Origin of the sequence: Bacillus sp. R86525, assembly GCF_042466195.1 — a bacterium.
In the GTDB taxonomy this organism is placed as follows: Bacteria; Bacillota; Bacilli; order Bacillales; family Bacillaceae_G; genus Bacillus_A; species Bacillus_A nitratireducens.
In genome coordinates, this window is sequence record NZ_JAXHPX010000007.1 from 861807 (window position 1) to 1092492 (window position 230686).

Here is a 230686-nt window from a genome sequence, read left to right on the forward strand (position 1 = left end):
GAGTTTATGAAAGAATTAAAAGCATTCGGAAGTAAATTATAAAAAGATTTTTTAGTCTATGTAGCCGTTGTTATATAGACTTTTTACAAAAATTGCCCTTTTTTGCATAAAAAATACGAAAATACGAGAAAAGAAGCGAATTTTTTCGAAACTTTTGCGGGAAAATATTGTATGAGCCTGCGTTTTTATCGTATCATTAGTAAAAGGAAGAACTCGGGACGATTGTTGGCATCTGCAAATAGAGTTGATGTCTTTTTTTCATTCAAGTGAACCGATACATAAAAATAGATAACATAAATAGAAGGAGTGTGCGAAGAGATGAACGTAACAATCTATGATGTAGCTCGTGAAGCAAATGTTTCAATGGCTACCGTATCACGTGTTGTGAACGGTAACCCAAATGTAAAGCCTACAACAAGAAAGAAAGTATTAGAAGCAATTGATCGTTTAGGATACCGCCCAAATGCGGTAGCACGTGGACTAGCAAGTAAGAAGACAACTACAGTGGGTGTTATTATTCCTGATATCTCAAATACGTTTTATGCAGAACTTGCTCGTGGAATCGAAGATATCGCAACAATGTACAAATATAACATCATTTTAAGTAACTCTGATCAAAATAAAGAGAAAGAGTTTCACTTATTAAATACGATGCTTGGAAAACAAGTGGACGGGATTGTTTTCATGGGTGAAGATATTACAGATGTTCACATTGAAGAATTCAAAAAATCTCCAGTACCGATTGTATTAGCAGCATCATTTGATGAGCAAAATGAAACGCCATCAGTAAATATTGATTATACACAAGCAGCTTATGATGCAATGACGCATTTTATTGAGCAAGGACATAAACGTATCGGTTTCGTCTCTGGTCCTTTCATTGATAAAGCGGGAAGCGCGAAGAAGTTACAAGGTTATAAAAAGGCTTTAGAAGAAGCTGGTATTTCATATGATGAAAATCTTACAATCGATGGAGATTACACATATGATTCAGGTATCGAAGCATTCGAAAAACTTTGGAGCATGGATGAGAAGCCAACAGCAATCTTCGTATCTTCTGATGAAATGGCACTAGGTGTAATCCACGCAGCACAAGACGCTGGATTAAACGTACCAACTGATGTAGAAGTGCTTGGCTTTGATAACACACGCCTTGCATTAATGGTACGCCCGCAGCTTTCAACAGTTGTACAACCAATGTATGATATCGGTGCAGTAGCAATGCGTCTATTAACAAAGTATATGAACAAAGAAAAAGTGGAAGATCACACTGTTATCTTACCTCACCGCATCCAATTTAGAGATTCAACGAAGTAAGAATAAAAAAGCTCACAGCGATAGCTGTGAGCTTTTATTCATATTCAGGGTAGTATTTTTTTACTACTGTATCTACAGTTTCATTTTTCTTAACATGTAAAAATCTTGCGTACAATTCTTTTCCTGTATCAAATGGCGTATCGTCTAACTCGAAAACATGAAGCACTTTTCGAAATTTCCACGTTATTTGCTGATCGTACATATTATCGTACGTATCTACAGATTGTATAGCTACCTTTTCCCCTAGTTCATGAGCCTCTTCTAAACTGTTTGCTTTAACGAGAATAATACTTTCTTCAAAAAGCGTATCGTGATTCTCTTCATAATGCTCATCCATTTTACTAGGATGAGGATCACCTGAATGAACAGATTCAAACAATAATTTTACAGCATACATATGAGAGTGTTCTCCTTATGCTTGATGTTTTACTCTATAAACAATACTTGCTACAAGTGAGGCTGGTATTGTAAATACATTACTTTGATAATGGTAATGTACTTGAGATTCTTCATAAGACATATTATCGTATAGTTCATTTTGTGAGACGTTCATTTTTTTCTGTTTTTCTTTGAGCATTTTAATGTAGTTATACTGTATTGGAACGAGAATGATGAAATAGGCTAATACGATTAGTGAAATCCAGATCATTATGAACACTCCCTCACAAAGAACATTTATATATAACAATTATATCAATAAAAAGAAAAAATAACCATTTTTTCTTTGAGCTAATTTTCTTCTAAAAATGCGAGCAGTTCTTCTTGGTTTCTTAAATTGCGATCAATACATGTTTGAGCAATACATTTTAATCCTTGTAATAATGTGTCTATGTACAAAGTATCGTACTGAATTATATTTCCCTCTACCATTGTTTCATCTTTTTCCAAGTTAATTGATATTTTTAGTACAGCTGTATTGCTTTGCAAATTTACAACGTCGATGCAAAAAAACTGTTTTTCTAAGTCAATCGTAACATAATCGAATCTTTCGGCTAGCTCCAAATTGCATGTGGTAGTGTATTCCAAATGAAAGCCTCCTTATTGTGTAAGTGTATGTTGTAATGCTTTCGCTACAGTGGGGGAGATTCCTTGTTATATGTCACACAAGTGCAAATTTAACTATTATAGGGCAATGTCATGTATAATAGAAAGAAAAGGCTTGTGAGGGGGGAGAAGAGATGATCGTTCTTTGGATAATTACGCTTTGCATGACCGCTATTTTTGCATATATGACGTTAAAACAAAATGGCTTAAAGCGATTTGTTCCAGGAAGTATTCTTGCAGGAATCGCCCTTATCACGTATGTAATTTCTATTTTTATTGAAAGTATTTCGATAGATTTAAGTACGAGTTTAATGTTTATTGGTATTACACTATTTGCAGGTAGCATTATGGTACTTATGGTTGCAGGTATTATTATATTTATTCATATGAATTCGGAAACGTTATAGCATAAAAAAAGGCATGTCCCTAAGGGGCATGCCTTTTATCCGTTCAATTATGCTCTATCTTTAGAAGAGTTTTGTTGTTTTAGTAAGTCGCGAATTTCGCCAAGAAGAACTTCTTCTTTTGTTGGTTCTGGAATTTCTTCTGTCTTTTCTTCCTCTTCTTCTCTTTTAGATGTTAGTTTATTGAAAACTTTAACAAACATAAAGATAGCAGCTGCAATAATTAAGAAATCAAAAATAGTTTGGATGAAGTTACCATACATAATAGATGATTTACCGAATGAAATTTTTAAATCTGTAAAGTCAACGCCACCTAATACCATACCAAGTAATGGTGTGATGATATCTTTTACTAAAGAACTAACGATTTTACCGAATGCAGCACCGATTACAACCCCGACAGCTAAATCAATTACATTCCCTTTGAACGCGAATTTTTTAAACTCGTTCCACATGTGTCAATCCCATCCTTTCCACGATTCATTATGAAATTTATAATTCCTATCAACATATTCTATAGAAATTTGTGATAGAAATAAAGAGGAAATGGGAATGAAAGTAAATTCTGAAAAATGTATCCGTTTTAATTTTTGTTTGCCGAATGCAGTAAAGATTGGAGCAATTGCTGTGTTTTTAACCCTTCTAATCCATCTACAACAGGCTTTGTATTTCCGTGTACACATTCGATAAAATGATGAACAGCATCTTCAAAGCCACGTTGTTTTAACGTTGTATCCCATGATGGTGAACCGCTTTGTGAAACGGAGTTTTCTTGTTCAATTTCAAATGTATTCATATTTTTTACGCGAATGATTTTCCCTGTCGTTACAAGTTCAATTTGCTCTAAATTTGTACCTGCATGGCGATGCATTGCGGTAGAAAGTAATAGTCCATTTGAAGTTGTATATGTATGATGTCCGTAAAGAAGTTCATTCTTTTCATTGATTTGCATCATATTGTGAACGACGTTAAGTTCATCATTAGCTAACCAGCGAGCAGTATCTACAATATGTAAGTAATCATCTAACATAGTAAATTCGTACGTATATGGCCCCACCTTATTTGTGCGGTGCTTTTCAATTCGAATCCATGAAATATCATGAGCTTGCTCTTTGGCAGCAACGTACATAGGAACGAATCGGCGATTAAATCCGACCATTAACTTTCGGTTATACTTCTCGCTCAACTCGACTAGTTTCTCAGCTTGTTCTACTGTAGCTGCTAGCGGCTTATCAACATAAACATCGATTCCTTTTTTCAGAAGTTCAGAAACGATTTCATAATGTGTAGCAGTTGAACTATGAACGAAGATTGCATCGCATTCCGAAGCTAACGTTTCAATAGAATGAAAGTCTTGAATACGGTATTGCTGGCAAACTTGTTTCCTTTTCTCCGCGTTAGGTGTAAACGCCCCTACAAAATCCCAATTTGTTTCTTTTGTAAGTGTTGGAAGATAGGCTTTTTGTGCAATACTTCCAAGTCCAATCATCCCAATTTTAGGTTTGTTCATGTTTATTCCCACCCTATTAATATTAATGTAACGGGTTAAATGTAGCATAGGGTGGGGGAGGAAGGCAAAAAATAGCTTTTTATTTACGTCCGTCTAACAAAATCTTCTCTATCTCTTCAAAGTTATGAGCGCGAGCATGTTCTAGCGGTGTAACACCATCGTTGTCTGGAATGTTTACATCTGCACCGTGTTCAATAAGAAGGCGAATGACTTGTTGTTGTGTTTCATCTCCGTTACTTAGTACGATGGCTTCCATTAAAGCTGTCCATCCGAGGTTATTTACATGGTTTACATCGATATTTGTTCGGGTAAGGAGTTCTTTTATAACATCAATATAGCCATGTTCTGAGGCGGGGATAAGGGCTGTTCCACCGTAACGATTCGTAAGCGATGGATCTGCGCCGGCATCAATCGTTAGTTTTAAAATATCGAAGTAACCTTCTGCACCGGCGTATAGAAAGGGATTGTTTTTCATATCGTCTTGGATATTTACGTCAGCCCCTGCTTCAATAAGCACTTTTGCAGTTTTTATATCATTTTTGTATGTAGCAATCATAAGAGGAGTACGTCCTTTATTGTCTGTTATATTTATGTCAGCCCCTTTTTTGAGTAACGATATAATAGTGTCTGTTTCCTGTTTCTCAGTAGCTGCTAGTAGCGCTGTCTCCATGTTTGTCATCTCCTTTTTAACTTCTTGTTCTTGCGAGCAACCTTGCAAAAAAATTACGCAACAGATCATGCTTAATGTTTTTTTGAACATGGAATTTCAACCTCCTCATTTCAACTGTAAAATAAGAAGATTAAATTTTTATAAACTGACGCTAAAATTACTATAAAATCGCTTGAGTATTTGAACATATATTTTTATGCTTATGAATATGAAGGATGGGTAAAGTGAGGATGTAAATGATGTCTATTAAAACAAGGTTTTTATTTTCTTATATTGCCGTGATTCTTGTTTCCATTACGCTTATATTAGTCGCAGGATTTTTAATTGTTTTTTCAATAACAGGCGACTTGCAGTCAGTGAAAAATTTCTATAAAAGTTCTTACATTCAAAAGCCGCTTACGGCAGAAGAAGAAAGTGCTTTTCTTGAATTGAAATTAGCGGCAAAGCAACATCAATCGCAACTATTAGATGAATCGTTCGTTTCATCAATTGAAGAAGAAGGTGTGAAAATAGCTGTAAGAAAGGGAGAAACTATTTCATATGCTTCGAAAGAATTTGAAAGTTCAGCCTTAACAAAAGCTCTTCCAAAATTCGAGAAGACAAATATTAATAGTCGTGGTACAACGGAACTAAATGGCACATTTTATCGATATGTAAAATTTGATTTTTATTTTCCTGGGGATGAAGAAGGGAGTATATTTGTACTAAAAAGGCAAAGTTCATTTGTCGATCTTACACAAAAATTATTTCCGATTTTGTTTGTAGCGCTTTTACTGTTAGCGATGTTACTCATTGGATTAGTAAGTTATTTCGTCTCAAGAAGTGTGATAAAACCAATTTTTGTATTGAAAGATGCGACTGGGAGAATTAAAGAAGGAAATTTAGATTTTCAAATTCCAGTTACATCGCATGATGAGATCGGGCAATTAAATCAAGGGTTTGAGGAAATGAGAAAGAAATTAAAAGAGTCGATAGAGATGCAAACACAGTATGAAGAAAATCGAAAAGAGCTCATTTCGAACATATCTCATGATTTAAAAACACCGATTACATCTATTATCGGATATGTGGAAGGCATAAAAGATGGAGTCGCAAATACGCCAGAAAAAATGGATAAGTATTTAACGACCATTCATACGAAGGCAAAACATATGGATACACTCATTGATGAGCTCTTTTTGTTTTCGAAGCTTGATTTGAATCGAGTTCCTTTTCAGTTTGAAACGATAGAATTAAACATGTTTATGCAGGAATTATTAGAAGAGATGCAGATGGATTTAAGTGAGGAAGGTATAGAAGTACATTTACAATTACATTCATCACCACTATATGTAACGGCCGATTGCGAAAAGATAAATAGAGTTATATCAAATTTAATTCATAATAGTGTGAAATACATGGATAAAGAAGAGAAGGAAATTACTGTAACAGTATTAAGTGATAACAATAAAGTTATTGTGAAAGTAATGGACAATGGATCAGGTATAGAAGCTGATACGCTGCCGTATATATTTGAGCGGTTTTATCGTGCAGAGCAATCGCGAAATTCTAGCACAGGTGGAAGTGGACTTGGCTTAGCGATAGCGAAGCAAATTGTTGAAGAACATGGCGGGGAAATTTGGGCGGAAAGTAAGCTTGGGGAAGGTACAAGTATTTTCTTCTCATTGAAAAAAGTACAGGAATGTGGTGAGTAGAATGAAGAGAATTTTACTAGTAGAAGATGAAATAAGTATTGCAGAATTACAGCGAGATTATTTAGAAATTAGTGATTTTCAAGTCGATGTAGAACATTCAGGAGAAGTAGGTCTACAAATGGCTCTTCAGGAAGACTATGACTTAATTATTTTAGATATTATGCTTCCGAAGATGAATGGATTTGAAATTTGTAAACAAATACGTGCTATTAAAGACATTCCAATTTTACTTGTTTCAGCAAAGAAGGAAGATATAGATAAAATTCGTGGACTCGGTTTAGGGGCGGATGATTATATAACGAAACCGTTTAGTCCAAGTGAATTAGTCGCAAGGGTAAAAGCGCATATTTCTCGTTATGAAAGATTATCAGGGAATATGGTTAAGAAGCGTGATACATTATACATTCACGGGATTTCTATTGATCAGCGGGCTAGAAAAGTTTTTATAAATAATGAAGAAGTTGCGTTTACAACGAAGGAATTTGATTTATTAACCTTTTTTGTAATGCATCCAAACCAAGTGTTAAATAAAGAACAATTATTTGAACGTATTTGGGGATTAGACTCAGCTGGCGATTTAGCAACGGTTGTTGTTCATATAAGAAAGCTACGTGAAAAAATTGAAAGAGACCCTGCTCACCCGCAATATATTGAAACAGTATGGGGAGCTGGTTATCGGTTTAATGTGTAGTGGACCTGTCGAGTGATTGACAGGTTTTTTTATGTGCATTGGTGTATTTCAGTTGCGATTTGAATTGAAAAGGGGGAAATAGGTAATTTATGTTAAAATATAAAGAGAAATAAAACATAGGAGAGCATGAGAGGGCGTGCTACATTTTGGGAGATACATTAAAAGATAATAAATCAAACAAGGCCTTAAGGATTGGAACTAATATTATAATTATTTTATTAATTATTGGTGCAATACAAATGTTTTATGATGAAGATTATACAAATGATCATTTCGGCTGGTTATTTTTGGTGTTAGGTTGGATAGTTAGAAGCATCTTTAATATTACGATAGGTTTAAAAGACGGAGATAAAAAGTCAGTATTGCTTGATGTAGGTTTGGTGCTCTTTTCCTTTTATCTTTTATTTTTATATAGTACGAAATATTTTTTCTGAAAATTAAGCTCATAGTCTTATAGAGACTTTGAGCTTTTTGTCAGTGTTTAGATCTCATCAATAATAACGGTACTGGCGTAATGATTTATAAAATGTTTGAGTAGTAGAAGTAAACTGAGTAGCTTCTTCTAAAAAAGGATAATGGTTACTATCCTTAAATGGAATGAAGATAGAATTACTTATGCCACTATGCATCTCGATAGAATACTGAATCGGGCACTGTACATCGTGTCTTCCGCATGTAATAAGGGTCTTTGTTTGGATGGAAGGTAAATGCTCTCTTAAATCAAACGATGGATATTCATTGGAAAAAGCATTCATCCGGCTAGCGGACATTGCTTTTTCAATTGGTTTACCAAAATAAGAGTTGTAGTTTTCTGGTTTATACAATGATAATTTTGTTCTCTTAGTAGATAGTTCTTTCCGTTCTTCACTTGTAAGGTGAGGGCTTTTTAAGTTTTCAATGAGTTGTTGCATATAATGAAACTGTGGATGTGCTGGGTGATAAATGCAAAATGGTGTTTCGGTATAGTTACTTGCTGCGGCTCCGACGATAACTAATGATTGCAAGGAAGTTGGATATGTAATGGCATATAAAAGTCCAAGCATACCGCCTGTTGAATGACCAGCGAAATGCCATGTTGGAAGTTGTAAAGCTTCTCTTATTGCTTCTAAGTCGTGAATCGTTTCAATCATACCTAATTCGTTTTCTACTTTGGCTTTTACAGAGTTACCAGCGTCTCGTAAATTAATGAGGAATACACGATGTGTAGAAGTGAAAACATCTGCAAAGTAATCGCCAGTTTCATTAAATTGTGAATAGTGATGTGTAATACAAAGCGGTTCGCCATTTCCTTTTGTAAAGAGTTCAAATGTGCCGCGTTTCGTGTTGATTATTTGTTGTTTCCACATAATATCACGACCTTTTCTCATAAAAGTTGGACCGGTTAATTATTAAATAAAATATATCAGCGATTTTTGAAATATATCGACTTACCAACAAAAACCGACAATAAATAAAAGGAGGCTATTCAAAACGAGCCTCCTTTTTGCTTAGTACAAAGATTTTGTCATATTATTCCGAATAATTTCAAGGGATTTCGCTACAGTTAATGCGTTCTTTTCTTCAATTTCTGGTTTTCGAGGGATAGGTTTATACATGTTGTCTGGATCTTCCCATGTGAGGGGAAGGTCGGTTTCTGCTTGTCCTTTCCAAGCATCAATCCATTCTGGAGGGAGATAACCTGAGATGTTTTGGATGTTGTTCATTTCGAGCCAAATGAGTGCCCAAGCTCTTGGGACGACGCGCCAGTGGTCATAGCCACCGCCGCCGACAGCGATCCAGCGACCGTCGCAATATTCGTTAGCGATTTCGCGAGCGAGCTTCGGTATTTCACGGTAAATGTTCATCGTTGCGCAAAGGTGTGTAAGTGGATCGTAATAATGTGCATCAGCACCATTTTGCGTTAAAATAATATCCGGTTTAAAGTATGCTGCCACTTCTTTTACAACTGTTCGATATGAATCTAAAAACGATTCGTCTTCTGTAAAAGCGTCGAGTGGAACGTTAAAAGAATAATTATATCCATTTCCTTGTCCACGTTCATTTACTGCGCCAGTTCCAGGAAATAAATAACGCCCAGTTTCGTGTAATGAAATGGTGCATACGTTAGGATCGTCGTAAAAAGACCATTGTACCCCGTCACCGTGATGAGCATCTGTATCAATATATAAAACGCGTAAACCGTATTTCTTCTGAATATATTTCATTGCGATAGAGCTATCGTTATAAATACAAAAGCCAGATGCTTTACCACGGAAGCCATGATGTAAGCCGCCGCCTAAATTGAGGGCGTGCTTTACTTTTCCGGAAAGAACAGCATCGACAGCTGTTAATGTACCGCCAACGAGTAATGCACTTGCTTCGTGCATATTTGGAAACATCGGTGTATCTTCTGTTCCGAGTCCATATGTCATCGCAATTGATTTTTCTAACTTACCTTCTCCAGCACGTTTTACCGCATTTATGTACTCCTCTGTATGAACGTAGGCAATCTCTTCATCTGTAGCCATCCGTGGCGCGATGACTTGAGAGGGAGAGATAAAACCGCTCTTTTGTAATAAATCATACGTGAGTGTGACGCGCAGTTGGTTAAAAGGATGATCAGGGCTAAATGAATAGCCCCGAAAGTCATCCGAATAAATGAAGGCGCTACTCATGCTTGCATCCCCATTATGTTCGGCCATAAAACACGATAGCCTTCTGCTTCAAGTGCATCAATCACTTTTAGCGGATTCATCGTTTGAATGCGGAAAACGAGTACTTTATCATTCTCATCTTTTGCTGGGTAGACGAGAACGCTCACGATATTTATTTGTAAATCACTAAAAATAGCAACAACTTTTCCGAGAATACCAGGTTCATTTTTTACTTGAATTTCAATTTGTGAACTTGGTTGATGTGCTCCTGTTAATTTCACTAACGTGTGCAGTACCGTAGATTCAGAAATGATTCCCACTAACTTTCCAGCCTTTGTAACAGGGAGACAGCCAATTTTATTTTCAAAAAATAAAGTAGCAATTTCCTCAACGAAATCAAGAGGATGGCAAGTCATAACAGGATGTTTCATAATAAGTTCAAGTGGTTGCTTCAGCATATCGAGTGAAACTTGTTCATCTAAAATAGACGGACTGGCATCTCTTACATCCCGATCAGAAATAATGCCTACGACATGATTATTTTGATCGACAATTGGAATGTGCCGAATGCCTTTCGTGCGTATCGTTCGGATTGCTGTTTCAATTGTATCGTTTGGATGCAAGGTTACTACATCTTGATTCATAATTTCTTCTACAATCATTCCAGTTGCCCCCTTTATTAATACATAAAACGATTGTGAAAACGTAGACGATCAAATGCTTGAATAGAATCCGTATCAACACGTTTACCGATGCGGACCATTAAACAGTTAGCAGGATGTGAACAAATTTCAGGATCATCTGTAGCCATCCATTGTAAGCCACCAGCATTCATCATTTTTTCCATTACTTTTCGGTATTCCCAAACATTTAAGCCTGTTTGTTTTAAATCCCAGTGCCAATAATATTCAGTCGTTAATATAATGTAATCCTCCATATGATCGTCCATCATTGAAACTTCTAATAAGTTTTTTCCGACAGAGCAACCGCGAAAGGCTGGGACAACTTCAATCGCCCCAAGTTCAATTAAGTTTTCAATCTTTCCTTCTGACCATCGCTCGAGCGGATCAGGATACAAGTATGTAACATATCCAACAATCGTTTGGTCATGTCTAGCAATAATGAGACGAGCTTCTGGTAATTTAGAAATTTCGACAATTGCTTTATATTGCTGCTCGGCAGGACGAAACGCAATTAAGTCCGGATGGAATTCATACATTTCAAGATTATGTGTAGAGACAGGACCTTCAATAATTAAAGTGCCTTTCGCTGTTTTTAAGTTTCTGGCATTATATATTTTTTTATGAATCAATTTATTGCTCACCACCTTGAGGGTTTGTGAATCTATTAATATCGTACTTTATAATATATGCGATGTGAATCGAATTTTGTCATTAAAAATTTGTCTAAAAATCAACAAATATACTGAAAATTTTTAATAATATCATTATAATAGATAATAGAATACATAGGAGGGGGATGTAAAGTATGAAAGTGGAAACGCTTCCTGTCATTAAAGGAGAAAATAATTTGCCGAATTATGAAGAGGCATACGCGAATTTTAACTGGGAAGAGGTTAATAAAAATTTTACTTGGAATGAAACAGGCCGAGTGAATATGGCGTATGAGGCAATTGATAAGCATGCGAAATCCGATCGAAAGAATAAAGTGGCACTTTATTATCAAGATGGATCGCGAAAAGAGAAATATACGTTTAAGGAAATGAAGGATTTTTCTAATAAAGCAGGAAATGTCCTGAAAAACTATGGCGATGTTGAGAAAGGCGATCGCGTTTTTATTTTTATGCCACGTTCCCCAGAATTATATTTCGCGCTTCTTGGTGCAGTGAAATTAGGGGCAATTGTTGGACCGTTATTTGAAGCATTTATGGAAGGTGCAGTTCGCGATCGTTTAGAAGATAGCGAAGCAAAGGTGTTAATTACAACTCCTGAATTGTTAGAGCGCATACCATTAAATGATTTACCAGCTTTAAAAACTGTCTTCCTTGTTGGAGACAATGCAGAAGAAGGCGGTAAACTTGTAGCGTTCAATCCTTTATTTGAACAAGCTTCAAAAGAATTACATATCGAATGGTTAGGCCGTGAAGACGGTTTAATCCTTCATTACACATCTGGCTCTACTGGTAAGCCAAAAGGCGTCCTTCATGCACAAAACGCAATGGTTCAGCACTATCAAACTGCAAAATGGGTACTGGACTTAAAAGAAGATGATGTATATTGGTGTACAGCTGACCCAGGCTGGGTAACTGGAACAGCTTACGGTATTTTCGCACCGTGGTTAGTAGGGGCATCAAATGTTATTTTAGGTGGGAGATTTAGTCCAGAAGCGTGGTACGAAGCGTTACAAGATTACGGTGTAACAGTTTGGTATAGCGCACCAACAGCGTTCCGGATGTTAATGGGAGCTGGACAAGAAGCAATTAAAAAATATGATTTATCACAAGTTCGTCACGTATTAAGCGTTGGTGAACCGTTAAATCCAGAAGTAATTCGCTGGGGTATGAATGCATTTGGACTTCGTATTCATGATACGTGGTGGATGACAGAAACAGGTGGACAAGTTATTTGTAACTACCCTTGTATGGAAATCCGTCCAGGTTCAATGGGTAAACCAATTCCAGGTGTGAAAGCAGCGATTGTTGATAATGAAGGAAATGAAGTTCCTCCATACACAATGGGTAACTTAGCAATTGGTAAAGGTTGGCCAGCTATGATGCGTGGAATCTGGAATAACCAGCAAAAATATGAATCTTACTTTATGCCAGGAGATTGGTACGTATCAGGTGATTCAGCTTATATGGATGAAGACGGATACTTCTGGTTCCAAGGACGTATTGACGATGTAATTATGACGTCAGGTGAGCGCGTTGGTCCATTTGAAGTAGAAAGTAAATTAATCGAGCACGCTGCTGTTGCAGAAGCTGGTGTAATTGGTATTCCTGATCCAGTGCGCGGGGAAATCATTAAAGCATTTATCGCGCTTCGTGCAGGATACGAACCATCTGATGAATTAAAAGAAGAGATTCGTCAATTTGTGAAAAAAGGTCTAGCAGCTCATGCAGCGCCAAGACAAATTGAATTTAGAGATAAATTACCGAAAACGAGAAGTGGCAAAATTATGCGCCGCGTATTAAAAGCGTGGGAGTTAAACTTACCAACAGGTGACTTATCGACGATGGAAGATTAAAAGAGGAAGGGTCTGAATGAATACGTTCAGACCCTTCTTTTTTATGTTATTATAAACTTATATATACGTGTTGGAAGGGGAGAAGGAAATGAAAACAGAAAAAGAAAAGATGATACAAGGGGAAATGTACATACCGGCTGATCCCGTTTTAGTTCAAGAGAGGGAGCAAGCTCGTATATTAACGAGAAAATTAAATGAAACACCAGAAGTAAAACTAGAAGAACGTAGTGCAATCGTAAAAGAACTATTCGGAACGACTGGAGATAACATTCATCTTGAATCTTCTTTTAGATGTGATTACGGTTATAACATTCATGTCGGCGAAAATTTTTACGCGAACTTTGACTGTACGATTTTGGACGTATGCCCAGTTACAATCGGAGTGAACTGTATGTTAGCTCCAGGTGTTCACATTTATACAGCAACGCACCCGCTTGATCCAGTAGAGCGCATAAGCGGATCAGAATATGGAAAACCAGTTACAATTGGCGATAACGTATGGATTGGCGGAAGAGCGATTATTAATCCTGGTGTAACAATTGGAGACAACGCGGTGATCGCATCTGGCGCCGTCGTAACGAAAGATGTGCCGGACAATGTAGTAGTTGGCGGAAATCCTGCAAAGATTATTAAAAAAATAAAATAATATTTGAACGAAGTGCCTTCCTCGTCTGTATACATTTATGAAAGAATAGATGAGGGAGGCTTTTTTATGTCTAATAAATTACTTCTTGCTTTTGCTTTACTTGGAATTATAGTCGTATTTTCTTGTGGTTTGCTATTACCGATGCCAATCGGATTTAAAGTATCAATGATTACAGCTGGGGTCATGATGATCGTTATGTTTTCAATCATTATTCCATTTGATAGAAAACATATAGTACGGAAAAATGGATATAAAATTGATTTTACAAAAACAAAAGTGTATTTTCGCTGGAATGTATTTGATACAATTTCGGCTTGTCTGGCAGTGTATGCATGTATATGTGTGCAAGCATTAAACTTGTTAGTTTCAACCGGTCATACAATACAAAACCCGTATGTTCAATTTTTTACGAATCAATCGCAAGTATGGATTATTGTCGCAAGTGCATATTTAATTTCCCGCATTTCATTAACGTTAAAAGGAATAAAGGAGATCAAAAATCATGGCGCAGATTGGGATTGAGGAGGAGCTCATGCTTGCGTATCAAAGTGGAGATAGACAGGCGGGAGAAAAACTATATGTTTTGATCAAACCAGCGCTATACACATTTTTATATCGATTTAACCGAGATGAACAATTAAGTATCGATCTCGTGCAAGATACGTTTTTGACGTTAGAACGTAAGAAACATATGTATGAACCTGAAAAAGGCAAAATAAAAACGTATTTATTTCAAATTGGTTATCGTCTTATGATTAATAAACTAAATAGAAGAAAAAAGTGGCGTACGCTTTTGCCGTTTTTAGTGCCGATTCAGGAAAAAGAATTTTCTATCGAAGACCGGCTCACGGTAAGAGAGGCAATTTTGAAGGTTCCTGAAGAACAGCGGGCTGTCCTTATTCTTTCTTATTATCATGATATGCAGCAAAAAGAAATTGCAGAGATATTAAACATTCCCATTGGAACAGTGAAATCGAGACTCCATAACGGAATAAAGAAATTGAAACAATTGCTGGAGGTGGATGAAATTGAGCGAAAATCCCTTTAAGAGTGAATATAAATTAAAACAGCATTTAGATAGTGACCATGTAGAAATACCGGATTTTCCAAAAACGGTAAGTCGTTTCGATCGATTAATCGGATTTCTTGGTTCTCCAGCGAAAGATCCTGTGGAGGCGACGATTGGGAATGATTTATCGGTTGTATTTCATGTATCGTTATTAGTTGGTGTTCCAATTCTTTCTCTTATTACGATACTCTTTGCGACGTTGTAAAGGATTGGCAAGGAGAGAAACCCGACCTCTATTTGACACGCCTATATAAATGATGGTATAAAGAAAAGTATATGAATAATTGAGCGTGGAAAGGGAGAAGTAGTGATCATTTCCCTGTTTTAGAGAGCTGATGGCCGGTGAAAATCAGCACATAGATGATCGCGAATTACGCCCCTAGAGCATCTTTTTTCGATTGAATTGTATTCAAAAGGGAAAAGACGGTGCTAAGCCGTTATGTAAATAAGGTGGTAGGCTTTTTTTTGCCTGCAACTAGGGTGGTAACGCGATAATCAAAATCGTCCCTTATTTAAAGGGGCGATTTTTTTATGTTTTCAACCTTCACGCCAGTAATGAACTTAAAGGAGAGTATGTAGGATATGGGTATTTTACAAGATCTTGAATTTCGCGGTCTAATTAATCAGCAAACAGATGCTGAGGGACTTGAGCAATTATTAGAAAAAGAAAGCGTTAAATTATACTGTGGTTTCGACCCGACAGCGGATAGCTTACACATCGGTCATATGTTACCAGTATTAATGTTACGTCGTTTCCAATTAGCTGGTCACCAACCAATCGCACTTGTTGGCGGTGGTACTGGTATGATCGGTGACCCAAGTGGTAAAAAAGCAGAACGTACATTAAATACGAAAGATACAGTTGCTTACTACACAGAAAGCATTAAAAACCAACTTTCAAACTTCTTAGAATTTGAAAACGTGGACAACCCAGCAACAATGGCTAATAACTATGATTGGCTTGGTAACTTAGATGTAATTTCATTCTTACGCGATATCGGTAAAAACTTCGGTTTAAACTATATGTTAGCAAAAGATACAGTAGCATCTCGTTTAGATACTGGTATTTCATTCACTGAGTTTAGTTATATGATTTTACAATCATACGACTTCTTGAACTTATACCAAAACCATAATTGCCGTCTACAAATCGGTGGTAGTGACCAATGGGGTAACATTACAGCTGGTCTTGAATTAATCCGTAAATCAGAAGAAGATGCGAAAGCGTTCGGTTTAACAATTCCACTAGTTACAAAATCTGACGGTACGAAGTTTGGTAAAACAGAAGGCGGCGCAATTTGGTTAGACCCAGAGAAAACAACTCCTTACGAGTTCTACCAATTCTGGATTAACACAGATGACCGCGACGTTGTTAAATACTTAAAATACTTCACATTCTTATCTCATGAAGAAATTCTTGAGCTTGAAAAGCAAGTAGCTGAAGCACCAGAAAAACGTGCAGCACAAAAAGCATTAGGATCTGAAATGACAAAACTTGTTCATGGTGAAGAAGCATTAGAGCAAGCGATTAAAATTTCAGCTGCATTATTTAGCGGTTCTGTAGCAGAACTGACTGCAAGCGAAATCGAGCAAGGATTCAAAGACGTACCATCTGTAGAACGCACTGTAGAAGATACAGTATTAATCGACTTACTTGTAGAAAGCAAAATCTCTCCATCTAAACGTCAAGCGCGTGAAGATGTAACGAATGGTGCAATCTACGTAAACGGTGAGCGTACACAAGCATTAGACTACGTTGTAACAGAAAACGACCGCATCGAAGGTAAATTCACAATCATTCGCCGCGGTAAAAAGAAATATTTCTTAATTCGTTACTAATCAGAAACGAATGTAAAACAAATAGTACCCCGAATGGTAGGCTGAAAAGTCTATCGTTCGGGGTTTTTATGTATGCATTTAAATTGTCTCATGATTTCTTTTAAATAGAATATGAAGAATTAATACGAGCATATAAAGTAAGCTGATTAGCATAACAATAAATGCTGTTGGATAAAATTTTGCCGCATATATAAAGAAATCGATTTGATAAATATCTTGGTAATTTGAAATGGTGCCTTTAAAGTAATTCGTAAACTTAGCGCTATATTTCCATTCATCGGGATAGTCTATTAAATTACTCCCTTGGTACCAACTAATCAAAGCTGAAGTAATAAACAGCATAAACGAACTGCCTAGTTGAACCATTTGGTTTATTGTCAAAATGAATTACACCCCCATTTTCTGGTATTATATCGTAAGAATTTACTTTAATAAACCATTTCGGGGATAAAATATAGTTAGTAGTTCTGTAACTTTTTTGTTTTAATCTCCTTTTCGAGTTCATACGGAAATCACATGTAAGCGGTATGATAAACGTATAACAAATAGAAAGGAGTGGTAAAACAAAATGTCACTAGAAGCGCTCATTATTTTTTCTTTGCTAAATGCGGGTCAGCTTGCAGAGCATTCGAAGGTTGATGTACATAAAGAGCAGAAAGATGCTTATGTATATGTTCAAAAAGAGGAAAATAAATAATTTTAATATATAAATAAAGGCTGCCAGAGAGAACGTTTTAGTTTCTTTGGTAGCTTTTTCTATTGAGATATAATGTGGAAGTAATGAAAAAAGGGGTAGTCTGGAAACGAAATGATTATATGTTTAAGGGAATAAGTATAACAGCATGTAATGAAGATGAATTATAAAATTTTGCACAATAAACGGAGCTAGTATTAAAGAGAATCCAATCGTTGGAATGAATAAAAGAGAAGTAAGGACGATTATCCATACTTCATGAAAAAACTTTCTTGAAGTATCTTACTATACATACGGCATTTATATAAATAAAAAAAGCCCAGGCCCCTTGATAAACAAGGTTCCTGAGGCTTTTAATAATACTCTTTGCAGAGTACCGAGATTAACGAGAGTAGAACTCTACGATTAATGCTTCGTTGATTTCAGCTGCTAACTCAGAACGCTCAGCGTGACGAGTGTAAGTAGCTTCTAACTTATCAGCATCGAAAGTTAAGTATTCTGGTACGAAGTTGTTAACTTCGATCGCTTCTTTAACAACAACAAGGCTGTTAGATTTTTCGCGAATGCTGATAGTTTGGTTAGGTTTAACGCGGTAAGATGGGATATCTACGCGAGCGCCATCAACCGTGATGTGACCGTGGTTTACTAATTGGCGAGCTGCACGACGAGTGCGAGCTAAGCCCATACGGTAAACTAAGTTGTCAAGACGAGCTTCAAGAAGGATCATGAAGTTTTCGCCGTGCTTACCAGGCATTTTACCTGCTTGGTCAAATGTGCGACGGAATTGACGCTCAGTCATGCCGTACATGTGACGAAGTTTTTGTTTCTCTTGTAATTGTAAACCGTATTCTGAAAGTTTCTTACGTTGGTTAGGACCGTGAGGACCTGGTGCGTAAGGGCGTTTTTCTAATTCTTTTCCTGTGCCGCTTAGAGAGATTCCAAGACGACGAGACAGTTTCCAAGCTGGACCTGTATAACGAGCCATAGTTGACTCCTCCTTTAAAAATGTTTTTATTTTCGTAAAATAAAAACAGACGTAATCGATATTTACGGGTATTTTGTTTTCATGTACCTTCGCTCCAGCAGCAGGGAGTTACGAGATACACCTCCGCAGAGGAACAAAATACAAACGATAAACTCACATTACAAGGCTGCCTTTTTATTTTACACAAACGCTATTATATCTTTTACCCAGAGTTTCGTCAAGCGACTCCCTTTTTGTTTTATGCATATAAATTTTGGAAATTAACAAGAAGGAATTTAAAACAATATAAAAGAAGAGATAGAAACACAAATAAAACGCTTACATAAAATGTAGTAAAAACGTTCATCAGTTTTTTACTGGTGGATATGTCGCAATAAAGACATAAGGGGGATGTTTTTATGAAAAAGAAACATATAGAGACAGCATTAATTCATCACGGTTATGAATCAAATGAAAATAAAGGGAGTTTAACACCACCTTTATTTCAAACTTCTACATTTACGTTTGAGACAGCACAGCAAGGTGAAGCGAGTTTTGCGGGAGTAGATCCATCTTATATTTACTCAAGGCTTGGAAATCCAACTGTGAAATTATTTGAAGAGCGTATGGCGGTGTTAGAGGGAGGAGAAGAAGCGCTTGCCTTTGGATCTGGCATGGCGGCTATTTCAGCAACTTTAATTGGCTTTCTAAAGGCTGGAGATCATATTATTTGTTCAAATGGATTATATGGGTGTACTTACGGTTTTTTAGAAGTGTTAGAAGAGAAATTTATGATTACGCATTCGTTTTGTGATATGGATACAGAGGCTGATATTGAAAATAAAATCCGCCCAAATACAAAGCTTATTTTCGTTGAAACACCGATTAATCCAACAATGAAATTAATTGATTTGAAACAAGTTATTCGGGTTGCGAAGCGAAATGGCTTACTTGTGATTGTTGATAATACGTTTTGTTCACCTTATTTACAAAGACCACTTGAACTTGGCTGTGACGCTGTTGTTCATAGTGCAACAAAATATATTGGTGGCCATGGTGATGTTGTAGCCGGTGTAACGATTTGTAAAACAAAAGCGCTAGCTGAAAAAATTCGCCCGATGCGAAAAGATATCGGTGGTATTATGGCGCCGTTTGATGCGTGGTTATTGTTACGCGGGTTAAAGACGTTAGCGGTAAGAATGGATCGCCATTGTGATAATGCAGAAAAAATTGTATCGTTCCTGAAAAATCATGACGCGGTAGAAGGTGTTTGGTACCCAGAAGGGGAATTAGCATCTCGCCAAATGAAACGTGGCGGCGGTGTTATTTCTTTTTCAATAAAAGGTGGAAAAGAAGAGACGCAAGCGTTTATCAATGACCTTCACTTTATTACGATTGCGGTAAGTTTAGGTGATACAGAAACATTAATTCAGCATCCAGCAACGATGACGCACGCTGCGATTCCAGCTGAACTAAGAAAAGAAATGGGTATTTTCGATAATTTAATTCGTTTATCTGTCGGTTTAGAATCATGGGAAGATATCGTTTCTGATTTAGAGCAAGCGTTACAGAAAATATCTACTGTGAATCAATAAAAAAGAGTGAGTTATCGGTTTCGTACATGACGTACTAAATCGACAACTCGCTCTTTTCTTTTTTAAATATGTTTTAGGAGTGTTTCCACAAACTTTTCTAAATAGTGCTGATCTACTTCGTCAAAACGATTTTTTTCAGGACTATCAATATCAAGTACACCAATGACATTTCCTTCTTTCAGAATCGGTACAACGATTTCTGAATTAGAAGCACTATCGCAAGCGATATGTCCTGGGAATTGATGGACGTCCGCCACAAGCTGCGTTGTTTTCATTTCCGCTGCTGCGCCGCAAACGCCTCTTCCGAAAGGAATACGTACGCAAGCAGGCATTCCTTGGAATGGTCCAAGAACAAGCTGATTTCCTTCTGTTACATAAAAGCCAACCCAATTAACGCGATCTAAAAATTGGTTTAATAGTGCGGACGCATTTGATAAGTTTGCGACTACGTTTGATTCGCCAGTTAATAATGCATCCAGTTGTTTAATTACTGTCTCATATTGCTCTTCACGAGATCCTGCATAACTTTCTTTTGTAAACATGGAAACAACTCCCTTTTTAGCGAGATATGTAAAACGATAGCAAAATACGATGTATTTCACATGACTTTGTCGATAGAAAATTAAAGGAATTTGTCTTAAAAGTCAAGAAATTTAAACTATAGCTGTTCAGTGAGAGGAAGTGAGCGCATGAAACAGACGAAACAAAAAGTAATTGATGCGGCAATATCGTTGTTTAACACGAAAGGTTATGATGGAACGTCGGTGCGAGAAATTGCAAAGCGAGCGGATGTGAATGTAGCGAATATTTCATATTATTTTGCTGGAAAGCAAGGTTTATTAGAACAGCTTATTACTGACTTTTTAGAAGGATATATTCATGTAATTGAAACGTCATTTGAACAGAGAGAATATTTATCGGCTAAAGATGTGATGGCGCAAATGGTGCGCGGGATTTTACGATATCAATTTGATAATAGAGAACTGACACGTTTTTTTTATAGAGAGCTTTCGCTTGATACGACATTAATTCGTGAAGTGATGACCGTTTATTTTTCTAGAGAAAGATATTATATAGAGCAAATCATTAAAAAGGGACAAATGAAACAAGAGTTTAAAAAGGTATCTTTTACAATGTTTATGACGCAATTAAAAGGCATGATAAATATGCCGTTTTTATATCCACAATATATATCAGAAGTGTTGCATTCTTTTCCGTCCGAGACATTTTTCCTAGAAATGTACACGAAAGAAATTGAGCAATGGATGGAACAAACATTATATAAAGCGAATATGTACTATGAATTGCCAAGAGCTGTTCATATGTGAAAAATCCCCACCTAACGAACTGAGGTGGGGATTTTTATGTCTTGTTTTCTTTGCCATAAATTGTTGCATAATAGTGCAATAATTGTTAATGAGGCGCCGGCAATTTCAATTTTGTCGACTGTGTAACCTCGAAAGATAGAACCGATAAGTGCAAGTACAGGAACTAAATTCATAAATAATATGCCGTTAATAGATGAAATATAGCGATTTCCTGTGTTCCAGCAAAATACAGCGATAACACCTGCAATAATCGACATATACAAGAGTTCGAAACGAACGCTCATAATTGTGCGTAGCGACGGTACAGTAACGATGTTTGTATAAGTTAAGAAAGTGACAATAACGATGAGTGAAGTCGAGCCGAATAAACAAGTTAACGTCGTATATCGAAGTGGTGACCAAGATTGAAAACGAGCACCGCCGTTCGTGTAAATTACCCAGCAAGTAACGCCGCATAACATAAATATATTTGTTGATAAGTGGCTTGCTGCTCCAAATAATAAGTGAATATTTCCTTTTGAAATGACGAGCATAACACCGAGTAATGCAACGAACATACAAAGAAATGTGTAGTTTTGTGGGCGTTTGTTTTTTGTTATCCACTGCAATAATAAAGCGATGAGTGGCATAAGAGACTGAATCATCGCGGCATGGATGGCTCCAGAAGGTCCGGCAAGTTGTTGGCCATAAAAAATTAGAAAACCATATCCAGCGAAACCGACTGTTCCGTAAAAGAATAAAGAAAGTGTTCTTTTTTCTAAGCGGAGTGAAGTTTTTCCTTCAGTAATTAATAGCAAAATAAGAAAAATAATAGCTGCAGATCCGTATCGGATAGTTGTGAAGAAGAACGGATCGATAAATTGCAAGGCATTTGCCATTACAGGAAACATAAATCCCCAAGCAGTTACAGCAAGCAGGCATAGAAGAGAGCCGAGTAGTATTTGTTTTTTGTCCAAGAGTTTCATTCTCCTTTACATTTCGTTATAGTAAGTTGATGAAATAAGTATAGAGATTGATTCTTCTTAAAAGGAAATATCGATTTTTTATGACAGTTATAACTTTTTGTTAGAGGTGTGTACGATGGATTTGGAGGCAGTACGATCGTTTATTGAAGTGAAGCATACGCGAAGTTTATCAAAGGCGAGTAAACTTTTACATATTTCCCAACCAGCGCTTAGTAAGCAAATTCAAAGGTTAGAAGCAGATTTAGAGGTTACTTTACTCAAGCGCTCTGCTCAAGGGGTGGAGTTAACAGAGGCTGGAGAGTTATTTATAGAAAGAATGTTACCGATTTTGGAACAGATAAGTGAAGTGAAAACGGAAATGAAGGGATATCAAGAGAAGCAGAAAATTTCAATCGGTATATTGCCGAGTTTAGCTGCTCATTACATATCAAAGTGTAAAGACTTATTAGCGGATACATATGAAATAGAATGGCAAATTGAGCATACGAAAGTATTAATGGAATTATTTAAAGCGCGAAAAATTGAAGCGATGTTTATTGATTCAGTAGTAGAAGGTGCTACGTATATAAAAGAAATGCGGGAAGAAAAAATCGTTTGTGCTGTTTCAAATGATCATCCGTATAAAGAGAAAACGGTAATCCGAATGGAAGAGTTGCAAAATGAAAAGTTAATCGTATACCCAGAAATATGCGATGTAAGGAAAATGATTATGAATGTGTTTCAATATATGGGCACGAAACCGATCATTGCAGTTGAAACATCTTATGCAGAACCGATGATTGCGATGGTAGGAGCTGGACTGGGTATAACGTTGCTTCCGGAAACCGCTGTACAGCAAGCGGTAATGCAAGGTAACGTGCGTGCGATTTCTGTAGAACCACCACTAATACGAAAGATTTATTTCGTATCTCATCTGAAAGAGTGCTCTTTCTTGCATTCATTTGAGGCTGGAGAATGAAATAAGCGGAATGTTAAGAAAGATTACAAGTGCATTTAAAGAAACATGAAATTTTAAAAAAAACTAGGTCAAAAACACGTCATAACATGGTATGATTAGTACATTGTTAGTTGTTAAATATAGGGGAATTCCCTTTTTATACATAATGCCTTCCATTTCATAAACGGAACGGACAAAAAAAGAGATATAACTAGGAGGCTTTTTTGCATGGATTCTATCCTGACGATCGTTATCATTGTAGTAAGCTCTATTCTAGTGCTGCTCATGATAGAGCTTGTGATAAGAAATCGTTCATATAAAGATATTGAAGCACTGGAGCAGTGGAAACAAGAAATAAAAGATAAGCCTGTGGCAGATGAACTAAAACGGGTGAAAGACTTAAATATGACAGGTCAAACAGAAGAACTGTTTGGTAAATGGCGTGAAGAATGGGATGAAATTGTATCAACAACCCTTCCGAAAGCTGACAAAGATTTAGCGCAAGCGCGAAAATTCGCCTCGCAATTCTCCTTCCGAAAAGCAAAGCATGCGATGAATGAATCCATAAGTGGTTTGGATGACGCTGATAATCGTATTACAGACATTTTAAATGAATTACAGCAATTGTTAGAAAGCCATGAAAAAAATAGCTCGGAAATTGAAGGGTTACGTGATACATATCGTAGTATGAAAAAGAGCGTTCTTGCTCATCGACACATGTATGGAGCAGCTGAGCAAAAAATCGAAGAGATGTTAGATGTTGAATCCGAGAAGTTCAAAACTTTTGAAGAGGCAACAGATAATGGTGATTATTTAAAAGCGAGAGAAATTGTTATTAGTTTAGAAGAAGGTTTAGCAAGTTTAGAAATCATCATTCATCAAATTCCAGATTTATTAGTAGAGTGTCAAGCGACATTACCAGTTCAGCTGGAAGACTTATTACAAGGTCATGATGATATGATAAGACAAGGCTATGTATTAGAGTATTTGGAAATTCCTAAAGAAGTCCGCGATATGACGACACAACTACACACATGTTTAATGGATATACAGGAGCTTTATATAACGGAAGCAGCAGAAAAAGTAGAGAACTTAAAAACTCGTTTAGACAGTTTTTATGATCAACTTGAACAAGAAGTGCATGCGAAACATTATGTGGAGCAAAAAACACTTTCTGTTTATGAAGATTTAGAAGAAATTCGCACTGAAACAATTGAAACGAAAGCAGAAACACAACTTGTAAAACAAAGTTATCAATTACAAGACAAAGATATTGAGTCACAAAAAGTAATTGAAAAGCAAATGCATATTTTAATGAAACGTTTCGAAGTGTTGCAAATACGCGTTGCTGAACAAGATATCGCCTTCTCTATTATTCGTGAGGAACTAGAAGAGATTTATGAGCAATGTGAAACGTTAAAAGTACTTCATGCAGAATATAAAGAAATGTTGCAAACGATGCGTAAAGAAGAATTCGAAGCGCGTGAGAAGTTACAAGAAATGCGTAATACTATTTTCGAAACGAAACGCTTTATGCAAAAGTCGAATTTGCCAGGTCTTCCAGAGAGTATTATGGAAGATTTACAAAGAGGACAAATGGCAATGCAAGCTGTATATGATCAATTAGAAGTAAAGCCGTTAAATATGAATGCTGTAAATAGCAGTTTAGAAGAGGCGTATACAACTGTTAATGGTGTATCTGAAATGACGGAAGAGTTAATTGGACAAGCATATTTAGTTGAAAAATTAATTCAATACGGTAATCGTTACCGCAGTCATGATGAGAATCTTGCAGAAAGCTTAGATTATGCGGAGAAATTATTCCGTGAATATCAATACGATGCAGCTTTAGAACAAGCGGCTTCTGTATTAGAGCAACTTGAACCTGGCGTTGTTCAAAAAATAGCTGAATATGTAGACAATGAACAAACCCTTTAATAAAGGGTTTGTTTTTTTGTGTAATTTTGGAGGCGATGTTGCTATAATGAATAGCGGAATACAGTAAGGTTATTCGTTTTAAAATATAACGGAACCTTTGAGTAGTTTTAGCGTAATTACACGTATTTATGATATGATTATACGATGTGACAGCGCTGAAAGGGGAAGAACGATGATCTATTTTGATAATAGTGCGACGACAAAGCCATATCCAGAAGCTCTTCAATCGTATGTAACGGTTGCAGGGAAATATTTTGGAAATCCTTCTTCTATTCATTCGCTTGGAGGAGAGGCAGAGCGTCTATTAACACAATCGAGAACGATTGCAGCACAGCTCCTTCACGTTAAACCTTCTGAAATTATTTTCACATCGGGTGGAACGGAAGGGAATAACCTTGCGATTAAAGGGATAGCGATGAGGAATCGTTCGCGCGGTAAACATATCATTACAACAAATATTGAACACGCGTCTGTGTTTGAGGCATATAAACAATTAGAAGATCTCGGTTTTGATGTAACGTATTTACCGGTTAACGAGCACGGTGTTGTATCGGTAGAGGATATACAACGAGCGCTTCGTGAAGATACGATTCTTGTGTCAATTATTCACGTGAACAACGAGACTGGAGCGATTCAGCCTGTTGCTGAAATTGGAACATTATTATCGAACTATCCGAAAATAAGATTCCACGTGGACCATGTGCAAGGGATAGGAAAAGTACCGCTTGATTTATACGCTTCTCATATTGACCTTTGTTCAATATCTGGGCATAAATTTCATAGCGTAAAGGGGACAGGTCTTCTTTACGTACGTGATGGTGTAAGATTAGATCCAATCTTATCAGGTGGTCAACAAGAGCTTAAGTATCGTTCAGGAACAGAAAACTTACCTGGTATTGTAGCGATGGTAAAAGCACTTCGTATGACGATGGAGCAAGTGAAAGAAAAGGTAGTTCATTTGCAAAATTTACAAGCAGAGCTTGTCCGTGTCTTTAAAGAGATGGAAGATGTAACGATTAATACGTCACTTGAATATGCGGCACCGCACATTTTAAATGTATCATTTGTTGGTTTAAAACCAGAAGTGGTCGTTCATGCTTTAGAAGAGCATGGTGTATATGTATCAACGAAGTCTGCTTGTTCTTCAAAAGCAAATGAAGTGAGCCGAGTACTAGTATCAATGGGAATACCGCATGCCGCAGCTGCAAGCGCAATCCGCATTAGTCTAGCACCGGAAAACACGATGGAAGAAGTAAACCAATTTGAAGGTATTGTTAAAGCGACAATGCCAAAATTATATGAAGTGATGAGGTAAAGAAATATGATGACATATGAATATATTTTAGTTCGTTATGGAGAGATGACGACAAAAGGTAAGAACCGTTCTAAGTTTGTAAGTACGTTAAAAGATAACGTGAAATTCAAATTAAAAAAATTCCCAAACATTAAAATTGATGCAACACATGATCGTATGTACATTCAGTTAAATGGTGAAGACCATGAAGCAATTTCTGAAAGATTGAAAGATGTATTCGGTATTCATAAGTTTAACTTAGCGATGAAAGTACCATCAGAATTAGAAGATATTAAAAAAGGTGCATTAGCAGCTTTCTTACAAGTAAAAGGCGATGTGAAAACATTTAAAATTACAGTGCACCGTTCTGATAAGCGATTCCCAATGAAGACGATGGAATTACTTCCAGAAATCGGTGGGCACATTTTAGAAAATACAGAGGATATCACAGTAGATGTTCATAATCCAGATGTGAATGTACGTATAGAAATTCGCAGTGGTTACAGCTATATTATGTGTGGTGAGCACATGGGAGCTGGCGGTTTACCAGTTGGCGTTGGCGGAAAAGTAATGGTACTTCTTTCTGGTGGTATCGATAGCCCGGTAGCAACTTACTTAACGATGAAACGCGGCGTATCTGTGGAAGCAGTTCACTTCCATAGTCCACCTTTCACAAGTGAGCGTGCGAAACAAAAAGTAATCGATTTAGCACAAGAGTTAACGAAATACTGTAAACGTGTAACACTTCACCTTGTTCCATTTACTGAAGTGCAAAAAACGATTAATAAAGAAATTCCATCTAGTTACTCTATGACAGTTATGCGTCGTATGATGATGCGTATTACAGAGCGTATTGCAGAGGAGCGTAATGCACTTGCAATTACCACTGGTGAAAGTCTTGGACAAGTAGCGAGCCAAACGTTAGATAGTATGCATACGATTAACGAAGTGACAAACTATCCTGTTATTCGTCCGCTTATTACGATGGATAAATTAGAAATTATTAAAATTGCAAATGAAATTGGAACGTATGATATTTCAATTCGTCCATATGAAGACTGCTGTACAGTATTTACACCAGCAAGTCCATCGACGAAACCGAAGCGTGAGAAAGCAAATCGTTTTGAAGCGAAGTACGATTTCGCGCCGTTAATCGAAGAGGCTGTAGCGAACAAAGAAACAATGGTATTACAAACAGTAGAAGTAGTGGCGGAAGAAGAAAAATTCGAAGAACTTTTCTAAACCCATAAATTACCACATTCAAATGTGTATGAAGTCATGTTGTTTATCACACTCTATACTCACAAGGAGGTGATACAACATGGCAAGCACAAATAAATTAGCAGTGTCTGGTGCTCAAGCAGCATTAGATCAAATGAAATACGAAATCGCTCAAGAGTTTGGTGTTCAACTTGGAGCTGATGCAACATCTCGCGCTAACGGTTCTGTTGGTGGCGAAATCACTAAACGTCTAGTTTCACTAGCTGAGCAACAATTAGGCGGTTACCAAAAATAATCCCATATACGATGGCTTAGAAAGAGCGGGTTCTCCCGCTCTTTCTTTTTTGTCATTGTTTATCGGTAAATCGATATAAATTTATTCAACGGTTCGACATGGATATAAAAAAATTGTCAAAAGAAGAGGGTTCAAAATTTACTGAAAATTCTTTATTATATAAGGGAGGCATAGAAATAAAGGAGGATGTTTATGAAGAGAGAGGAATTGTTGGCACCGCAGTCTTATAATTTAGTTTCAGAAATAGAGAAATATACGAATGATAAAGAGAAGCTTGCTTTAATTTGGCAAGATGATAAAGGAAATAGACGAGAGGTTACATATTTTGAATTAATGCAAGGCGCGAATAAAATTGGAAACGCTTTTATAAAAAGTGGCTTGCAAAAAGGGGACAAGCTCCTTATTATGATGCCGCGCTTAATTGAAGCTTACATGACGTATATTGCTGCGATTAAAGCAGGGTTTGTCGTTATTCCAAGCTCAGAAATGTTGCGTAAAAAAGATATTGAGTATCGTATTGGGCACGGAGAAGTGAAAGCAATCGTAAGTTACGAACCGTATATTGGACAATTCGACGGCGTAGAAGCGGTGGAATCTCTTCAGAAATTCGTCTTGAGCGAGCGTTCAGTAGATGGTTGGAAAAATTTAAAAACAGCATTAGAAACAGAAAGTGACATGTTAGAAATGGCGAAGACAGATAAAGAAGATATGGTCTTTTTATCTTATACGTCAGGGACGACAGGAAATCCAAAAGGAGTTGTTCATACGCATGCATGGGCATACGCTCATTTACGTACAAGCGCTCCAAACTGGCTCGGAATTGAAGGAAATGATGTTGTATGGGCAACGGCTAGTCCAGGCTGGCAAAAGTGGATTTGGAGCCCATTTGTAGCGACTCTCGGTTCAGGTGCAACAGGATTTGTATACAATGGTAAGTTTGAACCAAAAACGTATTTAAATTTATTAGGCGATAACAAGGTGAATGTACTTTGTTGTACGCCGACTGAGTATAGATTAATGGCAAAGGTAGAAAACTTAAGTGAGTACAATTTAGAAGCGCTACATAGCGCTGTATCAGCTGGTGAGCCGTTAAACAGGGAAGTTATTGAAACGTTCCAAAGGCATTTTGATATTACGGTAAGAGACGGTTATGGGCAAACGGAAAACACATTACTCGTTGGGATAATGAAAGGGATGGACATTAGACCAGGATCAATGGGAAAACCGACGCCAGGCAACCATGTTGATATCGTAAATGAGGAAGGTATTCCGGTGCAGGTAGGAGAAGTTGGTGATATTGCAGTTCACATTGAAACACCAGCACTCTTTAAACAATATTATAAAGACAATGAGCGCACAGCGATGCAATTCCGCGGTGATTATTATATTACCGGTGATAAAGCGAAAAAGGATGAAGAAGGCTATTTCTGGTTTGAAGGGCGCGGTGATGATATTATTATTAGCTCTGGTTATACAATCGGACCGTTTGAAGTAGAAGATGCGCTTGTAAAACATCCTTACGTAAGAGAGTGTGCGGTTGTCGCAAGCCCTGATGAAATTCGTGGAAGTGTCGTGAAGGCATTTATCGTATTAAGAGAGAATATAGAAAAGAACGAAGAAATACTGATACCAGTACTCCAACAACACGTCAAAGAACTCACTGCACCATATAAATACCCTCGCAAAATTGAATTTGTAGATGAACTACCAAAAACGATTTCTGGAAAAATTCGCCGTATTGAACTTAGAAAACAAGAGATGGAGCTGCCCTCAAAATAATTTTGAAAATAGTGAAGTAAATAGTTGAATGAAATGTTACATGTATGATATTATAAAACGAACATAAGTTCGATTTATAAATTTAAAAAAGAGGTGTCCGTATGATTTTAGGTATTAATCCGTACTTAGTTTTAGATGGTGGTGGGCAAGAGGCTGTACAGCTTTATAAAGAGGCGTTAGACGCACAAGTAGAAGTAATGCAAACTTTTGGTGAGATGCCTGAAAATCCAGAATACCCAATTCCAGCTGAAGCAAAAGAGCGCGTTGCACATGCTACTTTAAAAGTTGGTAATACGAAACTTATGATTTCTGATACATTCCCAGGTCAAGGGCATGCGATTGGATCTCAAGTGACAATTGCAATTCAAATTAGTAACGCGGAAAAAGCGAAAGAAGTATTCGATAAGTTACAAGAAGGTGGCGAAGTTATTATGCCACTGCAAGAAACGTTCTGGAGCCCAGCATACGGACAAGTAAAAGATAAATTTAGCATTGAATGGCAAATTACAACGAATCCTACTGAACAAAATTAATTTGTGGAAAAGCACCATTTTTAATCGAAATGGTGCTTTTTTTATACGTACTAATTTCGTAGACTAAAGGAAAAAGGGGATGGGCATATGGGAGAAATTTGGTATGGCGGCACCATTTACACAATGCGAGAAGAGAATGAAAAAGTAGAAGCCGTTTACGTCGAAGATGGCGTCATTGTTGATGTGGGGAATAAAGAAGCGTTAGAAAACCGATATTCTGCGGTGAAGTTGTACGATTTAAAAGGGAAAACGATGATTCCAGGTCTTGTTGATAGCCATATGCATCTTATTGGGCATGGGGAGAGGTTACTTCGTCTAGATTTATCAAATTGTACATCTTATAAAGAAGTGCTTACTCTTGTTCAGAAGCGCGTAGAAGAAGCACCAAAAGGATCTTGGATTATCGGAGAAGGATGGAATGAAAATAATTTTACAGATACAAAACAAGTTCATGTACGTGATTTAGATGAAATCTCTAAAGAACATCCGATTTTATTAAAGCGTGTTTGTCGTCACGTGACATGGGTGAATTCATACATATTGGAACAAGCGAAAATAACAGAAGCGGCGCAAGACCCGAAAGGCGGGAAAATTGGCCGGGATGCATCAAATAAGTTAACAGGGCTTTTATATGAACAAGGACAAGAATTAATGAAACATGTTCAGCCTGAAATTGATGAAGCTTATTTACAAAGAGCTTTGCAAACAGCAATTTCAGACTGCTGGCAATATGGACTCGTTGGCGGGCATACGGAAGATTTAAATTATTACGGTGGTTTTAGAAAAACACATAATGCGTTTTCTCATGTTATAAAAGAAATGCCATTTAAAGCACATTTGCTCGTTCACCATGAAGTAGCACATGAACGAAAAGAATATGAAAATGAGCATTATATTGAATTTGGAGCGATGAAGATTTTTTCTGATGGCTCTTTTGGCGGAAGGACAGCTTTATTAAGTGAACCGTATGAAGATGCGCAGGAAACAAATGGAGTTGCAATCTTCTCACGTGAAGAGCTTGCAGGTTTAGTGAAAAAAGCACGAGATTTACATATGCCAGTTGCGATTCATACAATTGGTGATTTATCGCTTGAATATGTCATTGATGCGCTTGAATTACATCCACCAGCAGAAGGATTACGTGACCGCATTATTCATTGTCAGCTCGCTCGTGAAGAGTTGATTGAAAGAATGAAAAACTTACAAGCTATTATTGATATACAACCAGTCTTTGTTTCATCAGATTTCCCGTCAGTCATTGAAAAACTAGGCGAGCATCGTCTTCGGTATGCGTACGCTTGGAAGACATTACTGGAAGCAGGATTACACTGCAATGGTGGATCTGATGCTCCAATTGAACAAGTGAATCCGTTTTTAGGTATATATAGTGCTGTTACACGTAGAAGTTTTATTGATGGTGTATGTTATATCCCAGAAGAAAGATTAACGGTATATGAGGCTGTTTCTTTATTTACAACAGGAAGTGCGTATGCAATTGGAAAAGAAGGAAAGCGAGGACAAATCGCAAAAGGATATGAAGCGGACTTTACGATAGTAGATCGAAACATATTTGAGATAGAGGCAGAAGAAATAAAAGAAGTACAGGCAGAAATGACCGTCATTGATGGGAAGATTGTTTATAGAAAAAACGTCTAAAAGTTTGAGGGAGCGGCTCCGAAAATACATGTTGGTGATGCTTCCTCTTTTTAGATAGGTTGATGGTGTAGTCACTTTTTGTCGGTAAATCGATATTTTGGATGGAATCGTTGATATAATTTTATATACTGTTGTCCTGTTCCAAAAAAATCGTGAAACATCGTTAAATTTCAGCTGAGAAATAAATAACCGCAGAATTATGGAATCCCATAATTCTGCGGTTATTTTAATACTATAAAAATGTTCTCTGTACTTTTTCCCAGAAAGAGTTGTTTTTTAATTTAACAGTTTTAATTTGTTTATCGCTTAAACGAACAACGGCTTTCTCCACTTGCTTAATGCTAAGTGCTTCGTTATCCATTCCGATGACAGGGTAATCATTGCCATCTGGTTTAAGTGTTAAAGTTAACGTGCGCTCGTGATTTAAAAGAAACGGTGATCCGAGTGTACGGTATGTGTTGTTATTTAAAGATGCTAGTTCGCTTACTTGGAAACATGGGATAAGTGGATCGACAACTGCACCATGTAATGATTTATTGTAAGCGGTACTTCCTGTTGGTGTGGAGATAACTAATCCATCACCTCTAAATGTTTCAAAATGTAAATTGTCGACGTGTACATCTACGACAAATGTTTTAATGATGCTAGAGCGTAATGAGAACTCATTTAAACAATGGAATGATGTACCGTGATCTACATCTACTTTAATTGTTGGATACTTTCGCACTTCAATTTCGTTTTTTGTAATTTCTTGAAGGGCTGTATCAACGTGATCGATGTGGAAATCGCAGTAGAAAGAAATTTCATCTTTCGTAGAAATACCTGCGTATAAGCAATCTTCCCTAAAACCAGTTTTACGAACGGCTTGTAAGAAAGTTCCATCATCTCCAACGCTGACGATAGCGTTTGCATTTTTTGGATGATCTAATATGGTAAATCCATTCTCCTCTAAAATACGATATATTGGTTTCATTTTTTCAACGAGCGTTACTTTGTCATCACCATAAAAGAAAAATAAATTGCGACGATTTGCCATTATGTATCCCTCCACTGCAGTTAAATTTTCTAGTCTTAGTGCTGCATACCATCAGAGTGTGTTCTGAATGATATGCTCAAATAGTATATTTCGATATAAAATGTCAAAATCCCTTTTTATTTTTAGAAAAATTTTTATATTCAATTTTATCAAAGGTTGTTTAATGATGAATAAACTTGTCGATAATGGGTATGGAGTGAAAGGATGGTACGAATGAAATGGCTCGTAATTGGAATGATAATTCTTCTACTTTTTATTTTGCTTATACTATTATCGAAAATATCGCTTAAGGTGACGTTTTTATATTCAGAAATGGAAAAGCAATGTTTATTTCAAGTGAAAATATGGATGATTCGATATACGTTTGATGTATTGGAAAGAATTGAAAAACAACAGAAAAAGACGGGGCAGAAAATCGAAAAAGCTGAGAAAGATGGCGGAATAGACAATAAAATTATGGCACAACTTGATAGCATTGGAGAACTGATAAAAAAGCTTCAAGAAGTTCATACTATTGTTAAAGATTTTCTCAAACGTGTGAAAATCAATGGTTGGAGATGGCACACGCAAATTGGTGCAGGTGATGCAGCTAGTACCGGAATTGTCACTGGATATGCATGGGGGACAAAAGGAATGGCTGCTGGAGTTGTAGGACAATATATGCATATTGTCGACGTACCAGAATTTGAAATTACACCTGTTTTTCAAGGGAAGGGATTTGCATCAAGATGTGAATTAACAGCTTCCTTTCATATATTTCGTACTGTGAAAACAGCGGTAAAACTACTCATGTTTATGAGAAAACAAAAGTCTGGTATGACAGATAAATCTGTTCAAGCATAGGGGGGATATAGAATGGACCATCCAATTCAAGGTTTAATGACAACCGCAATGCAGCATTTAAAACAAATGACTGATGTAAATACAATTGTTGGTGACCCGATTAAAGCAGCAGATGGAAGTGTAATTCTTACTGTTTCGAAAGTAAGTTTTGGCTTTGCTGCTGGTGGAAGTGAATTTGGTAAAGTAGAGCATTCAGGCCGTCATCCATTTGGAGGAGGTAGCGGTGGTGGAGTTTCCATTAATCCTGTTGCCTTTCTCGTTATAAATGGAGAAGGTGTGAAAGTTTTACATTTAGATAAACAAACACATGTCATTGACAAAATAATTGAATTAGCACCACAAGCTGTTGATAAAGTGAAAGAAATGATGGATAAACGAAAAGAAGATGATCCGGAATTTCAAATTTAACGAGTAAAGAAGCTAATCAATGGATTAGCTTCTTTATTTTTTTGTAAATAAAGCGATTTTATTTGCATTATCGATAGGGACAAACTATCATTTACATTGTACATATTTTGTTTAAAATAAGGGAGGATTTTTAAGTGGCAAATGTAACTTTTAAAGGTAACCCAATGACTTTAGTTGGAACAGAAGTTAAAGTTGGCGATCAAGCGCCTAACTTCCAAGTATTAGCAAACGACTTATCTCCAGTAAGTTTAGAAACATACAAAGGCGAAGTGAAATTAATTAGTGTTGTACCTTCAATCGACACAGGTGTTTGTGATGCACAAACACGTCGTTTCAACCAAGATGCAGCAGGTATTGAAAACGCGAAAGTATTAACAATTAGCGCTGATTTACCATTCGCTCAAAAACGCTGGTGTGCAGCAAACGGTTTAGAAAATGTTGTAACACTTTCTGATCACCGTGACCTTTCATTCGGTGAAGCTTACGGCTTAGTAATGAAAGAACTTCGTTTACTTGCTCGTGCAGTATTCGTAGTAGATAGCAATGACAAAGTAGTTTACGCAGAATACGTAGGCGAAGGTACAAGTCATCCAAACTATGAAGCAGCATTAGAAGCAGCTAAATCTGCGAAGTAATGTAAATGAAGACGACCTCTCATTAAAGTTTTACTTTAGAAGAGGTCGTCTTTTCTCATGTATTGTTAACTGAACCAATATATGAGAAAAGACGTTGCAGCATACATCGCTTAAAAGGGAGCTCTTAAAAAGAGGTCGCTTTTTCTTTTGGGAAAAATTTAGATTATGGTATGATATAAGTTATGTGTAAATGAGAGAAGGAGGAATGTACGTGAGTCAGGCAGTAGAAACATTATTTTCTATTTTTGATTCTTCTACGGTAGTTTTACGTAAAGAATTAGATGTAACATATTTAGAGGCGCTTGTAGAAACAGGTGATAACTTGTTTGAGGGAGCGATTTTACAAGAGGAATTATCCGAATCAACAATTGAAAGGTTGAATCGTGAATATAGTACGTTTAATGAAGAAACATATAAAGGGGAAGAAATTCGTAAAGCATTTCAGCTAGCCATTTTAAAAGGAATGAAAGAAGGCGTGCAAGCGAATCATGAAATGACGCCTGATGCAGTTGGAATGTTCATGAGTTATTTATTCCATAAATTTATGCAAGGGCAAAAAGAAATTACAGTTTTAGACCCTGCAATTGGAACAGGTAACTTAATGACTACAATATTTAATGGTGCCAAAGAAGAACTAGCAATGAGTGGATTTGGTGTAGAAGTGGATGAAGTGCTAATTAAACTTGCTTTAGTAAATGCGAATTTACAAAAGCATGCAATTGAATTCTTCCACCAAGATGGACTAGCACCACTTTATATCGATCCAGTTGATGCAGTCGTTTCAGATTTACCAATTGGTTACTATCCAAATGAAATCGGTGCAAGTGAATATACGTTAAAAGCAAATGAAGGAATGTCATATGCGCATCATTTATTTATTGAACAAAGTGTGAAACATACGAAAGAAGGCGGGTATTTATTCTTCTTAGTACCAAACTTCATTTTTGAAAGTGATCAAGCGCCAAAACTACATGCATTTATTAAAGAAACATGCTTTATTCAAGGTTTGTTACAGCTACCTGTTTCCATGTTTAAAAACGAGAAAAATGCAAAAAGTATATTTGTTCTCCAAAAGAAAGGCCAGGGTGTAACAATGCCGAAACAGGCACTACTAGTGGAATTACCTAAATTCTCTAACATGAAGGCTATGGAGAACATTATGGATCAATTAAATACTTGGTTTGCAACACATAAATAAGGTGAGTTATATGTAACAGGGTTAGTGATTAGTGTAGTACAGATGTATAGGATTTGTCATATTTTTTAATATATACAAGATTTAACTGAATTTTTTTGAAATCTGTAATATATTTTTTTTCTTGGTGTTACAATTTTTTCACTTGAAATATATGTCGGACGATGTTTAAATTAAAATCGTGAGTATAAAATTTACTGATGATGAAACGTTTTCATATTGAGTGAATTTAATTAGATAAAATCGAGCGGTTTGTGGAATGATCCACACAACTACCAAGAGAAAAAGGGGCGAAAGACTAGATGTCAAAAATCATCGCGATTAACGCAGGAAGCTCTTCCTTAAAATTCCAATTATTTGAAATGCCAAGTGAAACAGTATTAACAAAAGGTTTAGTAGAACGTATCGGTTTAGAAGATAGTATCTTCACTATTACTGTAGATGGCGAAAAACAAAAAGAAATTACAAACATCCCAGATCACGCAGTAGCAGTTAATATGCTTCTTAAGAAGTTAACTGAAAACGGAATCGTAAAATCTCTTGATGAGATTGGCGGTATCGGTCACCGTGTTGTACACGGCGGCGAAAAATTTGCTGATTCTGTTTTAATTACTGATGAAGTATTAGCTGATATCGAAGAATTAAGCGATTTAGCACCACTTCACAACCCAGCAAACCTTGTTGGTATTAAAGCATTCCAAGAAGTACTACCAAACGTACCAGCAGTAGCAGTATTCGATACAGCATTCCACCAAACAATGCCGGAATCTGCATTCCTATACAGCTTACCATATGAGTACTATGAAAAATTCGGTATCCGTAAATACGGTTTCCACGGAACTTCTCATAAATACGTAACTGAGCGTGCGGCTGAATTATTAGGTCGCCCAATTGAAAACTTAAGCCTACTTTCTTGTCACTTAGGTAACGGTGCAAGTATCGCAGCAGTAGAAGGCGGAAAATCAATCGATACTTCTATGGGCTTCACTCCACTTGCTGGTGTAACAATGGGTACACGTTCTGGTAACATTGACCCTGCGTTAATTCCATACATCATGGAAAAAACAGGCCAAACAGTAGAAGAAGTAGTTAGCGTATTAAACAAGAAGAGTGGTATGTTAGGTCTTACTGGTTACTCTAGTGACCTACGTGACATCATTGCGAAAGAAGAAGAAGGCGACCACCGTGCGAAAGTAGCACTTGATGTATTCGTAAGCCGTATCCACAAATACATCGGTTCTTACACTGCTCGTATGAAAGGTGTAGACGCAATCATCTTCACAGCTGGTGTAGGTGAAAACAGTGCAATTATTCGTGAGCGCGTATTAGAAGGCCTTGAGTACATGGGCGTATACTTCGACGTAAAACGTAATAACGTATTCGGTGAAGAAGCATTCATCAGCTTCCCACACTCTCCAGTAAAAATTATCGTAATTCCAACTGACGAAGAAGTTATGATCGCTCGCGACGTACTACGTCTTGGAGATATTGGTTAATATACTATATGAAAAGAAAGACGAGATCCTATAGGATTTCGTCTTTTTTCTTTTGGATATATTTCAAAATTCCATCCGGATATAGTACTTTTTCCTTCTGAATGAATGCAGTAATGGGAACCCATTTTGCATATGACGTTGTTTGTTCATCTTGTATATTGAGTATTTCCATTTCATATAGTGACGTGTCTAATAAGCGTGAAGAATATAGTTGAATGATTTCATGACCAATTTCCTCATCTAGATGAAAGATGTTTTCTAAGCAGCCTAAATAATTGGTGATTTCCACTTCTGTATGAAGCTCTTCTTTAAATTCACGAATAACAGTATGTGCTGATTTTTCACCAAGTTCAATTGATCCGCCAAGAGGTCGGTAATATGTTTCATCGCCTGTATGATATTCTTGTACGAGAAGGCGACCGTGATGTATAGCGATGCCAAAAGCTTTTGCACGTGGATACATATATAATCACTCCTTATTTATTTTGTATAAGGATGATTATAAGGCAGGGTGTGATAAAAGGTGACGTGTATTTAAGCGTTTGGCCGAATTGTGATGCCATTAAATAAGTCATTCCAAAATGCTTCATTGTACTGGTATACATCCATAATAGGGCATTTTATAACACAAATATTTTGTAATCCCCAATCTTCTTGGGTGATAGTTGGTACATCGGCAGGAAGTAGTAAAAGGACGGAGAAGTTATGTTTGACCATTTGAGATAAAATTTGTTCAAGAGAAAGTGCTTCTTCATATGTTCCTCCAGTTCGAATAAATAATATTGATTCTTCCATTTCAATTGTAGTTAGAAAACGATTAATCCGATGCTCATAATTTAATTTAATATCTGTATAGGAAGGCCAAGAAGTGGGTGTATTTACATCTGTTTTAAAGTCATGACAGGAGTCGATTTCATAAAGAGTGTCTCTTAGTCGTAACTTAGCATCATCATCCCAAAATGAGATGAAAGACAAATTTTCTAATTCTAAAAAACGGTGAAAGCGATTTTGTAATAATAAATTTACTTTCTCTAATGAAGGACTTAGCATAAAATCAATAACACCAAAAAATGGTGATAATTTGAATTGAAATAATGCCCAAGCAGGCCAACAGTTTTGTCCTAAGCTGAATACTGCATTATAATTTTGTTTTATATTGGATAGATTCATGTGAGTTATCTCATCCTTTTTGCTAATATTTTATGTCATTAAAAAATGGTATGTGAATAGAGATATACAAGCATATTTGCAAAGAACAAGCGGAAATATGTTACAATAGAAAAAAATCGAACGAGGTGGTTGTTGCGATGCGATCGAAGCGAGAACAAGCCATTTTAGACAATATAAAAGAGTGGGAAGGGCAATTAGTAGAGCAAGAAGCGACCGATTTTCAAAAGATGTTTGATAAGTGGTTGCATACGACAATTGCGAAACTGCCTGAGAAAAAACGAAAAGACTTTTTTACGAAAGCAGATGGATGGCTCTTTCATTTGCATGCGCTTATTCAAAGTTCACAATCACAGCTAGATGCACGTAATCGTATTTTAGGAACATCGAGATTATTTGATGAATCAATTGAGCAACTTGAAGATTTGAAGGCGTTATCTATTGATCAATTAACATACATAGCAGAGCAGCAAACAGCACGTCATCGCCTATATTCATTCGTACAAGGCGGAGCAACTGGTGCTGGTGGTTTATTATTATTAACGGCTGATTTTCCGGTTATGATTGCGTTAAATGTGAAGGCTGTCCAACTTGTTGCGACATCATTTGGGCATGATGTGAACAAGCCGTATGAAATGATGCTTGCATTAAAAGTATTCCATACAGCATTATTGCCGGCGAGACTTCAGCAATATGCATGGTACAATTTACTGAGAGAACTCGAACAAGAGGATTCATTCTTCTATGAAGGAGACGAAGCAGTGTTAAAGCCAGCTTCTACTGAGGTTGTGTTAAAACAAATTTTGAAGACGTTTTCGATTTATGCTCTTCGTCGTAAAGTATTCCAAGGCATTCCTGTACTCGGAATGGCGATTGGCTCTACAGTGAACTATCGCTTAACGAGGAATGTTACTGAATTTGCAAATAAGTTTTATCAAGTACGCTACATATTAGAAAAAGAAAAGAGAGCATGAAAAAAAGCGAGAGGCCGAAGCCTTTCGCTTTTTAGTTTGTCGCATGTTTTTTGGACATTGGAATAGATACTGGTTGCTTTGCTGCTTTCTTTTCTGTTTTTGGATAGTAAATTAAATCCAACGTTTTTGCCTGGACGGCAATCGAAAGAATAGTAAAAGCAATTTCTGTCCAATTTAAATAATATAATGAAAGCGCAAGAACAATCGCGTCAAAGACGAAGAAAATTTGCCCAATTGTAAAACGAGTTCGTTTACTTAATACAATTGTTAAAATATCGTCTCCACCGGTTGCACCGCCAAATCGCAATATAAAACCGAGTCCAATACCAGCTAACGCACCGCCAACTACTGCAGCTATAAATAAATTATTTGATAAATCTACCGTAAATGGAGAATAATTTTCCATAAGAGAATAAAATGCTCCGAATGAAAGTGAACCTAAGAATGAATAGCCAACCATTTTTCTACCTAAAAATGAAGCACATAGTAAAATAATAGGGATATCCATTAATACAGTTGAAATAGATGGTGAAATATCATAAAAATTTTGGATGAATAGTGCAATTCCTACAAAGCCACCTTCTGTTAAGTGGTTTTGGAAGTGAATGTGATATAGCGCTGCTGCTAAAATAAATGAACCGATTAAAACCATAAAAACTTCTTTAATAATTTGTCGACTTTGGATGTTCCTCATCGTTATTCCTTCTTTCCGTAGTTAGTAGTCCTTGTTGTGTTGTAAACTAACTACGAGCTCACATGTAGCTTTCAGTTAGTTTACGAAAAAACTAACTACGCTATATGTCGCTGAAGAAATAACGAATAATCCTCTCGTCCATCAATTCTCCCTACCTTCGTTTTAGTTTAAGTCTTAAAACGACTAAACAAAACGTGGAGTAGGATTCTTCATTTAGCAATCCTGCTCTTCTTAGTTTTGTTTAGCTAGTAACAATTAAGTCCTAAACAAAACGCTATGTGTAAGAAGAGTCTTTTTTTTGCCAAATTATCCTTCGGGCAATCATAATTTCCCCACTCTCGTATTTTTTTCGCTAGACTAAAGTATCTGAGCTGAAAAATACGCTACGTGTATGATTCGTCAATACGATGCCACATGCTCCTTCGAGCGATCATGATATCAAAATCCCTTCCTTCAAGATTTATATTATTATATCATACTTTCAAAAAATGTATGCGGATGGAAACCGACAATAACCGGAGGGAATCTACAAAAAATATTATGTTTAAATATTTTTGTAGAAAAGCCTAAGTTATTTCGTAGAACTGGACAACTTTTAGAAGTTCGTCCAATAAGTAAGAAAAGAAGGGTTTTTATTCAATTGTATTGTTCTCATCACTTTTATCTTTAAAAAATGCATCCCAGCTAATGATACTTAAAAAAGTTAAAGCGATAATAATGAAAGCACGCATAATTTTGAGGCCTCCTTTTGTACATAGTATATGAATCCCTTACTTTGTGATGTGTCATTTTTTTACAGATTATAATTATTATGAGATTATATTAATATAGATAGATGAAAGGGAGGATGGAGACATGCTAAAAGACATGTTCAAAAGAAAAGCATTAATATGCGTTTCATGTCAGAAAAAGATTCAATATGAAGAAGAGCTAGTTGCTTTTGTAAAGTTGCCAAAAGAAAGAAGTATATTAGTTGGTCCGTTTGATGTGTGTTTGGCGAAAACAGCACAAGAGATATATTGTAAATCGTGTTACGACAAAAAAGCATGACCCAAAGTAATTGAGGGGCATGCTTTTTTCATTGGTGTGCTTTTCCCTCAGATACATTTTGAGTGAGTCGATACCAAAGCCAAAGGTCATTAATGATGGAAGCGAGATCGGCAATCTCTGAATTAAGCTTGCAAGAAATTTCGAAGTCTTCTTCGTTATTTAAGCGGTGCTGTTTCGCGTTAATATGGTGCTCAAGTTCCTTTATACGATCAGGTATTTTCCCGCGAACCTGTTCCCATTTTAATAAAATAGAATGCTGCGCTTGCTCAGAGATGTCTTCCCATTTTTCTTGTATGTTCGGCACTTCAATTCCTAGATGTTCATTGTATATAAAATACTTTTTCATAGACATCCCTCCATTTTCCTGCCTCTATTTTACATAAAAACAGAAAGAAGTTCGATGAAATTGTTTGAAAAAATTTGAAAATGACCCTTGATACATTTTGTAAAAGGTGTTAAAGTGTGAATTATTATAAAAGAAAATGAATATTTATTCTTTAGGGGGATGCAAAATGGAGAAGAAAAAAGTTGTGTTAGCATATTCCGGAGGTCTTGATACTTCCGTTGCAATTAAATGGTTACAAGAGAAGAATTATGATATTATCGCGCTTTGTTTAGACTTAGGGGAAGGTAAAGACTTAGCATTTGTAAAAGAAAAGGCACTTTCAGTAGGTGCGATTAAATCGTATATGGTGGATGTTCAAGAGGAATTCGCGAATGAATATGCATTGATGGCAATGCAAGCACACACATTATACGAAGGGAAATATCCTCTTGTCTCTGCATTATCTCGTCCGCTTATTGCGAAAAAGTTAGTGGAAATTGCAGAACAAGAAGGTGCAACTGCAGTTGCGCACGGATGTACAGGGAAAGGGAATGACCAAGTTCGTTTTGAAGTTTCTATTCAAGCATTAAATCCTTACTTAGAAGTGATTGCGCCTGTACGTGAATGGAAGTGGTCACGTGAAGAAGAAATTGCATATGCAAAAGAAAACGATGTACCAATTCCAATTAATTTAGATAGCCCATTTTCAATCGATCAAAACTTATGGGGACGCAGCAACGAATGTGGCATTTTAGAAGATCCATGGGCAGCGCCGCCAGAAGATGCATATGAGATGACATTGGCATTAGAAGATACACCGAATAAGCCAGAATTTGTAGAAATCGGCTTTGAAGCAGGTGTACCAACGACTTTAAATGGCACTGCATATCCACTTTCAGAATTAATTAAAACGTTAAATGCGCTTGCTGGAAAACACGGCGTTGGACGTATTGATCACGTAGAAAATCGTCTTGTCGGTATTAAATCTCGTGAAGTATACGAATGCCCAGCAGCAATGACGCTAATCACAGCACATAAAGAGCTAGAAGATTTAACACACGTAAAAGAAGTAGCACATTTTAAACCGATGATTGAGCAGAAAATAACAGAACTTATTTATAACGGTTTATGGTTCTCTCCTTTAAAACAAGCGCTCCATGCATTTTTACAAGAAACGCAAAAGAATGTAACAGGTACAGTGCGTGTGAAATTATTTAAAGGTCATGCGATTGTAGAAGGACGTAAATCTGAGTACTCTTTATACGATGAAAAACTAGCAACATATACTGCCCAGGACGAATTTAATCATGATGCAGCAGTTGGATTCATTTCATTATTTGGTTTACCGACGAAAGTATACAGCCAAGTGAATCAAAAGAAGGTGGAAGCGTGAGCAAACTTTGGGGCGGACGTTTTACAGAAGAAGCGGAAGCGTGGGTTGAGGAATTTGGAGCATCCATCTCCTTCGATCAACAATTAGTAAATCAAGATATAAATGGGAGTATTGCACACGCAACGATGCTAGCAAAGCAAGGCATCGTTACGAAAGAAGAAGCCGAGAAAATAAAGATAGGTCTTCAATATTTATTAGAAGAAGCGAAACAAAATAAATTGGATTTTTCAGTTGAAGCTGAAGACATTCATTTAAATATCGAAAAGATGTTAATTGAAAAAATCGGTGAAGTAGGAGGGAAACTTCATACAGGCCGAAGCCGTAACGATCAAGTAGCGACAGATATGCACTTATATTTAAAAGAAAAAGTAGAGCATATTATAAAGGCTACAAAACAATTGCAAACTGTTCTTGTTCATCAAGCGGAAAATAATATTGAAACAATTATGCCTGGCTATACGCACTTGCAGCGTGCCCAGCCGATTTCATTTGCGCATCATATTCTTGCTTACTTTTGGATGTTAGAGCGCGATGTGAATCGTTATGAAGATTCGTTAAAGCGTATTAACATTTCACCATTAGGAGCAGGAGCACTAGCTGGTACAACATTCCCGATTGACCGAGAATATAGTGCGGAGCTTCTTGGATTTAATGGAATCTATGAAAATAGTTTAGATGCAGTAAGCGATCGTGATTTCATACTGGAGTTCCTAAGTAACTCATCTATGCTCATGATGCACTTATCACGCTTTTGCGAAGAACTTATTTTATGGAGTAGCCAAGAGTTTCAATTTATTGAAATGAGCGATCAATACGCAACGGGAAGCAGCATTATGCCGCAAAAGAAAAATCCGGATATGGCTGAGCTCATTCGCGGAAAAACAGGTAGAGTATATGGTAATTTATTTAGCTTGCTTACTGTAATGAAAGGATTACCACTCGCTTACAATAAAGACTTGCAAGAAGATAAAGAAGGAATGTTTGATACAGTAAAAACAGTAGAAGGATGCCTTCATATTATGGCAGGCATGCTTGAAACGATGACTGTAAACAAAGAAAAAATGGGGCAAGCTGTGACGCAAGATTTCTCTAACGCAACAGAAATTGCCGATTACTTAGCAAACAAAGGACTACCATTCCGTCAAGCTCATGAAATTGTTGGGAAGTTAGTTCTACATTGCACACAAAAAGGCATTTATTTATTAGATGTACCACTTGAAACATATAAAGAATTGAGTTCGTTATTTGAAGAAGATTTGTATGAAGTTCTTTCACCATATGCAGCTGTGAAACGTCGTAATAGTGCTGGTGGGACAGGGTTTAAGCAAATTGAAAAAGCTTTGGAGAAGGCGAAGGGATTAGTTTGAGAGTTTGTTGGAAGTTAAATGATGCGTGATATAGAAGGTAAGGTGCTTTTTTAGAAGTACCTTACCTTTTTGTGTTTAGATTTTTAGGTATGTATCTATCATTTCATAATTGTTTTTCATAATCATAAAATGATGCCTCTCATGTATCGCTAATAGCTGAACAGATTGAATAAGGTTAGGGTAGTGAGCAATTGGATCTAAAAATACGATATGACCTGCAATATTTTCTTCTATATTTTGAACTAGTTTCTTTATGTCATTTGTTTCACGTGAAAGTAATTCTTCTAATTCGTTTACATTCATAGAGTAATAGATTTTTTTTGAAGGGATTAAAATCCAAGGAGCTTTCATTCCTTTACCGTGTTTTTCTTTATATTCGGCATAAATGTCATGTATGTCAGTTGCAAATGGGGCGTTTTTTCTTAATTTGGCATAAGGGATAAGAGTGAAAGAAAATTTAATTGCTACTTTTAGCATCTTTGCAATTAAATATAAATGATAAAAATGTTCACCGATAGACCATTTTCCGTTCTCTTTCCTATACCATAGTTGTTCGTGTGAAAGGGAATGGAGATGAGGAAGGAACTCGTTCCTTTGTACATGTAATGTATGAAAATGTCTTGAGATATTTTCAGATTTCATATTTTCGTATCCTCCATATTTTTCCTAATTATAACATTTTTTATGTGGATGTAAGTAAGCCCAGAGCAATCTGCTCTAGGCTTAAAATGTATCGATTAATCATACTTATGTCGATCTTCTGTAATTCGAATATACTCAATATCCATCAAATCTCGAAGCAATGCACCGTTACTTAGTTCCACACCATGTTTCTCTTTAAAATGAGTACGAATCGTATGTAACATTTCGATTTCTTTCCCATTCACATCTAAAATAATACGTTCAGAATCATCCATGTAGCATCCTCCTTTTTTAAACATATATATTTTGTCCGTCTATTTCTAAAAAATGTATGTTAATGTAATGTTAGGAAATGAGAAAGGAATGGAAAATGAGGCGTATTTATTTTGTAGGGTTAATTTTGTACACGCTAATTGTATTACACGTTGCATTCCCGATCGTATTTTCATTTGAGAATGTAGACACAGTACACGTTACGATATTTATCTTTACTTTATTTGTGATAGATTGCTGTATTTCGATATGGCTTTCGAAAAGAAAAAATGTACAAGATAAAATAGAAATAGAACGGAAAAAGAGAAAACGTTCATTTTGGATGACAACATATTGTTTTTCTTTAGTGATTGCTGCTGCATTTTTTAGTGAGCATATTCCACTAGAAAGATTGGATATTGAATTTTGGGCAATCGTATTTGCGTGTTATTTTTTTATGCATTTTCTTCCTTATATGAAAGAAAGGCGAGGAGAAGAGGAAGATCCGATTGAAGAAGAAGTGAGAGAACAAGAGAGTAAGAGAATAGAAGAAGACATAAAGAAACTTGGCGAACAAAAGTGGTATTTGAAATCAAAAATCATATATGTTCTTTGCTTTATCACGCCGCCAATCGGTTATTTGTATGTATTCTGCCTTCGTAAAAAAATGACAGAAGATGCAAAGCAAACGTACTTAACGGTTGCGACGATAATGATGGCACTATGGTCTTTGAAGTTCCTGCCGCCCTATGTGTTGGCAGTTACCGTTGTTGTCGTGGCTTGTCTTGTATTTATAGTGAAGTTTGTGAAATGAAAAACACCAAGCCTATGTGGACTTGGTGTTTTATTTATGAATTAAAGATCACCTTGCTCCTCATCACCACGAACAACAAGGACATCGCATTTCGCATAGCGAATAATATGTTCAGAGACGCTACCAATTAGGAAACGTTCTACAGCATTTAAACCAGTTGCACCACACATAATTAAATCCACTTTATGGTTTGGAGCGATTTCTTTTGAAATTTTAGATTTAGGATTACCAAATTCTAATACAGTTTCCACTTTTTCAAGACCAGCTTCAAGCGCAGTTTTTTTGTAGTCTTCTAATAAGTCTTCCGCAAATAGATTTGCACGTTCAGCAATTGCACGGCTATAAGCCTCTACTGCTGAGTATGCTTTTACATCAACGATATGAGCAATTGTTAATGTTGCGTTGTTTCGTTTTGCAACTTGAATTGCTTTTTTAAAGGCTTTTTCTGCTTCTTTAGAACCGTCCACCGCAATTAAAATATTTGTATATGTATTATTCATAGTAAATTCCTCCCAATCATTTTTATTACCGTTTACAACTTTATTATAAAACAAATTTTGGTAATGTGCTTGTCGGAAACGTTACAGAATTTTGAAAACTTTGCTTTAATTCATTTTAGTTGTAATTGAAGCGAGAACTTGTTACATATGGAGTATAGCAATTTAAAAGGAGGCATGTTTGTGAGACACGCGCTCATTACAGCCGGTACGAAAGGTTTAGGAAAGCAAGTAACAGAAAAGTTATTGGCTAAAGGATATTCAGTAACAGTAACATATCATAGCGATACAAGTGCTATGGAAGCAATGAAAGAAACATATAAAAATATGGAAGAACGTCTACAGTTCGTGCAAGCTGATGTCACGAAAAAGGAAGATTTACATAAAATAGTAGAAGAAGCGATGAGCCGTTTTGGCAAAATTGACTTCTTAATTAATAATGCTGGTCCTTACGTATTTGAAAGGAAAAAATTAGTCGATTACGAAGAAGACGAATGGAATGAAATGATCCAGGGTAATTTAACAGCGGTGTTTCATTTATTAAAACTTGTCGTACCGATTATGAGAAACCAACAATTTGGCCGTATTATTAACTATGGATTTCAAGGGGCAGATAGTGCGCCTGGATGGATTTATCGTTCAGCCTTTGCAGCTGCGAAAGTCGGACTTGTTTCTTTAACGAAAACAGTCGCATACGAAGAAGCTGAATACGGTATTACTGCGAATATGGTATGTCCTGGTGATATAATTGGTGAAATGAAAGAGGCAACGATTGAAGAAGCACGAAATCTGAAAGGTAGTAACACACCAATTGGTAGATCTGGAACAGGTGAAGATATCGCAAGAACTATTTCGTTTTTATGTGAGGACGATTCTGATATGATTACGGGCACGATTATTGAAGTAACAGGTGCTGTTGATGTTATTCATAGACATCGATAGAATTAAATAAAGTGAAGTTTCTAATAATTGGACAGTTTATCCTTTATACTGAGAGGTACGGATAATACTGTCCTTTCATGTAAGATTAAATCTATCGGAAAACTTGTATTATTTTTTTGTCAAATATTGAGATATTATGTTAGAATATAAGAGCGTAGAAAGCGCTTTAAAAAATGATTCAGGGGTCATTTCATAACTCAAGGGGGAACTAATAATGCGTATCGGTATTCCAACAGAAATTAAAAACAATGAAAACCGTGTGGCAATGACGCCAGCGGGAGCTGTACATTTAGTACAAAATGGTCATGAAGTTTTTGTTCAAAAAGGAGCAGGTATAGGATCAGGCTTTACAGATGAAGAATACGTACAAGCTGGTGCGAAACTTGTTGAAACTGCTGAAGAAGCATGGAATCAAGATATGGTTATGAAGGTAAAAGAGCCAGTTGCAAGTGAATACGGCTATTTCCGCGAAGGTTTAATTTTATTCACATACTTACACTTAGCTCCAGAACCAGAATTAACGAAAGCATTAATTGATAACAAAGTGGTATCAATTGCATACGAAACAGTACAATTAGACAATCGTTCTTTACCATTACTTGCACCAATGAGTGAAGTAGCTGGTCGTATGTCTGCACAAATCGGTGCACAATTCCTTGAGAAAAACAAAGGCGGTAAAGGTATCTTGCTTGCAGGCGTTCCAGGGGTGAAACGTGGCAAAGTAACAATTATCGGCGGTGGTCAAGCTGGTACAAACGCAGCGAAGATTGCAGTAGGTTTAGGTGCAGATGTAACAATCATCGACTTAAGTGCAGAACGTCTTCGTCAGTTAGATGACATTTTCGGAAACCAAGTAAAAACGTTAATGTCTAACCCGTATAACATTGCAGAAGCTGTAAAAGAATCTGATCTTGTAATCGGTGCAGTATTAATCCCAGGTGCAAAAGCGCCAAAACTTGTAACAGAAGAAATGATTCAATCAATGGAACCAGGTTCTGTTGTTGTAGATATCGCGATTGACCAAGGTGGCATTTTCGAAACAACTGATCGTATTACAACTCATGACAACCCAACTTACGAAAAACATGGCGTTGTTCATTATGCAGTTGCAAATATGCCAGGTGCGGTTCCGCGTACATCAACGCTTGCATTAACAAACGTAACAGTACCATATGCAGTACAAATTGCTAACAAAGGCTACAAAGATGCTTGCTTAGGCAATGCTGCATTATTAAAAGGTATTAACACATTAGATGGATATGTAACATTCGAAGCAGTTGCAGAAGCTCACGGCTTACAATACGCTGATGCGAAAGAGCTTCTTGAAAAAGCTCCTGCTTTATCATAATAGAAATAAAATAAAGACCTTTCCTTTGTAGGAAGGGTCTTTTTGTTTAAATTAATTATCTAATTTCTTCACAATTTTCAAGCCGAACATCATTGTGAAGAAAAGAATTCCAAACAAGTAATACAGGGCATACTCTACTCGTATCATCGAATTTTTGTCAGTGATATATAAAATAAATAGTATTGCAGAACCGATTAAATGAGATAGGCCGAAAATTTGCGCCATAAGTTTTAAACTCATTTTCTCGATTCTTTCATCCATCTCAGGTAATGGATATTTCTCGGAATCGTTCTTTTTTTTCTTAAAGAATATTCGTTTCACTACAAATAGTACCAAGGCTAAGAGTATGTATACGGCAGCGAATAGAAGGACAGAACGAATCTTTTCTTCATCACTACTATTGAAATAAAGAAAAATCGATCCTAACACTAAAATGATAAGATCTGAAAAGAATTCTTGATTAAAAGTATTTTTCATTCTTTTTCCTCCCCAGTTTTATCTAATTGAAATAAATCTTCTACTTTACAGTTGAAAAACTCACATAATTTCAATGCTAATTCTAAACTCGGGTTGTATTTATTCTTCTCGATAGCGATGAGGGATTGTCTAGTGATTTGAACAGAGGAAGCTAATTGCTCTTGGGTGATGTCTCTAACGACGCGGAATTGTTTTACTTTATTTTGTATCAAATATACAAAGTCTCCTTTTTGTAAATTTGTTACATTTATTATATCCATTTTTAGGGAATAAGTAAATAAAACTTTACAAAAAGTAAACAAAACTTTACGAGAGATATTGCTTGTTGCGATGTATATTTTTATGATAATTTGGAATTAAACGGAAAATAAAAGTCGATAGAGCGGATTGGGTGGGGAGAACTATGGAAACAGTAAATCTATTAGAATTAACAAAGGATATTCAAGATCAACATAAAAACTTCGTCGTTTCAAATGTGAATAATCATTGCTTACGAATCGCTGTATTTACTGGTGAATATGATTGGCATTATCATTCTAATTCGGATGAATTATTCATTGTGTTAGAGGGAGAATTACTTATCGATTTTCAAGATGGAGAAACGGCGGTTTTAAAGCCAAATGATTCGATTTTAATTCCAGCATGCACGATTCATAGAACGAGAGCATTAAAGAGAACGGTAAATCTTTGTTTTGAAAATATAGAGGCTGATATGATTAAGGTGGAGCAATTATGAAAAAATTATCTGTAGCCGAGTATGGAAAAATCCTTCCGATTTTAGAAAGTTATACAAGAACGACGACTTTTGCTTATGCGGTATGTGATCAAATGATAGATGGTGAGGTTTTTGCAAACGAGAAGTTAACAGCAGGACTAATCATCACAGTAAACGGTATTTATTATTTGTTTGGTGATACTCATGATTCAAGTTATAACGAAGATGTATTTTCGTATATAAAAACGGCTATTGAAAAAACAGAGAAACGATTTACATTATTCACTTCTAGTGCAGAGTGGGAAATGATGATTGAAGAGCATTTTAGTAATGCGCTTAGGAAAATCCCGCGAATGAAATTTCAAAGAGGGATTTTGGAAGATAGAAAGCGAGATGTAAACAAAAATACATATGAAGTTAAGCTTATTGATAGGGAAGATATAGAACGAAGCAATGAATTTACAGAGGACTATTACAAAGAGTATTGGGGATCAAAAGAAGCATTTTTAAATGGTGGCTTTGGTTTTTGTATAGAGCAAGATAGGATGATTGTAGCTGAATGCGTCTCGATATTTAACGGGAATAGATTTGCTGAAATTGATATTGCAACGCATGAAGCAAATCAAGGGAAAGGATTAGCCCAAGCTGTTGCAACACGGTTCATTGAACATTGCATAAAAAATGATATTACACCGTGCTGGGATTGTAACGTAGACAATATTCCTTCGCAAAAATTAGCTAGTAAATTAAGTTTTCATAACCCGATAGAATATAGTTTATTTGTACGTAAGAGAACGGGGGAATAAAAATGAATGTGGAATTAACTAGATTTAAAGTAAAACAGGGTAAAAGTCATCGTGTAGATGAATGGATGCAGCTTCTTAATGACAATATGAAAGAAGTGCTTTTGACATTAAACGACGAAAAGATGTACGTAGAGACAATTTTCCGGGAAATAAGAGACGGAGAAGAGTATTTATATTGGTATTCTGTGCAAGGAGAAGGCGGGGCTCTTGTCGAAAATTCTCATCATGAAATTGATAAAAAGCACTTAGAGTTTTGGTATGAATGTATTGAGGAAGAAGCGCCGTCTGTTGATATGAAAACAGAAGTCGTTATGATTCAAGATGCTGTGAAGGACGCGATGAAATAATAGAATAGTATGTTGGAGAGAAGCATATCAAAATAGATGTGCTTTTTATTTTGAAAAAAAATTTAAAGAAAAGCTGTATTTAGATATCTTTAAGTGAAAATAAAGGGGGATATCAAGAATATTTTAAGACAAACTATAATGAGATGAAAAACTTCAAGTCAAAAGAATTACCAATATACGGTGTAGTCGTAACAGGCAAAACAGAGGATTTACAAAGTTTGCAAGGAGCACCCTATGTTAAGGCTGCTGTTAGAGGTGTAACAGTTGAGAAATATTGATTACGAGTAATTAATGTGAATAATCAGAAAACTTATGTTATAATATGGGAAAAGGAGGCTTATATGAGGCAAATACATGGAGCAATTTATATTTACATAACAATGTTTTTCGTAGGAGCATCTTATGGTTTAGGGCATGTGTATTCGCATCCTGTATTGACCTTTTTGAGTGGAGCATGTATGGTGATTGCGTTTCTTGTCCACCTTTTCTCAGTTTGGATCGTGAAATTTCAAATAAATATTAGTGAAATAGAAGAAGGCACTTTTTAAGGTGCCTTCTTTTTTTAATAATATTTGGGAAGCTCTTGCAATAATTTTTCAATTTCGCATTCGGTTTCTTTACATATAGACAGTGTGCGTAGTCTGAAAAATAAGCCACGTAAGAAAGATTTTATATTTCCATATAGAAACTCATACGATTCAATATGTAGTGTTTGTTTTTGAACTTGTAATTGAGCTACTAAGTCATGAAGGGCTAATATGAGTGCTTCTTCCTTTAGGTCATTTTGTAGCATTGAGACAATCGGATAAACGAGACGCTCGTCTTCTTCATATTTGTAGTAAATAGAATGGACACAAACTTTGTTTAATAAAGTTTGTAAAATTTCTTCGTAATGTAAGGTTTCCAGCTTAGGATTATTAACAAGCGCCTCAAATGTATCGGAAGCATGAGCGATACTATGTGCCCAGCCGTGGTCTTGAACATACCCACGGAAATCATGCTCTTTGTTCATATATAGAATTAATTTATCTTTTACATTTGAAATATCAGTCTGTGATAAGAAATTATGTTTTGTATCAGCATCAATAATGAGCGCAATTAATAATGTCGTAAATGCACGGGTAAATACAGCATCGTCGTCCTCTGAATGAATCTTATAAAATAAATATTTCTCACTGATGCTTTCGAATAATAGTTTTTGTAAGTGTGTGTGTGAAATGTAGTCTTGTTTGATGAGATGATAAAAAGTAGAGTAAATAAGTTTGTCTCTTAAATAGCTATCAGTAACACCGATTTGCTCAAGCATATTGGAACTTAAAGAATCAATGTTAAGTGTGTTATTCAGTATGTAATTATTATTACGAATTTTTTCTAACTGTTGCTGTAACATATAAACCTCCTATTTTAGAAAATTCTGTATTTTAATAGTATAATAGAAGGAAGGAATAGACAATAAATAAGTGCTTTTGAATGGAGGGGCATTATGAAGAGAGCATTATTCTTTTTTATTAGTATTTTCTTGTTAGGAAGTTGTTCGATTTCGTATGTTACTTTTTCTAGTGAGAGCAAAAGTTGGACGGGGCAATATAAAGGTCATATTAAGGATGACAGTGAAGATGGAATGTTTATGTTTCAGTATAAGGGCGGAGATGGGAATACAGAATTTAAAAATTTGGAGATTGCTATTAATGAAGCGTTTAGTACAATGACACAAACGTCAGAAAGTCATAAAGGGGCAAGGATTGAAATGAAATCATCTTGTGTAAGTTGTGCGCCTTTATCTAAAGATGAACCGATAGAGATTGTGATTAAATAGGATGATAAATATGAAGAGAAGATGGTTTTAAAGCGGAAATAGCGAAGAGTGAGGGATTAAAAATGAATAGAAATATGAAAATTTCTATTCATATATTTTTAAGTGTACTTCTAATCATATTATCAGCGTGTACTACGAAAACAGTAGAGCAAGTAGGAGTAAAAGAAAAACCTAAAGAAGGGTATGTAATATTGAGAAATGGCACAATATTTTTTGAAAGTGATAAAACTTTTAAAACAAAAGTAGAGTTGCAAAATTATATGGAACAACAAATGAATGAAGAGCATCCATCACATACAGTCTTGAGTTTTAAGAATAAAGACGCATATAATCAATTAAAAACAGGGGATAGAATAAAAGTATGGTCTTCTCAAATACTTGAAAGCTATCCAGCAAAAATGATTGTAGAGAAATTTGAAATAGTAGAGAAATAGAAAAAGGCAGCGATTACGCTACCTTTTTTCTTATTTCACAAATTGTAATTCTTTCGGGAATTTCGTTAAAATTTCTGATCCGTCTTTTGTGATATAAATATCATCTTCAATACGAACGCCGCCTACGTTTGGTACGTAAATACCTGGCTCGATTGTGAAGACCATACCTTCTTTTAATAGAGACTCATTGCCTTCTTTTACATCTGGATATTCGTGTACGCTAATTCCAAGTCCGTGACCAAGTCGGTGTGGGAAGAAGTCTCCATAACCTGCATCTGTGATAACAGAGCGAGCGGCGTTGTCAATTGCACCAAATGTAACGCCTGGTTTACATGCTTCAACTGCTTGTAGTTGTCCAGCAAGTACAGTGTTGTAAATGCGAGTTTGTTCTTCAGAAATATCGCCAAATGCTACTGTACGCGTAATGTCAGAGCAATAACCTTCAATGATTACACCTAAATCAAATAGTACGAAATCGCCGCGTTTCATTTTGTTTGCGCCTGGAATACCGTGTGGAAGAGCGGAGTTTGCACCTGCTAATACCATCGTATCGAATGACATTTTATGGATGCCTTTTGTTTTTAATTCGTGTTCAATAATTGCTAATACTTCTAGCTCGCTGCGATCTTCTTTAATTGCATTTACACCCACTTCAACAGCATAGTCTGCCATTTTAGCTGCTTCGCGTAAAATAGAAAGTTCTTTTTCGTCTTTAATTAAGCGAAGCTCGCGAACTTTCTCTTCAGCTGATTTGAAAGCTGCATTTGGGAATAATTTTGTTAATTCTTCGTAACGTTCTACGTTTAAATGTTCTTTTTCAATTGCAACTGCATTTACATTGATACCGCGGTCTTTAATTGCTTTTGCAATCATATCCCATGGTCTGTCAGTATCAGTAAATCCGATAATTTCATGTGCCCAGCCAGCGTTACGTGCTTGGCCTTCTTCCATTTTAGGACAAATTAAAATAGGTTCTTTTTCTTGGAACACAAACATACCAAGTAGTCTTTCATGTGGTTCACAATGGAAGTTCGTCATGTAGAAAACGTTTGGTGTAGAAGTTAAGAACGCAGCTTCTACGTTTTTTTCTTTTAGCCATTGCATTAAATTTTCTAATCTAGCATTCATCGATTGGCACCCCCGAGATATTTAATTACAAATATAACTTTACATCGGAGGAAAGCGTTATGACAAGTAAATAGATGTTAGAAAAGACAGGGAATTAAGAAATCATGTAGAATAAAAAGTGTGAATGTGAATAGGGGAGGAATGTAATGATGAAAGTATCTTATCACGGGCATTCAGTTGTAAAGATTGAAACGAATGGAAAAGTTATTTTAATTGATCCATTTTTAACGGGAAATCCGAAAACAGATTTAAAGGCTGAAGATGTAAAAGTTGATGCGATTATTTTATCGCACGGACATGGTGATCATGTTGGAGATACAGTAGAGCTTGCGAAGAAAAATAATGCAGTTGTTGTAGCACCATTTGAACTAGCGACATTTTTAAGTTGGCAAGGTGTAAATACACATCCGATGCATATTGGAGGCTCACATGAATTTGATTTTGGAAAAGTGAAATTTACACAAGCATTCCACGGTTCTAGTTATATTGATGAAGAAAATAAGACGATTACATATACAGGTATGCCAGCGGGTATTTTATTTACAGCAGAAGAGAAAATAATATATCATGCGGGAGATACTGCACTGTTCTCTGATATGAAGTTAATTGGGGAACTGAATAATATTGAAGTAGCATTTTTACCGATTGGCGATAATTTCACAATGGGACCAGAAGACGCTGTTTTAGCTGCAAAATGGATTGGTGCGAAAACAGTTGTACCGATGCATTACAATACGTTCCCAGTTATCGAACAAGATCCATATCAATTTGTAGAAAAGCTACAAAATTGTACAGGGAAAGTATTAGAAGCTGGAGAAAGTATTACACTATAGAAAAGAAACCCTTCATTTGAAAAGACAAGTGAAGGGTTTTTTACGTGTGTAGGACAGCTTTTAAAGGTTGTACTTGTTTTGATGATTCTTTTCTTTTGGGAAGTGGCTGTTCAGGTGTTTCATTCAATTCCATTGCAACTTTTTTTCCGTCTACGAAAGCTAAAAATACAGCACCTACAACTTCTAATAATTTTTTCATCATGTATCCGCTCCTTTGTTTCATTTCTTGTCTTAATTGTATATTGAAGCGGCTGGACAAACTATCGAACGAGATGACAATACCATTACATTGTTGTAATAGAGTGAGTAGTGGAATGTAAGAGTCATTTTGTTATAAAAAAAATGGTACAGGTATATAAAGAGAGTGTGTAACAGTTTTGAAAATATAGTATACTGAAAATACAACACATGAAGAATTTAGGGAAAAGAAAGTATGGTGAAACCATTTGGCTACCAAGCATAACCAAATTTTAGAACATATTAATAGCCTGCCAGTAGGGCATAAAATTTCTGTAAGGCAAATTGCGAAAGATTTGAGTGTAAGTGAAGGGACAGCTTACCGTGCAATTAAAGATGCAGAAAATAAAGGATATGTTAGTACAATTGAACGTGTCGGAACAATTCGAATTGAACAAAAGAAGAAAGAGAATATTGAAAAACTGACATATGCAGAAGTCGTTAACATTGTCGATGGTCAAGTACTTGGGGGCAGAGAAGGACTACATAAAACCTTAAATAAATTCGTAATCGGGGCTATGAAATTAGAAGCGATGATGCGCTATACAGAAGCAGGGAATTTACTCATTATCGGTAACCGTACGAACGCACATCAATTAGCGTTAGAAGCTGGAGCGGCTGTATTAATTACGGGTGGATTTGATACGGAAGATCATGTGAAGAAATTAGCAGATGAATTAAAACTTCCGATAATTTCAAGTAGTTACGATACGTTTACGGTCGCAACGTTAATTAACCGTGCAATTTATGATCAACTTATTAAGAAAGAAATTGTACTTGTTGAAGATATTTTAACGCCAATTGAAGAAACGTTATATTTAAAGCCAAATGATACAGTACAACAATGGCATGCGTATAACGAAGAGACGATGCACGGAAGATATCCAATTGTAGATGAAAATAAAAAAGTACTAGGTATCGTAACTTCAAAAGATATGATTGGTGTGGCGAAAGAAACACCAATTGATAAAGTGATGACAAAACATCCGATTACAGTTAACGGTAAAATGTCTGTCGCAGCCGCAGCACGTATGATGGTGTGGGAAGGAATTGAGTTACTTCCTGTTGTTGATGAAGGAAATAAACTGCAAGGTATTATTAGCCGTCAAGATGTACTTCAGGCGCTGCAAATGATTCAACGTCAACCACAAGTTGGGGAAACAATTGATGACATTGTAACGAATCAATTCATGACGCCGAAAGAAGCAAAAAATGAGCATTTGTATCAGTTTTCAGTGACACCGCAAATGACGAATTCAATCGGAACGTTATCGTACGGTGTATTTGCAACGATTGTGACAGAAGCAACGAACCGTGTTATTCGTGCGCAAAAGAAGAGCGATTTAATTGTTGAAAACTTAACAATTTACTTCGTAAAACCAGTTCAAATTGATAATGTTGTATCTGTTCATCCGAAAGTATTAGAAATTGGACGTAAATTTGGTAAGGTTGATGTAGAAGTGCATCATGAAGGTAATGTTGTCGGGAAAGCATTACTTATGGTGCAGTTAATCGATAAATAAAAAGATGGAACAAATCGTTTTGATTTGTTCCATCTTTTTTTGTTGAAAGGATAGAATAAAAAAAGAAAATAAATTGCGTATTATTTCATATTCATAGTAGATATACTCGGGAATTTGAAAGTGGAGGAAATGTCGTAGTGATAAGGAGGTGCTGAATGGGAGGGATAATTTTCTTTTTAGTTGTTGTATGTATTATAATTGTTCATGTGTTAACACATAGAAGAATGAATGGTATTAAAAAGAAGTTGTATTTTGTAAGTTTGATTCTCGCAAGTATTGGTTCCTTTATTCCTATATCAGGAGAAAATGAGCCTGATTTCCTTTATTTTGGTGTACCAGCTGAAACGTTTGTTTATTATGGTGGTTGGGAAGTCTGGTTTAATCCATTAGGGTTTTTCTTTAACTTTATTTTGTTTTATTGGGTTTTGAAGCTGTTGCTAAAGATATGGGAGGGTTTTAGCCGGAAGACAAAGAAGTAGCAGGATATATGTGGAGAAGTAATTATACGGTTAAAAAACAGAATATTAATTCAATTTGAGTTTATACTATGTTATGATTGTATTGTAAGATAATGGATTTCGAAAGGTGGTATGCCATATGTCATCAGAATTACTCTTTTTTGTTGGTATCGCACTATTTTACTTTCTTGTAATGATACCGATTCAATATTTATATTTACAAGGATTAAATGAAAAAAAGAAACGAACAGGATTATCTCAGCGAGAACTATATGAAAAGATGTCCTTTGAAGAAGAGCAATTACATTTTCATGTGCAAGGTAACCTCTTTAATATACCATCTGCGTTTGTTGCATATATGATTTTGAAAGTTAAGGGACGTAAAAAAGCATCACAATATTGATGCTTTTTTACGTTGTTTTATAAGATTCGGCTTCTTTGACTGCTAATGGTAGAAAGTGTTTATATTGGCGGAATCCATTAAATGTACTCGCGCTGCCAAATAAAATAAACAAAACACCAACAATAATACGGGCAGTTGAAAGTTCTAAAAAGAATTGGTTTAGCCCAAAGAATAGGACGAATAAGCCGAGTGCCATTGCAGATTTTCCGGAGAGCCACCCTTTCTCCATTGGACGGTTTGTACGAAAGAATTTTGTTTTATAGAAGAGATACAACATAAATGAGACGATAATACAAAAGACTAATACTGGCATAATGCACACTCCCATCGCTTCGTATAAAATGATAAAGAAAAAGAAATATCTAAACTTTCTAACTTTTATTATAAAGCAATTGTTCGCATGTATGAAATATTTTCCGTTATAATGGTGGATAAAGTGAAGAAGTTGAATAAAAAGGAGATTATACATATGCATGAACAAATTTTAGGAGCAATTAAAGAGTTTGATACAATTATTATTCATCGCCATGTGCGTCCAGATCCAGATGCGTTAGGTTCACAGGGCGGTCTTAGTACCATTCTACAAGAATCGTTTCCAGAGAAAAATATTTATACGGTTGGGTACAATGAACCGTCACTAGCATACTTACGAGTAATGGATGATATTGAAGATAGTGTATATGAAAATGCACTTGTTATCGTATGTGATACTGCGAACCAAGAACGTGTTGATGATCAACGCTACGCAAAAGGGAAGATGTTAATTAAAATTGACCATCATCCGAATGAAGATCCGTACGGAGATATTACGTGGGTAGATACGACAGCAAGTTCTACAAGTGAAATGATTTATGAGTTTTACAGTTATGGAAAAGATAAAGGATTACAGATAACAAAAGAAGCAGCTCGTCTTATTTTAGCGGGTATTGTTGGGGATACAGGTCGTTTCTTATTCCCGAATACAACAGCGAAAACACTTCGTTATGTAAGTGAGCTTGTTGATATGGATGTGAAATTCACAGATTTATACAATGAAATGTATAAGACGAAAGAAAAGATTGCTCGTTTGAACGGCTATATTTTACAAAACTTTACGATGGTAGAGGAAGGAGCAGCTTACATTAAATTAACGAAAGAAGTATTAGAAAAGTTTGATGTACTTCCTTCTGAGGCATCTGGCGTTGTTGGAGCACTTGGTAATATTGATGGATTAAAGTCGTGGGTTCTATTTTTAGAGGAAGATGATGTGATTCGTGTTCGTCTTCGCTCAAAAGGACCAGTGATAAATAAATTAGCAATGCAATATAATGGCGGAGGGCATCCGATGGCTTCTGGTGCAAAAGCATCTTCTTGGGAAGAAGCAGATCGTCTTTTTGCTGATTTACGTGAGCTGTGTAGATAAAAAATTGTATGTTGAACGAAAGAGAAGGAGAGGCACCGAAGCCCTCCTTTTTTGTTTTTAAATCTAAATATCGTTAAATAGAGATTTATGGAGGTATTTTTATTTTTCTTTCTCTATAACAATACTAATTTCCAGTACGGTATCAAAAGAGACTGTGTCTACTTTAAAGCGATATATACGATCGTAATGTTTGTACGTTTTATTTTCGATTACTTTTTTGAGTAGGTCTTTATTTTTTGCGATGCTTTGAATGTTTTTCGTTAAAAGATGCTGGAGATCATTATGGATAGAAGTAGTCATGTTTTCGAGTGTAAGGTTGTCTAAATCATATTTTTCTCGATTTATAATTTTTATTTTAATTTCTTGAATTGTTAAGAGCCGCTTATTTTCTGTATTCAATTTCTCTTGATCTTCGAGAAGGACGTGGAGTTTTGCTTCTTGCTTTTCTATAATTTCTCTTTGTTCTGCTATTTCACTAGCTTGTTCCTGCTGAAAAACACCATATATGTACAAAAAAATAAACCAGCTCAAAACGCCTCCAACAGCAGCACCTGCTAAAACTAAATACCATCTTTTGGCTGTATTGGCACTTGGTACTCTCATACATGTTCCTGCGTTAGCCATTTAATAATAATAAGACCAGTTTGCATACCACCAGTTGCAAAAAAAATAAGGAGAATTTGCTTTACGATATCTTTCATATCTCCGCCAAAGAAGCTTCTTTCAAAGCTATAAAAGGTATCGAACGTTCCACCTATCGCTGCAACGAGTGCCCAAATTCTTAAATTTTGGGCAAATTGATTAATATAAGTTAGAGCTGGTTTTCCAATGAGAAATGCACCAAATCCGCCAATTAATGAACCACCAAGTATAACTCCAAAGGCAATAAAGTAACTAATAATAAGCAGAGAGAAAAAAGTATGTTCTCTTACATCCATCGTCATTCCCCTTTCTTCTTCATATATATGGACAAAGTATGAGAAGTATGTTTTGATTTCCACTTTCCTCATCACCTATAATAAAAGTAGTCAAATAGGTAAAGAGAGGGTACAACAGTGAAGTTTGTGCATTTACAATGTCAAACCGTTTTTAGTTTGTTAAAAAGTGCTTGTAAAATTGATGAGCTTGTCATTCGGGCGAAAGATCTTGGATTTTCATCGCTGGCCATTACAGATGAAAATGTTATGTATGGAGTTATTCCGTTTTATAAAGCATGCAAGAAAAATGGTATACAGCCTATTATCGGCTTAACAGCTTCTATTTTTAGTGAAGAAGAAGAAAAGTCTTATCCGCTCGTCTTACTTGCTGAGAATGAAATAGGCTATCAAAATTTATTAAAAATTTCTAGCAGCATTATGACGAAGTCAAAAGAGGGTATTCCAAAGAAGTGGCTCGCTCATTATGCGAAAGGATTAATTGCGATTTCACCAGGGAAAGACGGAGAGATTGAACAGTTATTATTAGAAGACAAAGAGAGTCAGGCTGAAGAAGTAGCTCATACGTATCAAAATATGTTCAGCAATTTTTATATAAGTTTGCAGCATCATGCGATTCAAGATGAACTGCTTTTACAAGAAAAGCTGCCTGAATTTATTAATAAGGTAAACGTTCCAGTCGTTGCAACAAATGATGTGCGCTACATTAATCAAAGTGATGCACTTGTTCATGAATGTTTATTGTCTGTTGAAGGCGGAACGAAAATGACTGATCCAGATAGGCCGAGAATGAAAACGGATCAGTATTATTTAAAGTCATCGGATGAAATGGAAGTACTATTTTCTCATGCTGAGGAAGCGATTCAAAATACAATAAAAATCGCGGAGCGTTGCCGAGTAGAAATTCCTTTTCATGTAAATCAATTACCGAAATTTCCTGTTCCATCTAACGAGACGAATGATACGTATTTGCGCCGTGTTTGTGAAGAAGGCTTGCGTAAACGATATGGTACGCCGAAAGAAGTGCATATACAGCGTTTGAATCATGAATTACATGTGATTTCTAGTATGGGATTCAGTGACTATTTCCTCATCGTATGGGACTTTATGAAATACGCACATGAAAATCATATTTTAACAGGACCAGGACGTGGATCAGCAGCTGGTTCACTCGTTTCTTACGTATTGGAAATTACAGATATTGATCCGATTGAATATGACTTACTATTTGAAAGGTTTTTAAATCCTGAACGTGTGACACTTCCAGATATTGATATTGATTTTCCAGATATAAGACGTGATGAGATGATTCGATATGTGAAAGATAAATATGGTCAGCTTCGTGTTGCTCAAATTGTAACGTTTGGAACTCTTGCAGCGAAAGCCGCAATTAGGGACATCGCTCGTGTAATGGGGCTTCCGCCAAGAGATATTGACATATTTTCAAAACTTATCCCTTCAAAGCTTGGTATAACGTTAAAAGATGCATATGAGGAATCTCAGTCACTCCGTGAGTTTATACAAGGGAATCTTTTGCATGAGCGTGTGTTTGAAATCGCAAAACGTGTAGAGGGATTACCGCGTCATACGTCTATTCATGCAGCCGGCGTTATTATGAGTCAAGAACCGTTAACGGGAAGTGTAGCAATTCAAGAAGGGCATAACGATGTTTATGTTACACAATATCCAGCTGATGCATTAGAAGAGCTTGGGTTGCTCAAGATGGACTTTTTAGGATTACGTAATTTAACGTTACTTGAAAATATTATAACGTTTATTGTGAAAAAAACGGGGAAACACATTGATATAAGAAATTTACCTCTTCAAGATGAAAAGACGTTTCAATTGTTAGGAAGAGGGGATACAACAGGTGTATTCCAGCTTGAATCAGGTGGTATGCGAAATGTGCTTCGTGGGTTAAAACCGAATGAGTTTGAAGATATAGTTGCTGTTAACTCGTTATACAGACCGGGACCGATGGAACAAATTCCAACCTTTATTGAATCGAAGCACGGAAAACGACGAATTGAATATTTACATCCGGACTTAAAGCCAATTTTAGAAAGAACATATGGCGTAATTGTATACCAAGAACAAATTATGCAAATCGCATCGAAGTTAGCCGGGTTTTCGCTTGGGGAAGCGGATTTACTGCGCCGTGCAGTGAGTAAAAAGAATCGTGATATTTTAGATCAAGAACGTAAGCATTTTGTTCAAGGGTGCTTGAAAAACGGATACGATGAGACAGCTTCAGAACAAATTTACGATTTGATTGTAAGATTTGCGAACTACGGTTTTAACCGAAGTCACGCTGTAGCTTATAGTATGATCGGATATCAGCTTGCCTATTTAAAAGCGAATTATACGCTAGAATTTATGACAGCACTATTATCAAGTGCAATTGGAAATGAAGATAAGATTGTGCAGTATATAAGAGAAACGAAACGAAAAGGGTTTCATGTTTTGCCGCCGTCTCTTCAGAGAAGTGGTTATAACTTCCAAATGGAAGGGAATGCGATACGTTACAGTTTACTTTCAATTCGAAATATCGGGATGGCTACAGTGACGGCGTTACTCGAAGAACGAGAGGAAAAAATGTTCGAAGATTTATTTGAATTTTGTCTTCGTATGCCATCAAAGTTTGTAACGGAGCGAAATTTAGAAGCGTTTGTCTGGTCGGGATGTTTTGACGATTTTGGTGTTTCGAGAACGAATTTATGGAAAAGTCTTAAAGGAGCGCTAGAGTACGCGAACCTTGCACGTGATTTAGGAGATGCTGTTCCAAAATCAAAATATGTACAAGGAGAAGAGCTACCCTTTATTGAACAGTTAAATAAAGAGAAAGAAGCCCTCGGTTTTTATTTATCTAGTTACCCGACAGCGCAGTATGCGAAGTTAGGAAAAGAATTAGAAATCCCATCTCTAGCTCAGGCGATGCGACATAAGAAAAAAGTACAAAGAGCGATCGTGTATATAACAAGTGTGAGAGTGATTCGTACGAAAAAGTTTCAAAAGATGGCGTTTATTACATTTTGTGATCAAAATGATGAAATGGAAGCGGTTGTTTTCCCGGAAACGTATATACATTTCTCAGACAAGTTACAAGAAGGGGCAATTGTTTTAGTTGACGGTACGATTGAGCTAAGAAATCATAAGCTGCAATGGATTGTAAATGGACTCTATCCGTTAGAGGAAATGGATGTTTATGAAGAAAAGAAAGACGCATCTGTTTACGTGAAATTGCCGTCTCAATATGAAAAAAAGATTGTAAATCAAGTTACAAAAATATTGTTTGACTATTCAGGTTTTGCGAAAGTACTAATTTATTATGAAAAGGAACATAAAATGGTACAATTATCTCGAAGTTTATCAATTCATCCGAGTGAAGAATGTCTAGGAGCACTTCGTGAAATTGTCGGCGACGAAAATGTCGTTGTGAAAATATAATGGACAATTTCCCTACACTTCGATTATTATAGTAGTAGTGTTCGTGGTCAGACCACTTGGAGAAATTGATATCAGCAAGAATAATTTGAGGAGAGTGGATAGTTTGTCAACACTTCGTGAAGAAGCACTTCACATGCATAAAGTGCATCAAGGAAAATTAGAAACTGTATCAAAAGTAAAAGTAGAAAATGCAAAAGATTTAAGTCTTGCATATTCTCCAGGGGTTGCAGAGCCTTGTAAAGAAATTTATGACGATAAAAGTAAGGTATATGAATATACAATGAAGGGAAATATGGTAGCAGTTGTGACAGATGGAACGGCTGTACTTGGTCTTGGTAACATTGGACCTGAAGCATCTCTTCCAGTAATGGAAGGTAAAGCTGTATTATTCAAGAGCTTTGCTGGTGTAGATGCATTCCCGATTGCCTTAAATACAAACGATGTAGATAAAATTGTTGAAACTGTAAAATTAATGGAGCCGACTTTTGGTGGTGTAAACTTAGAAGATATTGCAGCACCAAACTGCTTCGTGATTGAAGAACGTTTGAAAAAAGAAACAAATATTCCTATCTTCCATGATGATCAACACGGAACAGCTATCGTAACAGTAGCGGGCCTTGTGAACGCGCTGAAATTAGTTGGAAAGAAAATGTCTGACATTAAAGTTGTCGCAAATGGCGCAGGTGCAGCGGGTATTGCAATCATTAAACTTTTATATCGCTATGGTGTACGTGACGTTATTATGTGTGACCGTAAAGGTGCAATCTATGAAGGTCGCCCTACAGGTATGAATCCGGTGAAAGATGAAGTTGCAAAATATACAAATAAGAATCGTATTGAAGGTTCTTTAGCTGACGTTATTCAAGGTGCGGACGTATTCATTGGTGTATCTGCAGCGGGTGCATTAACTGAAGAGATGGTTCGTACAATGAATGACGATGCAATTATTTTTGCAATGGCGAATCCGGTTCCAGAAATTATGCCAGAATTGGCAAAAGCAGCGGGCGCAGCTGTTGTTGGAACAGGTCGTTCTGACTTCCCGAACCAAGTAAATAATGTACTAGCGTTCCCTGGTATTTTCCGCGGTGCACTTGATGTACATGCGACACAAATTAATGAAGAAATGAAGATGGCAGCTGTACAAGCCATTGCAGAGCTTGTATCAGAGGATGAGTTGAATGCGGACCATATCATTCCGGCGCCATTTGACGCGCGTGTAGCGCCTCAAGTAGCGGCTTACGTTGCGAAAGCAGCAATGGAGACAGGAGTAGCTCGCCGTCAAGTAGATCCAAATGAAGTCGCTGAGAAAACAAAACAATTAGCGCTGATTGGTAAAGAATAAGCGAGGAATTTCCATTGACATCATCAAATACAAAAGTATATCTCGAAATTGTAAAAAAAATCCGTTCCATAATGGAAGAGGATGGTTTAGTAGCGGGGGATCGTTTACCATCTGAGCGTGAGTTAAGTTCACGCTTAAACGTTGGACGTTCCTCTGTAAGAGAAGCATTGCGTGCTTTAGAACTTGTAGGGTTAATTGAAACGAGACGTGGTGAGGGGACGTTTATTCGAAACTTTTACGATAACGGTCTTGTACAATTAATTGCTCCGTTCTTGCTGCAAGATGAGAAAACAATTCGTGATTTATTACAAACAAAACGATTGCTTGAGAAAGATATGATTCGAATTGTATGTAATTTGCCGAAAGAAACGTTTTCTAAAGTGCTAAGTAAATTACACCAAGTGCTTGAAGAAAATGAAAGCTCAATTCCAATGCTTCATCAGACGTTCTTTAAAACACTTATTGAACAATTCGATAATTATTTACTTTATCGCATTTGGATGATCGTAAATGATTACGTTGCAACGCTTTCTTGTGAAATTTCAGGAGATTCTATCGAGATATATAGAAAGCTTTATGCTGCCTTGAAAGAGAAACAAGAAAATGATGCGTTAAAAATTTACGATGAATTAGTAGAGAATATACAGTTTCACTCGTAATGTATAAAATTTGTCGAAATGACCATGACACGTTATGACAAACATTCTATCGCGTAGCGGTTAAAGTTAAACGTAAAGAGTGAGGTTATTAGACAGATTGAGAAGATAAGGCTAACATCAAACTTTGGTGTTAGCCCAATTTTCTTCTTGCGCTAACCTTAGCTCTCAACGAAGGGGGTCAAATTGTGCTAAGAGATTTATTCGTGAAAAAGAAAAAGTACGCTGCAATACCTTCAGAACAAGTACGAAAAGATGTACCGGATGGCGTTATGACGAAATGTCCGAAATGTAAAAAAATCATGTATACGAAAGAGCTTCTAAAAAATTTAAAAGTATGTGTGAATTGTGGATATCATCATCCTATGAATGCATGGGAACGTCTTGATAGTATATTGGACGAAGGGTCATTCCGTGAGTATGACAAAGAAATGGTTTCATTAAATCCACTCGAGTTTCCAGGATACGAAGAGAAACTAGAGAGCGATCGTAAGAAGACTGAATTGAACGAAGCGGTTGTAACTGGTGAAGGAACAATTGATGACATGCTTGTTGTTGTTGCAGTAATGGATTCTCGTTTTCGAATGGGCAGCATGGGCTCTGTTGTAGGAGAGAAAATTGCCCGTGCAGTTGAAAAAGCGTACGACTTACAAGTCCCATTTATTATCTTTACTGCGTCGGGTGGTGCCCGTATGCAAGAAGGGATATTAAGTTTAATGCAAATGGCAAAAACAAGCGTAGCTTTGAAAAAGCATAGTAATGCAGGAGGGTTATTTATTTCTGTTATGACTCACCCAACGACGGGCGGGGTTTCAGCGAGTTTCGCTTCACTTGGTGATTACAATCTTGCAGAGCCAGGTGCACTTATCGGATTTGCTGGTAGACGTGTAATTGAACAAACAGTGCGTGAGAAACTACCGGAAGATTTCCAAACGGCAGAATTTTTACTAGAGCACGGTCAATTAGATGCGGTGGTGCATCGTGATGATATGAGAGAATCGCTCCGTAAGATTTTAGAAGTTCATCAAGGAGGGGAAATGGCTGTATGGCAGAGTTAGAATTTGAGAAACCAGTTGTTGAGCTAAGAAATAAGATTCGTGAACTGAAAGACTATACGAAAAACAGCCAGATGGACTTCAGTGAGGAGATTCGTATTTTGGAAGACAAGCTAGAAAAATTAGAGGAAGATATATACGGCAATATGAAAGTATGGGACCGTGTTCAAATTGCTCGTCATGCAGAACGACCGACAACGCTCGATTATATTGAGCACTTATTTACTAATTTTTTTGAATGTCATGGAGATCGCCTATTTGGCGACGATGCAGCGATTGTCGGCGGCATTGCGAAATATAAAGGGATGCCTGTAACTGTAATTGGGCACCAACGCGGAAAAGATACGAAAGAAAATATTCGTCGTAATTTTGGGATGCCTCATCCAGAAGGATATCGAAAAGCACTGCGTCTAATGAAACAAGCGGAAAAGTTTAATCGTCCTATTATTTGTTTCATCGATACGAAGGGAGCTTATCCTGGTAAAGCAGCTGAAGAACGTGGACAAAGTGAGGCAATTGCCCGTAATTTATTTGAAATGGCGGGTTTAACTGTACCTGTTATTTGTATTGTTATCGGTGAAGGTGGTAGCGGTGGTGCGTTAGGTCTTGGAGTAGGAGATTACATTCATATGCTGGAAAATTCCACGTATTCTGTTATTACACCAGAGGGTGCGGCGGCAATTCTTTGGAAAGACGCTGGTAAAGCAAAAGAAGCTGCAGAAGCGATGAAAATTACAGCATTAGATTTGAAAGAATTAGGTGTAATTGACGAAATTATTCCAGAGGCAAAAGGCGGAGCGCATCGTAATGTTTTGAAACAATCAGAAAATATAGATTTAATGCTTAAGAAAACTTTTGAACAATTAAGCGGAATTTCGAAAGATGAATTAATCGAAAAACGTTATGAAAAATATATGAAAATTGGGCAAGTTTCGTTTTCAAACGCTTCCATTGGGATAAAATAAGAAAAGCGTGCGTTCCTCTTCGCGAATGCACGTTTTTATTATGAAAAGACACATCTTCTCCATTGTGTTTTTGTATTTTTTCGTGTTATTTTATTATAAGGCAAATAATCTTTATGAGGTGAGTACAAATGAAACGTATTGGTGTATTAACAAGTGGTGGAGATTCACCTGGTATGAATGCTGCCATTCGTGCAGTTGTTCGTAAAGCGATTTTCCATGATATTGAAGTATATGGTATTTACCATGGATACGCTGGTTTAATTTCTGGTCATATTGAAAAATTAGAACTTGGTTCTGTTGGCGATATTATCCACCGTGGTGGTACAAAATTATATACAGCAAGATGTCCTGAGTTTAAAGACCCAGAAGTACGACTTAAAGGAATCGAGCAATTAAAGAAACATGGTATTGAAGGACTTGTTGTTATTGGTGGAGATGGTTCTTACCAAGGTGCTAAAAAATTAACTGAGCAAGGATTCCCATGTGTTGGTGTACCAGGTACAATCGACAATGATATCCCTGGAACAGACTTCACAATTGGTTTCGATACAGCTTTAAATACTGTTATTGATGCAATTGATAAAATCCGTGATACAGCTACATCTCATGAACGTACATATGTTATCGAAGTAATGGGACGTCATGCTGGAGATATCGCATTATGGGCTGGTTTAGCTGATGGTGCCGAAACTATCTTAATTCCAGAAGAAGAGTATGACATGGATGATGTTATTGCTCGTCTGAAACGCGGTAGTGAACGTGGTAAAAAGCACAGTATTATCGTTGTAGCTGAAGGTGTTGGAAGTGCGATTGACATCGGTAAGCACATTGAAGAAGCAACAAGCTTTGATACTCGTGTAACTGTATTAGGTCACGTACAACGTGGTGGATCACCAAGTGCACAAGACCGTGTATTAGCAAGTCGTCTTGGTGCAAGAGCAGTTGAATTATTAATTGCTGGTAATGGCGGACGTTGTGTTGGTATTCAAAACAATAAACTTGTTGATCATGATATTATCGAAGCGTTAGCTCAAAAGCATACAATCGATAAAGATATGTATCAATTATCTAAAGAATTATCCATCTAATCGGCGTAATGCCTTGTATTTGGGAACGGTTTCATAATTTTCGGAGGTGCAATATGCGTAAAACTAAAATTGTATGTACTATAGGTCCTGCTAGTGAAAGTATTGAGAAATTAGAACAATTAATGGAAGCGGGTATGAACGTTGCTCGTTTAAACTTCTCTCATGGTAGCCATGAAGAGCACGGAGCTCGTATTAAAAACATTCGTGAAGCTTCAAAGAAAACTGGTAAAACAGTTGGTATTTTACTTGATACAAAAGGTCCAGAAATCCGTACACATGACTTCGTAGACGGACAAGCTGAGCTTGTAACAGGTGCAGAAGTAATTCTTTCTACTGAACAAGTATTAGGAACTGCAGAGAAGTTCTCTGTATCTTATGCTGGTCTTTATGATGATGTTGACCCAGGTTCTCGTATTCTAATCGATGACGGTCTTATCGAACTAGAAGTAATCGAAAAAGCTGATGGAAACATCCGTACAAAAGTATTAAACAGCGGAACTGTAAAAAATAAAAAAGGTGTTAACGTACCAAACGTAAGCATTAAGCTTCCTGGTATCACTGAAAAAGACGTAAAAGATATCGTTTTCGGTATCGAGCAAAAAGTTGATTTCATCGCGGCATCTTTCGTACGTAAAGCATCTGACGTATTAGAAATTCGTGAATTATTAGAAGGACATGACGCTCAATACATCCAAATCGTACCAAAAATCGAAAACCAAGAAGGTATCGACAACATCGATGCAATCTTAGAAGTTTCTGACGGTTTAATGGTTGCTCGTGGTGATATGGGTGTAGAAATTCCACCAGAAGAAGTACCATTAGTACAAAAGCGTCTAATCAAAAAATGTAACGTATTAGGCAAACCGGTTATTACTGCAACACAAATGTTAGATTCTATGCAACGTAACCCACGTCCAACTCGTGCGGAAGCAAGTGACGTAGCAAACGCAATCTTCGATGGAACAGATGCAATTATGCTTTCAGGTGAAACTGCTGCGGGTCAATACCCTGTAGAAGCTGTAACAATGATGGCTAACATTGCAGTGCGTGTTGAAAAATCATTACAATATGAAGATATGTTCAAAAAACGTATTAAAGAGTTCACTCCAACAATTACAGATGCAATTAGCCAATCTGTTGCGCATACAGCACTTGCTCTTGATGTAGCTGCAATCGTAGCTCCAACGGAAAGTGGACATACTGCGAAAATGATCTCTAAATACCGTCCGAAATCTCCAATCGTAGCTGTAACATCTGACGAGCAAGTAGGACGTCGTCTGGCACTTGTTTGGGGTGTACAAGCGTTTATGGCTGGAAAACGTGCAGCTTCTACTGACGAAATGTTAGATACTGCAATTCAAACAGGTATGGATGCAGGTCTAATCGGACTTGGAGATACTGTAGTAATCACTGCTGGTGTTCCAGTTGCTGAAACTGGTACAACAAACTTAATGAAGATCCACGTTGTTGGTGAAGAAGTTGCTAAAGGACAAGGGATCGGTCGTAAAGCTGCAAAAGGTAAAGTAGTTGTAGCGAAAACAGCTGCTGAAGCTGTAGCGAACGTAAACAAAGGTGATATCCTTGTTACAACAAGCACTGATAAAGATATGATTCCTGCAATTGAAAAAGCTGCTGCTTTAGTTGTTGAAGAAGGTGGCTTAACAAGCCATGCGGCTGTTGTAGGTGTATCAATCGGTATTCCTGTTATCGTTGGTGTAAACGGCGTAACAGCAACTTTAAAAAATGGCCAAGAAGTAACAGTTGATGCAGCACGCGGAATTGTTTATAATGGACATGCGGAAGTGCTATAAGAAGTAATACGGAGAGAAGGAGCGGAGTCCTTCTCTTTTTTTACACAAAAAAGGATAGAGATAGCTTCAAACGCCTGAAATCACTTCAGGAAACGTTTGTTATAACGTTTATTGGAAGAGGGTTGTTTATCCTTTTGTGAGGCTTATACGGGCGTTATAAGGGTTTTATAAAGGCTTGGTAAGGTGAAAGGGAGCTACTTAAATCTTTTAAATGAAATATGAAGGAGTGCGAGCTATGAAGTGGTTACTATTCTTACTTATTTTAATACCGGCGATTGAAATTACGGTCTTAATTGGATCAAGTCATGTAATAGGTTTATGGTCTACGTTCGCTATGATTGTATTTACAGGCATTGTAGGCGTTTATTTGGCGAAACGACAAGGGTTTAAAATAGTTAGAGAGATTCAATTTAGGTTAAATAGAGGAGAAATGCCGGGTGGTGCCGTCCTAGATGGTATTTTTGTCTTTATAGGAGGTATTCTTTTAGTACTTCCTGGATATGTGACGGATATAATGGGTTTTATTTTTGTTATCCCTGTAACGAGGGCTTTATTGAAGCCAATTGTTATGAAGTGGATTGATTGGAAATTGAGAAAGAAGGCTACTATTATTGTTCAGAAATAACACTTAGATTATAGCGATCTAAGTGTTATTTTTTTATTGTATTTTCTATTTATACCTCTGGTAGTTAATGCTAGGTAGAATACAGGGGTTACGGATTAAAAGTTTTACATCAGGGGATATTTTTTATGTTGTTAGTGTGAAAAAGTTAGATGAGAGAAAAAACTACTGATTAAAGGAGTTTTTTGCTCTATTTTGTATATTTATTCATTTACATAAAAGGTAATAAATGTAAGTAATAATTATAAAATAAATAGAATAAAAATGTAATAATACCGCGAAATATGCGTTTTTTATGAAAAAAATAAGAGAATTATCCTTTTTTAGGAAATCCTCTCATTTGAAATGTAGTTAGTATAAAAGTAAGTACAATGAATAATCAGTGGGGAATTCCCACTGATTACAATTAAGTTTTTGGTTTTATGTGAATTAGAAAATATTATTTTGATGGTGAGCCTTTAATGAATTTCCATAAGTCATGGAAAACGTGGGCTTTGTGTAATGTGTTAAGTAGTACTAATGTGACTGGACCGATGATTAATCCTAAAAAACCAAAGAGCTTAAAGCCGACAAATAAAGCGATGAGTGTCGCTAATGGATCGAGTCCAATATTAGATGAAAGTACTTTCGGCTCCATGATTTGTCTTTGGACAATCACGACGATGTATAAGATGAGAAGACCGATGGCGAATGCGGTGTCGCCTGTGAAAAATACGTATATAACCCAAGGAACGAAGACGGCTCCAGTTCCTAAGTATGGGAGTAAATCTACAACTCCTGTAATAATCGCGATAGTAATTGCGTATGGCACGCGTAATATTAAAAGGCCGATTAGTACAATGACAGTTGTCATAGATACGAGTGTAAGTTGTGCTTTAACAAAACCAAACAAAGCTTTTCTTAAATCGACAAAAATAGTTTTTCCGTATCCGTGTACACGATTAGGTAAAAGTTTTCTTACTTTATGAGCAAGATGGTGCCAATCGTAACTAATGAAGAAAGTTGCTAATAAAATGAATACAAGGACAGTTAAAGTTGTTGGTAATGCGCTAATGAAATTTGTTAATCCACTTATAATAGCGGTTAAAAGTTCTTTCATTTGTGTCGTTGCTTCAGTGCCTAAGTTTTGAATGTTTTGTGTAATAGTATATCGTTGTGGTTCGCCGAGATGATTAAATTTAGAGATTAAATCATCGTAGAGAGGCATAATATGATTAAGCGCAAATTGTTGAGCGAATGCAACGATATCTGGGAACTTCACTGTAACAATTTGAAGTAAGTATGTTGTGGCGGATATTGCTTCAGTTACAAGGTATGTAACAAGTCCGACGATAGCCCCGAATACGAGAATTAAGCTAACGAGTACTGCTAATGCACGAGGGAATTGTAGTTTTTGATTAAGGAAATTGACGACAGGATTAATCAAATAAGCAAATGCAAAAGCGATAATAAAAGGATAGATAAGTCCTGACATGTATAGTAATACATAGAACCCAGCTACCGTTGCTACAATGACAAATATGAGTCGCAATATCATATATAGTAAGTTTCGGTTCAAAGATGTATACCTCCCATTCCAATTTGTATTAGCCTAATTCGTTCAACTTATAACGAGTAGCATTCACTGATTAAAGTTTCACTTTTATGTTATAGTGGAATGATGGATTTTTCCTGCTTTTTCAGTACATGAACGACTGTAAAAGCTTGTTGATAATGCTTCTACTATATGGTAAAAACTTCATTTTCTCTTCTTTTTATTTTACCTGTTTCTTGTTAGAAAAGAAAGGAGAGACAATCGTTTTCAAAAATGTATACATGCTTTGATTTTTTTAGTTACAGTCTCATTATGTAAGTTAAAAATGCATGCAAAAATGAAATTGTTGCCTTATTCTCATTGGCAAATAGACATCGATATGACATGTATAACGATAGGTTTAAAGGTATTTTTGTTTGGAAGCGAGTTCATTATTTTCAGAAAGGAAGTGCAAACATGATTAGTCAGTCAACGTTATTTTTATTCATACTACTTATTATAGGACTTATTGCTAAAAACCAATCGCTTACTGTAGCTATTGGAGTGTTATTCTTATTGAAGTTTACGTTTTTAGGAGATAAAGTCTTTCCTTATTTACAAACGAAAGGGATTAACCTTGGTGTAACAGTCATTACAATAGCAGTGCTCGTACCGATTGCGACAGGGGAAATAGGCTTTAAACAACTCGGAGAAGCAGCCAAATCGTATTATGCATGGATTGCTTTAGCCTCAGGTGTGGCGGTCGCTTTGTTAGCGAAAGGCGGCGTACAATTATTGACGACGGACCCTCATATTACAACTGCGCTTGTTTTTGGGACAATTATAGCTGTAGCTTTATTTAATGGGGTCGCTGTAGGTCCGTTAATTGGGGCTGGAATTGCCTATGCAGTTATGAGTATTATACAGATGTTTAAATGAGGAATTTTATAGTAATATAAAATTTTTGAATTCTTTCTGTTCACAAAAGTCAGATAATTGTTTATAATAGAATTAGAAACTTTGAAAAGTTACATAACAGCAGAGACTATACACCAGATAAAATAAAAACAACATAAAACAATTTTATAATGATATTGTTTTATGTTGTTTTTATCATAAAACTCTTCGGGATTCATTTTCCTCACTAACTTGTTGTTCTGAGCGTGAGGATTCGGGGAGACATTCACGCTCATGCTTTCCATGCAATGGACAATAAGAGGGGAACATCGCAACAAATTTGCATGAACGTGCATTTTGCTTGCCTAAAGAGTGAACGAGCGTTCATAATTTATAAGGGGAGCAAATAGATATAAGGAGCAAGGTTGGGAGAATTTTCAGGAAAAGGAGAGAATGTCATGACTGTTATTCGAGGTTTAGAAGGGGTAGTAGCAACAACATCATCTGTGAGCTCTATTATTGATGATACATTAACTTATGTTGGGTATAATATTGATGATTTAGCGGAGAATGCTACATTTGAAGAAGTAGTGTACTTATTATGGCACCGCAAGCTTCCTAACGAAAAAGAACTAGCGGAATTTAGTACAACTGTATCTGAATACTATAAAGTACCAGGTGAAATTTTAACATATTTGAAACAAGTAGATTTAAAAATCGCGCATCCGATGTCTGTTTTACGAACTGCGATTTCCATGCTATCATTATACGATGAGAGCGCTGAAATTATGGATGAGAAGTCCAATTATTTGAAAGCGGTTAAATTACAAGCTCAAGTAGGAACTTTAATTGCTGCGTATGCAAGAATCCGTAAAGGTTTAGATATTGTTGAGCCGAGAAAAGATTTATCATTAGCTGCAAACTTCTTGTACATGTTAAATGATCGTGAGCCAAATGAAGTTGAAATTGAAGCTTTTGATAAGGCGCTTGTACTTCATGCAGATCATGAGTTAAACGCTTCTACATTTACTGCACGTGTTTGCGTAGCTACACTTTCAGATGTATATTCTGGTATTACAGCAGCAATCGGTGCATTAAAAGGTCCTCTTCACGGAGGGGCAAACGAAAATGTAATGAAGATGTTAACTGAAATTGGCGAAGAAGAAAATGTAGAATCATATATTCATAATGCTCTTCAAAATAAAGTGAAAATCATGGGCTTTGGCCACCGTGTGTATGAGCATGGTGATCCACGTGCAAAACATTTACGTGAAATGTCTAAGAGATTATGCGTGCTTTTAGGAGAAGACAAATGGTATAATATGTCTATCAAAATTGAAGACATTGTAACAAAAGAAAAAGGTCTTCCACCAAATGTTGATTTCTATTCAGCTTCTGTATACCATTGTTTAGGAATTGACCATGACTTATTTACACCTATTTTTGCAATTAGCCGTATGTCAGGCTGGTTAGCTCATATTCTAGAACAATATGAAAATAACCGTTTAATCCGTCCACGTGCTGATTATAATGGACCTACGCATCAAGTGTATGTTCCAATTGCACAACGATAAGCGAAAAACACTATTTCGATAGTAAAAATACGCTTTCAAAAGTCTGATTTTTCCGGGAAGATGTAATGATTAGAATATTTAAATTTGACTAACGGTTTGAACTGAGGGGTTATTCCCTCAGTTTCATACATATGAAATTTCAAACATGGGGGTTATCACATTGACGACAGGTGAAAAAATTACTGTAACTAATGGTGTTATGAATGTACCAAACAATCCGATTATTCCATTTATCGAAGGAGATGGAATTGGTCCTGATATTTGGGCTGCAGCGTCTCGCGTACTAGAAGCAGCAGTTGAAAAAGCTTATGATGGTGAGAAGAAAATCGTTTGGAAAGAAGTGTTTGCAGGGGAAAAAGCATTCAACCAAACAGGCGAGTGGTTACCAGAAGAGACTTTAAATTTAATCCGTGAATATTTAATCGCAATTAAAGGTCCACTTACAACTCCAGTTGGCGGTGGCATTCGTTCTCTAAACGTAGCGCTTCGTCAAGAATTAGATTTATATGTATGTCTACGTCCAGTTCGTTACTTTGAAGGTGTTCCTTCACCTGTAAAACGTCCGGAAGATACTGATATGGTTATTTTCCGTGAAAATACAGAAGACATTTATGCTGGAATTGAATATGCACAAGGTTCTCCAGAAGCAGAAAAAGTTCTTGCTTTCTTAAAAGAAGCAATGGGTGTTAATAAAATCCGCTTCCCAGAAACATCTGGTATCGGTATTAAACCAATCTCAGAAGAAGGGACAAAGCGTCTTGTTCGTGCTGCAATTCAATATGCAATTAACGAAAAACGCTCTTCTGTTACATTAGTTCATAAAGGAAACATTATGAAATTTACAGAAGGTGCTTTCAAGAACTGGGGTTACGAAGTAGCGGAACAAGAATTCGGCGACAAAGTATTTACTTGGGCTGAATATGATCGTATCGTTGAAAAAGATGGAAAAGATGCAGCGAATAAAGCGATGGCAGACGCAGAAGTGGCTGGGAAAATCATCGTAAAAGATTCTATTGCAAACATCTTCTTACAACAAATTTTAACTCGTCCACGTGAGTTCGATGTTGTTGCAACAATGAACTTAAACGGAGACTACATCTCTGATGCACTTGCTGCACAAGTAGGTGGAATTGGTATTGCACCTGGTGCAAACATTAACTATGTGACTGGACATGCTATCTTTGAAGCTACACATGGTACAGCTCCAAAATATGCAGGTTTAGATAAAGTAAACCCATCTTCAGTTCTTCTTTCAGGTGTACTATTATTAGAGCACTTAGGATGGAACGAAGCTGCGAATTTAGTAACTGATTCAGTTGAGAAAACAATTGCTTCAAAAGTAGTAACATATGATTTCGCACGCTTAATGGAAGGTGCAACAGAAGTGAAATGTTCTGAGTTCGCTAATGAACTTATTAAAAACATGGATGTAGCGATAATCAAAAACGCATAATTAAAGCGGGGGGTAAATTATGACAATCAAACGCAAGAAAGTTTCAGTCATCGGTGCAGGATTTACAGGAGCAACAACAGCATTCTTATTAGCACAAAAAGAACTTGCAGATGTTGTATTAGTGGACATTCCACAGCTGGAAAATCCAACAAAAGGGAAAGCGTTAGATATGTTAGAAGCGAGCCCAGTACAAGGTTTTGATGCTAACATTATTGGTACATCTGATTACGCAGATACTTCTGATTCTGACGTTGTCGTTATTACAGCAGGTATTGCACGTAAGCCTGGTATGAGCCGTGATGACTTAGTAGCAACAAACTCTAAAATTATGAAAAGTATTACGCGCGACATTGCAAAACATTCACCAAATGCGATTATTGTTGTATTAACAAATCCAGTTGATGCAATGACATATTCTGTATTTAAAGAAGCAGGATTCCCGAAAGAGCGTGTTATCGGTCAATCGGGCGTATTAGATACAGCTCGTTTCCGTACATTCATTTCACAAGAATTAAATCTTTCTGTGAAAGACATTACAGGATTTGTTCTTGGTGGACATGGTGACGATATGGTACCTCTTGTACGCTACTCCTATGCAGGTGGCATTCCGTTAGAAACATTAATTCCAAAAGAGCGTTTAGAAGCAATCGTAGAACGTACACGTAAAGGTGGCGGTGAGATTGTAGGCTTATTAGGAAACGGTAGTGCATATTATGCGCCAGCAGCTTCTTTAGTTGAAATGACAGAAGCAATCTTGAAAGATCAACGCCGTGTATTACCAGCTATTGCTTACCTTGAAGGTGAATATGGTTATAGTGACCTTTACTTAGGAGTACCAGTAATTCTAGGTGGTAACGGAATTGAAAAAATTATTGAATTAGAACTTCTTGAAGATGAAAAAGAAGCGTTAGATCGCTCTGTAGAATCTGTACGTAACGTTATGAAAGTTCTTGTTTAATAATTAAATATAAGTGGAAAAAGATTCGGGGCCCCGAATCTTTTTCTACTATATATTGAAATGTTTTTTTGAAATAACATGAAAACGCTATCATTTGGTGTATCCTATAATGAAACTATAGACTTATACTATATATTGCCCTCATCACAGTAAATTTCGGATAAGGTATCGCTTTTATTAGGATAATAAGGTGAAAAAATCGGAGGGGGTTGTAACATGTTAAAGAAAAAAGTTCAAATTGGTCGTAGAATGGATGAAATTACAGTAGGAGAGAAATTATCTATCACTGAAAAAATTGAGGATAAAGATTTGTTATTGTACTTAGGGTTAACGAATGATGCCAATCCATTATATATTCAGCATGATTACGCATCCCAAACTCCGTATGAAAAGCCGATTGTACCAAGCATTATGCTAACAGGGCTGATTACAACGGCGGTTACGAAATATTTACCAGGTCCAGGTAGTCATATTACTAGGAAGGACCTTACGTTCGTGAAACATGTTCACCATTATGAAACGTTACAAATCCACTTTGAAGTTGTGGCTGTTTCAGAGGAGGAACATACAATTGATATGCTCGTATCAGCTTATGATGAACAAGGAGAGCATGTTGTAAAAGGTTCATTAACAGTAACGCCACCTTTTAAATCTGTTTCTATTATGGAAAAAGCATTAGATAATTTTTAAAACATGAAAATATGAATAGCGCTAGCATACCTTTAATAAGGGAGCTAGCGCTATTTTTAGTTAAAGAATCCTTCAGCAAAGCCTTCAGCGAAATCCGAACAACCCGTTTTAATCGTATCCCAGCTTGGAGTGTTGAAAGTAAGAATACATGTTACTACTAAAGTTAGAATAGGTAGTACTAGTCGCATAATAGAACCTCCATATTGTTAATATTCATATATATTGATTATTATATTAAATTATCACATACTTTAATAACTGAAGTCAATTGAAGGAGGGATTTTTTAAGTGAGATGGAAAAGGGAAGACGTTATCTTTGAAACGATAAGAGAGGCTGAAGTGTGGGCAGACTCAATCGCGAATGAAATGTACGGGAGTGTATTTGATGGATATGAAACACCAGATTATAAAATAGCGTATGCTCTTTCTTTTTTCTTAGCGCAGGAGAGAGTGTGGATAGTTCATACGGAAAAACACTTTGAAAAAGGTAGATTCATCTATCAAGTTTGGGTAGCCAAGAGAGAAATGGAATGAAGTTTCATTGTTTTTATTTTCGAAACGTTAGTACAAACGAGCTCCATGAATAGACAATTATATTGAGGGGGGACCTGTTTTCTAGTATGATGAGAATAACGGGGAAAATACTAGGATGAAGAAGGTTTCAAGTCTATAACTTGGAGGAAAAGAATGAACAATCGTATTTTAGTAGTTGATGATGAGGAATTTATCTTAACTTTAATTGAATTTAATTTACAACAAGCTGGGTTTGAAGTGATTACAGCAATGGATGGAGAAATGGCGCTTCACAAAGCGACAACAGAACGCCCAGATTTAATTATATTAGATTTAATGCTTCCGAAAATGGATGGTATGGAAGTGTGTAAAGAATTACGATTGCAGCGTGTTATGACGCCGATTTTAATGTTAACAGCAAAAGATGATGAATTTGATAAGGTGCTAGGTCTTGAGCTTGGGGCTGATGATTATATGACGAAGCCATTTAGTCCAAGGGAAGTTGTTGCGCGTGTGAAGGCGATTTTGCGCCGTACGAAATTACAACATGAAGAACAAGCTGCAGAAGCGCCAGATGAAGATAGTATCACAATTGTAGACCTTAAAATTTTACCGGAGTTTTATGAGGCTTATTTCCAAGGAAGAAAGCTTGAATTGACCCCAAAAGAATTTGAACTACTTGTTTATCTTGCGAAAAATAAAAGTCGCGTGTTGACGCGTGATCAATTATTAAGTGCTGTATGGAATTATGACTTTGCTGGTGATACACGAATTGTTGATGTTCATATTAGCCACTTACGCGATAAAATTGAACAAAATACGAAAAAACCGACGTACATTAAAACGATACGTGGTTTAGGATATAAATTAGAGGAGCCAAAAGGGGATGAATAAATTTCGTTCCAGGCTTCTTTTTACATTTGTTTCTCTTATTGTATTTATTTTAGTCGGACTCGGTTTATTACTAGAAACTGTGTTTGAAAACTATTATATAGATCATGCGAAAGAGAGAATGGTACGAGAGACAGAGTATGTTGCAGTATTAGCAGAAGAACAAGGTTTTGATGATGTTTTAAAAAAGCCATATGTATTTGAAAAGTTAGAAGAAAAAATACCAGCTTCTATTGTATTTGTGGATGAAAAAAAGAAAGTTCAATATAGCAAAGGGCAACAATCTGCATTTAGTCAAGAGACGATTAAAGAGCTTTCTTCGGAAGCAGCAAAACAACGAAGTAAAGTGATTACGCAAGAAACAGATCAAAAGAATGAATTTTATCATGCGGTGTTCGTTCAAGATCTAGCAGGAAAACAAGGATATATTTTGGTGAAAAGTACAATTGAGCCATTGAAAGACGTACATCAAAAAACGTGGGGATTATTAATTATCGGATTTGTTATCGCTTGTCTCGTAGTCGTATTTTTAGGTATGAAAATTACGGGGCAATATATTAGGCCGATTGAATCGGTTACGAAAGTTGCCATTGAATTAGCGAAGGGAAATTATAAAGCACGGGCTTATGAAAGTCATTCGGATGAAACAGGGATGCTGAGTAAAGCGATTAATATTTTAGCTCGTAATTTACAAGAGATGACACTTGAGCAGGAAATGCAACAGGATCGTCTGCATACGTTAATTGAAAATATGGGAAGTGGAATGATTTTAATTGATAGCCGCGGTTATATAAACCTTGTAAACCGTTCTTATAAGGAAACTTTCCACGTAACAGATGAAGAATATTTAGATCGCTTATATTATGAATCGTTTCATCATACAGAAATTATTGAGCTTGTGGAAGAAATCTTTATGACAGAAGTGAAAGTGCGTAAACAAATGTTATTGCCGCTTGGAATTGAGCGAAAGCATTTTGAAGTATATGGAGCACCGATTATCGGGACGAACCATGAATGGAAAGGTATTGTTCTTGTGTTCCATGACATAACAGAGTTAAAGAAATTAGAACAAATGAGAAAAGACTTTTTAGCGAATGTTTCTCATGAACTAAAGACGCCAATTACTTCTATTAAAGGTTTTTCAGAAACGCTCTTGGATGGGGCTATGGATAATAAAAAATTCTGCGAACATTTCTTACATATTATTTTAAAAGAAAGTGAACGCATGCAAGGATTAATTGAAGATTTATTAGACTTGTCAAAGATCGAGCAACAAGGGTTTAAACTAAATATGGGGACCGTTGATATGAAGGGACTTCTTGAAGATATTCATATGGTGCTTGATAATAAAGCAGGAGAAAAAGAAATCTCTTTACAAGTGAATGCATTAAAACGTGTCTCTGTTATTGGGGATCCAGGCCGTTTGAAACAAATCTTTATTAATTTAATTAATAACGCGATTGTATATACACCTGCTGGAGGCGTTGTTTCTGTTGAATTGGAAGAAGATAAATATAATGCTTATATAAAAGTATCTGATACTGGAATTGGTATTAGTAAAGAGGAAATCCCACGTATTTTTGAACGCTTTTACCGAGTGGATAAAGCAAGAAGTAGAAATACGGGTGGAACGGGTCTTGGTTTATCAATTGTGAAACATTTAGTTGAAGCGCATCAAGGTACGATTACGGTGGATAGTGAGGTTGGGGAAGGAACAACATTTACGGTTGTTTTGCCAAAATCAGCTACTGAAAAATAGGGTGAAGGATATTTACAATATATTAACAATGGCTTAATTAAATATTAATAAAGCTCTGTTAATATAATAGATGAAAACCCCTTCATCCAAGGAGTAATTTTGGACGAGAATAGTTATGCTGTTCTTGTCACTTCCCTTTTATGTTAGTAAACGTTTGTATATATGATAGAAAATAGCCGTTATTTTTCTTCTCTCTATTAGTCATGTTAATATAGAGAGAGGACAGAAACGGTTTTTTTCTGTGGAAAAAATCGTTTCAAATATGTATGGGGAGGTTTGTAGTTTGGAAAAAAAAGTCGTATTAGTAGATGGTAATAATATCGCGTATCGTGCTTTCTTTGCACTACCGCTTTTAAATAACGACAAAGGTATACATACGAACGCAATTTATGGTTTTACAATGATGTTAATGAGGATACTAGAGGAAGAAAAACCGACGCATATGCTTGTGGCGTTTGATGCGGGGAAAACAACATTCCGTCATAAAACGTATAGTGATTACAAGGGAGGACGTCAAAAGACTCCACCTGAGTTATCAGAGCAATTCCCATTTATTCGCGAAGTACTTGATGCATTTAATGTTCCGCGCTATGAATTAGAAAACTATGAAGCGGATGACATTATGGGAACCCTAGCGAAGGAAGCGAGTGAGCAAGGGGCTTATGTAAAAGTTATTTCAGGAGATAAAGACTTACTTCAACTTGTTTCTGATAATACACTTGTATGTATTCCACGCAAAGGAATTACAGAAGTAGATGAATATACGAAAGAAGCTTTATTTGAGAAATATAGCTTATCACCAAAGCAAATTATCGATATGAAAGGTTTAATGGGAGACCAATCAGATAACATTCCAGGTGTACCAGGTGTTGGTGAGAAGACAGCCATTAAATTATTAACGCAATTTGAAACGGTTGAAGCAGTATATGAAAACTTAGATCAAGTGAGCGGAAAGAAATTAAAAGAAAAGTTAGAAGCAAATAAAGAACAAGCTCTTATGAGTAAAGAACTTGCGACTATTATTACAGATGCACCAATTACTGTGCATGTAGATGATATGGAATATAAAGGGTATGAACCAAGTGATGTTATTCCAATGTTTGAGAATTTAGGATTTACATCTCTTTTAAATAAGTTAGGTGTTACGCCTGAAGAAACAGCTCCAGCTGAATTAGATGATATTACATTTGATATTGTGGAAGAAGTTACAGAAGAAATGCTTCAGCAAGATAGTGCACTTATTGTAGAAGTGCAAGAAGATAACTATCATAAAGCGGACATTCAAGGTTTTGGCATTCAAAATGAAAATGGTTGCTACTTTATTCAGACGGATATAGCTCTTGCATCCGAGGCTTTCAAAGCGTGGCTTGCAAATGGAGAAATGAGAAAGCATACATTCGATGCGAAGCGAGCTATCGTTGCACTCAAATGGAACGGTATAGATATTCAAGGAATTGACTTTGATTTATTAATCGCTGCTTATTTACTTGATCCAGCTGATACGGATAAAGATTTCCGTACTGTAGCGAAAATGAAAGAAACGCATGCCGTGAAATCCGATGAAGAAGTTTACGGAAAAGGTGCAAAGCGTGCTGTTCCAGAGTTGGAAGTAGTAGCGGAGCATGTAGCTCGTAAAGTGCACGTATTATATGATGTAAAGCAAACATTCGTAGAAGAGTTACAAAAGAATGAGCAATATGAACTGTTTACAGAGTTAGAATTACCACTTGCGCGTGTATTAGCTGATATGGAAGTAAAAGGTGTAAAAGTTGATACGGAGCGTCTTCGTAATATGGGAGAAGAACTTGCAGGTAGATTAAAGGAAATGGAACAGGAAATTTATAAGCTGGCGGGAACAGAATTTAATATTAATTCACCGAAGCAGCTTGGTGTTATTCTGTTTGAGAACTTAAACTTACCAGTTATTAAAAAGACGAAAACAGGTTATTCTACGTCAGCAGATGTACTAGAAAAGCTTATGGATCGCCATGAAATCATTCCAAACATTTTACATTATCGTCAATTAGGGAAACTAAATTCAACTTATATTGAAGGTTTATTAAAAGTTGTACATGAAGATTCATCTAAAATCCATACTCGTTTCAATCAAGTATTAACGCAAACAGGTCGATTAAGTTCAACGGATCCGAACTTGCAAAATATCCCGATTCGATTAGAAGAAGGAAGAAAGATTCGTCAGGCATTTGTTCCATCAGAAGAAGGATGGATTATGTACGCGGCAGATTATTCACAAATTGAACTTCGCGTATTAGCTCATATTGCAAATGATAAAGGGCTAGTTGACGCGTTCCAACATGACATGGATATTCATACGAAAACAGCTATGGATGTATTTGGTGTTGAAAAAGATGAAGTAACTTCAAATATGAGACGACAAGCGAAAGCTGTTAACTTCGGAATTGTGTATGGTATTAGTGATTATGGTCTTTCACAAAACTTAGGAATTACAAGAAAAGCAGCAGCGGAATTTATTGAAAAGTATTTAGAAAGCTTCCCTGGTGTACAAGATTACATGAGTGACATCGTAAAAGATGCGAAACAAAAAGGATATGTGGCTACATTATTAAATCGCCGCCGTTATATTCCGGAAATTACGAGTCGTAATTTCAATTTACGTAGCTTTGCTGAGCGTACAGCTATGAATACACCAATTCAAGGTACTGCAGCAGATATTATTAAAAAAGCGATGATTATTATGGCAGATCGTTTAGAAGAAGAAGGATTACAAGCTCGTCTTCTTCTACAAGTACACGATGAATTGATATTTGAAGCACCACAAGAAGAAATTGAAAAATTAGAGAAGCTTGTACCAGAAGTAATGGAGCATGCAATTGAACTAGCCGTTCCATTGAAAGTTGATTATTCTTACGGTCCAACTTGGTACGACGCGAAATAAGGACGTGATGAAATGCCAGAATTACCAGAGGTTGAAAACGTTAGACGGACGCTTGAAACTCTTGTAACAGGAAAAACGATTGAAGATGTCGTTATTACTTATCCGAAAATAGTGAAACGACCGGATGATGCAGAAATCTTTAAAGAAATGCTAAGAGGCGAGACAATTGAAAATATAAAGCGAAGAGGAAAGTTTTTGCTTTTATATGTAACGAATTATGTCATTGTTTCACATTTGCGTATGGAAGGTAAGTTTTTACTTCATCAAGAGGATGAGCCAATTGATAAACATACGCACGTCCGTTTCTTATTTACAGATGGAACTGAATTACATTATAAAGATGTGAGAAAGTTTGGTACGATGCATCTCTTTAAGAAAGGTGAAGAGTTGAATCAAATGCCTCTTGCTGACTTAGGCCCGGAGCCATTTGATGCTGAATTGACACCGCAGTATTTACAAGAAAGATTGCAAAAAACAAATCGTAAAATAAAAGTTGTATTATTAGATCAGCGTCTTTTAGTGGGGCTTGGAAATATATATGTAGATGAAGTGTTATTCCGTTCTCAAATTCATCCGGAACGAGAAGCATCGTCTTTAACAGCAGAAGAAATTGAACGAATTTACGAGGCGACTGTTACAACGCTAGGCGAAGCAGTGAAGCGTGGCGGAAGTACAATTCGAACGTATATCAACTCGCAAGGGCAAATTGGTTCGTTCCAAGAACTTCTAAATGTATACGGAAAAAAGGGAGAACCGTGTGTAACTTGCGGTACGATATTAGAAAAAACAGTTGTTGGCGGAAGAGGAACGCATTACTGCCCAATTTGTCAGCCAAGAATATAGAAAAGAGATAACATCGGATAGGCATTTGTCATATACATACAGCAGAGCTATGTATAAGGGAGGAGCTTACCGATGTACCTTTATTTATCTCTTATTTTATTAGCTTTTACATTAAGCTTAGATAGCTGTAGTGTAGGGCTAACATATGGTTTAAGAAGCGTAAGAATTCCACTAAGATCAATTATAATTATCGGAATGTGTTCAGCGGCTGTTATGCTTGTTTCAATGGGAATTGGACATATGATCGCGAAAATATTTTCACCTGTTATCGCAACGCGTATCGGTGGGCTTGTTCTTATTGGAATAGGAATTTGGGTATTATATCAATTTTTTCGAAGTGAGAAGAAAGAAGAACCGAAGCAAGAGGAGAAGGTATGGAAATTAGAAATTGCTTCGCTCGGGCTAGTGATTCAAATTTTACGGAAACCGACTGTTGCAGATTTTGATAAATCAGGCACCATTTCTGCAGGAGAAGCGTTACTTCTTGGTATCGCTCTTTCTATAGATTCGTTCGGTGCTGGAATTGGTGCATCTTTATTAGGGTATGCACCTGCTATGATGGCGATGTTAGTTGCAGTGATGAGTTCTTTGTTTTTATTTATTGGAATGAAACTTGGAACGGTTTTATCAAATATGAAATGGTTACAAAAATTTACATTCCTGCCTGGGGTATTACTCATTATTATTGGAATTTGGAAAATGTAAGTATGGGCGTGGAACATTAGTTTCGCGCCTTTTATATTGTGAGGAGGATTATGATGACAGTAGTAATTGGATTAACGGGAGGCATTGCAAGCGGGAAAAGTACGGTATCAGAAATGTTTCGTGAACTGAGTATACCAGTTATTGATGCGGATATTATTGCAAGAGAAGTTGTAGAGCGAGGAAAACCAGCATATAACAAAATAGTAGAAGTGTTTGGAACGGAAGTATTACAAGAAGATGGAGAACTGGATCGGCCGAAATTAGGAAGTGTCGTTTTCTATAATGAAGAAAAACGATTGCAGTTAAATAAAATTGTTCATCCTGCAGTGCGTGAGGAAATGAATACGCAAAAGGAAATGTACATAAAGGAAGGTATGCAAGCGGTTGTGTTAGATATTCCTCTCTTATTTGAAAGCAAATTAACAAGTCTCGTTGACCGCGTTTTAGTTGTAGCAGTTAAGCCACATACGCAATTAGAACGTTTAATGAAACGAAATAATTTTTCAGAAGAAGAAGCAACGGCTCGTATTCAATCTCAAATGCCGTTAGAAGAAAAAGTGAAGAATGCAGATGAAGTGATAAATAATGATGGCACAATTATGGGAACGAAAACACAATTGCAGGTGATTTTAAAGAAATGGAACATTATTGACTAAAAAATTGTGAAATTAATGAAAATGCTTAGTGACATATCCCCTTTTTGTGTTATACTATTATTGGGATTGGAGATAAATAGTATAACGCATTCAAGGGGGATAACATATTATGACTCGTGTGGCAATTAATGGATTTGGACGTATTGGGAGAATGGTATTTCGTCAGGCAATAAAAGAAAGCGCATTCGAAATTGTAGCAATCAATGCAAGCTATCCATCAGAAACGTTAGCACATTTAATTAAATATGATACAGTTCATGGTAAGTTTGACGGAACAGTAGAAGCATTTGAAGATCACTTATTAGTTGATGGGAAAATGATTCGCCTTTTAAACAACCGCGATCCAAAGGAATTGCCTTGGACAGATTTGGGTGTTGAAGTTGTAATTGAAGCAACTGGTAAATTTAACTCGAAAGAAAAAGCAATTCTTCACGTTGAAGCTGGAGCGAAAAAAGTTATTTTAACAGCGCCTGGTAAAAATGAAGATGTAACAATTGTAGTTGGTGTGAACGAAGACCAATTAGATATTACAAAACATACTGTTATTTCAAATGCATCTTGTACAACAAACTGTTTAGCGCCTGTTGTAAAGGTGTTAGATGAGCAGTTCGGAATTGAAAACGGTTTAATGACGACTGTTCATGCTTATACAAATGACCAAAAAAATATTGATAACCCACATAAAGATTTAAGAAGAGCACGTGCTTGCGGACAATCAATTATTCCGACAACGACAGGTGCTGCGAAAGCGCTATCAAAAGTTCTTCCGCACTTAAACGGCAAACTTCATGGTATGGCACTTCGTGTACCAACACCAAACGTGTCTCTTGTTGACCTAGTAGTAGACGTAAAACGTGATGTAACAGTTGAAGATATTAATGAAGCGTTCAAAACTGTTGCAAACGGTGCATTAAAAGGAATTGTAGAATTCAGCGAAGAGCCTTTAGTGTCTATCGATTTTAATACAAATACACACTCAGCTATTATTGATGGTTTGTCTACAATGGTAATGGGTGATCGTAAAGTGAAAGTACTTGCTTGGTATGATAACGAGTGGGGCTACTCTCGTCGTGTTGTAGATCTTGTAACGTTAGTTGTTGATGAATTAGCGAAACAAAAAAATGTGCAACATATTTAAGTGAACGAGAGAGGGCAAGTGAAAATTTGCCCTCTTTTTTATTTTTTTCTGAAAAGGAAAAAAATTATATAAGTATATTTTTAAATAGTGGACATACCACGAAACGTTGGGATTACTGTATTCGTGAATCATTAATTTTTTTTAGGGAAAAGTAAAGAGGAAAATATGACAGAAAATCGAAAAAACTGTTGTTGCAAAATGAAAATAAACAAAGTATACTAACACTCGTAAACTTAAGAGCTGAGGTACGTAGTCACTACTTAAAGGGTTAGGACCTCTCTGGACTAACTTTCCCCCGTGGTAGTGGAGCAAGCCAAATTGCAAATTAGTTTTCAATTCGAACAGTTAGAATAAATTTACAAGGGGGAACTGTAGAATGGATACTATGGATACGATGGGTCGTCACGTGATCGCTGAACTTTGGGATTGCGATTTCGACAAGCTTAATGACATGCCGTATATTGAACAATTATTTGTGGATGCAGCACTAAGAGCTGGTGCTGAAGTACGTGAGGTTGCTTTTCATAAATTTGCACCACAAGGTGTAAGTGGAGTAGTAATTATCTCGGAATCACATTTAACAATTCATAGCTTTCCGGAGCACGGTTACGCAAGTATTGATGTTTATACTTGTGGGGATCGTATTGATCCAAATGTTGCTGCAGAATATATTGCAGAAGGTTTAAACGCGAAAACGCGTGAGAGCATCGAGCTTCCTCGAGGCACTGGTAGCTTCGAAATTAAGCAGAGAGAAACAAAAGCTCTTTAAAAAAGAACATAATTGATTTAAAATGTAAAGAGGTGTATAATGCACCTCTTTTTTAGTTTATATAAAATAGGATCATGATATGTAATAACTTAGAGTGGTCAGTGTATAAGAATGAGTTATATAATATTGTATATATATTTTCACATGTAGGTGAGTAGCGAAAAAATAAAGATTATATTGTAAAGGAGTGAATGAATTGCGTTGTCCATCCTGTTTTCATAATGGCACAAGAGTGTTAGATTCGCGTCCGGTAGACGAGGGGCGCTCTATTCGAAGAAGAAGAGAGTGTGAAAGTTGTTTAAGTCGCTTTACAACATTTGAAAGAGTAGAAGAATCACCTCTTATCGTTGTTAAAAAAGAAGGAACACGAGAAGAGTTTAATAAAGAGAAGATTTTACGCGGTTTAATTAAAGCGTGTGAAAAAAGACCTGTATCTTTAAGGCAATTAGAGGAAGTGACACAAAGTGTGGAGCGTGAACTTCGTAACTTAGGTATATCAGAAGTGAAAAGTGATATGATTGGTGAAATTGTTATGGAAGAACTTCGTGATATTGATGATGTTGCTTACGTACGTTTTGCTTCTGTGTATCGTCAATTTAAAGATTTAAATGTATTTATTGAAGAATTAAAAGATATACTGCAAAAAGAGAGAGAGTAGAAGGTGTAGTATATTCTCTTTATATACTGTAAGTAAATGAGATAAGAGAGCTAGAAGCGGAAGCTAATAGCTCTTTTTCGCTAAGAAATTATATAATAAAGATAGAACGAGTGAAATATAGGTTAGATTGGATCAGAGAAAGGAAAAGCAAGAATGGAAAAACAGTCATGGATGGAGCTATTGCCGATTGATCGTTATAAGGTAAGTGCGAAAGGGTTGTTACATAATTACGACCGGAAAGTTTTAACAATGTTGTATCAGCCATTAATAGGTAGTAGAGCTTTTAGCTTATACATGACGCTATGGGGAGAGTTAGAGCAAGATCGTGTATTTGGAAAAGAGAATACACATCACTCCCTTATGGTGACCATGCAAATGCAACTTCCTGAAATATATGAGGAACGAGTAAAGTTAGAGGCGATTGGGCTTTTAAATGTATATATTAAAAAAGAAAAAGATATTCGAATGTTTATATATGAGTTGCAACCACCGTTATCTCCGAAGCAGTTTTTTGATGATATTGTTTTAAGTATCTTTTTATACAATCGATTGAGTCGGACAAAATATAACCAAGTAAAGCAATATTTCTTAGAAGAAGAATTCGATTTTGCTTCTTATGAAAATGTTACGCGCTCATTCAACGATGTATTTGATTCATTTAACCCAGGTCAGTTTGAGCATGCGCAAGAAGAACTTCGTATCCCAAAAACGACAACTATGCCAAGTAACGAGAAGGGGGATGCTCCGAAAGTTTGGAATGATTTCTTTGATTTCTCTTTATTTGTGGAGGGATTATCAGCGCTTGTTCCTAAAAAGGCAATTACAGATCAAGTACGAGAATGTGTCATTACACTCGCTTATGTGTATGGTGTGGATGTGTTATCGATGCAAAATATCGTTCTTGGTACGGTGACAGAGGTGCAAACAATTGATATTGAAAGACTTCGAAAAGGAGCTCGTGATTGGTATCAATTTGAAAATGGTCAAGCATTACCTATATTAAGTGAAAGAGTGCAACCTCATGCTGCACGTACGATGAAAGAGACAGAGCCATCTACGCAAGAAGAAATGCTAATGAAGCAGTTAGAGGAAATATCGCCAAAACAACTATTGAAAGAAATTTCGGGCGGTGCAGAAGCAACGAAAGCAGACTTGCAAATTGTTGAGGATGTAATGATAAACCAAAAGTTAACACCAGGGGTTGTGAATGTACTTATTTATTACGTTATGCTACGCTCAGATATGAAACTTGCGAAAACGTATGTTGAGAAGATTGCTGGACATTGGGCAAGAAAAAAGGTCGGTACAGTAGCTGAAGCGATGGCGTTAGCGAAAGAAGAAAACCGCCAATATCAAGAGTGGGCTGAGACGAAGAAAAAAGGTCGTACGGCGAAGAAAACAGTGCGAAGAGAAATGGTACCAGATTGGCTTAAAGAAGAGCCGAAAGAAAAAGTGAAAGAAACTGTGAAAACGGACGTGAGTATGGAGAAAAATACAAGTTCGTTAGACGATGAACGAAAACGACTAGAAGAAGTGTTAAAAAAATATAAGCGTGATTAATAAAAGAGAATGAACGCTCTTTGAGGTGAGGAAATGGAGCATATTCAAAATTCGTTTACGAAATTAATGGAAAATGAAAATTTTAAAAATAGATATGAAGTCTTGAAGACAGAAGTGATGGCGCATCCGCGTGTGAAAGCATTTATAGACGAACACAAAGGTGAAGTAACGACTTCTATGATTGAGCGTAGCCTTGTAAAGTTGTATGAATATATTGGACAAAGTGTAGGGTGTGCGGATTGTCCGGATTTAGGGTCATGTAAAAACATGCTACAAGGATATGAACCGAAGCTCGTCATCCAAGGTAAGATGATTGATATTCAATACGATCGTTGCATTAGAAAAGTAGCATATGATGAGAGAAAAAAATATGAAAAACTTGTTCAAAGTGTATATATGCCAGCTGACATTTTACAGGCAACTATGGAAAATTTAGACCCTTCAGATTTAGATGCGCGTATTGATGCAATAGGTGCAGCGAATGAATTTTTAAACACATTCGAACCAGGTGAAAAAGTACAAGGTTTATATTTGTATGGTAAATTTGGTGTAGGGAAAACGTATCTTTTAGGGGCAATTGCAAATGAGCTTGCTCGAAAGAAAATTAGTTCGATGCTCGTATACTTCCCTGAATTTCTACGCGAAATTAAAAGTTCGATTCAAGATAATTCGATTGGTGAAAAGATTGATGCAGTTAAACGCGTACAAGTATTAATGTTAGATGATATCGGAGCAGAAGCGATGTCAAGTTTTGTACGTGATGATGTGCTTGGCGCAATCTTACAGTTCCGTATGTTAGAAAACTTACCGACGTTCTTTACGTCTAACTTTGATTTCAAGGAGTTGGAACATCATTTAACGTATACACAACGCGGTGAAGCAGAACAAATGAAATCAGCACGTATTATGGAACGAATTAAATATTTAGCGAAGCCAATTCCAATTGGTGGGAAGAACCGTCGTCATAAGTAAAAGAGCAAGCTGAGAAGCTTGCTCTTTTTTTGTTATAGTGATGATTTTTTGGAGATAAGATCAAAGTATTCAAGGTGTCTAAAACTAACACTTTCTTCATAACGATGTAGTAACTCTTAAGCGGTTTACATATGACGAAGGAACCTTTCGATTTGATTTTTATAATGTATATACTCAAACATCTTAATACCGTCGGTTTATCCCAATTCGTGAAGGCTAATAATCAGTAGGGGATGAACAAAACCCCCAATGATTAAAGTTTCACTTTATCATAATGGTCAAATTGTTGAAAATTCATAGTAGCTTGTATCATTTTTTTCTCTTCCCCTTAATATATATAAAATTAGCAAGCCATATCGAGTGGATTTTCTAACGATGGGAGATATATTTCTACTAAGAGTGAACTTCCACAGATCGGACTCTTATAGGATTTGTAACGTATAGATGCAATCCTTTAGAGCGGGGATAAAAGGGGGGACAAAAGTGATTGAAATTTGCTTCGAAGAAAAAAATGATGCTGCGCACGTATACAGACAACTAAAGAAAAGAACGGAATCTTTATACAAGGAAACAAGTGTATATTTAGATGGGAAAAAGGTTATTATTCATATACCATTATGTGAATCGAATTATATTGAAAAGATTTTATTGCCAGTACTACTATATTTCATTATGAATGTGAAACAAAATGAATGGATTCATACCATTTTAAAGGAAAAGTTTTTTTACGAAGAACAAGAAGAGTGTCATCAAATCTTGCATATGGCACAGGAGATATTAAAAGAAAGAAGAAAAGGAGTGGCTCGTGATTTAACGCGTCATAAATTTGAGACCTATATTATGTCGTCTTTAAATGATTGGCTTTGTGATCCGCTTTCATTCTCGTTTTCATCATATGTTCGTTTTCGCCTTCGTACATATAGGGAAATGGTAGCCAGACTTGCTGAAGTTGCAATTGAGGAATATAAAATGGAGCAAGAATACCAAATGTTCATTGAGACCCTTCGTCAACAAGTAAGTGGCCGGAAATCACGTTTGTCCTGTGTACATCTTATTTTTGATGAAAGTTTTATTTTCTATGATGATAAAGGTAGACGTTTAAAACAGGAGAGGTTGGTCCAATATATAGATGAAGAATTATTAAAGCAAAAGGATGTATATATCGATACGAAAGTAATTGCACCACTTCTTTCTATTTCGCCGAAAAAGATTTATTTATATACGAAAGAACAAGATCATAACATGATTGTTACTTTGCGAAATGTATTTCAAGAACGGGTCCAATTACATGGATTACATGAGTTTGAGCGCAATGTGAAAAATTTAAAAAATAAAGGTAACGCCCTTGATTTTCTAAGTTTTTGAGCATATAATTACCTACATAAATGAAATATATCGAAATGTCATGATGAGGACATGAGTAGTTATCTACGATTTTCAGAGAGGGAAGCCTTAGGGTGCGAGCTTCCTAGTACGGGATTATTACTTACCACCTCTAAACTTTAGCAGTGAACGTTTTTCTAGTAATTGCTAACGGACAACACCGTTATGTTGAACTTGAGCAATTAACAATAAGGTTAATTGGAACAAGGGTGGAACCACGAATTCAACACTCGTCCCTTTTTACGGGATGAGTGTTTTTTATTTTGAAAAAAAGAGGAGTGACCAGTGATGGCAGATGTAGTTAAAATTACTTTCCCTGATGGAGCTGTGAAGGAGTTTCCAAAAGGCGTAACAACTGAAGAAATCGCAGCTTCTATTAGCCCAGGCTTAAAGAAAAAAGCTGTGGCTGGAAAATTAAACGATGAGATGATCGACCTTGTTACACCAATCGAAGAAGATGGTGCAGTTTCTATTATTACATTAGATTCTGAAGATGGCTTATACATTTTACGCCATTCAACAGCTCACCTTTTAGCACAAGCGTTAAAACGTTTATATAAAGATGTTAAGCTTGAGCTTGGCATTGGTCCAGTAATCGAAAATGGCTTCTACTACGATATTGATATGGAAGAAGCGATTACAGTTGAAGACTTCAAGAAAATCGAAAAAGAAATGCAAAAAATCGTGAACGAGAACTTAGAAATCGTTCGTCATGAAGTACCACGTGCAGAAGCACTTCGTCGCTTTGAAGAAATCGGCGATGAGTTAAAATTAGATTTAATTAACGATCTTCCAGAAGATGCAGTTATTTCAATCTATGAGCAAGGCGAATTCTTCGACCTTTGCCGTGGTGTTCACCTTCCATCTACAGGGAAGATTAAAGTATTTAAATTATTAAGCGTTGCTGGTGCTTACTGGCGCGGCGATAGCAATAATAAAATGTTACAACGTATTTACGGTACTGCATTCGTTAAGAAAGCAGAATTAGATGAGCACTTACGTATGCTTGAAGAAGCGAAAGAGCGCGATCACCGTAAATTAGGTAAAGAGTTAAAACTATTTACTAATAGCCAAAAAGTAGGACAAGGTTTACCACTTTGGTTACCAAAAGGTGCGACAATTCGCCGCATTATTGAGCGTTACATCGTTGATAAAGAAGCAAGCTTAGGCTATGATCACGTATACACTCCAGTACTAGGAAGCAGAGAGCTTTATGAAACTTCTGGTCACTGGAATCACTACCGTGATGGCATGTTCCCATCAATGGAAATGGATAATGAAGAATTAGTTCTTCGTCCAATGAACTGCCCTCACCATATGATGGTTTATAAAAATGATATTCACAGCTACCGTGAATTACCAATCCGTATTGCGGAACTTGGAACAATGCACCGCTATGAAATGTCAGGTGCGTTATCTGGATTACAACGTGTACGCGGAATGACTTTAAACGATGCGCACATTTTCGTTCGTCCGGATCAAATTAAAGAAGAGTTAAAACGTGTTGTAAACTTAACTTTAGAAGTGTACAAAGATTTCGGCTTAGAAAACTATTCATTCCGTCTATCTTATCGTGACCCAGCAGATACTAAAAAGTATTATGCTGATGATGAGATGTGGGAAAAAGCGCAAGGTATGTTAAAAGAAGCTATGGATGAAATGGGTCTTGATTACTATGAAGCTGAAGGTGAAGCGGCATTCTACGGTCCAAAACTTGACGTTCAAGTTCGTACTGCTCTTGGAAAAGACGAAACACTTTCAACTGTACAATTAGACTTCTTACTTCCGGAACGCTTTGAATTAACTTACGTTGGTGAAGACGGTAAACAACATCGTCCGGTTGTAATTCACCGTGGTGTTGTATCAACTATGGAACGTTTCGTAGCCTTCTTAATTGAAGAATACAAAGGCGCATTCCCAACTTGGTTAGCTCCAGTTCAGGCGCAAGTAATTCCTGTTTCTCCACAAGTGCATTTAGATTATGCGAAGAAAGTACAAGATGAATTACGACGTGCTGGTATCCGTGTTGAATTAGACACTCGTGAAGAGAAAATTGGTTACAAAATCCGTGAAGCACAAATGCAAAAAATCCCGTACATGCTTGTAGTAGGTGACAATGAAGTAACTGAAAACGGCGTAAACGTACGTAAATATGGTGAACAAAAATCAGAAACAATCGCATTAGATGCTTTTGTTGACATGATTAAAGTAGAAGGAAAACGATAAGAAAGAGCCGCGGTATACCGCGGCTTTCTTATGTATTATAAATAATTAAATTTAGAAAAAATAACCAAACGATACTTATCATAAAAAAGTATTGCAAGTATGTTAGTTGTTTGTTACAATATTTCTTGTTGTTAGTAAAACACATCGCGTCTTCTTGACAGACGTCATGTCCTATGATAAACTCATCAAGGATAATAGAATATGGTTTTGGAACAAGTAGAAGCACCCGCTTCTCACCTGATGGACGCATTCGCAGTTAGCAGGTAAATGTATTTCTTACTTAAGATATTACAAGTGTGGGTGCCGTATGCCCGCACTTTTTTTGTTCGGGTTCTACAATTACAAAACATATTCTGAAAAAACCTTGGAGGTGGCTTACTATTAGCAAGGATATGATGATTAACGAGCAAATTCGTGCACGTGAAGTACGTTTAGTTGGTGCAAATGGCGATCAACTTGGAATCAAGTCTCGTAATGACGCTTTAGACTTAGCTGCAAATCTTAATCTTGATTTAGTATTAGTTGCTCCAAATGCGAAACCGCCAGTATGCCGCATTATGGACTACGGTAAATTCCGCTTTGAGCAACAGAAGAAAGAAAAAGAACAGCGCAAAAATCAAAAAGTAATCAGCATGAAAGAAGTTCGTTTAAGTCCAACAATTGATGAACACGACTTTAACACAAAACTTCGTAATGCTATCAAGTTTTTAGAGAAAGGCGACAAGGTTAAAGCGTCAATTCGCTTTAAAGGACGTGCCATTACTCATAAAGAAATCGGTCAACGTGTTTTAGATCGCTTCTCAGAAGCTTGTGCTGAAGTTAGTACAATCGAATCTAAGCCTAAAATGGAAGGACGTAGTATGTTCTTAGTTTTAGCACCGAAAAACGATAAGTAATAGATAGAGGAGGAAATACCTATGCCTAAACAAAAAACTCATCGCGGCGCTGCAAAGCGTTTCAAAAAGACTGGATCAGGTAAACTGAAACGTTCTCACGCTTACACAAGCCATTTATTCGCTAACAAATCTACAAAAGCTAAACGTAAATTACGTAAAGCTGGTGTAGTAAGCGCTGGTGACTTCAAACGCATTCGTCAAATGCTTGACAACTTAAAATAAGTTCGGCTGATATATAGAACAATTAGGAGGTAATATTATGCCAAGAGTAAAAGGTGGTACAGTTACTCGTCAACGTCGTAAAAAAGTAATAAAATTAGCAAAAGGTTATTACGGTTCTAAAAATACATTATTCAAGGTTGCTAACCAACAGGTTATGAAATCTCTAATGTATGCATTCCGTGACCGCCGTCAAAAGAAACGTGACTTCCGTAAATTATGGATTACACGTATCAACGCAGCAGCTCGTATGAATGGTCTTTCTTACAGCCGCTTAATGCACGGTCTTAAAAATGCTGGCATCGAAGTTAACCGCAAGATGCTTGCTGACTTAGCTGTTCATGACGAAAAAGCTTTCGCTGAATTAGCAACAGTTGCAAAAAACAACATTAACTAATTAATTAGTTGAAACCTTAGAAGATTTTTCTTCTAAGGTTTTTTTATTTACATTCATTGCAAATATTCAATGAATTGTAAAATCTTTTACTTATTATCGTTATCGATATGACAAAATCAATGCGAAAACTATAGTGATATAGAAGAATATGTGTATAAAGTCGGGAGAATCCTCCTGGCTTTTTTTTATTTATGCTCCTTTGGAAAGAAGAGTATCTTTCCTAGCAGAAACGACACTGCTATAATGGAAAGATGATATGGAACTTTCATCAGATAAAGTAAAACTTTAATCAGTGGGGTGTTATCCTCGGCTAAATATTAGCCATCACCAATGAGGTGAACAATCGAATAGCGATGATTGAAACGTATTTGCAAATTAAGGACAAGCTATTTTATAAAGAGTTAGGTAGCTGACTTGTTAATAAGAACTGAAAAATAATAATGAACTTTGAGATGAAACAACATTGTTGCGTAAAATGCGATGTTGGAGGAGGACAATAGAATGGACTTACTACAACTATTTAAACTACAAAAAGAATTAGATGACCGTATTGTGAAAGAACATGACTTACAACCGAAAAAATTGTTAAAAGAAAAAATGTTAGCTCTTCTTGTAGAAATTGGAGAACTTGCAAATGAAACACGTTGTTTTAAATATTGGAGCAATAAACCAGCATCAGAGCGTGAAGTAATATTAGAAGAATACGTAGATGGTTTGCATTTTATCTTATCAATCGGAATCGATTTAGGAATTGATAAAAACTTCTTATTCTATAAATGTGCGCAAACGAATAAAACACAAGTAGAAATTTTCTTAGACACATATGCAAAAGTGATTCGATTTACAGATCAACCTTCTATTACGAACTATATTGAACTATTTACAAGTTATCTTCGCCTTGGACAAGCGCTTGAATTTGAACAAGAAGAGATTGAAAAGGCGTATTTAGACAAAAATGAAGTAAATCATCAGCGTCAAACACAAGGATACTAATTTAATTTTTGAATATTTCAATTTCCTTTTATATAATAAAGTGACTGAAGAAAAAGGAGGGTGTTGGCAATGACAAAATTAGACGCGACATTGACAATGCTAAAAGAATTAACAGACGCACGAGGTATTGCGGGTAATGAGCGCGAACCACGTGAAGTAATGAAGAAATATATTGAGCCGTTTGCAGATGAACTTTCTACTGATAATTTAGGAAGTTTAGTTGCGAAAAAAGTTGGGGAAGAAAACGGTCCGAAAATTATGGTTGCAGGTCATTTAGATGAAGTTGGCTTTATGCTTACGCAAATTGATGACAAAGGCTTCCTTCGTTTCCAAACGGTTGGTGGCTGGTGGTCGCAAGTTATGCTGGCACAGCGCGTAACAATTGTAACGCGTAAAGGAGATATAACAGGTGTGATTGGTTCGAAACCACCGCACATTTTACCTCCAGAAGCTCGTAAAAAGCCAGTTGACATTAAAGACATGTTCATCGATATTGGTGCTTCTAGCCAAGAAGAGGCAATGGAGTGGGGCGTAAGACCAGGAGATCAAGTTGTACCTTACTTTGAATTCCAAGTAATGAAGAATGAAAAGATGTTACTTGCAAAAGCATGGGATAACCGAATTGGTTGTGCAATTGCAATTGACGTATTAAAACAATTAAAAGATGAAAAACATCCCAACGTTGTATACGGCGTTGGGACTGTACAAGAAGAAGTTGGTCTTCGTGGTGCGAAAACATCTGCGAATTATATCAAACCAGATATCGCGTTCGCAGTAGATGTTGGTATCGCTGGAGATACACCGGGTGTAACGTCAAAAGAAGCGCAAAGTAAAATGGGCGATGGACCGCAGATCATTTTATATGATGCTTCTGTTATTGGTCATACAGGTTTACGTGACTTTGTAGTTGATGTTGCTGATGAATTACAAATTCCATATCAGTATGATTCTGTAGCCGGCGGGGGAACAGATGCAGGAGCAATTCACATTTCTGTAAACGGTATTCCGTCTATGGCAATTACGATTGCGACACGCTACATTCATTCTCATGCGGCAATGTTACACCGTGATGACTATGAAAATGCAGTGAAGTTAATTGTAGAAGTTATTAAACGTCTTGATAAAGAGGCTGTACATAACATTACATTTAATTAATAGAAAAAAGCGAAGGATAACCTCCTTCGCTTTTTCCATTTTTAAAACGGTCTTTCTAATCCTGCTGCAGTATGAGCTCCTAAAATAATTAAGCGAGTTAATTGCATTGCCATGAAATGTGGGGTATAAATCATGCCTCTTTTTAACCATGACATAATCATTCCGATATGAGCGCCTGTAACATAACTAATAAGAATATCACGAGGGACCATAAGGTCTTCATCATCTGGCTGGGAAATAGATAAGCTTAATGTTAAATGTGTTTGAATTGTTTTCATCATTTTATAAGAATAGTTTCCAGCTGCCTTATCGCCGAGCATAACGTTATAGAAATTAGTATTTTCTGCGATATGCTCAAACAAAGCTAAAAAAGTTGGATGCGGTGAATCAAAAGTGAGCTGAAAATCTTCTTTATTTCGATTTTGTGGTTTAATTACTTCAGCTAATTTTTCTAGCATTTCTTCTATGCTTTTGTCTAATAAATCATATTTATCATGGTAATGGCTATAAAATGTAGCGCGATTTACAGGAGCACGTTCCGCGATATGTTGCACAGTTACATTTTCGAAGCCCTTTTCGCCTACTAAAGCGACAAAAGCATCCTGTATGAGTTGTCTCGTTCGTTTTACACGTGGATCATTTGTATTTTTAATAGACATTTTACTTCACCTCGTTTAATTTTTTTAACTTAAACAACACATATATAGTGTAATGTTGTTTAAACAACATATAGGTTTAAATTGTTGGTTGTAGATTCGGCATAATTATTTATAATTATAAACGATAGTCCTTCAGAAATCAGCACCGCTCGCAGACAGACGAAATAAGGTTTGTACTGCAAAGGGTGTGATTTTTTTGTTTAAAAGTTAATATAATTAACAATTAAGCAATATAAACAATAAGGATGTAAATAGTTTAGAAAAAAATTATATGCGATATAAGGAGAGGAATGCAATGAATCAGTTTCGAAGAATGGTAATTATCAACATTATCACATTAATTGTATTAGTTGGCGGCGGTATCGGCGGTTATTACTACTACAATCAAGCAGAAAATTATTTAAAAACAGACAACGCAAAAATTGACGGAAAGGTAATCTCGATTGCATCACCGGTAGCAGGTAAGTTAACAGACTGGAAAGCTGAAGTAGGAAAAGACTACAATGAAAACGATAAATTAGGTGCTGTCACTGTAGCAGGAGCAAATGGTGAACAAACAGTAGACGTAACAATTCCGCAAAATGCTACGGTTGTACAATCAAACGCAACAACAAACGCGTTCGTTGGAGCAGGTAGCCCAATTGCATACGCATTTGATATGAGTAATTTATGGGTAACAGCAAACATTGAAGAGACAACTATTGATGATGTTCAAAAAGGTCAAACAGTAGATGTATATGTAGATGCATACCCAGATACAACGTTAACAGGAAAAGTAGAACAAGTTGGATTAACAACAGCGAATACATTCTCGATGTTACCATCAAGTAACGCAACAGCGAACTATACGAAAGTAAAGCAAGTTGTACCAGTTAAAATTTCTTTAGATCATAGTAAATCAGTAAATATTGTTCCTGGAATGAATGTGTCAGTTCGTATTCATAAGTAAGGGGGAGATGAGATGTCCTCAATTGCAATTGTAGGATATGCACTATTTTGTATAATCGTCTTCTTCCTTGTAAATCGTCTTTTACGAAAGAAAAAAACGAATATGGGAGAAGAACAAGTCCCAGCCGTAAGTAAAATAGAGGTAACTAAAGCAGAAACAGAACTTGAACAAAAACAAGAAATAGAAGCTTCTAACGTAGTGGAATTAGAAACAGGGAAGCAAGAGCAAGTAAAGCAGGAAAAAGAAATGCTGAAGAGACAATTGCCGGTAGAGAATGTGAATGTAAAGGCAGTTGTAGCTGTATTAATTCTTGGTATGTTCGTTTCTATTTTAAACCAAACAATCATTAATGTTGCATTGCCTCCATTAATGAATGAATTTAACGTATCAACTTCAACGGCCCAATGGTTAATTACAGGCTTCATGCTTGTAAACGGAATTTTAGTACCGATTAGTGCCTTTTTAGTTTCACGATTTACGTATCGTAAATTATTCGTAGCGGCAATGTTATTTTTCACGGTAGGATCTATCATTTGTGCTACATCAGGTAACTTTACAATGATGATGACGGGCCGCATTATTCAAGCGGTCGGTGCAGGTATTTTAATGCCGGTTGGTATGAATATCTTCATGACATTATTCCCGCCTCATAAGCGCGGAGCAGCGATGGGATTACTAGGGGTAGCAATGATTTTAGCGCCAGCTATTGGACCAACTATAACAGGTTGGGTGATTGAAAATTATAGCTGGAACTTAATGTTCTACGGTATGTTTGTGATCGGTTTAATTATTACGTTCTTATCTTTAAAATTCTTCACACTAGCACAGCCGGTGTCTAAAACAAAGTTAGATGTATTTGGTGTTATTAGTTCAAGTATTGGATTAGGAAGCTTATTGTACGGATTTAGTGAAGCTGGAAATAATGGCTGGACTAGTGCAGAAGTTGTTATAACACTTATCATCGGTGTCATTGGTTTAGCAGTATTTATTTGGAGAGAGTTAACAACGGACAATAAAATGCTCGATTTACAAGTGTTTAAATATCCAACGTTCACTTTCACATTAGTAATTAACGCAATCGTAACGATGGCATTATTCGGAGGTATGTTATTACTTCCAGTATATTTGCAAAATATTCGCGGCTTTACGCCGATGGAATCTGGTCTACTACTCCTTCCGGGATCATTAATTATGGGGATTATGGGACCAGTTGCAGGTAAACTATTTGATAAGTATGGTATTCGTCCGTTAGCAATTGTCGGATTAGCCATTACAACATTTGCGACATATAAATTTACAACGTTATCGATGGATACACCGTATAGCGTTATTATGACGGATTATATTATACGTTCAATTGGTATGTCATTCATTATGATGCCAATTATGACGGCTGGTATGAACGCGTTACCGATGAAATTAATTTCTCACGGTACAGCAACGCAAAATACGTCAAGACAAGTAGCTGGTTCAATTGGAACAGCGATATTAATCACGCTTATGACGCAACAAACTACTGCTCACGTAGCGGATTACGGCAATATGTTAACAACATCAAACCCGATTTTAGTTGATAAAGTACACGGTATGGGCCAAAGCTTAGCGGCATTAGCCGGATCAGCTCAAGCAGGAGATGCGATGAGCACGCAACTATTATTCGGACAAATTTCAAAGCTATCTGCGATTAATGGTATTAACGATGCCTTCTTAATTGCCACAATATTAGCCGGTATTGCTTGGGTGTTATCGTTCTTCTTACCATCAGGCAATAAACCAAGTAGAAAAGCAGGGAATTAATTTCCCTGCTTTTTTATGTTTTTATGTAGTTAAATATAAAAGATGATAAGCAGTCAAAGAGCATAATCCCGTTATAAACAAAATTATCCCCATAGAACGAATATGTGTGAATTGTCTCCCGCTTATAATAGCTAATAGTCCGGCTAAAGGGAAGAAGCTCCAATATAAAGTTCCTGAAATTGGGAGCATCCGCTCTAAATCTATTCCATAGCCTATACAAATGATAGGAACAACGATAAGCGATATGCTAATCAATCCCGCTATAAAGGTAAGTAATTTTCGGTATTTAATTCCGGCAGCAATTAAAAAAATGCCCACGATGACTTCACATAGCATCAAAATAGGGCCTAAGATAATCCAAACTAACAATCCGGTAACTTCCATGTGTAATAACTCCTTAATGAATGAAATATGAATCAGGCATAGACATGAGCTGATAACAAATAGCTGCGAACAGTCCTAACGAGAAAATAATGAATTCCATATTACGTATACTTTTAATTTTTGAACGTGCCCGATTAATCCCTGCTAATAAACCAGCTAGAGAGAAAAGCATCCAATATAGAACCGCTGGAATATGAAGAACATCCTCTCCGTTTATATCTTTGTTCAAAAAAATAAAAGGCATTATAACGAATGAGCAGCAAATAATTCCCATTAAAATAGCAAGGAATTTACGATGAATAATTCCGGTTACCACAAAAAAATACCACCAGCAAATCCGCACAATATGAGAAGCGGCATAAAAAGCATCCAAATAATACTGAACATATACAAACTCCTTTATATTAATTAAGTAATATTTTACTACATGAGGTTTACTTTGGATATTGTTAATGATTATGAATAATTTGATAGAAATGAGCAGTAACGATACGAATGATCGAAAAGTGTTAACAGAAGAGGAGTTTGAAGTTGTTATAAAAGGATGAAGGAGGTATCGGGATGATACCTCTTTTTTACGTTGAAAAGGCGATTACATTAGTCAAAATGTGTAATAGCATAGCTGGAATAATAGATTTAGTTTGTTTGTACAATAAACAAGCAAATATTCCCGTCATAAATGCGCTAATCATAACTCCCACAGAGTACGTATGAGCAATACCGAAAATTAAACTTGAGAGGATTACAGCTGGCCAAAAGGTAAACTTCTCTTCGAAAAAACGAAGAAGAATACCTCTGCATACAAGCTCTTCAAAAATAGGTGCAAAAATCCCACCAGCTAGAAGTAAGAGAAGTGGATAGTGCTCTAGTGTTGAAAGTTGTAATGCATCAGACTGTTCTTGTACGGATGAAGGGAATAATTTATCTAGTACAAACATATCTACAAACAGGGTGAGTACATAATAAAGGAGAACATAGATGTACATCTGAAAAGATTTTAAAACTCGAAAATCGAATGTAGGTAATACTAGTTCTTTCAGTGGTTTATATTTCATGATATATACGATTAGTAAAAGTAGGGCAACTAATTCATAACTTACATTTTTTATAGCTTCAAGCAAATGTTTATTTGTATCTGGGTTAATGTATCCGTATAACTCAATAGGTAAAAATGTAAAGAGTATATTTATTAATGAGAGACACGGAAAGAGAATGAATAAAACTCCAAGAAAGTGTAACCATGACATAGAGTTTTTCTGTTCGTGTGGAATTTGTGTAGCGGGTTGCATATGTTCAAATCACCTCTTTATATTTATATATAAAATTATAGTTGATTTGAATTTGGAATGTTACATTTAAATATTACATACAAGATTCAAATTTGAAATATTCCGTTTGTTTTTTAGGGGGAAATAATAAAAGAGGTATCACTCTGTAGTGATGCCTCTTTCTCATTGATAACTATGTTTTGCCTTGTTATTCGATTTCGATTGCTCTATTTGCAATTCACGCTCTACCAATCGGTCTAATTGTTGGATAGCTTTCAATGCTTTTTCATAAGAAATCGTTCTATAATGATGTGCGCCACCCGGTTCTTCATCGGCTTCATCTGCCCACTTAATAACGTTTTGTAGAGATGTTCTTTCAAGCGTTTGTTCTAGTAGGAAAGAATCGGTGTGCAGAAGAATTGCAACAGAAATTTCTTTTGCTAGTTTTGGATGTTCTCCTAATCTAATAAGCAATTTATGAGCTCTTTCCGCTCCTTTAATTGCGTGTATATCATTCTTTTTATACAAGTCATAGTCCCATTCACCGCCTGTGTACCACGTATGGTGTCCGATATCATGAAGGAGACCAGCCTTTGTCGCAGCATCGACTGAGGTGTGATGCTTTTTAGCTAGGTGAAACGCATGGTAAGCGACAGCAATCGCGTGGACCATTCCAGAACGGTTTACATATTTTTGTGTAATGTGATGTTTAAAAATTTGTTCAAGCGTAATACGGTGCATAAAATATTCACTCCTTTTATCCCGCTTTAACGGGCAGTAAGATTCCCACCTCAAAATTCGGCGAATACGAGGAAGTTAGGTGGGGAATCAACTGCCCGTAAAAGCCCGATTGGTTCAACTAATAATCAGTGCGGGGGGACCCCACTGATTAAAGTTTCACTTTATCTAATGGTGTATATGAAGAAAATCGATCGGTTTAAATGTATTTTGAACATTGTACTCCATCAATCAGCGTTAGTAAAGTAGAAATGTTTAGGAGAAGAAAAAAAATTTCGTGAAAAAAATCACCTCGGCTTATGCTAAGGTGATTTTCAAATTGCTTATTTTTTTAATCCTTGCTCCAGTGTTTCTAACATTTCGTGTTTTTCATTTTCATCAGCATTTTTCCAAATGACTTCGAATAAAACGCCAAGACCTGGAAGCATTTTTTCTTCACCGCTTTGAATTGCATCGACAATCGTTTCTTGTAATTGGTCTTGTGAATTCCCAGTTACATTCGCTAATACAGCGCCGCGTAAATTAAAACTCATGATTTTCACCTCTTCTTCAGAATTGAAACTGACGTTAGTTTTTGTTCTTTTTTATGTAAATATGTATGAAAAATAGGCTATAATGATAAGACAAGAAGAGAGGGAAATACATATTATGAAAAACATTGATTCAGTACAAAATCCGCGTGTGAAGCAGTGGAAAAAGCTGCAGACGAAAAAAGAGCGCGATAAAAAAGGTTTATTTTTTGTAGAAGGATTCCATTTAGTAGAGGAAGCTTTAAAGGCGGGAGTTGTAACAGAACTTATCGTTTCTGATCAGACAGATCTTCCGAAAGATTGGACAGTTAATGATGTGGAAATGTATATTGTACCTGAAGCCATTGTAAAAATACTTCGTGAAACAGAAACAACGCAAGGTGTATTTGCTGTTTGTGAAAAGCATGAGAAAGAAGTAGCTCTTACTGATGGGAAGTTTCTTTTATTAGACGGCCTTCAAGACCCAGGTAATTTAGGAACGATTATTCGTACAGCTGATGCAGCTGGTATTCATGCCGTTGTGCTTGGAGAAGGATGCGTTGATGTTTATAATAGTAAAGTACTCCGCTCTACACAAGGTTCTATTTTCCGCTTACCAATTGTAAAAGGGAACTTAGAAGAATGGGTAGACAAGTTAAAAGAAAATAATGTCCCTGTATATGGAACAGCTCTTGAAAATGGAGTTCCTTACGGTGAAGTAACACCGGCCGGAAGTTTTGCATTAATTGTAGGAAATGAAGGAAGCGGCGTACGCCAAGAAATTCTTGCGAAAACTGATCAAAACTTGTATATTCCAATTTATGGCGGGGCAGAATCATTAAATGTTGCAGTTGCAGCAGGGATTTTAACGTATTATTTACAAAGCCCGGTTGCGAACAAATAAAAAACTTCTTATAATAAGTTGAAGTATATGTTTGTAATGAACATACAATAAAAGTTAAATAACGAAAAACGTTGATAGAGAAGAGTAGCTTACAAAATCGCCATATAGGGAGAGAGTGCCATAGACTGAAAGCATTCTTATGGTAGACGGAAGTGAATTCACCTCTGGAGTTGACGCCAGGACCATTTATATGTAAAGGCGTTCCGGTCAGAATTGATCGTTATAACTAATGAGTGGGCAGACTTGTTCTGTCAATTTAGGGTGGTACCGCGAATTTACCTCGTCCCTTTTTGGGAGCGAGGTTTTTTTATTTTTAAAATTAGGAGGGTTCCAAATGGAAGCACGTTTAAAAGAGCTAAAGCAAAAAGCGTTAGAGCTTATTGAAGAAGCGAAAGAGCTAAAGGGCTTAAATGACGTACGCGTAGCGTATTTAGGGAAAAAAGGCCCAATTACAGAAGTATTACGCGGCATGGGAAAATTATCAGCAGAAGAGCGTCCACGTATGGGAGCATTAGTAAATGAAGTACGTGAAGCGATTCAAACGCGTCTAGAAGACAAAATTGGCAACTTAGAAAAAGCAGTAATTGAGGCGAAATTAGCTACTGAAACAATTGATGTTACACTGCCAGGTCGTCCTGTTGAAACAGGTTGTCACCATCCGTTAACATCAGTTGTTGAACAAATTGAAGATGTATTCATCGGTATGGGTTATGAAGTAGCTGAAGGAACAGAAGTAGAAAAAGACTACTACAACTTCGAGGCACTAAACTTACCGAAAGATCATCCAGCACGTGATATGCAAGATACATTCTACATTACAGAAGAAACGTTACTACGTACACATACATCTTCTGTGCAAGCACGTACGATGGAAAATAATAAAGAAAAAGGCCCAATCAAAATTATTTGTCCTGGTAAAGTGTATCGCCGCGATGACGATGATGCGACACATTCACACCAGTTCATGCAAATTGAAGGTCTTGTAATTGATAAAAACATTCGTATGAGTGATTTAAAAGGTACACTGCAAGTATTCGTGAAAAAGATGTTCGGTGAAGACCGTGAAATCCGTCTTCGTCCAAGTTTCTTCCCATTCACAGAGCCATCTGTAGAGATGGATATTTCTTGTATGATGTGTCACGGTAAAGGTTGCGGCACTTGTAAAGGGACTGGCTGGATTGAAATTTTAGGAGCGGGTATGGTTCATCCGAACGTACTTGAAATGGCTGGTTATGATTCAAAAGAATATCAAGGTTTCGCATTCGGTATGGGCGCAGAGCGTATCGCAATGTTGAAATACGGCGTAGATGACATTCGTCATTTCTATACAAATGATGTACGTTTCTTACAACAATTCAAACGAGCGTAAGGGAAGGAGAGGATAAATATGTTCGTATCATATCGTTGGTTACAAGAGTATGTAGATATTAAAGATGTAACAGCACAAGAACTAGCAGACAAAATCACGAAAAGTGGTATTGAAGTAGAGGGCGTTGAAGTATTAAATAAAGGTGTAAAAGGTGTTGTAGTTGGTCACGTATTAGAATGTGAAAAACACCCAGAAGCTGATAAATTAAGCAAATGCTTAATCGATATCGGTGAAGAAGAACCAGTACAAATTATTTGTGGAGCTGCTAATATTGCAAAAGGTTTAAAAGTACCAGTTGCAAAAGTTGGCGCTGTACTTCCTGGTAACTTCAAGATTAAAAAAGCAAAACTACGCGGTGAAGCTTCTCACGGTATGGTTTGTGCTCTTCAAGAGCTTGGTATTGATGGAAAGTTAGTTTCAAAAGAATATGCAGATGGTATCTTCATCTTCCCAAGTGACGCTGAAGTTGGTGCAGATGCACTTGAAATTTTAAACTTACACGATGAAGTACTTGAGCTTGGTTTAACACCAAACCGTGCAGATTGCTTAAACATGTTAGGTGTTGCATATGAAGTAGCTGCTATTTACGGCCGTGAAGTAAAACTTCCAGCTATCGACTTACAAGAAACAGCAGAAAAAACTTCTGATTACATTTCTGTAAGTGTAGAAGCGAAAGAAGAAAACCCATTATATATTGCAAAAATGGTTAAAAACGTAAAGATTGGTCCATCACCAATCTGGATGCAAACTCGTCTTATGGCAGCTGGCATTCGTCCAATTAGCAATGTAGTTGATATTACAAACTACATTTTAATGGAATACGGTCAACCGTTACATGCATTTGATTACGATAAATTAGGTTCAAAAGAAATCGTTGTTCGTCTTGCAAAAGAAGGCGAAAAAATTGAAACGTTAGATGATCAAGAACGTACATTACAAAGCCACCACCTTGTAATTACAAACGGCACAAAAGCTTTAGCTGTTGCTGGTGTAATGGGCGGAGCTGATTCTGAAGTTACAAATGACACAGTAAACGTTCTAATCGAGTCTGCATACTTTGCAGGACAAACTGTGCGCCGTACATCAAAAGACTTAGGTCTTCGTAGTGAATCAAGTGCACGTTTCGAAAAAGGAATCGACCCAACACGCACATTTGAAGCGATTCAACATGCAGCTGCTTTAATGGCAAAATACGCTGGCGGTGAAGCACTTGAAGGTGTAGTAGAAGTTGATAACTTACAAGTAGAAGAGCGTACAGTATCTGTTACAGCTGAGAAAGTCAACCGTGTATTAGGTACAGATATTTCTGCAAGTGAAATGGGTACAATGTTCACAAACTTAAAATTCCCATTCACAGAAGTAGAAGGAACATTCCATGTAAATGTACCAGCGCGTCGTCCTGACATTACAATTTCAGAAGACTTAGTAGAAGAAGTAGGTCGTCTGTACGGTTATGATCACATTCCAGTTACATTACCTTCTGGAACGATGACACGTGGTAAATTAACATCAGCACAAACGAAACGTCGTAAAGTACGCCGCTTCTTAGAAGGCGCTGGTTTATATGAAGCAATCACGTATTCATTAACAAGCGCTGACAAAGCGAAACAATATATGGTTGAGCCAAACGAAAAAGCTCCTGTAAATCTTGCACTTCCAATGAGCGAAGAGCGTAGCCAACTTCGTTTAAGCTTAGTGCCACAATTGTTAGAAGCAGTTTCATACAATGTTGCACGTAAAAACGATAGCGTTGCTTTATACGAAGTAGGTTCTGTCTTCTTACCAACAGAAGCAGGAGAACTTCCGAAAGAAGAACAACATCTTGCAGGTGTTATGACAGGTCTGGCTCTTCACCATGCATGGCAAGGTGAGAAGAAAGTTGTAGACTTCTTCGTTGTGAAAGGTGTGCTAGAAGGATTATTCGACGTACTAGGCGTTGCCAACCAAATCACATATGCACCAGCAAAACGTGAAGGTATGCACCCAGGTCGTACAGCTGACATCGTATTAGATGGCGAAGTAATCGGATTCATCGGTCAATTGCACCCAGAAACAGAAAAACAAATAGATGTGAAAAATACATTCGTATTCGAACTATCTCTTGTAAAAGTATTCGGTGCAGACGTAGAGGAAACTTACTACTCAGCAATTCCACGTTTCCCATCTATGACACGTGACATGGCTGTTGTCGTAACAACAGAAACAAAAGCTGGTGAAATGAAGCAAGTCATTGCTGAAGCTGGCGGAGAACTTCTGAAAGACGTAACACTATTTGACTTATACGAAGGTGAAAAAATGGAAGAAGGCAAGAAATCACTTGCATTCTCTATGACCTACTTCGATGCAGAACGTACGTTAACAGACGAAGAAGTAACAGAAGCACATAACCGTGTATTAACAACGGTAGAAGAGAAATTTGGTGCGGAGTTACGTAAGTAATTAAAAATTGCCGGATTTAATTCCGGCAATTTTTTTATTGGAGTGGTTGTCGAGTGTTATCGGTAATTCGATATATTATAAAAATCGCCGATATACATCAAGGCATCTTGCATCTTTCTCTCGAATGTAGTACATTAATTTTAGTTTAACAAAATGAAAGACGATGATAAGGAAAAGTAGTATATACTATAATCCAAAGCGAGTCAGGGACGGTGAGAGCCTGATGAGGCGGTATATGTGAAGAACACCTTGGAGTTGCTAACCGAAATTGAAGCTTGTATTCAAGAGTAGACTTAGACGGGAATCCGGCCTGTTACAAACCGGGAAGTATGTATTACATACGAGTTAAAGTTGGTCTTTATGACAAATTGGGTGGTACCGCGAAGTTTAACCTTTCGTCCCTTTATGGATGAAAGGTTTTTTTGTATTTAAATATATCAGCAAAGGAGAATTTCACTATGGAAAACACATTAGTAAAAAGTCTGTATAGAGATACAGAAAAGTATGCAGATCAAACAGTACAAGTATCAGGGTGGATTCGTAACTTACGTGATTCAAAAGCATTTGGTTTCATCGAATTAAACGACGGTAGCTTCTTCAAAAGCGTTCAAATCGTTTTCGATACAGAATTAGAGAACTTCAAAGAAATTGCAAAGCTTCCACTTAGCTCTTCAGTTAAAGTAGAAGGTAAAGTAATTGCAACGCCTGGAGCGAAGCAACCATTTGAAATTAAAGCAGAAAAAATTGATATCGAGGGCTTATCAGATTCTGATTACCCACTTCAAAAGAAGCGTCATACGTTTGAATACTTACGTACAATCGCTCACTTACGTCCAAGAACAAATGCATTCTCTGCAACGTTCCGTGTACGTTCTATCGCAGCATTTGCAATTCACCAGTTCTTCCAAGAGCGTGGATTCGTACATGTTCACACACCAATCATCACTGGTAGTGATACAGAAGGTGCAGGCGAAATGTTCCGCGTAACAACACAAGATTTAAACAACGTACCAAAAGGTGAAGACGGACAAGTTGATGAATCAAAAGACTTCTTCGCTAAAGAAACAAACTTAACAGTAAGTGGACAACTGAACGCTGAAGCTTATGCATTAGCATTCCGTGATGTTTATACATTCGGACCTACATTCCGTGCGGAAAACTCAAACACAACTCGTCACGCAGCTGAGTTCTGGATGGTTGAGCCTGAGATTGCATTCGCTGAGTTAGGCGATGTAATGGATCTTACAGAAGATATGCTGAAATATGCAATGAAATACGTACTAGAGCATGCACCGGAAGAAATGGACTTCTTCAACAGCTTCGTTGATAAAACAGTTCTAGAGCGCATGAACAACGTGATTAACTCTGACTTCGGTCGTATCACATATACAGAAGCAATTAAAGTACTTCAAGAATCAGGTGCTGACTTCAAATACCCGGTAGAATGGGGTATTGATTTACAAACAGAGCATGAAAGATACTTATCAGAAGAAATCTTCAAACGCCCTGTATTCGTAACAGACTATCCAAAAGACATTAAGGCATTCTACATGCGTATGAACGAAGATGGTAAAACAGTAGCTGCTACTGACCTTCTAGTTCCTGGCATCGGCGAATTAATCGGCGGAAGTCAACGTGAAGAAAGAATGGACGTTTTAGTAGACAGAATTAAAGAACTAGGCATGAACGAAGAGGACTACTGGTGGTACTTAGAACTTAGAAAATACGGCGGTACAAAACACGCTGGATTTGGTCTAGGTTTCGAGCGCTTCCTAATGTACATCACTGGCATGGCTAACATCCGTGACGTAATTCCATTCCCAAGAACTCCAGGTTCTTCTGAATTCTAAAATATAAAAAAGCGGGAGGATTTCCTCTCGCTTTTTATTTTGAATAGTTTATTACCTCGTAGCAAAAAGTAACGCGAAGGGGTGAATATAAATGAGTAAAAAAGTGAAAAAAGATCATTCAAGATCAAGCCTAGGTTCTCCAGAAGTAGAAGGACAAGGAACGACGACACATGAAACAGGTTCTCATAAAGTATCTTCATCAAATAAGAAGCAGAAACGAAGCTAATATAAAAAGGGAGAGTCTTGGCGGCTCTCCTTTTTTATATGTATTACATCTTGTTGTTATGAATCTCTTGTGTAATCTTATCCACATCTTTGTCTAATCGATCTAAATAGAAAAGCCACAGTAAGCTCATGAATACGTAATAGATAGCCATCACACCAAGATTATCAGATATATTTTCGAATGTGGATTTAGAAGTGAAAAAAGCTCCCCAAATGGTAGAAATAGTAAGGTAAGAAAGTGGGCCCACGAGGTGTACGAAAACATATAATAACTTTTTAACTTTTACAGCGTTCATATGAATTCCCTCCTGTGTTAGAATAATCTGTATATTTTAATTGTAACAAAAATAAAAGGACAATAGTATAGTGAAACAAAAAACAGGAGTTTGTAGCCTCCTGTTTTTGTCGATACTATTTTAATAAGCGAAGCGCCTTCTCCCTATTAGCGAAATGCATTTTCACAAACTCAGGTAATCTTTCTTCACCAAGTTTTTGAATTAATTTAGCCGCGGCGATATCAACTTGTTTACCAGCACCTTTTGGAAGTGGCATACCAGCTTTTTTGCTTAGTTCGTCAAACTGTTTTACGAATGAGTAACGAGCTAAAATAGAAGCTGCAGCTACTGCTAAATGGACGCTTTCGCCTTTCGTCGCGAAGTAAACATTTTCACGCTGTACCTGTTTTTGTTTTGCTAAATATTTGTAGTATGTATCAGGTTGTGTGAATTGATCGATTAAGACGCCTTCAGGTTTTGTAGGTGCGATTTTTGCTAATAAGTTTGTAATAGCTTTATTATGTAGTAAAGCTTTTAACTTACCTTGGTTGTTTCCTTTATCAAATAGCTCGTTATATTTTTCGTTATGAAGGACAAGAGAGCTGTAAGGAACAACGTGTAGAAGTTGTTTTGCAATGGCAGTAATTTGATCGTCATTTAAGTTTTTAGAGTCTTTTACACCAAGTTCTTTTAAAAGTGGAATTTGCTTCGCATCCACATATACAGCAACTACTGTCATCGGTCCGAAGAAATCACCAGTACCAACTTCATCTGATCCTACGATAGACATTGTACTGATGGAAGCGGGCGGTGCATAACGGTGTGAATCGACAGATTTTTTTACAGCTGTTTTCGGTGTTTGAGAGACAGTTTGCCAACGAGAAGCTTCTGCTTCAGCACGTCCACCTTGGAACATTACTTTTCCAGATTTATACGCTGTAATTGTGCAAGATGGCACCTTTGCCATGAAGATTCCGCCTTGTGGAATTTTCGGGCTAAGCGATTGTTTATATTGTTGTTTCATGTCTTCAATTACTGTAGAATTTGTTTGAATTACGATAGAATTTGACATAGTGGTCGCCCCTTTTTTTATATTGTTATTTTTATCATATCGGATTGTTCTTTCTGTTTCCATAATATGATGGTTCATGGTATGATAAACTTTAGGATTCTGTACGTGATTGGAGGCCGGTGAGTTGTCACAACAAAAGGGAAAGAAAAGTCGAATTAATGTAGAAATCTATGGTCAACAATATTCAGTTGTTGGCGATGAAAGTACAAGTCATATCCGCATGGTAGCAGCGATTGTGGATGATAAAATGCGCGAACTCAATGCCAAGAATCCTTCGCTTGACACGAGTAGACTAGCGGTATTGACGGCGGTAAACGTCATACACGATTACATAAAATTAAAAGAAGAACATGAGAAATTGAAAGAAAGTATGACAAAAAAAGGAATGGAATAACATGATTGATATTATTATCATTTTACTGCTTGTTATGGGATTTTTCCTCGGCTTACGTAGAGGGTTTATTCTGCAACTTGTAAAGTTAACAAGCTTTATTATCGCATACCTTGTTGCATACTGGTACTGTAAAGATTTAGCGCCAGCACTTGCGAAATTTATTCCGTATCCATTTGATAAAAACGTATCTGTTCCAGAATGGATTGATGCAAATAATATTGAGACAGTATTTTATCAAGCACTTGCGTTTATCATATTGTTTATTATTACAAAAATTGCACTTTCATTACTTGGTAATTTGTTAAATATGTTTGCAGAAATACCGGTTTTAAAGCAAGTCAATGCGTTTGCGGGGGCAATCCTCGGATTTTTAGAAGTATATATTATTTTGTTTGTTTTAATTATCGTTGGAAACATCCTTCCGATTGAGCAAATACAAACACCATTACAAAAATCATCAATTAGCAAAATAATTGTAGACGATACACCGATTCTTTCTGAAAAGGTGAAGGAACTATGGCAGACAGGTAGCAGAGTATAACTTCTCTTTTTTCGGAAAGAGGAGTTTTTTTCTATGAAAGAAAGGCGGGGCAATGATGAAAGTAAATAAAAAACAAGTTATTAAATTATTAGAGACAATCGGCCTGTTTATGGAACTAAAGGGTACGAATCCATTTAAAATATCTGCATTTCGTAAAGCGGCAGCAGCACTAGAAAGTGATGATCGTAGTCTTTCTGAAATTGAAGATTTCACGAAGATTCCGGGCATTGGAAAAGGAACAGCAGCAGTGATTCAAGAATATATAGAATCGGGAACATCTGAAGTATTACAAGAGCTTGAAAAAGAAGTGCCAAGTAGCTTATTACCGTTATTAAAATTGCCAGGCCTTGGTGGCAAAAAGGTAGCTAAGTTATATAAAGAACTTGGTGTTGTTGATATGGAATCGCTAAAAGCGGTTTGTGAGGAAAATAAAGTACAAGCTTTAGCAGGTTTCGGTAAGAAAACAGAAGAGAAAATATTAGAAGCAATTGATCAAGTAGGATCTCGTCCAGAGCGTTTACCAATAGCGATGGTATTGCCTATTGCCGGGGAAATAGAGGAGAAATTGTCGAATGTTGCTGAAATAATTCGTTTCTCCCGCGCTGGTAGTTTACGCCGTGTTCGTGAGACAGTGAAAGATTTAGATTTCATTATTGCAACGACGGAGCCAGCAGTAGTACGTGAACATTTATTACAATTCGATAATATGATTGAAGTGATTGCAAGTGGAGATACGAAAGTATCTGTTCGTCTTCAATATGAATACGATATTTCAATTGACTTCCGCTTAGTAAAACCAGAAGAATTTATTACAACTCTTCACCATTTCACAGGATCAAAAGACCATAACGTAAAAATGCGCCAAATCGCGAAAGATAGAGGCGAGAAAATTAGTGAGTACGGTGTGGAAAACTTAGAAACAGGCGAAGTAAAGACATTTGAAACAGAAGAGGAGTTCTTTGCTCATTTCGGACTTCCATTTATCCCGCCAGAAGTACGTGAAGATGGAAAAGAAATTGAATTAATTAAAGAGTATCCGAATTTAATCCAGTTGTCTGATATACAAGGTGATTTACATATGCATACAACATGGAGTGACGGTGCCTTTTCCATTGAAGAAATGGTACAAGCATGCCGCGCTCGTGGATATAAGTTTATGGCGATTACGGACCACTCACAATACTTGAAAGTAGCGAATGGTTTAACGAAAGAGCGTCTTCGCGAGCAAGCGAAAGAAATTGAGCGTATGAATGAAAAGTATCCAGACATTACAATTTTACGCGGAATTGAAATGGACATTTTACCAGATGCGACACTTGATTTTGATGATGAAGTATTAGCAGAATTAGATTATGTCATTGGAGCGATTCACTCTATCTTCTCACAAGACCGTGAAACAATTATGAAACGTCTTCGCACTGCGCTTGAGAATAAGCATGTCACAATGATTGCCCATCCGACAGGTCGTCTTCTTGGGCGCCGCGAGGGTTACGATGTAGATACAGATTTATTAATCCAGCTAGCAAAAGAAACAAATACAGTTTTAGAATTAAATGCAAATCCAAATCGTCTAGATTTAAGCGCGAAATTATTAAAACAAGCACAAGATGCTGGTGTAAAAGTAGCGATTAATACGGATGCTCATACACTTGAAATGTTAGAAGATATGGAAACGGGTGTAGCAGCAGCACGTAAAGGTTGGATTCAAAAAGATAACGTGATTAACACATGGGATATTGAACGTTTATTAGACTATATTAAACGTAATAAGTAACACAAGGGGGACCTGCAACATGTTAGAAAGAACGTTGCGTGTATTAGAATACAATAAAGTAAAAGAACAATTACTTGAACATACAGCCTCTTCACTTGGCCGTGACAAGGTGAAGAATTTAGTACCAAGCACAGATTTTGAAGAAATTGTAGAACTGCAAGATACGACGGATGAAGCTGCGAAAGTCATTCGTCTAAAAGGTAGTGCACCATTAGGTGGTATTACAGATATTCGCTCAAATGTAAAACGTGCAAAGATTGGAAGTATGTTAAGCCCAAATGAACTACTTGATATCGCAAATACGATGTATGGTAGTCGTAATATGAAACGTTTCATTGAAGATATGGTTGATAATGGTGTCGAGCTTCCAATTTTAGAAACTCATGTCGCTCAAATTGTATCTTTATATGATTTAGAAAAGAAAATTACAAATTGCATCGGTGATGGTGGTGAAGTAGTCGATAGCGCAAGTGATAAACTGCGTGGTATTCGTACTCAAATTCGTACTGCGGAAAGCCGTATTCGTGAAAAGTTAGAAAATATGACGCGTTCTTCAAACGCGCAAAAGATGCTGTCTGACGCGATTGTAACGATTCGTAACGAACGTTACGTAATCCCAGTAAAACAAGAATACCGCGGCGTATATGGCGGTATTGTTCACGATCAATCAGCTTCTGGACAAACGTTATTTATTGAGCCGCAAGTAATCGTAGAATTAAATAATGCGCTTCAAGAAGCACGTGTGAAAGAAAAACAAGAAATCGAACGCATCTTATTGATGTTAACAGAAGAAGTAGCAGTAGAAGCGGATATCGTTTTATCTAACGTAGAAGTAGTTGCTAATCTTGACTTCATATTTGCGAAAGCTTTTTATGCGAAGCGAATTAAAGCAACGAAGCCAATTGTAAATAACGAGCGCTACATGGATTTAAGACAAGCACGTCATCCGCTTATTGATCCGGAAATTATCGTGCCAAATAATATTATGCTCGGTAAAGACTTCACAACAATTGTTATTACAGGGCCGAATACAGGTGGTAAAACAGTTACGCTAAAAACCGTTGGTATTTGTGTATTAATGGCGCAATCTGGTCTGCACATTCCAGTAATGGACGAGTCAGAGATTTGTGTATTTAAAAATATATTTGCTGATATCGGTGATGAGCAATCGATTGAACAAAGTTTAAGTACGTTCTCCTCGCATATGGTGAACATTGTAGATATTTTAGAAAAAGCTGATTTTGAAAGCTTAGTTTTATTCGATGAATTAGGTGCTGGAACAGATCCACAAGAAGGGGCTGCACTAGCGATTTCAATTTTGGATGAAGTATGTAACCGCGGTGCTCGCGTTGTTGCAACAACGCATTACCCAGAATTAAAAGCATACGGATATAACCGTGAGCAAGTTATTAATGCGAGTGTTGAGTTCGACGTGAATACATTAAGCCCAACGTATAAATTATTAATCGGTGTACCAGGACGTAGTAATGCCTTCGAAATTTCGAAACGCCTTGGCTTATCTGATCGCGTGATTGATCAAGCTCGTAACCACATTAGTACAGATACAAACAAAATTGAAAATATGATTGCGAAGTTAGAAGAAAGTCAAAAGAATGCAGAGCGTGACTGGAACGAAGCAGAAGCGCTTCGCAAGCAATCTGAAAAACTGCATCGCGAATTACAGCGTCAAATTATTGAGTTTAATGATGAGCGCGATGAAAAATTATTAAAAGCGCAAAAAGAAGGGGAAGAAAAAGTCGAAGCTGCAAAGAAAGAAGCAGAGGGCATTATTCAAGAACTTCGTCAATTGCGTAAAGCACAGCTTATAAACGTGAAAGACCATGAGCTTATTGAAGCGAAGAGCCGTCTAGAAGGTGCGGCGCCAGAGCTTGTGAAGAAACAAAAAGTAAACGTGAAAAACACAGCGCCAAAACAACAATTACGTGCAGGCGATGAAGTAAAAGTATTAACGTTCGGCCAAAAAGGTCAATTACTTGAAAAGGTAAGTGATACAGAGTGGAGCGTACAAATTGGTATTCTGAAGATGAAAGTGAAAGAATCCAATATGGAATACATTAATACACCGAAGCAAACTGAGAAAAAAGCAGTTGCAAGTGTGAAGGGTAGAGACTATCACGTTTCGTTAGAGCTTGATCTTCGCGGTGAACGTTATGAAGATGCAATGATGCGCGTTGAAAAATATTTAGATGATGCACAGCTGGCAAGCTATCCTCGTGTATCAATTATTCACGGTAAAGGAACAGGAGCGCTTCGCCAAGGTGTACAAGATTACTTGAAAAAACATCGCGGTGTGAAAAACTACCGCTACGGTGACATGGGCGAGGGAGGCCTAGGCGTAACAGTTGTCGAATTGAAATAGAAAACAGCGAAACAAAGGGGAAACCATTATATGTTTATGGACAAACTTGCAAAAGTATTGTTAGCTTGTTGTGGAATATTTTTGGTGATAGGAGTTATTTATTTAGTTGTTTTTGCGAAGTAAAAGAGCGTCAATCGTGGCATAATGATATTGCCATAGATTGACGCTTTTAATATATATGAAAAGGAATAAGCTATGAAAATCAACCAATACATAAGCGAAGCAAAGTCCTGCTCAAGACGCGAAACAGATCGCCTTATTAAAGCAGGACGCGCTGCAATTAACGGTGAAATATGTACGCACGGTGCACTTGTTAATGAAAGTGATGTCGTAACGATTGATGGACAGGTTATTGCAAAAGAAGAGAAAGAAAAAGTGTATATTGCCTTTCATAAACAAGTTGGCATTACTTGTACAGCAGCCGATCATATTGAAGGTAATATTATTGATTATATTAATTATCCAGAGCGGATCTTTCCCGTTGGACGATTAGATAAAGCATCGGAAGGGCTCATTTTATTAACGAATGATGGCGCTATTGCGAATCAAATTTTACACGGAGATCATGAGCACGAGAAAGAATATGTTGTGACGCTGGATAAACCTTTTACAGATTGGTTTATTGATGAGATGTCCAGCGGTGTAAAGATTAAAGATGGAATGACGAAGCCATGCAAAGTGACGAGAGTCGACCAATCTACATTTCGCATCGTTTTAACACAAGGAATGAACAGACAAATTCGTAGAATGAGCCGTGCTTTCGGGTTTACTGTAACAAAGTTAAAGCGAGTGCGCATTATGAATATAGAATTAAATGAGCTTGAAGTAGGAAAATGGCGGAGCGTTACAGCTGAAGAGTTAGAAAAATTAATAGGGCAGTTATAGAGAGGGGAAATTTTCTCCCTATATTTTTTTGTCAGAAAAAATAAAACTATTGATTTTTTAAAAAATAGCCCATATAATAAAAAACAACAAGTTTCGACAAGATATTTTATAAAAGTAATGATGAGGACATGAGTTGTTTTCTACGATTCTCAGAGAGGGAAGCCTTAGGCTGTGAGCTTCCTAATACGAAAAGACAATCTTACCACCTCTAAACTTCAAGAGTGAACTGCATGCATGATGCATTGTAATTCTTGGCGGATAAAACCGTTATCAATTTACACGAGCTATAAAATGAGCTTATTTCGTTATAAATTCATTTTATTAGAATAAGGGTGGAACCACGATTTCAACACTCGTCCCTTTGTTAGGGACGGGTGTTTTTTGCGTTCTTTTACGGGGAAGTATGCTTGAAAGAGGATATGTGACGGATTTTAATTCAGAATATTTTGTCAATTAAAAAATTAGGAGGTTAGTAGAAATGAAATCATCTTTAAAGTTTTCTGAGATGTTTGCAATAAGTTTAATGTTGTTTGCACTATTCTTTGGTGCAGGTAATATGATTTTCCCGCCGGCGTTAGGGCAAGGTGCTGGAACAGACGTATGGATCGCGTTATTTGGCTTTATCGTAACAGGTGTTGGATTGCCTTTATTAGGGGTAATTGTTATAGCTCTAAAGGGAGATATTAATGAGCTAGCGGGACGTGTACACCCTGTATTCGCACTAGTTTTTATCACTGCAATATATTTATGTTTAGGCGTATTTGTAAGTGTTCCGCGTACAGGAACAGTTGCTTATGAGATGAGTGTTGCACCGTTTTTACCAAGTGAGATAGCTGGTCAATCCTATCCACTTGTTATCTTTACATTTATTTTCTTTGCAGTAACTTTCTATTTAGCTTTAAACCCATCGAAATTAGTGGGGCGCATTGGTAAAGTGTTAACTCCAATTTTATTAGCTGTTATTGCAATTATTGTAGCGAAAGCAATTATGACGCCAATGGGAGAGTTTGGTGCACCGACAGAAGCATATAGTGCTCCACTCTTTAAAGGTTTTATTGATGGATATTTAACTTTAGATGGACTTGCAGCACTTGTTTTCGGAAATGTTGTCATTAATGCTTTAAAAGCAAAAGGTATTACAAATAAGAATAGTATTGCGAAAGTAACAATCTTTGCAGGATTTATTGCGGCACTTGGTTTACTACTAGTTTATTTAGCGCTTGCTTACCTTGGAGCTTCTAGTGTTTCACTCGGAATGGGGGCAAACGGAGGAATTATTTTAACAAACGTAGTGAATCATTTATTTGGTAGTTACGGAACATTATTACTAGGGATCGCAATTACAGCAGCATGTTTAACAACTTCTGTAGGTATTGTTGCAGCTTGTGGAGAATATTTTTCTTCGTTATTACCAAAGCTTTCTTACCAAAAAATCGTTTTCATTTTCTCTGTATTAGCATTTATGGTAGCAAATCTTGGTTTAACTCAGTTAAACGCATTAGCATTGCCGATTTTAATTGCAATTTACCCAATTGGTATCGTACTGATCGTACTATCGCTTGTTGAAAACTATATTCGTCTTCCGTTAGCTATGTATGTAGGCGGTATTGTAGGCGCATTTGCAATTAGCTTCTTTGATGGATTGCATAATGCAAATCTTCAAGTAGCGGCCCTTGCTCCTATTTTAGATAAAATTCCATTATATAGTGTAGGGATTGGTTGGCTAGTTCCGGGTATCATTGGAATTGCAATTGGATATGTAGTTTCTTTATTTCAAAAGCAAGAAATTGCTGTAGAAAAATAAGGGGAAGAGGCTTTCTTTAAAAGAAAGTCTCTTTTTTTGTAGAAAAATTATATATAGAAGAATTTAGATATTAAAAATTTTATACGTAATATAGTTGACAAAAAAATTACCAGTAGGCTAAGATTGACTTAGTTGTGGAAATATTGGAAGGGAAGAGGTTTTCTATGACTATATCATTTTTGTAAGAAGAGGTGATAGAACGATAGAATTAGGCGGTTTATTTTTTTTGAACTTCGTTGAGAATGATAATCAATAAAATGATGAAAGAGTTTTATGTTTATTCTTATAGGAAAAATTGGTGGGATTATTTTTTTGCCTATCAATGAGAATGATAATCAATACATTTCTAACTACATATTGTTACTCGTTATAAAATAGAGATAGAAAGATTATTTTTTTCTTATATATTGAGAATAATTATCATTTTCAAAAAAGAAAAACAAGGAGGCAGTAAGGTAAATGAGAAAGTTTTCGGTATTACCCGCTTTTATTATGACATTCGTATGTATGCTAGCTTTTCTCGTAGTGCCATTCGGACAAGCTTCGGCAAATGTAGCTGACGGTACTTACGATATTAACTATGTCATACAAAAAGCAGAAAATGATTCAGCTTCAATGGCAAATGATTATTTTGAAAAACCAGCTAAGTTAATTGTAAAAAATGGTGAGATGAGAGTACAAATTCCTATGAATCATAGTGCTTGGATTACAGAATTTAAAGCACCAGAGAATGGAAACTTTGTTGATGCAAAAGTTGTTAGTAAAGATGAATCTGCAGATAAAAGAACTGTAGAGTTTAAAATTGACGACCTATCTAAACCAGCAGCTGTAAAAATTCATGTTGTTGTACCGAATGTAAATTATGACCATAACTACACAATTCGCTTTGCGTTTGATGCAAATGTAAAAGCAGTAGGTGGAGAGAATAAGGAAACTGCTGCAACAAAAAATGAAGATCAAACTCAAAAAAATACACAAGTAAAAGAAGAAGTGAAGAAAGAAGAGAGCAAAGAAACAAACAAAGATGTAAATAAAGGAACAAATGAAAGTGGGAAAGCTGAAAAAACAGATAACCCAAAAACAAGTGATGAAGCACGTATCGGATTATTTGCAGCATTACTTCTTATTTCAGGTGTTTTCTTAATTCGTAAAGTACGTCAAAACTAAATAAAGGAGCGGTATTCTATTGAATAAATATCTTAAAATTGTTGCTGCGATGTTTTTAATGGTATTTACATTCGTATCGACATTACAACCCCTTGCGGTTCAAGCTGCTAGTCAACTAGCTGACGGTGAATATTCAATCGGTTTCAAAGTTCTTAAAGACACATCAGATGAAGAATCCATGATGAATCAATACTCTGTAAGTCCAGGAACTTTAAAAGTAAAGAATGGGAAAAAGAAAGTATCCTTTACGTTAGAACATAGTTCATGGATTACAAAGTTTGAAACGGAAAAAAGTGGTCAGTTTGTTGCGACAAATGTAATTAATGAAGATAAAGAAAAAGATACAAGAGTCGTAGAATTTGAAGTGGACGATGTAGAGAAGGTATTAAATGCGAAAGTAAAAGTAGACATTGACTTTTTAAATTATCATCATGACTATGATGTGCGTATTGCATTTGATCAAAATAGTATTACACCGGTTCATGTAGAACAACCAAATGAAAAAGAGGACCCAGCTAATAAGCCAGATCCAAATGAAAATCCGGATCCGAGTCAGAAGCCCGACCAAAAGCCTGACCCAGATCAACAACCAAATTCTAACACAATTAAAGATGGAGAGTACAGCATTCCATTTAAAGTGTTAAAAGATCAAACAGATGAAGAATCTAAGATGAATACTTACATGGTAAATCCAGGGGTATTAAAAGTAGAAAACGGTAAGAAAATAGCGCTTGTAACATTAAAAAGTAGTTCATTAATTAAAAATTTCCAAACGGAAAAAGATGGTGCATTTGCTGATGCAAAAGTAGTGAGTGAAGATAAAGAAAAAGATACAAGAGTAGTAGAATTTGAAGTAGACGATTTATCTAAAAAACTAAATACAAAAGTCTTTATTGAAGTGGCATCACAAGGTTACAAGCAAACACATAATGTACAACTTTTATTTGAACAAGATAAACTTGAACAAATTAAAAATGAAGAGAAACAACCGGATGGAGATAAAAAGCCGGAAGTAGAAAAACCAGATACTGAATTAATTAAAGATGGAGAGTACAGCATTCCATTTAAAGTGTTAAAAGATCAAACAGATGAAGAATCTAAGATGAATACTTACATGGTAAATCCGGGAGTATTAAAAGTAGAAAATGGTAAGAAAAAAGCAATTGTAACACTAAAAAGTAGCTCATTAATTAAAAATTTCCAAACGGAAAAAGATGGTGCATTTGTTGATGCAAAAGTAGTGAGTGAAGATAAAGAAAAAGATACAAGAGTAGTAGAGTTTGAAGTAAACGATTTATCTAAAAAACTAAATACAAAAGTATTTATCGAAATGGCATCAAGAAACTATAAGCAAACACATAATGTGCAACTTTTATTTGAACAAGATAAGCTTGAACAAATAAAAAATGAAGAGAAACAACCAGACGGAGATAAGAAACCAGAAGGCGAAAAACAACCAGACGGAGATAAGAAACCAGAAGGCGAGAAACAACCAGATGCTGAAACAATTAAAGATGGCGAATACAGCATCAATTTTAAAACATTAAAAGATCAAACAGATGAAATTTCAATGATGAACACATATACAAAAAGTCCAGGCGTGTTAAAAGTGAAAGATGGTAAAAAATATGTATCATTCACATTAACGAATAGTGCATGGATTACAAAGTTTGAATTTGATAAAAATGGTTCGTTTGTTGATGCGAGTGTATTAAGTGAAGATAAAAAAGCTGATACACGCGTAGTGGAAGTAGAAGTAGACGATTTATCGAAAAAGTTAAATGCAAAAGTAAAAGTGGATATCGATTCAATGAATTATCACCATTTCTACGACATTCAATTTGAATTTGATAAAGATAGCATTAAACCGTTAGACAACCAAGGTGGAAACAACAACCAAGGTGGAAACAACAACCAAGGTGGAAACAACAACCAAGGTGGAAACAACAACCAAGGTGGAAACGACAACCAAGGCGGAAACGATAACCAAGGTGGAAACGACAACCAAGGCGGAAACGACAACCAAGGCGGAAATGATAACCAAGGTGGAAACAACAACCAGGGCAATAATACAACAATTGATCCAAACGCTCTTAAAGACGGTGAATACAGCATTGGCTTTAAAGTATTAAAAGATCAAACAGATGAAATATCAATGATGAATACATACACAAAAAGCCCAGGTGTATTGAAAGTAAAAGATGGTAAGAAATATGTATCGTTTACATTAACAAATAGTACATGGATTACAAAGTTTGATTTTGAGAAGAATGGCTCGTTCGTTAATGCAAAAGTATTAAGTGAAAATAAAGAGCAAAATACAAGAGTAGTAGAAGTAGAAGTAAACGATTTATCTAAAAAATTAAATGCAAAAGTAAAAGTAGATATTGATTCAATGAATTATCACCATCTCTACGATGTTCAATTTGTATTTGATCAAGATAGTATCAAAGCTTTAGGGAACCAAGGTGAAAATGAAAACAAAGATGGAAATGATAAACCGAAAGTAATAGTAGATCCGAAAAATTTAGTAGATGGTCAATATGATATTACATTTAAAGTGTTAAAAGACAAAACAGAAGAACTTTCAAAGATGCATGACTACACTGTAAATCCAGCAAAATTAATCGTTAAAGATGGTAAAAAGTACATTGAGATGACGCTGAAAAATAGTGCATGGATTACAAAATTCCAAACGGAAAATAACAGTCTTTTTGCTGATGCGAAAGTAGTAAGCGAAGATAAAAATGCAAATACGAGAGTAGTGCAATTTGAAGTAGACGACTTATTTAAAAAATTAAACGCAAAAGTAAAGGTAGACATCGATGAGATGAACTACCACCATTTCTACGATGTACAAATTCAATTTGATACAAACAATATTGGTGCGCTAGGTACTATAAAAGAAGAGCCGAAGAATGATCCGAAAAATCCGGTGACTACACCAAAAGTAGAAAATGTTAAAACAACTGCGACACCTGAGTTTAATCGTAATGCCGACGGTAAGAAGTTAAAAGAGAATACGAAAGTCGACGATAAGAAAGAGAAAAACTCAAAAACTGCAGATACAGCACAACTTGGTTTATACATGGTGCTACTGCTAGGCTCACTTGCTGTACTAGTTCGTAAATATAGAGCAGGTAGATTGTAATTTTTGGAGTCTTGATGCATGTCCGCATGCATCAAGACTTGTTTCATATTGTATTGAAAGGAGTGGTGATTGCGAGTGAAGAAAATTGCGAGTGTACTAATGGCTATTATTCTATTAGTAAGTATAGCTGGGTGCTCATCACCAAAAAAAGAAACAGCGAAGCAGGTAAAGAGTGAGAGTAAAGAGCGAGTTGTTGCAACAACAGTGGCTGTTACTGAAATTATGGATGCGTTAGAAGTAGATTTAGTTGGTGTTCCAACAAGCTCTAAAACATTACCAAAACGTTATAAGGGGCTACCTGATGTTGGGAATCCAATGAGTCCGGATATGGAAAAAGTAAAATCGTTAAAGCCGTCAGAAGTATTATCCGTGACAACACTTGAATATGAATTAAAGCCAGTTTTTGATGGTGTGGGCATGAAAGCAAACTTTTTAGATTTAACAAGCTTGAAAAATATGCAAAATTCCATTAGCGATTTAGGTAAGCAATATGGACGTGAAAAGCAGGCTGAAGCAGTTGTAACGAAGTTAGATAACAAGGTTGCAGAGATTAAAAAAGCAGTAAAGGGAAAGAAAGAACCGACAGTGCTTATTTTATTAGGTGTACCAGGGAGTTATTTAGTAGCAACGGAACATTCTTATATTGGGGATTTAGTGAAACAACTAGGTGGTAAAAATATTGTGCAGGGTGAACAGGTAGAATATTTAGCCTCTAATACAGAGTATTTAAAGAAAGCTGATCCGGATATTATTTTACGAGCAGCTCATGGTATGCCTGATGAAGTTGTAAAAATGTTTGATAAAGAATTTAAAACGAATGACATTTGGAAACATTTTGCCGCAGTTAAAAATAATCGAGTTTATGATTTAGAAGAAAGTTTATTTGGAACGACAGGAAATTTAGCAGCTACTGAAGCTTTAGATGAATTGAAAAAAATGATGTATCCGTGATGCATTTTAATATAAAGGAAGATTAGCATGAATAAAAAATTTTGGAGTTTCTTTATTGTTACTGTATTGCTCATTGTGATGACGTCTTTCTCAGCGATGAGAGGGAGTTTAGAAGTAGGTATTGTTGATCTTGTACAAGGGATATTTACAGGAAACAATGAAGACGTCGAAGTTATTAAAGATTTACGCTTCCCGCGTATCATTATCGCGCTATTTACAGGAGCGGCACTAGCGGTTTCAGGTGTGCTCTTCCAAGCGGTTATGAAAAACCCACTTGCTGATGCTGGAGTTATCGGTATATCTTCTGGGGCAAGTTTTATGACGCTCGTTATTATTACGTTGTTCCCGCAATTCTTTTTCTGGACACCAGTATTCGCATTTTTAGGCGGTGCGCTTGCGTGTTATCTCGTTTATTCGTTTTCATGGAAGTCTGGATTAAGTCCACTACGTATTATTTTAATTGGTATTGCTATTAATGCAATGTTCACTGGATTAAATGAATCTTTCATTACGATTTGTGGATACTTCATTAAGAGTATTAAACAAACGACGACTTCAAATATAACAATGAAAACATGGGGAGATGTGGAAATCATCGTTACATATGGAACAATTGGGCTTGTTCTGGCGCTGTTTGTAGGGGCGTGGTGTAACTTATTATCATTACAAGATAAGACTGCAAAGAACTTAGGTCTTCATGTGACGAGAGTTCGCCTTGTTATTTCCGCAATTGCAGTGTTGTTAGCGGCTGTATCGACCGCAATTGCAGGAGTTATTGCTTTCGTAGGTTTGCTTGTTCCTCATATTTCAAGACAACTAGTCGGTTCAGACCATAAAGTATTAATTCCATTTTCTGCTCTTGCAGGGGCGTTATTAATTTTGACAGCGGATACGATTGGAAGGTTAATTGTGCCACCTAATGAAATTCCAGCATCGACAATTATGGCGGTTATTGGCGGCCCATTCTTAATATTCTTGCTTAGAAAGAGTGATAAAGTTCATGGAAATTAAAAATGTAACCTTTTCGTATGACAATGTAACAGATCGTTTAAAGTCTGTTAGTAGTGAAATAAAAATGGGGAAAATTACAACTATTATTGGCCCGAACGGTTGCGGGAAATCGACATTACTTGGTGTTATGTCAAGAAATCATACTCCTCGTAGTGGGGAAGTAATACTTGATGGAAAAGCAATTAGTGCGTATAAGCCGAAAGAGTTTGCTAGAAAACTAGCGGTTGTTCATCAACAAAATGAGGCGCCGGCAGATATTACTATTGAAAAATTAACGAGTTTTGGTCGTATGCCATATAAAAATATTTTTTCTTCACACAATGATGAAGATAGAGAAGCTATTGAAAAGGCACTTACTTGTACGAATTTACAGAGTAAGCGAGATAAGCCAATTCATGCTTTATCTGGCGGTGAGAGACAAAGGGTATGGATTGCGATGACTTTAGCGCAAAAGACACCGATGCTCTTTTTAGATGAGCCGACAACATATTTAGATATTTATTATCAGCTTGAAATATTAGAGTTAGTGAAAGAATTAAATGAAGTGCATGGATTGACGATTGTAATGGTACTGCATGATATTAATCAAGCGATTCGCTATAGTGATCATATTATTGTTATGAAAGATGGTGAAATTGTTACGAAAGGTAATCCGAATGATGTAGTAACAGAGGATATGATTAAAATGATATACGGTGTAGATGTCGTTGTAAAGCATGATGAAGATACAGGATTGTATATGGTACCGATGGGAATTTAAGCGCTAATCGCAATCTGTTTTGAGGTGATAATTTGAGTAGTACAGAAAAACGGAAAAAGAATCCTTTTTTTCAACGAATACTTACAGTTGTTTTTTTAGGTATCTTTTTCTACTCAATGTATGAATTAGGCGGCATTTTTATGGACTACTATGAAAATCGTAAAGTAATGGCTGAGGCACAAGAAATTTATGAGCGGAGCCCGGTGGAAGAAAAGGCAAAAGACGGAGAGATACGAAAACAGTTTCAAGCGTTACAAAAAATCAATCCAGAAATAGTTGGATGGATTACGATGGATGATACACAAATTAATTATCCAATTGTTCAAGCTAAAGACAATGATTACTATTTATACCGTAATTATAAAGGTGAGGATATGCGAGCTGGCAGTATCTTTATGGACTATCGTAATGATGTGCAGTCGCAAAATCGAAATACAATTTTATACGGTCATCGTATGAAAGATGGTTCTATGTTTGCAAGCCTAAAAAAAATGTTAGATGAAGAGTTTTTTATGTCGCACCGCAAATTATATTACGATACTTTATTTGAAGGGTACGATGTCGAAGTATTTTCAGTGTATACGACAACAACTGATTTTTATTATATTGAAACGGATTTTGAAAGCGATAGGGACTATATAGCATTCTTGAAACAAATTCAAGAAAGATCACTGTATAAAACAAATACGGAAGTGACGGAAAATGATCAAATTGTAACACTCTCTACATGTGACTATGCACTTGATCCAGAAGAAGGAAGGCTGGTTGTGCATGCAAAATTAGTAAAAAGAAATTAAATAAAAAGTATAGAAAATGAGAAGAGATATTTCTTCTCATACTTCTATACTTTTTTATGAAACGTATTTTTATTGAGCTGCTGCCATTGGCATACGTACGACTTCAACATCATAGTAAGAAATTTTATTATCAAGAATATATTCTGGCATCCCACCTTGATGTGAGTGAGCATCTTTAAACGCTGAACTCTTCGTCCAACCTTGAAAATCTTCTTTTGAATTCCAGCGAGTGCTAATTGTTACTTCGTCGTAATCAACTGTATTTTGTGTTAAAAGAACTTCTAATCCTAGAAACCCTGACATTGTTTCAACTTTTCCAACTTTATTAAAACGCTCGATTAATTTATGACCATTACCTTTCGTAATTTTAGCTATATTTGCAACAATAATCATATTTATTCCTCCTATAAGGTTATCTTTATTTTCATGAATTCATATACATTAAATGATAATGAAAATCATTATCATTGTCAATGGTAATTATGAAATAAATTGAAACTTTAATCAGTGGGGGGTTTACTGCCCGGCAAATAGCGGGATAAATAAGTTTTTTCGGTTATTGTAGACAGTGAGATGTTCAGTTCAAAAATTAGTAAATATATAGCGATTATGCGAGAGAATGAGCTAGTTGTACTAGCAAAGCAATAATATGGTATAGTGAAACGAGGCTGTTTTTTAGCCTTGTTTTTTATATGCTTCCTACTAATTAGAAAGCATTCAAATGGAAAGGAAGACATTACATGCGATCAGAAGTAACTGTAAAAATAAAACCGAAATTTATAAAAGAAATTAAAAGTGGATATCCGCTTATTTTAAAAGATGCGATTCAAAATTTAAATGATGTTCAGGAAGAAGGAACAATCATTAAAGTAGTAGATGAGAAGAACAATTTTGTCGGAAAAGGTTATTATGGAAAACAAAATAAAGGATACGGCTGGATTTTAACGAGAAAAGAGAGTGAACAAATTAATCAATCTTTCTTTGAAAGTAAAATAAAATCTGCCTTACATAAACGAAAGCAATTTTACAAATCAAGTGATACGACAGCATTCCGTGCCCTAAATGGTGAAGGTGATGGTCTTGGAGGCTTAATTATCGATTATTATGACGGCTATTATGTAGTAAGTTGGTATAGTGAAGGGATTTATACTTTCCGCGATGAAATCGTAGAAGCACTTCAAAAAGTAGCGAACTTTAAAGGTATCTATGAGAAAAAGCGTTTTGATACAAAAGGGAAATACATTGAAGATGATGATTTTGTAGCAGGAGAGCGCGGTGAGTTCCCACTTATCGTAAAAGAAAACGGTGTAAACTTTGCTGTATATTTAAATGACGGGGCGATGGTTGGTGTATTTTTAGATCAACGTAACGTTCGAAAACAAATCCGTGATAAATATGCACAAAGAAGAACTGTTTTAAATATGTTCTCTTATACAGGAGCGTTCTCTGTATTTGCAGCACTTGGTGGCGCAAGTAAAACAACAAGTGTTGACCTTGCCAATCGTAGTTTAAGTAAAACGATTGAGCAGTTCAGTGTAAATGAAATTGATTATGAAGCACAAGACATTATTGTAGAAGATGTATTTCTATATTTCAAATATGCAGCTAAGAAAAAGATGAAATTTGATATGGTGGTACTTGATCCTCCAAGTTTTGCACGCTCTAAAAAATATACATTTAGCGCAGCGAAAGACTATAAAAACTTATTACAAGAAACAATCGCGATTACAGAAAATAACGGTATTATCGTTGCTTCTACAAATTGTAGCGCGTTCGATATGAAAAAGTTTAAAGGTTTTATCGATACAGCATTTAAAGAAATGAATGGCAAATATAAAATATTAGAAGAACATTCTTTACCAGAAGATTTCCGTACAATTGATCAGTTTAAAGAGGGAGACTATTTAAAAGTAGTTTTCATCGAGAAAATTAAAGGTTAATAAAGAAAAAGGAGCTCAAGTTTAAATGAGCTCCTTTTCTTATTGAACGATATTTTGCACTCTGCCAACTTGCCCATCCTGCAATCGTACTTTAATACCGTGCGGATGAGAGGGGGAGTTAGTTAGAATATCTTTTACAATTCCTCTTGTTAGCTTGCCTGTACGTTGATCTTGTTTTAATACAATATCAACTTCAAGACCTGATGAAATGTTAGATCGTTTTTGTCCGTTCATTTACACACCTGTACGTCTACGTTGGTTGTTTGTTTTCTTCGTTTGTTGGTTTTGTAATTTTTTCGTTGCTTGGCTTTGATTTGTATTATTTGAACCATTTCCATTTCCTTGCTTTTTCTTTGCAAGTTGTTCGCGCATTAAATCAGCTAAGCTTACTTTTTTGTTTTCTGACATGATAAGTCTCCTTTATATAAAGTTAATTATGAACAATAGTAGTGAATTTTATCATATCATTGTTAAGGAAGGAAGGGAAGTTGGTTTGAAAATTCATATAATTCTTTCCAGCATTCCTTCGTTACGATACAATTAAAATGTTAATGTTTGTAAAAAAGGGGATAGAAATATGTCACATCATATTTTATTAGTTGAAGATGATATCTCAATTCAAGAGATGGTGGAAAAGTATTTAATAAAGGAAGGTTTTCACGTTACAATCGCGTCTGACGGAGAAGAAGGGGTGCAAGCATTTTTTAAATCATCCTTTGATTTAGTTATCCTTGATATAATGATGCCGAAGTTAGATGGCTTAGAGGTCGTACGTATTATTCGTGAGAAGAGTGCAGTTCCGATTTTAATGATGTCGGCAAAAGATACAGATGTTGATAAAGCTGTTGGATTAGGAGTTGGAGCAGATGATTACATTTGTAAGCCGTTTTCTATGATTGAACTAGCTGCACGTGTAAAAGCCGGTATTCGGAGGTCTACAAAGTATTCAGCTGTGGAATCAAAAGATGAGGCCATTCAGATTGGTGATTTAATAATTGACCCAATTAATTTTACTGTGGAGAAAAAGGGAAGACAGCTTAAACTTACTTTAAAAGAATTTGAGATTTTAAAGCTATTCGTGAAGAATCAAAATCGTGTTTTTACGAAAGCACAAATATATACGCTTGTTTGGAATGAAGAATATTATGGTGATGATAATGTTATTAATGTTCATATGAGAAGATTACGTGAGAAAATTGAAAGTGATCCATCTAATCCAGAATATATTAAAACATTATGGGGCATCGGCTATAAGTTGGAAGTGATGTAGTATGGTTGTATTCTTAACAGTGGTGATTATTATATTGCTTATCGTTATTTACGTGCAATATAAAATTAGGAAAAATAGTAGTAGGAATTTACGCTACACGTATGAGAAGTTAAATCGAATTGTAAAAGAAAAAACTGGTGAGAAGCTATTAATTATGACAGATGATCTAGAATTGCAAAAGTTATTAGTGGCGATTAATCATTTATTAGATGCAAAACAGAAAACGAATGCAGATCATGCGAAAGTAGAAATTTCGATGAGAAAAATGCTTTCAAATATTTCACATGATTTAAAGACGCCACTAACCGTTATTCTTGGATATACAGAAATGTTAAATAAGGATAAAACGATGAATAAAGAAGAACAGCAAATATTACTTGAAAAGGTGCACGTGAAAACACTAGAAGTAATGGAACTAATTCATAAGTTTTTTGATTTAGCAAAATTAGAATCTGGTGACAAGGCCATCGAGATGACGAAAGTAAATATGAATGAAGTTTGCCGTGAGAAGATTTTATCTTTTTATGATTTAGTGACGACGAATGGGTTTCAAGTTCATATTGATATACCAGAAAGAAATATATATGCACTTGGAAATGTAGAAGTATTAGGCAGGGTATTGAATAATTTAATATCAAATGCGATTACATATGGAGACGATGGAAAGACACTCGGTATGACGTTAAGAGATGATGAAACGAGTGTGTATATAGATGTATGGGATACAGGAAAAGGAATTGATGAATCTCATATTGATAAAGTGTTTGAGCGTATGTACACACTTGAAGATTCCAGAAATAGATTGTACCAAGGGAGCGGTTTAGGGTTAACGATTACAAAAAGACTTGTGGAAGCGATGGATGGAAAAATACATCTTTCTAGTAAGCCGTATGAAAAAACAATTTTTACAGTTGTATTAAAAAAGATGCTGTTTTAGCTTGTAGAGAAGTAGATTCTACAAGCTTTTTTTCAGCGTAAGGAATTTGTAAGGAACGGGTAAGAAAAAAGAGATTTCCGTTGTCTATTATAGAAGTATAAGGTAGTGCGAAAGGAGACAGTGACATGACATATATATTAAAAACGAATCAGTTAACGAAAGTGTTTAAAGGGAAAGAAGTTATTTCTAGCGTTAACATGCATGTGAAAAAGGGAGAGATATATGGTTTCTTAGGACCGAATGGTGCAGGTAAAACAACGATTATGAAAATGATCACAAATTTAATAAAACCGACGAGCGGTGATATTGAAATTTTTGGTGAGAAGTTAACGGATACATCTTATGAATTGTTAAAGCGCATGGGGACAATTATCGAATATCCAATCTTTTATGATAAATTAACGGCGAAGGAAAACCTAGAATTACATTGTGAATATATGGGGTATTACGATAAAAACGCAATTGATCATGCTTTACATTTAGTGAAACTGCACGGTATAGATGATAAAAAAGTAAAAGATTTTTCATTAGGGATGAAGCAAAGACTTGGTATTGCAAGGGCGATTATGACGAAGCCAGAATTACTCATTTTAGATGAGCCAATTAACGGTTTAGATCCAATTGGTATTAAAGAATTAAGAGACTTATTTAAAATGCTTTGCAAAGAATATGGTATTACGTTATTAGTCTCTAGTCATATTTTAGGCGAGATGGAACTAATGGCAGATACAATCGGTATGATTCAAAATGGAAAACTAATAAAAGAAGTTTCAATGAAGAGTATTAACGGAAAACAAACAGAGTACATTGAAATTACTGTTCCTGATGTGAAGCGTGCAGCTTATATTTTAGAAGATAAACTCGGTATAAAAAATTACAAAATAATGAGTGGAAATATGATTCGTGTGTATGATACGGCAGCGTCTCAGCAAGCTATTTCAAAAGCACTTATTATGAACGATGTAGAAATTGAAAGTATTAATAAGAAACATAGTTCCTTAGAAGAATATTTCTTAAATGTAATGGATGGAGAGGGCATTCATGCTTAATGGATTGTTAGTGAATCTAGTAAGTGGATTGATTGTAATGTTCATAAGTGGGATTTTATATTATAGAAAACCTGAGCGGAAATGGTTGTTAATTCTAATAGTAATAGGAATGTTAAGCGTAGTTACTGCTGGAATTAGAATGTTAGCAGCGTAGAGAGAGTTATATAAAGAATGGAGGCGTGGTTTGTATGCTTAGATTAATGAAGCTAGAGTGGAAAAAACATCAATTATCTAGTTACTTTAAAAGTGTAGCAATTTGTATTATAGCAATTTTTATTGTAGTAAATCTTATGGCGTTGGGGGTGAAAGACGAGGTAGATGGGCTATTCTCTAACTTCACGCAACAAATGGTTTTAATAAACACTTTTATTAGGATAACATTTATTATTTTTAGTTCAGTCATTTTATCACGTTTAGTAATTGATGAGTATAAGAACAAAACAATGCAACTATTGTTTATGTACCCACTGCAAAGGAAAATGTTAATGAGGGCGAAATTAACAATTGTTTTTTGTTTTTGTTTTGTGAGCACCATTATGGCTACTTTCATTATTAGTTTGCTTGTGTATTTTGTGAGTCCAATGATGGGAATGATTGAAACACCTGCTACGATAGGTGAAATAATAGCTATCGTTCCAGCTACTTTTATAAGTGCATTTATGATATCTGGTATAAGTTTAATTCCTTTATTTTTTGGGATGAGAAAGAAATCGACACCGACAACAATTACTTCTGCAGTAATAATTGGGATGCTAATTAGTAGTAATTTTGGTTCTGGAAACGGTCAAGTAAGTATGTTTAATTTTATAGCTATCCCAATAGTGCTCTGTTTATTAGGGATTTTCATTAGTTATCTATCGTATCGTAAAATCGACAAGATTGATGTGGCGTAAAATAAGCTTAAAACAACAACGAACAGGGGTATGAATGGTGAAAAAAATAATAGTAATTGCAATTTTATTTTTGACAATTGCTAGTGCGGTTTTTGGCTTTAAGGTATTTCAGGGGAAAGATTTTAAGAAAGAAAAGTCTTTTGAGATAAATAATATAAAAGAGATAGAAGTGGACAATGAAAACTGGGATATTGAATTTAAAGGTACAGATTCTAACAAAATAGTAATTTCGGCTCAAGGTAAACGAGTAGATAAAGAGATAGATCCTGTCGAAATAGAACATGAAGGAAATAAAGTTGTGATTAAGCAAAAGCAAAAGATGAACAGATTCTTTAATGGTTTTACGTTTAGGAAGAAAAATAGTATATCTATAGCTATTCCGAAGAAAGAAATAGATAAAATTGTATTAAATAATAAATCGGGTGATGTGAAAATAAGCGATATAGTAGTAAAAAGTATCGTGACAGAAGGCAAGTCTGGAGATGAAATGATTGTAGGACTATCGGCAGATAAGGGTGAGTTCACATCCGAAAGTGGAGATTTAATGTTAAAAGATAGCTCATTACAAGAAGTAAATATAACTTCTACTACTGGCGATAATTATGTGAAAAATGTAAAAAACGAAAATATGAGCATCACTTCAACATCTGGGGAAGTATTACTGAAAGATATGACAGAAGGAAAATCATTATTTGTAGAAACAAAATCAGGCGACATTGGCGTAAGGTATAAAGCTGTCCCAGCTTCATTGAAACTTACGGCCAAAAGTAATTCGACTGACATAATGATAGGTTTAAAAGGACTTAAGAAAGATAAAAATACAGAAAAGATAAAAGAAGGAACCATCGGTGATGCAAAAAATGAAGCGAAGATTTTAAGTGAAACAGGGATAATTTATATTGATTAAGTCTTAGGGGGACTATCATGCTACGTTTAATGAAGCTAGAACTGAAGAAGTTTAAGATTGGATGGTATGTGAGGGGAGCGATTATTGCAAATATCGCTATACTGGCATTAATGATCTTTACGAGCATCGTTGCTCAAGTAGAAGGTGATCCGGAAATAAGGGATCCGCAGATGATGTTGTTAACGGCTAGTACATTAGTAAGAGCAACATTTATTATTTTTGGTAGTGTATTAATCGCAAGGTTAATAATTGGTGAATATAAAAATAAAACAATACTACTCATGTTTTCTTATCCAATTAACCGAAAGAAAATGATGGCTAGTAAGTTGGCTATTACAGCGACATTAACATGTATAACAGTTATTTTATCTAACATTTTAGTAGTAGGAATTTTCTTTGGAATAGATAGTTATTTTTCAATTCTTCCTAATCCATTTACAGTAGATCAATTGATGCAAGAAGGAATAAAACTGGTTCCTTTAGCCATTGCAACTGCGGGAATGAGTTTAATCCCATTATATTTCGGGATGCGTAAACGTTCAGTGCCAACTACAATTGTTTCATCCCTTATCGTTGTATCAATTGCAATGAATAGCACCCCTACGTTTCCTATAGCAACTTTTCTTCCCCTTCAACTAACATTGGCAGCAATTGGAGTGGCGATTGCATATTACGGAATTAAAAATATAGAGAAGGAAGATATAGCGGTATGACAAGAATACGTAAAAAAGAGTTGGCGTTATACCAACTCTTTTTTGTATATGTATGCTTCGTTACTACTCTGTAAATTTATAGTGCTTGCTTAAATACTCTTGCACTCCTGGAGAAATGTTAAAGTTATTAGGACCTTTATATTCGATAGTAAACTCCCCATCTTCAATTGTTTCAAAGGAGATTGCATAGCTATTCATTTTAGCATCGTAAGAAGTATTTTTGATTTCCGCATCTAGATCAAAGTATTTTGTAATATATTCTTTTGATTCCGTAATTGCTGTTTGTTTTCTCCAAGGGGTACCATAACTTGTGAAATAAAGAGATACACCGATAACTCCAATGATAGAAGTTAGTAAGAGAGTTCTTATTGTTATTTTTTTGTTTTTTGTATTCAATGTAGTTCCCTCCAATTAATATGAATTTATCTTAACGTATTTTCTCATAAAATACCATTTAGTAGAAAATAGTTTCACATGAAACAAGTTACAGAAAAAGACAAGGTGCATAAACACCTTGTCTTTTTCTGTCGTTACATTTGGGGAGCTTCCATTCCAGTGGCAGCCCATTCTTCTTTTGCAGGACCATATACGCCAGGAACTGTTAAGCCAGCTTGTCGCATTAAAACCGTCATTTGTCCGCGGTGGTGATTTTGATGATTGATGAGTGTCATTAAAAATATAGAATTCGGCATAGGACGACCAAAGAAGTTATTAATAGTAGCTAAGTCTTCATCAGTCCACTCACTTTGAAGTGCTTCAATAAAAGCCGTATTCACTTTGCGATACCCATCTGCAATTGTTTTAGCTGAAGTTGGTACAGGATAATCTTTCGTTTCTCCTTCAAACTTAAGTCCTGTCCCTGATAGCATAACAGGAAGTGCTGTAACGATATGCCAAGCGACTCTCCCTAAAGTCCAGTGCCCAGGTGCAATTTCTTGTGATAAAGATTCATCGGTTAATGCATCGAGCATCTTCTGAGTAGACTCAGCCTCGTATGTCCATGATGTTAAAAAATTTTCAATAGTTTGGTACATAGTTATCCCTCCTGTTTTTCGCTCGTATATTAAATTCGTGAGAGATAATATAATCCCTGTTTCATAAGAAATAATAAGCATTGCTACGATATAAAAATAATTAGAAAATATTTGTAAAAGTGTCAGAAAACCGCTCTGTTCATTCGTATATATAATGAATAGAGAATGGAGTAAAGAGTGGTGATAAGGGTGAAGGATATAGAAATAGTAGAAGGTCTTCGAAAACAAGACATGTTAGCGTTACATACAGTCATTGATCAATATGGAGATTTAATTTATAAGGTGGTTCATAGTGTTTTAGATACGGCACAGAGTAAGGTGCTAGTGGATGAATGTGTTGACGATATTTTATTAATCGTTTGGTACAACATTAATAGTTATGATGAAAATCGTGGGAAGTTTAGAAATTGGCTTATATCTGTCGCGAAATTTAAAGCCATTGATTATAAACGAAAAAGTAATAAGGTCTATCAATTACAAGAGTTTCAGCAAGACATATATGTAGAAGGAAAAAGTGTTAATTTTACAAAAGAAGAGCGAGATTGTAATTTTTTCGTTTTAATTAAAGAATTGAACGAAGAAGATAAGAAAATTTTTATAAAAAGGTATTTAGATGAATATAGTGTACAAGAAATAGCGCTTGAGTTTGGTATGACACGAGATACGGTGTATAGCAGGCTTTCAAGAGGGAGAAAAAAATTGAAGAAGATGTTGGGAGGGAATAGGGATGAATAAAGAAAAGTTCCTTCAGGAATTAAATAATTTGCAGTATAGTGATGATTTTGTAGATGACGATATAAATGATGAAAAAATAGATGAAAAGAAAATAAATCGTACAAAAGAAGTTGTAACAAAAAAAATTTTAATGAAACGATGTCATGAGGTTGTACAAGAAGGATTACAGGGAAGTGAAGAGATTTTATATAGTATGTTTGCTGAAAATCCTCGCGTGAAAAATTGGCAGACAGGAACAGCGATGAGCTTAGGGGTAGGCGTTCTTGCGATGAACTTCGGTATTAATAATATGCTAATCGTTACAAATGAACGATTGTACGTATTTTTTGTCGATCGTTATTATAATGACGTTGATCTAAAAGTATGTTTATTAAATGAAATAGCTTCTATGAAAACAATATTAGACCGCAAAGGTGGAAGTGAATTTCTGTATATAAAGTATAAAAATAATAGAGAATACGTATTGTTAGGAAATGCTGATGATTACAGAGAGCTATTTCAAATAGTAGCTGGATTGAAAATGGCAAGCGGAATAGAACTAAGGTTACAGGATAAGAAATTAAAGAGACAGTTAAATTTAAAAAGAAGTGTGTTTAATATAATCATGTATTCAATTGTTATATACTTTATGTACAAAGCTTATATTAATTTTATCCCGCATTAACGGGCAGTAAAACCCCCACTGATTAAAGTTTCGCTTTATGCCGTAATAGAAAAGCTGGCTTCATATATGAAGCCAGCTTTGTCAATTTTCGCCTTTGCATCTGCAAATGTTTTATCCATATCAGCTAATACTTTTTTACCTTTTTCTTCTTTTCCAACTGCTTTTGCAATTTGTTTAAATGTTTCTGTCATTTCTGCAAAGTGATCGTTATTGCTTGTTGATGGATCGAACATAACTGTAGGAGCGATTTGCTCCAATTCGTTTTTAATTGCTTTACCACGGAATGAAGCTGTGATAATTAAATCTGGTTTTAGGCGGCTGATTTCCACTAAGTTTGGTTGTTGAAGTGTCCCAACATCTACAACATCCTTACTCGGTTTTGTTTCTGTATTTACCCATTTATTATAATTCTTAATGTCTGCCATCCCTACTGGCTGAACACCAAGTGCTAATAAGTCGTCTGAATATACCCACTCAAGTACAACAACTTTTTTCGCTGATTTATCTAACTTCGTTTCCCCTTCAGCGTGTTTAATTGTTATAGCTTGATTTGTATTGTCCGCTTTTGTTTCTTTTTTCTCCTCTTTTTGTTGTTTGTATCTGATATACGATTTATAAAGATTCCAATATATCGTATTAAAGTGCATACGTGTATCGAGGTTGAAGGAGCTGAAATTCCTTTAATGAGGAAGGCGAAAGTACAAGCGAAAGGAGAGCGTATTGCATGTAATATTTATTAGAATGTAAGGAAAAAAACTTTGTTTAAAAAAGGTTTGTTCCAGAGCGGATAGTTGATAAGGAAAATAAAAATTGATTTTTATTAGAAAGATATTTTTAATTAGTGGGCTGTACTTAAAAGATTGAACACGAAGGAGGGTCAACATGTCTTTATGGAGTAATAATGCAAATGGACATTGTGGATGTAATAATCAAAATGGTTTACATGTTGATTCGTGCTGTTTTAGTTGCGATGGGACAGTTCCTAAGCTCGGTTCAACAGGTCCAACGGGAGCAACAGGAGCAACGGGAGTAACAGGAGCAACAGGTTCAACGGGAGTAACAGGAGCAACGGGAGCAACAGGTTCAACGGGAGCGACAGGTTCAACGGGAGCAACAGGTTCAACGGGAGCAACAGGTTCAACGGGAGCGACAGGAGCGACAGGTTCAACGGGAGCAACAGGTTCAACGGGAGCAACAGGTTCAACGGGAGCGACAGGAGCGACAGGTTCAACGGGAGCAACAGGAGCAACGGGAGCAACGGGAGTAACAGGAGCAACAGGAGCAACAGGAGCAACGGGAGTAACGGGAGTAACGGGAGTAACGGGAGTAACAGGAGCAACAGGTCCAACAGGAGCAACGGGAGCAACAGGAGTAACGGGAGCAACGGGAGTAACAGGGGCAACAGGAGCAACGGGAGTAACAGGGGCAACAGGAGCAACAGGTTCAACGGGAGCGACAGGTTCAACGGGAGCAACGGGAGCAACGGGAGTAACAGGCCCAACAGGAGCAACGGGAGTAACAGGAGCAACAGGAGCAACGGGAGTAACGGGAGCAACAGGAGCAACAGGTCCAACAGGAGCAACAGGTCCAACGGGAGCGACAGGAGCAACGGGAGCAACAGGAGTAACAGGAGCAACGGGAGCAACAGGAGTAACAGGAGTAACAGGAGCAACGGGAGCAACAGGTCCAACAGGAGCAACGGGAGCGACAGGAGCAACGGGAGTAACGGGAGTAACGGGAGCAACGGGAGTAACAGGGGCAACAGGAGCAACAGGAGCAACAGGTTCAACGGGAGCGACAGGTTCAACGGGAGCGACAGGAGCAACAGGTACGAGTATAACTGCGACATATGCATTTGCAAATAATACGTCGGGTTCAGCGATATCAGTACTTCTTGGTGGAACGAATGTCCCGCTTCCAAATAATCAAAACATCGGTCCGGGAATTACTGTTTCTGGTGGAAATACAGTATTTACGGTTGCAAATGCTGGGAATTATTATATTTCATATACGATTAATATTACTGCTTCATTATTAGTCAGTTCGCGAATTACAATTAATGGAGCACCGCTTGCTGGGACGATCAATTCTCCTGCGTTAGCAACGACTTCATTTAGTGCAACAATTATTACGACTCTTGCAGCAGGAGATGCTATTAGTTTGCAATTATTTGGTTTGTTAGCTGTTGCAACATTATCAACGACTACACCTGGTGCAGTTTTAACGATTATAAGATTAAGCTAATTAACGATAACTCTCTTATTCTTTTAAAATTAAGAGAGTTTATACATATAATAAGAAGTTAATGAAGTAAAGCATAGTTATGTAAAAGTCGGAATATTATGATTGTAACGCTGTTCTGACTATAATATAATGAAAACAATCATCATGAATGAACATTCATTTATTTTAACAAGTATTGGAAGGGGGAATGAGAGTGGAAAAACCTTGGTTGCAGAGTTATCCAGAGGAAATCCCAGGGACGATTTCATATGATATTCAGCCACTTCATGGATATTTAGAGAAAATGGCTTCTCGTTATCCAGAAAAGAAAGCGCTTCACTTTTTAGGTAAAGATGTTACATTTTCAGATTTCCATGACAAGGTGAAGAAATTTGCGAATTACCTTCAAAGGCTTGGTGTTGAAAAAGGTGATAGAGTTGCGATTATGCTACCAAATTGTCCGCAATCTGTAATAGGTTATTATGGTACATTGCTTGCGGGGGGAATTGTTGTACAAACGAATCCTCTTTATACGGAAAGAGAGCTTGAGTATCAACTTCATGACTCAGGGGCAAAAGTTATTCTTTGTCTTGATTTGGTGTTTCCTAGAGTTACTAACGTTCAAAAGGCTACAAGGCTTGAGCACATTATCGTAACTCGTATTGCAGATTTTTTACCTTTCCCTAAAAATTTACTTTATCCGTTTGTACAAAAAAAGCAAACAAATCTTGTTGTGAATGTGTCGGAAGGCGAAACAATTCATCTATGGAAATCAGTAGAAAGGGAAAGGAATGCTGATGTTGAAGTTCCCTGTGACCCTGAAAATGATCTGGCTCTTTTGCAGTATACAGGTGGAACGACAGGATTTCCAAAAGGGGTTATGTTAACGCATAAAAATCTCGTTTCGAACACTTTAATGGGAGCGCATTGGTTATATAATTGTAAAGAAGGAGAAGAAGTAATTCTCGGTGTTCTTCCGTTTTTTCATGTGTACGGGATGACAGCTGTAATGAATTTGAGTATTATGCAAGGATATAAAATGGTTCTTATTCCGAAGTTTGATATGAAAATGGTTTTTGAGGCAATTAAGAAACATAAAGTTACATTATTTCCGGGAGCACCAACTATTTATATTGCTCTTTTAAATAGCCCTCTTTTAAAAGAATACGATATTTCTTCTATTCAGGCGTGTATTAGTGGCTCTGCACCACTTCCGGTAGAGGTACAGGAAGAGTTTGAGAGAGTTACAGGTGGTAAATTAGTAGAAGGATATGGATTAACGGAGTCATCACCAGTGACACATGGGAATTTCTTGTGGGAAAAACGTGTGCCAGGAAGTATTGGTGTGCCGTGGCCGGATACGGAGGCAATCATTATGTCACTTGAAACAGGAGAGGCATTACCTCCAGGTGAAATTGGTGAAATTGTTGTAAAGGGTCCGCAAATCATGAAAGGGTATTGGAATAAACCAGAGGAAACGGCAGCTGTACTGCAAGATGGCTGGCTCCATACAGGTGATGTAGGATACATGGATGAGGATGGATTTTTCTATGTGAAAGATCGTAAGAAAGATATGATTGTTGCTAGTGGTTTTAACGTATACCCTCGTGAAGTAGAAGAGGTATTATATGAATGTGAAAAGGTGCAAGAAGTAGTAACAATCGGTGTTCCTGACCCGTATCGAGGAGAAACTGTAAAAGCGTTTGTTGTTTTGAAAGAAGGCGTCGAATGTACAGAAGAAGAATTAGATCAGTTTGCACGTAAATATTTAGCAGCTTACAAAGTTCCGAAAGTATATGAGTTTCGAAGTGAGTTGCCAAAGACGACAGTCGGAAAAATTTTACGTCGTGTCCTAATAGATGAAGAGAAGAGAAAGAATGAGGATGAGCAAACGGGCTAAGGCCCTTTCTTTTTGAAAAAATAGGATTGACACTTTTCGAAATAGTCAGTATTATAAGAATATGAATGACTATTCATTCAGTCATCTTCTTGAAGGGGACAGTAAAGTGAAGAAAAATAGACCGAAATACAATCAAATTATTGATGCAGCAGTCATTGTGATTGCAGAGAATGGATACCATCAAGCGCAAGTTTCTAAAATTGCAAAGCAAGCTGGGGTAGCTGATGGCACGATTTATTTATATTTTAAAAATAAAGAAGATATATTAATATCCTTATTCCAAGAGAAGATGGGAGAATTTGTTGAAACAATTCGTCAAAAAACAGCAGGAATTGAAAGCGCTGTAGCGAAGTTATTCATGTTGGTAGAAACGCACTTCTTGCTGTTGTCGCAAAATGATCCTCTTGCTATCGTTACGCAATTAGAGCTAAGACAGTCCAATCAAGACTTACGCCTTAAAATAAATGAAGTATTAAAAGGCTACTTACAAGTTATGGATGAGATTTTAGAGACAGGTATAAAGCAGGGTGAATTCCAGGCGGATTTAAATGTTCGCGTGGCAAGACAAATGATCTTTGGAACAGTGGATGAAGTTGTGACCAATTGGGTAATGAGCGATCATAAGTATGATCTGGTCGCACTTTCGAAAACGGTACATGGGCTACTTATTGCAGCTTGTGGTTATCGTCAATAATGGGAGGGATCATGTTGAAATTCCTATCTGTAAAAGTTGAAGACCATATTGCGGTGGCGACGCTAAATCATGCGCCAGCTAATGCGATGTCTTCACAAGTTATGCATGACGTTACTGAATTAATCGATCAAGTGGAAAAGGATGATAACATTCGTGTTGTTGTTCTACATGGTGAAGGGCGTTTCTTCTCAGCAGGAGCAGATATTAAAGAATTTACATCTGTTACTGAAGCGAAGCAAGCAACAGAATTAGCACAGCTTGGACAAGTTACGTTTGAGCGTGTTGAAAAATGTTCAAAACCAGTTATTGCGGCAATTCATGGAGCGGCACTTGGCGGCGGCCTTGAGTTTGCTATGTCTTGCCACATGCGCTTTGTAACTGAAAGTGCAAAACTTGGTTTACCTGAATTAACACTTGGATTAATTCCTGGTTTTGCAGGTACACAGCGTTTACCGCGTTATGTTGGTAAAGCGAAAGCTTGTGAAATGATGTTAACAAGTACACCAATTACTGGTGCAGAAGCATTACAATGGGGACTTGTTAACGGGGTATTTTCTGAAGAATCTATTTTAGAAGATACGCTTAAAATTGCAAAACAGATTGCTGGAAAAAGTCCAGCAACAACTCGTGCTGTGCTAGAGTTATTACAAACGACAAAATCGTCTCATTATTATGAAGGTGTACAGCGTGAATCACAGATTTTTGGTGAAGTGTTTACGAGTGAAGATGGAAGAGAAGGTGTAGCGGCGTTTTTAGAAAAACGTAAGCCTTCATTTAGTGGTAGGTAGTCCAATTATTTTTTTAATATAAATTAACAGAATTTTAAAATTGATAGAATCTTTCTGAAAAATAAGGGGGTAAATGGAATGAACATCTACGTACTCATGAAACGAACATTTGATACAGAAGAAAAAATCGTAATTAAAAACGGTGCAATTTACGATGGCGAAGCGGAATTCATCATCAACCCTTACGACGAATATGCGATTGAAGAAGCAATTCAAGTAAGAGATGCACAAGGTGGAGAGGTTACTGTTGTAACAGTTGGTGGCGAGGATAGTGAGAAAGAACTTCGTACTGCGTTAGCGATGGGCTGCGATAAAGCGGTATTAATCAATATTGAAGATGATGTTGAACATGGTGATCAGTTCACGACAGCAAAAGTGCTTGCTGAATATTTAAAAGATAAAGAAGTAGATTTAATTTTAGGCGGGAACGTTGCGATTGACGGTGCATCTGGACAAGTTGGTCCACGCGTGGCTGAAGCGTTAAATATTCCATATGTAACGACAATTACAAAGCTTGAAATTGACGGTACAAACGTGAAGATTGAGCGTGACGTTGAAGGTGATACAGAAGTTATTGAAACGTCATTACCAGTTTTAGTAACGGCACAACAAGGTTTAAACGAACCGCGTTATCCATCGCTTCCAGGTATTATGAAAGCGAAGAAAAAGCCACTAGAAGAAGTAGAATTAGATGATTTAGATCTAGAAGAAGATGATGTGGAAGCAAAAACAAAAACAATTGAAATCTATTTGCCTCCGAAGAAAGATGCAGGAAAAGTGTTACAAGGCGAGCTGCAAGATCAAGTAAAAGAACTTGTATCGTTGCTCCATACAGAAGCGAAAGTAATCTAATAAAATACGAAATTATATATGCAGGAGGGAAAATCTATGGCTCGTAAAGTATTAGTAATGGGTGAAGTTCGTGATGGATCGCTACGTAACGTTTCGTTTGAAGCGGTAGCAGCAGCAAAAACAATTGCAGAAGGCGGTGAAGTGGTAGGTCTTCTAGTTGGAGACAGCGTTGCCTCTTTTGCAAATGAATTGATTCATTACGGTGCAGATCGCGTTGTGACAGTTGAAAATGATAAATTAAAATCATATACGTCTGATGGTTATGCGCAAGCGTTTTTAGCTGTATATGCTGAAGAAAATCCAGAAGGTATTGTATTTGGACATACAGCACTTGGTAAAGATTTATCACCAAAATTAGCAGCGAAGCTTGAAGCTGGTTTAGTTTCTGACGTAACTGCTTTAGAAGTTGAAGGTGGAAATGTTATCTTCACTCGTCCAATTTACTCTGGTAAAGCGTTCGAGAAGAAGATTGTAACAGATGGTATCTTATTTGCGACAGTGCGTCCAAATAACATTGCAACTCTTGAAAAAGACGAGTCTCGTACAGGTGACGTGTCTTCTATTACAGTAGATGTGAAAGATTTACGTACAATCATTCAAGATGTTGTCCGTAAAACTGCAGAAGGTGTAGATCTTTCTGAAGCGAAAGTCATTATAGCTGGCGGACGTGGTGTGAAGAGTGAAGAAGGATTTAAACCGTTAAAAGAATTAGCTGACGTACTAGGCGGCGCTGTTGGGGCATCTCGTGGTGCTTGTGACGCTGAGTATTGTGATTACTCATTACAAATTGGTCAAACTGGTAAAGTTGTTACGCCAGACCTATACATTGCGTGTGGTATTTCTGGTGCGATTCAGCATTTAGCTGGTATGTCTAACTCAAAAATAATCGTTGCGATTAATAAAGACCCAGAAGCAAGTATCTTCAAAGTAGCTGATTATGGTATTGTCGGCGATTTATTTGAAGTATTACCTCTTTTAACAGAAGAGTTTAAAAAGTTAAAAGTACATTCATGATTTGAGTACCCTTGAGTTCCAAGTGAAGTACCCCTATATATAGAAAAAGGTGAGAGATCCCCTGTCTCTCACCTTTTTAGTATTTTATCCGTATTTTTATATAGTATAAAGGAACATTTTTTTGTTACAATACATAACGATACATATTATTCGCCACGTATATAAGTTAATGATATACTCTTGGTAGAATATACTTGAAGGAGGAAATAAAATGGCAATTGTAAACGCAAATGACCAAAGCTTCGCAGCTGAAACTGGCGAAGGTGTTGTATTATTAGATTTCTGGGCACCTTGGTGTGGACCTTGTAAAATGATCGCTCCTGTATTAGAAGAAATCGATGCAGAGTTAGGCGAGAAAGTAAAAGTAGTAAAAGTAGATGTTGATGAGAACCAAGAAACTGCTCGTCAATTCGAAGTAATGAGTATTCCAGCTCTTTTCGTATTAAAAGACGGTAAAGTAGTTGATCAAGCGTTAGGTTACAAACCGAAAGAAGCGTTAGTAGAATTAGTTTCTAAACACTTCTAAAATAAAAAAGCTACCATTTGGTAGCTTTTTTTATTTTCTTTTTTATAACCTTTCCGTTACAATAAAAGAACGTATGTTGGGTGTTTTGGCATAGTATGTTTTCATGTGAAAATAAAAATGCTAAGCATGTAGAAATGGAGGGTGACGAGTGCACGAACATTTGAAAGAGAAGTTGGCTATTTTACCAGATCAACCTGGTTGTTATTTAATGAAAGATAAGCAAGGAACGGTTATATATGTCGGTAAGGCAAAAGTACTAAAAAATCGTGTGCGCTCGTACTTTACTGGTTCACATGATGGAAAAACACTGCGGCTTGTAGGAGAAATTGTTGACTTTGAATATATCGTAACCTCCTCAAATTTGGAGGCTCTTATTTTAGAGTTAAATTTAATTAAAAAATATGATCCAAAATATAATATTCAATTAAAAGATGATAAAACATATCCTTTCATTAAAATTACAGCTGAAAAACAGCCACGCTTACTCATTACGCGAAATGTAAAAAAGGATAAAGGAAAGTATTTCGGTCCTTATCCAAATGCGCAATCAGCTCATGAAACAAAGAAATTATTAGATCGTATGTATCCGCTTCGTAAATGCTCAAATATGCCAGATAAAGTTTGCTTATATTATCATATGGGCCAATGTTTAGCGCCTTGTGTGAAAGAAGTAACGGAAGAGCAAAATAAAGAAATTGTAGATGAAATTATTAAGTTTTTAAATGGTGGACATAAAGAAGTTCGATCAGAATTAGAAACAAAGATGTATGAGGCTTCAGAGAAACTAGAATTTGAACGGGCGAAAGAGTTGCGCGATCAAATTGCTCATATTGATGCAATTATGGAAAAACAAAAAATGATTATGAGTGACTTAGTGGATCGTGACGTGTTTGGATATGCGGTTGATAAAGGATGGATGTGTGTTCAAGTTTTCTTTGTTAGAAAAGGAAAGTTAATTGAGCGTGATGTTTCTATGTTTCCAATCTATGATGAACCAGAAGAGGGATTCTTAACGTTTATCGGTCAATTTTATGAAAACAGTAGTCACTTTAAACCGAAGGAAATTGTCGTTCCAGGAAGTATAGATTCAGAATTAGTAGAGCGCTTTTTAGAAGTTGAAGCGACACAGCCGAAACGTGGTAAGAAAAAAGACCTTGTAGAATTAGCAAATAAAAACGCAAAAATTGCACTAGAAGAGAAATTTTACTTAATTGAACGTGATGAAGACCGGACGGTTAAAGCCATTGATAATTTAGGAAAGCAGCTTGGCATTGAAACCCCATATCGTATTGAAGCGTTTGATAACTCGAATATTCAAGGGACAAATCCCGTTTCCGCAATGATTGCTTTTATCGACGGGAAACCAGCAAAGAAAGAATATCGGAAATATAAAATTAAAACGGTTCAAGGTCCTGATGATTACGAATCTATGAGAGAAGTTGTAAGACGCCGTTATACGAGGGCGCTTAAAGAGAATTTACCTTTACCAGATTTAATTATTATTGATGGTGGAAAAGGCGATCTCGCCGCTACAAGTGATGTTCTGGAGAATGAACTCGGATTATATATTCCAATGGCAGGGCTTGTAAAAGATGACAAACATAAAACATCACATTTAATCATTGGAGATCCGCCTGAACCTGTGATGCTTGAGAGGAATAGCCAAGAATTTTATTTATTGCAACGTATTCAAGATGAAGTGCATAGATTTGCAATTACATTCCATCGCCAGTTGCACGGGAAATCGGTCATTCAATCAGCATTGGATGATATTCCAGGAATCGGCGATAAACGAAAAAAGGTATTGTTAAAACATTTTGGCTCGTTAAAAAAGATGAAGGAAGCTTCCATAGCTGAATTTGTCGAAGCAGGTATGCCGAAAAATGTTGCAGAGACAATATATACTTATTTAACAGATAAGAAGACGTTGTAGTTTACAACGTCTTCTGTTTTTTGGTATAATTTCTGAAGATTTAAAATAAACTCATTCGAATGAATATACAAAAAAGTCAACTAAACTTATATGTCTAGTTGACTGTAGGTAGATGCTACGCTTCAATGAGATCTTTAATATCCCATTTAACAAGAAATGTAATAGAGTCTGAACGTTTCTTTTGTTCTTCGTAGGACTCTGCAACGACGTTTCTTTGTCTTTGAATTTGCTCGGCGATGAATCCAGCTTCTAATTGATAAGAAGAATGTCTCTTTTGTTTTTGACGCTCAGTAATAAGTGTACCTTTAAGCTGGAACTGCATTTCACGACGTTTATGTTCAACGATGCTTAAAGTGCCCCAACCAGCTTTTTCAAAAAATTGAATGACTTCTTCAATTGTTTCTAGCGGATATTTTCTTGCAAGGTTTCTACCGGACCAGTATAAAATACCGTCTAAATCGTTACCAATTAAATCAGGTAGTAATTCTTCACGTAGCAATTCATAAGCGAAGGCGTTCAACGAAACATCTTCTAAAGATGTTATATCGATTGTATTTTTGCTCACAATATTCCCCTCTTTCTATAGGGATTATTATATAACATTTTTCATTTATAAAAACAGATTTTTCTTTAGGGAAATCTGAATACCTAAGAAGAAAAAAAGAATTGGCAAATTATATGCAAATTATGTATACGTTTTCTTGACGCTTCGACAAAAATAGGGGTAAAATGAACTTGTTATCAAATTATGCTGAAATATTTCGAATAATTTTTTCAGTTTTTCTTATGCCAATAGTGAAAAAACATTATTGTTGTAAATTAATCTGAAAACAGCAGTCAAACATTCAAGGGGGTAATGGGGACATGAAAGGCCGCGAGTATACGTTTCGTAAGTGGCACTCATTAATGGGGGTCATCCCGGTTGGTGTCTTTTTGACGCAACATCTAATTGTAAACAACTTTGCAACAAGAGGAGCAGAGGCTTTTAACAAAGCTGCAGGCTTTATGGAGCTCCTTCCATTCCGGTATGCGCTAGAAATTTTCATCATCTTTTTACCTATACTGTACCATGCTATATATGGCTTATATATTGCATTTACAGCTAAGAACAATGCGGTATCTTACGGTTATTTCCGTAACTGGATGTTCGTCTTCCAAAGAATTTCAGGTATCGTTACGCTGATCTTCATTTCTTGGCACGTCTGGGAAACTCGTATTCAAGCAATGTTAGGTAAAGAGGTAAACTATGATATGATGGCAGATATTTTAAACAACCCATTTATGTTTGGTTTCTATTTAGTTGGTGTTGTTTCAACGATTTTCCACTTTGCAAATGGACTATGGACATTCTGCATAAGCTGGGGAATTACAGTATCTCCACGTTCACAAAGAATCTCTACTTATGTAACATTAGCTATTTTCTTAGGTCTATCTTATGTAGGTGTGAGTGCATTATTAGCGTTCATCGATCCACAGCTAGCAAACCAGTAAGGAGTGGGAGAGCATGAAAGGGAAACTTATAGTAGTCGGCGGTGGCTTGGCAGGCTTAATGGCAACGATTAAAGCGGCAGAAGCAGGAGTAAATGTTGAACTATTTTCTTTAGTACCAGTAAAACGTTCACATTCTGTATGTGCCCAAGGTGGAATTAACGGTGCCGTAAATACAAAAGGTGAAGGGGATTCTCCATGGATCCACTTTGACGATACAATTTATGGTGGGGACTTCTTAGCGAACCAACCGCCAGTTAAAGCGATGTGTGAAGCAGCACCAGGTATTATTCATTTAATGGACCGCATGGGTGTTATGTTCAACCGTACGGAAGAAGGACTTCTTGATTTCCGTCGCTTTGGTGGAACACAACATCACCGTACAGCATTTGCTGGCGCAACAACTGGTCAACAATTACTATATGCATTAGATGAGCAAGTACGTCGTCATGAAGTAGCAGGACTTGTAACGAAATACGAAGGTTGGGATTTCTTACGAGCTGTTGTTGATGATGAAGGTGTGTGCCGAGGAATCGTCGCACAAGACTTACAAACTATGGAGATTAAAAGTTTCCAAGCTGATGCCGTGATTATGGCAACAGGGGGCCCTGGTATCATCTTTGGAAAATCAACTAACTCTATTATCAATACAGGTACAGCAGCATCTGCTGTATATCAACAAGGTGCATATTATGCGAACGGTGAGTTCATTCAAATCCATCCAACGGCAATTCCTGGAGACGATAAGTTACGTCTTATGAGTGAATCTGCACGTGGTGAAGGTGGGCGTGTTTGGACATATAAAGATGGTAAGCCATGGTACTTCTTAGAAGAAAAATATCCTGCTTACGGAAACCTTGTACCTCGTGATATTGCAACGCGTGAAATCTTTGATGTTTGCGTAGAGCAAAAACTAGGTATTAACGGTGAAAACATGGTATATCTAGATCTTTCTCATAAAGATCCGAAAGAACTAGATATTAAACTTGGTGGAATTATTGAAATCTATGAGAAGTTTACAGGTGATGATCCTCGTAAACTACCAATGAAAATCTTCCCAGCGGTTCACTATTCAATGGGCGGACTATGGGTTGATTACAAGCAGATGACAAGTATTCCAGGTTTATTTGCAGCAGGTGAGTGTGATTATTCTATGCACGGTGGTAACCGTCTAGGTGCGAACTCACTATTATCAGCAATTTACGGTGGTATGGTAGCAGGACCAAACGCAATTGAGTATATGAAAGGTCTTTCTAAATCATCTGATGCTGTTTCATCTACTGTATATGAGCAAAATGAATTAATCGAAACAGAGAAATTTAACAATATTTTAACGCTTGATGGTAATGAAAATGCATATGTTCTTCATAAAGAGCTTGGAGAATGGATGACAGATAACGTTACAGTAGTTCGTGAAAATAAAAAATTACTAGAAACAGATGCAAAAATTGAAGAGTTAATGGCTCGTTACAAACGTATTAACATTAACGATACTGCAAGATGGAGCAACCAAGGTGCTTCGTTTACACGCCAACTTGCAAATATGTTTGAGTTGGCACGTGTTATTACAATTGGGGCATATAACCGTAATGAAAGCCGCGGAGCTCATTATAAACCAGAATTCCCAAATCGTGATGATGCAAACTTCTTAAAAACTACGATGGCGAAATTTGAAGGAGAAGGAAATGCACCAGCATTCCATTACGAAGAAGTGGATGTTTCATTAATTAAACCACGTAAACGTGACTATTCTTCAAAACACGATGTAGCTGCTAAGGGTGAAGAGAAGGGGGATAAACAACATGTCTGAGAAAACAATCCGCCTCATCATTACGAGACAAGATGGACCAGATGCACAAGAATTTGACCAAGAGTTTGAAATTCCGTATCGTCCAAATATGAATATTATTTCAGCGCTGATGGAAATTCGTCGTAATCCTGTTGATTCAAAAGGGAACCAAACGACTCCGATTGCATGGGATATGAACTGTTTAGAGGAAGTATGTGGTGCTTGTTCGATGGTGATTAACGGAAAACCACGTCAATCATGTACAGCTCTTATTGACCAGTTAGAACAGCCAATTCGCTTAAAGCCGATGAAGACATTCCCAGTTGTACGTGACTTACAAGTTGATCGTAGCCGTATGTTTAACGCGTTAAAACGTGTTAAAGCTTGGATTCCAATCGATGGTACGTATGACCTAGGACCGGGACCAAGAATGCCGGAGAAAAAGCGCCAATGGGCATATGAACTTTCAAAATGTATGACATGTGGTGTTTGCTTAGAGTCATGTCCGAATGTAAACAGTAAATCTGACTTTATTGGACCAGCACCACTTTCACAAGCGCGTTTATTTAACTCGCATCCAACTGGTGAAATGCATAAAGCAGATCGCTTACGTGCAATTATGGGTGATGGAGGACTTGCAAACTGTGGTAACTCTCAAAACTGTGTGCAATCATGTCCGAAAGGTATTCCATTAACAACTTCAATTGCAGCATTAAACCGTGATACAACAATTCAATCGTTCAAAGATTTCTTTGGTAGTGACAATAACTATTAATAAATATTGCCTCTTCATGTTGAAGAGGCAATATTTATAACTTTATTTTTCTGTTTATTCTGCTTATTTTAAGGGCGAAAAGGAGAGATAACAATGAAGAGGATTTCTTATATTGAAGACTTTGAGCAATGGGAAAGTAGTTTTTCATTTTATAATCCTGTCAAAGTTCGTTTTGGTGAAGTAGATATGTTTGGGCATGTAAATAATGTCGTTGCTTTTACATATTTTGAGGAAGCACGTATCGCATTGTTTAAAGAACTCGGATTTATGCAAGAATGGACACATGAATCATCAGAAACGATGATAGTCGTCGCAGATCTACAATGCAATTTTATTAAACAAATTTATTTTGATGAGCAGTTGAAAGTATATGTAAAGGCAGGAACGGTTGGAAATTCCTCATTAGATTTACACTACATGGTCAAAAATGCAGAAGGGGAAGTTTGTTTAGTTGGACGCGGTATGATGGTGCAAGCATCGAAGAAAACGGGAAGAGGCGAACCGTGGCCTGAAGAATGGAAGAAGAAATTACTACAATAATAGAAGAGAAGACAAAAAATAAGAGAGCGAATCGCTCTCTTATTTTTTGTCTTCCGTTGCTTCTTCTAATGTTAAATGATGCTTATATATGTATGTGGCATATGGATTACCAACGTAGCGTAAGTGCCACGGTTCGTATGAATACTCTGTCGTCTCTGTTTTATCCTCTAAATAACGAATGACAAATCCGAATTCATGGGCATGTTCTGCAACCCATTTTCCTTCTGCTGTCTCTCCGAAGATTGGTTCTAATTGGAATTTAGCAGATTTTGAGCTAATATCCATTGCTAGACCAGTTTGATGTTCACTTGTTCCAGGAATTGCACTGACTGAATCAGCTTCAGCTTTCCCTTGACGTCTAACGTATGTATCATGCAATGATTTTTGGCGTTTATATGAACGATAACCAGATACAGCTGTAAGTTCAAGTCCTTCTTTCTTTGCTGATCCGAACATATTTTCAAGCGCGTCTGCAGCATCTTTGCGTAGTAGAGTTTTTTCTTTGTCTTTTGGACTAGTAAATGGTACGTTTGGTCTCGTTAAGTCTTCGGGAATGTATCCATCTGGTAGTTTCCGATGTTTATTAACTAAGACAAGAGCAGACTCTGGATTTGTTACAACTGAAAAATCATTGTCTAGTTTCTTTGCATTATGATTAGCTTTTGGAAAAGCAGGAATCTCTTCTTTTTGATGGTTACTATGTTTTTGACTTTCGACAGCTTTCGCCTCGTTTTGTAGTGGTGATTTAGAACCAAAGTAAGCGAAAGATGTGATACCGATTACAATAGTAGCGGCAGAAACAATTATTATCTTTTTCATGATGCCTTGTAATCACAGTCCCTTCTTAATAAAATATGTATCATTTTTATTATAAGTCTAGTTTATGGAAAAAGAAATATAAGAGTCATAACGTAATAGAAATGCAAAGAAAATGTCAGAAAATGTGTGAAATTGTAGTATTTTTTCATATAATTCATTTCTTATCTTTCATGTAATTCATTTTTTATGTAATATATATATAAGAAGATGTAACGATTATCGAGAATAAAGGACTTCTTGTATAGACTAGGAGTGAATGGGAATGGATTTTGCAACAATTATTGGACTCATTTTAGGAGTAGTGGCGGTAGTAGTGGGGATGGTCGTCAAGGGCGCTGACGTAATGTCCTTAATGAACCCTGCCGCAGCATTAATTATTTTTGTCGGTACATTTGCTGCAGTATGTATTGCATTTCCGATGAATCAACTAAAAAAAGTTCCAAAATTATTTAAGGTTCTTTTTGGTTCAAATAAAAAAGATTTAAGTTATGAACAGTTGCTAGAATTATTTGTTCATTGGACATCTGAAAGTAGAAAATACGGTATTTTGTCTTTAGAACAACAATTAGATGAAATTGAAGATGAGTTTCTTTTACGTGGTATGAAATTTGTGATTGATGGCGTATCCGCAGAAGATTTAGAACAAATTTTAGAAGCTGAATTAGAAGCAATTGAAGAAAGGCATGCAAAAGGAGCGGCAATTTTTTCTCAAGCTGGTACATATGCACCGACATTAGGGGTTTTAGGTGCTGTTATTGGTCTTGTAGCTGCACTTGGAAATTTAACTGATATTGAAAAGTTAGGGCATGCTATTTCAGGTGCATTTATTGCAACGATTTTCGGTATCTTTTCAGGTTACGTGTTATGGCATCCATTTGCAAATAAATTAAAGCAAAAGTCTGCCGCTGAATTAGAGAAGAAACGTTTAATTATTGATTGCTTATTAATGTTACAAGAAGGTACATATCCATTTATTATGAAAAACCGCATTTTAGGTGCGCTTTCTGCAACTGAGCGTAAAAAGCTAGAAAAAGGAGCGGAAAAAAATGCGGAGTAGGAAGAATAGAAGAAGTAAAAAGAAAAAGCATGACGAACATATTGATGAAACGTGGTTAATTCCGTATTCTGATATGCTAACGCTGTTGTTTGCATTGTTTATTGTTTTATTTGCAATGAGTAGTATAGATGCTGCGAAATTTAAACAGATGGCAGTAGCTTTTCGCAGTGAACTAGCAGGTGGAACAGGAAATAAAGAGTTTTTAAGTGATCAAAAGCCAAATGATGAAAAAGAATTATCAGCAAATAGCCTTGAGGCGGAACAAGCAAAAAAACAAGAAGAAGCTAGAGCCGAAGAAAAAAAAGAAATGGCTGAGTTAAGAGCATTACAAAAAAAGATTGATCAATATATTAATGAGAACCAATTATCCGCTGCTTTTCAAACTAAATTAACTGAAAAGGGATTAATGGTGACAATACTAGAGAATGTGCTGTTTGATTCGGGGAAAGCAGATGTGAAATTAGAATCTTTAGGGATTGCAAAAGAGATGTCTAACTTACTTGTTTCAGCGTCACCTCGTGAAATTACAGTATCTGGTCATACGGATAATGTCCCGATTGCCAATGCGCAGTTTGCATCGAATTGGGAATTAAGTACGCAGCGTGCAGTTAATTTTATGCAGGTATTACTCCAAAATAAAGAATTACAACCAGAAAAATTTAGTGCAATTGGTTACGGAGAATACCGTTCAATTGCTCCGAACGATACACAAGAAGGAAAGGCGAAAAATAGACGTGTAGAAGTGTTTATTTTACCTTTAACGAGAAATATGCAATAAAGAGGATGGCGAATGCCATCCTCTTTTATTTTGCATCAAATGATTTTAAGTTGTCGCGGCGAATTTTATCTTTTTCTGCATCTGATTTTTTGAAATCATAATCATATAAAGCGCCTTCCCAATCACCATACATTGGATTAGGGAAAATGATGAATTTCTCACCAAACTGAGCTTTTGATTCTTCTACTGTTTGATTGCGATCTTTTACAGATTTTCCATCAAAACCAGTGAAATCAGATAAGTTATCACCGAAGAATAAGACAATATCATGTGTTTGTGAAACGAGTTCACGGCGTTTTTCTTTACCTTTTTCTTTCGGATCTTGTAGTAATATATGTTCTTTCGTTGCTTGAGGAGCACCTACGCGCTCAAGGTTTTTAATAGTTGCATCTAGTTGGTTCGTTTTACGATTTGAGATGTAGTAAATATCTACACCTTTAGACTCTGTATATTTTAAGAAATCAATTGCGCCTGGAAGGGCTTCAGCTTCAGCCTTATTAATCCAATCGTCCCATTTGTAAGGATAGCCTTTTCCTGTTTTTACGCTCATAGCTTGATGAGGACTGTTGTCTAAAACAGTTTCATCTAAATCAAGTACGATAGCAGGTTTTTTTTCTGTCCCTTTTGCAAGAACCGCATCAAGCTTCAATTGACCAATATTGTATCCTTGGTAGTATAGTGCTCTCGTTTCGCCAGCTGTTTGATACCATAAATCAGCCATCAATTGCTGTTCTGTTAATTTTACTTTCTCTTCTTTCGCCACTGTTTTCTCTGGTGTTCCTGAACACGCTACAAGCGATGTAGATAGAACAGCTACAGATAATAAAGTGGTAATGCCCCTCTTCATTTTCATATGTATCCTCCTTGATGTTAGAAAATCATTTAATATTATATATCGAAAAATAATATTTTTTTTATGAACATTTGCATATTGTCTTTTGTATATATAGTAGTATGTCTTATATTAGAAAGATGAGAAAAATGATGGAAATCATTTTGACAACTTTTATTGTCGGAATGACAATTATAATTGACAAATGAAACGATATTATTTACAATTTTAACTAAATAGAACAAATGATGGATTAAGGCGATGTTACATACTAAAAGGATGAAGCGTAGTGCTATATTTTATCCTGAATAAACATAGTCTTTGAAAGAGAGTATGAATGACACTAAAGGGGAGGCTTTATACTTTGAGTTTACAAATTCAAAACTTAACGAAACTATTTGGGGAATCAAAAGCAGTTAATGGTTTGCAAATTTCGTTACCAAAAGGTGAAGTACTAGGATTACTTGGACGAAATGGTGCAGGGAAAACAACGACAATCAAAATGCTTCTCGGATTATTAACGCCTAATGAAGGCTCTATTACATGGGATGGAAAAACATTTGGGACTAGTGGGGTAACGATTGGGTATTTACCAGAAGAAAGAGGTTTATATACAAAAAGTAGAGTAATAGATCAGTTGCGATATTTTGGTAGGTTAGAAGGAATGACGAAAAAAGAAGTAGATTTTGCAATTGATCACTGGTTAGAGCGCTTAGCAATCCCAGAATATAAATTCAAAACAGCAGGAGAACTTTCGAAAGGGAACCAGCAAAAAATTCAATTGATTGCTGCTCTTCTTCATGATCCAGAACTTCTTATTTTGGATGAACCATTTAGCGGACTTGATCCAGTTAATGCTGGAATGTTGGCTAGTATTATTGGAGAACAAGTACAGAGCGGAAAGACAATTATTTTATCCAGTCACCGTATGGAGCAAGTAGAGGCTTTTTGCCAACATGTATGTATTTTAAAAAAAGGTGAAGCAGTCGTAGAAGGACAGTTAAGTGATATTAAGAAAGAATACGGTTTTCGTAATTTAACAATCGAAGATACAAAAGAGAATGAAAAAGGATTAGAAGCTATACATGTTTCATATGAAAAGCAACAAGGCCTTCTTTATGTGAAAGTACAAGATGATGCAGAAGCTCTAAAGATTTTGCAACAATTGCAAGAACAAGGTGTTACCTTACGACAATTTAAAATGTTAGAGCCGACGTTAAACGAAATCTTTGTAGAGAGGGCGAAATAAAGATGCGTAAATTTTCTCATGTATTTTCATTTTATTTTAAAGAAGCATTTTTATCTAAAAAGTCATTAATTACGAGTGCGATTTTATTTTTAGTTGTGTTTGGGATTTTTGCATTTAATCATTTTACTTCAGGCGATGATAAAAATAAGGATAAAGATAAAATTGCAGTTGTAGTAGAGAGCTCCACATACAAAGTACAAAAAGAAGAGCTAAATAAGCTATTGCCATCAGCAAAAATAACGGTTGGTTCAAAGGATAATTTTGATAAACTGCATAAGCAAGTAGAAGAAGGCGATTTAGATGGTCTATTCCATGTGACGGAAAAGGATGGGGCTCCAGTGGTCACATATATGTATAATGGATTTCCAAGCCAAGCAACTTCTGCAATTATGGCAGGCTATTTAAAACAACAATATACGATGGTGACGATTGCAAAAAATAATGTTTCACCAGAAATTGCGCAGCAATTACAAGCAGAAATTCAAGTGAAGCAAGAAGCGATAAAAGATCGTACATCTTCTTTCGGAATTGCGTATTTCTTTACATTTGCTTTGTATATGTTTATTGTAGCTTTCGGAAATACAATCGCAATGAATATTGCATCTGAAAAGGCGTCACGTGTAATGGAAGTAATGCTTCCGAAAGTAAAGCCACTTACGATGATGTATGCGAAAATTTTAGCGGTTGTTTCAACGGCGTTATTGCAACTTGTAATATTGGCGTGTGGTTACCTTATTCCTTATTTGTTAGGTTGGGTCGATTTAGAAAGTGCCTCATTATTTGGTGTTCCAATTGACTTTACAAAATTAGATGCAAAGGTTATAAGCATGTTTCTTATCTATTTCATTACGGGATATTTACTTTATGCGATGATGTACGCTGCGGCTGGAGCTGTTGTGTCTAAGACAGAGGATTTACAAGCTGTATCTTTCCCGGTAATGATTTTGATTATGGCTGCATTCTTCATTAGTATTAAATCATTAAGTGATCCGAATAGTACCATTGTTGTTGTAAGTTCGTATGTTCCGTTTTTCACACCGATGGTCACCTTCTCGCGGATTGTAGCCGGTGAAGCAGGTATGTTAGAGATTACGATAACATTAGTAGTTTTATTGGCGACAATTGGTATATTAAATGCTGTTACAAGTCGTATCTATGTAAACGGCGTAATGAATTACTCCGACAAAGTGAAATTTAAAGATTTAGCGAAATTTATAAAGCGTCAATAATGAGAGAAAAGTATGATTTCCTATTGAAATCATGCTTTTTCTTTATGTATAAATTAAAAATAGTATATAATAATAAGAGTCGTCTTTTAATAGAATGAATACAAAGGAGGGTGTGCAGATGGGGATTAGTAGTCGTTTTACAGTAGGTGTTCATATGCTGACATTACTTGCTATAGATCGAAACTCTCGCTGTACCTCTGAATGGATTGCTGGTAGTGTGAATACAAATCCAGTTGTGATTCGTCGCATTACAGGAATGTTGAAGAGAGCAGGACTTGTTGATGTACAAGCTGGTAAAGGTGGTACGACACTTGCTCGTGATTTAGAAGAAATTACATTACTTGATGTATATAAAGCAGTGGAAGTTGTAGAAGAAGGACAACTATTTTCCTTCCATGAGAATCCCAACATTGAATGTCCAGTAGGAGCTAATATTCAATCAGTATTAGAAATTATTTTAATGCAAGCGCAAGAAGCGATGGAAAACGTACTTGCAAATGTAACGGTAGATCAATTAGTTACAAACTTAAAGTCCAAAATGAAAGAGTAAAAAAGCGAGCAACCTCATAATGAGGGCTCGCCTTTTTTTATTCGGAAATATTGAAAATTCTATTTTTCAGTATTTAAAATAAATTTACCAACAATAGCTGCTACGATACCACCAAGAATTGGTGCAACGATGAATACCCATAGTTGAGAAAGTGCTTCTCCGCCAGCGAATAAAGCTGGTGCGATACTACGAGCTGGGTTAACAGAAGTTCCAGTTAACGGAATTCCTAATAAGTGAACTAAAACTAATGTGAAACCAATTACTAATCCTGCTAGAGAAGAACTTCCTTTTTTACCTGTTACAGCAACGATAACTAAAATGAATACGAAAGTTAAAATAAATTCAACTAGAAATGCTCCAGATAAACCAAGAGTTCCAAAACCATTTTGTCCTAAATTATCTAAAGGTGTTTTAGCAGAGCGTAAAATTGTTACTAACGTTGCAGTTCCTAATAAACCACCTAAAATTTGAGCTAATACATAATAACAAAGTTCCATAGCGTTCATTCTTTTGTTGATGAACATAGCTACTGATACTGCTGGGTTAATGTGACATCCAGAAATTGTTCCGATGCTATATGCCATAGCCACAATAGATAGACCGAAAGCCATAGCGATTCCTAATGTTCCAATTCCTTCAATTCCGCCGCCAATGACAGCTACTCCAGTTCCGAATAATACAAGTACAAATGTACCAATAAATTCAGCGATTGCTTTTTTTAACATAATTTACCTCCTAATATTGCGCATGAAACGTATTATAACATAGGTTTTAGTATAAACAGCTAATGAAATACTATTCTGATAAGGCGAAATAGGGGGACAATAAAGAAAGAGTATGGTTCTTTGTTATAGAACCATACTCTTTTTTATGCTGTTTTTTTCTGTTTAACGACTGGAACAGAACGGTTTAAAATGCTATTTGCAACCATTCCTAACATAATAATAATCATTCCGAGTAAGGAAAGGCCACCAGGGAATGAACCATTCAAGAAAACAATTTCGCCTAGCACGGTAAAGACCATCGTTCCAGCTTGTGTTGCTTCAACAGCTCCGAGTAGAGCGAGGTTATCTTTTGCTAAGTCAGTAGCAAAGAAAAATGTCATCGTTGCAATAACTCCAGAACATAGTGCTAACAAAAATCCTTGAAGCATTTGAGTTGATGATGGAATACCAGTAGTGGAAAATCCGTATATCCCAAGGAGAATTGTAATAGGAAGACTTCCAATTGCCATTCCTAATACACGTTGGAATGTATCAAGACGTCCGCCAACAAGTTCCATCATTTTGCGGTTGCCGAACGGATATAAGAAAGCGGCTACCACGACAGGTAAAAATCCTGAAATGAACTGAGTCATCGTAATATGACCTGCTGCAGTCGCTTGCATACAAATTACACCAAGTAAAATAAATAATGCTACATATAAACTGCGAAGTGGAATTTTTCCACGTACAAGTTTTGTACCTGATTTCGTTTCTATTTTAACAAAAAATAATGGTGATAGTAGTAAACCTGCTAATATCGTAACTTGCCAAGTTCCAGCAACGAGCCAAGCTGGAGAAAAGACAGCTGCAAAACTTAATAAAGAATAGAAGCCAATACCTGCAACGGAACCCCATCCGATCCATGTAAATGGATGTTTCTTTAACTCTACCCATAACCCCCTTAAGTTTTTGCGAAATAAAACGATAAGGAATAAAATAGGGAGAGCAAATAAAAAACGGAAGGAAGCTGTCCAAGCCCAGCTTGTTCCAGATACATTCATTGCTCTGTTAATAATAAAGGTTGCAGAAAAAAAGGCCGATGATAAAAGACCTAGTAATATTGCGCGCATGAAGTATGGCACTCCTTTCGGAATTGAGTATTTATGTATAGTATAATATACTTAAAGTTAATAAAAGTAAACTATTTTATATCTTAAGGTGGTTTTTATATATGAAAGAAAATGAAGATATGCAAACGAAAGAAGTAATTCAGCAAGTAGGTCAGCTATTAAGACAAATTCGAAATGAGAAAAAATTAAGTTTAGAAGAATTAGCCCAAAAAACAGGGGTTAGTAAATTAACATTAGGAAAGATTGAAAGGGGCGAAACGAATCCGACGTTAGCTGTCATTTGGAAAATAACGAAAGGGTTATCGATTCCTTTATCAAGATTAATGGTTGTTGGAGAACCAGTAGCTGTTGCGCGCTGCGGAGAAGGGTTTGCAGTAGATGTAGGACAAGCATGGCACTTAGAAACGATGTTCCGTTACACGAAAGAAACGGGGATGGAAATGCACCGTGCTTGTTTAAGGTCGAATAGTATATATGAGCCAGAAGCTCATCATGAAGGTGCTATTGAGCTTGTAACGGTAATGAAAGGGAAAGTATCGATTCAAGTTGAGAACGATGTATACGAATTAAATGAGTTTGACTCTATTCAATTTGAAGCGAATAAAAAACATAGTTATAGAAATGAAGAAGATGAAGTAGCGGTATTACATTTAACGATGAAATATTCTTCATGAAAAAATCCCTATAGAAAAATCTATAGGGATTTTTTATACGCTATGCTCAAATAGATGAAAGAATGTTATTAGTAAGAGCGTGGCATAAGTAATAAACAAATAAAATAAACTAAAAACCCCGTCCCAAAACATAAAATAGCAATGACCCAAAGTATGCGAATGAGAGTAGAGCTAATATCAAAATATTCCCCTAAACCACCGCATATACCAAATAGCATTTTATCAGTTTCGGATTTACATAATCTTTTTGACATCTTCCAATCCACTCCTTTTTATCCCGCTTTAACGGGCAGTAAGACCCCCACCCAAAAATTCAGCGAAAGCAAAGAAGTTAGGTGGGGATTAACTGCCCGTAAAAGCCCGATTGGTTCAACTAATGATCAGTGGGGGATGAATAAAACCCCCACTGATCAAAGTTTCACTTTATAGCAAGCTATATACTTCTATTCTATATAGAAATTTATGAGAAGACTATGAGGTTGTATTACATTTTTTTTAGGAAACAGTCGTATTAATTGTCTTAATTTTCAGTTGATATTAAAATTATAATAAGAGGTAACTTTTAATAAAGGGTGGGGAAATAGAGATGACAGTATATTGGTTGACTAATGTAATGGTTGAATCAAGGTATGCATATGAAGAAGGGAAAATTTCACGAACAGAAACAGAATTATGTAGTTTACTTATTGAAGATGGACGAATTAAAAAAATTATAGAAGGGATTGTTCAAGAGGAAGGGATAGTAACTCTTGATGCCAATCGCTTATTAATTTTGCCTTCTTTCGAAGAGATGCACATTCATATTGATAAAACGTATTATAGTGGGCCTTGGAAAGCTTGTATGCCAGCAGAAAGTATTTTTACACGTTTTAATGAGGAAGAGAAGATTTTGCCAAAGCAATTAGCAACTGCTCAAGATAGGGCGGAAAATATGTTAGCGTTATTGCTTCGAAATGGTGCAACGAATATTAGAACGCATTGTAATGTTGATCCGATTATTGGACTTCGTAATTTGGAGGCGACGTTAGCGGCGCTGGAAACATATAAAAATCAGGTTTCTGGTAGAATCGTTGCTTTTCCGCAACATGGATTATTGCGCAGTAATTCTGTGCAACTTGTGAAAGATGCGATGCGTATGGGTGCGCATCTAGTCGGTGGAGTGGATCCAGCTACAGTGGATAATGATATCGAAAAATCATTACATACAATTATGGATATTGCAGTAGAATTTAATGCAGATGTTGATATTCATATGCATGATGCGAATAATCTTGGGACGTTTACGATGAAGCGATTGGCAAGTTTAACAGAAGAAGCGGGATGGCAAGGTCGCGTAACAATTAGTCATGCACTTGGACTTGGTGGTGTTACGGATAAAGAAGTTGAAGAAGTGGCGGAAAGACTAGCTGCTTTAAACATTGATATTACTTCAACGGTGCCAATTGGGAAACAAGTAATCCCAATTCCGTTATTAGATAAAAAAGGTGTGAAAGTTTCATTAAGAAATGATAGTATTACTGATCATTGGTCACCGTTTGGCACAGGTGATATGCTGCAAAAGGCAAATCGATTAGCGGAACGTTTTGGATGGAGTGACGAAAGGTCTTTAGGAAAAGCCCTTCGCTTTATTACGGGAGGAAAAGAAACGTTAAACAATGAAGGGAAACGAGCATGGCCGAATGTAGGAGATGAAGCGAGTTTTATTTTGACGAATGCAACATGTACAGCTGAAGCGATAGCGCGTCAAACAGAGAAGCGTTTAGTCGTGCATAAAGGGAATATTGTTGTTGGAGGTTTAAATGAGGTGGAATTGAATAATCTTGTGTAGAAGAATCGTTTAAATGCCTTGAGGAGGGTTCTAATGGTGGGTATAGAACTCTTCTTTTTTATTCTTACAATATATTTTTTATAGGAAAGCTAGAAGGGATGAAAATTTTGGACAATCAACATAACCAAAATCATATTATGGGAACTTTGCAATGGTTTATTTTTTTATTAGCAAATTCAATCGCACTACCAATTGTCGTTGGCGGATTATTTCATCTTACGACGGAAGAAATATTTTATTTAATGCAGCGTACATTTTTTGTAGTTGGTATATCTTCTTTTTTACAAGGTTGGATTGGACATAAACTGCCAATTGCGGATGGACCAGCTGGATCTTGGGTTGGGGTGTTTACCGTACTTGCTTACGCAACTGTCGGGCAAGATCAATTACATAGTACGTTGCAAATTTTAGAATTAGGAATGATCATTTCCGGTGTTGTTTTAATAGGATTAGGAGTCACTGGCTTTATCGGACGTATTTTATTTTTATTTACGCCGCTCGTTACAGGGACGTTCTTGCTTCTATTATGTTTGCAATTAAGTGGTGTGTTTTTAAAAGGGATGTTAGGAATTACAGCTACTGTTTCTCAAATTGATGGATTTACAGCATTGATCGCTTTTGGCATATTTTTGTTCGTAGTTATACTCTCTAATTTTGGAAAAGGTTTTGTTAAAAGTTATGCGGTTTTAATAGGATTGATTAGCGGTTGGATTATTTTTCTGATCGCAGGGAAAGTGACGATTCCGTCTCAAGTAACTCATTTTGTACAATTTCCACATATATTTGCTTGGGGACTTCCAAAATGGAATACAGGTATGGCTGTATCAAGTTTCGTTATGGTATGTATTTTAGTTTCAAATACAGTGGCAGCTATTATAGCGATCAATCAAGCTACGATTCATAAAGCGGCTATTGAACAAAAACAGCTGAGAAATGGTACGTGGGTTGGAGGGATTTCGCATATGATTTCTTCTTTATTTTCAACAGTAGGTGTCGTTCCATTACCAGCAACGGCAGGTTTCATACGTTTAACAAATCAAAAGTATATACGTTCATTCTTATTGGCCTGTGTACTATTAGTCGTTATGTCGCTATTTCCAAGTATTATTCGTTACTTAGCCTCTCTGCCATCCGCGGTCGCATCTGCGGTTTTAATGGCTTCGTTCGTGCAACTCATTGGAATTGGATTCCATAATATAAAACAAGTGCCACTTAGCGAACGGAATGTAACGATCTTAGGAGTCGCGGTATTGTTTGGCTGCGGCGTTATGTTTTTACCGTCTGGAGCACTTCAATCATTGCCTTCTGTTATGCAATATGTATTCGGTAATGGTTTGTTTGTAGGTACTGTTGTAAGTATATTGCTAGAACAAATATGGCGTACTGGAAAGTAAGTGGATAAAAAGAGTGTACGCACTGTATAAAAGTCTAAAATAACATAGGAAATAAAGCCCATTTTCATTCACCACCTGCACATTTCGTTCATACAATATCTTGACTAAATAAACACCCAACTTACACATATACAGCTCTGGCTTAAGCAAGGAGGGTTATACCAGTTGAAGGAAAAAGCGTATCAATCTAAACCGTTACTCACAAAGAGAGAAAGAGAAGTATTTGAATTACTCGTTCAAGATAAAACAACGAAGGAAATTGCAGGTGAACTTTTTATAAGTGAAAAAACAGTACGCAATCACATCTCAAACGCAATGCAAAAGCTAGGGGTTAAAGGACGTTCACAAGCAGTTGTTGAGCTTCTTCGTATGGGAGAGCTCGAGCTATAAAAAGAAAGCCGACTTTTATATGAAGAGTCGGCTATTTTTCTGTCTGTTTCACGTGCTATATGAATGATAAGAATGTTTCATACATAAATAGGTAGTAAGGAGGGGATATGTTGAAAAGGATATTGTTAGTTTCAACAAGTGTTCATGATATGAATGGACACCCGACTGGTCTGTGGCTGGAAGAGCTCGCAGCTCCGTATAATTTATTTAAAAAGGCTAAGTTCGATGTTGATCTTGTATCTATAGAAGGTGGAGGGGTGCCTATTGATAGAGTATCGATTCCCAATGGTATACCTCGTGAATTTAAGCATGTCGCTTCTTTGTTGCAAAATACGAAGTCGATTTCGAAGGCTCATTTTTTAGATTATGATGCAGTTTTATTTGGTGGTGGACACGGGGCTATTGTGGATTTTCCAGGTAATCCATATGTAGCGAATTTGATTGAGAACATGTACAACAATAACCGGATTGTAGCGGCTGTTTGTCACGGAGTAAGTTCTTTGGTCGGTGTGAAAAATAAAGATGGCTCGTTTTTTGTTGTTGGTAAGCGTATAACAGGTTATACAAACGATGAAGAAAAAGCTGTACATTTGGAAAAGAGAGTGCCGTTTTTATTAGAAAGTAAATTGAAAGAAGAAGGGGCTTTGTTTTATGTTGCTCCAAATTTCACGCCACATGTAGTAGTAGATGGGCATTTAATTACAGGGCAAAATCCGCAGTCTAGTATGGAAATAGGGAAAGCTATAAGAAGAGCTGTAAATAAATTACATAAAAAGTACCCGCTACTAACAAAGGTAGCGGGTACTTTTTATGTATAGCGTAGATTGAAATTGTAATAAACTAAAAAGACGTAATGAGTATAATAACTTCATTTATAAACATTCATGAATTTGCTATACTATTTTGTATGAACAAAAGGGGAGGCTCTTTTAAATGAGAAAAGTAGCGTGTGCAAATACGTATATTAATAAAATAAAGCCCGTTATTCGAAAGACGAGTTTTAGCCAATTAAAAATAGATGAAATTGCGAAATATATGGATATTAGTAAAGCTACTTTATATAAACGTTTTTCTTCGAAAGATGAGATTATTGAGGCAGTAGTAGAGGATTTTATAAACTATCTTCTTGAAGGAGATGCGGATAATCAAGATGAAAGTATGTCGTTTACAGAACGTTTCCAAAAGACGTTTATCCATTCTTTAAAATGTGTGACGTATATTTCGGATGTCTTTTTACAAGATTTGAAAGAAGCGTATCCGCATTTGTCGGATCAATTAGTCGCTGCACAACAAAATCGCAATCGTAATTTGCAAATGTTTTTTGAGTCGGGTATGGAACAAGGTTACTTTAATAAAATGAATGCGCAACTATTTATGGTGCAAGATGATGTGATGTTAAGACGCATTATAGATCATACTTTTTGCATTCAGTACGATATTACGTTAAAGCAAGCGATACTGGATTTCTACAATTTGAAGAAATATCAACTGTTTAAACCGGAATTTTTAGATGCAGTTGATGATTCTGAAATTGAAAAAGAAATTATAGCTAATTTACAAATGATTTCGTAAAAAAAGCAGATTTCCCTTACTAGAGGGAAATCTGCTTTTTTAGTACATATTATTTTTGCAGCTGTTTTAATACTAATTCAGCTACTGAATCACCTGAAGCAGGGTTTTGACCAGTAATTACACGATTATCTTCTACAGCGTAAGCTTCCCAAGGTTGCGCAGCTTTTTCGTAAAGTCCCCCATTTTTAACGATTTCATCTTCTGTTAAAAATGGAACGAATTGATCTAATTCAGCTAGTTTCTCTTCTTCATTTGAGAATCCTGTTACTTTTTTATCATTAATTAAACGGTCCCCGTTACTTAATGTGATATGGAATAAACCAGCAGCTCCGTGACAAACAGAAGAAACAATTCCGCCATTTTCATAAATGTTGCGGCTAATATTTTGAAGTTCTTTGTTTTCTGGGAAGTCCCAAATAACTCCGTGACCACCCGCGTAATAAATAACAGCGTAGTCTTCTTGATTCACTTCACTCGGTTTCATTGTGGAACCGAGACGATTCATAAATTCTTTCTTTTGATACCATTCCCAATCGATGCTCTCTGCCATTGCTAAACTATGCGGATCAATCGGTGTATAGCCGCCTTGTGGACTGACATAATCTACTTCGTAACCAGCTTCTTCTACTTTTTTAACGAAATGGACAGCTTCACCAAGCCAAAGCCCGGTAGCACGATTTAAGTTTGGATATTTTTCTACACTTGTTAATACAACTAATATTTTTTTCTTCATCATAATCCCCCTTCTATATAAAAGTTCTTTATTTACTTAATTTTATTAAGTTAGAAATTGTAAATTTGAATAACCATGTCAGTCCCCTTTATACCGGATTCGAAATTAGTGTATAACAATTTTTGAACAAAGTAAACTAAAAACACTAAACTAGTTTACTTTGTATATTTTTCGTTGACAAACTGTAATGCTGAAACTATGATAGTTCCATGAATATCGAACAACATACATGTTTCGTTTCGAATTCAGTTTGTCGCGCGATAAATTATCATCTTTTATACATTTGATGAAGTTGTTTAGTAGTGATAGAGGAGCTAAACAACTTTACCCCGCTATTTGCCGGGCAGCAAGATCCTTCAACTGAGAATTCAGCGAAAGCAAAGAAGTTATATGGGGATCGGGCTGCCCGTAAAAGCCCGATTGGTTCAACTAATAATCAGCGGGGGATGAAGCCCCCGCTGATTAAAGTTTCACTTTATTTTTCATTTACAGTTACTACAATCAGGAGAGGTGTTACACATGGGGAAAGATATAAGTAACCATTCAAAATGGTTTGTTTTCACATTATGTTTTATCGTTTTATTAGGACCGATGAATGCGGTTTTATTTAATGTAGCGTTAGAGGGTATTGCTAATGATTTATCTATTAGTCAATCGAAAGTAAGTTGGGTTGTAGTAGGTTATTCCTTGGTTGTCGGTATTGGTTCGATGATATATGGGAAGTTGGCTGATCGTTATAGCGTAAAAAAACTATTGATTATTTCAATTATCATATTTGTAGCGGGTTCTATTATTGGATTTATGAATCAATCTTATGCGATTACCATTCTTGCAAGATTAGTGCAGGCGAGTGGGGGCGCGGCGTTTATTGCGCTTAGTATGATTGCAGTGGCAAAATTAGTTGCTCCTGCTAAGAAGCCTGGTGCATTAGCGATGATTAGTTCTTCTATTGCATTAGCAATAGGCATTGGTCCTTTAGTTGGCGGGGCTATTACAAATACATTAGGGTGGCCATATTTATTTTTATTTATGGTTATTTCAGTAGTTGGGATTTTCTTGCTTATAAAATTTATGCCAGAAGAAGCGCAGTATACGGATGAAGCGTTTCATTTTGATTACATTGGAGCGGCGTTATTATTTGCATTCATTACGACTGTTTTATTAGGTGTCAATATTAATAGTTGGCTATTTGTGTTATCGGTAGCTTTCTTATTTTTATTCACGGTTCGTATGAAGAACGCGGAGCATCCATTTATTGATATTGAGTTATTTTCGAACAAACCATTTCTTCGTTTAATAGCGGTCGGGTTTATAATTAATGTGGCGTTATGTGCTAGTCTATTATTATTGCCATTACTGTTAGGAAGAGGGCACGGATTGTCGCCATTCGTTATCGGAATTGCATTGTTTGTTGCATCACTCTTTGGTATTGTATCTAGTTTTATGACCGGAAAGATTGTTCCTTCGTTTGGGAATGTAAGAATGATTTATGTAGCGTCTGTAGTTATGATCGTTGGCTTTTTAATTTTAGGGCTTATTCCGAACGGGAACTTATTCATTATTTTAGTGGCGGTTATTTTAACATTTATGAGTTATTCAGCTATTCAAGTATCATTAAACACATTTATACCGAAAACATTACATCCAGCTAAAGTTGGAGTCGGTCTTGGTTTATATAATTTAATTAACTTTTTCGGTATGGCATTTGGACCAGCTGTAGCGAGCAAGGTTATGGAATCTACAAATAGTTATCGTTTTAATTTTATTTTAATCATCGTTTTAATTTCTGCTCATTTCTTCTTATTAATAGGAATGTCTTCTTTCCAAAAAAAGATGGAGCAATAAAGTGAAACTTTAATTAGTGGGGGCATCCCCCACTAATTATTAGCCCACACCAATAGGGCTTTTACGGGCAGCCCGATCCCCATATAACTTCTTTGCTTTCGCTGAATTTTGAGGTGGGGGTCTTACTGTCCGGCAAATAGCGGGGCAAATACTCACTTTATATAGAAGAAACCGACTTTCGTATAGAAGGTCGGTTATTTTTCTGTCTTGCAAATTATGAAAAAAAGGAGCAAAATAAAAAAGGTCCTGATTTATACAGGTACAAATGAAAATTTTCATACAGAAGCAGTTTAAGTGAGCGAACTTAAAGTGTGTAAAATATAATGATAAAATAAGATGATGAATGAGAAAACGGGTGATTAAGTTGAATAGAGCGATCGGTGTTATTGATTCAGGAGTGGGTGGTTTAACAGTAGCGAAGGAATTAATTCGTCAGTTGCCGAAAGAGCGTATTATATATTTAGGGGATACAGCACGTTGCCCTTATGGTCCGCGTTCTCGTGAAGAAGTGCGTCAATTTACGTGGGAAATGACGGAGCATTTATTAGATTTAAATATCAAAATGTTAGTGATCGCGTGTAATACAGCAACTGCGGTTGTGTTGGAAGAAATGCAGAAACAGTTGCCAATTCCAGTAGTTGGAGTTATTCATCCAGGATCACGTACAGCTTTAAAAGTGACAAATACGTACCATGTTGGGATTATTGGAACGATTGGAACAGTAAAAAGTGGTGCCTATGAAGAGGCGCTAAAATCTATTAATAACCGTGTTATGGTAGAAAGTTTAGCATGCCCACCTTTCGTTGAGCTTGTAGAGAGTGGGAATTTCGAAAGTGAAATGGCGTATGAAGTTGTAAGAGAAACATTGCAACCGTTGAAAAGTACTGACATTGATACACTTATTTTAGGGTGTACACATTATCCGATTTTAGGTCCTGTTATAAAAAAGGTAATGGGAGATCAAGTGCAATTAATTAGTTCGGGTGACGAAACAGCGCGTGAGGTAAGTACAATTTTATACCATAGTAAAATGTTGAATGAGGGAGAGGAACAAAGTGATCACCTCTTCTTAACGACTGGTAAAATAGGTCTGTTTAAAGAAATTGCATCAAAGTGGTTCGGTCAGCCGATTGAAAATGTGAAGCATATTAATTTAGAAACAGAATAATAGTAGATTCATATAAGAGAACTCCTGAGAAATCAGGGGTTTTTTTTGTGTAAGTAGCTATAGCTTGTTCTAAAATATGAAACAGCTCGTATACATAATAGTACAAACTTAGATTTTAGGGGGGAATGGCATGCCTAAATCCACTTTTAAATGGGTTGTTGGTGCTACTGTGAGTGCGATTTTATTATCAGGGTGTGGCTTATTAAATCAAGAGAAAGCAACAGAACAAATTGATCCACCGAAAAAAGTTACGTATACAGAAGGTGAAAAGAAAGAAACAGCTAAAAAAGATAAACAAGGGCAGACAGTAAATAGAGAGTTATACCTCGTTGATAAAAATGGATATGTCGTACCGCAAACTATTGCAATGCCTACTCCGAAAGCGAATGAGGTTGTAAAGCAAACGTTAGAGTATCTTGTGAAAGATGGACCAGTCACAAATTTATTGCCAAATGGATTTCAAGCAGTCCTGCCAGCGAATACAACGATGACCTTGGATTTGAAAAAAGGTGGGACAGCAGTAATTGATTTCTCTAAAGAAATGAAAAATTATTCAAAGGAAGAAGAGCGTCAAATTGTTGAATCAGTAGCGTGGACTTTGACTCAATTTACAGAAATAAAACAAGTGCAGTTCCAAATAAATGGTGAAAAGTTAGCGAAGATGCCTGTTGCGGGTACACCGCTTGGTGAAGGTGTAAGTCGTGCGAATGGAATTAACTTTGATGATGAACAAGTAGCAGATGTAACGCATACAAAACCGGTTACACTTTACTTTATGGCGCAAAATAATAATAAGCAGCAATATTACGTACCGGTAACAAGACGCGTTGCAGAAGGAAAAGAAAATGATTACGCGACAATTGTGGATGAGCTTGTAAAAGGTCCGATTCAAGGGTCGCTATTAAATGATTTTAATCCAGGAGCTAAGCTTATTACGAATCCGAAAGTGGAGAACGGAAATATTACATTAAACTTTAATGAAAATATATTTGCGAACCAAGACAAGAGTGTAATTTCAAATTACGTATTGAAGTCGTTAGTCTTATCTTTAACGGAAAAACAAGGTGTGAAAAATGTTTCTATTGAAGTGAATGGGAAAGCGAATTTGATGGATGAGAAAGGTGAAAAGCTAACAAAACCTGTTAATCGTCCACAAAACGTGAATACAGGTAGTTTTTAATCGCGAATAATTTGATATACTTATGTAAGAAAGGGGAATTGCTTTTTGAGTTCCCCTTCTTTTATTGTTATACATATCGTACATTTAAATTTGGCTATACTAATGAGAGTATTTATGAGGGGGTTATTTTTATGCGAGTAGATGGTAGAGGACAAGCAGAGTTACGCCATATACATATTCATACAAATTATTTAAAACATCCAGAGGGATCGGTACTAATTGAAGTTGGGGATACAAAGGTAATTTGTTCAGCGACAATTGAAGAGCGTGTACCGCCGTTTATGCGTGGAGAAGGAAAAGGCTGGGTAACAGCAGAATACTCAATGATTCCACGTGCGACAGAGCAACGTACAATCAGGGAGTCAAGTAAAGGGAAAGTAACAGGGCGTACAATGGAAATCCAGCGTTTAATTGGACGAGCATTACGTGCGGTTGTTGATTTAGAAGCGCTTGGCGAAAGAACGGTTTGGATTGATTGTGATGTAATTCAAGCGGATGGCGGAACGAGAACAGCTTCAATTACAGGTGCTTATGTAGCGATGGTATTAGCTTTTGAAAAATTATTGCAAGCAGACAAAGTATCTAAAATTCCTGTAAAAGATTATTTAGCGGCAACGTCAGTAGGTGTTGTTGAAGAACAAGGTGTCGTTTTAGATTTAAATTATGCCGAAGATTCTAAAGCAGACGTTGATATGAACGTTATTATGACTGGAAAAGGTCAGTTTGTTGAAGTACAAGGAACTGGAGAAGAAGCGACGTTTAGCAGAGCAGAATTAAATGAACTACTTGATGCTGCGGAACAAGGGATCTTCCAACTTGTTGAAAAGCAAAAAGAAGCGTTAGGTGACATCGTATCTCATATAGAGTAGAGGTGGAAAATATGAAGCAAGTTGTTGTAGCAACGAAAAATCTTGGGAAAGTACGTGAGTTTGCTGAGTTATTTGAGAGATTTGACTTAGAAGTGAAATCTTTACACGATTTTCCTCATATTGAAGAAGTAGAAGAAACTGGTGAAACATTTGAAGAAAACGCAATTTTGAAAGCGGACAGTCTTAGTAGACAGTTGAATTCCATCGTAATTGCGGATGACTCTGGTCTTATTGTAGATGCCTTAAACGGGAAACCAGGTGTATATTCAGCTCGTTTTGCTGGAGAGCCGAAAGATGACCAAGCGAATATCGATAAAGTGTTGCAAGAGTTAACTGACATCGATTTAGAAAAACGTACAGCTCGTTTTTACTGTGCGCTAGCGGTTGCTTTCCCTGAGGCAGATAAAGAGCCTGTTATTGTAAACGGAACGTGTGAAGGGAAAATCTTAGAACAGCGCCGCGGGGAAAATGGTTTTGGATACGATCCGATTTTTTATGTAGAAGAATATAAAAAGGCGATGGCGGAGCTAAGCTCAGATGAGAAAAATGCCATTAGTCACCGCGGACGCGCTCTTCGTAAATTAGAAGAGAAAATCCCGGAATGGTTTTTAGAAGAATAAGGGAGAGAGATTGATGAAAGCTTTAATCGTAAGCGATAGTCATAGCTCTGTGAAGGAATTACAGCAGTTAAAAGAGAAATATGAAGGGAAAGTAGATGTCATGATTCATTGTGGTGATTCAGAGCTAACGCCTGCTCACGAAGAGCTACAAGGTTTTCATGTTGTAAAAGGGAATTGTGATTATGCTAACTTTCAAGATGAAATTGTAACTGATGTAGATGGAATTCGTTTCTTAGTTGTACACGGTCATCGTCATAATGTGAAAATGACGTTACAAACGTTAGCGTATCATGCAGAAGAAGTAGGAGCACAAGTAGCGTGCTTTGGACATTCTCATGTATTAGGGGCAGAATTACTTGATGGGATTTTATTTATTAATCCAGGAAGTATTTTGCTCCCGCGCTCTCGTGTGGAAAAGACATTCGCTTTATTAGAAATGGATGAAAATCATATAGAAGTTCGTTTTGAAACATTAGACGGACAGCTAGTTGAACAAGCAGTTTTTAAAAGAGGATAATAAAAATTATCCTCTTTTAAAAAAGTGTTGACTTTATAAGTGGTTATGAATATAATAAATATTGTCGATAGGGCAACGGCGCTAACAAAGAAAAATAAAATAACATATGCGGGTGTAGTTTAGTGGTAAAACAAGAGCCTTCCAAGCTCTGGTCGAGAGTTCGATTCTCTTCACCCGCTCCATGTCCCAGTAGCTCAGCCGGATAGAGCATACGCCTTCTAAGCGTACGGTCGGGAGTTCGAATCTCTCCTGGGACGCTAACAAAACCTTGTTATCTTTTGATAACAAGGTTTTTTGTTTGTCTAAAAATTGATTTATGTGTAAATGGTGGAAGATTATCACAATAGAATATACGATAATAATTATATAGAAAAAATAAAAGCAAACTACATATCGTTGATTAAACGGCTTAGCCGGCGATAGTTGTTATGAGATAAATAATGAAATACAATTGTGCGTCTTTATTTCCGTAGAATACATCCGCCGTGCGAAACTTTTCCGCAGCTCTTTCTAGTTCGTTAGCTATTTTATCGAATTCTGTTAAAACAGTGAACATATCGACATATACGTTATCAGCAACGAAGACTGGCACGATGCGGACGATCAGAAGAAAGTACGATTAATGAACTCAGCGGATTGAACGTTGCACAATCAATTCAAAGGATATGATATCCCCTATAATGCAATATCCGAATTCAACGCATACTTAGTAATCGTTTATAACGATACAAACAAAATGCAGCGGCAAGGAATCGCATCATTTAGCATAACTGGCGTCGGATCATTCACATTCAAAGAAAATAACGTTTCTAGTGCGATTGGGCAGCCGTTATCGGAACTTATCCCCGGCAGTGTGTTACAATTAGTCGAAGCGGAAAGCGAGGATCTCCAATTGACTGGACGTGTGATTGATTGGACAGTTTGAGAAGGTTGTATAAAAAAGGGAGATGGCGCAAATATGGCGAGATCAAAAGAAAATGATTTAACGGAGAAATTGGCAGAAGGTCAACGAAAATATGGTGACGGCAACTTTACAGTACAGAACATCGGTGATGAAACTAACCCGAATTGGACTGTCGTAAAAAATGTGAGGAAGGGATCGGCAGGCATTCGCGAAGAGGAAGATATATTAAGACTGCGATCAAAATATATAAAATAGTGCGGAAAGGTACGCCGAGATTCGCATTTTAAGACGATTGTTTTTTATTCTGTGGCTAGGGAAATATCATCTAAATGTGTCAGAATTTTCGATAGGGAATCGATAGAACAAAAAGGCATTCAACATTGATATAGAACTACTATATAGAGTGTAATATTAATTAACAAAAATGGTCAGTTGACCGCACAAATGAACGTTCAGCAAGCGATGAAAGAATCGTCTATATATCATAGGTAATTGACGGGTCGGGAGTTCGAATCTCTCCTGGGACGCTAAGGAAGCCTTGTTATCTTTTGATAACAAGGTTTTGTGTTTGTCTGAAAATTGATGTGTGCATGCAAGATGCAATTGAAGAGAATTACGAGGGAGATTATACTATGAAATTTAATACGAAATTATTTTTATTAGGTGCGACGTCCGTATTGATTCTTAGTGCTTGCTCTACGAAAGAACAAGCAGAATACGAGCCGTATAAGAAACACGACTCTGTTGCAACTGCGCAAGGGGAAGAGGAAGCGTCCAACCAAAAGGTTGACGAAGAACCTGCGAAGGACGAGAAGCCGCAACAAGTGGAGGAATCGACGAAGGAAGATAAGGAGATTAACGATAGACGTCCGTATTATAAAGATGCGAATAACGAGGCACCGACCGTATCGCTAGAACAATATGACGGAATCAAGGTCGGAATGCCTGCGAACAAAGTCAAAGAGATAGCAGGAATACCTAGATTCATAGAGAAATATAAGTCGTTCTCTATCTACGGATATCTAGGGCATGGTGGAAAAGGTTCGATGACTATAACGTTTAATCCTGATGGAAGTGTAACGAAGAAAGAGCAAGATGGTCTTAGAAAAACTGGGGTTAAAGATGCGAAAGTTAACGAAGAGAAAGAGGACCGTGCAACAGGTAATCGTAACCATGATTCTAAACCTGCTACGAAATCTAGTACTAAAATTCCGAACGATTATTGTGGACACGGACACGATGAAACGAAGGAGCTAGCACACGGCTGCGAAAAGATTATTGATAAAGATGCGCATAGAAGACATCTGGAGCAACAGGAAAGAGAATACGAAGAACAACAACGAGAGGAAGCGAAGAAATATCAATCTGAAATGACTGAGGAAGATAAGGCGAGAATCCTGCGTCAAGAAAAGCGCTGGAATACACCTAGTGGTGGTATTGGTGGTACGTGGCAAGATGAAATGAAAGAGATGGAGAGTCAGGAATAAAATAACGTATATTTCGATTGTATATATAATAGGAAGTTTAGTTGTATCAAACATAATTAATACGAGTAGAAGATTAACGCAAGAGGAAAGAAACTTGTGAGTAAGTGTAACATAATATAGGTAATAGACAGATCGAGAGTTCGAATCTCTCCTAGGACGCTAAGAAAACCTTGTTAGCTTTTGATAACAAGGTTTTTTGTTTGTTTTAAATTAGTTATTAATAAACTTTTCAAAGATAAAATCGTAATCTTTCACGTTATATTGTTTCTTTGTATCAACGAGCCAATTAAAAGCGATCTCGTTCATCTCTTTAAATTGTTCTGCTAAATTTACTTGTGTGTTTGAAATACGGCTGAAAGCGTTAGATGCCATATCTAAACTTTTATGTGCATACTGCAATGTAATGTCGTTGTCGTATGAAATTTCTTCTATTTTAAGTAGAGCCTTATATAAATCTTTTAATTCTTCAATATGTTTCTTATGAACATCAATTGAGTAATGCTCATCTCCCATTTGAAACTTAATTTCTACATCTAAATCAATCGTTCCCGCAGTTTCAAGTGCTACGTTTTTAATTTGATATTTACTGTAGCTAAAGCGACGCAGTGTACGTTTTTTGCTTGTTGCACTTGTACCGTCTAGGTGGATTAATCCTTTGTTTGTAAAACAATATTCATCTGATTTTGATTTAATTAGAAAATAAATTTTCTCCCCGTCTTCATGCATCACGTAACCATCAGCATCGACCTTATCATAATCTTTCGGTGTAATGACAGAACCTACATCGCTTAGTCCTAATACATCTGCAGCCATCTTTTTGAACATATATATTCCCCTTTGTAAATTAAATTCTTAATTGTACAAAAATATATTAACATGATTTTAAATTAATTTTGGAAGTCTTACAATTCTGTAAGGTAACTGTAAGGAAGTTCGATGGTAACAAATTACTAATCCTCTATAATGAAGGTAACAACGATAAAACGAGGAGGAAGAAATGATGAAGGGATTAATCGTAACGGGCTTAACAGTTGCTTTTGGATTTGTAGCGTATGAGAAATTAACGTATGTAGTTGATGTTGTAAAGCATTTAATCGCTTAGAAAAAACTACCATGAGAGGGAAAGGAAATGAGTGAATGAATGGAATGGTTATTTGGAATTATAGGTACTTGTAGTGTAGTATTATTGTTCTTTGTCCCGAGTGGTATACTTAGTTCGACAACGAGTTTGTTCTTCTTAAGTTTGTTTGCTTGTACGATGCTTATTATTATGTTTTTAATGAAGCGAAGTAAACCAATCTTCTACTTTAGCATGATTGTTATGGCAATTATTGTTCTCCAAATTATTACCCTTGTTATATACCCCACAATTATAAATGCTTTCCATTAATGATGAATCCTCTGCTTCTGTTGCTGAGGGTTTTTGTTTGTGGAAAATGAATTTCATTTAAAAGGTTGTTGATTTTCCGGTATGAAAATTAAATATTCCTATATTTCAAACGAATGGTTTTGGAATGTTGTGTTCTCATTACGCATTTGATATATTTACTTTGAAGATAATTAAAATCTAGAAAAAGAGGCGAACGTATGGATAAAAAAGAAAATACGGTCGTATTGTTTCCGCAGCTATCAGAACGCTATATTGATGAAGGTTTTTTAGCGTTGAAAGAGCGGAAATTCGAAGATGCATTGCGCTGCTTTGAAATATTACGTCAGTATAATGCGGAAACGGAACAAACAGAATTAGCTTCAGTTATTTGTTTGTTAGAATTAAAGCATATGGAAGAAGCGAAAGACAAATGTGAGCAGTTGCTTGAAACGGGAGCTGTATTATTTGGTGACATTCTTGAAACGTATGTGACGATTTTAGTTCAAACAAATGATTATGAAGGTGTTATTGAAACTGTCGAAAAAGTTTTGCAAACGAAAGACATAATGCCCGAGCAAAAGGAAAAATTAGCGCAGCTCGCTTTATTTGCAGAAGGTATGCTGAATGAGGAAGACGCATCGCTAGTTGATTCAAATTTTGAATTAGATGAGTTTACTAATGAACTTTTTGGAGAAAACTTTGGTCAAAAGCTAAGGGTGATCCAGAAACTTTCATTAAAAGACCTGGATCTCGCACTTCCTGCTCTAAAGAAATTTTTAATAGAGGAAAAGCAACACCCTTATTTAAAAACTTCTATTTTGTATAAAATGGTAGAAAATCAAATAGAAGAAGAGATAGAAGTAGAGAAGTTTGGAAATACGATAAAAGTGATACCAGCATTTACAGGTCATAATGAGGAGCAATCCGATAAAATAATACATAAATTATCAAGCCAATTAGAACAAAATTATCCGGATATATTTAGTGCGATGGTCACTTACTGGAAAGAATTACAAATTAGCATTTTCCCATTCCCTCTATTAATGGATAAAGTAGAAATTTGGGCTGCCGTCTTAGAGAGAATTGGAAGAAAGCGTTTCGGATTGGCTATTGATGAAGAAGAACTTATGACAGCATACAATATCGAGTTAGAGGAATTTCATATCGCCTATCAATGGTTACTACGCATTGAAAGAGAAGGATATTTGCCCGTATAATTATGAAAAAGAATCGTTCAGTTATTGAAACGAGCATATTCTATGTTATAATGTAAGGGTTGCAAAAGGCAGAAATCTGCCTGTTTGTAAGAGAAGAGGAGTATAATTCTCTTACTTAATATGTTTCATATTAGTCTCGAACAAAATATACCGTAGTTGTCTTTTAGACAATTAGTAGATTGGAACATTATATCTGAAAGCTTTTGCTAGAGGGTTATTTGTACATTTGTTATTTCAAAAAAGAGATAATGAATATTTTAATCTATAGAGGTATGTGCATACATTATTATAGTTGGAGGGAAAGAATAAATGTCTACAAAATGGGAAAAATTAGAAGGTAACGTTGGCGTTTTAACAATCGAAGTTGATGCTAAAGAAGTAAACAACTCTATCGACGCTGCGTTCAAAAAAGTAGTAAAAACAATTAACGTACCAGGTTTCCGTAAAGGGAAAATGCCTCGTCCGTTATTCGAACAACGCTTTGGTATCGAATCTTTATACCAAGATGCTTTAGATATCATCTTACCAAAAGCATACGGTGAAGCAATCGATGAAGCTGGTATCTTCCCAGTTGCTCATCCTGAAATCGACATCGAGAAGTTCGAAAAAAATGCTAACCTTATCTTCACTGCAAAAGTTACAGTGAAACCTGAAGTTAAATTAGGTGAGTACAAAGGTTTAGCAGTAGAAAAAGTTGAAACAACTGTAACTGACGAAGATGTAGAGAACGAATTAAAATCTTTACAAGAGCGTCAAGCTGAACTAGTTGTTAAAGAAGAAGGAACTATTGAAAATGGTGATACAGCTGTAATCGACTTCGAAGGTTTCGTTGATGGCGAAGCATTTGAAGGCGGAAAAGGCGAAAACTATTCTCTTGCAATCGGTTCTGGTACTTTCATCCCAGGTTTCGAAGAGCAAGTAATTGGTCTTAAATCTGGTGATTCTAAAGACGTTGAAGTATCATTCCCAGAAGAGTACCATGCTGCTGAATTAGCGGGCAAACCAGCAACATTCAAAGTAACAATTCACGAAATCAAAACAAAAGAACTTCCTGAGTTAAACGACGAGTTCGCTAAAGATGCTGACGAAGAAGTTGCAACTCTTGATGAATTAAAAACAAAACTTCGTACAAACTTAGAAGAAGGTAAAAAGCACGAAGCTGAGCACAAAGTACGTGACGAAGTAGTAGAATTAGCTGCTGCTAACGCTGAAATCGACATTCCAGAAGCTATGATCGACACTGAGTTAGATCGTATGGTTCGTGAATTCGAGCAACGTTTAAGCCAACAAGGTATGAACCTTGAGCTTTACTACCAATTCACAGGTACTGATGCTGACAAGTTAAAAGAGCAAATGAAAGAAGACGCTCAAAAACGCGTAAGAATCAACCTTGTTCTTGAAGCTATCATTGAAGCTGAAAACATCGAAGTTACTGAAGAAGAAGTAACTGCAGAAGTTGAAAAAATGGCTGAAATGTACGGTATGCCAGTAGACGCTATCAAGCAAGCTCTTGGAAGCGTAGACGCTTTATCTGAAGATCTTAAAGTGCGTAAAGCTGTAGACTTCTTAGTAGACAACGCTGCATAATAAAATAACAAGGCACGATTTTAATCGTGCCTTGTTTTATAAATATAGAAATATATTTATAAAACTTTTCGATGAAGAAGGAAAAGGTTCTTCATAAGTCGAATATACATATTTCAAAAGTTTTAAAATTTTTTTATTTGTACATAACTAGTCATATTATTTGTATTTCTCGCTACGTAGTGACATAATATGTATTTACATACGATACATTTATCGTGTACATACGAAGGCAAGAGGTTAGCACTTTGTAAGGGGTGTGAAAATATGTTTAAATTTAATGATGAAAAAGGTCAATTAAAATGTTCTTTCTGTGGTAAAACACAAACGCAAGTTCGAAAGTTAGTTGCAGGTCCAGGTGTTTACATTTGTGACGAGTGTATCGAGCTTTGTACTGAAATTGTACAAGAGGAGCTTGCGAAGGACGAAGAAGTAGAATTCAAAGATGTACCGAAACCGGTAGAAATTCGTGAAATCTTAGATGAGTATGTCATCGGACAAGATAACGCGAAAAAAGCACTAGCGGTAGCGGTATATAACCATTACAAACGTATTAATTCTAACAGCAAAATTGATGATGTAGAATTAGCGAAGAGTAATATTTCACTTATTGGGCCAACTGGTAGTGGTAAAACATTATTGGCACAAACATTAGCGCGTATTTTAAATGTTCCATTTGCAATCGCGGACGCAACATCTTTAACTGAAGCTGGATACGTTGGGGAAGATGTAGAAAACATCTTACTAAAACTAATTCAAGCGGCTGATTACGATGTAGAAAAAGCGGAAAAAGGAATTATTTATATTGATGAGATTGATAAAGTGGCACGTAAGTCCGAAAATCCATCAATTACACGTGATGTATCTGGTGAAGGTGTACAGCAGGCGCTTCTGAAAATTTTAGAAGGTACTGTAGCGAGCGTTCCACCTCAAGGTGGCCGTAAGCATCCGCATCAAGAGTTCATTCAAATTGATACAACGAACATCTTATTCATTTGTGGTGGAGCGTTTGATGGCATCGAGCCAATTATTAAACGTCGCCTTGGTGAAAAAGTAATTGGATTTGGTTCTGAGAAGAAAAATGCTGATGTAAATGAGAAGCATGTTTTATCTCACGTATTACCAGAGGATCTTTTAAGATTTGGTTTAATCCCAGAGTTTATCGGTCGTCTTCCAGTTATTGCGAACCTAGAGCCGCTTGATGAAGATGCTCTTGTAGATATTTTAACGAAACCGAAAAATGCACTTGTTAAGCAATTCCAAAAATTATTGGAGCTTGACGATGTTGAGTTAGAGTTTGAAGAAGGTGCACTAGTTGAGATTGCGAAAAAAGCAATTGAACGTAAAACAGGTGCTCGTGGACTTCGTTCTATTATTGAAGGCTTAATGCTTGATGTAATGTTCGAACTTCCATCTCGCAAAGATATCGAGAAGTGTATTCTTACAAAAGAAACAGTAGCTGATAATGCACCGCCAAAATTGGTGTTACAAGACGGTACTGTACTTGATACAAAAACATCTGCATAATGTGAAGAAGAAACAGCAATTTTTATAATTGCTGTTTTTCTTTATGTTTAGCACTATTCCTCCCAGGAAATACTAAAAGATAAAACATAGCGGGAGGAAATGAATTATGAGCTGGACAAATATATTTTTACTTGTTCAACTTGTTTTTGGTGTAATTGTCGGATTGTACTTTTGGCATTTACTTCGAAATCAACGAACACAAAAAGTTTCAATTGATCGAGAATCGAAAAAAGAATTAGAGCAGCTTCGTAAAATGCGTGAGGTTTCTTTAACAGAGCCACTTGCGGAAAAGGTGCGTCCTACATCCTTTTTAGACATTGTGGGGCAAGAAGACGGGATTAAGTCGTTAAAAGCGGCTCTTTGTGGTCCTAACCCGCAACATGTGATTATATATGGTCCGCCAGGTGTCGGAAAGACAGCGGCAGCACGCCTTGTATTAGAAGAAGCGAAACGAAACCCAAAATCTCCATTCCGTACGAATGCAACATTTATCGAACTTGATGCGACGACAGCTAGGTTTGATGAACGTGGTATTGCAGATCCTTTAATTGGTTCAGTCCATGATCCAATTTATCAAGGAGCAGGTGCAATGGGGCAAGCGGGTATCCCGCAGCCGAAAAAAGGGGCTGTAACAGATGCACATGGAGGCATTTTGTTTATTGATGAGATTGGTGAATTACATCCGATTCAAATGAACAAAATGTTAAAGGTGTTAGAAGATCGGAAAGTATTTTTGGAAAGTGCGTACTATAGTGAAGAAAATTCGATGATTCCAACGTATATACATGATATCTTTCAAAAAGGTTTGCCAGCCGATTTTCGCTTAGTTGGTGCAACGACGCGTTCGCCAGAGGAAATTCCTCCTGCAATTCGGTCGCGGTGTTTAGAAGTGTTCTTCAGGGAGTTAGAAACAGAAGAAATTCAAAAAGTAGCGAAGAATGCAGCTGACAAAGTGGAAATGCAAATAGGTGAGAACGGTATTGAAATGATTGGAATGTATGCAAGAAATGGACGGGAAGCGATTAATCTCGTGCAAATCTCTGCTGGTATGGCGATAAATGAAGAACGTTCTTTCATTAAAGATGAAGATATTGAGTGGGTTGTTCATTCGAGCCAACTTACACCAAAGTACGAAAAGCACATTTATCCAATTCCAAGGATTGGCCTTGTGAACGGGCTTGCTGTATATGGACCGAATACAGGCGCTTTATTAGAAATTGAGGTAACAGCTATTCCCGCGAAAGATAAAGGATCAGTAAATGTAACTGGTATTGTGGAAGAGGAAAGTATTGGGAATCAAACGAAATCAATCCGCCGTAAAAGTATGGCGAAGGGTTCTGTTGATAACGTATTAACAGTACTCCGCTCTCTAGATGTACTTCCAGAAGGCTATGATATACATATTAACTTTCCCGGCGGTATCCCGATTGATGGTCCTTCGGCAGGGATTGCTATGGCAACGGGTGTTTATTCAGCGGTGCATCGTACATATGTGAATAATGAAGTAGCGATGACAGGTGAAATAAGTATCCACGGAGAAGTGAAGCCTATTGGTGGTGTGTACGCAAAAATAAAAGCTGCGAAAAAAGCGGGGGCTAAGAAAGTCATCATTCCGGCTGAAAACATGCAACCATTTTTGTATACAATAAAGGGAATTGAAATCATTCCTGTCCGCAAATTAAAAGAAGTATTTGAATTAACATTTGTGCAGGAAAATATGCATCGTGAGATTGATGTACAGACTGCTTTGGACGAAACAGATGCACAATCAATGTAAGAATAAACGATAATAAAATTTGCCAGACTTCGTTTAAGTTTGTATGCTTAAGCGGAGTCTTTTTTCTTTTCATAAGGGAGAAAAAACAAGATATTAACAATTGCGGATAATCTCTGCAATTGCATCTAGATGTATTGTAATATAAAATAGTTGAACAGGAGTTTAATTTATTATGGAGGTGCTATGTCTAGTATGAATACGAACGAAAGAATTGTGCCCCTCCTACCATTAAGAGGCGTTCTCGTATATCCAACGATGGTTCTGCATCTTGATGTAGGACGTGATAAATCGATACAAGCACTAGAGCAGGCGGCAATGGATGAAAATATCATCTTTTTAGCAATGCAAAAAGAAATGAATATCGATGATCCGAAAGAAGATGACATATATAGTGTAGGTACAGTGGCGAAAGTGAAGCAAATGCTTAAATTGCCGAACGGTACGCTTCGTGTCCTTGTGGAAGGTTTACATAGAGCAGAAGTAGTAGAGTTTATCGAAGAAGAAAATATAGTGCAAGTTTCTATTAAAACGGTAACGGAAGAAGTAGAAGATGATTTAGAAGAGAAAGCTCTTATGCGTACGTTACTGGAGCATTTCGAACAATATATTAAAGTTTCGAAAAAAGTTTCAAATGAAACATTTGCAACGGTAGCTGATGTAGAAGAACCGGGAAGACTAGCTGATTTAATTGCTTCTCACTTGCCGATTAAAACGAAGCAGAAACAAGAGATTTTAGAGATTGTATCTGTAAAAGAACGACTACATACACTTATTTCAATTATTCAAGATGAACAAGAGTTGCTTAGCCTAGAAAAGAAAATTGGACAAAAAGTGAAACGTTCAATGGAGCGCACACAAAAAGAATATTTCTTACGTGAGCAAATGAAGGCGATTCAAACAGAACTTGGTGATAAAGAAGGTAAGGGCGGGGAAGTTGAAGAACTTCGTGAGAAAATTGAACAGTCAGGAATGCCTGAAGAAACAACGAAGGCTGCGCTGAAAGAATTAGATCGTTATGAAAAGTTACCAGCAAGTTCTGCGGAGAGCGGTGTTATTCGCAATTATATTGACTGGTTATTAGCCCTTCCGTGGACAGAAGCGACAGAGGATATGATTGATCTTGTTCATTCTGAAGAGATTTTAAATAAAGATCATTACGGCCTTGAAAAAGTAAAAGAGCGAGTGCTTGAATATTTAGCTGTACAAAAATTGACTAACTCATTAAAAGGCCCTATTCTTTGTTTAGTAGGACCTCCTGGGGTCGGAAAAACTTCGTTAGCTCGTTCTATCGCAACATCATTGAATCGTAACTTTGTCCGTGTATCCCTTGGCGGTGTACGTGATGAGTCTGAAATTCGTGGTCACCGCCGTACGTATGTTGGAGCAATGCCAGGACGCGTTATTCAAGGTATGAAAAAGGCGAAAACAGTTAATCCAGTCTTCTTATTAGATGAGATTGATAAAATGTCTAACGATTTCCGTGGAGATCCATCAGCAGCATTACTTGAAGTGTTAGATCCAGAACAAAACCATAACTTTAGTGATCATTACATTGAAGAGCCGTATGATCTATCGAAAGTTATGTTTGTAGCAACTGCTAATACACTTTCAAGTATTCCAGGTCCGTTGCTTGACCGTATGGAAATCATTTCGATTGCTGGCTATACAGAACTTGAAAAGGTACACATTGCTCGTGAACATTTACTGCCGAAACAATTGAAAGAGCATGGCTTACGAAAAGGTAATTTACAAGTACGTGATGAAGCGCTTCTTGAAATTATTCGTTATTATACACGTGAGGCTGGTGTTCGTACGCTAGAGCGTCAAATTGCAAAAGTTTGTCGTAAAGCAGCAAAAATCATTGTTACAGCAGAACGCAAGCGCATTGTTGTAACGGAGAAAAATGTTGTTGATTTACTTGGCAAGCACATATTCCGTTACGGACAAGCTGAGAAGACAGACCAAGTTGGTATGGCGACTGGTTTAGCTTACACAGCAGCTGGTGGTGATACACTTGCTATTGAAGTGTCTGTAGCGCCAGGTAAAGGGAAATTAATTTTAACAGGGAAACTTGGGGATGTTATGAAAGAATCAGCACAAGCAGCGTTTAGCTATATTCGTTCTCGTGCAGAAGAGCTGCAGATCGATCCGAATTTCCATGAGAAAAATGATATTCATATTCATGTTCCAGAAGGAGCAGTTCCAAAAGATGGACCGTCAGCAGGTATTACGATGGCAACGGCACTTATTTCGGCACTAACAGGTATTCCTGTAAGTAAAGAAGTAGGTATGACAGGTGAAATTACACTTCGTGGTCGTGTATTACCAATTGGTGGTTTAAAAGAAAAAACATTAAGTGCTCACCGCGCAGGCTTAACAAAAATTATTTTGCCAGCAGAAAACGAGAAAGATTTAGATGATATTCCAGAGAGCGTAAAAGAAAACCTTACGTTTGTGCTTGCATCTCATTTAGACGAAGTATTGGAGCACGCATTAGTAGGAGTGAAACAATGAAAGTAACAAAAGCAGATATTGTAATTAGTGCTGTTAAACCAGAACAATATCCAGATAGTGATTTACCAGAAATTGCATTAGCAGGTCGTTCAAATGTCGGGAAGTCTTCCTTCATTAATAAAATTTTAAATCGTAAAAAGTTAGTACGTATTTCTTCTAAACCAGGAAAAACGCAAACACTGAACTTTTTCTTAATCAATGAAATGATGCATTTTGTTGACGTTCCAGGTTATGGATATGCGAAAGTATCTAAAACGGAGCGCGCGGCATGGGGCAAGATGATTGAAACATACTTTACAACACGTGAGCAATTAGACGCAGCTGTATTAGTAGTTGATTTACGTCACCAACCAACAAAAGATGACGTGATGATGTATGATTTCTTAAAGCATTATGAAATCCCAACAATTATTATTGCAACGAAAGCCGATAAAATTCCGAAAGGGAAATGGCAAAAGCATTTAAAAGTTGTAAAAGAAACGCTTGCTGTTGAAATTGGCGATGAAATCGTTCTATTCTCTTCGGAAACAGGACTTGGAAAAGAAGAGGCATGGAAAGCAATTCATAAAATGACAAAAACAAAAAACGCGTGACGAATGTCGCGCGTTTTTTTCTTTATACACTTTTAGCGTACGTTTAATGTTACTTCAATATTCCCTCGTGTTGCTTTAGAGTACGGACACACCCCGTGAGCAGCTTCAACAAGTTCTTGTGCTTCTGCATGAGAAACGCCAGCGACATGTACGTCAAGTACAGCAGATAGCCCGAAACCACCATCTGTATCTTTACCGATAGAAACGTGTGCAGTCACTTCTGTACTTTCCACTTTCACACGTTTTGTACGAATGACAAGTTGTAATGCGCTATCAAAGCAAGCTGCATAACCAGCTGCAAATAATTGTTCTGGATTTGTTGCCTCTCCACCTGCACCGCCTAGTGCTTTCGGCATTTTTACATCAAGATTTAATATGCCATCATCTGAAACTACCTTACCGTTTCTTCCACCTGTTGCTGTTACTGAAGCAGTATATAATTTATCCATGTTTATTCCCCTTTTCTATCATTAATTGTTTTCATCGTTTCAATTAGTTTATTTAATTGGATTAGTAAAGAACGATATTCTTGCTCTGTAATTCCTAAATTTGTAGCCATCGTTGTCGGTAATGAACAAGCCTTTTCTTTTAAATCTTTACCTTGTTCTGTTAATTCAATACAAACTTTTCGCTCGTCTTCTTTTGAGCGAACACGTTTTACAAGTTTTAATGATTCCATTCGTTTTAACATAGGTGTTAACGTACCAGAATCTAAAAATAGGCGTTGGCCAATTTCTTTCACTGTTAGCCCATCTTGCTCCCATAGTACGAGTAACGTAATGTACTGGGGATACGTAATGCCCATTTCTTCTAAATAGGGCCGATAAAAACGGGTAACCTCTTTAGAGCAAGCGTAAATAGAAAAACAAAGTTGGTTATCTAGATGTAAAGGGTTTTCTTTCATAAGCAACTCCTTATATTTTTGAATTGTGCACAATTCAATTTTGTAAAATCAATATAACGAAAAAGAAATACAATGTCAAATACATTGTATTGAGAAAGTGAGTACTATATTTTGGAACAATCATACATATTTTCCTTCATGATGAAAGAAGATAGAAAAGATGATGTTATAATTAATATGGAATAGTTTCCATCACTTGATTATGAGGGCTTTTTTTGGTAACGTACAAATAGAGTTGTTATTTTATAATCATTATAAAGTAGAGAGTTCTTTATTGATCTTACTGAAGCTCCTTACATATGGAGAATAAATAAAAAATAATCAGTTGTTCACACGATTGTCAGATTCATAAGAGGAAAGTTGTATTATGATAGTAGATAAAGTGATAAAACGGGTGAAGGGGGACATGCTGCGTGCATATTCTTGTTGTTAGTGTAAATTATCGAACAGCCCCTGTAGAATTTCGTGAGAAACTCACATTTCAGGCAGCAGAGCTAGAGCAAGCAATGACTACATTACAAAATCAAAAGAGCGTGTTAGAGAATGTCATTGTATCAACTTGTAATCGCACTGAGATTTATGCTGTTGTCGATCAATTACACACGGGACGATATTATATTAAGAAGTTTTTAGCTGATTGGTTTCAGCTTGAGATAGAAGAAGTCGCACCATACTTAACTATTTTTGAGCAAGATGGTGCAATAGATCATTTATTCCGCGTAACGTGCGGTTTAGATTCTATGGTAGTTGGAGAGACGCAGATTTTAGGTCAAATAAAAGATAGCTTTTTAGAAGCGCAACAAGTAAAAACAACGGGCACAATTTTTAATGAATTGTTTAAGCAAGTTATTACATTAGCGAAACGTGCTCACTCTGAAACGACAATTGGTGAAAGTGCGATGTCTGTTAGTTATGCTGCTGTTGAGCTTGGCAAGAAAATATTTGGCGATTTAACAGATTGTCATGTGCTTATTCTTGGTGCTGGTAAAATGGGTGAACTGGCACTGCAAAACTTATACGGAAGCGGTGCTCGTAAAGTAACAGTTATGAACCGGACGCTTTCGAAAGCGGAAGTAATGGCTGAGAAATATATGGGACATGCAAAATCTTTAAGTGAATTACAATGTGCATTATTAGAAGCGGATATTTTAATTAGTTCAACTGGTGCATCAGAGTATGTCATTACGAAAGAGATGATGACAAAGGTAGAGAAAATGCGCTCTGGTCGTCCTTTATTTATGGTTGATATTGCAGTACCACGTGATATTGATCCAGCGATTGATGAATTAGAAGGTTCTTTCTTATATGACATTGATGATTTGCAAGGAGTAGTGGAAGCAAACCGTGCTGAGCGTTTGAAAGAAGCGGAGAAAATTCAATTTATGATTGAAGAGGAAATCGTTTTATTCAAAACGTGGTTAAGTACACTTGGTGTTGTTCCGTTAATATCATCGCTTCGTGATAAAGCGCTAGCAATTCAAAGTGAAACGATGGAAAGCCTGGAACGGAAATTACCAAATCTTAGTGATCGTGAGAGAAAAGTAATTAGTAAGCATACGAAAAGTATTATTAACCAATTATTAAAAGACCCAATTTTAGTAGCGAAAGAAATAGCTGCAGAAGAGGGAGCACCGGAAAAACTAGCTTTATTTGCGAAGATTTTTGATTTAGAAGTGGAAGAAGTAGAGAGTCGTGCGGAAGAAGTAGAACATAAAAGAGCGTGGACACCATCCGTTCCATCTTTATAATTTGGAAGGATGATCGGATGAGTTTTTTAAATAACAGTATTATTTATCATATTGCAATTATTTTATATGCTTGTAGCATTAGTTTATATTTTATAGATTATTTCCAAAGTAACCGAAAGGCGAACCGATTTGCTTTTTGGTTACTTTCGATTGTATGGGTATTGCAGTCTATTTTTATGTTGCTTAGGGCGACAGATTCAGAAACGAATCCCATTTTAACTTTATTATCAGGGATTTATTTTTATGTTTGGTTATTGATTACGATGTCGTTAGTCATAAATCGATTTATGCGCGTTGACTTTTTAGTCTTTTTTACAAATGTTGTTGCATTTGGCGTAAGCGCTTTTTCGATTTTTACACCGCTCGGAAAGATGTCGCCAGTACTTGCAGAGCAATTGGTTTCAGAACTTGTATACGTGCATGTCGGAATGGCGATTATTTCTTATGCAACGTTTACTGTATCGTTTATTTTTTCTATTATGTATTTACTGCAATATCGCCTATTAAAAAAGAAAAAGTGGAATGCGAGATTAAGAAGGTTAGGGAATTTGCCGAAGCTTGAATCTACGTCTTACGGATTAAATTTATTTTCTGTTCCATTCTTCTTACTAGCAATTTTATTAGGATGCATATGGGGATATACAAAATTGGACAATTTCCATTGGTATGATACGAAAGTAATCGGTTCGTTTGTTGTTCTATTTGTATATTGTGCGGGCTTGTATTTACGAGCGGCAGATGTGTTGCAAGGGAAGAAAATTGTACTGTGGAATGTAGGGGCATTTCTCGTAATGCTAGTTAACATTTTTCTATTAAGTAGTTTATCTAATTTCCACTTTTGGTATTTATAATGAGGAGAGAGAATTATGCGCAAAATTATTGTAGGCTCACGAAAGAGTAAACTAGCATTAACACAAACAAACTGGTTTATTGATCAGTTAAAAGCACTTGGTTTACCATATGAATTTGAAGTGAAAGAAATTGTCACTAAAGGTGATGTGATTTTAGATGTTACTCTTTCAAAAGTAGGCGGAAAAGGTTTGTTCGTTAAAGAAATTGAACATGCGTTACTTACGAAAGAAATCGATATGGCTGTACATAGTATGAAAGATATGCCGGCCGTACTTCCAGAAGGATTAATGATTGGTTGTACACCAAAGCGTGTTGACCCTCGTGATGCTTTTATTTCTAAAAGCGGAGAATCGTTTAAAGACTTAGCAAAAGGTGCAATCTTAGGGACGAGTAGTTTGAGACGTAGTGCACAACTACTAGCTGCGAGACCAGATTTACAAGTGAAGTGGATCCGCGGAAATATTGATACACGTTTACGTAAGTTAAAAGATGAAGATTACGATGCAATTATTTTAGCGACAGCTGGATTACAGAGAATGGGCTGGGATGATGAAGTTATTACAGAACATTTAGATGAAACGTTATGTGTACCAGCTGTAGGACAAGGTGCATTAGCGATTGAATGTCGTGAGGACGATAAGGATTTACTTCAGTTGTTAGCACATATTAATGATGCAGTAACAGAAAGAACAGTGGCTGCTGAACGAGTATTTCTTCATAAACTTGAAGGTGGATGCCAAGTTCCAATCGCTGGATATGCAACTCTTAAAGAAGATGATGCAATCGAATTAACAGCGCTTGTCGGTTCTATGGACGGTTCTGTTTTGTTGAAAGAGACAGTAGTAGGCACTGATCCGAAGCAAGTTGGATTAGAGGCTGCGGACCGTTTAATTAAACAAGGAGCAAAAGAGCTCATCCTTGCTGCAAATAAGGAGCAACAATAAATATGAACGCTCTCGCTGGAAAAACAGTATTGATTACACGTGCCCAGCACCAAGCGAAACAAATGAGTGTAGCTGTGAAAGAAAGGAGCGGAATTCCATTGGAAATTCCGCTTTTGCGTATGGAAGGTATGTCTCATAGGCAAATTCAACATATAGCAGGGCAGCTAGATTCGTATGACTGGGTTATTTTCACGAGTAAAAATGGTGTAGCTTTTTTTCTAGATAGTTTGAGGAAGAAGCTCCCCGGAACGATTAAAATTGCTGTAGTAGGCGTGAAAACAAAGTTAGAGTTAGAAAAGCGAGGCTATCAAGTAGATTTTGTTCCCACTGCATTTGTTGCAGAAGTATTTGCAGAAGAGTTTGTAAAAAAACTAAGTGGAAACGAATGTATTTTATTTCCGAAAGGGAATTTGGCAAGAGATGTTATTCCGGTTAAACTCCGGGAAATGGGTGTTTCTCTAGAGGAGCTAATCGTATACGGTACGAAAGAAAATGTAATGAAAAAGCAAGAGCTTACAGTAGCGTTGAAGTTAGGGAAAGTAGACATTATTACATTTACGAGCCCTTCAACTGTTACTAGTTTTGTTCGTTTACTTGAGGGGACAAACTGGAGAGAATGGACAAAAAAATGTACAATTGCTTGTATAGGGCCTATTACGGAAAAAGAGGCGAGCCTTTATTTTTCGCATGTTATTGTGCCAAAAGAGTACACTGTAGAAGCATTACTACAATGCATTTGTGAATCTATAAAGTGAAACTTTAATTAGTGGGAGGTTCATCCCCACCAATTATTAACCTTCACCAATCGGGCGTTTATGGGCAGTTGATCGCCCACCTAACTTCTTTGCTCTAGCCGAATTTTGAGATGGGAGTCTTACTGCCCGTTAACGCGGGATAAAATAAAAGAATGGGGATAGAAATCTATGAACTCTTTACAATTTAATCGTCATCGTCGCTTAAGACAAAGCGGGGGCATGCGTGCGCTTGTGCGTGAAACGTTTTTACATACGGAAGATTTTATTTACCCTATTTTTGTATTAGAAGGTGAAAATGTTCGTAATGAAGTTCCTTCTATGCCAGGCGTATATCAAATGTCTTTAGATTTATTGCAAGCTGAAATGCAAGAGGTTGTTGACTTAGGTATTCGTTCTGTTATTGTATTTGGTTTACCTGCTGAAAAGGATGAAGTTGGGTCATCAGCATATTGTGATCATGGAATTGTGCAACGTGCAATTAAGCAAATTAAAGGTGATTTCCCTGAGCTAGTAGTAGTTGCGGATACATGTTTATGTCAATTCACAAGCCATGGTCATTGCGGTGTGATTGAAGATGGTATTATTTTAAATGACGAGTCTCTTGCAGTTCTTGCGAAAACAGCTGTAAGCCAAGCGAAAGCAGGAGCGGACATTATTGCGCCATCAAACATGATGGACGGATTCGTAACAGCAATTCGCCATGCATTAGATGAAAATGGTTTTGGTCATGTGCCAGTTATGTCGTACGCTGTGAAATATTCATCAGCATTTTACGGACCATTCCGTGATGCGGCGCATGGCGCACCACAATTTGGTGATCGTAAAACATATCAGATGGACCCAGCGAACCGTATGGAAGCATTCCGTGAAGCAGAATCAGATGTAATGGAAGGGGCAGATTTCTTAATTGTAAAGCCAGCTCTTTCTTACTTAGATATCGTTCGTGATGTGAAAAATAACTTTAATTTACCAGTCGTTGCTTATAACGTAAGCGGTGAATATTCAATGATTAAAGCGGCGGCGCAAAATGGTTGGATTAATGAAAAAGAAGTTGTACTTGAAAAATTAATTAGCATGAAACGTGCAGGAGCAGATTTAATTATTACGTATCATGCAAAAGATGCAGCAAGATGGTTACAAGAAGGAGGCGCTAAATAATGAAAAAGTTTGATAAGTCGATTGCGGCGTTTGAAGAGGCACAAGACTTAATGCCTGGTGGCGTAAATAGCCCTGTTCGTGCCTTTAAATCTGTCGGTATGAATCCGTTGTTTATGGAGCGTGGAAAAGGTTCTAAAGTATATGATATCGATGGAAATGAATACATCGATTACGTATTATCATGGGGTCCTCTAATTCATGGTCATGCAAATGATCGTGTTGTGGAAGCTTTAAAAGCTGTTGCTGAAAGAGGTACAAGCTTCGGTGCACCAACAGAAATTGAAAATAAATTAGCAAAACTTGTTATTGAGCGCGTACCATCAATTGAGATTGTACGTATGGTTAACTCTGGAACAGAAGCGACAATGAGTGCACTACGTTTAGCTCGTGGTTATACAGGCCGTAACAAAATTTTGAAATTCATTGGTTGTTACCATGGTCATGGCGATTCGTTATTAATTAAAGCAGGCTCTGGTGTGGCGACGCTAGGTTTACCAGATAGCCCTGGTGTACCAGAAGGTGTAGCGAAAAATACGATTACAGTAGCTTATAACGATTTAGAAAGTGTGAAATACGCTTTTGAACAATTCGGTGATGATATTGCTTGTGTAATTGTAGAGCCAGTAGCGGGCAATATGGGTGTTGTTCCTCCGCAACCTGGATTTTTAGAAGGCCTTCGTGAAGTAACAGAGCAAAACGGTTCATTGCTTATTTTTGATGAAGTAATGACAGGATTCCGAGTTGCTTATAATTGTGGGCAAGGTTATTACGGCGTAACACCTGATTTAACTTGTTTAGGTAAAGTAATCGGTGGTGGCTTACCAGTAGGAGCATACGGTGGTAAAGCAGAAATTATGCGCCAAGTTGCGCCAAGCGGACCGATTTACCAAGCTGGTACTTTATCAGGTAACCCGCTTGCGATGGCAGCAGGTTATGAAACGTTAGTACAATTAACGCCAGAATCATATGTAGAATTTGAGCGTAAAGCTGAAATGTTAGAAGCTGGCTTACGTAAAGCGGCTGAAAAACATGGCATTCCGCATTGTATTAACCGTGCTGGTTCTATGATTGGTATTTTCTTCACAGATGAGCAGGTTATTAATTACGATGCAGCAAAATCTTCAAACTTAGAATTCTTTGCGGCTTACTATCGTGAAATGGTAGAACAAGGTGTATTCTTACCACCATCTCAATTCGAAGGTTTATTCTTATCGACAGCACATAGTGATGCAGATATTGAAGCGACAATTGAAGCGGCTGAAATTGCAATGTCAAAATTAAAAGCTTAATTTATGAAAGAAAATCGCTCTCCATAAGGGGAGCGATTTTTTTTATTCATAAAGTAGGCTTTCCATACATAAATCTGTAATGACATATAGTTTGGGAGGGGGAAAAGAAGTGGCAACAGATCATTCATTACGATTTTCATTAAAAGAATCTGTTTGGTTCCAAAAAGGACAGGAAGTCGAAGAACTTTTGTCAATTTCGTTAGATCCAGACGTTGAGATAGAAGAGCTTGATCATGAAGTTATCGTGAGAGGGCAGTTAGATTTAACGGGAGAGTATGTTGCAAGGCAAGATGATTCAGCTTATTCATTAAGAGAGCTATCACCAGCAAAGGCAATTGATTATGTAGAAACAAGGGAAGACGGGGTTAATGAGCTTGTCCATTCCTTTCCGCTTGAAATATCAATTCCAAGAAATCGAGTGAAAGTCATTGAAGAATTATATGTATCAATTGAGGAATTTGATTATGAATTAAAGGAAAATGGTTGCTTACAATTGTTAGCGGATATATCTATTACAGGTTTATGTGACGAGGAAAGAACCGAGGAAGAAGAGGAAGAGACAGCGTATGCTAAGTTAGAAGATGTTTCCGCTGAAGAGGATGAAGATAGACCTGCGCCGCATGAGGAAGTACCAGCCTATAAAGAATCAGATGGATGGGAAGATTATGCATTTGAACCATTTCAGCTAGAAGAAAGAAAAGAGCAAGAAATGGAAGAAGAGGAAGTAGCAGAATATGAAGTAGCAGAATATGAAGTTGTGCAGCGTGAAGAGGAGCAAGAAACGACGCCGCAATTTGAACTGTTTGGAAGAAAAGATTTCAAGAAAGAAAAAGCGAAAAAGCAAGAGGAACAAGAGGAAGAAGTTTACTCACAGCGAGATGAAAACGCACTTTATTTAACAAAATTATTTACGAAAGAACCGGAAGAAGAATTTACGAAGTTAAGAATGTATTTCGTGCAAGAAGGGGATACGATCGAATCTGTTGCAGATCGTTATGAAACGTCTGTACAAAACTTATACCGTGTCAATCAAACAGAAGATATATATTTGACTACAGGGCAAATTATATATATTCCTGTTTCAAAAGCAAAAGCGAAATAAGTGAGTGAGTTTTTTCACTCACCTCTTTTCCTAGAAGTTATGTTTTGAACAAGAAAGGGTTATTCGTATGGATATTGAATTACGAAATCGCTATGAACCCATTGTCAGGCAATATAGATTGGATACGCAGCATATGGAAGAGCACGGAAGTGTAATGAAAATTTATACGAATCAAGGTCCGTATGCGTTAAAGAAAATACAAGATAGAAAATTAGAGCGGAATAATTTTTTGAATCACATTCAATATTTGAAAGAGAAAGGTTTTTCGAATTATGTACCTATTTATCATGCGACGGACGGAAATTATGTCTTAAGTGATGGGACATATAGTTATTATTTAATGCCTTGGTTAGAGCGTGCGGAAGGAAACGGCGAGGATAACGATCAATATCACAAAATGTTTCAGACGCTCGGAACGTTGCATCAAAAAACGGTGAAAGAGGAGACGTATACAGAAGAAGAGTTAGAAAAACATTATACAAATATATCCGACCGTTGGGAAAATGATGGTGAGATGTTAGAAGAGTTTCTTGTAGAATCTGAAGCGAAGTGGTATATGTCTCCGTTCGAATTACAATATTGTACGTATTATCACCATGTTATGAGAGCATGCGAGTTCGCAACAAAACAATTAAATGAATGGCATGATGCGATGAAAGAAAAGGAAACAACACGTACTACTTTCGTTCATGGGAATGTATCGCTTAATCATTTTTTATTTGATTATGAGCGAAACGGCTATTTTATTAGTTTAGAAAAATCACAGTTTGCAACGCCTGTGCAAGATATAGTAGGTTTTTATTCTCGGTCTTTAAACACATATCCAATCGCACGGAGTGACCGCTTTGAATGGTATCAAATGTATCAAAAAAATTTCCCGTTTACGAAAGAGGAGCAGCTTCTTATGTTTGCATATATGACGTATCCGTCGCATTTTATTCGGCAAATTCAGTCGTATACGAAAAGAAGAAAGAGTCGTAATGAAGAAAATGAACTCCACGGGGTGAAAAGTCTGCAGCAATCGCATTGGCTCGTTAGCAATACAGAATATTTCCTTTCGCAATTACAAGCTGCCCAGCAAGGGAACGGATGAAGAAGATAAGTAGGGAGAACCCTGCTTATCTTTTTTTATTAGTTCCATAAAGAGATAAAAGCCGTAGTTTCAAATTTATCTTGACGAATAAGGTTTCGTTTTTTACACTATTGTATATAATAATTAACAATCATATAAATGCATTGAAGGGGAAGAGTATGACATGAAACGTCTTCAGAGAGGAGAATCATTAGCTGGGAGATTCTCTAGATAGTTATGTTAGAAGGTAGCCCTGGAGCATCTTTTCTGAACGGAATAGTTCTCATTAGGAAAAGACGGATTTGTCCGTTATCAAATTAAGAGTATAAGCAAATTCTGAATTTGTTTGTAAATAAAGGTGGTACCGCGATGTCCCTCGTCCTTTTTTGGATGAGGGGCATTTTTTATTTTAAGGAGGGAAAATAATGTCAAACACGGAAAAGAATTTACCAACTAAATATGATCATATGTCCGTTGAAGAAGGCCTTTACCAATGGTGGCTTGAAGGCAAATATTTCGAAGCAACAGGAGACGAGAAGAAACAACCGTATACAATTGTAATTCCACCTCCGAACGTAACTGGTAAGTTACACTTAGGTCATGCTTGGGATACAACTCTTCAAGATATTTTAACTCGTACGAAGCGTATGCAAGGTTACGATGTACTGTGGCTTCCAGGAATGGACCATGCTGGTATTGCAACACAAGCGAAAGTAGAAGGGAAACTTCGTGAAGAAGGTATTTCACGTTACGATCTTGGCCGTGAGAAATTCCTTGAAAAAGCTTGGGAATGGAAAGAAGAGTACGCGTCTCACATTCGTCAACAATGGGGGAAAGTTGGTTTAGGACTAGACTATTCTCGTGAACGTTTCACATTAGATGAAGGTTTATCTGATGCGGTTAATAAAGTATTCGTTCAATTATACGAAAAAGGCTTAATTTACCGCGGTGAATATATTATCAACTGGGATCCAGCAACACGCACGGCTCTTTCTGATATTGAAGTAATTCATAAAGAAGTTCAAGGTGCATTCTACCATATGAACTATCCGTTAACAGACGGTTCAGGTCACATTCGCCTTGCAACTACTCGTCCAGAAACAATGCTTGGTGATACAGCAGTAGCAGTTCACCCAGAAGATGATCGTTACAAACACTTAATCGGTAAAACAGTTACACTTCCAATCGTAGGCCGTGAGATTCCGATTATCGCTGATGATTACGTAGAAAAAGACTTTGGAACAGGCGTTGTAAAAATTACACCAGCTCATGACCCGAATGACTTTGAAGTAGGTAATCGTCATGACTTACCACGCATCTTAGTAATGAACGAAGATGGAACAATGAATGAAAAAGCTGGTAAGTATAACGGTATGGATCGCTTTGAATGCCGTAAAGCATTAGTGAAAGACTTACAAGAAGCTGGCGTATTAGTAGAAATCGAGCCTCATATGCACTCAGTAGGTCATAGTGAGCGTAGCGGTGCAGTTGTTGAGCCTTACTTATCAACACAATGGTTCGTAAAAATGGCTCCACTTGCTGAAAAAGCAGTAGAGCTTCAACAAAAAGAAGAAGAAAAAGTAACGTTCGTACCAGAGCGTTTTGAAAACACATACTTACGCTGGATGGAAAACATTCATGACTGGTGTATTTCTCGTCAATTATGGTGGGGTCACCGCATTCCAGCTTGGTATCATAAAGAAACTGGTGAAGTATATGTAGGTACTGAAGCGCCAGCAGACATTGAAAACTGGAATCAAGATAACGACGTACTTGATACATGGTTTAGCTCAGCGTTATGGCCATTCTCAACACTTGGTTGGCCAAATGAAGAGGCAGCAGACTTTAAAAAGTTCTATTCAACAGATGCTTTAGTAACTGGTTATGACATTATCTTCTTCTGGGTATCTCGTATGATTTTCCAAGGTTTAGAGTTTACAGGAGAGCGTCCATTTAAAGATGTATTAATTCACGGTTTAGTTCGTGATGAGCAAGGACGTAAAATGAGTAAATCTCTTGGTAACGGTATTGATCCGATGGATGTTATCGAGAAGTATGGTGCAGATGCAATGCGTTACTTCTTATCAACAGGAAGTGCACCAGGCCAAGATTTACGCTTCAGCATGGAGAAGGTAGAATCTACTTGGAACTTCATTAATAAAATTTGGAACGCATCACGTTTCGTATTAATGAACATGGATGACATGAAGTATGAAGAAATCGATTTAACTGGTGAAAAATCAGTTGCAGATAAGTGGATTTTAACTCGCTTAAACGAAACAATCGAAAGTGTAACACGTAACATGGATAAATATGAGTTCGGTGAAGCTGGTCGTTCATTATACAACTTCATTTGGGATGATTTCTGTGACTGGTACATTGAGATGGCGAAACTGCCACTATACGGTGAAGATGAGACAGCTAAGAAAACAACTCGTTCTATTTTAGCTTACGTATTAGACCAAACAATGCGTCTATTACACCCATTCATGCCATTCGTAACAGAGAAAATTTGGCAGCATTTACCGCATGAAGGCGAGTCTATTACAGTAGCGGCATGGCCAACAGTTCGCGAAGATTTGCAAGATAAAGAAGCGGCAGCAGAAATGCACCTTCTAGTTGATATCATTCGCTCTGTTCGTAACATCCGTGCAGAAGTAAATACGCCAATGAGCAAAAAAGTTCAAATGCAAATTAAAGCAAAAGATGAGGCTGTACTTGCTCAACTTACGAAAAACAGCTCTTACATTGAGCGTTTCTGTAATCCAAGTGAATTAACAATTAAAACAGATCTACAAGCGCCAGAAAAAGCGATGACTGCCATCGTATCAGGTGCAGAGTTATTCTTACCGTTAGCTGATCTTATCAATCTTGATGAGGAAAAAGCGCGTCTTGAAAAAGAACTTGAGAAGTTCGATAAAGAAGTAGAACGTGTACAGAAGAAACTTTCAAACCAAGGTTTCGTAGCGAAAGCTCCTGCAGAAGTTATTGACGGAGAGCGTGCGAAAGAGCAAGATTACCTAGAAAAACGCGAAGCAGTTCGTCAACGTCTAGCGGATCTTGAGAAATAAAATATTTTTCAGAGACTCACTATATTGGTGAGTCTCTTTTCTTTGCGTATAATAGAAGTATGAAGGTTGTCTTTTGAAAGGGGAATAACATACGTGATACATACATACGAAGAAGCGATAGGATGGATTCATAGCCGATTGAAATTTGGGATAAAACCAGGACTAGAAAGAATGAAATGGATGTTAGAAGAACTCGGAAATCCAGAGCGTCATATAAAATGTGTTCATCTTGCGGGTACAAATGGAAAAGGTTCAACTTTAACATACATGCGCAACATGTTAGAGGGCGCGAAATATAAAGTAGGAACATTTACCTCTCCTTATATCGAAACATTTAATGAACGTATTAGTGTGAACGGAACACCAATTGCAGATGAAGAGATTGCGGAACTTGTAAAGATGGTAAAACCGGTCGTTGAAAAACTAGACGAGACGGATTTAGGAGAAGCGACTGAGTTTGAAATTATTACTGTTATGGCAATTTGCTATTTCGGTAAAGTTAATTTCTGTGATGTTGTTTTATTTGAAACAGGGCTTGGGGGAAGGTTTGATTCTACAAATGTTATTCATCCTGTTCTCACGATTATTACGAATATCGGTCACGATCATATGCATATTTTAGGGAATACACTAGGAGAAATTGCATATGAAAAGGCAGGGATTATTAAATCAGGTGTTCCAGTAATTACTGGTGTACAAGATGAAGAAGCATTGCAAGTCATTCAAAAGGTTGCGAAGGAAAATCATGCAAACGTATATGAACTTGGCAAACAGTTTACATCACTACATAAACATTCTAATGAAGATGGGGAACATTTTGATTTTGCTTGTCCATTCGCCTCATTTGAAGATGTTCGGATTTCGATGAAAGGTATTCATCAAGTAGGTAATGCTACAGTAGCGCTTATGGCCGTAATGTATTTAAAAACATATTTATCATTTTTAATTAATGAAGAGGAAATGAAAGTTGGATTACAAGAAGCCTACTGGATTGGTCGATTTGAAAAGTTACAAAGTAATCCGGATATTATAATAGACGGTGCTCATAATCCAGAGGGTATTGAAAGCCTTGTGAAAACAGTAGAGGCACATTACAAAGATAAAAATGTAGTAGTTTTATTTACTGCTCTTGGTGACAAACAGTTACATAACATGGTAGGGCAATTAGAAGCCATTGCTGATGAAATTATTTTTACAACATTCGCCTTTGATCGTGCTATTTCTGCTGACAAACTTGCATCGTATTCACAAAAAGAATCAAAATTAATTTTTGAAGATTGGAAAGAGGCAATTGATACGAAGATTGAAATGATAGGAGAAAATGATGTTTTCATCATAACAGGTTCTCTATATTTCATTTCCGAAGTTCGAAAATATATTTGCGAAAAAAGCTAGATAGTATTTGCTATCTAGTTTTTTGTTCTACAAATGAAGTCAAATGCATACATATAAGATAATTATATAGGATAATTTGGCGAATTCCTCTGACAAATATCTCGTTTTTTTGTGAAATGAATATGATATGATGCGGACAACGATAAGAGGTGAGGTGTGAGTGTATGGACAAGCAATCACGAACGATCTCGGTGAAAGTAAATGGAACAGAAGCGAAGTATGAAGAAAAGAAGAAAGATGAGTTTGACTGGATGGTAGTCGAAAGTGAAAGACCGCAAAACGTTGTGCCTTTTAAAAAAGAAAAGACATCGTCTATGGCACAATACCGAAAGAAATGGAGTACTACAATAATCGCAATCGTTGCAACTGCAATTATTATCGGTACTGTATTTGGGATGGGGATAATTCATTTATTAACTGGACAAGGAACACCAGGGGAAGGTACGGTAACGGCTTCGAGGCAGACAGGCAATGAGGAACAAAAGGTGGACGGAACGGTAGAACAAACAGTACCACCAAAGGAGGGAAAACAAAAAGCGCAAGTAGGAGCTGCATTAGAACCAATGAAACTATTTTTCGTTCAAGGAGGGCTATACTCCTCTGAAGAAAAGGGACAGGCAGCTATTGAAGAGTGGAAAAGTAATGGGGGCGTCGCTGCTTTGAAACCGAGTGGTGATAAGTATGCGTTAGTTGTTGGTGTTGCAAGTGATGAACAAGCTGTGAATCAATTAATAGGCCAGTATAAGCAAGATGGTGTTTCAGTTTTGAAAAAAAATTGGGATATTACAGATAAAGTATTACTCAAAAATGATAAAGAAGTGGGTGGTTTTTTAACGAAGATACAGCCATTGTATACTCATTTTGAAAAATACGTTTCCGGTGTGCAAACTAGTGGAAAGAGTAACCAAAAAGATATAGAAGCAATCACAAAAGAGTGGAAAGCGATTGAAAAAGAAGGGCAAAGTATGAAGCTTGAAGATGCGAAGAAGCTTTATACGTACACGTCAGTAGCTGTGCAAACAATTAAGGAAGGGAAGAGTGATAAGGAATCTGTAGCTAAATTAAATCAAGTTATTATTGATGGTTTACTTTCATATGAAAAAATAGTTTCACAAAAAGTGAAATGATAATAAGATGAAGGAGAAAGAAGTATTTATACTTCTTTCTTTTCTTTTGAATCTAGAGCAAGTGCTTTCTTTGTGGGCAGAGTATAATCGTATTAAAAAAATTATTATTTTGTTTAGAGAAAATGATATTTCTCTAATTTGTGGGGAAACTATTCTTTTGATACGATTGATAGGAATTGTTCTGCTTCATATGAGAAAGGAAGGAGAAAACATGAAAAAAATTATTTTAGCTTCAGGATCACCTCGGAGGAAGGAACTGCTTGAATTAGCTGATGTGCCATTTGAAGTTGTTGTTAGTGAAGTAGATGAGACAATTGGTGCATATTCATCACCTTCTGATATTGTTATGTCGCTTGCTTTACAAAAAGCATCTGCCGTAGCAGAAAATTATAGTGATGATATTGTGTTAGGTGCAGATACAATTGTTACATATGAGTCACGTATTCTTGGAAAGCCGTCTAATGAGAATGAGGCGAAAGAAATGTTACAACTATTATCAGGGAAAACACATGAAGTATATACTGGTGTTGCGATTATATCAAAAGAGAAAACGGTAACTTTTTATGAGCGCACAGAAGTGACGTTTTGGGAATTAACAGAAGATGAAATTGACGCATACGTTGCATCGAAGGAACCACTTGATAAAGCAGGAAGTTATGGGATCCAAGGGAAAGGATCTATTTTTGTTCAGCACATTCAAGGGGATTATTATAGTGTAGTAGGCTTGCCAATTGCACGTCTTGTTCGTGAATTAAAACAGTTTGGTAGCGATGTAACCCATGCGTAAAATTGCATGGGGTTTTCTTTGAGAGAACTAATAAAAAAGAGGTGAAGAAATGAACGGGATTCGTGATGTTGTGAAAGAGGAACAGCCACGGGAGCGTTTATTGTTAGACGGAGCTGGAAGTTTATCGAATCGGGAGCTTCTTGCAGTGTTACTCAGAACAGGTTCTAAAGAAGATACAGTTTTAACGTTATCAGATAAAATTTTACACCATTTTGATGGTTTACGAATGTTGAAAGAAGCAACATTAGAAGAGCTGATAAGCATTCATGGTGTTGGGATTGCAAAAGCATCGCAACTTATGGCTGCTTTTGAATTAGGGAGAAGAATGGTTCGTTTAGAATATCAAAATAGATATAGCATTCGAAGCCCAGAAGATTGTGCGAGTTATATGATGGAAGAGATGCGTTTTTTACAGCAGGAGCATTTTGTGTGTTTATATTTGAATACGAAAAATCAAGTTATACATAGGCAAACAATTTTTATTGGAAGTTTAAATACGTCGATTGTGCATCCGAGGGAAGTTTTTAAAGAAGCATTCCGTCGTGCAGCAGCCTCTATAATATGTCTTCATAACCATCCCTCAGGAGATCCCACGCCGAGCCGAGAAGATATTGAAGTAACAAAACGTTTAGTAGAATGCGGTCGAATTATCGGAATTGAAGTGCTCGATCATATTATAATAGGCGACCATAAATTCGTGAGTTTAAAGGAAAAAGGTCATATTTAAGACTATGCTTTTTACTTATTTTGTTTTATAATGTGATTTATGAGTTTTTTGTAGAAAATTATCTACAAAAAGGATACAGATATAAAAAAACGTACTGTTTTTATCATATAAAGTAAGAAAAAATGAGTCCGTGAAAACAAGAAAGGAAGATAAAAAATATGTTTGGATTTGGTGGCTTTACTCGCGATCTTGGAATAGATTTAGGAACTGCGAACACGCTTGTATATGTGAAAGGAAAAGGTGTAGTTTTACGTGAGCCTTCAGTAGTAGCATTACAAACTGACACGAAACAAATCGTTGCAGTAGGTAGCGATGCAAAACAAATGATTGGTCGTACACCAGGAAACGTAGTGGCACTTCGTCCTATGAAAGACGGTGTAATTGCTGATTACGAAACAACAGCAACAATGATGAAATATTACATTCAACAAGCTCAAAAATCAAATGGATTCTTCTCACGTAAACCATACGTAATGGTATGTGTACCATCTGGTATTACAGCTGTAGAAAGACGTGCAGTAATCGATGCAACTCGTCAAGCTGGTGCTCGTGATGCATATCCAATTGAAGAGCCATTTGCAGCAGCAATTGGTGCGAACTTACCTGTTTGGGAACCAACTGGTAGTATGGTTGTTGATATCGGTGGTGGTACAACAGAAGTTGCAATTATTTCTTTAGGTGGTATTGTAACAAGTCAATCAGTTCGTGTTGCTGGTGATGATATGGATGATTCAATCATTCAGTACATTAAGAAAAGCTACAACTTAATGATTGGTGAAAGAACAGCAGAAGCATTAAAATTAGAAATCGGTTCTGCAGGCGAGCCAGAAGGTATTGAACCTATGGAAATTCGCGGTCGTGATTTAGTAAGTGGTTTACCAAAAACAGTACTAATTCAACCAGAAGAAATTGCAGATGCATTAAAAGATACAGTAGATGCGATTGTAGAATCAGTTAAAAATACGTTAGAGAAAACTCCACCTGAATTAGCGGCAGATATTATGGACCGTGGTATCGTATTAACAGGTGGCGGGGCATTACTACGTAACTTAGATAAAGTTATTAGTGAAGAAACAAATATGCCAGTTCTTGTTGCAGAAAACCCATTAGATTGCGTAGCGATTGGAACGGGTAAAGCATTAGACAATATCGACCTTTTCAAAACTGCTGCTCGATAATATTTGCAAAATAAAAATCAATGAAATTAAGAGGGTGTGAACGTGCCACAGTTTTTCTTAAACAAAAGATTAATTGTTTTGTTAGTTAGTATTATTCTTCTCGTGGCATTGATTGGAATCTCATTGAAAGAACGGAACAGTTTAACATGGCCAGAGCAGTTTATAAAAGATACTGTCGGTGTTGTAGAACGTGTATTCCAAAAGCCAGCGAATTATGTTGCCGGATTCTTCGAAAACGTAGAAGATGTAAAGCGCACGTATGAAGAGAATAAAGAATTAAAAGCAAAATTAGATAACTATGCAAAGTTATCAGGTGACGTAAAGCAATTAGAAGATGATAAAAAGAAACTACAAGAGTTAACGGGTAAAACAGCGTTAAATAGCGGTTATACTGAAATTCCATCTACTGTTGTTTCTCGTAATCCCGACAAATGGTACGATCTAGTTGGAATTGATAAAGGGGCACAGCAAGGAATTAAAAAAGATATGGCTGTAATAACTTCACAAGGTTTAGTTGGACGAGTGAAAAGTGTATCTCAGTTTACATCATCAGTAGAGTTGTTAAGTTCTATGAGCCGAACAAACCGTGTTTCTGCTATTGTACAAGGGGACGAAAAAATCTTTGGATTGATTGAAGGTTATGATAAAGAAAAACAATTACTTCTTTTCACAAAGATTGGCTCTGATGCGCAAGTAGCAAAAGATCAACTAGTTGTAACATCTGGACTTGGTGATATTTTCCCGAGAGGTCTTGTAATTGGGAAAATTGTTGATGTTCAGCCTGATCCATACGGTTTAACAAAAACAGCTTATGTAAAACCTGCTGCTGATTTAAATGATGTAGAGCATATTACGGTTGTCAAACGTGACACGCCTTCGGCGCCGTTAGAATAGGAGGGGAAGAAGAGATGATGAAGATTTTAAAAAGAGCAGCTCTTCCTCTTTTGCTCCTTTTTGTTTTTTTATTTGAAAATATGTTTGCTACTGTTGTTCCAACAGACGTCTTTTGGAAAGACAGTATAGCAGCACCGCATTTCTTTATAATTGTGTTATGTTTTATTACAGTGTACTATGGTCCGGTTCAAGGGATTTACTACGGACTATTATTTGGTTTCTTATTTGATACCGTATACACAGAACTTGTTGGTATATATATATTTGCTTATCCAATTTTGACATATTTAGTTTATAGTGCGATGAAGGTATTGCAATCGAATTTATTTATTGTTGTTTCTATCGTATTAGCTAGCATTGCAGCATTAGAGTATTATGTGTATGGATTTTTAACTTTGTTAGGGCGTACTCACATGTCGGCGTATGTCTTTTTCACCGATCGTCTCCTTGCTACTTTATTGCTAAATGGAATTTTCTTATTGATAGTTTGTTTCCCACTGAGACGATATTTAGTGCGTCTTTCAAAAGCGATGAAAGAAAAAGAAAAAAGGATTTTCTAATTTTATGTCGAATTGAATCGGTGGGGTGAACTTTAGTGGAAGAAAAAAAGCAACAAAATGTAACGATAAAAGGGACAAAAGATGGAATAACACTTCATTTAGATGATTGCTGTTCAATCTCTGAACTATTAAAAGAATTGGATGAAAAGCTTTCTACACATTACTATGATGGTGACGGACGTTCTTTGATTGAAGTGCGTGTTAAAGTAGGAAATCGTTATTTAACAGAAGTACAACAAGAAGAGATTCGTACGTTAATTCGCAATAAGAAGAACCTTGTTGTGGAATCAATTGATAGTGATGTTATAACAAAAGCAGAAGCAATAGCTTGGAAAGAAGAAACAGAAATTGTCCCTATTTCCAAAATTGTTCGCTCTGGACAAGTGTTACATGTAAAAGGAAATTTATTATTAATTGGAGATGTTAATCCAGGCGGAACGGTTATCGCTGGGGGGAATATTTTTGTCGTGGGATCACTAAGGGGGATTGCACATGCGGGGTATGATGGAGATTCAGAAGCTGTTATTGCTGCATCTATTATGAACCCTATGCAACTCCGAATTAGTGATGTGACAATGCGGGCTCCGGAAGAGAAAGAGGACGGAGCGGAGGCGGCCGAATGTGCGTATATTAATGAGAACAATCACATTGTTGTCGATCGCCTGCAACTTCTCACTCATCTTAGACCTAATTTAACAAAGTTAGAAAGGGGAATTGTATAGCTGTGGGAGAGGCAATAGTAATTACATCTGGAAAAGGCGGCGTAGGTAAAACTACAACGTCTGCGAACATTGGTACAGCCCTTGCGTTATCTGGAAAGAAAGTGTGTTTAATTGATACAGATATCGGTTTACGCAATTTAGACGTAGTAATGGGGCTGGAAAATCGTATTGTATTTGATCTTGTTGATGTCGTTGAAGGGCGTTGTCGTTTACCTCAGGCTCTTATTAAAGATAAACGTTTTGATGATCTTTATTTATTACCTGCAGCACAAACGAGCGATAAATCGGCGGTAACACCTGAACAAATGGATGAATTAATACAAGTATTACGTCAAGATTATGATTACATATTAATTGATTGTCCTGCGGGGATTGAGCAGGGATTTAAAAATGCTGTAGCGGGTGCGGATAAAGCAATCGTTGTAACAACACCAGAGGTATCCTCAATGCGTGATGCGGATCGTATTATCGGGCTTTTAGAGAAAGAGGATATTGAACCGCCGAAACTTGTCATTAACCGTGTGCGTAGTCATATGCTTCATGAACAGGATATGTTAGATGTTGATGAAATCGTACGTACATTGTCAATCGAGCTTCTTGGTGTTGTCGAGGATGATGATGAAGTTATTCGTGCTACGAATACAGGTGAACCTGTAGCGTTGCAACCGAGTGGAAAAGCAGCAATAGCTTATCGCAATATTGCAAGACGTTTGTTAGGTGAGAATGTGCCATTACAAGCATTTGAACAAGAAAAAGTATCGGTATTTACAAAGATGAAAAATTTCTTTGGAATCCGTTAAAAGCACTTCGCATAAATGCGGAGTGCTTTCTTTTTTCTTCGCATGAATATCTTTCTTCTATAACTCATACATATGTACAAACTGTATATAACTGTTTCTATTTGAATAAGGCTCACTAAAGAAAGGAGACAGTATGAAGAATAGACGTGTGGAAGAAATTAAAAAGCGGATTGCGAAAAGGAAAGAAGAGCAAGAAAGGATGGAGGAAGATCAGTATTTTGCTGGAGGGGACTTTGATAGTGACACGGTATTTATTGAAGAAGGAGAGAAGGAAATTCACCCTCTATTTCGAAAAGAAGTTTTTCTCTTCAAAGTTTTGCTGTCAGCAATATTAGTTCTCTCAGTTGCTATTTTATTTAAGAATGCACCTTCTTCTTTTGATGGTACTAGAGCTGTCACAGAAAAAGTTATGCAAGAAGAATTTCAATTTGCTACTATATCGAAATGGTATGAAAAGCAGTTTGGAAAACCTCTCGTTTTCTTTTCTCCAAATGAGAAAAAAGAAAAGGCTATTCAGCAAAAGGATTATGCGATTCCTGCCTCTGGAAAAGTGATGCAAGGGTTTCAAAAAAATGGCCAAGGTGTATTTGTTCAAACGGCTACAAATGCAACGGTTGAGTCAGTAAATGAAGGTGTAGTTGTTTTTGCGGGCAAGAAAGAGGAACTTGGAAATACAGTTCAAATTCAACACGCTGATGGCACGGAGTCTTGGTATGGAAATCTAAACGATATGTCAGTGAAGTTATATGATTACGTTTCGAAAAAACAAAAAATCGGAACGGTGAATAGTGACGAAAATAATAAAAACGGTAAATTTTATTTCGCGATGAAAAAGAATGAAAAATTTATTGATCCTATTCAGGTGATTTCATTTGATTAAATATAGAGATGTTTTAACGAAAATTACAGTGCATCCATTGTTTTGGGTTATTATCGTTATTGGTATTTTTACAGCGCGTTTTAAAGAGTTACTATTACTATTTTGTATCGTTTTAGTTCATGAACTTGGGCATGCTTTTGCGGCTGCATATTATAATTGGCGTATTAAACAAATTCAGCTTTTGCCGTTTGGTGGCGTAGCTGAGATGGAGGAACATGGGAATAAATCATTAAAAGAAGAATTGATTGTCGTTATGGCGGGTCCAATTCAGCATATATGGATGATTGCGGTCGCCTATATTCTGTATCAAGCGGGCTGGGTAACTGATGATTTGTACCATTTCTTTGTATGGAATAATGTCATTATTTTAGGGTTTAATTTATTGCCTATTTGGCCACTTGATGGCGGAAAAGTATTATTTAATGTATTATCATATCGTTTTCCGTATTTACAAGCACATGAAAAGATGATGAAATTGTCATGTGTTTTTTTTAGTGTAATATTAGGATGGCAGTTACTTTGGAATAGTAATAACATTATGATGTGGGTGTTACTCGTTTTTTTATCGATTTCTTTGTATCAAGAATGGAAACAAAGAAGGTACGCATTTATGCGCTTTTTATTAGAACGTTATTATGGGAATAAAAGAGATATTGAAAAGATCGCACCTATTGAGGTGCAAACAGAAGATCGCTTGTATACGGTTTTCACAAAATTTCGTAGAGGATATAAACACTCTATTATCGTCCATGGAAAATATAAAGAGCATTACACATTGGACGAAAATGAATTGCTCTATGCGTATTTTGCTGAAAAACGAACAACCTCATCTGTTGAAGAATTAATTGGTTAGTGTTGACGACGACACTAACCTTTTACCACGCATTAACGGGCAGTAAAACTCTCACCTCAAAATGTGGTTGGAGCAAAGAAGTTAGGTGGGAGATTAACTGCCCGTAAACGCCCGATTGGTTCAACTAATAATCAGTGGGGGATGAACAAAACCCCCACTGATTAAAGTTTCACTTTATATTGTAAGGAAAAGAAATGAAAAGTGAGGAAAGAATTTTGAAGACGTTATATATAAACTACACTGGTTCGGAAAAGCGTGTTGCGATAGAAGAGAAACAAAAAATTGTCGAGCTTTTATGGAAACGGAATGAAGAGCAAGAGATTGTCGGACATATTTATGTTGGGCGTATCGTAAGAACAATTGCTGGAATGAACGCAGCTTTTGTAAATATCGGATTAGAAAAACATGCATATCTTTCATATGATGATGTACCATCTTCATATCGCATACATGAAGGACAGGCGATACTTGTACAAGTTGTGAAAGAAGCAATTGATACGAAAGGGCCAAAATTAACGGCGAATATAGAATTTACCGGAAAATATGTTGTTTACATGCCGTATGATGAAATGCGTGCTGTTTCTCGGAAAATAAAAAATAACAAAAGAAGACAACAGTTACTCGAAATTGAAGTGAAAGGAACGGGTGGATACATTTTCCGTTCTGCTTCTGAAAAAGGAACAATTGATGAAATACAAGCTGAAATGCAAGGATTGCAGCAGTTATATGAAGAATTAAAAAGAAAAGAAGAGCAAGGAAAGGCGCCGTTACTACTTCATCGACCAGCGACGTTTTTAGATCGTGTATTTCAGGAGAACCCAATTGAAACGATTGAAAAAGTAGTTGTAGATACGAGAAGTGTAGTAAAAGAATTAGAAGAAAAAGTAGGGGGAGAAAGAGTATCCTTTTACAATGAAAAATCTTCGATGTTTAACCATTTTGGAATAGAGCGTGAAATCGAGAAAGCACTTCAAAAAATTGTATGGCTACCAAATGGTGCGTATCTAATTGTAGAACAAATGGAGACGATGACTGTAATTGATGTGAATACAGGCAAATTTACTGGAAAACAAAATTTACAAGATACTGTACTGCGCACAAATGAAGCGGCTGCTGAAGAGATTGCTCGTCAATTAAGACTGCGTGATATTGGCGGTATGATATTAATTGATTTTATTAATATGAAAAGACGAGAAGATAAAGAGAAGGTAAGAGAGAGTTTAATGTTAGCTTTACAAGATGATCGTACATATACGAGAGTACTCGGATTTACGGAATTAGGAATTTTAGAGATGACGCGTAAACGTAAGAAACATTCGTTACGTGACGTATTATTAGAAGAATGTGTACCTTGTAAAGCGACGGGATATGTCATGTCTTATGAAACAATTGCGTATGAGTTAGAGAGAGAACTAATTACATATGGCAATATAGAAGATGAAGCAGTATTGATCGCTGCACCGAAAATTTTGCAAAAGCATTTTCTGCAAAAAGAGTTACACAAAAATCTTCCATTTGAAATTTATTTCAAAGATGATATTATCGAAAAGTATGCTATTATCCGATTTGGAAGTAAGAAAGAAATTGTAGAACGGAAAAAATAGTTAGCAGAACATTTATTGACAATAGTCTATGATTCATGATAACATCTTTATGTTATAGTTTATAGCACCTAAACGGCTATATGCTACAACCGCACAAAACAGGTTCCCTAAAGACATGTATGTCTACCTCGTTTTTGGCGAGTCTTAGTAATTAAGAGGAGGTGCAAGTATGTACGCAATTATCGAAACAGGTGGAAAACAAATTAAAGTTGAAGCTGGTCAAGCAATCTACATTGAAAAATTAGATGTTGAAGCTGGTGAAACTGTTACTTTTGACAAAGTTCTTTTCGTTGGTGGCGAAAACGTTAAAGTTGGTAGCCCAGTTGTAGAAGGCGCAACAGTGACTGCTAAAGTTGAAAAACAAGGTCGCGCTAAGAAAATCATCGTTTTCAAATACAAAGCGAAAAAGAACAATCGTAAGAAACAAGGTCATCGTCAACCTTACACTAAGCTAGTTGTTGAAGCTATCAACGCTTAATTCAGGTTAACATGATTAAAATTACGATAAGTCGCACGAAATTAGGAAGTATCCAATCATTTAAAATGACTGGACATGCCGATTATGCGCCACATGGACAAGACCTTGTCTGTGCTGGAACTACAGCGGTTGTGTTTGGTTCTATAAATGCAGTGGAAGAGCTTTGTAATGTGCAAGCAACTATTGAACTCGGAAGTGATGGTGGATTCTTAACGTATGAATTGCCTAATGATTTAGACGTTCATGCAGCAGAAAAAGCACAAACGCTTTTAGAAGGATTGGTTGTTTCGCTTAAGACGATCGAACTTGATTACGGAAAGTATATCCGTTTAATAGAAAAAGTGCAGGAGGTGTAACGTATGTTAAGATTAGATCTTCAGTTTTTCGCATCTAAGAAAGGTGTAGGTAGTACAAAGAACGGTCGTGACTCTCAGTCAAAACGTCTTGGTGCTAAACGCGCAGATGGTCAAACGGTTTCAGGTGGTTCAATTCTTTACCGTCAACGCGGTACAAAAATTTATCCAGGTGTTAACGTTGGTCGTGGTGGCGATGACACTTTATACGCGAAAGTTGACGGCGTAGTACGCTTTGAGCGTCTTGGCCGTGACCGCAAACAAGTGAGCGTATATCCTGTTGCTCAAGAAGCATAAGAACTCACGGAAAACTCTAACCTGAGTGCAGGTTAGAGTTTTTCTATATTAAGGGGTATCTAAATGAATGAAAAATGGACAATTATAGATGCGTTGCGTCATTCAAGACATGATTGGCTCAATCGTATGCAGATGGTGAAAGGAAACCTTTCCCTTGGAAAAGTGGAAGAGATTCATAGTCTCATCGATCGTTTTGTCCAAGAAGCGAGACAAGAATCCAATCTGATAGGGCTATCAATGCCTTTATTTTCAGAGTGGATTTTAACATATAATTGGAAACAGCAGCCGTGCTTATTGGAGTACGAAGTATTAGGGAAATTACATAACTTATCTCACTTAGATGAGACTGTATGTAGATGGACGAATCAATTTTTCTCAATGCTTCAGCATAGTTTAGACGTATATGTTGAAAATTATGTTTGTATCACAATTGAATGTGACGCGGAGAATGCTCGTTTCTTTTTTGATTTTCGTGGTAAGCTAACGAGTGTAGAAGAACTACAGAATTGGCTTGCGAACCAAAACAATAAATGGTATTCCATTTCTTATACAGTACGAGACGAAGAAGTCTCAGTTATATTACAACCAATCGAAAAAAGTGTGGTGAAATAATGTTTGTAGATCAGGTCAAGATATATGTAAAAGGCGGCGACGGTGGTAACGGAATGGTTGCGTATCGTCGTGAGAAGTATGTACCTAAAGGTGGCCCAGCAGGTGGCGACGGTGGTAAAGGTGCAGATGTTGTTTTTGTTGTTGAGGAAGGCTTACGTACATTAATGGACTTCCGCTACCAACGTCATTTCAAAGCTGATCGTGGTCAGCACGGAATGAGTAAAGGTCAGCACGGTCGTAAATCTGAAGATTTAATCGTAAAGGTTCCACCGGGAACAATAGTAAAAGATGAAAAAACAGGTGAAATTCTTGCCGATTTAGTAACGCATGAACAAACAGCTGTAATCGCAAAAGGTGGCCGCGGTGGCCGTGGTAACTCACGTTTCGCAACACCGACGAACCCAGCGCCAGAAATCGCTGAGAACGGGGAACCAGGTCAAGAACGTGATGTCACGCTAGAACTTAAAGTACTAGCAGATGTTGGACTTGTTGGATTCCCGAGTGTAGGTAAATCTACATTATTATCTGTTGTATCATCAGCGCGTCCGAAAATTGCAGAGTATCACTTTACAACAATCGTTCCAAATCTTGGTGTTGTTGAAACTGGTGATAACCGCAGCTTCGTTATGGCTGACCTTCCTGGACTAATTGAAGGCGCACATGCCGGCGTCGGACTTGGACACCAATTCTTACGTCATATTGAGCGTACACGTGTAATCGTGCACGTTATCGATATGTCTGGTTTAGAAGGCCGTGAGCCATATGAAGATTATGTAACAATCAATAGTGAACTAAAAGAATACAATATGCGTTTAACTGAGCGTCCACAAGTTGTTGTTGCAAACAAAATGGATATGCCAGGTGCAGAAGAAAACTTACAAGCATTTAAAGAAAAATTGGGAGACGAAGTGAAAATTTTCCCAATCTCAGCTGTAACGAAACAAGGTGTTCGTGACTTACTATTTGAAGTAGCGAACTTATTAGAAACAACACCAGAATTCCCAATGTACGATGATGTAGAAGAATCTGAAGCAAGTGTAATGTACAAATTTGAATCTGAATCTAATTTTGAAATTACACGCGAAAGTGATGGCACATTTGTTATTTCTGGTTATGATATTGAGAAAACATTCAAAATGACAGACTTCTCACGTGATGAATCTGTACGCCGATTTGCTCGTCAAATGCGTGGAATGGGTATTGATGAAGCTCTTCGTGCACGTGGTGCAGTAGACGGAGATATTGTAAAAATTCTTGAATATCAATTTGAATTTATCGATTAAGACTGCCGAAATATGGCAGTCTTTTTTTATCCCGCTATTTGTGGGCAGTAAAACTTCCACCTCAAAATTCAGCTGGAGCAAAGAAGTTAAGGGGGAGCCTTACTGCCCGTAAACACCCAATTGGTGTGGGCTAATAATCAGTGGGGGAGGAACAAAAGCCCCACTGATTAAAGTTTCACTTTATATCGTAAAAGTCTGATTCTTACAGGAAAAAATCTCCACTAATCAAATTTTCAATTTATAATAGAAAAAGAAGTAATTTTAGAAGAATATTTATGGGGAGAAAGAGAACATGTATAAAATATTAATTGTAGAAGACGATGAGAAAATCGCGGGAATATTAGAGGAGCATTTAGAAAGGTATGGCTATCAATCATTTAGAGTAAGTGATTTACGTCATATAAAAGATGAGTTCGTAAAAATAAATCCACATCTAGTGTTACTCGATATTAATTTACCGTACTTTGATGGTTTCTATTGGTGTCGTCAAATCCGCACTGTATCGAATGCGCCGATTATTTTTGTTTCTGCAAGAACAGGGGAAATGGATCAAGTAATGGCGATTGAAAATGGCGGAGATGATTACATTACGAAGCCATTCCATTTAGATATCGTAATGGCAAAGGTGAAAAGTGCACTCCGCCGAGGATACGGTGAGTATGCTTTGGCCGCGGAAAGTGATTGTTTAGGTGTTAATGGGTTGTTATTATTCCCATCACAGCACACTGTAGAGTGGAAAGGTCAACAAACGGAACTTACAAAAAATGAGTTTTATTTATTAGAATGTTTAATGAAACAAGCAAATCAATACGTAACACGTGAAGAGTTGTTAGAGGCTTTATGGGATGAAGTAGCTTTTGTTGATGATAATACATTAACCGTAAATGTAAAGCGTGTAAGGAAGAAATTAGAGGAGCTAGGCATTAAAAATGCAATTGTCACAAAGCGTGGGTATGGTTATGCGCTTCTTACAGAGTGGGGCGAAGGGCATGAAGGTTAAAAATTACCTCATAGACCGCTTTTCTTTAATTATTACTTATATTGTAAGCCTTTGTTTATTTGGGCTCGTATTGCAGTTGCAAAGTCTTTTAGAAAAGCGATCAATTGACTGGAGTACGTGGCTATATGGCCTTTTATTAGGGACAGTTGTGTTTAGTGTATACCTTATTTACGATTACCGAAAACGGAGTGTGTTTTTAAAGAGAATAGAAAAATATGTTGCTGGCGGAAATACATTACATGACTCTTTACTTATTGATACTTCTTATACAGCAGAGCAAGAGATGGTTGTTGAATCGTTTACGTTATTAAGGCAGCAATATATGAATGAAGTTCATAAACAGCATGCGAAAGAGCAACAGCAAATGATTTTTATGAACCAATGGATTCATCAAATGAAAACCCCAGTATCTGTTATTGAATTATTGTTACAGAAATATGGTAAGGAACATCGTGAGGCAAGGGGAACGATTGAAAGTATTCGTGAAGAAAATAACCGTATTTTAAATGGCTTAGATTTAGCGTTACATATGGCAAGATTAGATCAGTTTGCGAAGGATTATAAAGTAGAAGTAGTAAATGTTATAGATGTCATTCGAGATATTATTAATGAAAATCGAAAGTCGTTCATTCAATCTTCTGTATTTCCGAAACTGATGGTTGAAGAAGAAGCTTGTATGATTGCGTCTGATAGAAAGTGGCTTAGTATCGCCATGAGCCAAATTGTTGTAAATGCAATTAAGTATACGAAAATTTCGGAGGCAGAGAAAAAGGAAATTCAATTTCAAATTGAAGAGAAAGACCAAAAAGTGTTATTACATATTAAGGACAATGGAATTGGTATTCCAGAGCAAGATGTAAAGCGCATATTTGATCCATTCTTTACGGGAATAAATGGCCGTAAAACGAGAGAAGCGACTGGAATGGGTTTATATATTACGAAGGAAATTTGCGATAATTTACATCATGGAATTCATGTACAATCAACTGATGGGGAAGGAACAACATTTACGTTCCAATTTGCAAAAGATGAAGAATATCATACATTAATGAGAAAAATGACAAAACTGTAAGATAACAAAACGTTTTGTAAGGGAAATCACTCGTTTCTTTTTCTTATTTTTCTTATAGTAAATGTAAGAAGAAAACACATAGGGGGATTAGAAATGAGTGTTCTTGAAGTAAAAGGATTAACGAAGGTGTACCAATCAAAAGGTTCAGTAGCGACGACTGCTTTACATGATATAAATTTTAAAATAGAAGAAGGCGAATTTGTAGGAATTATGGGTCCTTCAGGGAGCGGGAAAACAACGCTTTTAAATTTATTAGCAACAATTGATAAGCAAACCTCAGGTCATGTGCTTGTAAATGGTGAAGAAATTAATCAAATGCGTGCTGCAAAATTGGCGGAATTTCGCCGTACACATTTAGGATTCATTTTCCAAGATTTCAACTTACTTGATACGTTATCGATTAAAGAAAATATTATTTTGCCGCTTGTAATGGCGAGGAAGTCTGTAAAAGAAATTGATGCGAAAGTACTTGAAATTGCGAAGTTTTTAAACATCGAAGAAATTTTAAATAAAAAAGTATACGAAGTATCAGGCGGACAACAACAACGTGCAGCTGCTGCGAGAGCAATCATTCATGAACCGACGTTGATTTTAGCGGATGAGCCGACCGGTAATTTAGATTCGAAGTCAGCAAAATCATTAATGGGTGCGTTGCAAGACTTACATGAACAAAAGAAAGTGACAATTGCAATGGTAACGCATGATCCAGTAGCGGCTAGTTATTGTGAACGCATCCTCTTCATTCGCGATGGAGAAATTTTCTCAGAAATACATAAAGGAAGAACGAAACAAGCCTTTTTCCAAGAAATTCTGGACGTACTTGCGATGCTAGGAGGAGAATATCATGAACTTTCGCCAGCTCGCGCTTAATAACGTAAAAGGAAATTGGCGTAATTATAAAGCATTCCTTATTAGTAGTTGTTTATCAATCGTAGTATTTTTCATGTATGCTTCCTTCATTTATCATCCAGACGTTGTAAGCGGTAATATTAGTATGAAGACGATGATTACAAAAGGGTTAGAATCAATGAATTATATCGTAGTCATCTTCTCAGCACTCTTTATTTTATATGCAAATTCAACGTTTTTACGAGCAAGAAAAAAAGAATTCGGTTTATTAACATTAATAGGCGGAACGAAATCTCAGCTTGGCCGAATGATTATATTAGAACAACTTATGCTAGGTAGTATTGCAATTGTAGTAGGTATCGGGATTGGAATGCTTTGCTCAAAACTATTTTTCCAAGCACTCAGTGTCTTACTAAAAGTTGATAAAACATTGCCGCTTGTGTGGAATGGAAAAGCAGTTCTTATTACAGCTGGTGTATACTTTATCCTGTTTTTAATCCTATCGTTGTTTAGTGTTTGGACAGTAGGGCGCCTGCAAATTATTGATTTATTAAGAGAAGCAAGAAAACAAAAAGTAGAGCCGTTTGCATTTACATGGTTATGTGTAGTTGGTATAGGATGTATTATTGCTGCATATGTACTTAGCTTCCAGGTAACGTTTTTGAATTTTATTATCCTCTTTTTACCGGTTGTAGGACTGACAATTGGCGGAACGTATTTACTATTTACACAAGGAAGTACAGTCGTATTAAAAGCGTTGCAAAAACGGAAACAATCTTTTTATACGTATCCAAATATGTTTGTACTTAGCAATCTTATTTATAAAATGAAAGATAATGCTCGTTTTCTATTTGTCATTTCTATTATTACGGCGGTTGTTTCTTCAGCAGTTGGCACGCTTTACGTATATTTTGAAAATTTGAGTACGAAAACGGTAGAGCTTACACCACATGCTATTTCATATGAGGAAAAGGGGTTAAATACGCATAGCCTTATTAATGAAGAAAAGGTACAAGAGCTTGTGAAGAGACACGGGTTTGAAGATGCGCGAAAAGTAACCTACGTTAAACTACCGGCAACACAGAAGATAACGTTGTTTAACAGTGAACATGAAGTACCAATGACGATTATTTCAGAAAAAGAATATAATGCGGAAGTGCGTAAACAAAAGAGAGAGCAAGTTACAGAGGTTCATAATGCGTCAGGTAGTGCAACAATGGTTATGGTTGATATGGCAAATGAACTTATGAAGATAGATCGTACGGAACCGTATGAATTCAAAATTAACGGACAAAAGCAGTCTGTTCTTTTAAATGAGCCAACGTCATATTCTGTTTTTAATGATAGCGAATATCTTATTGTGAATGATCGAGATTTTGAGAAATATGAAAAGCTCGTACCAGATGAAGAAAAGACGAAATATTATGGTTATTATATTGAAGATTGGAAAAGTACTGAAGACCTTGTTCTAGATTTTAAAAAGGAAATTGCACCAGAAAAGCAAGGGGAATTGAGAAACTCAGTGTTTGCTTATAAAGATATAAGAGAAGGTGGAGCAATTACAATGTTCATCGGTTTCTTCGTAGCAGTACTGTTTTTCTTCTTCGCTTGTAGTATGACATACTTTAAATGGTTTAACGATAAAGAACAAGATCGTATTCAATTTAAATCATTAAAGAGAATCGGTATGACAGATAAAGAAATTCGTAAAATTGCAATTCGTCAAATGGGCGTTATCTTCTTTATCCCAATCTTAATCGGTTCAATTCATAGTGGAGTTGCTCTTCATACGTTAGGGAAAATGCTTTATATTGATTTATGGAAATCAGGTGCAATTGTAATTGGAGCATACATTTTAGCTTCTGCAATTTACTTTATGATTGCGCAAAGAGGATATTTAAAACACGTAAAAAGCTAGGGAAACCTCTAGCTTTTTACCTGTGTAGTAAGTTATAGGAGGACGATAGATGAACATTCGGCAACTAGCGCTGCAAAATATAAAAGGAAATTGGCGTAATTATAAAGTGTTTTTCTTAAGTAGTTGTTTTGCAATATTTGCGTCTTTTGCATACATGTCTGTCATTGTACATCCGTATATGCAAGAGACGATGTGGTACCAAAATGTACGCTGGGGACTTATCATATGTAATGTTATAATTATTGCTTTTTTCGTCATATTTATTTTGTACTCTACTTCTATTTTCATAGAGGCACGTAAGAAAGAATTAGGATTATATATGTTAATGGGGGCGACGAAGTCTAACGTAATAGGAGTGATTATGACCGAGCAAATATTGATCGGGATTTTTGCCAATATTTTCGGTATTGGGCTTGGCATGATCTTTTTAAAGCTCTTCTTCATGGTGTTTAGTATGTTACTTCAACTTCCGAAAGAACTCCCTGTCATATTTGACGTGAGAGCAATTGGGGGAACGTTTATTGCATATATGGTCGTATTTGTTGTCTTATCTTTTATAAGTGCTTTACGTATATGGAATATAAAAATCATTCGGTTATTGAAAGAATTTCGAACAGATAAAAAAGAGAAGAAAACATCAATGTGGCTTTGTATATTCGGCTTTATTTGTTTAGGGATAGGATATGCGTTGGCGTTACAAGCGACGATGCCAACGATAGCATTATATTTTTTTCCTGTGTCTATACTTGTTTTTTTCGGAACGTATTTTTCTTTTACACACGGTACTGCTCAAGTATTAGAAATGATAAAACGAAATAAAAAGATTATGTATACATATCCGTATTTATTTATAGTGAATCAATTGTCACATCGAATGAAGGAAAATGGTCGTTTTTTCTTTCTAATGTCAATGGCAACGACGTTTGTAGTTACGGCAACAGGTACGGTGTTCTTATATTTTTCTGGTATGCAAGATATGTGGCGGGGCGGGGGAGTGCACTCATTTTCTTACATAGAAAAAGGTACTTCTTCTCATGAAGTCTTTGCGGAAGATGTGGTTGAACAATTATTACATCAATATGGGTATAATGATTTTCAATCTATGAGTTTGGTTGGAGTGTATGCATCTTTTCAGTCCGACAAGGGAGAAACAGAAGTAGTGCCGCTCGTTAAAGAAAGTGAATACAATCAAGAGGCAAGAAAACAAAAACAGAAAACGTATCATCCTAAAAAAGGAACTGTTACACTTGTTTATTATAATAAATACAATCATCCGAATATATATGATCAAAAAGAGATTCAATTACAAGTAATGAATCAAACATATTCATTCATATTTAACGGTCAGAAGGAAGGGATACAATTTAACTATCATCCTTCGCATATTAATGGTCTGTTCTTCGTCATGAATGATGAAGACTTTGACAGTATAGCAAATAAGGTTCCTGATTCTGAAAAAATGATATATAGAGGCTATACATTACCAAATATCGAAAATACGAAAGAATTAAATGAAGAGTTACGGAAACATATGAAACAAGATAATAATGCATTTCGAAGTAATATGGAGTTATATGTGACTATGAAAGCGTTCGGTGATATTACTCTATTTGTAGGCTCATTCATTAGTATATTATTTTTCCTTACATCATGTAGCATCGTATATTTTAAATGGTTTCATAATATTGCATCGGATCGTAAACAGTACGGGGCGCTCTCTAAACTTGGAATGACGAAAGAAGAAGTGTGGAAAATTTCCCGTTGGCAATTGTGTGTGCTATTTTTTGCGCCAATTATAGTAGGGAGTATGCATAGTGCAGTTGCGTTATATACGTTTCATAATACGATCTTTATGGATGGTTCATTAAGAAAAGTAGGCTTGTTTATTCTGTATTATATTGCTGCATGCATCATGTATTTCTTTTTCGCTCAAAGAGAATATTGGAAACATTTAGACTAGCGAATGCTAGTCTTTTTTTAATATTCGAAATTTACATAGAAGAATATAAAAAAGTATGGTATAACAGTAAGAAAACGAAAAAGAGGGGAAAAGACGATGATTCGAGTAGGATATTTAGGACCAGAAGCAACATTTACAAATATGGCGGTGAGTCGTTTTTTTCCGGAAGCAGAGCATGTACCGTATCGAACGATTCCAGACTGTATTGATGCAGCTGCAAATGGAAATGTAGATTATGCAGTGGTACCACTAGAAAACGCCATAGAAGGTTCAGTGAATATAACAGTTGATTACCTCGTACATGAGCAACCACTTTCTATTGTAGGAGAAATTACAGTACCGATTCAGCAACACTTACTTGTACATCCGCAGTATGCAGAAGTGTGGGAAGAAGTATATGCTGTACATTCTCATCCACATGCTATTGCACAGTGCCATAAATTTTTAAATGAGGAATTAAAAGGGGTAACCGTTCGCGATATGACATCAACAAGCGCTGCTGCGCAATATGTGAAAGAACATCCTGAAGAAAAAATCGCCGCCATTGCAAATGAAGCAGCGGCAGAAAAATACGGATTAACAATTGTAAGGCATGACATTCATACGCACAAAAACAATCATACGCGTTTCCTTGTTCTGCATAAGAAAAAGAAAGCAATACTCCCAAATAACGGAGAAAACCGAGGAGAGAAAACGACGCTTATGATAACGTTACCTGCTGATTACGCAGGGGCACTATATCAAGTGTTATCAGCTTTCGCATGGAGAAAATTAAACTTATCAAAAATCGAATCGCGCCCGATGAAAACAGGCCTTGGAAATTACTTTTTCTTAATCGATGTCGACAAAGCATATGATGATGTATTGTTGCCAGGCGTAACGATGGAACTTGAAGCACTTGGTTTTTCTGTTACTGTGCTGGGGAGTTATTCTTCTTATTGGTTGTAAGGGGTGAGGGGGTTGTTAAATTTGCTTGAAACGAAACGTTGTTTATTAAATACAGTTCATGAATTAGATTACGAAAGTATAAAAGAACTATATTTAAATGCAGAAGTGAGAAAATATCTTGGTGGACCGCGTGAAGAAGAGTCGATTAGAGATGTTGTGAATGATATGTTGCATCCGGAAGAAAATTGTTGGTATTGGATTGTTAAAGAGAAGGAAACAAAAGCGTTTTTGGGAGTAGTATCGCTCGATCCAAATGATGTTAATAAGGATATTGAAGTATCTTATCAATTTTTGCCGATGTACTGGGGAGTTGGCTATGCAACAGAAGTTGTTCAAGCAGTAATTCAGTATGGTTTTCAGGATTTACATTTATCAAAAGTAATTGCAGTAACACAAATGGCTAATACACCTTCGCGTAAACTTTTAGAAAGGTTACATATGAAGTTAATCAAAACGTATCATCGGTTTGGTGCAGAGCAGGCTGTCTATGCTCTTGAGGCAAGAGATGCAATAGAATAGATAAATAAAATCCCACCTATAAATGGTGGGATTTTTTATTTTAACTTCGCAAGACGATCCTCTAACTGACCACGCCAAATCTCGGCTAGTTCTGGAACAGCAAGAATCTTCTCAATGCCATCTTTATCTTTTCTATTATGAAAATAAATTTCGTTAGAGAACAAAACAGATACATTTTTTGATGGACGTTCTAGTAATGTAATTTTAGAATCTTGACGTACAGTACCTTCTTGAAGAACGCGGCATAAGTAGCCAGTAAATCCAGTTGCTACAATGCGCGGCAGTATGCCAGGGATACCAAGACGTTTTGAAATTGTGCTACAAGGGACGCGAGCTTGTGTCACTTGAATGATTGCTTCACCTAGTTGATATGTATCTCCGATGCAAACATCACGCTCTAACATATTTGTTACGGTAATGTTTTCACCAAATGTGGAAGCTGGAAGCGTAGTTTGAAATTCCTCTTCCCATAGTGCGTAATGCTCGTGTGGGTACACACAAACTGCGCGATCAGGTCCCCCGTGGTGTTTTAAATCCGCTACATCATCACCACGGAATCCGTCTTTTGAGAGAAAGGCCTCTTCTGTAGGATCTTTACATATACCTGTTATCATTTCTTTATCTTCGCCATATTTCATTTGTTTCGGTTTACCGGTGCTAAAGTGAACGAGTTCAATTCCCATATTTGATCTCCTTTATAATTGTTTACAATATTATAACATCTACAAAATAAAAGCACAGAGTATGATAAAAAACTCTGTGCTTTACATTAATAAACTAGAAATCCAGCGCGGTCTAGTGCCTCACAAGCGGCATCTAATTTCTCTTTAGAATCAGCCTCAATTGTATGTAAGTGAATACCATCGGTTAGTTGTGAAAGATAGGAAGCATTTGTGTTTTCGATTTTTTGTAAATATTGCTCTACATCAAAGCGATTACTTACCATGATGGATGCTGTTAAGTCACCGTATACAGGATGCTCAACTTTTACATCTTTAATCGTAACGCCATGGTCAACAAGCATTGTAAGTTCTTGACGTACTTCCGCTGGTTTATGTTGGCATACAATTACGCGTTCGAAAGCTTGTTGCTTCTCTTGTGGTTTTAAATATAAATATCCTTGAGCAGTTGCAATAATTGGTTCGTTTCGTGCTTTAAGTAAGGAAATATCTTGCACAATCACTTGTCGACTTACGTTTGTCTTTTTCGATAGTTCATTCCCAGATAACGGTTCGTTTGCAGCGAGAAGCCACTGAAGGATGAGTTGTCGTCTTTCTTCACCTAAAATCTTTTTTTGATCATTTTGCTTCATTATGATTTAACACCTCTATAAAATTGATTTCCAATTGTGTGTAGTGCATGAATAGTTGTATCAATTTGTTCTTTCGTTGTGTGATGTCCGAAAGAAAAGCGGACATATTGTTTTGCCTCTTCATACGTTTTTCCAATTGCGAGCATTGTTTTCGAAGGTTCTTGTTTACCGACTTGGCAAGCACTTCCAGTTGAAATGGCAATACCATGACGGTTACATTCTAACATTGTATACTGACCTTCTATTCTTTTTATTGTAACCCCAATAATATGTGGTAAACAAGAAGTAGAATGTCCTTCCACTTCAATTTCTAGAGGAAGTGTTTGTAATTGCTTTAAAAAATAGGATCGTAACTCTTGAAAACGGAAGCTCTCTTTCTTTTGATTTTTTAATATATGCTCTGCAGCCGTTAAAAAAGCAGCGATGCCAGGAACGTTCACTGTACCAGGGCGAAATCCTTTTTCATGAGAAGTTCCCGGAAATACTTGTTCCCAGCGCGTTTGCGGATTTATATAGCAAGCACCGACACCTTTTGGTCCGTATATTTTATGGGCTGAAACTGAGAGACTATCAATCTTCATTGCTGTAACGTCTATTGGAAGTTTACCAAATGTTTGAACGCAGTCCGAATGAAATAAAACATTATATTTTTTTAAGAGTGCTCCGATCTCTGCAATGTTTTGAACGGTTCCGATTTCAGAATTTCCGTGCTGTATACTTGCTAGAACAGTATTTTCCGTAATAGCTGCTTCTAAATCCGCTACATGAATTAGCCCGCTTTTATCAACAGGAATTTCAGTAATTGTATAGCCTTGCGATTGTAAGGATTGAAAATAACTTCGAATCGATGCGTGTTCCATAGGTGTCGTAATAATATGTTTCTCATTTCTAGCATTTAGAAGTGATTGAATCGCAAGATAGTTAGACTCTGAACCACCGCTTGTGAAGAATACACCTTGTTCCTTGCCCCCAATCATTTCTGCAAATGTTTCTCTACAAACTTGTAATAAAGAAGATGCGCTTCCGCCAATATCGTGTAAACTTTGTTCATTTCCGAAATATGTTTTTGTCGCTTGTATATATGTTTCTAAAGCTTCTTCGCTCATAGGCGTTGTTGCTGCGTAATCAAGATATATCATCATGTGAATTCCTCTCTTCAGTAAGAGTGATGTTTATTTTTGTTTTGAGAATGATAGTGAAAATAAGAATTGTAAAAAAACTCTTGTCATTATTTTAAAACTATGTAAATATAGGTGTCAAGACAGTTGAAAAGTGTAAAGTAGGAGGCAACAATTATGCCAAGTGCAGATGTCTTGATTATTGGAAGTGGCGTTGCGGCACTTCGTGTTGCAAAAGAGCTTTGTCACGAAAAGAATGTGATAATTATCACAAAAAAAACAGGACGCAATAACAATACGTATTTAGCTCAAGGGGGAATTGCTGCGGCTGTTGCTGCATATGACGATTCGAGTGGGCATTTTGAAGATACATTAGTGGCAGGTTGTCATTATAACAATGAAGAGGCAGTTCGGTATTTAGTTGAAGAGGGGCCGAAAGAAATAAATAAGCTTATTACAAATGGAATGAAGTTTGATGGGGATGAAAAAGAGCTTCACCTTGGTAAAGAAGGAGCGCATCGAAAACGTCGTATTTTACATGCGGGAGGAGATGCAACTGGTAAAAATTTATTAGAACATTTAATTCAAGAAGTAGTTCCGTACGTTACTGTTGTAGAGCAAGAGATGGTGCTCGATTTTATGATAGAAAATAATAAATGCATAGGAGTTTTAACGCGAAATAGTGAAGGGGAGTTGAAGCGTTACTATGCTGATAATACGGTGTTAGCATCAGGAGGAATTGGTGGCTTGTACGCCTTTACGTCGAATGACGAGACAATTACGGGTGATGGACTTGCGATGATATATCGAGCTGGTGGTGAACTAGTTGATCTAGAATTTGTACAATTTCATCCGACAATGTTATACGTGGGCGGGCGATGTTGTGGTCTCGTTTCTGAAGCAGTTCGCGGGGAAGGAGCTGTCCTTATAAATGAAAAGGGACAGCGTTTTATGATGGATATACATCCCGGGAAAGATCTTGCTCCGCGTGATGTAGTGGCAAGAGCTATTCATGAACAACTTCTTACGGGTGAAAAAGTGTACTTAAACATCGAAACTATTCAAAACTTTGAACAGCGATTTCCGACCGTTTCATCATTATGTAAAAAGAATGGCGTTGACTTAAAAAGGAACCTTATTCCGGTCGTACCGGGTGCTCATTTTCATATGGGCGGCGTGAAGACGAATTGTGATGGGGAGACGTCCATTCCCAACTTATATGCGGTCGGTGAAGTGGCGTGTAATGGAGTTCATGGTGCGAACAGATTGGCGAGTAATTCATTATTGGAAGGTCTTGTGTGCGGAAGACGGATAGGAAAACACATTTTAGCTAGACCAGCACAAGAAAGAAAAAATGTACCGGAAGAGAGAGGGAAAAGTTTTATAGCTCTTAATGATTTACCGTTGAAAGAAGAAATACAAGAACACATGATGAAGTATGTTGGGATTGTGCGAACAGAGAAAAATTTATCATATGCTACGAGATGGTTTAGTAGGTACGGTGTGAGAAATATGATATTACAATATGATGCTCTTACAAATGAAGAGATTACGCTTATTAATATGTTAACAGTTTGTGAGCTTATAACAGTATCAGCATTGCAAAGAAAAGAAAGTATTGGTGGTCATTATCGCAGTGATTATCCAGAAAGAAATAGAGTAAGGAAAGAGATTATTCGAGTGAGAAGAAAACTACAACTTGTTTAATAAGGGGAAGAGGGGTTTTATGAACATATTAAAAGTTAAGGAAGCACTAAATAGATTTTTTCTAGAAGATATAGGAGAAAGAGATGTAACATCGCAGCTTATCTTTCCCGATAATGCAATTGCAAAAGGAACGTTTCTTGTAAAGGATACAGGGGTCTTTGCGGGGAGTTTAGTAATAGAAGAGGGTTTTAAACTAATTGACGAAAAAATTGAAGTTACACTCCATAAAAAAGATGGGGACTTAGTAGAAATAGGTGAAATTATAGCAACAGCTAAAGGGCCTATTGCATCTTTATTAACAGCGGAGCGCGTTATATTAAATATTATTCAGCGTATGAGCGGGATAGCAACGATGACTCGTAAAGCAGTACTTACGTTAGATAGCAATCATACGCGTATTTGTGATACGAGAAAAACGATGCCGGGACTACGTATGTTTGATAAATATGCGGTAGTGTGCGGAGGCGGATTTAACCACAGATTCGGTTTGTATGATGGTGTCATGATTAAAGACAATCATATTACGTTTGCTGGATCGATTACAAAAGCTGTTACATCGGTGAAAGAAAGATTGGGACATATGGTGAAAGTAGAAGTCGAAACAGAGACAGAGGCGCAAGTGAGAGAAGCGGTAGAGGCCGGCGCAGATGTTATTATGTTCGATAATCGCACGCCAGATGAGATTCGTGAGTTTTCAAAAATTGTACCGAGTGCCATCGTTACGGAGGCTTCAGGTGGTATTACAATTGAAGATTTATCGAAATATGGAAAAACAGGAGTGGATTATATTTCACTTGGGGCGTTAACACATTCAGTGAAAGCACTCGATATTAGTTTTAATATTGAGGCGTGATGAGAGTGGTTTAGAGGGGGAGAATCATAAATGAGTATTCTAGAGAAAGTTCAGCCAATCGAAGTAATGTTACCAGAGCGTTATCAAACGATGTCTACATTAGAAATGGAAGAGCGTGTTCGCGAAATTAAAGAAAAAATGGGTGAATTGCTATTTATTCCAGGGCATCATTATCAAAAAGATGAAGTGGTACAATTTTCAGATGCAGCAGGGGATTCGTTGCAACTTGCACAAGTTGCAGCGAGTAATAAAGAGGCGAAATATATTGTGTTTTGTGGTGTACACTTTATGGCGGAAACAGCAGATATGTTAACGACAGAGGATCAAGTTGTCATCTTACCAGATATGCGTGCAGGGTGTTCAATGGCGGATATGGCAGATATTGAGCAAACAGAAAGAGCGTGGAAAGAGCTCGCAAAATTATTTGGGGATACGATGATTCCGCTAACGTATGTAAATTCAACAGCTGCGATTAAAGCATTTTGCGGTCGTAATGGAGGGGCAACAGTAACCTCTTCTAATGCAAAACAGATGGTGTCTTGGGCGTTTACACAAAAAGAACGTCTCGTCTTTTTACCAGACCAACATTTAGGAAGAAATACAGCGTACGACTTAGGCATCCCGTTAGATAAAATGGCAGTATGGAACCCGCATACAGATTCATTAGAGTACGATGGAGATATAGAAGAAATTCAAGTGATTTTATGGAAAGGCCATTGTTCTGTTCATCAAAATTTTACTGTGAAAAACATTGAAAGCGTGCGAAAAAATCATCCGGATATGAATATTATTGTTCACCCTGAATGTTGTTATGAAGTTGTTGCCGCTTCTGATTATGCAGGGTCAACGAAATATATTATTGATATGATTGAAGCTGCTCCAGCGGGAAGTAAGTGGGCGATTGGTACAGAGATGAATTTAGTGAACCGAATTATTCAGCAACATCCAGGTAAAGAAATTATGTCGCTAAATCCGTTTATGTGTCCGTGCTTAACAATGAACCGAATTGATTTACCTCACTTACTATGGGCGCTTGAGAATATAGAAAGAGGAGAAGAAATTAACGTTATTCGTGTAGAAAATCAAGTAACAGAAGAAGCGGTTCTTGCATTAAATCGTATGTTAGAACGCGTTTAAAGCAACGGGATTTCCGTTGCTTTTTTTGTACATATAATCATAACAAGAATGAAATAGGCATACATTGTGTTGAGGAAATCATTGTGATTTTTTTATGCTTATTCCACTTCAAGTCATATTGTTTGAAGTGATAAAAGTAAAATGAAATTAAAGTCTTTTCGAAAGTGTTACCTCAAAGTGTTTTTACTTATAGATAAGTTATACAGGAGGGGGAAAATTTGAAAATTCATATCGTGCAAAAAGGGGATACCCTTTGGAAAATTGCAAAAAAGTACGGAGTGGATTTTGACACGCTGAAAAAAACAAATACACAGCTTAGTAATCCAGATTTAATCATGCCAGGTATGAAAATTAAAGTACCATCAAACAGCGTTCATGTGAAACAACAGCCTGGAGCGGGTTCCACGCCGCCAAAACAATATGTAAAAGAGGTGCAACAAAAAGAGTTTGCATCAACACCAACTCCACTTGGAATAGAAGATGAAGAGGAAATTACGTATCAATCAGCACCGATTACACAAGAGCCAGCTATGCAACAAACGCAAAAAGAAATGCAGGTAAAACCGCAAAAAGAAATGCAGGTAAAACCGCAAAAAGAAATGCAGGTAAAACCACAAAAAGAAATGCAAGTGAAACCACAAAAAGAAATACAGGTGAAGCCGCAAAAAGAAGTACAACAAGAAAAGCCGATTCAAAAAGAAAAACCAGTTGAAAAGCCGTCTGTTATTCAAAAACCACCTGTTATAGAGAAAGTAGAAAAGCAAAAACCAACTACGAAGGAGAAT

General features: G+C 36.6%; 240 protein-coding genes, 2 tRNA genes, 4 pseudogenes and 8 other annotated features (2 of these 254 only partly in view). Of the genes and pseudogenes, 186 read left to right on the forward strand and 60 right to left on the reverse strand.

Annotated elements, in window-relative coordinates:
- Both SJY24_RS06915 and ccpA read left to right on the forward strand, forming a co-directional pair.
- Positions 1-42 carry the final stretch of a bifunctional 3-deoxy-7-phosphoheptulonate synthase/chorismate mutase gene (locus SJY24_RS06915; RefSeq protein ID WP_377864184.1) on the forward strand. It extends 1032 nt beyond the left edge of the window, so the window shows 42 of its 1074 coding nt (coding positions 1033-1074); its start codon lies off the left edge, out of view; the stop codon is at positions 40-42.
- A gap of 276 nt (positions 43-318) precedes the next feature.
- Positions 319-1317: a catabolite control protein A gene (gene ccpA / locus SJY24_RS06920; protein WP_377864185.1), complete on the forward strand. Its 999-nt coding sequence runs from the start codon at positions 319-321 to the stop codon at positions 1315-1317.
- A gap of 34 nt (positions 1318-1351) precedes the next feature.
- Here the strand turns inward: ccpA and SJY24_RS06925 are convergent, their stop codons facing one another.
- From SJY24_RS06925 to dhp61, 3 genes are all read right to left on the reverse strand, one after another.
- Entirely contained in the window at positions 1352-1714 is a 363-nt protein-coding gene (locus SJY24_RS06925) for a DUF4288 domain-containing protein (protein ID WP_377864186.1), read from the reverse strand.
- A 15-nt stretch (positions 1715-1729) separates the two neighbouring features.
- Positions 1730-1966, reverse strand: coding sequence for a DUF3949 domain-containing protein (locus tag SJY24_RS06930; RefSeq protein WP_377864187.1), 237 nt, complete (start codon positions 1964-1966; stop codon positions 1730-1732).
- A gap of 80 nt (positions 1967-2046) precedes the next feature.
- On the reverse strand, positions 2047-2343 hold the full coding sequence (dhp61, locus tag SJY24_RS06935) for a protein Dhp61 (protein ID WP_377864188.1): 297 nt from the start codon (positions 2341-2343) through the stop codon (positions 2047-2049).
- Positions 2344-2495: 152 nt separating this feature from the next.
- On the opposite strand from dhp61, the gene SJY24_RS06940 reads away from it, so the two are divergent.
- Positions 2496-2768: a DUF3917 domain-containing protein gene (locus SJY24_RS06940; RefSeq protein ID WP_377864189.1), complete on the forward strand. Its 273-nt coding sequence runs from the start codon at positions 2496-2498 to the stop codon at positions 2766-2768.
- Between the two features lie 47 nt (positions 2769-2815).
- Here SJY24_RS06940 and mscL read toward each other — a convergent pair whose 3' ends face one another.
- The 3 genes from mscL to SJY24_RS06955 form a co-directional block, all read right to left on the reverse strand.
- Complete coding sequence (gene mscL / locus SJY24_RS06945) at positions 2816-3220, reverse strand: large-conductance mechanosensitive channel protein MscL (RefSeq protein WP_097833105.1); 405 nt, start codon at positions 3218-3220, stop codon at positions 2816-2818.
- A gap of 128 nt (positions 3221-3348) precedes the next feature.
- Positions 3349-4275, reverse strand: coding sequence for a Gfo/Idh/MocA family protein (locus tag SJY24_RS06950; protein ID WP_377864190.1), 927 nt, complete (start codon positions 4273-4275; stop codon positions 3349-3351).
- 79 nt (positions 4276-4354) lie between these two features.
- The gene (locus SJY24_RS06955) at positions 4355-5035 is read right to left on the reverse strand and encodes an ankyrin repeat domain-containing protein (protein WP_377864191.1); all 681 of its coding nucleotides are present in this window, start codon (positions 5033-5035) and stop codon (positions 4355-4357) included.
- A gap of 149 nt (positions 5036-5184) precedes the next feature.
- On the opposite strand from SJY24_RS06955, the gene SJY24_RS06960 reads away from it, so the two are divergent.
- The 3 genes from SJY24_RS06960 (at position 5185) to SJY24_RS06970 (ending at position 7764) form a co-directional block, all read left to right on the forward strand.
- A complete protein-coding gene (locus SJY24_RS06960; RefSeq protein ID WP_377864192.1) occupies positions 5185-6639 on the forward strand; it encodes a sensor histidine kinase in 1455 nt (484 codons plus the stop codon).
- Position 6640: 1 nt separating this feature from the next.
- On the forward strand, positions 6641-7330 hold the full coding sequence (locus SJY24_RS06965; RefSeq protein WP_377864194.1) for a response regulator transcription factor: 690 nt from the start codon (positions 6641-6643) through the stop codon (positions 7328-7330).
- A 146-nt stretch (positions 7331-7476) separates the two neighbouring features.
- The gene (locus SJY24_RS06970) at positions 7477-7764 is read left to right on the forward strand and encodes a hypothetical protein (protein WP_377864196.1); all 288 of its coding nucleotides are present in this window, start codon (positions 7477-7479) and stop codon (positions 7762-7764) included.
- Positions 7765-7821: 57 nt separating this feature from the next.
- On the opposite strand, the gene SJY24_RS06975 is transcribed toward SJY24_RS06970, so the two are convergent.
- From SJY24_RS06975 to acuA, 4 genes are all read right to left on the reverse strand, one after another.
- Complete coding sequence (locus SJY24_RS06975; RefSeq protein ID WP_377864198.1) at positions 7822-8697, reverse strand: alpha/beta fold hydrolase; 876 nt, start codon at positions 8695-8697, stop codon at positions 7822-7824.
- A 120-nt stretch (positions 8698-8817) separates the two neighbouring features.
- The gene (gene acuC / locus SJY24_RS06980; RefSeq protein ID WP_097882801.1) at positions 8818-9984 is read right to left on the reverse strand and encodes an acetoin utilization protein AcuC; all 1167 of its coding nucleotides are present in this window, start codon (positions 9982-9984) and stop codon (positions 8818-8820) included.
- A complete protein-coding gene (locus SJY24_RS06985) occupies positions 9981-10625 on the reverse strand; it encodes an acetoin utilization AcuB family protein (protein WP_000634566.1) in 645 nt (214 codons plus the stop codon). The genes acuC and SJY24_RS06985 overlap by 4 nt, the downstream gene beginning before the upstream one ends.
- Before the next feature lie 17 nt (positions 10626-10642).
- The gene (gene acuA, locus SJY24_RS06990; RefSeq protein ID WP_002112293.1) at positions 10643-11275 is read right to left on the reverse strand and encodes an acetoin utilization protein acetyltransferase AcuA; all 633 of its coding nucleotides are present in this window, start codon (positions 11273-11275) and stop codon (positions 10643-10645) included.
- A gap of 176 nt (positions 11276-11451) precedes the next feature.
- Here acuA and acsA point away from each other — a divergent pair, with 176 nt between their 5' ends.
- The 6 genes from acsA (at position 11452) to tyrS (ending at position 16724) form a co-directional block, all read left to right on the forward strand.
- Positions 11452-13170 (forward strand): acetate--CoA ligase, encoded by a 1719-nt coding sequence (acsA, locus tag SJY24_RS06995; RefSeq protein ID WP_363381018.1) that lies wholly within the window; start codon positions 11452-11454, stop codon positions 13168-13170.
- 88 nt (positions 13171-13258) lie between these two features.
- Positions 13259-13816: a maltose acetyltransferase domain-containing protein gene (locus SJY24_RS07000; protein WP_377864200.1), complete on the forward strand. Its 558-nt coding sequence runs from the start codon at positions 13259-13261 to the stop codon at positions 13814-13816.
- 66 nt (positions 13817-13882) lie between these two features.
- Positions 13883-14338 (forward strand): hypothetical protein, encoded by a 456-nt coding sequence (locus tag SJY24_RS07005; RefSeq protein ID WP_377864202.1) that lies wholly within the window; start codon positions 13883-13885, stop codon positions 14336-14338.
- Positions 14319-14864, forward strand: a complete 546-nt coding sequence (locus SJY24_RS07010; protein WP_377864204.1) for an RNA polymerase sigma factor — start codon at positions 14319-14321, stop codon at positions 14862-14864. The genes SJY24_RS07005 and SJY24_RS07010 overlap by 20 nt, the downstream gene beginning before the upstream one ends.
- Positions 14845-15090, forward strand: a complete 246-nt coding sequence (locus SJY24_RS07015) for a hypothetical protein (RefSeq protein WP_001293781.1) — start codon at positions 14845-14847, stop codon at positions 15088-15090. Before SJY24_RS07010 ends, SJY24_RS07015 begins: the two co-directional genes overlap by 20 nt.
- A 77-nt stretch (positions 15091-15167) precedes the next feature.
- Positions 15168-15397, forward strand: a binding site (T-box leader).
- Positions 15398-15467: 70 nt separating this feature from the next.
- Complete coding sequence (gene tyrS / locus SJY24_RS07020) at positions 15468-16724, forward strand: tyrosine--tRNA ligase (protein ID WP_377864206.1); 1257 nt, start codon at positions 15468-15470, stop codon at positions 16722-16724.
- Between the two features lie 78 nt (positions 16725-16802).
- Here tyrS and SJY24_RS07025 read toward each other — a convergent pair whose 3' ends face one another.
- Positions 16803-17105 (reverse strand): YjdJ family protein, encoded by a 303-nt coding sequence (locus tag SJY24_RS07025; RefSeq protein WP_377864207.1) that lies wholly within the window; start codon positions 17103-17105, stop codon positions 16803-16805.
- Positions 17106-17292: 187 nt separating this feature from the next.
- Here SJY24_RS07025 and SJY24_RS07030 point away from each other — a divergent pair, with 187 nt between their 5' ends.
- Entirely contained in the window at positions 17293-17421 is a 129-nt protein-coding gene (locus SJY24_RS07030; protein WP_000050938.1) for a hypothetical protein, read from the forward strand.
- Positions 17422-17800: 379 nt separating this feature from the next.
- Here the strand turns inward: SJY24_RS07030 and rpsD are convergent, their stop codons facing one another.
- On the reverse strand, positions 17801-18403 hold the full coding sequence (gene rpsD / locus SJY24_RS07035) for a 30S ribosomal protein S4 (RefSeq protein WP_377864208.1): 603 nt from the start codon (positions 18401-18403) through the stop codon (positions 17801-17803).
- A 398-nt stretch (positions 18404-18801) separates the two neighbouring features.
- Between rpsD and megL the strand changes: the two genes are divergently transcribed.
- Complete coding sequence (gene megL, locus SJY24_RS07040) at positions 18802-19977, forward strand: methionine gamma-lyase (RefSeq protein ID WP_377864210.1); 1176 nt, start codon at positions 18802-18804, stop codon at positions 19975-19977.
- A 62-nt stretch (positions 19978-20039) separates the two neighbouring features.
- Here megL and SJY24_RS07045 read toward each other — a convergent pair whose 3' ends face one another.
- Positions 20040-20519, reverse strand: a complete 480-nt coding sequence (locus SJY24_RS07045) for a GAF domain-containing protein (protein ID WP_377864211.1) — start codon at positions 20517-20519, stop codon at positions 20040-20042.
- A gap of 147 nt (positions 20520-20666) precedes the next feature.
- Here SJY24_RS07045 and refZ point away from each other — a divergent pair, with 147 nt between their 5' ends.
- Positions 20667-21305 (forward strand): forespore capture DNA-binding protein RefZ, encoded by a 639-nt coding sequence (refZ, locus tag SJY24_RS07050; RefSeq protein ID WP_000814942.1) that lies wholly within the window; start codon positions 20667-20669, stop codon positions 21303-21305.
- 11 nt (positions 21306-21316) lie between these two features.
- Here the strand turns inward: refZ and SJY24_RS07055 are convergent, their stop codons facing one another.
- Positions 21317-22261: a DMT family transporter gene (locus tag SJY24_RS07055; protein ID WP_377864212.1), complete on the reverse strand. Its 945-nt coding sequence runs from the start codon at positions 22259-22261 to the stop codon at positions 21317-21319.
- A gap of 124 nt (positions 22262-22385) precedes the next feature.
- On the opposite strand from SJY24_RS07055, the gene SJY24_RS07060 reads away from it, so the two are divergent.
- The 8 genes from SJY24_RS07060 to SJY24_RS07095 all read left to right on the forward strand — a co-directional run bounded on the left by SJY24_RS07060 (position 22386) and on the right by SJY24_RS07095 (position 31923).
- Positions 22386-23228 (forward strand): LysR family transcriptional regulator, encoded by an 843-nt coding sequence (locus tag SJY24_RS07060; protein WP_377864213.1) that lies wholly within the window; start codon positions 22386-22388, stop codon positions 23226-23228.
- 207 nt (positions 23229-23435) lie between these two features.
- A complete protein-coding gene (ezrA, locus tag SJY24_RS07065) occupies positions 23436-25145 on the forward strand; it encodes a septation ring formation regulator EzrA (protein WP_000377311.1) in 1710 nt (569 codons plus the stop codon).
- A gap of 172 nt (positions 25146-25317) precedes the next feature.
- Entirely contained in the window at positions 25318-26460 is a 1143-nt protein-coding gene (locus SJY24_RS07070; protein WP_377864215.1) for a cysteine desulfurase family protein, read from the forward strand.
- Positions 26461-26466: 6 nt separating this feature from the next.
- Positions 26467-27681 carry a tRNA uracil 4-sulfurtransferase ThiI gene (gene thiI, locus SJY24_RS07075; RefSeq protein ID WP_000989278.1) on the forward strand — a complete coding sequence of 405 codons (1215 nt, stop codon included), beginning with the start codon at positions 26467-26469 and terminating at the stop codon, positions 27679-27681.
- Positions 27682-27760: 79 nt separating this feature from the next.
- Positions 27761-27955, forward strand: a complete 195-nt coding sequence (locus tag SJY24_RS07080) for an alpha/beta-type small acid-soluble spore protein (RefSeq protein WP_000168891.1) — start codon at positions 27761-27763, stop codon at positions 27953-27955.
- A gap of 192 nt (positions 27956-28147) precedes the next feature.
- The gene (gene mbcS / locus SJY24_RS07085) at positions 28148-29734 is read left to right on the forward strand and encodes an acyl-CoA synthetase MbcS (RefSeq protein ID WP_377864216.1); all 1587 of its coding nucleotides are present in this window, start codon (positions 28148-28150) and stop codon (positions 29732-29734) included.
- A gap of 101 nt (positions 29735-29835) precedes the next feature.
- Positions 29836-30267: a VOC family protein gene (locus SJY24_RS07090; protein WP_377864217.1), complete on the forward strand. Its 432-nt coding sequence runs from the start codon at positions 29836-29838 to the stop codon at positions 30265-30267.
- An 87-nt stretch (positions 30268-30354) separates the two neighbouring features.
- Complete coding sequence (locus SJY24_RS07095) at positions 30355-31923, forward strand: amidohydrolase (protein ID WP_377864218.1); 1569 nt, start codon at positions 30355-30357, stop codon at positions 31921-31923.
- Between the two features lie 232 nt (positions 31924-32155).
- Here SJY24_RS07095 and SJY24_RS07100 read toward each other — a convergent pair whose 3' ends face one another.
- Positions 32156-32959 carry an NAD kinase gene (locus SJY24_RS07100; RefSeq protein ID WP_071748321.1) on the reverse strand — a complete coding sequence of 268 codons (804 nt, stop codon included), beginning with the start codon at positions 32957-32959 and terminating at the stop codon, positions 32156-32158.
- Positions 32960-33163: 204 nt separating this feature from the next.
- On the opposite strand from SJY24_RS07100, the gene SJY24_RS07105 reads away from it, so the two are divergent.
- From SJY24_RS07105 to ackA, 5 genes are all read left to right on the forward strand, one after another.
- Positions 33164-33802 carry a DUF2953 domain-containing protein gene (locus SJY24_RS07105; protein WP_000252006.1) on the forward strand — a complete coding sequence of 213 codons (639 nt, stop codon included), beginning with the start codon at positions 33164-33166 and terminating at the stop codon, positions 33800-33802.
- A 12-nt stretch (positions 33803-33814) separates the two neighbouring features.
- Positions 33815-34210, forward strand: coding sequence for a GerW family sporulation protein (ytfJ, locus tag SJY24_RS07110; protein WP_000350005.1), 396 nt, complete (start codon positions 33815-33817; stop codon positions 34208-34210).
- A 134-nt stretch (positions 34211-34344) separates the two neighbouring features.
- The gene (tpx, locus tag SJY24_RS07115) at positions 34345-34845 is read left to right on the forward strand and encodes a thiol peroxidase (protein ID WP_000024524.1); all 501 of its coding nucleotides are present in this window, start codon (positions 34345-34347) and stop codon (positions 34843-34845) included.
- A 211-nt stretch (positions 34846-35056) separates the two neighbouring features.
- Positions 35057-36043 carry a class I SAM-dependent methyltransferase gene (locus SJY24_RS07120; RefSeq protein WP_141535301.1) on the forward strand — a complete coding sequence of 329 codons (987 nt, stop codon included), beginning with the start codon at positions 35057-35059 and terminating at the stop codon, positions 36041-36043.
- 299 nt (positions 36044-36342) lie between these two features.
- Entirely contained in the window at positions 36343-37536 is a 1194-nt protein-coding gene (gene ackA, locus SJY24_RS07125; RefSeq protein ID WP_098499778.1) for an acetate kinase, read from the forward strand.
- Between the two features lie 28 nt (positions 37537-37564).
- On the opposite strand, the gene SJY24_RS07130 is transcribed toward ackA, so the two are convergent.
- On the reverse strand, positions 37565-37999 hold the full coding sequence (locus SJY24_RS07130; RefSeq protein ID WP_377864220.1) for an NUDIX hydrolase: 435 nt from the start codon (positions 37997-37999) through the stop codon (positions 37565-37567).
- 71 nt (positions 38000-38070) lie between these two features.
- The gene (locus tag SJY24_RS07135; RefSeq protein WP_377864221.1) at positions 38071-38706 is read right to left on the reverse strand and encodes a DUF1796 family putative cysteine peptidase; all 636 of its coding nucleotides are present in this window, start codon (positions 38704-38706) and stop codon (positions 38071-38073) included.
- Between the two features lie 137 nt (positions 38707-38843).
- Between SJY24_RS07135 and SJY24_RS07140 the strand changes: the two genes are divergently transcribed.
- Positions 38844-39677, forward strand: coding sequence for an EcsC family protein (locus SJY24_RS07140; protein WP_377864223.1), 834 nt, complete (start codon positions 38844-38846; stop codon positions 39675-39677).
- Between the two features lie 31 nt (positions 39678-39708).
- Here SJY24_RS07140 and SJY24_RS07145 read toward each other — a convergent pair whose 3' ends face one another.
- Complete coding sequence (locus tag SJY24_RS07145) at positions 39709-40371, reverse strand: YitT family protein (RefSeq protein WP_001244528.1); 663 nt, start codon at positions 40369-40371, stop codon at positions 39709-39711.
- Positions 40372-41226: 855 nt separating this feature from the next.
- Here SJY24_RS07145 and SJY24_RS07150 point away from each other — a divergent pair.
- The gene (locus SJY24_RS07150; protein WP_377864225.1) at positions 41227-41421 is read left to right on the forward strand and encodes a hypothetical protein; all 195 of its coding nucleotides are present in this window, start codon (positions 41227-41229) and stop codon (positions 41419-41421) included.
- A 28-nt stretch (positions 41422-41449) separates the two neighbouring features.
- Here SJY24_RS07150 and SJY24_RS07155 read toward each other — a convergent pair whose 3' ends face one another.
- The gene (locus SJY24_RS07155; RefSeq protein ID WP_367630531.1) at positions 41450-41767 is read right to left on the reverse strand and encodes a radical SAM protein; all 318 of its coding nucleotides are present in this window, start codon (positions 41765-41767) and stop codon (positions 41450-41452) included.
- A gap of 166 nt (positions 41768-41933) precedes the next feature.
- Here SJY24_RS07155 and SJY24_RS07160 point away from each other — a divergent pair, with 166 nt between their 5' ends.
- Both SJY24_RS07160 and argH read left to right on the forward strand, forming a co-directional pair.
- Positions 41934-43139, forward strand: a complete 1206-nt coding sequence (locus tag SJY24_RS07160; protein ID WP_377864226.1) for an argininosuccinate synthase — start codon at positions 41934-41936, stop codon at positions 43137-43139.
- Entirely contained in the window at positions 43136-44506 is a 1371-nt protein-coding gene (gene argH / locus SJY24_RS07165; RefSeq protein WP_377864227.1) for an argininosuccinate lyase, read from the forward strand. The genes SJY24_RS07160 and argH overlap by 4 nt, the downstream gene beginning before the upstream one ends.
- Before the next feature lie 75 nt (positions 44507-44581).
- On the opposite strand, the gene SJY24_RS07170 is transcribed toward argH, so the two are convergent.
- Both SJY24_RS07170 and SJY24_RS07175 read right to left on the reverse strand, forming a co-directional pair.
- Positions 44582-45148, reverse strand: a complete 567-nt coding sequence (locus SJY24_RS07170) for a DinB family protein (RefSeq protein ID WP_377864228.1) — start codon at positions 45146-45148, stop codon at positions 44582-44584.
- A gap of 95 nt (positions 45149-45243) precedes the next feature.
- Positions 45244-45423 (reverse strand): ProA domain protein, encoded by a 180-nt coding sequence (locus SJY24_RS07175; protein WP_377864230.1) that lies wholly within the window; start codon positions 45421-45423, stop codon positions 45244-45246.
- 95 nt (positions 45424-45518) lie between these two features.
- On the opposite strand from SJY24_RS07175, the gene SJY24_RS07180 reads away from it, so the two are divergent.
- On the forward strand, positions 45519-46214 hold the full coding sequence (locus SJY24_RS07180) for a hypothetical protein (protein WP_377864232.1): 696 nt from the start codon (positions 45519-45521) through the stop codon (positions 46212-46214).
- Between the two features lie 41 nt (positions 46215-46255).
- Here SJY24_RS07180 and SJY24_RS07185 read toward each other — a convergent pair whose 3' ends face one another.
- A complete protein-coding gene (locus SJY24_RS07185; protein WP_001066676.1) occupies positions 46256-46714 on the reverse strand; it encodes a universal stress protein in 459 nt (152 codons plus the stop codon).
- Positions 46715-46861: 147 nt separating this feature from the next.
- On the opposite strand from SJY24_RS07185, the gene SJY24_RS07190 reads away from it, so the two are divergent.
- Together SJY24_RS07190 and ald are read left to right on the forward strand one after the other, a co-directional pair.
- The gene (locus SJY24_RS07190; protein ID WP_377864233.1) at positions 46862-47653 is read left to right on the forward strand and encodes an SDR family oxidoreductase; all 792 of its coding nucleotides are present in this window, start codon (positions 46862-46864) and stop codon (positions 47651-47653) included.
- Positions 47654-47867: 214 nt separating this feature from the next.
- A complete protein-coding gene (gene ald, locus SJY24_RS07195; protein ID WP_001219388.1) occupies positions 47868-49001 on the forward strand; it encodes an alanine dehydrogenase in 1134 nt (377 codons plus the stop codon).
- A gap of 51 nt (positions 49002-49052) precedes the next feature.
- Here ald and SJY24_RS07200 read toward each other — a convergent pair whose 3' ends face one another.
- On the reverse strand, positions 49053-49478 hold the full coding sequence (locus tag SJY24_RS07200; RefSeq protein ID WP_377864235.1) for a hypothetical protein: 426 nt from the start codon (positions 49476-49478) through the stop codon (positions 49053-49055).
- Positions 49475-49690 carry a helix-turn-helix transcriptional regulator gene (locus SJY24_RS07205; RefSeq protein WP_000615651.1) on the reverse strand — a complete coding sequence of 72 codons (216 nt, stop codon included), beginning with the start codon at positions 49688-49690 and terminating at the stop codon, positions 49475-49477. The genes SJY24_RS07200 and SJY24_RS07205 overlap by 4 nt, the downstream gene beginning before the upstream one ends.
- Before the next feature lie 191 nt (positions 49691-49881).
- Between SJY24_RS07205 and SJY24_RS07210 the strand changes: the two genes are divergently transcribed.
- The 5 genes and pseudogenes from SJY24_RS07210 (at position 49882) to SJY24_RS07230 (ending at position 51894) form a co-directional block, all read left to right on the forward strand.
- A complete protein-coding gene (locus SJY24_RS07210) occupies positions 49882-50214 on the forward strand; it encodes a cupin domain-containing protein (RefSeq protein WP_377864238.1) in 333 nt (110 codons plus the stop codon).
- The gene (locus tag SJY24_RS07215) at positions 50211-50999 is read left to right on the forward strand and encodes a GNAT family N-acetyltransferase (protein WP_377864239.1); all 789 of its coding nucleotides are present in this window, start codon (positions 50211-50213) and stop codon (positions 50997-50999) included. Before SJY24_RS07210 ends, SJY24_RS07215 begins: the two co-directional genes overlap by 4 nt.
- A gap of 2 nt (positions 51000-51001) precedes the next feature.
- The gene (locus SJY24_RS07220) at positions 51002-51346 is read left to right on the forward strand and encodes a DUF6176 family protein (protein ID WP_377864240.1); all 345 of its coding nucleotides are present in this window, start codon (positions 51002-51004) and stop codon (positions 51344-51346) included.
- Positions 51347-51432: 86 nt separating this feature from the next.
- Positions 51433-51624: pseudogene (locus SJY24_RS07225) on the forward strand (anti sigma factor C-terminal domain-containing protein); the annotation flags it as partial.
- 63 nt (positions 51625-51687) lie between these two features.
- Positions 51688-51894 carry a hypothetical protein gene (locus SJY24_RS07230; protein ID WP_001248910.1) on the forward strand — a complete coding sequence of 69 codons (207 nt, stop codon included), beginning with the start codon at positions 51688-51690 and terminating at the stop codon, positions 51892-51894.
- A gap of 14 nt (positions 51895-51908) precedes the next feature.
- Here the strand turns inward: SJY24_RS07230 and SJY24_RS07235 are convergent, their stop codons facing one another.
- On the reverse strand, positions 51909-52736 hold the full coding sequence (locus SJY24_RS07235; protein ID WP_377864241.1) for a DUF2785 domain-containing protein: 828 nt from the start codon (positions 52734-52736) through the stop codon (positions 51909-51911).
- 93 nt (positions 52737-52829) lie between these two features.
- On the opposite strand from SJY24_RS07235, the gene SJY24_RS07240 reads away from it, so the two are divergent.
- Positions 52830-53162: a hypothetical protein gene (locus SJY24_RS07240; protein WP_377864242.1), complete on the forward strand. Its 333-nt coding sequence runs from the start codon at positions 52830-52832 to the stop codon at positions 53160-53162.
- Between the two features lie 62 nt (positions 53163-53224).
- The gene (locus SJY24_RS07245; RefSeq protein WP_377864243.1) at positions 53225-53596 is read left to right on the forward strand and encodes a DUF3221 domain-containing protein; all 372 of its coding nucleotides are present in this window, start codon (positions 53225-53227) and stop codon (positions 53594-53596) included.
- Positions 53597-53626: 30 nt separating this feature from the next.
- Here the strand turns inward: SJY24_RS07245 and pepQ are convergent, their stop codons facing one another.
- Positions 53627-54724, reverse strand: a complete 1098-nt coding sequence (pepQ, locus tag SJY24_RS07250) for a Xaa-Pro dipeptidase (protein ID WP_377864244.1) — start codon at positions 54722-54724, stop codon at positions 53627-53629.
- 149 nt (positions 54725-54873) lie between these two features.
- On the opposite strand from pepQ, the gene SJY24_RS07255 reads away from it, so the two are divergent.
- Positions 54874-55557 carry a metal-dependent hydrolase gene (locus tag SJY24_RS07255; protein WP_377867224.1) on the forward strand — a complete coding sequence of 228 codons (684 nt, stop codon included), beginning with the start codon at positions 54874-54876 and terminating at the stop codon, positions 55555-55557.
- Positions 55558-55597: 40 nt separating this feature from the next.
- Here the strand turns inward: SJY24_RS07255 and SJY24_RS07260 are convergent, their stop codons facing one another.
- Positions 55598-55759: a hypothetical protein gene (locus SJY24_RS07260; protein WP_000976301.1), complete on the reverse strand. Its 162-nt coding sequence runs from the start codon at positions 55757-55759 to the stop codon at positions 55598-55600.
- A gap of 244 nt (positions 55760-56003) precedes the next feature.
- On the opposite strand from SJY24_RS07260, the gene SJY24_RS07265 reads away from it, so the two are divergent.
- From SJY24_RS07265 to SJY24_RS07275, 3 genes are all read left to right on the forward strand, one after another.
- Positions 56004-57317 (forward strand): CBS domain-containing protein, encoded by a 1314-nt coding sequence (locus tag SJY24_RS07265; protein WP_098545481.1) that lies wholly within the window; start codon positions 56004-56006, stop codon positions 57315-57317.
- Positions 57318-57472: 155 nt separating this feature from the next.
- On the forward strand, positions 57473-57796 hold the full coding sequence (locus tag SJY24_RS07270) for a hypothetical protein (protein ID WP_377864245.1): 324 nt from the start codon (positions 57473-57475) through the stop codon (positions 57794-57796).
- 118 nt (positions 57797-57914) lie between these two features.
- Positions 57915-58178 carry a DUF3949 domain-containing protein gene (locus SJY24_RS07275; RefSeq protein ID WP_377864247.1) on the forward strand — a complete coding sequence of 88 codons (264 nt, stop codon included), beginning with the start codon at positions 57915-57917 and terminating at the stop codon, positions 58176-58178.
- A gap of 7 nt (positions 58179-58185) precedes the next feature.
- Here the strand turns inward: SJY24_RS07275 and SJY24_RS07280 are convergent, their stop codons facing one another.
- Entirely contained in the window at positions 58186-58491 is a 306-nt protein-coding gene (locus tag SJY24_RS07280) for a YtpI family protein (protein ID WP_001144759.1), read from the reverse strand.
- Positions 58492-58647: 156 nt separating this feature from the next.
- Between SJY24_RS07280 and SJY24_RS07285 the strand changes: the two genes are divergently transcribed.
- Positions 58648-59580, forward strand: coding sequence for a DHH family phosphoesterase (locus SJY24_RS07285; RefSeq protein ID WP_377864248.1), 933 nt, complete (start codon positions 58648-58650; stop codon positions 59578-59580).
- A gap of 99 nt (positions 59581-59679) precedes the next feature.
- Here SJY24_RS07285 and ytrI read toward each other — a convergent pair whose 3' ends face one another.
- Together ytrI and SJY24_RS07295 are read right to left on the reverse strand one after the other, a co-directional pair.
- On the reverse strand, positions 59680-60183 hold the full coding sequence (ytrI, locus tag SJY24_RS07290; protein ID WP_001265739.1) for a sporulation membrane protein YtrI: 504 nt from the start codon (positions 60181-60183) through the stop codon (positions 59680-59682).
- The gene (locus SJY24_RS07295; protein WP_377864249.1) at positions 60180-60593 is read right to left on the reverse strand and encodes a YtrH family sporulation protein; all 414 of its coding nucleotides are present in this window, start codon (positions 60591-60593) and stop codon (positions 60180-60182) included. The genes ytrI and SJY24_RS07295 overlap by 4 nt, the downstream gene beginning before the upstream one ends.
- Positions 60594-60635: 42 nt before the next feature.
- Here SJY24_RS07295 and dnaE point away from each other — a divergent pair, with 42 nt between their 5' ends.
- The 8 genes from dnaE to SJY24_RS07335 all read left to right on the forward strand — a co-directional run bounded on the left by dnaE (position 60636) and on the right by SJY24_RS07335 (position 71504).
- Positions 60636-63962 (forward strand): DNA polymerase III subunit alpha, encoded by a 3327-nt coding sequence (dnaE, locus tag SJY24_RS07300; protein ID WP_377864250.1) that lies wholly within the window; start codon positions 60636-60638, stop codon positions 63960-63962.
- Between the two features lie 133 nt (positions 63963-64095).
- Positions 64096-65304, forward strand: a complete 1209-nt coding sequence (ystJ, locus tag SJY24_RS07305) for an NADP-dependent malic enzyme (RefSeq protein WP_377867225.1) — start codon at positions 64096-64098, stop codon at positions 65302-65304.
- Between the two features lie 14 nt (positions 65305-65318).
- Positions 65319-65963 (forward strand): FadR/GntR family transcriptional regulator, encoded by a 645-nt coding sequence (locus tag SJY24_RS07310; RefSeq protein ID WP_377864251.1) that lies wholly within the window; start codon positions 65319-65321, stop codon positions 65961-65963.
- A gap of 185 nt (positions 65964-66148) precedes the next feature.
- The gene (gene accD, locus SJY24_RS07315) at positions 66149-67018 is read left to right on the forward strand and encodes an acetyl-CoA carboxylase, carboxyltransferase subunit beta (protein WP_000942865.1); all 870 of its coding nucleotides are present in this window, start codon (positions 66149-66151) and stop codon (positions 67016-67018) included.
- Complete coding sequence (gene accA / locus SJY24_RS07320; protein WP_000818787.1) at positions 67006-67980, forward strand: acetyl-CoA carboxylase carboxyl transferase subunit alpha; 975 nt, start codon at positions 67006-67008, stop codon at positions 67978-67980. The genes accD and accA overlap by 13 nt, the downstream gene beginning before the upstream one ends.
- Positions 67981-68108: 128 nt before the next feature.
- Positions 68109-69068 carry a 6-phosphofructokinase gene (gene pfkA / locus SJY24_RS07325; RefSeq protein WP_000821159.1) on the forward strand — a complete coding sequence of 320 codons (960 nt, stop codon included), beginning with the start codon at positions 68109-68111 and terminating at the stop codon, positions 69066-69068.
- A gap of 53 nt (positions 69069-69121) precedes the next feature.
- Complete coding sequence (gene pyk / locus SJY24_RS07330; protein ID WP_377864252.1) at positions 69122-70879, forward strand: pyruvate kinase; 1758 nt, start codon at positions 69122-69124, stop codon at positions 70877-70879.
- A gap of 235 nt (positions 70880-71114) precedes the next feature.
- A complete protein-coding gene (locus tag SJY24_RS07335) occupies positions 71115-71504 on the forward strand; it encodes an FxsA family protein (protein WP_377864253.1) in 390 nt (129 codons plus the stop codon).
- Between the two features lie 436 nt (positions 71505-71940).
- On the opposite strand, the gene ytvI is transcribed toward SJY24_RS07335, so the two are convergent.
- On the reverse strand, positions 71941-73059 hold the full coding sequence (ytvI, locus tag SJY24_RS07340; RefSeq protein ID WP_097832098.1) for a sporulation integral membrane protein YtvI: 1119 nt from the start codon (positions 73057-73059) through the stop codon (positions 71941-71943).
- Between the two features lie 432 nt (positions 73060-73491).
- Here ytvI and SJY24_RS07345 point away from each other — a divergent pair, with 432 nt between their 5' ends.
- The 5 genes from SJY24_RS07345 (at position 73492) to SJY24_RS07365 (ending at position 78586) form a co-directional block, all read left to right on the forward strand.
- Entirely contained in the window at positions 73492-73953 is a 462-nt protein-coding gene (locus SJY24_RS07345; protein ID WP_000625507.1) for a DUF441 domain-containing protein, read from the forward strand.
- A 383-nt stretch (positions 73954-74336) separates the two neighbouring features.
- The gene (gene citZ / locus SJY24_RS07350) at positions 74337-75485 is read left to right on the forward strand and encodes a citrate synthase (protein WP_377864254.1); all 1149 of its coding nucleotides are present in this window, start codon (positions 74337-74339) and stop codon (positions 75483-75485) included.
- A gap of 160 nt (positions 75486-75645) precedes the next feature.
- Entirely contained in the window at positions 75646-76938 is a 1293-nt protein-coding gene (gene icd, locus SJY24_RS07355) for an NADP-dependent isocitrate dehydrogenase (RefSeq protein WP_377864255.1), read from the forward strand.
- A 19-nt stretch (positions 76939-76957) separates the two neighbouring features.
- Positions 76958-77896 carry a malate dehydrogenase gene (gene mdh / locus SJY24_RS07360; protein ID WP_377864256.1) on the forward strand — a complete coding sequence of 313 codons (939 nt, stop codon included), beginning with the start codon at positions 76958-76960 and terminating at the stop codon, positions 77894-77896.
- A gap of 216 nt (positions 77897-78112) precedes the next feature.
- Positions 78113-78586 (forward strand): MaoC family dehydratase, encoded by a 474-nt coding sequence (locus SJY24_RS07365; RefSeq protein ID WP_000914188.1) that lies wholly within the window; start codon positions 78113-78115, stop codon positions 78584-78586.
- Positions 78587-78642: 56 nt separating this feature from the next.
- On the opposite strand, the gene SJY24_RS07370 is transcribed toward SJY24_RS07365, so the two are convergent.
- Complete coding sequence (locus SJY24_RS07370) at positions 78643-78774, reverse strand: hypothetical protein (RefSeq protein ID WP_377864257.1); 132 nt, start codon at positions 78772-78774, stop codon at positions 78643-78645.
- Positions 78775-78874: 100 nt separating this feature from the next.
- Here SJY24_RS07370 and SJY24_RS07375 point away from each other — a divergent pair, with 100 nt between their 5' ends.
- The 19 genes from SJY24_RS07375 (at position 78875) to SJY24_RS07465 (ending at position 99236) form a co-directional block, all read left to right on the forward strand.
- Positions 78875-79120, forward strand: coding sequence for a hypothetical protein (locus SJY24_RS07375; protein ID WP_377864258.1), 246 nt, complete (start codon positions 78875-78877; stop codon positions 79118-79120).
- Positions 79121-79273: 153 nt separating this feature from the next.
- Positions 79274-79993 (forward strand): two-component system response regulator PhoP, encoded by a 720-nt coding sequence (gene phoP / locus SJY24_RS07380; protein WP_377864259.1) that lies wholly within the window; start codon positions 79274-79276, stop codon positions 79991-79993.
- On the forward strand, positions 79986-81749 hold the full coding sequence (gene phoR / locus SJY24_RS07385; RefSeq protein WP_377864261.1) for a sensory box histidine kinase PhoR: 1764 nt from the start codon (positions 79986-79988) through the stop codon (positions 81747-81749). Before phoP ends, phoR begins: the two co-directional genes overlap by 8 nt.
- A 283-nt stretch (positions 81750-82032) precedes the next feature.
- Positions 82033-84666, forward strand: a complete 2634-nt coding sequence (gene polA, locus SJY24_RS07390; RefSeq protein ID WP_377864262.1) for a DNA polymerase I — start codon at positions 82033-82035, stop codon at positions 84664-84666.
- A gap of 12 nt (positions 84667-84678) precedes the next feature.
- A complete protein-coding gene (gene mutM, locus SJY24_RS07395) occupies positions 84679-85509 on the forward strand; it encodes a DNA-formamidopyrimidine glycosylase (RefSeq protein WP_377864263.1) in 831 nt (276 codons plus the stop codon).
- A gap of 72 nt (positions 85510-85581) precedes the next feature.
- The gene (gene ytaF, locus SJY24_RS07400) at positions 85582-86214 is read left to right on the forward strand and encodes a sporulation membrane protein YtaF (RefSeq protein WP_270341945.1); all 633 of its coding nucleotides are present in this window, start codon (positions 85582-85584) and stop codon (positions 86212-86214) included.
- A 53-nt stretch (positions 86215-86267) separates the two neighbouring features.
- Positions 86268-86870 (forward strand): dephospho-CoA kinase, encoded by a 603-nt coding sequence (gene coaE, locus SJY24_RS07405; RefSeq protein ID WP_377864264.1) that lies wholly within the window; start codon positions 86268-86270, stop codon positions 86868-86870.
- Positions 86871-86979: 109 nt separating this feature from the next.
- A complete protein-coding gene (locus SJY24_RS07410; RefSeq protein ID WP_097832088.1) occupies positions 86980-88008 on the forward strand; it encodes a glyceraldehyde-3-phosphate dehydrogenase in 1029 nt (342 codons plus the stop codon).
- Between the two features lie 385 nt (positions 88009-88393).
- Positions 88394-88777 carry an adenosylmethionine decarboxylase gene (speD, locus tag SJY24_RS07415; protein ID WP_002003660.1) on the forward strand — a complete coding sequence of 128 codons (384 nt, stop codon included), beginning with the start codon at positions 88394-88396 and terminating at the stop codon, positions 88775-88777.
- Between the two features lie 196 nt (positions 88778-88973).
- Positions 88974-89435, forward strand: a complete 462-nt coding sequence (gene nrdR, locus SJY24_RS07420; RefSeq protein WP_001203686.1) for a transcriptional regulator NrdR — start codon at positions 88974-88976, stop codon at positions 89433-89435.
- A 153-nt stretch (positions 89436-89588) separates the two neighbouring features.
- A complete protein-coding gene (locus SJY24_RS07425; protein WP_377864265.1) occupies positions 89589-90995 on the forward strand; it encodes a replication initiation and membrane attachment family protein in 1407 nt (468 codons plus the stop codon).
- Between the two features lie 33 nt (positions 90996-91028).
- Positions 91029-91967: a primosomal protein DnaI gene (gene dnaI / locus SJY24_RS07430; protein ID WP_377864266.1), complete on the forward strand. Its 939-nt coding sequence runs from the start codon at positions 91029-91031 to the stop codon at positions 91965-91967.
- Between the two features lie 483 nt (positions 91968-92450).
- Positions 92451-93332 carry a putative sporulation protein YtxC gene (gene ytxC, locus SJY24_RS07435; RefSeq protein WP_098766918.1) on the forward strand — a complete coding sequence of 294 codons (882 nt, stop codon included), beginning with the start codon at positions 92451-92453 and terminating at the stop codon, positions 93330-93332.
- Between the two features lie 31 nt (positions 93333-93363).
- Positions 93364-93591 (forward strand) — a binding site (T-box leader).
- Between the two features lie 47 nt (positions 93592-93638).
- Positions 93639-95576, forward strand: a complete 1938-nt coding sequence (thrS, locus tag SJY24_RS07440; protein WP_002190845.1) for a threonine--tRNA ligase — start codon at positions 93639-93641, stop codon at positions 95574-95576.
- 208 nt (positions 95577-95784) lie between these two features.
- Positions 95785-95905, forward strand: a sequence feature (ribosomal protein L20 leader region).
- A gap of 63 nt (positions 95906-95968) precedes the next feature.
- Positions 95969-96472, forward strand: a complete 504-nt coding sequence (infC, locus tag SJY24_RS07445; protein ID WP_000973214.1) for a translation initiation factor IF-3 — start codon at positions 95969-95971, stop codon at positions 96470-96472.
- Between the two features lie 21 nt (positions 96473-96493).
- Positions 96494-96694: a 50S ribosomal protein L35 gene (rpmI, locus tag SJY24_RS07450; RefSeq protein ID WP_001125945.1), complete on the forward strand. Its 201-nt coding sequence runs from the start codon at positions 96494-96496 to the stop codon at positions 96692-96694.
- Positions 96695-96731: 37 nt separating this feature from the next.
- Positions 96732-97088 carry a 50S ribosomal protein L20 gene (gene rplT, locus SJY24_RS07455; RefSeq protein WP_001138362.1) on the forward strand — a complete coding sequence of 119 codons (357 nt, stop codon included), beginning with the start codon at positions 96732-96734 and terminating at the stop codon, positions 97086-97088.
- A 501-nt stretch (positions 97089-97589) separates the two neighbouring features.
- Positions 97590-98081 carry a dUTP diphosphatase gene (locus tag SJY24_RS07460; RefSeq protein WP_000365057.1) on the forward strand — a complete coding sequence of 164 codons (492 nt, stop codon included), beginning with the start codon at positions 97590-97592 and terminating at the stop codon, positions 98079-98081.
- A 69-nt stretch (positions 98082-98150) separates the two neighbouring features.
- Positions 98151-99236, forward strand: a complete 1086-nt coding sequence (locus SJY24_RS07465; protein WP_000163562.1) for a M42 family metallopeptidase — start codon at positions 98151-98153, stop codon at positions 99234-99236.
- 41 nt (positions 99237-99277) lie between these two features.
- Here the strand turns inward: SJY24_RS07465 and SJY24_RS07470 are convergent, their stop codons facing one another.
- On the reverse strand, positions 99278-99895 hold the full coding sequence (locus SJY24_RS07470; protein ID WP_000023662.1) for a TetR/AcrR family transcriptional regulator: 618 nt from the start codon (positions 99893-99895) through the stop codon (positions 99278-99280).
- Positions 99896-100190: 295 nt separating this feature from the next.
- On the opposite strand from SJY24_RS07470, the gene SJY24_RS07475 reads away from it, so the two are divergent.
- Positions 100191-100844, forward strand: a complete 654-nt coding sequence (locus SJY24_RS07475; protein ID WP_377864268.1) for an HlyD family secretion protein — start codon at positions 100191-100193, stop codon at positions 100842-100844.
- Between the two features lie 12 nt (positions 100845-100856).
- Entirely contained in the window at positions 100857-102641 is a 1785-nt protein-coding gene (locus SJY24_RS07480) for a DHA2 family efflux MFS transporter permease subunit (protein WP_377864269.1), read from the forward strand.
- Positions 102642-102662: 21 nt separating this feature from the next.
- On the opposite strand, the gene SJY24_RS07485 is transcribed toward SJY24_RS07480, so the two are convergent.
- The 5 genes and pseudogenes from SJY24_RS07485 to sspI all read right to left on the reverse strand — a co-directional run bounded on the left by SJY24_RS07485 (position 102663) and on the right by sspI (position 105564).
- Positions 102663-103025, reverse strand: coding sequence for a hypothetical protein (locus tag SJY24_RS07485; RefSeq protein ID WP_000454109.1), 363 nt, complete (start codon positions 103023-103025; stop codon positions 102663-102665).
- A gap of 13 nt (positions 103026-103038) precedes the next feature.
- A pseudogene (locus SJY24_RS07490) lies at positions 103039-103412 on the reverse strand (ammonia permease).
- A 188-nt stretch (positions 103413-103600) separates the two neighbouring features.
- On the reverse strand, positions 103601-104314 hold the full coding sequence (locus tag SJY24_RS07495) for a CPBP family intramembrane glutamic endopeptidase (protein ID WP_377864270.1): 714 nt from the start codon (positions 104312-104314) through the stop codon (positions 103601-103603).
- 162 nt (positions 104315-104476) lie between these two features.
- Positions 104477-105034 carry an HD domain-containing protein gene (locus tag SJY24_RS07500; RefSeq protein ID WP_377864271.1) on the reverse strand — a complete coding sequence of 186 codons (558 nt, stop codon included), beginning with the start codon at positions 105032-105034 and terminating at the stop codon, positions 104477-104479.
- Positions 105035-105354: 320 nt separating this feature from the next.
- Positions 105355-105564: a small acid-soluble spore protein SspI gene (gene sspI, locus SJY24_RS07505; protein WP_000009515.1), complete on the reverse strand. Its 210-nt coding sequence runs from the start codon at positions 105562-105564 to the stop codon at positions 105355-105357.
- An 82-nt stretch (positions 105565-105646) separates the two neighbouring features.
- Between sspI and SJY24_RS07510 the strand changes: the two genes are divergently transcribed.
- From SJY24_RS07510 to SJY24_RS07530, 5 genes are all read left to right on the forward strand, one after another.
- Positions 105647-106444 carry a TrmH family RNA methyltransferase gene (locus tag SJY24_RS07510; protein WP_002077446.1) on the forward strand — a complete coding sequence of 266 codons (798 nt, stop codon included), beginning with the start codon at positions 105647-105649 and terminating at the stop codon, positions 106442-106444.
- A 62-nt stretch (positions 106445-106506) separates the two neighbouring features.
- Positions 106507-106735, forward strand: a binding site (T-box leader).
- 43 nt (positions 106736-106778) lie between these two features.
- Complete coding sequence (gene pheS, locus SJY24_RS07515; RefSeq protein ID WP_098499732.1) at positions 106779-107813, forward strand: phenylalanine--tRNA ligase subunit alpha; 1035 nt, start codon at positions 106779-106781, stop codon at positions 107811-107813.
- Positions 107814-107831: 18 nt separating this feature from the next.
- Positions 107832-110252 (forward strand): phenylalanine--tRNA ligase subunit beta, encoded by a 2421-nt coding sequence (pheT, locus tag SJY24_RS07520; RefSeq protein ID WP_377864272.1) that lies wholly within the window; start codon positions 107832-107834, stop codon positions 110250-110252.
- A gap of 154 nt (positions 110253-110406) precedes the next feature.
- Positions 110407-110658: a binding site (T-box leader), on the forward strand.
- Between the two features lie 52 nt (positions 110659-110710).
- Positions 110711-112102 carry an asparagine--tRNA ligase gene (asnS, locus tag SJY24_RS07525; protein WP_000432179.1) on the forward strand — a complete coding sequence of 464 codons (1392 nt, stop codon included), beginning with the start codon at positions 110711-110713 and terminating at the stop codon, positions 112100-112102.
- Positions 112103-112193: 91 nt separating this feature from the next.
- Positions 112194-112328: a YuzL family protein gene (locus tag SJY24_RS07530; RefSeq protein WP_000039594.1), complete on the forward strand. Its 135-nt coding sequence runs from the start codon at positions 112194-112196 to the stop codon at positions 112326-112328.
- 43 nt (positions 112329-112371) lie between these two features.
- On the opposite strand, the gene SJY24_RS07535 is transcribed toward SJY24_RS07530, so the two are convergent.
- Both SJY24_RS07535 and rnhC read right to left on the reverse strand, forming a co-directional pair.
- Positions 112372-112623 carry a hypothetical protein gene (locus SJY24_RS07535; protein WP_377864273.1) on the reverse strand — a complete coding sequence of 84 codons (252 nt, stop codon included), beginning with the start codon at positions 112621-112623 and terminating at the stop codon, positions 112372-112374.
- A gap of 115 nt (positions 112624-112738) precedes the next feature.
- Complete coding sequence (gene rnhC, locus SJY24_RS07540; RefSeq protein WP_377864274.1) at positions 112739-113674, reverse strand: ribonuclease HIII; 936 nt, start codon at positions 113672-113674, stop codon at positions 112739-112741.
- A gap of 124 nt (positions 113675-113798) precedes the next feature.
- Here rnhC and zapA point away from each other — a divergent pair, with 124 nt between their 5' ends.
- From zapA to srtB, 12 genes are all read left to right on the forward strand, one after another.
- On the forward strand, positions 113799-114068 hold the full coding sequence (gene zapA, locus SJY24_RS07545; protein WP_000082701.1) for a cell division protein ZapA: 270 nt from the start codon (positions 113799-113801) through the stop codon (positions 114066-114068).
- Position 114069: 1 nt separating this feature from the next.
- On the forward strand, positions 114070-114609 hold the full coding sequence (locus SJY24_RS07550; RefSeq protein ID WP_000565411.1) for a CvpA family protein: 540 nt from the start codon (positions 114070-114072) through the stop codon (positions 114607-114609).
- A 55-nt stretch (positions 114610-114664) separates the two neighbouring features.
- Entirely contained in the window at positions 114665-116383 is a 1719-nt protein-coding gene (gene polX / locus SJY24_RS07555; RefSeq protein WP_377864275.1) for a DNA polymerase/3'-5' exonuclease PolX, read from the forward strand.
- A 19-nt stretch (positions 116384-116402) separates the two neighbouring features.
- A complete protein-coding gene (locus SJY24_RS07560) occupies positions 116403-118763 on the forward strand; it encodes an endonuclease MutS2 (RefSeq protein WP_098215958.1) in 2361 nt (786 codons plus the stop codon).
- A 195-nt stretch (positions 118764-118958) separates the two neighbouring features.
- Positions 118959-119648 (forward strand): 23S rRNA pseudouridine(2604) synthase RluF, encoded by a 690-nt coding sequence (locus SJY24_RS07565; protein WP_377864276.1) that lies wholly within the window; start codon positions 118959-118961, stop codon positions 119646-119648.
- A gap of 108 nt (positions 119649-119756) precedes the next feature.
- Positions 119757-120012, forward strand: a binding site (T-box leader).
- Positions 120013-120126: 114 nt separating this feature from the next.
- On the forward strand, positions 120127-121452 hold the full coding sequence (gene brnQ6, locus SJY24_RS07570) for a branched-chain amino acid transport system II carrier protein BrnQ6 (RefSeq protein WP_071735190.1): 1326 nt from the start codon (positions 120127-120129) through the stop codon (positions 121450-121452).
- 459 nt (positions 121453-121911) lie between these two features.
- Positions 121912-122619 (forward strand): heme uptake protein IsdC, encoded by a 708-nt coding sequence (isdC, locus tag SJY24_RS07575; protein ID WP_001225045.1) that lies wholly within the window; start codon positions 121912-121914, stop codon positions 122617-122619.
- Between the two features lie 19 nt (positions 122620-122638).
- A complete protein-coding gene (locus SJY24_RS07580; RefSeq protein ID WP_377864277.1) occupies positions 122639-125770 on the forward strand; it encodes an NEAT domain-containing protein in 3132 nt (1043 codons plus the stop codon).
- Positions 125771-125839: 69 nt separating this feature from the next.
- The gene (gene isdE, locus SJY24_RS07585; protein WP_377864278.1) at positions 125840-126721 is read left to right on the forward strand and encodes a heme ABC transporter substrate-binding protein IsdE; all 882 of its coding nucleotides are present in this window, start codon (positions 125840-125842) and stop codon (positions 126719-126721) included.
- 27 nt (positions 126722-126748) lie between these two features.
- On the forward strand, positions 126749-127732 hold the full coding sequence (locus SJY24_RS07590) for a FecCD family ABC transporter permease (RefSeq protein WP_377864280.1): 984 nt from the start codon (positions 126749-126751) through the stop codon (positions 127730-127732).
- Positions 127722-128492: an ABC transporter ATP-binding protein gene (locus SJY24_RS07595; protein ID WP_377864281.1), complete on the forward strand. Its 771-nt coding sequence runs from the start codon at positions 127722-127724 to the stop codon at positions 128490-128492. The genes SJY24_RS07590 and SJY24_RS07595 overlap by 11 nt, the downstream gene beginning before the upstream one ends.
- Positions 128493-128524: 32 nt before the next feature.
- A complete protein-coding gene (gene srtB / locus SJY24_RS07600; protein ID WP_377864282.1) occupies positions 128525-129289 on the forward strand; it encodes a class B sortase in 765 nt (254 codons plus the stop codon).
- Between the two features lie 69 nt (positions 129290-129358).
- Here srtB and isdG read toward each other — a convergent pair whose 3' ends face one another.
- A complete protein-coding gene (isdG, locus tag SJY24_RS07605; protein ID WP_377864283.1) occupies positions 129359-129682 on the reverse strand; it encodes a heme oxygenase in 324 nt (107 codons plus the stop codon).
- Between the two features lie 347 nt (positions 129683-130029).
- On the opposite strand from isdG, the gene SJY24_RS07610 reads away from it, so the two are divergent.
- Positions 130030-131229: a class I SAM-dependent rRNA methyltransferase gene (locus SJY24_RS07610; RefSeq protein ID WP_377864284.1), complete on the forward strand. Its 1200-nt coding sequence runs from the start codon at positions 130030-130032 to the stop codon at positions 131227-131229.
- 39 nt (positions 131230-131268) lie between these two features.
- On the opposite strand, the gene SJY24_RS07615 is transcribed toward SJY24_RS07610, so the two are convergent.
- Positions 131269-131463, reverse strand: a complete 195-nt coding sequence (locus SJY24_RS07615) for a YwbE family protein (RefSeq protein WP_001014316.1) — start codon at positions 131461-131463, stop codon at positions 131269-131271.
- Complete coding sequence (locus SJY24_RS07620; protein WP_001293584.1) at positions 131464-131637, reverse strand: hypothetical protein; 174 nt, start codon at positions 131635-131637, stop codon at positions 131464-131466.
- A 169-nt stretch (positions 131638-131806) separates the two neighbouring features.
- On the opposite strand from SJY24_RS07620, the gene SJY24_RS07625 reads away from it, so the two are divergent.
- The 7 genes from SJY24_RS07625 (at position 131807) to SJY24_RS07655 (ending at position 136998) form a co-directional block, all read left to right on the forward strand.
- Positions 131807-132499, forward strand: a complete 693-nt coding sequence (locus SJY24_RS07625) for a response regulator transcription factor (protein ID WP_377864285.1) — start codon at positions 131807-131809, stop codon at positions 132497-132499.
- A gap of 1 nt (position 132500) precedes the next feature.
- The gene (locus SJY24_RS07630) at positions 132501-133436 is read left to right on the forward strand and encodes a HAMP domain-containing histidine kinase (protein ID WP_377864286.1); all 936 of its coding nucleotides are present in this window, start codon (positions 132501-132503) and stop codon (positions 133434-133436) included.
- A 125-nt stretch (positions 133437-133561) separates the two neighbouring features.
- Positions 133562-134485, forward strand: coding sequence for an ABC transporter ATP-binding protein (locus tag SJY24_RS07635; RefSeq protein WP_012261778.1), 924 nt, complete (start codon positions 133562-133564; stop codon positions 134483-134485).
- Positions 134478-134639: a hypothetical protein gene (locus SJY24_RS07640; RefSeq protein WP_377864287.1), complete on the forward strand. Its 162-nt coding sequence runs from the start codon at positions 134478-134480 to the stop codon at positions 134637-134639. The genes SJY24_RS07635 and SJY24_RS07640 overlap by 8 nt, the downstream gene beginning before the upstream one ends.
- Before the next feature lie 34 nt (positions 134640-134673).
- The gene (locus SJY24_RS07645) at positions 134674-135378 is read left to right on the forward strand and encodes an ABC transporter permease (RefSeq protein ID WP_377864288.1); all 705 of its coding nucleotides are present in this window, start codon (positions 134674-134676) and stop codon (positions 135376-135378) included.
- 34 nt (positions 135379-135412) lie between these two features.
- On the forward strand, positions 135413-136285 hold the full coding sequence (locus SJY24_RS07650) for a DUF4097 family beta strand repeat-containing protein (RefSeq protein WP_377864289.1): 873 nt from the start codon (positions 135413-135415) through the stop codon (positions 136283-136285).
- A gap of 17 nt (positions 136286-136302) precedes the next feature.
- Complete coding sequence (locus SJY24_RS07655) at positions 136303-136998, forward strand: ABC transporter permease (RefSeq protein WP_377864290.1); 696 nt, start codon at positions 136303-136305, stop codon at positions 136996-136998.
- Positions 136999-137061: 63 nt separating this feature from the next.
- Here SJY24_RS07655 and SJY24_RS07660 read toward each other — a convergent pair whose 3' ends face one another.
- Positions 137062-137394, reverse strand: coding sequence for a YfjL-like protein (locus SJY24_RS07660; RefSeq protein ID WP_377864291.1), 333 nt, complete (start codon positions 137392-137394; stop codon positions 137062-137064).
- A gap of 134 nt (positions 137395-137528) precedes the next feature.
- The gene (locus SJY24_RS07665) at positions 137529-138032 is read right to left on the reverse strand and encodes a DinB family protein (protein WP_377864292.1); all 504 of its coding nucleotides are present in this window, start codon (positions 138030-138032) and stop codon (positions 137529-137531) included.
- A gap of 180 nt (positions 138033-138212) precedes the next feature.
- On the opposite strand from SJY24_RS07665, the gene SJY24_RS07670 reads away from it, so the two are divergent.
- Both SJY24_RS07670 and SJY24_RS07675 read left to right on the forward strand, forming a co-directional pair.
- Positions 138213-138767, forward strand: coding sequence for a sigma-70 family RNA polymerase sigma factor (locus SJY24_RS07670; RefSeq protein ID WP_377864293.1), 555 nt, complete (start codon positions 138213-138215; stop codon positions 138765-138767).
- The gene (locus tag SJY24_RS07675; protein WP_377864294.1) at positions 138760-139431 is read left to right on the forward strand and encodes a septation ring formation regulator EzrA; all 672 of its coding nucleotides are present in this window, start codon (positions 138760-138762) and stop codon (positions 139429-139431) included. Before SJY24_RS07670 ends, SJY24_RS07675 begins: the two co-directional genes overlap by 8 nt.
- A gap of 71 nt (positions 139432-139502) precedes the next feature.
- Here SJY24_RS07675 and SJY24_RS07680 read toward each other — a convergent pair.
- A pseudogene (locus SJY24_RS07680) lies at positions 139503-140078 on the reverse strand (ABC transporter substrate-binding protein); the annotation flags it as partial.
- Between the two features lie 235 nt (positions 140079-140313).
- On the opposite strand from SJY24_RS07680, the gene SJY24_RS07685 reads away from it, so the two are divergent.
- The 8 genes from SJY24_RS07685 (at position 140314) to uvrC (ending at position 149361) form a co-directional block, all read left to right on the forward strand.
- Complete coding sequence (locus SJY24_RS07685; RefSeq protein WP_377864295.1) at positions 140314-141675, forward strand: BclA C-terminal domain-containing protein; 1362 nt, start codon at positions 140314-140316, stop codon at positions 141673-141675.
- Positions 141676-141868: 193 nt separating this feature from the next.
- Positions 141869-143554, forward strand: a complete 1686-nt coding sequence (locus SJY24_RS07690; protein WP_377864297.1) for a long-chain-fatty-acid--CoA ligase — start codon at positions 141869-141871, stop codon at positions 143552-143554.
- A 106-nt stretch (positions 143555-143660) separates the two neighbouring features.
- Entirely contained in the window at positions 143661-144248 is a 588-nt protein-coding gene (locus tag SJY24_RS07695; protein WP_000742218.1) for a fatty acid metabolism transcriptional regulator FadR, read from the forward strand.
- An 11-nt stretch (positions 144249-144259) separates the two neighbouring features.
- A complete protein-coding gene (locus tag SJY24_RS07700) occupies positions 144260-145036 on the forward strand; it encodes an enoyl-CoA hydratase (protein ID WP_097830519.1) in 777 nt (258 codons plus the stop codon).
- A gap of 78 nt (positions 145037-145114) precedes the next feature.
- Positions 145115-145888 (forward strand): electron transfer flavoprotein subunit beta, encoded by a 774-nt coding sequence (gene etfB, locus SJY24_RS07705; RefSeq protein WP_289360400.1) that lies wholly within the window; start codon positions 145115-145117, stop codon positions 145886-145888.
- 36 nt (positions 145889-145924) lie between these two features.
- On the forward strand, positions 145925-146902 hold the full coding sequence (etfA, locus tag SJY24_RS07710) for an electron transfer flavoprotein subunit alpha (RefSeq protein ID WP_377864299.1): 978 nt from the start codon (positions 145925-145927) through the stop codon (positions 146900-146902).
- A 211-nt stretch (positions 146903-147113) separates the two neighbouring features.
- Complete coding sequence (trxA, locus tag SJY24_RS07715; protein ID WP_098499703.1) at positions 147114-147428, forward strand: thioredoxin; 315 nt, start codon at positions 147114-147116, stop codon at positions 147426-147428.
- 148 nt (positions 147429-147576) lie between these two features.
- Positions 147577-149361, forward strand: a complete 1785-nt coding sequence (gene uvrC / locus SJY24_RS07720) for an excinuclease ABC subunit C (RefSeq protein ID WP_377864300.1) — start codon at positions 147577-147579, stop codon at positions 149359-149361.
- A 115-nt stretch (positions 149362-149476) separates the two neighbouring features.
- Here the strand turns inward: uvrC and SJY24_RS07725 are convergent, their stop codons facing one another.
- On the reverse strand, positions 149477-149926 hold the full coding sequence (locus tag SJY24_RS07725) for a YslB family protein (RefSeq protein WP_071745801.1): 450 nt from the start codon (positions 149924-149926) through the stop codon (positions 149477-149479).
- A gap of 299 nt (positions 149927-150225) precedes the next feature.
- Here SJY24_RS07725 and sdhC point away from each other — a divergent pair, with 299 nt between their 5' ends.
- From sdhC to SJY24_RS07745, 4 genes are all read left to right on the forward strand, one after another.
- A complete protein-coding gene (gene sdhC / locus SJY24_RS07730) occupies positions 150226-150852 on the forward strand; it encodes a succinate dehydrogenase cytochrome B558 (protein ID WP_000678357.1) in 627 nt (208 codons plus the stop codon).
- Between the two features lie 13 nt (positions 150853-150865).
- Positions 150866-152659 (forward strand): succinate dehydrogenase flavoprotein subunit, encoded by a 1794-nt coding sequence (sdhA, locus tag SJY24_RS07735; RefSeq protein WP_000676749.1) that lies wholly within the window; start codon positions 150866-150868, stop codon positions 152657-152659.
- Entirely contained in the window at positions 152652-153413 is a 762-nt protein-coding gene (gene sdhB / locus SJY24_RS07740; protein WP_001291830.1) for a succinate dehydrogenase iron-sulfur subunit, read from the forward strand. Before sdhA ends, sdhB begins: the two co-directional genes overlap by 8 nt.
- A gap of 93 nt (positions 153414-153506) precedes the next feature.
- Positions 153507-153953 carry an acyl-CoA thioesterase gene (locus SJY24_RS07745; RefSeq protein WP_377864301.1) on the forward strand — a complete coding sequence of 149 codons (447 nt, stop codon included), beginning with the start codon at positions 153507-153509 and terminating at the stop codon, positions 153951-153953.
- A 39-nt stretch (positions 153954-153992) separates the two neighbouring features.
- On the opposite strand, the gene SJY24_RS07750 is transcribed toward SJY24_RS07745, so the two are convergent.
- Positions 153993-154772 (reverse strand): M15 family metallopeptidase, encoded by a 780-nt coding sequence (locus tag SJY24_RS07750; RefSeq protein ID WP_377864302.1) that lies wholly within the window; start codon positions 154770-154772, stop codon positions 153993-153995.
- Positions 154773-155034: 262 nt separating this feature from the next.
- On the opposite strand from SJY24_RS07750, the gene motA reads away from it, so the two are divergent.
- Both motA and motB read left to right on the forward strand, forming a co-directional pair.
- Positions 155035-155829, forward strand: coding sequence for a flagellar motor stator protein MotA (gene motA / locus SJY24_RS07755; protein WP_377864303.1), 795 nt, complete (start codon positions 155035-155037; stop codon positions 155827-155829).
- Positions 155819-156607: a flagellar motor protein MotB gene (gene motB / locus SJY24_RS07760; RefSeq protein WP_377864304.1), complete on the forward strand. Its 789-nt coding sequence runs from the start codon at positions 155819-155821 to the stop codon at positions 156605-156607. Before motA ends, motB begins: the two co-directional genes overlap by 11 nt.
- A gap of 25 nt (positions 156608-156632) precedes the next feature.
- Here the strand turns inward: motB and SJY24_RS07765 are convergent, their stop codons facing one another.
- Entirely contained in the window at positions 156633-157460 is an 828-nt protein-coding gene (locus SJY24_RS07765) for a 5'-nucleotidase, lipoprotein e(P4) family (protein WP_377864305.1), read from the reverse strand.
- Positions 157461-157803: 343 nt separating this feature from the next.
- On the opposite strand from SJY24_RS07765, the gene SJY24_RS07770 reads away from it, so the two are divergent.
- From SJY24_RS07770 to SJY24_RS07780, 3 genes are all read left to right on the forward strand, one after another.
- The gene (locus SJY24_RS07770; RefSeq protein WP_377864306.1) at positions 157804-158688 is read left to right on the forward strand and encodes an ABC transporter ATP-binding protein; all 885 of its coding nucleotides are present in this window, start codon (positions 157804-157806) and stop codon (positions 158686-158688) included.
- A 2-nt stretch (positions 158689-158690) separates the two neighbouring features.
- Complete coding sequence (locus tag SJY24_RS07775; protein ID WP_377864307.1) at positions 158691-159917, forward strand: ABC transporter permease; 1227 nt, start codon at positions 158691-158693, stop codon at positions 159915-159917.
- 118 nt (positions 159918-160035) lie between these two features.
- Entirely contained in the window at positions 160036-160467 is a 432-nt protein-coding gene (locus tag SJY24_RS07780; RefSeq protein WP_000512998.1) for an Rrf2 family transcriptional regulator, read from the forward strand.
- A gap of 59 nt (positions 160468-160526) precedes the next feature.
- On the opposite strand, the gene SJY24_RS07785 is transcribed toward SJY24_RS07780, so the two are convergent.
- Positions 160527-161192, reverse strand: a complete 666-nt coding sequence (locus tag SJY24_RS07785; protein ID WP_000913204.1) for an MIP/aquaporin family protein — start codon at positions 161190-161192, stop codon at positions 160527-160529.
- Between the two features lie 143 nt (positions 161193-161335).
- Entirely contained in the window at positions 161336-162301 is a 966-nt protein-coding gene (locus SJY24_RS07790; protein WP_377864308.1) for a DMT family transporter, read from the reverse strand.
- 101 nt (positions 162302-162402) lie between these two features.
- Between SJY24_RS07790 and SJY24_RS07795 the strand changes: the two genes are divergently transcribed.
- Positions 162403-162975, forward strand: a complete 573-nt coding sequence (locus SJY24_RS07795; RefSeq protein ID WP_377864309.1) for a helix-turn-helix domain-containing protein — start codon at positions 162403-162405, stop codon at positions 162973-162975.
- Positions 162976-163043: 68 nt separating this feature from the next.
- Here SJY24_RS07795 and SJY24_RS07800 read toward each other — a convergent pair whose 3' ends face one another.
- Positions 163044-163229: a PspC domain-containing protein gene (locus tag SJY24_RS07800; RefSeq protein ID WP_000044335.1), complete on the reverse strand. Its 186-nt coding sequence runs from the start codon at positions 163227-163229 to the stop codon at positions 163044-163046.
- Between the two features lie 332 nt (positions 163230-163561).
- On the opposite strand from SJY24_RS07800, the gene SJY24_RS07805 reads away from it, so the two are divergent.
- From SJY24_RS07805 to SJY24_RS07825, 5 genes are all read left to right on the forward strand, one after another.
- On the forward strand, positions 163562-164803 hold the full coding sequence (locus tag SJY24_RS07805) for an amidohydrolase family protein (protein ID WP_377864310.1): 1242 nt from the start codon (positions 163562-163564) through the stop codon (positions 164801-164803).
- A 98-nt stretch (positions 164804-164901) separates the two neighbouring features.
- Positions 164902-166197: a purine/pyrimidine permease gene (locus tag SJY24_RS07810; protein WP_377864311.1), complete on the forward strand. Its 1296-nt coding sequence runs from the start codon at positions 164902-164904 to the stop codon at positions 166195-166197.
- Between the two features lie 165 nt (positions 166198-166362).
- Positions 166363-166587, forward strand: a complete 225-nt coding sequence (gene gerE, locus SJY24_RS07815; protein WP_000659484.1) for a spore germination transcription factor GerE — start codon at positions 166363-166365, stop codon at positions 166585-166587.
- Between the two features lie 107 nt (positions 166588-166694).
- Positions 166695-167405 (forward strand): type 1 glutamine amidotransferase domain-containing protein, encoded by a 711-nt coding sequence (locus SJY24_RS07820; RefSeq protein WP_377864312.1) that lies wholly within the window; start codon positions 166695-166697, stop codon positions 167403-167405.
- Between the two features lie 115 nt (positions 167406-167520).
- Entirely contained in the window at positions 167521-168159 is a 639-nt protein-coding gene (locus SJY24_RS07825) for a TetR/AcrR family transcriptional regulator (protein WP_001233016.1), read from the forward strand.
- Positions 168160-168208: 49 nt separating this feature from the next.
- Here the strand turns inward: SJY24_RS07825 and SJY24_RS07830 are convergent, their stop codons facing one another.
- Positions 168209-168892, reverse strand: a complete 684-nt coding sequence (locus tag SJY24_RS07830; protein ID WP_377864313.1) for a type 1 glutamine amidotransferase domain-containing protein — start codon at positions 168890-168892, stop codon at positions 168209-168211.
- A 519-nt stretch (positions 168893-169411) separates the two neighbouring features.
- Here SJY24_RS07830 and SJY24_RS07835 point away from each other — a divergent pair.
- The 8 genes from SJY24_RS07835 to SJY24_RS07870 all read left to right on the forward strand — a co-directional run bounded on the left by SJY24_RS07835 (position 169412) and on the right by SJY24_RS07870 (position 175348).
- The gene (locus SJY24_RS07835; protein ID WP_377864314.1) at positions 169412-170737 is read left to right on the forward strand and encodes an MFS transporter; all 1326 of its coding nucleotides are present in this window, start codon (positions 169412-169414) and stop codon (positions 170735-170737) included.
- Positions 170738-171092: 355 nt separating this feature from the next.
- A complete protein-coding gene (gene racE / locus SJY24_RS07840; protein WP_002015338.1) occupies positions 171093-171905 on the forward strand; it encodes a glutamate racemase in 813 nt (270 codons plus the stop codon).
- A gap of 130 nt (positions 171906-172035) precedes the next feature.
- Complete coding sequence (locus tag SJY24_RS07845; RefSeq protein ID WP_377864315.1) at positions 172036-173085, forward strand: GerMN domain-containing protein; 1050 nt, start codon at positions 172036-172038, stop codon at positions 173083-173085.
- A gap of 131 nt (positions 173086-173216) precedes the next feature.
- Positions 173217-173954 (forward strand): ribonuclease PH, encoded by a 738-nt coding sequence (gene rph, locus SJY24_RS07850; protein WP_001261778.1) that lies wholly within the window; start codon positions 173217-173219, stop codon positions 173952-173954.
- Positions 173955-173965: 11 nt separating this feature from the next.
- Positions 173966-174574 (forward strand): XTP/dITP diphosphatase, encoded by a 609-nt coding sequence (locus SJY24_RS07855; protein WP_002143277.1) that lies wholly within the window; start codon positions 173966-173968, stop codon positions 174572-174574.
- A 13-nt stretch (positions 174575-174587) separates the two neighbouring features.
- Positions 174588-175091 (forward strand): metallophosphoesterase, encoded by a 504-nt coding sequence (locus SJY24_RS07860; RefSeq protein WP_377864316.1) that lies wholly within the window; start codon positions 174588-174590, stop codon positions 175089-175091.
- A 108-nt stretch (positions 175092-175199) separates the two neighbouring features.
- A tRNA-Gly gene (locus SJY24_RS07865) sits at positions 175200-175273 on the forward strand.
- Position 175274: 1 nt separating this feature from the next.
- Positions 175275-175348 (forward strand) — tRNA-Arg (locus SJY24_RS07870).
- Positions 175349-175560: 212 nt separating this feature from the next.
- On the opposite strand, the pseudogene SJY24_RS07875 reads toward SJY24_RS07870, so the two are convergent.
- A pseudogene (locus tag SJY24_RS07875) lies at positions 175561-175647 on the reverse strand (WXG100 family type VII secretion target); the annotation flags it as partial.
- A gap of 87 nt (positions 175648-175734) precedes the next feature.
- Here SJY24_RS07875 and SJY24_RS07880 point away from each other — a divergent pair.
- The 3 genes from SJY24_RS07880 to SJY24_RS07890 all read left to right on the forward strand — a co-directional run bounded on the left by SJY24_RS07880 (position 175735) and on the right by SJY24_RS07890 (position 177482).
- Positions 175735-176016, forward strand: a complete 282-nt coding sequence (locus tag SJY24_RS07880) for a hypothetical protein (RefSeq protein ID WP_377864317.1) — start codon at positions 175735-175737, stop codon at positions 176014-176016.
- A 33-nt stretch (positions 176017-176049) separates the two neighbouring features.
- Positions 176050-176250: a cytoplasmic protein gene (locus tag SJY24_RS07885; RefSeq protein ID WP_098764085.1), complete on the forward strand. Its 201-nt coding sequence runs from the start codon at positions 176050-176052 to the stop codon at positions 176248-176250.
- Between the two features lie 377 nt (positions 176251-176627).
- Positions 176628-177482: a hypothetical protein gene (locus SJY24_RS07890; protein WP_377864318.1), complete on the forward strand. Its 855-nt coding sequence runs from the start codon at positions 176628-176630 to the stop codon at positions 177480-177482.
- Between the two features lie 210 nt (positions 177483-177692).
- Here SJY24_RS07890 and SJY24_RS07895 read toward each other — a convergent pair whose 3' ends face one another.
- On the reverse strand, positions 177693-178307 hold the full coding sequence (locus tag SJY24_RS07895; protein ID WP_377864319.1) for a PH domain-containing protein: 615 nt from the start codon (positions 178305-178307) through the stop codon (positions 177693-177695).
- 316 nt (positions 178308-178623) lie between these two features.
- Between SJY24_RS07895 and SJY24_RS07900 the strand changes: the two genes are divergently transcribed.
- From SJY24_RS07900 to ysxC, 7 genes are all read left to right on the forward strand, one after another.
- Complete coding sequence (locus tag SJY24_RS07900) at positions 178624-178872, forward strand: hypothetical protein (protein WP_002094402.1); 249 nt, start codon at positions 178624-178626, stop codon at positions 178870-178872.
- Between the two features lie 197 nt (positions 178873-179069).
- Positions 179070-180068: a hypothetical protein gene (locus SJY24_RS07905; protein WP_377864320.1), complete on the forward strand. Its 999-nt coding sequence runs from the start codon at positions 179070-179072 to the stop codon at positions 180066-180068.
- 309 nt (positions 180069-180377) lie between these two features.
- Positions 180378-181655 (forward strand): trigger factor, encoded by a 1278-nt coding sequence (tig, locus tag SJY24_RS07910; RefSeq protein WP_377864321.1) that lies wholly within the window; start codon positions 180378-180380, stop codon positions 181653-181655.
- A gap of 264 nt (positions 181656-181919) precedes the next feature.
- Positions 181920-183179 carry an ATP-dependent protease ATP-binding subunit ClpX gene (clpX, locus tag SJY24_RS07915; protein WP_071745779.1) on the forward strand — a complete coding sequence of 420 codons (1260 nt, stop codon included), beginning with the start codon at positions 181920-181922 and terminating at the stop codon, positions 183177-183179.
- A gap of 106 nt (positions 183180-183285) precedes the next feature.
- Positions 183286-184956, forward strand: coding sequence for an ATP-dependent protease LonB (gene lonB, locus SJY24_RS07920; protein WP_377864322.1), 1671 nt, complete (start codon positions 183286-183288; stop codon positions 184954-184956).
- A 183-nt stretch (positions 184957-185139) separates the two neighbouring features.
- Positions 185140-187470: an endopeptidase La gene (gene lon / locus SJY24_RS07925; protein WP_377864323.1), complete on the forward strand. Its 2331-nt coding sequence runs from the start codon at positions 185140-185142 to the stop codon at positions 187468-187470.
- The gene (ysxC, locus tag SJY24_RS07930; RefSeq protein WP_000869121.1) at positions 187467-188063 is read left to right on the forward strand and encodes a ribosome biogenesis GTP-binding protein YsxC; all 597 of its coding nucleotides are present in this window, start codon (positions 187467-187469) and stop codon (positions 188061-188063) included. The genes lon and ysxC overlap by 4 nt, the downstream gene beginning before the upstream one ends.
- Positions 188064-188095: 32 nt before the next feature.
- Here ysxC and SJY24_RS07935 read toward each other — a convergent pair whose 3' ends face one another.
- Together SJY24_RS07935 and SJY24_RS07940 are read right to left on the reverse strand one after the other, a co-directional pair.
- Positions 188096-188512 carry an organic hydroperoxide resistance protein gene (locus SJY24_RS07935; protein WP_000359777.1) on the reverse strand — a complete coding sequence of 139 codons (417 nt, stop codon included), beginning with the start codon at positions 188510-188512 and terminating at the stop codon, positions 188096-188098.
- 2 nt (positions 188513-188514) lie between these two features.
- Positions 188515-188967: a MarR family winged helix-turn-helix transcriptional regulator gene (locus SJY24_RS07940; protein ID WP_377864324.1), complete on the reverse strand. Its 453-nt coding sequence runs from the start codon at positions 188965-188967 to the stop codon at positions 188515-188517.
- 413 nt (positions 188968-189380) lie between these two features.
- Between SJY24_RS07940 and hemA the strand changes: the two genes are divergently transcribed.
- The 33 genes from hemA to SJY24_RS08105 all read left to right on the forward strand — a co-directional run bounded on the left by hemA (position 189381) and on the right by SJY24_RS08105 (position 223774).
- The gene (hemA, locus tag SJY24_RS07945; RefSeq protein WP_377864325.1) at positions 189381-190715 is read left to right on the forward strand and encodes a glutamyl-tRNA reductase; all 1335 of its coding nucleotides are present in this window, start codon (positions 189381-189383) and stop codon (positions 190713-190715) included.
- Positions 190716-190732: 17 nt separating this feature from the next.
- Complete coding sequence (locus SJY24_RS07950) at positions 190733-191566, forward strand: cytochrome c biogenesis protein (RefSeq protein ID WP_000009002.1); 834 nt, start codon at positions 190733-190735, stop codon at positions 191564-191566.
- Positions 191567-191581: 15 nt separating this feature from the next.
- Positions 191582-192511 (forward strand): hydroxymethylbilane synthase, encoded by a 930-nt coding sequence (gene hemC, locus SJY24_RS07955; RefSeq protein ID WP_001226437.1) that lies wholly within the window; start codon positions 191582-191584, stop codon positions 192509-192511.
- A 2-nt stretch (positions 192512-192513) separates the two neighbouring features.
- Positions 192514-193266 (forward strand): uroporphyrinogen-III synthase, encoded by a 753-nt coding sequence (gene hemD, locus SJY24_RS07960; protein ID WP_377864326.1) that lies wholly within the window; start codon positions 192514-192516, stop codon positions 193264-193266.
- 168 nt (positions 193267-193434) lie between these two features.
- Entirely contained in the window at positions 193435-194424 is a 990-nt protein-coding gene (hemB, locus tag SJY24_RS07965) for a porphobilinogen synthase (RefSeq protein WP_377864328.1), read from the forward strand.
- A complete protein-coding gene (gene hemL, locus SJY24_RS07970) occupies positions 194424-195713 on the forward strand; it encodes a glutamate-1-semialdehyde 2,1-aminomutase (protein WP_377864329.1) in 1290 nt (429 codons plus the stop codon). The genes hemB and hemL overlap by 1 nt, the downstream gene beginning before the upstream one ends.
- A gap of 79 nt (positions 195714-195792) precedes the next feature.
- Positions 195793-196815 (forward strand): stage VI sporulation protein D, encoded by a 1023-nt coding sequence (spoVID, locus tag SJY24_RS07975; RefSeq protein ID WP_377864330.1) that lies wholly within the window; start codon positions 195793-195795, stop codon positions 196813-196815.
- Between the two features lie 67 nt (positions 196816-196882).
- The gene (gene ysxE / locus SJY24_RS07980; RefSeq protein ID WP_377864331.1) at positions 196883-197908 is read left to right on the forward strand and encodes a spore coat protein YsxE; all 1026 of its coding nucleotides are present in this window, start codon (positions 196883-196885) and stop codon (positions 197906-197908) included.
- A 134-nt stretch (positions 197909-198042) separates the two neighbouring features.
- Positions 198043-198274, forward strand: a binding site (T-box leader).
- Positions 198275-198312: 38 nt separating this feature from the next.
- Entirely contained in the window at positions 198313-200958 is a 2646-nt protein-coding gene (locus SJY24_RS07985) for a valine--tRNA ligase (protein WP_377864332.1), read from the forward strand.
- A gap of 93 nt (positions 200959-201051) precedes the next feature.
- Positions 201052-202353: a bifunctional folylpolyglutamate synthase/dihydrofolate synthase gene (locus SJY24_RS07990; RefSeq protein WP_377864333.1), complete on the forward strand. Its 1302-nt coding sequence runs from the start codon at positions 201052-201054 to the stop codon at positions 202351-202353.
- Positions 202354-202517: 164 nt separating this feature from the next.
- On the forward strand, positions 202518-203480 hold the full coding sequence (locus tag SJY24_RS07995) for a stage II sporulation protein B (protein WP_377864334.1): 963 nt from the start codon (positions 202518-202520) through the stop codon (positions 203478-203480).
- 211 nt (positions 203481-203691) lie between these two features.
- Positions 203692-204267, forward strand: a complete 576-nt coding sequence (locus tag SJY24_RS08000) for a Maf family protein (RefSeq protein ID WP_377864335.1) — start codon at positions 203692-203694, stop codon at positions 204265-204267.
- A 49-nt stretch (positions 204268-204316) separates the two neighbouring features.
- The gene (radC, locus tag SJY24_RS08005; RefSeq protein WP_377864336.1) at positions 204317-204994 is read left to right on the forward strand and encodes a DNA repair protein RadC; all 678 of its coding nucleotides are present in this window, start codon (positions 204317-204319) and stop codon (positions 204992-204994) included.
- Positions 204995-205152: 158 nt separating this feature from the next.
- Positions 205153-206172: a cell shape-determining protein MreB gene (gene mreB, locus SJY24_RS08010; protein WP_000466738.1), complete on the forward strand. Its 1020-nt coding sequence runs from the start codon at positions 205153-205155 to the stop codon at positions 206170-206172.
- Positions 206173-206214: 42 nt separating this feature from the next.
- The gene (mreC, locus tag SJY24_RS08015; protein WP_377864337.1) at positions 206215-207066 is read left to right on the forward strand and encodes a rod shape-determining protein MreC; all 852 of its coding nucleotides are present in this window, start codon (positions 206215-206217) and stop codon (positions 207064-207066) included.
- A gap of 14 nt (positions 207067-207080) precedes the next feature.
- A complete protein-coding gene (gene mreD / locus SJY24_RS08020) occupies positions 207081-207626 on the forward strand; it encodes a rod shape-determining protein MreD (RefSeq protein WP_377864338.1) in 546 nt (181 codons plus the stop codon).
- A gap of 35 nt (positions 207627-207661) precedes the next feature.
- Positions 207662-208348, forward strand: a complete 687-nt coding sequence (gene minC, locus SJY24_RS08025) for a septum site-determining protein MinC (protein ID WP_377864339.1) — start codon at positions 207662-207664, stop codon at positions 208346-208348.
- A gap of 2 nt (positions 208349-208350) precedes the next feature.
- Positions 208351-209148: a septum site-determining protein MinD gene (gene minD, locus SJY24_RS08030; protein ID WP_000503308.1), complete on the forward strand. Its 798-nt coding sequence runs from the start codon at positions 208351-208353 to the stop codon at positions 209146-209148.
- A gap of 133 nt (positions 209149-209281) precedes the next feature.
- A complete protein-coding gene (locus SJY24_RS08035; RefSeq protein WP_377864340.1) occupies positions 209282-210028 on the forward strand; it encodes a peptidoglycan DD-metalloendopeptidase family protein in 747 nt (248 codons plus the stop codon).
- The gene (locus tag SJY24_RS08040; protein WP_377864342.1) at positions 210021-210881 is read left to right on the forward strand and encodes a M50 family metallopeptidase; all 861 of its coding nucleotides are present in this window, start codon (positions 210021-210023) and stop codon (positions 210879-210881) included. Before SJY24_RS08035 ends, SJY24_RS08040 begins: the two co-directional genes overlap by 8 nt.
- 194 nt (positions 210882-211075) lie before the next feature.
- Entirely contained in the window at positions 211076-212485 is a 1410-nt protein-coding gene (locus tag SJY24_RS08045) for an Rne/Rng family ribonuclease (RefSeq protein WP_377864344.1), read from the forward strand.
- A 77-nt stretch (positions 212486-212562) separates the two neighbouring features.
- Positions 212563-212640, forward strand: a sequence feature (ribosomal protein L21 leader region).
- 14 nt (positions 212641-212654) lie between these two features.
- Positions 212655-212963 carry a 50S ribosomal protein L21 gene (rplU, locus tag SJY24_RS08050; RefSeq protein ID WP_000270907.1) on the forward strand — a complete coding sequence of 103 codons (309 nt, stop codon included), beginning with the start codon at positions 212655-212657 and terminating at the stop codon, positions 212961-212963.
- Positions 212964-212974: 11 nt separating this feature from the next.
- Positions 212975-213319 (forward strand): ribosomal-processing cysteine protease Prp, encoded by a 345-nt coding sequence (locus tag SJY24_RS08055; RefSeq protein WP_001973720.1) that lies wholly within the window; start codon positions 212975-212977, stop codon positions 213317-213319.
- Between the two features lie 3 nt (positions 213320-213322).
- Positions 213323-213613, forward strand: a complete 291-nt coding sequence (gene rpmA / locus SJY24_RS08060) for a 50S ribosomal protein L27 (RefSeq protein WP_000944957.1) — start codon at positions 213323-213325, stop codon at positions 213611-213613.
- 63 nt (positions 213614-213676) lie between these two features.
- On the forward strand, positions 213677-214225 hold the full coding sequence (locus SJY24_RS08065; protein WP_377864346.1) for a Spo0B C-terminal domain-containing protein: 549 nt from the start codon (positions 213677-213679) through the stop codon (positions 214223-214225).
- Positions 214225-215508 (forward strand): GTPase ObgE, encoded by a 1284-nt coding sequence (obgE, locus tag SJY24_RS08070; RefSeq protein WP_000497117.1) that lies wholly within the window; start codon positions 214225-214227, stop codon positions 215506-215508. The genes SJY24_RS08065 and obgE overlap by 1 nt, the downstream gene beginning before the upstream one ends.
- Positions 215509-215800: 292 nt before the next feature.
- Complete coding sequence (locus SJY24_RS08075) at positions 215801-216508, forward strand: response regulator transcription factor (protein WP_071745757.1); 708 nt, start codon at positions 215801-215803, stop codon at positions 216506-216508.
- Complete coding sequence (locus tag SJY24_RS08080) at positions 216498-217580, forward strand: HAMP domain-containing histidine kinase (RefSeq protein WP_377864347.1); 1083 nt, start codon at positions 216498-216500, stop codon at positions 217578-217580. The genes SJY24_RS08075 and SJY24_RS08080 overlap by 11 nt, the downstream gene beginning before the upstream one ends.
- A gap of 93 nt (positions 217581-217673) precedes the next feature.
- A complete protein-coding gene (locus SJY24_RS08085; RefSeq protein ID WP_377864348.1) occupies positions 217674-218450 on the forward strand; it encodes an ABC transporter ATP-binding protein in 777 nt (258 codons plus the stop codon).
- A complete protein-coding gene (locus SJY24_RS08090) occupies positions 218425-220347 on the forward strand; it encodes an ABC transporter permease (RefSeq protein ID WP_377864349.1) in 1923 nt (640 codons plus the stop codon). The genes SJY24_RS08085 and SJY24_RS08090 overlap by 26 nt, the downstream gene beginning before the upstream one ends.
- A gap of 49 nt (positions 220348-220396) precedes the next feature.
- On the forward strand, positions 220397-222307 hold the full coding sequence (locus tag SJY24_RS08095) for an ABC transporter permease (protein ID WP_377864350.1): 1911 nt from the start codon (positions 220397-220399) through the stop codon (positions 222305-222307).
- 96 nt (positions 222308-222403) lie between these two features.
- Complete coding sequence (gene pheA / locus SJY24_RS08100; protein WP_377864351.1) at positions 222404-223255, forward strand: prephenate dehydratase; 852 nt, start codon at positions 222404-222406, stop codon at positions 223253-223255.
- A gap of 21 nt (positions 223256-223276) precedes the next feature.
- On the forward strand, positions 223277-223774 hold the full coding sequence (locus SJY24_RS08105) for a GNAT family N-acetyltransferase (RefSeq protein WP_377864352.1): 498 nt from the start codon (positions 223277-223279) through the stop codon (positions 223772-223774).
- Between the two features lie 35 nt (positions 223775-223809).
- Here the strand turns inward: SJY24_RS08105 and SJY24_RS08110 are convergent, their stop codons facing one another.
- The 3 genes from SJY24_RS08110 to SJY24_RS08120 all read right to left on the reverse strand — a co-directional run bounded on the left by SJY24_RS08110 (position 223810) and on the right by SJY24_RS08120 (position 226228).
- The gene (locus tag SJY24_RS08110) at positions 223810-224457 is read right to left on the reverse strand and encodes an MOSC domain-containing protein (protein ID WP_377864353.1); all 648 of its coding nucleotides are present in this window, start codon (positions 224455-224457) and stop codon (positions 223810-223812) included.
- 86 nt (positions 224458-224543) lie between these two features.
- Positions 224544-225086: a transcription repressor NadR gene (locus tag SJY24_RS08115; RefSeq protein ID WP_097808356.1), complete on the reverse strand. Its 543-nt coding sequence runs from the start codon at positions 225084-225086 to the stop codon at positions 224544-224546.
- Entirely contained in the window at positions 225086-226228 is a 1143-nt protein-coding gene (locus SJY24_RS08120) for an IscS subfamily cysteine desulfurase (protein ID WP_377864354.1), read from the reverse strand. The genes SJY24_RS08115 and SJY24_RS08120 overlap by 1 nt, the downstream gene beginning before the upstream one ends.
- A gap of 153 nt (positions 226229-226381) precedes the next feature.
- On the opposite strand from SJY24_RS08120, the gene nadB reads away from it, so the two are divergent.
- From nadB to exsA, 4 genes are all read left to right on the forward strand, one after another.
- On the forward strand, positions 226382-227911 hold the full coding sequence (nadB, locus tag SJY24_RS08125; protein ID WP_377864355.1) for an L-aspartate oxidase: 1530 nt from the start codon (positions 226382-226384) through the stop codon (positions 227909-227911).
- Positions 227912-227930: 19 nt separating this feature from the next.
- Positions 227931-228764, forward strand: a complete 834-nt coding sequence (nadC, locus tag SJY24_RS08130) for a carboxylating nicotinate-nucleotide diphosphorylase (protein ID WP_377864356.1) — start codon at positions 227931-227933, stop codon at positions 228762-228764.
- A gap of 30 nt (positions 228765-228794) precedes the next feature.
- Positions 228795-229901, forward strand: coding sequence for a quinolinate synthase NadA (gene nadA, locus SJY24_RS08135; RefSeq protein ID WP_377864357.1), 1107 nt, complete (start codon positions 228795-228797; stop codon positions 229899-229901).
- 218 nt (positions 229902-230119) lie between these two features.
- Positions 230120-230686, forward strand: partial view of a spore coat assembly protein ExsA gene (gene exsA, locus SJY24_RS08140; RefSeq protein ID WP_377864358.1) — the start only. 1536 nt of this gene lie beyond the right edge of the window; 567 of the gene's 2103 nt are visible here — the first part of the coding sequence; its start codon is at positions 230120-230122; its stop codon lies beyond the right edge, outside the window.

Coding starts and splice junctions, on each gene's coding strand:
- ccpA (WP_377864185.1), top strand. CDS start 319: ATGAACGTAACAATCTATGATGTAGCTCGTGAAGCAAATGTTTCAATG.
- SJY24_RS06925 (WP_377864186.1), bottom strand. CDS start 1,714: ATGTATGCTGTAAAATTATTGTTTGAATCTGTTCATTCAGGTGATCCT.
- SJY24_RS06930 (WP_377864187.1), bottom strand. CDS start 1,966: ATGATCTGGATTTCACTAATCGTATTAGCCTATTTCATCATTCTCGTT.
- SJY24_RS06940 (WP_377864189.1), top strand. CDS start 2,496: ATGATCGTTCTTTGGATAATTACGCTTTGCATGACCGCTATTTTTGCA.
- mscL (WP_097833105.1), bottom strand. CDS start 3,220: ATGTGGAACGAGTTTAAAAAATTCGCGTTCAAAGGGAATGTAATTGAT.
- SJY24_RS06950 (WP_377864190.1), bottom strand. CDS start 4,275: ATGAACAAACCTAAAATTGGGATGATTGGACTTGGAAGTATTGCACAA.
- SJY24_RS06955 (WP_377864191.1), bottom strand. CDS start 5,035: ATGTTCAAAAAAACATTAAGCATGATCTGTTGCGTAATTTTTTTGCAA.
- SJY24_RS06960 (WP_377864192.1), top strand. CDS start 5,185: ATGTCTATTAAAACAAGGTTTTTATTTTCTTATATTGCCGTGATTCTT.
- SJY24_RS06965 (WP_377864194.1), top strand. CDS start 6,641: ATGAAGAGAATTTTACTAGTAGAAGATGAAATAAGTATTGCAGAATTA.
- SJY24_RS06975 (WP_377864198.1), bottom strand. CDS start 8,697: ATGAGAAAAGGTCGTGATATTATGTGGAAACAACAAATAATCAACACG.
- acuC (WP_097882801.1), bottom strand. CDS start 9,984: ATGAGTAGCGCCTTCATTTATTCGGATGACTTTCGGGGCTATTCATTT.
- SJY24_RS06985 (WP_000634566.1), bottom strand. CDS start 10,625: ATGATTGTAGAAGAAATTATGAATCAAGATGTAGTAACCTTGCATCCA.
- acsA (WP_363381018.1), top strand. CDS start 11,452: ATGAAAGTGGAAACGCTTCCTGTCATTAAAGGAGAAAATAATTTGCCG.
- SJY24_RS07000 (WP_377864200.1), top strand. CDS start 13,259: ATGAAAACAGAAAAAGAAAAGATGATACAAGGGGAAATGTACATACCG.
- SJY24_RS07005 (WP_377864202.1), top strand. CDS start 13,883: ATGTCTAATAAATTACTTCTTGCTTTTGCTTTACTTGGAATTATAGTC.
- SJY24_RS07010 (WP_377864204.1), top strand. CDS start 14,319: ATGGCGCAGATTGGGATTGAGGAGGAGCTCATGCTTGCGTATCAAAGT.
- tyrS (WP_377864206.1), top strand. CDS start 15,468: ATGGGTATTTTACAAGATCTTGAATTTCGCGGTCTAATTAATCAGCAA.
- SJY24_RS07030 (WP_000050938.1), top strand. CDS start 17,293: ATGTCACTAGAAGCGCTCATTATTTTTTCTTTGCTAAATGCGGGTCAG.
- rpsD (WP_377864208.1), bottom strand. CDS start 18,403: ATGGCTCGTTATACAGGTCCAGCTTGGAAACTGTCTCGTCGTCTTGGA.
- megL (WP_377864210.1), top strand. CDS start 18,802: ATGAAAAAGAAACATATAGAGACAGCATTAATTCATCACGGTTATGAA.
- SJY24_RS07045 (WP_377864211.1), bottom strand. CDS start 20,519: ATGTTTACAAAAGAAAGTTATGCAGGATCTCGTGAAGAGCAATATGAG.
- refZ (WP_000814942.1), top strand. CDS start 20,667: ATGAAACAGACGAAACAAAAAGTAATTGATGCGGCAATATCGTTGTTT.
- SJY24_RS07060 (WP_377864213.1), top strand. CDS start 22,386: ATGGATTTGGAGGCAGTACGATCGTTTATTGAAGTGAAGCATACGCGA.
- ezrA (WP_000377311.1), top strand. CDS start 23,436: ATGGATTCTATCCTGACGATCGTTATCATTGTAGTAAGCTCTATTCTA.
- SJY24_RS07070 (WP_377864215.1), top strand. CDS start 25,318: ATGATCTATTTTGATAATAGTGCGACGACAAAGCCATATCCAGAAGCT.
- thiI (WP_000989278.1), top strand. CDS start 26,467: ATGATGACATATGAATATATTTTAGTTCGTTATGGAGAGATGACGACA.
- SJY24_RS07080 (WP_000168891.1), top strand. CDS start 27,761: ATGGCAAGCACAAATAAATTAGCAGTGTCTGGTGCTCAAGCAGCATTA.
- mbcS (WP_377864216.1), top strand. CDS start 28,148: ATGAAGAGAGAGGAATTGTTGGCACCGCAGTCTTATAATTTAGTTTCA.
- SJY24_RS07090 (WP_377864217.1), top strand. CDS start 29,836: ATGATTTTAGGTATTAATCCGTACTTAGTTTTAGATGGTGGTGGGCAA.
- SJY24_RS07095 (WP_377864218.1), top strand. CDS start 30,355: ATGGGAGAAATTTGGTATGGCGGCACCATTTACACAATGCGAGAAGAG.
- SJY24_RS07100 (WP_071748321.1), bottom strand. CDS start 32,959: ATGGCAAATCGTCGCAATTTATTTTTCTTTTATGGTGATGACAAAGTA.
- SJY24_RS07105 (WP_000252006.1), top strand. CDS start 33,164: ATGGTACGAATGAAATGGCTCGTAATTGGAATGATAATTCTTCTACTT.
- ytfJ (WP_000350005.1), top strand. CDS start 33,815: ATGGACCATCCAATTCAAGGTTTAATGACAACCGCAATGCAGCATTTA.
- ackA (WP_098499778.1), top strand. CDS start 36,343: ATGTCAAAAATCATCGCGATTAACGCAGGAAGCTCTTCCTTAAAATTC.
- SJY24_RS07130 (WP_377864220.1), bottom strand. CDS start 37,999: ATGTATCCACGTGCAAAAGCTTTTGGCATCGCTATACATCACGGTCGC.
- SJY24_RS07135 (WP_377864221.1), bottom strand. CDS start 38,706: ATGAATCTATCCAATATAAAACAAAATTATAATGCAGTATTCAGCTTA.
- SJY24_RS07140 (WP_377864223.1), top strand. CDS start 38,844: ATGCGATCGAAGCGAGAACAAGCCATTTTAGACAATATAAAAGAGTGG.
- SJY24_RS07145 (WP_001244528.1), bottom strand. CDS start 40,371: ATGAGGAACATCCAAAGTCGACAAATTATTAAAGAAGTTTTTATGGTT.
- SJY24_RS07150 (WP_377864225.1), top strand. CDS start 41,227: ATGCTAAAAGACATGTTCAAAAGAAAAGCATTAATATGCGTTTCATGT.
- SJY24_RS07155 (WP_367630531.1), bottom strand. CDS start 41,767: ATGAAAAAGTATTTTATATACAATGAACATCTAGGAATTGAAGTGCCG.
- SJY24_RS07160 (WP_377864226.1), top strand. CDS start 41,934: ATGGAGAAGAAAAAAGTTGTGTTAGCATATTCCGGAGGTCTTGATACT.
- SJY24_RS07170 (WP_377864228.1), bottom strand. CDS start 45,148: ATGAAATCTGAAAATATCTCAAGACATTTTCATACATTACATGTACAA.
- SJY24_RS07175 (WP_377864230.1), bottom strand. CDS start 45,423: ATGGATGATTCTGAACGTATTATTTTAGATGTGAATGGGAAAGAAATC.
- SJY24_RS07180 (WP_377864232.1), top strand. CDS start 45,519: ATGAGGCGTATTTATTTTGTAGGGTTAATTTTGTACACGCTAATTGTA.
- SJY24_RS07185 (WP_001066676.1), bottom strand. CDS start 46,714: ATGAATAATACATATACAAATATTTTAATTGCGGTGGACGGTTCTAAA.
- SJY24_RS07190 (WP_377864233.1), top strand. CDS start 46,862: ATGGAGTATAGCAATTTAAAAGGAGGCATGTTTGTGAGACACGCGCTC.
- ald (WP_001219388.1), top strand. CDS start 47,868: ATGCGTATCGGTATTCCAACAGAAATTAAAAACAATGAAAACCGTGTG.
- SJY24_RS07200 (WP_377864235.1), bottom strand. CDS start 49,478: ATGAAAAATACTTTTAATCAAGAATTCTTTTCAGATCTTATCATTTTA.
- SJY24_RS07210 (WP_377864238.1), top strand. CDS start 49,882: ATGGAAACAGTAAATCTATTAGAATTAACAAAGGATATTCAAGATCAA.
- SJY24_RS07215 (WP_377864239.1), top strand. CDS start 50,211: ATGAAAAAATTATCTGTAGCCGAGTATGGAAAAATCCTTCCGATTTTA.
- SJY24_RS07220 (WP_377864240.1), top strand. CDS start 51,002: ATGAATGTGGAATTAACTAGATTTAAAGTAAAACAGGGTAAAAGTCAT.
- SJY24_RS07230 (WP_001248910.1), top strand. CDS start 51,688: ATGAGGCAAATACATGGAGCAATTTATATTTACATAACAATGTTTTTC.
- SJY24_RS07235 (WP_377864241.1), bottom strand. CDS start 52,736: ATGTTACAGCAACAGTTAGAAAAAATTCGTAATAATAATTACATACTG.
- SJY24_RS07240 (WP_377864242.1), top strand. CDS start 52,830: ATGAAGAGAGCATTATTCTTTTTTATTAGTATTTTCTTGTTAGGAAGT.
- SJY24_RS07245 (WP_377864243.1), top strand. CDS start 53,225: ATGAATAGAAATATGAAAATTTCTATTCATATATTTTTAAGTGTACTT.
- pepQ (WP_377864244.1), bottom strand. CDS start 54,724: ATGAATGCTAGATTAGAAAATTTAATGCAATGGCTAAAAGAAAAAAAC.
- SJY24_RS07255 (WP_377867224.1), top strand. CDS start 54,874: ATGAAAGTATCTTATCACGGGCATTCAGTTGTAAAGATTGAAACGAAT.
- SJY24_RS07260 (WP_000976301.1), bottom strand. CDS start 55,759: ATGATGAAAAAATTATTAGAAGTTGTAGGTGCTGTATTTTTAGCTTTC.
- SJY24_RS07270 (WP_377864245.1), top strand. CDS start 57,473: ATGGGAGGGATAATTTTCTTTTTAGTTGTTGTATGTATTATAATTGTT.
- SJY24_RS07275 (WP_377864247.1), top strand. CDS start 57,915: ATGTCATCAGAATTACTCTTTTTTGTTGGTATCGCACTATTTTACTTT.
- SJY24_RS07280 (WP_001144759.1), bottom strand. CDS start 58,491: ATGCCAGTATTAGTCTTTTGTATTATCGTCTCATTTATGTTGTATCTC.
- SJY24_RS07285 (WP_377864248.1), top strand. CDS start 58,648: ATGCATGAACAAATTTTAGGAGCAATTAAAGAGTTTGATACAATTATT.
- ytrI (WP_001265739.1), bottom strand. CDS start 60,183: ATGAGAGTACCAAGTGCCAATACAGCCAAAAGATGGTATTTAGTTTTA.
- ystJ (WP_377867225.1), top strand. CDS start 64,096: ATGCATAAAGTGCATCAAGGAAAATTAGAAACTGTATCAAAAGTAAAA.
- accA (WP_000818787.1), top strand. CDS start 67,006: ATGGCAGAGTTAGAATTTGAGAAACCAGTTGTTGAGCTAAGAAATAAG.
- pfkA (WP_000821159.1), top strand. CDS start 68,109: ATGAAACGTATTGGTGTATTAACAAGTGGTGGAGATTCACCTGGTATG.
- pyk (WP_377864252.1), top strand. CDS start 69,122: ATGCGTAAAACTAAAATTGTATGTACTATAGGTCCTGCTAGTGAAAGT.
- SJY24_RS07335 (WP_377864253.1), top strand. CDS start 71,115: ATGAAGTGGTTACTATTCTTACTTATTTTAATACCGGCGATTGAAATT.
- SJY24_RS07345 (WP_000625507.1), top strand. CDS start 73,492: ATGATTAGTCAGTCAACGTTATTTTTATTCATACTACTTATTATAGGA.
- mdh (WP_377864256.1), top strand. CDS start 76,958: ATGACAATCAAACGCAAGAAAGTTTCAGTCATCGGTGCAGGATTTACA.
- SJY24_RS07365 (WP_000914188.1), top strand. CDS start 78,113: ATGTTAAAGAAAAAAGTTCAAATTGGTCGTAGAATGGATGAAATTACA.
- SJY24_RS07370 (WP_377864257.1), bottom strand. CDS start 78,774: ATGCGACTAGTACTACCTATTCTAACTTTAGTAGTAACATGTATTCTT.
- phoP (WP_377864259.1), top strand. CDS start 79,274: ATGAACAATCGTATTTTAGTAGTTGATGATGAGGAATTTATCTTAACT.
- phoR (WP_377864261.1), top strand. CDS start 79,986: ATGAATAAATTTCGTTCCAGGCTTCTTTTTACATTTGTTTCTCTTATT.
- mutM (WP_377864263.1), top strand. CDS start 84,679: ATGCCAGAATTACCAGAGGTTGAAAACGTTAGACGGACGCTTGAAACT.
- ytaF (WP_270341945.1), top strand. CDS start 85,582: ATGTACCTTTATTTATCTCTTATTTTATTAGCTTTTACATTAAGCTTA.
- coaE (WP_377864264.1), top strand. CDS start 86,268: ATGACAGTAGTAATTGGATTAACGGGAGGCATTGCAAGCGGGAAAAGT.
- SJY24_RS07410 (WP_097832088.1), top strand. CDS start 86,980: ATGACTCGTGTGGCAATTAATGGATTTGGACGTATTGGGAGAATGGTA.
- speD (WP_002003660.1), top strand. CDS start 88,394: ATGGATACGATGGGTCGTCACGTGATCGCTGAACTTTGGGATTGCGAT.
- SJY24_RS07425 (WP_377864265.1), top strand. CDS start 89,589: ATGGAAAAACAGTCATGGATGGAGCTATTGCCGATTGATCGTTATAAG.
- dnaI (WP_377864266.1), top strand. CDS start 91,029: ATGGAGCATATTCAAAATTCGTTTACGAAATTAATGGAAAATGAAAAT.
- thrS (WP_002190845.1), top strand. CDS start 93,639: ATGGCAGATGTAGTTAAAATTACTTTCCCTGATGGAGCTGTGAAGGAG.
- infC (WP_000973214.1), top strand. CDS start 95,969: ATGATGATTAACGAGCAAATTCGTGCACGTGAAGTACGTTTAGTTGGT.
- rpmI (WP_001125945.1), top strand. CDS start 96,494: ATGCCTAAACAAAAAACTCATCGCGGCGCTGCAAAGCGTTTCAAAAAG.
- rplT (WP_001138362.1), top strand. CDS start 96,732: ATGCCAAGAGTAAAAGGTGGTACAGTTACTCGTCAACGTCGTAAAAAA.
- SJY24_RS07460 (WP_000365057.1), top strand. CDS start 97,590: ATGGACTTACTACAACTATTTAAACTACAAAAAGAATTAGATGACCGT.
- SJY24_RS07465 (WP_000163562.1), top strand. CDS start 98,151: ATGACAAAATTAGACGCGACATTGACAATGCTAAAAGAATTAACAGAC.
- SJY24_RS07470 (WP_000023662.1), bottom strand. CDS start 99,895: ATGTCTATTAAAAATACAAATGATCCACGTGTAAAACGAACGAGACAA.
- SJY24_RS07475 (WP_377864268.1), top strand. CDS start 100,191: ATGAATCAGTTTCGAAGAATGGTAATTATCAACATTATCACATTAATT.
- SJY24_RS07480 (WP_377864269.1), top strand. CDS start 100,857: ATGTCCTCAATTGCAATTGTAGGATATGCACTATTTTGTATAATCGTC.
- SJY24_RS07485 (WP_000454109.1), bottom strand. CDS start 103,025: ATGGAAGTTACCGGATTGTTAGTTTGGATTATCTTAGGCCCTATTTTG.
- SJY24_RS07495 (WP_377864270.1), bottom strand. CDS start 104,314: ATGCAACCCGCTACACAAATTCCACACGAACAGAAAAACTCTATGTCA.
- SJY24_RS07500 (WP_377864271.1), bottom strand. CDS start 105,034: ATGCACCGTATTACGCTTGAACAAATTTTTAAACATCACATTACACAA.
- sspI (WP_000009515.1), bottom strand. CDS start 105,564: ATGAGTTTTAATTTACGCGGCGCTGTATTAGCGAATGTAACTGGGAAT.
- SJY24_RS07510 (WP_002077446.1), top strand. CDS start 105,647: ATGATAAGACAAGAAGAGAGGGAAATACATATTATGAAAAACATTGAT.
- pheS (WP_098499732.1), top strand. CDS start 106,779: ATGGAAGCACGTTTAAAAGAGCTAAAGCAAAAAGCGTTAGAGCTTATT.
- pheT (WP_377864272.1), top strand. CDS start 107,832: ATGTTCGTATCATATCGTTGGTTACAAGAGTATGTAGATATTAAAGAT.
- asnS (WP_000432179.1), top strand. CDS start 110,711: ATGGAAAACACATTAGTAAAAAGTCTGTATAGAGATACAGAAAAGTAT.
- SJY24_RS07530 (WP_000039594.1), top strand. CDS start 112,194: ATGAGTAAAAAAGTGAAAAAAGATCATTCAAGATCAAGCCTAGGTTCT.
- SJY24_RS07535 (WP_377864273.1), bottom strand. CDS start 112,623: ATGAACGCTGTAAAAGTTAAAAAGTTATTATATGTTTTCGTACACCTC.
- rnhC (WP_377864274.1), bottom strand. CDS start 113,674: ATGTCAAATTCTATCGTAATTCAAACAAATTCTACAGTAATTGAAGAC.
- SJY24_RS07550 (WP_000565411.1), top strand. CDS start 114,070: ATGATTGATATTATTATCATTTTACTGCTTGTTATGGGATTTTTCCTC.
- polX (WP_377864275.1), top strand. CDS start 114,665: ATGAAAGTAAATAAAAAACAAGTTATTAAATTATTAGAGACAATCGGC.
- SJY24_RS07560 (WP_098215958.1), top strand. CDS start 116,403: ATGTTAGAAAGAACGTTGCGTGTATTAGAATACAATAAAGTAAAAGAA.
- SJY24_RS07565 (WP_377864276.1), top strand. CDS start 118,959: ATGAAAATCAACCAATACATAAGCGAAGCAAAGTCCTGCTCAAGACGC.
- brnQ6 (WP_071735190.1), top strand. CDS start 120,127: ATGAAATCATCTTTAAAGTTTTCTGAGATGTTTGCAATAAGTTTAATG.
- isdC (WP_001225045.1), top strand. CDS start 121,912: ATGAGAAAGTTTTCGGTATTACCCGCTTTTATTATGACATTCGTATGT.
- SJY24_RS07590 (WP_377864280.1), top strand. CDS start 126,749: ATGAATAAAAAATTTTGGAGTTTCTTTATTGTTACTGTATTGCTCATT.
- SJY24_RS07595 (WP_377864281.1), top strand. CDS start 127,722: ATGGAAATTAAAAATGTAACCTTTTCGTATGACAATGTAACAGATCGT.
- isdG (WP_377864283.1), bottom strand. CDS start 129,682: ATGATTATTGTTGCAAATATAGCTAAAATTACGAAAGGTAATGGTCAT.
- SJY24_RS07610 (WP_377864284.1), top strand. CDS start 130,030: ATGCGATCAGAAGTAACTGTAAAAATAAAACCGAAATTTATAAAAGAA.
- SJY24_RS07615 (WP_001014316.1), bottom strand. CDS start 131,463: ATGAACGGACAAAAACGATCTAACATTTCATCAGGTCTTGAAGTTGAT.
- SJY24_RS07620 (WP_001293584.1), bottom strand. CDS start 131,637: ATGTCAGAAAACAAAAAAGTAAGCTTAGCTGATTTAATGCGCGAACAA.
- SJY24_RS07625 (WP_377864285.1), top strand. CDS start 131,807: ATGTCACATCATATTTTATTAGTTGAAGATGATATCTCAATTCAAGAG.
- SJY24_RS07630 (WP_377864286.1), top strand. CDS start 132,501: ATGGTTGTATTCTTAACAGTGGTGATTATTATATTGCTTATCGTTATT.
- SJY24_RS07635 (WP_012261778.1), top strand. CDS start 133,562: ATGACATATATATTAAAAACGAATCAGTTAACGAAAGTGTTTAAAGGG.
- SJY24_RS07640 (WP_377864287.1), top strand. CDS start 134,478: ATGCTTAATGGATTGTTAGTGAATCTAGTAAGTGGATTGATTGTAATG.
- SJY24_RS07645 (WP_377864288.1), top strand. CDS start 134,674: ATGCTTAGATTAATGAAGCTAGAGTGGAAAAAACATCAATTATCTAGT.
- SJY24_RS07650 (WP_377864289.1), top strand. CDS start 135,413: ATGGTGAAAAAAATAATAGTAATTGCAATTTTATTTTTGACAATTGCT.
- SJY24_RS07655 (WP_377864290.1), top strand. CDS start 136,303: ATGCTACGTTTAATGAAGCTAGAACTGAAGAAGTTTAAGATTGGATGG.
- SJY24_RS07665 (WP_377864292.1), bottom strand. CDS start 138,032: ATGTACCAAACTATTGAAAATTTTTTAACATCATGGACATACGAGGCT.
- SJY24_RS07675 (WP_377864294.1), top strand. CDS start 138,760: ATGAATAAAGAAAAGTTCCTTCAGGAATTAAATAATTTGCAGTATAGT.
- SJY24_RS07685 (WP_377864295.1), top strand. CDS start 140,314: ATGTCTTTATGGAGTAATAATGCAAATGGACATTGTGGATGTAATAAT.
- SJY24_RS07700 (WP_097830519.1), top strand. CDS start 144,260: ATGTTGAAATTCCTATCTGTAAAAGTTGAAGACCATATTGCGGTGGCG.
- etfB (WP_289360400.1), top strand. CDS start 145,115: ATGAACATCTACGTACTCATGAAACGAACATTTGATACAGAAGAAAAA.
- etfA (WP_377864299.1), top strand. CDS start 145,925: ATGGCTCGTAAAGTATTAGTAATGGGTGAAGTTCGTGATGGATCGCTA.
- trxA (WP_098499703.1), top strand. CDS start 147,114: ATGGCAATTGTAAACGCAAATGACCAAAGCTTCGCAGCTGAAACTGGC.
- sdhC (WP_000678357.1), top strand. CDS start 150,226: ATGAAAGGCCGCGAGTATACGTTTCGTAAGTGGCACTCATTAATGGGG.
- sdhA (WP_000676749.1), top strand. CDS start 150,866: ATGAAAGGGAAACTTATAGTAGTCGGCGGTGGCTTGGCAGGCTTAATG.
- sdhB (WP_001291830.1), top strand. CDS start 152,652: ATGTCTGAGAAAACAATCCGCCTCATCATTACGAGACAAGATGGACCA.
- SJY24_RS07745 (WP_377864301.1), top strand. CDS start 153,507: ATGAAGAGGATTTCTTATATTGAAGACTTTGAGCAATGGGAAAGTAGT.
- SJY24_RS07750 (WP_377864302.1), bottom strand. CDS start 154,772: ATGAAAAAGATAATAATTGTTTCTGCCGCTACTATTGTAATCGGTATC.
- motA (WP_377864303.1), top strand. CDS start 155,035: ATGGATTTTGCAACAATTATTGGACTCATTTTAGGAGTAGTGGCGGTA.
- motB (WP_377864304.1), top strand. CDS start 155,819: ATGCGGAGTAGGAAGAATAGAAGAAGTAAAAAGAAAAAGCATGACGAA.
- SJY24_RS07765 (WP_377864305.1), bottom strand. CDS start 157,460: ATGAAAATGAAGAGGGGCATTACCACTTTATTATCTGTAGCTGTTCTA.
- SJY24_RS07775 (WP_377864307.1), top strand. CDS start 158,691: ATGCGTAAATTTTCTCATGTATTTTCATTTTATTTTAAAGAAGCATTT.
- SJY24_RS07780 (WP_000512998.1), top strand. CDS start 160,036: ATGGGGATTAGTAGTCGTTTTACAGTAGGTGTTCATATGCTGACATTA.
- SJY24_RS07785 (WP_000913204.1), bottom strand. CDS start 161,192: ATGTTAAAAAAAGCAATCGCTGAATTTATTGGTACATTTGTACTTGTA.
- SJY24_RS07790 (WP_377864308.1), bottom strand. CDS start 162,301: ATGCGCGCAATATTACTAGGTCTTTTATCATCGGCCTTTTTTTCTGCA.
- SJY24_RS07795 (WP_377864309.1), top strand. CDS start 162,403: ATGAAAGAAAATGAAGATATGCAAACGAAAGAAGTAATTCAGCAAGTA.
- SJY24_RS07800 (WP_000044335.1), bottom strand. CDS start 163,229: ATGTCAAAAAGATTATGTAAATCCGAAACTGATAAAATGCTATTTGGT.
- SJY24_RS07805 (WP_377864310.1), top strand. CDS start 163,562: ATGACAGTATATTGGTTGACTAATGTAATGGTTGAATCAAGGTATGCA.
- SJY24_RS07810 (WP_377864311.1), top strand. CDS start 164,902: ATGAAAATTTTGGACAATCAACATAACCAAAATCATATTATGGGAACT.
- SJY24_RS07820 (WP_377864312.1), top strand. CDS start 166,695: ATGTTGAAAAGGATATTGTTAGTTTCAACAAGTGTTCATGATATGAAT.
- SJY24_RS07825 (WP_001233016.1), top strand. CDS start 167,521: ATGAGAAAAGTAGCGTGTGCAAATACGTATATTAATAAAATAAAGCCC.
- SJY24_RS07830 (WP_377864313.1), bottom strand. CDS start 168,892: ATGAAGAAAAAAATATTAGTTGTATTAACAAGTGTAGAAAAATATCCA.
- SJY24_RS07835 (WP_377864314.1), top strand. CDS start 169,412: ATGGGGAAAGATATAAGTAACCATTCAAAATGGTTTGTTTTCACATTA.
- SJY24_RS07845 (WP_377864315.1), top strand. CDS start 172,036: ATGCCTAAATCCACTTTTAAATGGGTTGTTGGTGCTACTGTGAGTGCG.
- rph (WP_001261778.1), top strand. CDS start 173,217: ATGCGAGTAGATGGTAGAGGACAAGCAGAGTTACGCCATATACATATT.
- SJY24_RS07855 (WP_002143277.1), top strand. CDS start 173,966: ATGAAGCAAGTTGTTGTAGCAACGAAAAATCTTGGGAAAGTACGTGAG.
- SJY24_RS07860 (WP_377864316.1), top strand. CDS start 174,588: ATGAAAGCTTTAATCGTAAGCGATAGTCATAGCTCTGTGAAGGAATTA.
- SJY24_RS07885 (WP_098764085.1), top strand. CDS start 176,050: ATGGCGAGATCAAAAGAAAATGATTTAACGGAGAAATTGGCAGAAGGT.
- SJY24_RS07890 (WP_377864318.1), top strand. CDS start 176,628: ATGAAATTTAATACGAAATTATTTTTATTAGGTGCGACGTCCGTATTG.
- SJY24_RS07895 (WP_377864319.1), bottom strand. CDS start 178,307: ATGTTCAAAAAGATGGCTGCAGATGTATTAGGACTAAGCGATGTAGGT.
- SJY24_RS07900 (WP_002094402.1), top strand. CDS start 178,624: ATGGAATGGTTATTTGGAATTATAGGTACTTGTAGTGTAGTATTATTG.
- SJY24_RS07905 (WP_377864320.1), top strand. CDS start 179,070: ATGGATAAAAAAGAAAATACGGTCGTATTGTTTCCGCAGCTATCAGAA.
- tig (WP_377864321.1), top strand. CDS start 180,378: ATGTCTACAAAATGGGAAAAATTAGAAGGTAACGTTGGCGTTTTAACA.
- clpX (WP_071745779.1), top strand. CDS start 181,920: ATGTTTAAATTTAATGATGAAAAAGGTCAATTAAAATGTTCTTTCTGT.
- lonB (WP_377864322.1), top strand. CDS start 183,286: ATGAGCTGGACAAATATATTTTTACTTGTTCAACTTGTTTTTGGTGTA.
- lon (WP_377864323.1), top strand. CDS start 185,140: ATGTCTAGTATGAATACGAACGAAAGAATTGTGCCCCTCCTACCATTA.
- ysxC (WP_000869121.1), top strand. CDS start 187,467: ATGAAAGTAACAAAAGCAGATATTGTAATTAGTGCTGTTAAACCAGAA.
- SJY24_RS07935 (WP_000359777.1), bottom strand. CDS start 188,512: ATGGATAAATTATATACTGCTTCAGTAACAGCAACAGGTGGAAGAAAC.
- SJY24_RS07940 (WP_377864324.1), bottom strand. CDS start 188,967: ATGAAAGAAAACCCTTTACATCTAGATAACCAACTTTGTTTTTCTATT.
- SJY24_RS07950 (WP_000009002.1), top strand. CDS start 190,733: ATGAGTTTTTTAAATAACAGTATTATTTATCATATTGCAATTATTTTA.
- hemC (WP_001226437.1), top strand. CDS start 191,582: ATGCGCAAAATTATTGTAGGCTCACGAAAGAGTAAACTAGCATTAACA.
- hemD (WP_377864326.1), top strand. CDS start 192,514: ATGAACGCTCTCGCTGGAAAAACAGTATTGATTACACGTGCCCAGCAC.
- hemB (WP_377864328.1), top strand. CDS start 193,435: ATGAACTCTTTACAATTTAATCGTCATCGTCGCTTAAGACAAAGCGGG.
- hemL (WP_377864329.1), top strand. CDS start 194,424: ATGAAAAAGTTTGATAAGTCGATTGCGGCGTTTGAAGAGGCACAAGAC.
- spoVID (WP_377864330.1), top strand. CDS start 195,793: ATGACATATAGTTTGGGAGGGGGAAAAGAAGTGGCAACAGATCATTCA.
- ysxE (WP_377864331.1), top strand. CDS start 196,883: ATGGATATTGAATTACGAAATCGCTATGAACCCATTGTCAGGCAATAT.
- SJY24_RS07985 (WP_377864332.1), top strand. CDS start 198,313: ATGTCAAACACGGAAAAGAATTTACCAACTAAATATGATCATATGTCC.
- SJY24_RS07995 (WP_377864334.1), top strand. CDS start 202,518: ATGGACAAGCAATCACGAACGATCTCGGTGAAAGTAAATGGAACAGAA.
- SJY24_RS08000 (WP_377864335.1), top strand. CDS start 203,692: ATGAAAAAAATTATTTTAGCTTCAGGATCACCTCGGAGGAAGGAACTG.
- radC (WP_377864336.1), top strand. CDS start 204,317: ATGAACGGGATTCGTGATGTTGTGAAAGAGGAACAGCCACGGGAGCGT.
- mreB (WP_000466738.1), top strand. CDS start 205,153: ATGTTTGGATTTGGTGGCTTTACTCGCGATCTTGGAATAGATTTAGGA.
- mreD (WP_377864338.1), top strand. CDS start 207,081: ATGATGAAGATTTTAAAAAGAGCAGCTCTTCCTCTTTTGCTCCTTTTT.
- SJY24_RS08035 (WP_377864340.1), top strand. CDS start 209,282: ATGAAGAATAGACGTGTGGAAGAAATTAAAAAGCGGATTGCGAAAAGG.
- SJY24_RS08045 (WP_377864344.1), top strand. CDS start 211,076: ATGAAAAGTGAGGAAAGAATTTTGAAGACGTTATATATAAACTACACT.
- rplU (WP_000270907.1), top strand. CDS start 212,655: ATGTACGCAATTATCGAAACAGGTGGAAAACAAATTAAAGTTGAAGCT.
- SJY24_RS08055 (WP_001973720.1), top strand. CDS start 212,975: ATGATTAAAATTACGATAAGTCGCACGAAATTAGGAAGTATCCAATCA.
- rpmA (WP_000944957.1), top strand. CDS start 213,323: ATGTTAAGATTAGATCTTCAGTTTTTCGCATCTAAGAAAGGTGTAGGT.
- SJY24_RS08065 (WP_377864346.1), top strand. CDS start 213,677: ATGAATGAAAAATGGACAATTATAGATGCGTTGCGTCATTCAAGACAT.
- obgE (WP_000497117.1), top strand. CDS start 214,225: ATGTTTGTAGATCAGGTCAAGATATATGTAAAAGGCGGCGACGGTGGT.
- SJY24_RS08075 (WP_071745757.1), top strand. CDS start 215,801: ATGTATAAAATATTAATTGTAGAAGACGATGAGAAAATCGCGGGAATA.
- SJY24_RS08080 (WP_377864347.1), top strand. CDS start 216,498: ATGAAGGTTAAAAATTACCTCATAGACCGCTTTTCTTTAATTATTACT.
- SJY24_RS08085 (WP_377864348.1), top strand. CDS start 217,674: ATGAGTGTTCTTGAAGTAAAAGGATTAACGAAGGTGTACCAATCAAAA.
- SJY24_RS08090 (WP_377864349.1), top strand. CDS start 218,425: ATGAACTTTCGCCAGCTCGCGCTTAATAACGTAAAAGGAAATTGGCGT.
- SJY24_RS08095 (WP_377864350.1), top strand. CDS start 220,397: ATGAACATTCGGCAACTAGCGCTGCAAAATATAAAAGGAAATTGGCGT.
- pheA (WP_377864351.1), top strand. CDS start 222,404: ATGATTCGAGTAGGATATTTAGGACCAGAAGCAACATTTACAAATATG.
- SJY24_RS08110 (WP_377864353.1), bottom strand. CDS start 224,457: ATGGGAATTGAACTCGTTCACTTTAGCACCGGTAAACCGAAACAAATG.
- SJY24_RS08115 (WP_097808356.1), bottom strand. CDS start 225,086: ATGAAGCAAAATGATCAAAAAAAGATTTTAGGTGAAGAAAGACGACAA.
- SJY24_RS08120 (WP_377864354.1), bottom strand. CDS start 226,228: ATGATGATATATCTTGATTACGCAGCAACAACGCCTATGAGCGAAGAA.
- nadB (WP_377864355.1), top strand. CDS start 226,382: ATGCCAAGTGCAGATGTCTTGATTATTGGAAGTGGCGTTGCGGCACTT.
- nadC (WP_377864356.1), top strand. CDS start 227,931: ATGAACATATTAAAAGTTAAGGAAGCACTAAATAGATTTTTTCTAGAA.
- nadA (WP_377864357.1), top strand. CDS start 228,795: ATGAGTATTCTAGAGAAAGTTCAGCCAATCGAAGTAATGTTACCAGAG.